This window comes from Streptomyces sp. 1-11, from assembly GCF_007176755.1.
In the GTDB taxonomy this organism is placed as follows: Bacteria; Actinomycetota; Actinomycetes; order Streptomycetales; family Streptomycetaceae; genus Streptomyces.
On sequence record NZ_BJTV01000007.1, the window covers coordinates 1 to 230,686 of the forward strand.

The window sequence follows — 230,686 nt, forward strand, 5'->3', positions numbered from 1 at the left end:
CGCCAACGGCACCGCCTTCTCCGACGAGGTCGAAATCCGCGCCCTGCGCGAGGTGTTCGCCGGTGTCACCGAACCCGTTCATGTCGGCACCGTGAAGTCCAACCTCGGCCACCCCGAAGCCGCCTCCGGCATCGCCCAGCTCACCAAGGTCGTGCTCCAGCTCCGGCACGGGCAGGTCGCCCCCCTCGTCGCCACCGGAACCGCCAACCCCCGCCTGGACCTGGACGGTTCGCCCCTGCGGCTCGCGGAGGAGCCGGCCGGATGGGAGCCGCGCGACGGCGCGCCCCGCCGCGCCCTCATCAACTCCGTTGCGGCGGGCGGCAGTCACGTGAGCATCGTCGTCGAGGCGCCGCCCGCCGCCGCCCGCACCGTCCCGGCGGACCCGGCGCCGCAGGTCGTCCTGGTCTCCGCCCGCACCCCCGAACTGCTGCGCACGACTGTGGGCCGCCTGCACGACTACCTCGAACGCGACGGCACGGTGAGCCTCGCCGACATCGCCTACACCTCCCAGCTCGGCCGGGAGCATCTGCCCGAGCGGCTCGCCCTGGTCGCCGCCGACCGCGAGCAGCTCGCGCGCGCCCTCGAACAGCACCTCGTCGACGGCGTGGCCGCCACGGCGGGCGGCGGCGCGAGCTCGCACCGCGGCAACGCCGACGAGGACGCCGGACCGATGACCGCTGTCCTGGCCGGCGCCCGGGGGGACTCCTTCCTCGCCGGACTCGTCGAGGACCACGTCCTGGAGCAACTGGCCGAGCTGTGGGTGCGCGGTGTGCGGGTACCGTGGCACGGCCTCCACGCCGGGCCGCGCCGCATGGCGCCGCTCCCCCCGACCGCGCTCGAAGCGGGCAGCTACTGGGTCGGCCGGGCGCCCCGGCTGTCCGTGGAGGCCCTCGCGGCCCAGACCGCGCCGTCAACCCCGCCTCGCGAGCTCGCCGCGCCCACCGGCACGGGGCGCGCCGTGGCCGGAGCCCGGGCCGGCGTCCCTCTGTCCGGGGATGCGGGCACCCGGGCGCAGGTGATGGACCGGGTACGGCACCATGTCGCGGAACTGCTGGGCTTCGACACCGACCATCTGGACGTCTCGGCCCCGCTCACCAAGCTCGGTATCGACTCGGTGACGGCCATGCGCACCCGAGGTCTGGTGGAGGCCGACTTCGGGCAGGAACTGCCGGTCGCGGCCCTGCTCGGCGGGGCGAGTGTCATGGACGTCGTGGACTGGATTCTGGACGGCCGGACCGGTGCGGAGGCCGGGGAACCGCTCGAGTCCGGGAGGGACACACGCAGGGAAGGCTCGGAGCCGCTCGTCGTACCGGGCGCCGGCGGAACCGTACGGTGGCCGGCGACCCGTGACGTCATACGGATGCTGCGCACGGAGCAGCTGGGCACCCCGGGAGCCACCCACAACATCGGCTCCGCCGTGCGGCTCGCCACTCCGGTCGGCCGGGAACGGCTGATCGACGTACTGGGCAGCCTCGCCGCCCGTCACGCGGCCCTGCGGACGGCGATCGTCGCGGACCCCGAGCACGGCCTCCAACTGGAGGTCGCGAGGAGCCTGCCTGGATCCTTGCTGCGCTGGTCGACCGTCGACGAGGACACGGACCCGGACCGGCGGCTGCGCGAGCTGCTGGAGGCACCGTTCGAGCTTGCCACGGCACCGCTGTGGCGGTTCGAGCTGCTGGACTACCCGTCGGGGAAGCAGGTACTGCTCTACGGTGCGCACCACGTGGTGTCCGATCTGTCCTCGCTCGCGCTGGTGGCGGCGGAGATCGGCGCGGACCTCGCGGGTGAGCATCTGCCGTCCGCTTCCTCCTCGGCTGACATCGACGGCCTGATGCGGGCTCAGCCGGCGCGGCAGGAGACGGACGGCCGGGAGGCCTCTGCGGCGCAGCCGCGCGAGTGGTTCTCCGGGATCCGCAGGCTGGATCTGACTCTCGCGAAGGCCCGTCCCGCGACACGGTCGTACCGTGCGGCGACCGAGCTCGTGGAGGTCCCCGACGGGCTCTCGGAGCGGGTCGGCGTCGAGGCCCGACGGCTCGGGATCACCCCGGCCGCCTTCTGGCTGGGCACGCTGACCATGTTCCTCGCGCGTCTGCGGGAGCGCAGCCGGTTCGTGCTGGCGGTTCCGGTGGACACCCGGATGCACGCGGAAGCGCTCGACGCGGTCGGGTTCTTCGGCGTCCCGATACCGTTCCCCGCCGAGGCCTCCCCGGGCGAACCGGTGGCCGACGTGCTGCGCCGGACCGACGACCGGCTGGGCGTGCATCTCGAAAAGGGCATCTCCTTCTCGGACATCATGTCCACGCTGGTGGCGGAGGGGCTGTACCGCGAGAACGCGCCGCTGGTCGAGGTCTACTTCAACTACCTTCCGCCGCGCGGCCTGAAACTGCCAGGGCTGGAGATGCTCCCCGCGGGCACCGGGCACTCCGACCTCGATCTGATGATCAGTGTGTCACCGGATCTGGGTCATATGCGGCTCGACTACAATCTGGACATCCTCGACAGCTCGAGCTGTGCCCGGTTCGGCCGGGACTTCCTCGACCTGATCGTCGAGGTGATCGGCCGAGCGGACACGGACACCGTCGGCGCTCTTCCGGTGCTCCGGACAGCGGAGCCAGTGGTCGCGTCGGCGAGGGAAGCCGAAACGGCGGCGCTCACGCCGGAGCCGTTGCCCGTCCCGCCGTCGCGCTCGTCGGCCCCCCGATCCGTCGCTCTGACAGCCACCTTCGCTCTGGGCGACCTCTCCGCGCTGCTCGGCCTCGCTCTCGAGGGCACCGGACTCGCCGTCGCCGAAGCTCCGTACCACCAGGTTCTGGCTGCCCTGCACGACCCGTCCGGCGTTCTGTCCGATCCGTCGGCCGCGGCGGCCCTTGTGCTGCTGCGCGCCGCCGACCTGGGGCGGTACGGGGAAATCAGCGACGAGTTGCTGACCGAGCTGGGCGAGGAGTATCCGGCGGCCCTGCGCTCGTTGGCCGAACGCACGGGGAGGCCGGTGATCGTCGGCCTTCTTCCCGCCCACTCGACCGAGGAGAGGCTGCGGAACTGGGAGGAGCAGGTGAGGTCCCGGCTCCAGGATCAGGCCGGCATCGCGGTCCTGGGCCTGGAGAGCTTCAGCGGCGATGGTTTCACCGACCCGTTCGACGCCGAGACGGACGCGCTGGCGCACCTGCCGTTCCGGACCGAGTTCCAGGCCGCGGTGGCCCTGGCCCTCGCCGAACTGGTGCGCGCCTCCCTCCGCACCCCGCCCAAGGTGATCGCGGTGGACGGCGACGAGACTCTCTGGGACGGCATCGCCGCGGAGAACGGGCCGGAGCACGTCGGCCTCTCGGGGGGCCGCGCCCAGCTCGCCCGCCGGCTGCTGCAGTGGCGTGCCGCCGGTGTACTTCTGGTGCTGGTCTCCAACAACGACGAAGCCACCGTACGAGCCGTACTCGACCGGCCCGACAGTCCGCTCCGGGCCGAGCACTTCCAAGTGATCTCCGCCGGCTGGACCCCGAAGCCCGTACGCCTCAAGGCGGTCGCGGAGGAACTCGGCCTCGGTCTGGACACGTTCATGTTCCTCGACGACAACCCGGCCGAGATCGCCAGGATGAGGGCGGCTCTGCCGGAGGTGCTCTGCGTGACCTGCCCGCCCCGAGAAGGCCTGCCGGACTTCCTGACCAGGATCTGGCCGGTCACCCCGCGCGCGGCGACACAGGAGGACGCCGCGCGGGCGGACTTCTACCGGCAGGACAAGGTGCGCGAGGAAGCACGTTCCCGTACCACCTTCGCCGAGTTCCTGGAGCGGCTGAACCTGGAGATGGACTTCCAGCCGCTCGGCGCCGACACGATGGAACGTTCCGTCCAACTGGCCCGGCGCACCAACCAGTTCAATCTCCGGCCCTCGCCAGTGGACGAGGCGGAGCTGGCACGCCGGCAGCAGGACGGCGAGGTGTGGACCGTGCGGGCGCGGGACAGGTTCGGCGACTACGGGCAGATCGCCGTCCTCGTGATCCGTCCCGACGGCGGGACGCTCGAGGTCCTGGGCTGGATGATGAGCTGCCGGGTGCTCGGCCGCGGTGCCGAGGAACGGGTTCTCGGCTGGCTGGCGGACCGGGCCGAGGCCTTGGGCTGCACGGCCGTACGCATGGTCGCCGAGCACACCCCCCGCAATGTCCCCGTACGGCGGCTGGTGGCCGCCCTGGCCGGCGGGGACCCGGAGGCTCCGCGCCTGGAGGCGCTGGTCCCCGCGGACCGGCTCCGAGACTTCCGCTCGTGGGACACCACAACCGACGACACCGTGGAGGCAACCGCATGACACCCAGCCCAGATGCCGGCGGCGACGCACCGGCCCGCAATCACGAGTTGGACCGGCAGCACGAGGGGGAGCTGCTCGAAGGCGGTGCGCGCGGGGCCGCGGCGATCGCCGGTCTGCTGGCGCGTTTTCAGCCGCCCGCCCCGCCGCCACAGCCGGCGGACAGCGCGAACGGCCCCGTGGCCCCGGCCGGCGGCGCACCGGCCTGGGGTCTCGAACAACTGGCCAAGGCCATCGTCTCGAAGGCGGCCACGCTGCTGGGCGGCAAGGAGATCGACACCGAGACCGATCTCTTCGACGCCGGGGCCACGTCGGTGGACGCCGTTCGACTCGTCGCCGTACTCGACCGTGACCTCAACGTCAGGCTCAGTCTGGACGACGTCTTCGCTGACGCCCGGCCCCGGCGCCTCGCTCAACGCTGGCTGGGCGGTCCGGCGAGACGCACACTGCCCGAGGCGCCGGCGACCGCCAAAGCCCTCGAGCTCCCGGTGGCCTCCGCGCCGTCCGCCCCCACGACGGCATCGCCGGGCACCGACCTGGTGCCGGCCGAGCCCGTCGCGCCGGACGAGACGCTCCCCGCGGACGACGACCATGCCGAGGACCTCGCCCTCATCACGGCCGACCTCGCGCGTGCGGACCTACTTCCCTGGTGTGGCGACCCGGAACCGGTCCCGCCCCGCCGCGTCCTGATGACCGGTGCCAACGGCTTCCTGGGTGGCCACATGCTGCTCGACCTGCTGCGGCACAGCGACGCACACGTCGTCTGCCTGGTGCGCGGGGACAGCGTGCAGGACGCGGAACGGCGCCTGGCCGAGGGTCTCGCCAGTTTCTCCCTCCCCTGGTCGGCCGAGATCCGGCGACGGGTCACGGTCCTGCCCGGCGACCTGCGCCGGCCCCGCCTCGGTCTGACGGACGAACAGTGGCACCTGCTGGCCGACGAACTCGACTCGGTCGTCAGCGTGGCAGCGGCCGTGGACTTCCTGCGCGGCTACCCGTCGCTGCGCCGGACCAATGTCCTCGGCGTGCTGTCCCTCGCCGAACTCGCGATGACCGGCCGGCCCAAACCGCTGCACCACATCTCGTCGATCGCCGTGTTCAACGAGATCGGTATCGCCTCGATGGGCGAGGACGATCCGGTGGCACACGTGGACCGGCTGGCGGCGGGCTACGACAAGTCGAAGTGGGCGGCCGAGGCAGCGCTCAGGCGCGCCCGCGACCGCGGGCTGAAGGCGACGTTCCTGCGCCCCGGCGGCATCGTCGGCCACACCCGTACCGGCGCGTACAACCCGCACGACATCAACACGGGTCTGTTCTCCGCCATCTCCCGCTACCGCGTCGCACCCAAGATCAACTATTCGAACTCCGCTCCGGTGGACTGGGTGAGCCGTGTCGCGACCGCGGTGATCTGCGAGCCGAGCGGCTGGGGCCAGAACTACCACCTCACCGGACGGCCGGACACTCTCACCGAGATGGTCCGCGATCAGGAACTCGGTGGGCTGAACGTTCGGGTGATGCCGTGGGATGTCTGGCTCAAGGACTTCCTGGACCGCTGTGAGACCGATCCGGTCCCCGAACTGGAGTTCATGGCACGGGTGCTGCGCAACCCCGCCGGCCGGAAGATCGTCGAGGCGAGCGTCACGGCCCCGATGGCGACAGGGGACCGGACCGAGGCGTTCGTCGCCCGGCACAAACTGCCGCCGCCTGCCCGCGTCGACGCACAGGCCCGGCTGAAGAGCTACGAGCGAATGGCCCGGGACGGCCTGGTGATCCTGCCGAGCCGTGACGACCCGCCGTATCTGTGGTTCCGGGAGACGATGCGCGGCAAGGTGGGCCCGGTCGACGCCAAGCCCGACACTCGCTGCACCTTCGCGCTGACCCTGTCGATCGCCAGCATGTACCAACTGGTGCAGCACCGCACCATCGACGTACGCGGCACGGTTTCCTGTCCCTTGCTGCACGCGGATCCCCTCACCGTGGACGACGGCGAGATCTGGGTCCGCCCCCATGAGGGAGTGCCTCACCACCACAGCCTGGACCACCCCCTGCTGCGTTACCGCCTGGCCCTGCGCGACGCCGACGGAAACGGCTGGTGGCTGGAGGGCTGGAAGACGGCCCGGGCTCGCTTCGACTACATGCAGCAGGCGCGCACCCTCACCATCCGGGCCGGCCGCGAGGGCGAGCCGGCGAGCCTGGCCGGAACGATGAAGGTGCCCAAGAAGTCCTACAAGCGGGAGCAGATAGACGGTATCCGGGTCAATCCCGAGCTGTCGATGCGGGAGCAGCGGATCGCCAAGTTCACCTGGCTGGGCTGGTTCAGCACGCAGTTGGGCCAGGGCCTGCTGGAGCCCACGCTGCGCGCCGGCGCTGAACTGCTCGACCTGCGCCCGGACGCGATCGACCGCGACAAGGACCGGTACCAGGCCAAACTCACGAAGTGGGAAAAGGACAGGAAGCACCTTCGATGACACCACGACCGCTCTTCGCCCCGATGGATCGCGTCACCGTCGAGCAGATCCCGTTCCACGCGTCCGACGGCACGGAACTCGGCCTGTGCCGGGTGACCGCCAACACCCCCGCAGATCGGCACGGCACCGACCGTCCCGCGGTCCTGCTCCTGCACGGCCTCACGGCTTCGGCCGACATGTTCGTACTGCCCGAGACCCGCAACCTCGTGGACGTCCTGCTCAGTGCGGGCTACGAACCGTGGCTGCTGGACTGGCGGGGCAGTTGCCGCCTGCCGTACAACGAGGGCCGCGTCCGCTACACCTTCGACGACGTGGCGCTCTATGACATCCCGGACGCGGTGTCGTACATCCGCGACCGGATCGGCGGGCGCCGGCTGTTCGTGGTCGCCCACTGTCTCGGAGCGCTGTCACTGTCATTGAGCATGACGGCCGGCCTGGTGCCGGGCCTCGCCGGAGTGGTGGCGCAGGGCGTCTTCATGACGCCCAAGTATTCCGGGCGGTCCCGGCTGCTCGGCCACCTCGGCGGCGAGTGGGGCCGCTCCCGCTGGACTCACCTCCCGGTCGACTTCACCAAGGTGGGCTTCCGCTCGCGTTACACGCCGATGTTCGCGCTGGCTTCCCTCTCGGCCGGCCCCTGTGACGACCCCACCTGCCATATCCTGCACAACTCCGCCTGGGGTACCGGCGCGTCACTCTACGTCCACGAGAACCTGCACGAGACGACCCACAGTCGGCTTGCCGAACTGTTCGGTTCCGCGCCCACCTGGATCGGCCCGCACCTGCGGCGCATGGAACTGGCGCACACGGCGATGCCGTGGAACACGGGCGACCGGGGGCACGGCCAACTGCCGGAGAACGCCCTGGACAACGCCGACCGCATCGACTGCCCCCTCCTGCTGCTCTCCGGCAGTGACAACAAGACCTTCCACGATTCGAACGAGCTCTGCTACGACATCCTGTCGAGCCGTTATCCGGACCTCGACCTTCGGTACGTCGAAGTCCCGGGCTACGGCCACGTCGATCCCTTCATCGGCCGCGGGGCCGCCCTGGACGTGTTCGGCCACATCGTCGATTTCCTCGACGAGAGATCCGCCAAGGACGTCGAGGATGTCCCTTCGTCTCGTTCCTGACGACCTGTGGGGGCGGGTGGCGGCGCCTGCTGTCACCCGCCCGCACACCTTCGGATCACCGTGTTGAACCGGGAACGGCTGACTCCGATCCGCTTCGGTACCGCTGTTCCGAGGTCGAGCAGGGCCAGCCCGTGTAACCCGCAAACATCGTCGCCTCAGCCGCGCTGCGCAAGATCGTCTGCGAGGTCCCCGTCCGCCGGTGAGCACGTCCGATCTCGGTCCGGGACCTGCGGCGATGCAACGGTTCCTGAACCGCTGGTACCCGATCGGGCTCACGGAATCACACCAGAGATACGTCCGAAATGCCAGTCATGGGAGCTGTCGGTACGTTCATCGCAGGTCGGTCGCCCGGCCGACGTCCATCCGACAGAGAGAAGTGACATGCCTCCGCATTTCTATGCTGTGGTTGGCACCGGACTAGGCGCGACCGCCCTTGCATCCGCCGGCATCCTCTACGCCCCGACCGTCGGATCTACCCCGGCCTCCCAGTCTGTCCACCGAGTGGCCGTGGCCCGACCTGCGCACCAAGCGGCCCTGCCTGTGCACCAAGCGGCCGTGCCTGTGCACCGAGCCGCTCCAGTCGCGGCTCCCTCGGGCGACAGGAGCGCGAGCGGCGAGAGGAACGAGGGCCACGACGAGGGCGGACGCGACTACGCTCACGAGGAAGGCGGAAGGATCTACTTCAACGAACGTACGTACTCCGCCTTCGCCGACGGCTGCATCACCGGGGCCAGCTCCAGCAGCTTCAACATTTTCAATGACAGCCGGCAGACCGTCGCGGTCTTCCAAGGCTTCGACTGTGCCGGTTCTCCGGTCGCCATCGTGGGTCCCCACGACGAGACCTCTGGCACTGTGCCCCGTACCGACCTCGCTGGCATGTTCGGTGACGATGGTGTCGTGGCCAGCTTCCGGGTGATCAACGACCACGACGAGTGGTGACAGCGGCGCCCGGCGCAGAGAAGGACCCTGGCCCACCTGTCGTCCACAGCTGACTGGTGTCACTCCGTTACGGAGCAGGCAGGCTGGCGTCACTCGTCGGCTGTCTGCCAGGGGGCACCCGAAGCAGCTGGTTCCGCTGCTTCGGGCACCTCGGATGCCGGATGTCTGGGAAGCCCAGTCAGCTTGTGCGGGCGCAGCTTCCCCGATCGGCGCGCTGTGGCCCGTTGCCGGACGGTCGGATGTCGAAGTCGAAGATGGCGGTGGGCAGATAGAGCGTGGCGCAGGAGTTGGGGATGTCGACCACGCCGCTGAAGCGGCCTTCGACCGGGGCGGCTCCGAGGAGCAGGTAGGCCTGCTCAGGTGAGTAGCCGAACTTGGTCAGGTACTCGATCGCGTTCAGGCAGGCCCGCCGATAGGCGACGTGTGAGTCGAGGTAGTGCTGTCGGCCGTTTTCGTCGACGGAGATGCCGACGAAGGTGAGGAACTCGCTGTAGCGCGGCTCGACGTTTCCGGGGTAGAACACGGGGTTCGTCGTGATCCCGTAGGTCTGCATGCCGCCCTTGATGAGGTCGACGCCGAGATCGAGGTAGCCGCCCATCTCGATTGCGCCGCAGAAGGTGATCTCGCCGTCGCCCTGGCTGAAGTGAAGGTCACCGGCGGACAGTTTGCCACCCTCGACATACACCGGCATGAAAATCCGGGCGCCACGGGTGAGGTTCTTGATGTCCTGGTTGCCGCCGTTCTCGCGTGGCGGCGCGGTTCGTGCCGCCTCCCGTGCAGCGCGCTCGAACGCGTCGCCTTCCAGCGTCCCGAGGATCGCTCGTTGTGAATCCGGCGGCAAGGCGAGCGGGGGCACTCGGTGGGGATCGGTCGCGATGAGCTCGGTCTCCCGGGCGTTCCACTTGCCGAGCAGGTCGTGCGACGGGGCGGTGCCGATGATGCCTGGGTGGGTGATGCCGGTGAAGCGCACGCCGGGCAGGTGGCGAGAGGTCGCGATCTGCCCGTGGAAGTCCCAGACCGCCTTGTAGGCGTCCGGGAAGTGCTCGGTGAGGAAACCGCCGCCGTTGGCCTTGGCGAAGATACCCGTGTAGCCCCAGCCTTGGCCGGCGACCGGCCCGGTCTCCTGCGGGACGGGACCGATGTCGAGGATGTCGACCACCAGCAGGTCACCGGGCTGCGCACCCTCGACGGCGATCGGTCCACTCAGAGGATGAACCATCGAAAGGTCGAGGTCGCGGATGTCGTTGGCGGAGTCGTCGTTGTGAACCGTCCCGTCGAACCACTCCCGGCATTCGAGGCGGAATTCGGTGCCGGGCCGAACGGTCGCCACCGGCGGGATGTCGGGGTGCCAGCGGTTGTGCGGGGGGACTGTCTGGTCGTAGAACGACCGGGACTGGTCGACGCTGAAGAGCACTTCGGGCATCTGTCGTTCCTTGCCTGTGGGTCACGGCCTCGGGAGGCGTGCGTGCAGTGGGTTCGGCGGATGATCACGACGACGGGGTGGTGCGGGCATGCGGGGCAGCACCGCCGGCTCGTGCGCACTGGCCTCGGCAGCGTCGCGCGCCAGTCGCAGGGCGGAGCGGGGTGAGGTGATGGCGGGCGGGGCGTATACACGCGTCGCCGCTCCGCCGCATGTGGCGCACGTCGGCTCGTGTACCGGGGCGTCGATCGGGCGGACGACCTCGAACACGCCACACTGCCCGCACGCGTAGTCGTACCTCGCCATGTGAGAGCCTCCGCGTCACATTCGGGGCGGACCGGGGGTGTGAGGGTGCTGGCCGGACTTGGCCCCACTGCCGCTGAAACGATTCGTAGTGGTTTGAGCATAAGGACCGTTAAGCGGTATAGCTGAACGACTCGGTGTGGGGTAACCCCGTCGGGTATGGCGGCGCGCAGATGGGGGACGCACTGCGTTCGATAGGCCCAACAGGGGTCGACGACCTTGCCGGTGGCTGCTTCCAGAGCGGCGACGTCGCGGGATCCACTTTCGCGACAGGCCCTAGTCCTCCCGCGCCCAGGGCCCCAGCTTCCGCGGGTTGCGGACCGCCCAGATCCGGGTGACGCGCCCGTCGGAGACCTCGAAGGAGGCCACGGTCAGGACTACCCCGGCACGCCGGGCCACCAGGCCGGGCGTGCCGTTGACCGACCGCTCCAGGAGCTCGAGCCCCGGAGCGCGGTCGGCGATGGCGGCCATGTACTGGGCGATGCGGGCGCCGCCCTCGACCGGGCGCAGGACGGCGCCGGCCAGGCCGCCGCCGTCGGCGGTCATCACCGCGGCCGGGTCGAGGAGACCGACGAGCGCGGCTATGTCCTTGGTCTGCCATGCCTCCTTGACGTGCCGCACCACCTCGGCCTGGCCGGCCGCCGTCACCGGAACGCGCGCAGCGCTCACCCGCCGCCGGGCGGAGGCCGCCAGCTGCTTGCAGGCCGCGGGGGTGCGGCCGAGCACTGCGGCGATCTCGGCGAACGGGTACCGGAAGACGTCGTGCAGGACGAAAGCCACCCGTTCGGCGGGCGTCATCGTCTCCAGGACGACGAGGAAGGCCATGGTCACGGACTCGTCCAGGACGATCTGGTCGGCCGGGTCCGCCTGGACGGGTGAACCGCCCCCGCCCTCGGGGTCCTTCCGGGCGCGGTCGGGCAGCGGCTCGGGCAGCCACGCACCGACGTAGCGTTCTCGGCGGGCCCGGGCGGAGCCGAGCAGGTCGAGGCAGATGCGGCTGGTGACCGTCGTCAGCCAGGCGCCGGGGGACAGGATCTCCTCCTGCCGGCTCCGCGGCAGTCCGTACCAGCGCGTGTAGGCGTCCTGCACCGCGTCCTCGGCCTCGGTCACCGAACCGAGCAACCGGTAGGCGACGTTGATGAGTTGGCCCCGCTCGCCCGCTATGCCGTCCGTGCCGGTCCCGACAGTCCCCATGGCTCCGGCCGCCCCCTCGCCTTACCTTTCGCGGGCCCGCGTCGTCGGACCGGTGAGACCTTATCGATCTGCTGCCCGAGGGCGGAAAAGGGGACCGTGTCATGGCCACCGAGATGACGACGACGGCGAACACGCGGCGCGGAGCCTCGTTCCTGCGCACCGCGATAGCCCTGCAGACGCTGACCATCTTCCTCCAGGCGGTCTCTGCCGGGCTGCTGCTCACCGCCTCCTACGGCGAGACGCTGCACAGCGTCGGTGCCCGCGTGATGTACGGGGCGTCGATGCTGTACCTGCTCGCGGCGGTGCTGGCGTGGAAGCCGGGCGGCGGCTCGCTCCGCCCGGTCCGGCACGCCACGGGTTTCCTCGTGCTCGCCTCGGTCCAGGTCGTGCTCGGCATCGCCCACGTACCGTCGGTCCACCTTCCCCTGGGCGTCCTGATGTTCGGGCTGAGCGTGCTGGCGCTGGCCCGGCGCTGAGCTGCCAGGGGGAACGTCAGGGGGAGAGCGGAGCGCTTCCGGAGCGGCGCCGGTGCCGGCCGGCGACAGGGACGGCTCCGCGGCTCCGGCGTCACTCCTGCGGACCCTCGTCCTCCGTGGTCGAGTCACCGATGGCGACCCGCAGGTCGTGCATGCCCTGCATGGTGTCGATGAGGGCTTCCTCCGCCCCGCTCAGGGCCCGCCGGGTGCCCTCGACGTCACCGCGGTCGGCGTGGAGCTGGGCGCTGAGGGTGTACAACGCCGTCATCGCGGCCGCGAAGGACGCCTCGCGGCCCGGAGGCGGTTCGTCCGTGTCGGACTCCGAGACCTGGATGGCCGTGCGCTGCAGTCTGTTCGTCAGCACGTTGACCGCGAGGCCGGGATCATGGCGCAACTGCTCCGTCCAGCCGAGCATGGTGTCGAGGACGTCCTCGATCTCGCCTTCCTCGGACAGCCGCGTCGCGGCCGTGATCTCCAGCTCCGCCTTGGCCAGCAGACTGCCCAGCAGCCGCAGACGGTCGTTGCCCTGCGGCTCCTCGGGCCCCGCTCCCTGATCCGCCGCCGGTTCGGCTCCCAGAGCGATCAACGCCGCATTGATCTGTTCAGCACTCACCGAAGGCTCACTTTTGATGCTCACGCTCTCAGCTTCACCCCTGCACGGCCTCATCGCCCGCCCACACACCGGTGAGCACGTCACCGGTCCGGACGCGGAGGGGTGCGGGCCACACGCGGCGTCCCTAGGCTGATGGTGCTCGGGGCAACTGCGGAGGTGTGGCATGCCCCGAACCATCTGGTCCGGTGCCATCTCGTTCGGCCTGGTCACCGTGCCGATCAACGTGGTCAGCGCGACGGAGGACCACTCGATACGGTTCCACCAGTTCCACACCACGGACATGGGGCGGGTCCGCTACCGCAAGATCTGCGAGCTGGAGGACCGTGAGGTCTCCCAGGACGAGATCGGCAAGGGCTACGAGCTGACCAAGACGCAGGTCATCCCCATCACCGAGGAGGACCTGCGCAATCTTCCGCTGCCGACCGCGAAGGCGATCGAGATCGACGCGTTCGTGCCGCTCGCCTCCATCGACCCGATCCGGATCGGGGAGGGCTACTACCTCCAGCCGGCCGGGAAGGTGGCGGCCAAGCCGTACAAGCTGCTCGTCCAGGCGCTCGGCCGCTCGTCGAAGGTGGCGGTCGCGAAGTACGCCTGGTCCGGTCGTGAGCGGCTCGGTCTGCTCCGGGTGAAGGGCGACGTCCTGGTGCTCCACGCCATGCGCTGGCCCGACGAGATCCGCTCGCCGGAGGAGCTGCTGCCGCCGCCGGTGGAGGTGTCGGACGAGGAGATCGAGGGCGCGCTCGCCCTCATGGAGACCATGAGCCGCGAGGACCTCGAGGGTGAGGAGTTCCAGGACCGCTACACCGAGGCCATGGCGCAGATCATCGAGGCCAAGAGGGAGGAGAAGCCGCTGCCCGAGGCGCCGGAGCCGGAGGCGCCGGCCCAGGTGCTCGACCTGATGGCGGCGCTGAGCGAGTCGGTGCAGAAGGCGAAGGCCTCCCGCGGCGAGGACACCGGGCCCGCCGAGGTGCACCCGCTGCCCAAGCCGAAGAAGGCGCCGGCCGCCAAGAAGCAGCCTGCCGCCAAGAAGCAGCCGGCCAAGAAGGCCCCGGCGAAGGGGACGACCACCAGGAAGACGACCACGCGAAGGCCGCGGAGCGCGTAGCCGGGCGGGTGCGGGCGGCGCCGGATCCACGGCCCCGGGCCGCGCGCCTGGATATCGTCGGGACGTGGACAGCGGCATCAGGCAGCCGGACGAGGCGTCGGCGGCGCGAGCGCGCGAGGAGCTGCCGCCCCGGGCGGCCCGGGCGCTGTGGTGGGGGTCGGCCGCCCTGGTGCTCGCCGTCCTGGGCACGTCCGTCCTCGTGGCCGGCGCGGGGCACGGGGCGCGACTGCCCGCGGCGGTGACCCTGGTCCTCGCGCAGGCCTGCGCCCTGAGGTGGCAGGCACGAGCCCCGGCCCGCGTGCTGGCCGTGAACGCGGCGTCGGGACTCGCGGTGTGGGCGCTGCTGCCCGCAGTCTCCTTGACGGGTGCGCTGCTGGCCGCGCAGGTGACGCTGTGCGTGCTGTCGGCGACCACGCCGCGCCGGACGTCGGTGGCGGCGCTCGCGGCGATGTGCGTGCCGGCGCCGGCGGCGTTCGCGGCGGGCGGCCCCACGGGACTGGCGGTCTATCTGCTGACGGTGGTCCTCGCCTGGACGGCGGGACAGTGGCGCAGGGCGCAGCAGGCCCGGCTGAGGGCGGAGACGCGCCGGGCCGTGGTGGAGGAACGTGCGCGGATCGCGCGGGAGGTCCACGACGTCGTGGCGCACACCCTGTCGGTGATGGTCGTCCAGGCGGGCGCCGCCGACGACGTGTTCGCCGAACGGCCCGACCAGGCCCGTCAGGCGCTGCGGGCCATCGAGGCGAACGCCCGCTCGGCCCTCGGCGAACTGCGGCTGCTGCTGCGCGCGTTCCGGCCCGGAGCGGGACAGGACGACTGCGGGGAACCAGGGGAGCGACGGCCCTCGCTCGCCCGCCTGGACGAACTGGCCGGCACCGTGCGCGCCACCGGGATGACCGTGCACGTGCACCGCGAGGGCGCCGTCGACGGGTTGCCGGCCGCGGTGGACCAGGCCTCGTACCGGATCGTCCAGGAAGCCCTGACCAACACGCTGCGCCACGCGGCCGGCGCCGACGAGGTGAGCGTGCGAGTGACGGCTTCGGGGGACGGAGTGGAGGTCACGGTGGTCGACAACGGCCGGGCGCGGCAGGGCGGTTCCGGCGGGGGAGGGGCCGGGGCCGGACGCGGTCTGGTCGGCATGGAGGAGCGCGCGCGGCTCGTGGGCGGTACGTTGCGTGCCGGTCCGCTGCCCGGGGGCGGGTTCGAGGTGGCGGCGCGGCTGCCGACGGGAGACGTGTCATGACGGTGCGCGTGGTGGTGGCCGACGACCAGGCCCTGGTCCGTACCGGATTCCGCATGATCATCGACGCCCGGGACGACCTCGAGGTGGCCGGTGAGGCGTCCGACGGCCGGGAGGCGGTGCGGCTGACGCGGGAACTGGCGCCGGACGTGGTGCTGATGGACGTGCGCATGCCCGTCGTGGACGGCATCGAGGCGACCCGGCAGATCGTGGCGGCCGGCAGCGGGGCCCGGGTGCTGGTGCTGACGACCTGGGACGTGGACGCGCACGTGGTCGCCGCTCTGCGGGCCGGGGCGAGCGGCTTCCTGCTGAAGGACATGCGCCCCGCCGAGCTGGTCGACGCGATCCGCCTCACCGCGCGCGGTGACGCGCTGCTGGCCCCGGCCGTGCTCAGCCGCGTCCTCGACCGGTTCCTGCGCACCACGCCCGACCCGGCGCCGCCGCCCTCCCTGCGGGATCTGTCCGGCCGCGAGCGCGAGGTGCTCACGCTCATCGGGCAGGCGCTGTCGAACACCGAGATCGCCGCGCGGCTGCACCTGTCCGAGGCCACGGTCAAGAACCATGTCACCGCCGTGCTGCGCAAACTGGGCCTGCGGGACCGCGTGCAGGCCGTCGTCGCCGCCTACGACCACGGTCTGGTCCGGCCGCGCCGCCCCTGACCGCTGCCCGGCCCCTTCACGCGACGCTCTCCTCCTCGGGGAGGAGAGCGGGCCCCTTCACGCGACGCTCTCCTCCTCGGGGAGGAGACCGGGCCGGGATCCTCCCACGGTCCCAGTGCCGGACCGCTCCCACGGCCGATCCGCACGGCAGGCGGCCGGCCGTAGCGTCGAACGGTGATCGATGACCTGCCCTGCCTGATGTACCTGCTCGCCCACGACGCCGCCGCCCAAGGCCCCTACGACCGCCCCCGGACAGCGTTGCTGGTCCGTGCCGCCGCCGTGATCGACCTCGCGTCACGCGGCCGGCTGCGGGAGGAGGACGGCGAGGTCGCCGTCTCCGGGACCGGGCCGGCCGGCGACCCCGTCCTGGACGACGTGCTGCGCGAGGCCGCCGCCGGGCACGGCTGGAAGCACCTCGTGCGCACCGGCCGCAAGCGGACCCTGAGGCGGGTGGAGGACCGGCTCGCCGCGGCGGGCCTCCTCACCGTGAAGGAACCCCGCACCCCCTTCGGCGCCCGCCGGCTGACCGTGACGGACCCCGCCGTGCCCGCAGCACTGCATGCCCGCGTCTACGCGGCGCTGCGCGGGGACCGGCCCGTACCGGAGGTCCCGGCCGCCGACGCGGCGCTGCTGGCGCTGGCCGCGGCGGGCGGTGTCCGCTCGGTCGTCTCCCGTCGGGACCGCAGGACCCACCGGTCCCGCATCGACGCCTGCACGGGGACGCTCGCCGCTCTCGCGCCCGGTCTGGAGGCAGCGGTGCGCGCTCTGCCGACCACGATGATCGCCGCGCAGGGCGGCATGGGCGGCAGCTGAGCCCCCGGAACGGTTCCGCGGACGCATCGGACGGACGCATCGGACGGGCGCTGACGGGTACCGGGGCCCGGTGAGGAATTGGGCCGGCAGCGGGGCTTCGGAGCCTGCCCTTGAGCTGCTCACGTTCGGCCACAGCACGGCGGACCGGGAGACGCTGACCGGCCTTCTCCGGCAGGCCGGCGTCGATGCCGTGGTGGACGTCAGAACCGCCCCCGGCAGCCGCCGGAACCCGGATCTGTCACGGCAGCGGCTGGCCGAGTGGATGCCCGAGGCGGACATCGCCTACCGGTGGGAGCGACGGCTGGGCGGATGGCGCAGGCCCGCGCCCGACTCACCCGACACCGTGTGGCGCAACGATTCGTTCCGCGGCTACGCGGCGCACACCCGCAGCCCCGAGTTCGTCTCCGCGATGGACGAGCTGATGCGGCAGGCAGGCGAGCGACGGACCGCGGTGATGTGCAGCGAGGCGGTGTGGTGGCGCTGCCACCGGCGTCTGATCGCCGACTTCGCCGTGCTGGCCCGCGGTGTGCCCGTCCGGCACCTGATGCACGACGGACGCCTCACCACGCATTCGCCGACGCCGGGCGTGCGCCTCCGGGACGACGGCCTGCTCGTCTACGACGGCGGGGCCGTCAAGGACCTGTCGCGGAAGTCGTCCTAGCCGCGGCGGACGGTGACGCCGCCGAGCAGGCCCCAGGCGTCGATCCGCACCGTGGGACCGCCGGGCTCGCTCGGCCCGTCGTCGTCCACGGCGCCCAGTCGCAGCCCGTGGACCTCCACCCGGACGTCGCGTGCGACCTTCAGCTTGACGCCCCCGATCAGGCTCACCTTGGTGATGCGGAGTTCGGCACCGTCGGGGATGTCGATGTCCGTCAGATCGATGTCCGCCCCGCCGATGAGCGAGGCGGTGACGGTCCGCTCGTGCAGGGTGGCCCCCTCCAGGCGGTGGCCGCCGATCAGGCTGACCTTGACATCGGTCTTCCGCGGATCCTGTCCGCTGCTCTTCGTCATGGGAAGTACCGTACGGACGGGGGCGGTTGGGCCCCTAGTGTCCACGGTCCCATGTTGCGCATGACAAGTGTCATGCCGCCGGCCCGGCCCGGGGCGCTCGCGGACCCGCTCAGGTGGGCGTGCCGCCGTGCGGCTGCAGGAAGACCTCGTCGACGTAGCACCAGGCCCATGCCTCGCCGGGGTCCGCGGAGCGTACGAGCGGGTGCCCCGTCGCTTCGAAATGGGCGGTGGCGTGGGCGCCCGGCGCACTGTCCGAGCAGCCCATGTGGCCGCAGGCCAGACACAGCCGCAGGCCCCCTCCGCCGCCCCCTCGGGCGGCGCACTCCTGGCATGCGGCGCTCAGGGGCGTCGGCGCCGCGTCCGCCTGCGGCAGATGTGCGCAGCCGCGCCCCTCGGGACGGCCGCCGTCCGGTCGTACGACCCAGTCGGTCATGGTGTTCCTGTTCCTTCGTGCCGGTCGCCGCTGGTCACCTCATCCCAGCTTTCCCGCGCGCACCGCGCACCGGATGCGCCCGGGAGCCCGGACCGGGTGCCATGCGGCGGGCGCCGGGTACCCGGCCGACGCCGGCGCAGTGTGCGCCGGATACGGAAGCGCGAAAGGCAGGCGTCATGGCTCAACATGTACGTGACATCATGACCAGCCGGCTGGTGGCGGTGGAACCGCAGGCGTCGGTGACGGCGGTGGCGCAGAAGATGCGCGACGAGGACATCGGGGCCGTACTGATCATCGAGGACGACGAGCTGCGCGGCCTCGTCAGCGACCGCGACCTCGTGGTGCGTGCCCTCGCCGAGGGCGGCGACCCGGAGCAGCGGACCGTCGCCTCCGCCTGCAGCGGCGACGTGATCACGGTGACCCCCGACGAGGACCTCGACCGGGCGGCACGGATCATGCGCGAGCACTCCATCCGCCGTCTCCCGGTGATGGAGCAGGGCCACCCCGTCGGCATCGTCTCGCTCGGCGACATGGCGATCGAACGGGACTCCGAGTCGGCGCTCGGCGACATCAGCGCGGCCAAGCCGAACCAGTAGCCCGCACCGGCCCGGTACGCCGCACCGGCACGACAGGAGCACGGTGTGCCCGTACCGGCGCGCACCCGCGCGCCGTGCGGGCACGCCGTCGTACACGGCCCACGGCGCCGGCGGTGTGGGACCGCGCGAGCGGGGGCACAGGGATGCTGCGGCGTCCCCCACGGTCACGGAGACCCGCCCGAAATGTGGGAGGGCACATGGACGTGCTGGCCCGGCTGGACCGGTATCAACGGCGCCACCGGTGGGCGGGCATGCCGATCGCGGTCGTGTACAAGTTCTTCGACGACCAGGCCACGTACCTCGCCGCACTGCTGACGTACTACGGCTTCGTCTCCCTGTTCCCGCTGCTGCTGCTCCTCGTCGCGATCCTCAGCGGCGCCCTGCACGGCAACCCCGGACTCCAGCACTCCGTGCTGCACTCCGCGCTCGGCGAGTTCCCGGTGATCGGCGACCAGCTCGGGCAGAACGTCCACTCCTTCCACGGCAGCGGCGCCGCGCTCGCGGTGGGCGTGGTCGGCAGCCTCTACGGCGCCCTGGGGGTGGCCCAGGCGGTCCAGCACGCCCTGAACAAGATCTTCGCCGTGCCGCGACACGCGCGTCCCGACCCCCTGCGCTCGCGGTTGCGGGGCCTGAGCTTCCTGCTGCTGCTCGCGGTCGGCCTGGGTCTGACGACTGCCCTGTCCGCCGCGGAATCCGCCGCCAGTATCTTCGGGACCAGCCTCGCGGTCGGTATCCGGGTCCTCGTCGGCGTCGCGGGCATAGCGGTCAACGCGGCGCTCCTGCTGCTGAGCTTCCGCATCATGACCCGGTGCCGGCCTCCGCTGCGCTTCGTGTACGGCCCCACGCTGGGCGCTGCGTGCGCCTGGCAGGTGCTCCAGTGGGGCGGCTCCTACTACGTCGGACACGTGCTCCGGGGCGCCACGGCGACCTACGGGATGTTCGGCATCGTGCTCGGACTGCTCGCATGGGTCTATCTGGCCGCCGTGGTGTATCTGGCCACGGCCGAGATCATCGCCGTGCGCTTCCTGCGCCTGTGGCCCCGCAGCCTGGCCACGCCGTTCACCGACCACGTCCACCTCGCGAGGGGCGACCTGCGCGCCTACCGCTCGTACGCGACGGCCGAGTCCTTCAAGGGCTTCGAGAAGATCTCCGTCCACTTCGGCAAGCCCCCGCCGCCCGCCGTCGGTGACACGGGCCACCCGCCCCCCGACAGCGGCCGGTGACACTCCCTCCCGTCCTCGGGGAGCGGCCGCCCGGGGGACGCGCGTGCGCGTCGGTCCACGGGCGGCCGCGGTGCGGGCCTCCTCCCGCCGTCCTACCGGTAGGTGACGGTGACAGGGGTGTGCACGTCGTGCCGGGGGAGGGCGATGGTCAGCGTCCCGGTGCCGTCGTCCCAGTGGTAGGCGTCCGGGCGGAGCCTGGTCCCGTCGGCGGTCACCTCGGCGGGGGCCGCACCGCCCAGGAGCGTCAGCGTCCACCGGCGCTTGTGGACCTGCCCCGGGAACGACCCTCTGACCGGGCTGATCGACACGCTGTGCCGTGAACCGGTCTGCCGGTACCGGATCGTCGTCGTGGCGCTCCTGCGCGCGCTGGTCCCGTTGTCCTCGTAGAGGCGGTACGAGCCCGGGGCGCCGGTGGAGACGGTCAGTGTGACGTCGGTCAGGGCGCCGTGGCCGTCGCCGGTCACGTCGTGCGTCCGCGTGGGCACGATGCCGCCGGCCCTGACGAACACCGGCATCGAGTCGAGACCGGTGGTGACGTCGTGGGTGGTTCCGCCGGTGTAGGTCTCGCCGGTGAAGTAGTCGGTCCACCGGCCCGGCGGGAACCACACCGGCCTGGTCGCGGAGGCGCCGGGGGTGGTCACCGGAGCGACCAGCATGTCGGAGCCGTAGAAGTACTCGCTGTCCGCGACGGCGTACGCCTGCGGCTCGTCCGGGTACTCGAGATAGGCCGGGCGCACGATCGGCACGCCGGTGCGGTGCGCCTCCTCGGCGAGCGAGTAGGTGTAGGGCACCAGGTTCTCGCGGAGGTTCAGGAACTTGTCGGCCGACCGCCGTGCCGCCGTCCCGTACTGCCAGGGCAGCCGGTCGCTGTGGTTGCTGTGCAGGCGGTCGATGGGCTGGAACGCGCCGAACTGGACCCAGCGCGCGTACAGGTCGTCGGGCAGCTTGTGCGTGGTGCGGAGCTTCCCGCCGTCCGTGTAGGTCTCCGAACCGGTCAGCCCCGTGGTGTCGTTGTGGCCGCCGATGTCGTGGGTGACGGCGGCCATCCCGGTCGCGGCGGACTCGCCCGGCGTGTAGCCGACCTCCTGCCTGAGCACCCCCCATGTGGAGGACGTGTCGCCGGTGAAGTGGACGGTCGTGCGCTTGTCCGCCCACGGCCCGGTCGGCAGCGCCTGCTGACCGCTGTACCCGCCGGCCTGCAGCGAGCCGTAGGCCCGGGAGAGGACGAAGCCACGTTCGGCGGAACCGGCCGCGGCGTACTGCTGGTTGATCCAGGCGTCCGGGGTCACGCCCGCCAGTGAGGACTGCGACGCGTCGCAGCACCAGTCGAGCCACCAGAAGTCGTTGCCCTGCCGGTCCATCGTGCGGTGCAGGTCCATGTACGCCTTGAGCTGGTCGGGGTCGCCGAAGTCGAAGGTGTAGCAGTTGTCCTGGACACTGGCGGCCGGGGCGCAGCCTCCCTTGGTCAGCTTGCCCTTGGCCGTGGCCTGCGCCTGGGCGAACTGGGGATCGGAGGCGAGGATGCCGGGGTGCACGTTGAGCGTGTTGTGCAGTCCCTCGGACGCCGACCAGTCGAAGAAGCCCTTGGGATCGGGGAACCGGGCCGGATCCATCTCCCAGCCGCTCCAGTCGTTCACGGCCTTGAAGTCCGTGTCGGTGACCAGGACGTCCAGCGGAACGCCCTCGGACCGGAACGCGGGCAGGATCCTGTCCCGGTAGTCGGCAGCGGTGCGGTCGATGTACTCGGAGTACCAGACGCCGTAGGCCCACCGGGGCAGCAGCGCGGGAGGACCGGTCAGCGTGGCCAGGTCCGCCAGCGCCCGCTTGTAGTCGTGTCCGAAGCCGAAGAGGTAGCCGTCCTGGTAGGGGGCGCCGCCGTGGCCGGGCCGCTGAGTGACCTGCTGCCGTGCGGTGTCGTACAGGGCCGACGGCGTGTCGTCCAGGAGGTACCACCCGTCCTTGTTGAGCAGGCCGGGCGTGGTCACGACGGGGGAGTCGCCGTTCACTCCGTCCAGGCCGCGGCGGTACCCGCCGAGCGCGATGTGCGGCGGGGGAGCGGCCGCGTCCGGGGCGGCCACGGACACGGTGTCCGCGTTGACGTGGCAGCTCGCCGTGTCCGGACAGGTCAGGGTGATGTCGTCGGCGCCCGCCTTGAGGGTCACGGGCACCGAGGCGGTCTGCCAGTCGTCCCAGTCCTTCGTCGCCGGGAAGGTGAGGGTGCCGGTGGCGCCGCCCGCTTCGACGCCGGCGGTGCGGCTCTCGTGCCGGCCGTCGCCGCCCGTGCCGTTGGCGTACCGCACCCGCAGGGTGTAGACGCCGTCGGCGGGCACGCCGACCACGTGGGTCGACAGGCTCGCTCCCTGGTTGAGTTCGGCGACGAAGCCGGTGCCCGCGTATCCCGCGTGGTCGGTGGCGGCGGCCGCCGTGCCCCCGGTCCGCGCGGCCTCCGCCTCGCAGCTCACGCCGAAACGGCAGTCCGGGATCGCGGTGGCCGAGGCCGGCGGGTAGGGGTCGCCGGCGCGTACGAGTGCGACGCTGTCCAGGTTGACGTCACCGGAGTCCGAGGCGGTGCGGGTCAGGGCGACGGTGTGGTGTCCCGCGCCGAGTCGCAGGCTCGCGGTCGCCAGGCCCCAGGTGTCCCAGTCGGCCGTGGTCGGCATACTCACCGTCTGCGGCGCGCCGCCGTCCACGGTCAGGGTCAGCGTGCGCGTCCTGGTCTGGCCGTCACCGCCACGGGAGTTGGCGTACCTCAGGCCCAGCTCGTAGGCGCCGGCATCGCTGACATCGATGTCAGCGGAGACCGAACTGCCGGTGCCTTCGAAACCCGCCGCGAAGCCGGTGCCGGTGTGCCCGCGGTGGTCGGAGGCCAGGGAGACCCCGCTGAGCCGCAGACTCTCGGCCTCGCACAGCGCGCCCAGGGTGCAGGTCAGGCGGTGCCAGGGGGTGGCGGTCACCGGTGTACCGCCGGCTGTGAGCCGCACGGAGAGGTTCTCGGCGTCGAACGCGCCGGAGCCTACCCGGTAACGCACCGTCATACCCGTGGTCTTGATGGTGAGCCAGCCGCCGGACGTGGTGGCGGTGTAGGCCGCTGGTGCGAATCCGTCGCGGCCGATGGCGTTGAACGTCGGATCGTCGGTGAACTCGCCGTCTCCCGCGTACTCGGTGCGGATGAGGGTGGGCGAGAGGATCTGGAAGCGGGCGTCCCCGGAGGAGACGGTCGGGACGGTCGCCCGCGTGGCGGCCTCGGCCGTCGCCGCACCGGTGTGGGCCACCATCGTTCCGGCGGCCGTGACGAGGGCGACGGCGCCCCCCACCAGCCGCCGCGCTGATCTCAGCCGACGGCTGGTCCCTATGGCTGGCATGCGCAACTCCGTTCTCCTGTCGACCGGGTGACTCATCCGTCCTGCGCACGTCATGGCGCCGACAGCGCCGCGCAGGGTGCGTCTGGGTCCCCGGGGGGCGAGGTGCGGACGTACCAGGAGCACGCGGTCCGGTAGGGCCGGGGCGCGCTCTTCCAACGATGTAAATCACGCACCCAGCATGAGAGCACGTCGTCTCGCGGGGTGTCCATAAGGAGGGCGGCGGCAGTGCGGGCAAGCCCGTCCGCCGGTGAGGTCTCCGAGGCGAACCTCGTGGGCACCCCGGCGGGGTCGATGCCTCACGCGAGGCGGCGCGCCCTCGCCCGGTTCACGACGCCTGCCCCAAGGCAGGGACTCAAGTGGCCGTTCGGACCGAGGTCCTTGACCTCGATGGCGCAACTGGCCGCGCGGCTCAGGACTCTGCTTCACGGCGCGTTCCCCCGAGCCGGTGCGGGTGGTTGTCACTCACTTTCGGGTGTCGGTCAGGTGGCGGGGTGGGCCTGCGGAGCAACGTTCCTGGCGGTGGTACGGGTTGACGGGGTGTCAAAGAGCAGATTCCACCTGTTGATGCATCATGCAGGTAAGAGTCACGGAATTATGGGTGATAGGTAACAACGCTCGTGTACTGCGCGTATCAGGCGTGGCGGTGGGGAGGGTGGGTTGTGCGGCCCACCAAGTGCACAGCACACCCGGTGCCATGGGTGCCGGCCGTGCGAACGAAGCGCAGGCAGAACGGAGCGAGATCATGCAGACCACCACCGCATCGACCGACCGAGTGCGGCACGACGTCCCGGCGGAGGACTTCCTGCTGGCGCCGCCCAAGTCCGCGGACCGCATCGCCTGCCGCGTCGATCCTCGCGACCTGCGGCGCCTGAACCTGTACGCGGTGCTGACCGCTGCCGGGATCGCTCCCTGGCCAGGGGACCGTGAAGTGATCGAGGAGCTCAGCGCGCTGCCCGACAGCGTGCACGCGGCCCTGCACCACTGGCTCAGCTCCGGCAGGTGACGCCCTGGACGCCGCACAGCGCGTCCGCGGGATCGGCTGCGGGGAAGGAAGGCCTGCTCGATCGGCCGCGGACGCTACGCCCCTGACGGATCCGCCTGGCCAGAACTCGCCACGGAAATAGCGAGCAGTCGGGATGCGGGGGCGGCAAGGGGCGGCCTCGGGTGCATCGGCTCAGCGGGGCATCCAATGGTCCAGCTCCCGCGCTCGCCTGTCCAGCGCGGTGACGGCGGCGGCCGACGCGGTCAGGGGGTCGCCGGGAACCTGCACATCGCGCTGGACGCCACCACGCACATCGCCGGACCTCGGCTCGGGCATCTCCACCTCGATTCCCGCGCGCCGCGCGAGCGCGAGCGCCGTCGCCACGAAGCCTTCGGAGAGCGCGAGGATCACGGAGTGCCCCGTCCGGCAGTGCCGGTCGACCAGGCCGCGTACGAAATCCGCGTACGCGGCCGGATCGACCTCGAGTGTGTCCGGGTCGCCCCAGTACTTGCCCTGGCCGATTCCCGAGGGCAGCTCGAGTTCCGCCTCGAACACCTCGATCTGTCGCATGAAGAGGCGGCCGGCACCGTTCGAGGGGTTCCACACGGTCTCGTCACCGATGTCGAAGTACATGCTCGTCGCCGCTCCCCCTCCCCAGCCCGCTCCAGCACAGGTTAGAGGATCGGGCGGGTGGCAGGCGCGCGCACCAGCACACGCTCGACGGCCGTTCGTCACTCTGACATGCGGCGCCCTGGTGAGGCTGCCGGTCGGGGGCCCGCCGTCAGGCCAGGCAGGTGAGGGGGCGTCCGCCGTTGTAGGCGACCATGTCGCCGAGGGCGGCCGCGGCGTCGACGGGCCGGCCGAGCGGGCCGTCCTCCAGCTCCGCGTACGCCCGGTGCAGGTTGCCGACGATGCGCTCGGCGTCGAGCAGCCCGGCGTACTCGCCGAGGTCGGTCTCGCGGGCGGTCTCCAGGGGCGTCAGCCCGGCGTCGCGGCCCGCCCGGGCGGTGCGCTGCACGAACCGCAGGTAGCCGAGCACCTCGTCGACCAGCTCGGGACCGGCGACCCCGCCGTGGCCGGGGACGATGGTCGTCGCGCCCAGCGGCTTCACCACCTCCTCCAGCACCTTCACGGCACCGGCCACGGAGCCCTGCAGGAGGAAGGGCGTGCCGCCGTTGAACAGCAGGTCGCCGCTGAACAGCAGCCCCCGTTCGGGCAGCCAGACGATGGAGTCGTTGGTGGTGTGGGCGGGCGTGCCGACGTGGCGCACCTCGGCGCGCAGGTCGTCGGACCACACCGTGACGCCCTCCGTGTAGGTGAGGAAGGGGGGTTCGATCGTGACGTCGCCCCACTCGACGTCGGTCCAGAACGCGGCCGCCGCGCCCGGCTCGCCCCACTGCAGGACGCTCGTCCGGGTCGCCTCGTGGCCGACGATGGTGGCGCCGTCGAACAGGTGGTTGCCGAAGGTGTGGTCGCCGTGGTGGTGGGTGTTGATCAGGGTCCGTACCGGCTGCGACGTGACGGTGCCGATCGCGTCCAGGTAGGCCCGCGTGCGCCGCACGGTCGAGCAGGCGTCCACGCTGATCACGCCGCGCCGCCCCACGAGGAACCCGGTGTTGTTGATCCACCAGCTGCCGTCGGGCTGTATGTAGGCGAAGACGTTCTCGCTGACCTCCTCGACCCGGGGCGGGGGGAGGAGGCTGACGTCGTGGCGGACACTGCTCACTGCGAACTCCTGTCGTGAGGAGGGGAGTTTCCCGGAGGGGTCACGGAGCTCCCACACCCGGCCGGGTTCGTCGAACCCCGCGGTGATCATCGCACCGGAGATCCACCGGCCGGTACCCCCACCCCGGGGCGCCCGATCCGGTACCGCCACCCGGGGCACCCGGCGGCCGGCGTCTCAGCGGCGCCGGGTGAAGTGGGTGACCGGGCGTTCCAGACGCTCGCCGTCCACGGTGATGTCGACGGCTTCGTTGTAGAAGGCGAGCAGCCCCCTGATCGCGCCCACCGCGGGCAGCGGATCGGCGTAGCTCCACAGCACGTCGGCCGGGACGTCGTCCCCGGCGCGCCAGGACCAGTAAGCGGCGGTCCCCTTGTAGGGGCAGCCGGTGCTGTGCCCGGTGGGCTCGAACAGGTCCAGGCGGACGTCCTCGCGGGGCAGGTAGTAGCGGGTGGGCAGGCCCGTCTCGAAGAGCAGGACCGGGCGGCGGCTGCCGGCGACCGGTGTGCCGCCGATCTCGACCTGGACGTGCCGGCTGCTGGGGAGGGCGTCGACCCGCTTGTGCGGGTCGCGGGGGTGGACGAAGATCTCCTCTTCCTCCTCGTACCAGTGGTCGAGGCCGGTGCCGGTGCGTCGGGCCCACTCGAAGGCGATGTGGTCCGCCAGGGCGGCCGAGGGGAAGGTCCAGGCGGCGTTGGCCCGTGACTCGCCGTCCGCCTCCAGGTCGTAGAAGACCGTCGATCCGGTGTGGACGCCGGTGGGCGGGTTCCGCGCCGGGCGCAGCAGGTCCTCGCGGACCTCGTCGCGCGGGAAGGCGTACAGCGGCACCGGCACGCCGGGTTCCCACACGAGGACGGGGTGGCGGCTGTCGACGACCGTGACCCCGGCCGTACGGCCGCGCACCCAGCGGCCGCTGGGCTCCCAGAGGATGCCCTCGGGGGTGCGGTGCGGCAGCCCTGGGACGCTGTTCGTGGTCATGTCCGGTGCTCCTTCCGGCCCGCCGGCGGGGGCCGCCCGATATCCGGTCGTGGCTGGGCGCGTCTGCTGGGATGATCCCGTTGCGCGGTCACTAGCATGTGACCCTAAGACAACCATTCGGCCGGTGTGTTGGACGCGCGCCGGCCGGGGTCGCCGATGCCGGGGTCCGCTCCCCGGGCTGCGGTGATCTTCCTGGCCAGGAGGACCCCCCGCATGTTCCGACGAATAGGCAACGCTGTCGTCCGACATCCCGTCTGGACGATCGTGGCCTGGCTGATCGCCGCGGTGGCGATCGTCGCCACCGCTCCCGCCCTGCCCTCGAACAGTGACGAGAGCAGTTTCCTGCCGAAGAGTTACGAGTCCATCCAAGCCGCGGACCTGCAGCAGAAGGCGTTCCCCAGCGCCTTCACGCCGTCCGCGATCGCGCTGTACCAGCGCACCGACGGCGGCCGGCTGACCGACGCCGACAAGCAGGACGTCGCCCGGATCACCACCGAGCTGGGCAAGAAGCACATCGACCAGGTGCAGAAGGTCGTCCCCGGCCAGCCGTCCAAGGACGGCAGGTACGACCTGACCCTGGTCCAGATGGACAGCAAGAAAGCCGGCCAGCCCGAACAGGCCGACGCGGCCGCGGTGTTGCGCGACGACGTCAAGCAACTCGCCAAGGGCACGCACCTGGAGGTCAAACTGGGCGGCTCCGCGGCCCAGGCGCTCGACCAGCAGGACTCCTCCAAACGCGGACAGGCACTGATCGGCATCGGCACCTTCGTCATCATCCTGGTGACGCTGCTGATCATCTTCCGGGCGCCGATCCTCGCCGTCCTGCCGCTGATCCTGATCGGCCTGGTGTCCGCCGTCGCCAACGGGCTGATCGCCTACGCCACCAAGCTGTTCGACCTGCAGGCCAACAGTTCGATCTCGTCGATCCTGATCGTCGTGCTCTTCGGCGTGGGCACGGACTACTTCCTGTTCCTGATGTTCCGCTACCGCGAACGCCTGCGCGCCGGCGACGAACCCAAGCAGGCCATGGTCAACGCGGTCGACCGGGTCGGTGAGGCCATCGCCTCGGCCGCCGGGGCGGTCATCATCGCCTTCCTCGCGCTGGTGCTGTCCACGCTCGGCTTCCTCAAGCAGATGGGTCCGGCGCTCGCCATCGCGGTCGCCGCCACGCTGGTCGCGGGCCTGACCCTGATCCCGGCCGTGGTCTCGCTCATCGGGCCGAAGGTCTTCTGGCCGTCCAAGTCCTGGCAGCGGGAACCGGAGAACGCCCGCTTCGCCGCCCTCGGCCGCGCGGTGCAGCGCCGCCCCGCGCTGACCGCCGGACTGTCGGGACTCGTCCTGGTCGTGCTGTCGCTGGGCATTCTCAACTTCAACGCCACCTTCGACCTGGCGTCCGGCTCCATGCCCAAGACCAAGGAGTCCATGGTCGCCCAGGACGAGATGCAGAAGGCGTACTCGGCGGGCGCGGCCGCTCCCACCGACGTCTACCTGTCCAGCACCGACGGCAAGCCGCTGGACCGGGGCGCGTTCGACTCCTACGCGCGCAAGCTCGGCGCCGTGGACGGGGTCGCGGACGCCCGCATGACCCAGGTCAACAAGGCGGGCACCACCGCGGACTTCACGGTCACGCTGAAGTACGAGGCGTCGACGGACAAGGCCATCGACGCCGTGGGCCGGGTGCGCGACGTCGCCCACGCCGACGCCCCCGACGGCACGGAGGCACTGGTCGGCGGCATGTCCTCGATCTACAAGGACATCGACGCCGCGGTCAACCACGACTACCGTACGGTCTTCCCCGTCGCCGCGATCCTCATCATGGTCATCCTGGGGCTGCTGCTGCGCAGTGTGGTCGCACCCTGGTACCTGATGGCCTCCGTGGGCCTGGGCTTCGGCGCCACCCTCGGTGCCACCGTGTGGATCTTCCAGAACGGCCAGGGCCACCCGGGCCTGATGTTCATGCTGCCGGTGATCATGTACCTCTTCGTGGTCGCCATCGGCACCGACTACAACATCCTCATGATCGCCCGGCTGCGCGAGGAGGCCCGCGAGGGGCGCGAGCCGCGTGAGGCGGCCGGCATGGCACTCCGGCACGCCGGGCCGACCGTCGCCGCGGCCGGCTTCATCCTGGCGGCCACCTTCGCCACGATGATGCTCGCGGGCAACGCGCTGCTCACGGAGATGGGTTTCGCCGTCTCCTTCGGCATCGCGGTCGCCGCCTTCGTGATGTCGATGTTCTTCACGCCCAGTCTCACCGCGCTCATCGGACACGCCGCCTGGTGGCCGGGGCACGGTGACCGGGCCGTCGGCACCGGGACCGGCTCCGCCGGCGCGGACCCGGCCCACGGGGGCGAGGGCCGCGGCAGCGTCGCCCACGATCCCGCGGGCCGCAGCGACCAGGCGCCCACGATCGCGCCGTCGCAGCACGACTGACGGCGGCGCGACGAGCGGCCCCGCCGGGCGGTGTTCCGGCGGGGCCGCTCGCGTTCGTCCCAGGGCCGGGGGCTTTCGCCGGGTGGGGGAGGGGCGTCGCGATCCAGCCGTGCACGCGGCAGGCCGAGGCGTTCCGGATGGCGAACGCCGTTTCGCAGCACCGGGCCGCGAGCATCCGGACCCGCGGCCGAGACCGGGCCGTGCGCGCGGGCCGGGCGTTGCACAACGGCATCGTCAGGGTGACCGCTCACGGCCTGACCGTCTCGGTGACGCCCCAGGGCGGAGGGTGCCACTCCGGCGCCGGCAGCGATCCGTCCCTCAGCGGGCCGTTCGACTACACGCAGGTCAAGCACGTCCGCTGTGAGGGGGCGGGCGGGCCGGACGCACCGTCCCGGTTTCCTGGAGGGGGCATCAGTAGGGCCGGCGGACTGTGGCCGGATCAGGCATCTGACGGATGTTCGGATGTCGCAATACTCGGGAGGCCGGGCAATCCGCCCGAACCCATCCTCCGGAGGCCGTAGATGCCGCAGTCCAGTGTTCACACCGCCGCCGTGCTCGAAGCCTGGCTGTCGGGCGCCGAGAGCGCCCAGGGCCAGATCAACCCCGCCGGGCCGCTGTACGTCGGCGGCGCCGCCGCGGAGGCCGCGCTCACCGACCCCAGCGACTCCCTGTACGGCTTCTGTTCCAGCCCGAGCGGGTCGCACGGCAGCTGGTGCTGCTGATCGCGTGAGCGGGGGAGCCGCGTGCGAGGCGGCGCGGCTCCCTCGTCCTGTCGGCGGGCCCAGCGGGGCGTGGACGTGGTGCGGAGAGGGAGACGGCGAACGGTGAGCGGACCGGTGGCACAGCGGCAGGAAGCGGGCGAGACCGAGTGGTTCGCCCGGCCCGTACGGAACATCGCCCGGCCGTGGCGGGACGAGCTGGCCCGGCGGCTGGCCGCCGTGGACGGCCTGGACCGCGCGGAACGCGCGACGGTGCTGGAGGCCGGTCACACCGCGCTGCTTCGGTCCCTGCACGCCAAACTGTCCCGGCTGTTCCTGATCGAACTGCACGCGCTGCGCATGACGGCCGGAGGCGGACCCGTACCCGAGGACGCGGCGGCGGGCACCGGCACCCGGATCTGGAGCGAGTTCATCGAGCGGGCCTGCGAGGACGGCTACCTCGACCGGCTGGCGGGCCGGTACCCGACCCTCGCGTCCCGCGTCGCCTCGGTGGCCCGCCTTTCGGTGACGGCGACGACCGGTTTCGCGCAACGACTGGCCGAGGACCGGGTGTTGCTCCGCCGGCTGCTGGGGGCGCAGGCGGGCGAGCTGCGCGCCGTCACGTTCGGGGCGGGCGACAGCCACCGGGGCGGCCTCACGGTCAGTCGGGCCGACTTCGCCGGCGGCAGCGTGATGTACAAGCCGCGCCCGCCGGAGACCGACGTGGCGCTCGGCGGGCTGCTGGACGAGATCTACGCTGACCTCCCCGACGCGCCGGCGCCCGGGGAACGCATCCGGGTGCCGCGCATGCTGGGGCGCGGCGGCTACGGCTGGGCCGAGTTCGTCGGCCACCGCTACTGCGCCGATGACACCGAACTCGCCGCGTTCTACCGCAACATCGGCCACTGGCTGGCCGTGCTGCGCTTCACCGGCGGCACCGACATGCACGCCGAGAACATGATCGCCGCGGGCCCGGTGCCCGTCATCGTGGACGCCGAGACGCTCTTCGACGCTCCCGCTCCCTTCCCGCCCAGCGGCCGGGGCGACGCGGTGGACGTGGCGGCCGCCGCGATCCGCCGCACGGTGCTGCGCACCGGACTGCTGCCCGTGCGCGGCACCGGTTTCGCGCTCGGCGGGGTGGACATCTCCGGCGTCGGGGCGCTGCCCGGACAGCAGCCGCTGATCCCGAACCCGGTGATCGCGGACGGCGGCACCGCGGCGGCCCGCTTCCAGGTGGACCTGGTGGCCATGCCCGGCGCGGGCAACCACCCGAGCCCCACCCCCGTGCTGAGCGCGTACTGGGACCGGGTCCTGACGGGCTTCAAGGAGATGACCGCACACCTGCGCCGGCCCGGAACCGACCCCTGCCGGCTGCTGCGCCGTTTCGAGGGCGCCCGGGCGCGCCGGATCCTGCGGCCGACGCAGGCGTACGTCGACATCGGCCGGATGCTGTGGCACCCGGCGTCGCTGCACGACGAGCCGGCGGCCGTCGAACGGGCCCGGGACATCCTGCGGCGCAACGCCGAGGTGCTGCCGGGCGCGCCGACGGACCGGGAGACGATCGACGGCGAGATCGCGGAACTCCTGGCCGGCGACGTCCCCATGTTCACCTTCACCGTCGACCCGGCGGCCGTCCGGGCCACGGTCGAGGACTGGCGCACCGCGGACCTCAAGCTGGAGGAGTCGGTGATCCAGGACGCGCTGGTGGGCGCCTACCTCAACGAGCGTTCGCTGCCCGCGCGGGTGCAGGAGGCCGCGCACGACCCGCACGCACGCGACGCGGAGCGGCGGCGCCGGGAGCTGGCGGCGCGGATGGTGCGGCGGCTGTGCGACGGCGCGGTGCGCGGCGAGGACGGCACGGTCACCTGGATCAGTCCCGTCTTCACGCCCGCGGGATGGTCCATCAGGGTGCTGCCCGCCGACCTGTACACCGGGCAGGGCGGGGTGGCCCTCACCCTCGCCGAGTACCTGACCGAGGCGCGGGCCGGCCGGGCCGACGAGGTGCCGGGCGTCGCGGAGACGTACGAGGGCGCGCTGCGCGTGCTGGCCGGTACCGAGGAGCGGACGCCGACCCCCTCGGCCGGGGCGTTCAGCGGCGCCGCGTCGCAGGTGTGGACCTGGCTGGCGCTGCACCGGGTGTTGGGCGAGGACCGGCTGCTGGAGCGGGCGGCCGGACGCGCCGAACTGCTGGAGGGCCCGCTCGTCGACGACGACGTCGAGGTGGACCTGCTGAACGGGGCGGCCGGCGGCATCGTCCCGCTGCTCGACCTGGCCGAGGCGACAGGGCAGGACCGCTGGCTGGCCGCCGCCGCGCACATCGGGCGCAGGCTGGCCGGGCTGGCCGTCGTGGACGCGAGCGGCGCGCGCTGGACGACCCGGCTCAACCCGGAGGGCATCGGAGGCTTCGCCCACGGCGCGACCGGCATCGGCTGGGCGCTGGCCCGGCTCTCCCTGAGCGAGGCGGGGTCAGCGGCCGAACGGCGCGACTGGAGCGGGCTCGCCGAGCGTGCCTTCGCCTACCAGGAGTCCCTGTGGCGGCCCGGAGCCGGCAACTGGCAGGACGTCCGGGTCGGCGCCGAGGAGGACTTCTTCACGAGCTGGTGCCACGGCAGCGCCGGGATCGGGACCGGCATGCTCGACCTCCACCGGCGCACCGGCGATCCGGCCCGCCTGGACATGGCCCGGCGGGCCGCGGCCGCCTGCGCCGCGGAGGGCTTCGGCTGGAGCCACACGCTGTGCCACGGGGACCTGGGGCTGTGGCAGTTCCTCACCGCCATGGAGTTCGGCGAGCGCGCCGGGCTGGACGGTGAGATCCTCACCAGTCTCGAACAGCGCGGCCCGGTGGGCGGGCTGGCCCGGGAGGCCTTCTCCCCGAGCCTCATGTCAGGGCTCGCGGGCGTCGTGCACACGTTGCTGCGCATGCACCCGGCGGCTTCCCTGCCCGACCCCCTGCTCCTCGACTGACTGTCCGGGGGAGCCCCGGCCGGGGCTCCCCCGGACCAGCCGCCGTGGGGCACGACCCGGAGGACCTCGCGGTCAGGTCACCGCACGAGCCCATCGGCACCCTCTCCGCCCGGAGCCGGGGTCACCGCCACCTGGTACGCCCTACCGCCGGTCCCCAGGCGGCCATCAGGACCGATGCTGTCCGACGAACGAGTGGATGGCCCGGACCACGCGCCTGCGATCGCCCGTCCCCATGGCGGGAGCCTGTTCCGTCTGTGTGAGGAACAGGCCCAGGCTCGCGGTGCAGATGTCGTCCTGCCGGTCCGGCAGACTGCAGGAGATCGACAGCCCCTCCGAATACCGGTGCCCCGAGTACGTCGATTGACGGGACAGGAACAGGGCCACGGTGCCATAGCGCGCCGTCGTCTCGCTGTCCTCCGCGTCCCCCCGGCCCCACAGATCCCCGGAGCCGGGACGCTTCGCCCAGACAAGTGACGCGTAGAGGCCGCGGACACCCGTCGGTATGGGCCGGACCTCGGTACCCCGAGGCTTCGAGCATTCCGCTCCCGGAGCGAGACGTGCCACCTCAGGAATGTACGCGCAGCCGTACGTCGCCTGCATGGCGGCTCCACCGGGGGAGAAGACCTCCCAGATCCCCGCACTTCCGTCAGCCGGCCCGAGTCCGATACGGCTGGCGCCGTCGGCGCCGAGGTAGATGTCGCAGGCTCCCTCCGGCCCGAGGACGTAGTGGACGGCTTCACCACGGCCCAGGCGCACTCCGGCGACGACTGCTCCGGGCGGCATCGTGAGCGGGTCCGGCAGACGTACGGTCCTCGGCAACGGGTCGCCGGGCGGCACGCTGAAGAACGCGTTCACCTCGCAGGGCCGGACCGCGACCGTCGGGTGCGACCGAAGGCCCGGCGTGGAGTGCCGTGCGGACGGAGGGGAGGGGTCCGACTGTCCTCGTGAGTTCGTGCAGCCTGCGAGCAGCAGCAGGATGACGGCCAGGGCGGCCCGTCCCGTCGTCCTGGCCGGGCGGCGGCGTCCCGTCTTCGGTCCGTGCCCCCTCACGACGTTGTGGGGCGAGGACCGTACCGACCGCGTACCGCGCATAGAAGTGGCCGCTCCCTCGGGCTGCGGACAAAGCTCGTCTCTGTGGGAGGACTTCCCCCTCCCGCCCTCCTCGCCGGGTACTCCGCTCGGCCCGCATCCCAGGGGCGCGGGGGTGGCTGACGGCCAGGCGGGCTGGGCGACTGAATCCCACACATCGCTGTCACCGTGGCGCTCAAGAGGTTACAACAGTGTGAGAGATGACCAACAGCGTGTCAGTAAAGGTGAGTTGATGGAATCCATCAGCACGATGGTGTTGCCGGACGGCGGGGAGATCGCGTTCGCGGTGGAGGCGGGAGCCGAACTCCCCGCCGGCGAGGGACCGGTGAAGGCCGGGAAGGTGGGTGACGCGGTCCGGAGAATGCCGCAGACGCTGCAGAGCGCCTTGGACCCCGTTCGGCAGATGACGCGTACGGTGGTGGACCAACTGCGTGAAGTGGGGCCGGAGGAGGTCGAGATCGAGTTCGGCCTGAATCTGTCGGGCCAGGTCGGCGTGATCGTCAACAAGGGGGAGGCGACCGCTCACCTGAAGATCAGGATGCTCTGGCGCAAGACCGCAGGGACAGGATCGGACGCAGGCGACGAAGCGTGAGCTGAAAGCGTGTCAGCGCGAGAGCGGTCCTCCTGGGTCTCCGCCGCCGTGGTGCAGGTCCTCACTGCCGACGGCGGTGTGGCAGGTGCGGGCTTCCTGGCGAGCGGGGACGTGGTCATCACCTGCGCGCATGTAACGCGGGCGGCCGGCAGCGGCCCAGGGGACCGACTGCGGCTGCGCTTCCCGCACCTCCCTGAGGAGCCGCTGGTCGAGGGAACGGTCCTTGCCGGAGCGTGGCGGGAGCCGGACGCGGAAGATGTGGCCGCCGTGCGTCTGGCAGAGGTGCCCACCGGGACCCGGGCGGTGCCGCTGGGTTCGGCCGCCGGGAGTTCGGGGCACCGGGTCTCCTCCTTCGGGTTCCCGGGTCAGGCACCCGGCGGCGGCCACTTCGGCTACGGCGTGGCAGGCGACCTGCTGCCCGCTGTCGCGACCGGCCCGCTCCTGCAACTGACGGACGCGAACGACCTGACGAGGGGCTTCAGCGGCGGGCCGGTGTTCGACGAGGTGACCGGCCTGGTCATCGGCATGGTCTCGGCGGTCGTGAAGCCGGACCCGCTGCACAGAGGACTCGGCATCGCCTACGCGACACCCGTGGAGACGCTGCGCACGGTGGTGCCCGGACTGGTGGAGCGCAAGGTGCGCCCCTACCGGGGACTCGCGCCGTTCACCGAGAAGGACGCCAGATGGTTCCACGGCCGGCAGGCCGTGGTGCACCGGGTGCTGGAGTGCCTGCGCCGGCACCGGCTCGTACTGCTGCTGGGTCCCTCCGGCGCGGGAAAGTCCTCCGTCGTGCGGGCCGGAGTGATACCCGCGCTTTCCGGCGGCGCGCTGCCGGGCAGCGACCGGTGGGCGCACCTCCTGACGCGGCCCGGGCAGAACCTTCTCGACGAACTGGAGCGGTCCGGGCTGTCCGATGCGGGAGATCAGGGCATCGGCCGGGCGGTGGCCCGCCATCTCGCCGAGGAACCGGCGGACCGGCTGCTTCTGGTCGTCGACCAGTTCGAGGAGCTCCTCACCCAGCCGTGGGGCGACGGCCGGAGTTCCCCCGCTCCCTCGGCGGCGGTCGAGGACCTCGTCGCGGCGATCGACGCCCACGTGGGACTCAGCGTGATCCTGATCATGCGCAACGACTTCTACCCACGCCTGGCCGACCTGTGCCCCGAGCTGCTGAACGCCGCGAGGCCCGGCTCGCTGGACCTGTCCACCGAACTCACGCTCCCCGAGCTGCGCGAGATCATCGTCCAGCCCGCGCTGGACGCCGGCGCGCGCTTCGAGGAAGGTCTGGCGGACCGGATCATCGAGGACTTCCGAGCTGCCGATTCCCTGGGCCGTACGCCTGCGACCCTGCTGCCCGCTCTCCAGCTCGCACTGTCCGAACTGTGGGAACGCCGTGCTGACGGCCGCCTCACCCACGACGCCTACCAGCGCATCGGAGAGGTCGCGGGAAGCCTGACAAGCTGGTGCAACAACTCCTTGAACGCGCTGCCCGCCGGTCACCGTCCCACCGCGCGACGCATCCTGACCGCGCTGGTCCGCCCCTCCGACGACGCCCACGGCATACCGGCCACCCGCCAGCAGGTGTCCCTCGCCCGGCTGCGCGTTCTCGCCCACGACGTCAAGGAGGCGCCCTCCGCCTCGGACGCCGTGTTCGAAGAGGTCATCGCCGCGTTGAGCCGCGACCGGGTCATCATCACCAGCACGACATCACAGTCCGACGGCCGGCCGGGTGAACCGGTCACCGAGCTGATCCACGACGCGCTGATACGTGACTGGAGCGACCTGCGTCTGTGGATCGCGAGTGACCACCGTTTCCAGACATGGCTGCACCAGGTCACCGACCTGCACCACCGCTACGTCAGCACCGGCCTTCCCGCCGACCTGCTCGTCGGCACCGCCCTCGCGGAGGGGCTGCAGTGGGCCCGCGAACGTGCCCTTCCCGCCGAGATCGCGGCTTTCCTCGCCGCCGGCGAGCGCCGCCAGCAAGCGGCGCTCCGCCGCACGCGACGCCTCAACACTCTCCTGGCGTCACTCCTGGCCCTCGCCCTGATCGTCACCGGCGTCGCCATCCGGCTCGGCCAGGAAGCGCTCGACGCGCAGCACCAGGCACAGTCCCGGCAGCTCGCCGCACAGTCCCAGGCCCTCCTGGACAGCGCCCCCGACCTGGCATCGCTGATGGCGGTCCAGGCGTACCAGACCTCGGCCACCCAGGAGGCGCGCACCAGCCTCCTGCGCGCGGCCGACCTCGGACTCGCCCACCTACTCGGCGCACCGGGCGGGGACATCCAGTCGGTGGCTTTCAGCGCGGACGGCAGGACGCTCGCCGGTGGCGGAAGGGACGGCCGGATCCGTCTGTGGGACGTCTCCTCGGGGCGGCAGCGAGGAGTCCTCGTCACCCATCATGGCGGCAAGGTGCGGTCCCTGGACTTCAGCCCGGACGGCAGGACGCTCGCGAGCGGCGGTGACGACGGCACACTCCAGCTGTGGGACGTGCGGGCGAACCGGTCGCGAGGTGAACTCGCCCTGCACGACGGATGGGTCTGGTCGGTGGCGTTCAGCCCCGACGGCAGGACGCTCGTCGGCGGCGGACACGACGGGAAGGTGTGGTTCTGGGACATACGCTCCGGCAAGCACCGGAGCGGCTCCGGCGCCGCACACCACGGCGAGGTGCGTTCCGTGGCGTTCGGTCCGGACGGCAGAACGGTCGCGAGCACGGGCACGAGCACGAGCGACCCCGCCAACGGCGAGATACGGCTGTGGGACGCCGCCACCGGTCGGCAGCGCGGCAGCACCATCACCGATCCCGGTAGCCAGGTAGGGGCGATCGCGTTCAGCCCCGACGGTGAAACACTCGCCGGCGGCGGTGAGGACGGCAGGATCCGCCTCTGGGACACCGCCTCCGGCCGGCAGCGGAACGACCCCCTGGCCCACGGCGGCGAAGTATGGTCGGTCGCGTTCAGTCCCGACGGGAAGACACTCGCCAGTGGAGGTGAGGACGGCAGGATCCGCCTCTGGGACACCGCCTCCGGCCGGCAGCCGGACGCCGCGCTCGTACACGGTGGCGCGGTGTGGTCGGTCGCGTTCAGCCCTGACGGGAAGACCCTCGCCGGCGGAGGCGGAGACGCGGTGCGGACATGGGACACGGACGGTGAGTCGTCCGGCAGCACCCACCCCGTCCACGGTCAGGTCGTCGCGATGACGTTCGGCCGAGACGGGCGAACGCTGCTGAGCGCCGGCGACCACGGCGATCTGCTGCGGTTGGACATGGCCGCGCACGTCGAGCGCAAGGGCGTTCTCCGTGACCGAGGTGGCTCCGCTCTCTGCGCCGGGGCGTTCAGCCCGGACGGCAGGCTGCTCGCGGGAGGCGACCAGAACGGCGAGGCGCACCTGTGGGACGTGGCGTCAGGCCGGGTCCGGGCCGTACTCCCGGCCCACGGCCAGGACTACGACTGCGCGTTCGCGTTCAGCCCGGACGGCAGGACGCTCGCCTACGGCGGTGCGGACGGCAGGGTACGGCTGTGGAACGTGCCGGAGGCCAGGCCGCGCGGCGCCCCACTCGTCCACGGAGAACCACCGTGGACGGAGGTCGAGTCGGTGGCGTTCAGCCCCGACGGCAGGACGCTCGCCACCGCCGGAACCGGCACTCTGCGGTTGTGGGACGTGGCCACGGGCAGACAGCGAGGCTCCGCCGTCACCGTGGACGGGGAAATACGGTCGGTGGCCTTCAGCCCGGACAGCGAGCTGCTCGCCGGCGCGACCACGGACGCCACCGGGGGGAAGGTCCAGCTCTGGGATGTGGGCACAGGCCGGCAGCAAGCCGAACTCTCCCGCGACGACGGACTGGTGTGGGCGGTCGCGTTCAGTCCGGACGGAGACACACTCGCGAGTGTCGGCTCCATGGCCAACCCGGACGACGGCTCCCTCCCACAGCCGGCAGGCAGCGGAATCCGCCTGTGGGACGTGACCACTCGTCAGCAACGTGCCTACCTCGCCGACGAGATGGGAATGCCGTCACAGGTGGCGTTCAGCCCGGACGGCGACACGCTGGTGAGCGCGGCCCCGGTCGGCGACGGCGTCTCCGACGGCACGGGCGACTCGGAAATACACCTGTGGGATGCGGCACTTCCCGGTCCGGACGAGGCTGTCCGACGGATCTGCGGCGCCCTCGGGCGCGGCTTCACCGCTGCCGAACGCTCCCGGTACCTCGTCGGCCTCCCGGCGGAGCCGGTGTGTGCCGACGCGAGTACGACACGGGGACCGAGGCCCCGGTGACGGCTGCCGCGGGCCACCTGACCTGACCAGGTAGCCGCACCCTGCGCCGACGGTCGAACCGGCGGAGCAGGAAAGCCCCGCTCATCGCCTCCGCCGCGGCGCTGAGACGATGTCCGCGGATCCCGGCCTCAGCGCGCGCCCCGAGCGTCGGGTCAGGTCACCGGGTCCGCGGACAGGTCGAGACCGCGGGCGGTGACGAGGTGGGCCGTGCCGTCGGCGAGCCGGTAGGAGAGACCGGCGACGGCGGCCCGGCCGGCATCGACCGCTTCGGAGAGCGTGCGGGAGCGCTCCAGCAGAAGGTCGACGGTGCGCTTGATGTGCTCGTCGATGAAGTCGGCGTCCTCGGTGCGGCCGGCCGCGCGGGCGGCCAGAACGCTGGGGGTCACCTTCTCGACCACGTCGCGTACGTAACCGCCGGCGGTCGTGCCGTCCTGGACGGCGGCGCGGGTCGCCGCGACCGCGCCGCAGGCGTCATGGCCGAGCACCACGACCAAGGGGGAGCCGAGCACGCTCACCCCGTACTCGATGCTGCCGAGCACTTCCGGTCCCGCGACGTGGCCGGCGGTGCGGACCACGAACAGGTCGCCCAGCCCACGGTCGAAGATGATCTCGGCGGCCAGACGGGAGTCGGCGCATCCGAACAGCACGGCGAAGGGGCTCTGGGCGGGCGCGGTCTCCGAGCGGCGGGCCGCGTCCTGGTTCGGGTGCTCCGGCGTACCCGCGACGAATCGCCGGTTGCCGGCCAGCAGCGTGTCGAACGCGGCCTGCGGCGTCGAAACAGTGGCGTCGATCATGGTCCGCAGATTACCCGTCGCCGCCGCCGCGTGTCGCGCGGGCGCCCCCGCTCGTCGCCGCGCGAGTACGACGGCGCTCGCGCCTGCACGGCCGGACATCGGCGTTTCTCTCACCGCCAACGGACTTTTGCTTGTCTGAGCAGAAGTTCTAGATCTTTGGGTGAAACTTTCGCGCAACGAACTCTATCTTTGGCGCATTCGCGGCTATACGATCCCGCCAGAACTTGGACCGAGCCAGTCGCTCACCAGTGATTCCGGTGGGCGCTGACGCGCAGCTCGGGCGTAGCAAACGCACCTGCCGTCACGTCGTCCCCGTCCCGCCCGCACCGCTGTGTTCCATCAGCAGTCCGTCTGGTTCTGAACATTCCGGCGCATACCGCACCCTTCCCGGCCGGGCCGTCTCCGTATGAGGGCCCGTTGGTCCCGCCCCATCCTGAGGAGGTTCCATGCGCGTTGCCCTCCGCCGCCGCCTCACCGTGTTCGGCACGCTGCTCGCACTCGTGGGCAGCATGCTCATCGGCCTGGCGTCGGTGTCCGTCTCCGCCGCGGCGTCCCCACCGGACGCCGCGGCGCGGGAAAGCTCCGGCAATCAGTACAGAGTCCTTATCTTCACCAAGTCCGCGGACCCGAAGCCGGCGGTCACCGACGCCGGCGTGAGCGCCATAAGACAGCTGGGCGACCAGCTGCGTTTCGCGGTGCAAGTCACCGACGACGCACGCAAGTTCGACGAGGAGCATCTCAAGCAGTACCGCGCCGTCGTCTTCCTCAACACCAGCGGCGACGTGCTGACCACCGGTCAGCAGGACGCCTTCGAGGCCTACTACCGAGCGGGCGGCGGCTTCGTCGGCATCGGCTCGGCGATCGAGGCCCAGCCCGACTGGACCTTCCTGTCCGACGCGCTCGGCACCCGCGCTTCCGGCCGGGCCGGTGTGCAGCCCGGCACCGTCAAGGTCGCCGACCGCGTCCATGACGCGTCGAAGAACCTGCCGGAGTACTGGACCCACACCGACGACTGGTACAACTTCAAGTCCAACGTGCGGGGCAAGAGCCATGTCCTCGCCACCGTCGTCGAGGACGCCTTCAAGAAGCAGTCGTGGGGCGGAGACCTCACCGGCATCAGCGGCGGCAAGATGGGCTACGACCACCCGGTCACCTGGTGCAAGGACTGGGCGGGCGGCCGCTCCTTCTACACCGCGCTCGGGAACACCGCGGACAGCTTCGGCGAGAAGGACATGCGCTCGCACCTCGGCGGCGCGATCAAGTGGGCGGCCGGCCAGGCGGACCCGGTGTACTCCGACTGCGGCGCGACCGTGCTCTCCAACTACCAGCAGACGGCCGTCGCGACACCGCCGAACCTGAACGAGCCGATCGGCTTCGACGTCCTTCCCGACGGCCGGACCCTCCAGACCGACCGCCGCGGCAGCATCCGGCTGCACGACCCCAAGTCGAACAAGACCACCGTGCTGGCCCAGATCCCCGTCTACACCAACAGCGAAGACGGCATGTACGGGCCGGGGATCGACAACGACTTCAAGACCAACCACTGGGTCTACCTCTACTACGCGCCTCCCACCGTGAAGGACGTGAAGCTGTCGACCGGTGAGGTCGTCACGCAGACGACGCCGACGGCGGACGCGCCGACCACCGGGGCCTCACCGTCCGTCTGGGACCCCTGGGTCGGGTACTTCCAGCTGTCCCGGTTCAAGTTCGTCGACGCCGACGGGGACACACCGGCGCACCTCGACGTCGGGTCCGAGCAGGAGATCATGCGCGTTCCCGTCAACCGGGGCGCCTGCTGCCACGTGGCGGGCGACATCGACTTCGACAGCCACGACAACCTGTGGCTGACCACCGGCGACGACACCCCCTCCGGCGGCGGCAACTCCGGCGGCTTCTCCCCCTTCAACGACATGAAGACCACGACCGGGCAGTACAACGCCCCGTTCGTCGACGCCCGCCGCTCGGCGCAGAACACCAACGACCTGCGCGGCAAGGTCCTGCGCATCTCGGTCAAGGACGGCGACATCGCCACCGGCGCCCAGAACAAGTTCGGCGGCGCCTACACGGTCCCCTCGGGCAACCTCTTCCCGGTCGGCAAGGAGAAGACCCGTCCGGAGATCTACGCGATGGGCTTCCGCAACCCGTTCCGGATCCAGGTCGACGAGAACGACGTCGCCTACATCACCGACTACTCGCCCGACTCACAGACCCCGCAGAACTTCCGCGGGCCCGCGGGCACCGGCCGGGTCGAGATCGTGCGCAGGCCGGCGAACTACGGCTGGCCGATGTGCGTGCGCCAGGACCTGCCGTACTACCGCTGGAACTTCAACACCTCGACGCCGCTGGACAGCCCCGCGCAGCCCTTCGAGTGCGACAACCCCGACCGCGGACCGAAGAACGACTCCCGGTGGAACCTCGAGGGCGGCCCGTCCGTCGAGCCCGGTCTCGAGTACGCCCCGCCGGTCGCCAACGCCGACATCTGGTACTCGTTCACGCCCGAGAACCGGGCCGACAACCCGATCGGCACGCCGTGCGCCGCGTACTACAACGGCTCCGGCGCCACCACCTGCCCGCGGCTGTTCCCCGAGCTCGGCACCGGCGGAGTCGGCCCGCACGGCGCGGCCAAGTACCACTTCGACCCGGACAACCCGGACCGGACGAAACTGCCGCCCTACTACGACAACGCCATCTTCACCGGCGAGTTCACCCGGGACACCGTCAAGGAGGTCCGCCTCGACTCCAAGAACCGGGTGTTCAAGATCAACGACGCGCTCGACTGCGCCGGACTCAACGCCCAGCGGGCCCCGGACACGAGCAAGCCGTTCGAGTGCGACAACCCGATGGACCTCCAGTTCGACGGAAAGGGCCACTTCTACCTGCTCGCCTACGGCGACGGCTTCTTCACCAGCAACCCCGACGCCGGCCTGTACCGGTGGGACTACGTCAAGGGCCAGCGCGCCCCGATCCCGAAGCTCACGGCCACGCCGACGAACGGTCCGGCACCGCTGAACGTCAACTTCTCCAGCGACGGTTCGCGGGACCCCGACGCGGCCGACTCGATCCGGTTCGAGTGGGACTTCAACGGTGACGGAGTCGTCGACTCCGTCGACCCCGACCCGCAGTACACCTACACGACGCCCGGGCAGTACACCGCGAAGCTGACGGTGATCGACTCCAGCGGCAAGTCGGCCTCGGCGAACACGACCATCACGGTCGGCAACACCGCGCCCGTCGTGAAGGTCAACGCACCCGTCGACGGCGGCCTGTTCTCCTTCGGTGAGGACATCCCGTTCTCGGTGACGGTCACCGACCCGGAGGACGGGACGGTCGACTGCAGCCGAGTCGAGGTGACGTTCGTCCTCGGCCACGACACCCACGGCCACGCCGAGCAGTCCGTCCACGGCTGCACGGGCGTGCTGCAGACCGATCCCGACGACGTCTCCCACGGCGGCAACGTCTTCGGCGTCGTCAGCGCCTCCTACACCGACCGCGGCGGTCCCGGAGGGGTACCGGCGCTGACGACGGTCACCCAGAACCAGATCCGGCAGAAGCGTCAGGAGGTCGAGTTCGCCCTGGACCAGTCCGGCACCAACGTCGCCACGACCAACGACCCGGCCGGCGGCAGCCAGCACCGCGGCAGCCTCGGCGACGGCGACTACATCGCCCTGAACGGACCGTTCGACCTGCACGGCATCGACGCGCTGACGTTCCGGGTGGCGAGCACCTCGACGCAGGTGCCCGCGGGCAGCCCGATGGCCGCCGTTGAGGTCCACCTCGACTCGGCCGGCGGGCCGGTCCTCACGACGGCGAACCTCACCTCGACCGGCGACACGGGAACCTGGCGGAGCCAGAAGTTCCCGGTCACCGACCCGGGCGGCAAACACAAGATCTACCTGGTGTTCCGGTCGGTCACCGGCGGCCAGAGCGGCGCCAACCTCTTCAACCTCAACTGGGCCGAGTTCGGCGGACAAGGAGTGAGCGCTCCCTAGGCCCGGCCGGACCCAGCACGACCCGGTGGCGGGGGGGGGGGCGCCGCAGACCCACCGCGGCGCCCCCGGCCCCGGCACTGATCAGGTACAGCCACGTCGAAAAGAGGCACCAGCATGGGCTTCAACAGCAACCTCAACCGGCGCCGCTTCATGGTCGGCGCGGGCGCGGCGGTGGCCGCGGCGCTCAGCCCGATCGGCCCGGCGTCCGTGTTCACGCCGGCCCGGGCGAGCGCGGCCAACGGCAGACTCATCCCCGCCGGTAAGCTGGGCACGATCACCTACAGCCAGCGCGACGTGCCCACCCGGGTCGGCGTCGCGGCGAGCAGAGCACTCGGCGTCGCCCCCACCATGGGCTACCTCGGCGGCCCCGACTTCCCGCAGGACCCCACCGACCTCGGCCCGCTCGTACCGCTGCCCGGCGGCTGGGCGGAACTGTTCGAGTTCCTCGCGAAGTGCGGCTTCAAGCAGATCGAGTTCGCCGGCTACGGCCAGAACGCCGCGAACCCCGGCGGCGACGTGCCCAACCCCGCGCCCGGCGGCGTCACCACGCCGCAGTCCCGGGCGGCGTACCTGGCGTACGCGCGCACCTTGCGCGGCTTCCTCGACGCCTACGGCCTGGAGGCGATCGGCAACCACGGCTTCATCCCCAACACCTGGTACGGCCCGAACAGCGCCGGCGGCACCATGACCGCGCAGGACTACGAACGGCTGCAGACCGAGCTGGAGTTCGCGGCGATACTCGGCATGCCGTTCATGGGCACCGGCAACGACCCGACGAACTCCGGCAACCGCAACATCGAGCCGTGGACCGTCGCCGGCGAGAAGTGGGAGGCCCTGAACACCATCAGCCAGAAGTCGGGCATCCACCTCTACACCCACAACCATTCCCCGGCCTACAACTTCCTGCAGGACGGACCGATGGTCACCGTCACCCAGGACCGGGTGACCGGCAAGCCGATCGCACCCACCCAGGTACGAGGCGAGTCGGGCAAACGCCTCATGCAGCACTACCTCGACGTCACCGACCCGGCCCTGTGCGTCATCGAGATGGACGTCTACTGGGCGCACGTCGCCCAGCACCAGTGGCGGTGGCGCTACGACTGGGAGGGCAACCGCGTCGAGGACGTCTTCGACCCGGCCGCCCAGGTCGCCAGGCAGCCCCAGCGCTACCAGCTCTTCCACGCCAAGGACGGCGACGCCACCGGCGAGGCGCCCGGTGTCGGCAACGGCTACAACTTCATTCCGTTCGGCGACCCGCGCAGCGACATCGACTACACCACCTTCTACCGGGGCGTCGGCGCCAAGGGGCACTACAACGCGAACTACGAGCAGGACAACGCCCCGGGCGGCACCTCGGACCCGGGCCAGTCCCTGCGCTTCTCCAGGATCAGCGCGGCCGGCATGGCGGCACTGCGCGGCTGACACCGCCGGCGCTCCATCCCGCTCACGTCGCGGCGGCCACCCACCCGGTGGCCGCCGCGGCGGCGCGGGACGCGGGGTGACCCTCCATCACCCCGCCACCAGGACGTACAACCAGCCAAAAGGCGACCCGGCACCGGAGACGCGACGGAAGGGTATGGAACGCTCCTGACCGGAGTCACTATCGTGAAGACCGTGGCGCGGCATGCGCTGTTGAACGCGTCAGAGGGGACCCCGTGCGAAGTCGACAACCGCTCCATGCCGAGCTGCTGCGGCTGCTGCGCGACGAAGGCGCGTTGTCGCGTGCCGAGCTGGGCGACCGACTCGAGGTGTCGCGGCGGCGGTTGCTCGCCGAACTGGAGCGTCTGATCGCGGCGGGCTACGCCGCCGAAGCCGGGGCGGCCGCCTCTAGGGGCGGCCGCCGCTCCACGCTCGTGGAACTGAATCCTGATCTGCGCTTCGCCTCCGTCGACCTGGGCGTCACCTCGATCGACGTCGCGGTGACCAACAGCCGGCTGGAGCAGGTCGCGGCGTACCAGGAGCCCGCCGACCTCCGCTCCGGGCCCAAGGCGATCCTGCGCCGGGCCGACGAGTTGCTCGCCAAGGCCCGCGCCGAGGGGGCCTACGAGCGGCTCACCGCGGTCGGCATCGGGGTGCCCGGTCCCGTGAGCTTCCGTGACGGGGTACCGGTGTCGCCGCCGATCATGCCCGGCTGGGACCGCTTCCCCGTGCGCGAGTACCTCACCCGTGAACACGGCTGCCCCGCTGTCGTCGACAACGACGCGAACATCATGGCGGTAGGGGAGCGGCAGAGCGGCGCAGCGCGCTCGGTCGACGACTTCCTGTTCGTCAAGATCGGAACCGGGGTCGGGTGCGGCATCTACCAGGACGGCGACGTCTACCGCGGGACCGACGGCTGCGCGGGCGACATCGGGCACATCCAGGTGGACGCGCAGGGGCCAGTCTGTTCCTGCGGCAACGTCGGCTGCGTCGAGGCGCTGTTCAGCGGCGCCGCACTCGCCCGCGAGGCGACCGCGGCCGCCTCCTCGCACCGCTCCCCGGCACTGGCCGAACGGCTGGCCGCCTCCGGCACGGTCACCGCCAGGGACGTGGCCGAGGGCGCGTCGGCGGGGGACACGACGTGCATCCAGCTCATCCGCGACGGGGGGCGCCACGTCGGCGGCGTGCTCGCCGGCCTGGTCAGCTTCGCCAACCCCTCGATGATCGTGATCGGCGGCGGGCTCGCCCAGCTCGGCCACGTCCTCCTCGCCGAGATCCGCAGCGTCGTCTACCACCGGTCACTGCCGCTCGCGACGAGGAACCTGCCCGTCGTGCTGTCCGAGCTGGGGCCGCGCGCCGGTGTGACCGGAGCCGCGGTGCTGGCCAGCGACCTCGCCTTCGAGCAGGCGTCCTGACGGCACCCGGCGGACCGCGGGCGCAGGGCAGACCTGGGCGTTCCTCCGCTCGGCCGTTCGGCGCAGGGCAGACCTGGGCGTTCCTCTGCACGGCCGCCGTTCGGCGACGGGCCCCAGTACTGCCGGACCGGGCTCACTTGCCGGTGATGCTCCACGTACCGTCGCGGTCCTCGGCGGTGCCGACGAGGCGGGTCCACTCGGCGTCGTCGAGCCCGAGGGCAGCGCGCAGGTAGGCGGCGATCGTGTCGGCGAGGAAGGCGACGCGGGCGGGGTCCTCGTCGGTGGTCTCGGCCACCCTCTCACCGGCGACGCCGCCCATGGTGTGCTCGGCCTCGGCGAGGGTGAGCAGGCTCTTGGGGGCCGGGCCGAGGTGGTAGGCGTCGGTGAACCACTCCGGCCCGCGGGTGGAGAGCTGCGACTGGTCCTTGCCGCCCGCGACGACCAGGGCCGGGGTGGCCATGGTGGAGAAGTCCGGCCTCATGAACGGAAGGTGGTCGGCGGCGAACGGGGTGAGGGTGTCGCCGGTTCCGGTCGCGGCGATCAGCGCGCCGGCCGACACCGCGGGGTGGGAGAAGTCCTCGCCGGGAACGCCGTCGGCGTCGAGTACGCGGGCACCGAGGACGGCGCCCGCGGTCTGGGCGCCCCAGGAGTGGCCGGCCACGGCGATGCGCTCACGGTCGGCGCGGGTCTCCAGGCCGGCCTGGGCCAGGATGTCGCCGAGGTTGTCGAGGATCGCGTGCAGGTCGGCTATACGCACGCGCCAGACGGTGGCGAAGCGTGGGTCGTCCCAGCCGATGGCGTTGCGGCGGGAGTCCAGGTGGGTGGGCTGCACCACGACGAATCCGGCGGCGGCCCACCGGTCGACGAGGGGCTCGTACCCGTCCAGGGACCACCCGTTGCCGTGGGAGAAGACGATCACGGGCAGGGCCTGGCCCGACGGGGGAGCGGTGACCTTGACCGGCAGGTCGATGCCGCGGCCAGGTGCGGGTACGACGATGGGCTTGACCGAGACGATCTGCGGACCGAGGACGCGGGAAGACATGGGAGACCTGTGCTTTCTCTGCGAAACGGCTCTGCCATACTTTGGCGGAGCGACGTTCCGCCAACTTAGCGGAACATTGTTCCGCGAGTAAAGGGAGGCATCCGTGGCGGAGCCGGTCGGGGTACGCCGAGCACAGGCGCAGCGCACCCGCAGCGGCGTACTGGAGGCCGCTGCGGCGGTCTTCGTCGAGCAGGGCGTCCAGGCGCCCGTCCGTGACATCGCCGAACGCGCCGGCGTCGGTGTCGGCACGGTCTACCGGAACTTCCCGACCCGCGCGGACCTCGTCACCGCCGTCTACCGGCACCAGATCGATGCCTGCGCCGCTCTCGCGCCCCGGCTCCTGGAGGAGTCCGCCTCGCCGTTCACCGCGCTGACCCTGTGGACCGACGCGTTCGTGGACTTCCTCGTGACGAAGCACGGCCTCGGCGCGGCCTTGGGGTCCGGCGATCCGGGGCTGGAGAACCTCCACGCCCTCATGCTCGACACCCTGGTCCCGGCCTGCGCGACGCTGCTGGACGCCTGCGCCGCCGACGGCGAACTCCGCCCGGGCATCGCCGCCTACACGCTCATGCGCGCCGTCGGAAACCTCTGCATCACCGGCCCCGACTACGACCAGGCCGACGCCAAGCGCATGGTCGCCCTCCTCCTCACCGGATGTCGCAACCCCCCGAGCGGCGCGCTCCACGAGGATGTCGCGGCAGAGTGAAGGGGCTCCCCGGCGTCTGAGCCAGGACTCCGGGACCGGCTGGTCCCCGCCCTGCCGGACGCCTCGCTGCCGCAGGGCCGGAATTCAGGAGCGTGGGCGCAGTGGGCACGGATAGCATCCGCATGCGCGCTGCACCGTTCGCCGATCAAGGAATCCGCCGATGCCGAGTCGTCCGTCCGTCGCGATCGAAGAGTTCTCCGTCTCCGACCGTGAGGCCGGACCCTACGCGATCACTGCCGGACCGGACGGCGCACTGTGGTTCACCATGGTCCACCACGGACGGATCGGCCGTATCACCCTCGCCGGTGACGTCACCTCCCACCAGCTCGAACCGGCCTCAAGCGGACCTTCGATCATCACGGCAGGGCCCGACGACGCGCTGTGGTTCACCGAGTTCCGCGGCCACCGGATCGCCCGCGTCACCACGAGCGGGGACATCACGTCGTTCCCGCTGCCAACGCCGGACGCGGGGCCGTTCGGCATCACCGCGGGCCCCGACGAGGCACTGTGGTTCACCGAGGCCAACGCCGACCGCATCGGCCGCATCACGCCCGACGGGCAGGTCACCGAGTTTCCTCTCCCGCTCTCGGGTGCCTTCCCGTCGGCCATCGCCGCCGGCGCGGACGACCGGCTGTGGTTCACGATGAACCAGGCGAACGCGATCGGCGCCATCGGACGCGACGGGGACGTCACCGTCCACCCGCTGCCCACACCGGCCGGCGCGCCGGTCGGCATCACGGCCGGCGCCGACGGCGCCATGTGGTTCGTCGAGATCGGCGCCGGTCAGGTCGGACGGATCACGCCGGACGGGAAGGTCGACGAATTCCCCCTGCCCGACCGTGCGTCACGCCCGCACGCCATCGCCACCGACGCTGACGGAAACTGCTGGTTCACCGAATGGGGAGCCAGCCGCATCGGCCGGATCACACCCGACGGCCGCATCGACGAGCACGACCTTCCCACCCCGGCCTCGGAACCCCACGGCATAACCCAAGGTCCGGACGGCGCGATGTGGACCGCTCTGGAGATCGGCACGATCGCACGCCTCACCACGACCTGAGACAAAGTCCCGGCCGGGACGGCAGCGTGCTGTGAGTCCGGCCGGGGCCCGCGCCGGCGAGGGGGGAACGATGCTTCGCGTCGCCGACGGCGACCCCGTCTATCTCCGGGCGCTGGCCGAACGGGGCGGATGGGAACGCTGGGACCGTATGCGGACATGGCTGGCGGACCACCGCGAGACGTTCACGGCTGCCCTGCTGAGCTGACCGGACCGCACGTCGAGGACGAACTCACGGGGTGCCCCGCCTCCGCGTCGTCATGGGCGGTCTCCCGCGACGATGGCCGGATCCTGCCCTCTCAAGATCCGTCCCATATCCCAAGACGCTTGAGCCGGCGTTGCCGGAGCCGCTCCGAGAGGGCCGTGAGGCCGAAGACAAGCCCCATGAGCAGCCCGGACACCACAGCGAACAGTGGATCGTCCGGTTCCTCCGCACGCGACAGCGACAGGACGAGGAGAGTGAAGGGCACTGCGACGCAGATGCCGGTGCCGATCGGCGGTCGGGCCAGCCATTTCTGGATCCGCGTCGGACGCCGCTGCCCACCCAGGGCCCGGTCCAGGGCCCAGAACCCGTCCGCCAGAGACCGCCGCCAGTTCGCCACGGCAGAAGGATATGCGGCGCCCTTCCGGCGGGGCCGCCCGGCGGCCGGCGCGCGGGAGCGGCGGCCAACCCGCGGCCGGCAGATGTGCGCGGCTCGGCAACCGTCCTAGGCTGGGAAGCGCAGGTCTGTGACACAGCCTGGAACGAGTGACGAAGCAGGAAGACGCGCCAGGCGGGCCCCGTCCGCCGTAGGCCCGGCCGCGACGAGCGAACCGCCCGCATCCCGCGCGCCGTCCTGCGCCGGGTAAGGGCCAAGGGCGGTTCTGAGCCATGAGCGATCCACAGCGGCTCGAGTCCGTCCCGGCGAACCTGGACGGCGGCGCCGTGCTGGCGGCGTGGGAACGGTTCGTGCGGGGCGAGGACGAGGTCCCGGACGTCCGGCCCCTGGTGGCGATCTCCTGGCATCGCTGCCGAGAGCAGTACAGGGTCGATCCTCACCTCACCCAGGCCCCGGTGGCCGTCGCCGAGCCGGACCATACGCCCGAGCACGGTGTGGTCGTCGCCGAGCTGGGTTTCCGTGCCGCCTCCGTGGCCCATGAAGTGGGCAACGCCGGTGGCCTCGTCACCGTCACCGATGCCACCGGCCGGATCCTGGCCGAGTGGGGTGACCAAGCGACGCTCGCCAGAGCCGTCGACCCCCGTCTGGCGCCCTGGTTCTGCTGGTCGGAGTGCGCGGTCGGCACCAACGCCATGGGCACGGCGCTCGAAGCGCACGGCCCGGTGCTGATCAGGGGTGCGGAGCACTGGTGCCAGACGCTCCACGACTGGGTCTGTGCCGGCATCGCGGTGCGCGACGTGGTCACCAGAGAACCGATCGCGGTCCTGACCGTCTGCCGCTGGCGCAGCCGGCTGCCCGCGTCCACGGAGAGCTGGCTGGCGAACGCGGCCACCATGACCCAGTGCCCCCTGAAGAGGCGCGCCCGGGACAGCGGTGCCGAGTTGGTCGCGGCCTACGCCCAGGCCAGGGCACACTCCGGTGCGGCACTCGCCGTGGTGGACACCGCGGGCCAGGTGGTCATCGCCGACGACATGGCGAGCGTGCTCCTGGGCGTTCCGGCGTGCACCCCGGCGGTCGACCCCACGCTGCGGTGGAACCCCGGGTTGCCCGAACTGATCACCGCGGCCCGGTACGCTACGAGACAGGCGGCCCACAATCCCGACTGGGTCGGCTCGACGCAGATCTTCGCCCACCTCGCCGACGAGCCGACCTCGATCAGCATCCGACCGGTCTTCTCGTCCGGCCGCCTGATCGGCCACCTGGTGTTCTTCGGCTCCTCCGACGGGGCGCGGCTGCCCCAGCCGGAGGGGGCTGCGCACCTGCGGGCGCAGCCGCGCCGGCTGGTCGCGACGCGGGACAACCGGCTGGTGCTGTTGCGACCGCAGGAGGTGTCCGTCGCCGAGTCGCAGGGGAACGACGTATGGCTGTCCACCGATCAGGGGCGACTGCGAGCCGCCTCCGTGAGTCTGGACAAACTCGAAGGTGAGCTGGCGGACGTGGGCTTCCTGCGGGTGCACCGCCGGTATGTGGTCAACCTCAGCCGCATCAGGGAGATCGAGCGCGGTGTGAAGGGCGAGCTGTCCCTGGTCATGGACGAGCGGGCGAACGAGACGGTGCCGGTGTCCCGGCGGCACACGGCGGCGGTGCGTCGCGCGCTGGACATCTGAGTGCCCCGGCGCGACCTGAGTTCACGGAAGGAAGGGTCCCGTGTCTGACAGTCCGGACGCCGGCGCCGGCGTGCACAACGCCGGCGGCGTGGACGGCCTCGGCCTCTCCGTACCGGCCGGGCCGCGCGGTCACGCGACAAGGGGCGCGAGCAACCGCGACTGGTGGCCGGACCGGCTCGACCTGGGGATTCTCAAGAACCGTCCCGCCGAGGCCGACCCCATGGGCGACGACTTCGACTATGCCGCGGAGTTCCGGACGCTCGACCTCGACGCCCTTGCGCGGGACGTCGACGAAACGCTCACGACGTCGCAGGAGTGGTGGCCGGCCGACTTCGGTCACTACGGACCGCTCATGATCCGGATGGTGTGGCACAGCGCGGGCACGTACCGCGTCGCCGACGGGCGTGGCGGCGCGGGAGACGGCATGCAGCGGTTCGCGCCGCTGAACAGCTGGCCGGACAACCGCAACCTCGACAAGGCGCGCCGGCTGCTCTGGCCGGTGAAGAAGAAGTACGGCCGCAAGATCTCCTGGGCCGATCTGATGATCTTCGCGGGCAACCGGGCCCTGGAGACGATGGGCCTCACCACCTTCGGCTTCGCCGGCGGCCGGGCGGACGTCTGGGGGCCGGGCGAGGACGTCTACTGGGGTCCCGAGCAGGCCTGGCTCGGCGACGAACGCCACGGCGGCGTCCGGGAGCTGGAGAGCCCCCTGGCCGCCGACCAGATGGGCCTCATATACGTCAACCCCGAGGGACCGAACACCGTCCCTGACCCGCTCACCTCGGCCCGGGACATCCGTGACACGTTCCGGCGCATGGGGATGAACGACGAGGAAACCGTCGCGCTGATCGCGGGAGGCCACACGTTCGGCAAGACCCACGGCGCGGCCGACCCGGCCGCCCACCTCGGCCCCGAACCGGAGGGCGCCCCCCTCGAGCAGCAGGGCCTGGGCTGGAAGAGCAGCTACCGCACCGGAAAGGGCGCGGACGCCATCTCCAGCGGGCTCGAGGGCACGTGGACACCCACCCCGACGCAATGGGACAACAGCTACTTCGAGACCCTGTTCGGCTACGAGTGGGACCTGGAGCTGAGCCCCGCCGGTCTGTGGCAGTGGACCACGAGGGACGGCGGCGGGGCCGGCACCGTGCCGGACCCCCACGATCCGACGAGGACACACGCGCCGACGATTCTGACGACCGACCTCGCGCTGCGGACGGACCCCGTCTACGAGCCGATCGCGCGCCGCTTCCTGGAGAACCCCGATCAGCTGGCGGATGCCTTCGCCCGGGTCTGGTTCAAGCTGACGCACCTCGACATGGGCCCGATCCAGCGCTACCTCGGGCCGCTGGTTCCCCGGGAGAGGCTGCTCTGGCAGGACCCGGTCCCCGCCGTGGACCACGCGCTGGTCGGGGCGGCGGACATCGCCGCGCTCAAGAGGCAGGTCCTCGCCTCCGGGCTGTCCGTACCGCAGCTCGTCTCGACCGCGTGGGCGTCGGCCTCGACGTTCCGCGTCAGTGACAGGCGCGGCGGGGCGAACGGCGCGCGCATCCGCCTGGAGCCGCAGCGGGGCTGGGAGGTCAACGATCCCGACACGCTGGCACAGGTGCTGCATACCCTGGAGGGCATCCAGGAGTCCTTCAACCACTCGGGGACCGGGGACGGGAAGATCTCGCTGGCCGACCTCATCGTGCTCGGCGGAGCCGCCGCCGTGGAGCAGGCCGCCAGGAACGCCGGCCACGACGTGCAGGTCCCGTTCAGTCCGGGACGCACGGACGCCGGGCAGGAGTGGACCGACGTGGAGTCCTTCGCCCCCCTCGAGCCGGCCGCGGACGGATTCCGCAACTACCGCGGCAAGGGCGGCCGGCCGGCGCCGGAGCACCTGCTGGTCGACCGGGCGAACCTGCTGGGCCTGAGCGCGCCCGAGATGACCGTCCTCGTGGGTGGCCTGCGGGTGCTGGGCGCCAACCACCGGCAGTCGCCGCTGGGGGTCTTCACCTCGGCGCCCGGATCGCTGACCAACGACTTCTTCGTGAATCTGCTCGACACGGGCACGGAATGGAGGCCGACGTCCGCGGCCGCGGAGACCTTCGAGGGGCGCGACCGCGCCACCGGCGAGGTCCGGTGGACCGGCAGCCGTGTCGATCTCGTCTTCGGCTCGGACTCCGAGCTGCGCGCCGTCGCGGAGGTCTACGCGAGCGACGACGCGGGGGAGAGGTTCGTGCGCGACTTCGTCGCCGCGTGGGCCAAGGTCATGAACCTCGACCGGTACGACCTCGTCTGACCGGCGTGCCGCGGTACGGGCCCGGCCGCGCCGAACGGTGGCACATCGGCTGTGAACGGCGGACGGTCGCGGACGAACGGTATGGTCCCGCCCGCATCAGGACTCGCCTTGTCGGTGTGATCCGTCCGGCGTAGCGTGATTCGCGACCACCGATATCGCGCCCTTTCCGGTGCCGTCCATTCGGTGCGGTGCGCTCCTCGGGTACCGATTTCGGTCGCGCCCCGGGCGATGCCGAAAGGGAAATTACGAGGTGCCTGCAAAAGGCCGCCGTGTGCCGGCTTCGGTGCGGCCGATGCGGAATGGCCACAGAATTGGAATGAGGGGAGAGAAACCCCGATGACAATCGCGCAGGAGCGAGCCGACCTGCTGGACAAGCTCGGGTTGGCCGCACAGAACAAAGCGGCGCTGGGTCAGGTGCTGGGAACCGGGAGCATCGGGCAGGCCGCCGAGCAGCCGGACGGCAGCATGAAGGCCACGATTCGCATCAACCCGGACGAGCTGACCTGGGATCCTTCCATTCTGGTCATGCCCCATGGAGGCGACATCGAGCTGGAGCTCGTCAACGACGACCTGAACACGCACTGCGCCCTTCTGCCGAGCAACGGCGACAGGAAGTTCATCTGGCTGGTGAACCATTCGCACGGACACGCGCACCTCAACCTCGACGGCCCGGGCTACTACTGGTTCGCCTCGCCCACGGGCAACGACGAGGGCCGGGGGCTCACCGGATCCATCGTGGTGCTGGGGGACGCCCCGCCGGAGGCTCGCCTGGACCGTCCCGAACAGCCACAGCCCTGAGCCGAAGCAGGAGGTGGACGAAATGACCGTCGACTACGCCGATTACGTCGACGCGGGTGAGGCCGTCGATCAGGGCCTCCTGAGCGGCAAGGTCGCCGGCGGGGACGTCGCGCCGCCGGTGGTGGCCGGCGTCGACTACGAGCGGATACTCAACGCCCGCGAGGAGCCCCACAACTGGCTCACCTACTACGGCGCCTACGACGGGCAGCGGTACAGCCCGCTGGACCAGATCAACACGGAGAACGTCAAACGCCTCGTCCCGGCATGGGTCTTTCAGGCCGGCACGACCGGTCTGATCGCGGGCGCGTCGACCTACTCCTTCGAGGCCGCCCCGATCGTCGTCGACGGGGTCATGTTCCTCTCCGGCTGGGACGGCTGGGTCTGGGCCCTGGACGCGAAGACGGGTGTGGAGATCTGGCGGTACAAGCACGCCGTCCCCTTCGACGTGTCCTTGTGCTGCGGGAACGTGAACCGCGGGGTCGCCGTGGCCCGGGGAAAGGTCTTCTTCGTCACGGCCAACGCCCGTGTCCTCGCGCTCGACGCCACCACCGGCAAGCGGGTCTGGGACAAGACCTACGGAGACGTCCGGGCCGGGGAGAGCGCCACGCTCGCCCCGCTGGTCGTGAAGAACATGCTCATCGTCGGCAGTTCCGGCGGCGAGTTCGGCGTGCGGGGCCACCTCGACGCGTTCGACCTCGAGACCGGCGAGCACCAGTGGCGGTGCTACACGGTGCCCAAGCCCGGCGAGCCCGGCTCGGACACCTGGCCCGCCGACGGCGAGGCCTGGGCGCGGGGCGGGGCGAACTGCTGGATCACCGGCACCTTCGACCCGGAGACGAACCTGCTGTACGTGGGCACCGGCAACCCCGCGCCCGACTTCGACGGAGCGGTCCGCGAGGGCGACAACCTCTTCACCGACAGCATCATCGCCGTGGACGTGGACAGCGGTCAGATCCGCTGGCACTACCAGTGCACCCCGCACGACCTGTGGGACTACGACAGCATCGGCGAGTGCATCCTCTTCGAGCAGGACGGGCGCAAACTGCTCGGCCACTTCGACAAGAACGGCTACTTCTTCGTCCTCGACCGCACGAACGGCGCCAGGGTCGGGATCACCCCCTTCGTCGACCGCATCACCTGGGGGGCGATCACGAGGGACGGACAGGTGACGGCCAAGGTGTACCCGGACAAGGAAGGAGAACCGGTCCACTTCTACCCGGGTCCGGCCGGCGCCAAGGAATGGACCCACGCGTCCTACAGCCCGAAGACCGGCCTCTTCTACGTCCCCGTCCAGGACACCGGTGCCACCGCCACCCGGCGGCGCCGGGAGTTCAAGGAGAGCATCCCCTACTGGGGCGCCGGTGTTCAGGTGGACATCGAGGACATGGCAGGGTCCGTCAGCGCGTTCGACGCGAGCGGCGACGAGAAGTGGCGCTGGCGCAACGAACTCCCGATGTGCGCCTCGACGCTGGCCACCGGCGGCGACCTGGTGTTCGCCGGCGAGGCCTCCGGGGAGTTCAACGCGCTCGACGCCCGCACCGGGGAACTGCTGTGGCAGTTCCAGTGCGGAAGCGGCCACCACAGCAGCCCGACCACCTACATGGTCGAAGGCAGGCAGTACGTGGCCGTGCCGGTCGGCTGGGGCGGATGGGCCGAGGGATTCCTCCCCGGCATGCTGGGCGCGGGGCACGGAAGCGCCCTGATCGTCTTCGCCCTCCCGGAACCGATGTAGCGCGTGACCGGAGCCTGCCGTGATCCCGGCAGAGAGGAGGTGAATCCATGGAGTCCCAGCTCGCTGTGTGGGAGACGCCCGACTTCGACGAGATAGCGGTCGCGGCCGAGGTGACCATGTACCTCGCTCGGTTGGAGGAGTAGCGAATCGCGGATGCGGGGCGGCGCCGGGCCCGTTCCGGCGCCGCCCGGCGGCCCGGAAGGGCCACGGACGGCCGTGTCGGAAGGAACCCGGGCCCCCGGGAGTGTCGGGACGGACCCGGGTCCGCGGGCGACGACGAAGGGAGTGCCGACGTGTTGCTGCGAGTGCTGGGCTCGGCGGCGGGAGGCGGCTCCCCGCAGTGGAACTGCGGCTGCCCGGTGTGCGCCGCGGTCCGCTCCCGTCCAGGCATGGCGCGCACCCAGTCGTCGGTGGCGGTCAGCGCCGACGGCCGCCGGTGGTTCCTCGTCAACGCCTCGCCCGACGTCCCCGCCCAGATCGAGGCCTTCCCCGGGCTGCACCCGTACGACGACCGGACGACGCCGCTGGAGGCGGTGCTGCTCACCGACGCCGAGCTGGACCACACGCTGGGTCTGCTCCTGCTGCGCCAGGCCCGCGCGCTGCGGCTGTACGCCACGGCGACGGTGCACAAGACCCTGACCGACGGCTCGGGAATCCTGCGCACACTCGAGCGCTACTGCCCGGTCGAGTGGCGGGCCGTGGCCCCCGGCACCGGCCTGGCCCTGGCGGACGGGCTGTCCTGCCGGGCGTTCGACGTACCCACCACCAAGCGCGACCGGTTCGAAGCCGGGCTGGACGGCGGCCGCGTCGTGGGCTACCGGCTGACCGACGAGCGCGGCGGGGGAAGTCTGGTGTACCTGCCGGTGGTGCAATCGCTGACGGAGGACGTGTGTGCGGAGATCCGGGGCTGCGCATGCCTGCTGATCGACGGGACCTGCTGGCACGACGACGAACTCGCACGGCTCGGCCTGGCCGGCAGGACGTCACGGGAGATGGGCCACCTGCCCATGGCGGGCCCGGACGGCAGCCTGGCGCGGCTGCCGTCGCTGAGCGTGGGGCGCACGATCTTCGTGCACATGAACAACACCAACCCGGTTCTCCTGGCGGACACGCCCGAGCGGCGCGCGTTGGAGGACAGCGGCATGGAAGTGGCCATGGACGGCCTAGAGGTCCAGGTGTAGAGCCGTGACGACGACAACCGCCACCACCGGCGCCGACGGTTTCGTGGACACGCTGCGGGCCCACTCGCGGCGCTACCACGACCAGCACCCGTTCCACGTCCGGATGAACGCCGGCCGGCTGAGCCGCCGGCAGATCCAGGGTTGGGTGGCCAACCGCTTCTACTACCAGGAGAGCATCCCCCGCAAGGACGCCGCGATCCTCTCCAACTGCCCCGACCTCGGGGTCCGTCGCCGCTGGATCCGGCGGATCGTCGACCACGACGGCACCGCGGCGGGCGAGGGCGGCATCGAGGCGTGGCTGCGCCTCGCCGAGGCCACCGGGCTGACCCGTGACGAGGTCCAGGACCACCGGCACCTGGTACCCGGGGCGCGGTTCGCCGTCGACGCCTACGTGAACTTCGCCCGGACCCGCCCGTGGGTGGAAGCGGTGGCGTCCTCGCTGACCGAGCTGTTCGCGCCCGACCTGATGGCGGCGCGGCTCGCCGCGTTCGAGCGGTGGTACCCGTGGATCGCCCCCGAGGGCCTCGCCTACTTCCGCGCCCGCCTGCAACAGGCCCCCCGCGACTGCGAACACGCCCTGGAGGTGGTCACCGCGCACTGCCTCTCCGCCGAGTCCCAGGCGCGCGCCGTCGACGCGCTGTCGTTCAAGTGCGACGTCCTGTGGAGCCTGATGGACGCCATCGACCAGGCCTACCGGGAGTGACCCCCATGGACCCGACCCGAACCGGAACGACCCAGACCAGCGCCATGACCCGGCCCGGCGCCGGGGTGTCCGGCTCGGACCGGCCCCGGCTGGCGGCCCACGTCCGGGTCGCCTTCTGCCGGACCAGGCAGCGCAAGGTCCTGCTGCACCCCGAGACGGTGGTGGTCCTGAACGCCAGCGGCGCGGCCATCCTGGAGCTGTGCGACGGACGGAACACCGTGGCCGAGATCGTGGCCCGGCTGGGGGCGCGCTACGAAACCGTCCCCGAGGACGAGGTCCGGCAGTTCCTGGCCCGGCTCGTCGCCCGGCGCTGGGTGGAGCTCAGCGATGGATAGCCCGTTCGGGCTGCTCGCCGAGCTCACCTACCGCTGCCCGCTGGCCTGCCCGTACTGCTCGAACCCGCTGAACCTGGCCGACTACCGGCAGGAGCTGACCACCGGCGAGTGGCTGCGGGTGCTGACCGAGGCCGCGGATCTGGGAGTTCTGCAGTGCCATCTGTCCGGCGGGGAACCGCTGCTCCGGCACGACCTGGTGGAACTCGCGGCGCACGCCCACACCCTCGGCCTCTACACCAACCTCATCACCAGCGCCCTCGGCTTCTCACGTCCGAGGGCCGAGCAGTTGCGGGCCGCCGGCCTTGACCACGTGCAGGTCAGCATCCAGGCCGACGAACCGGCCGCCTCCGACCGGATCGCCGGGATCCCGTCCTTCCGGCGCAAGGTGGAGGCGATGGGTCTGGTCAAGGAGCTGGGCTGGCCGCTCACCGTGAACGTGGTGCTGCACCGGCACAACATCGACCGCGTCGCCGACGTGCTCGCTCTCGCCGAGAAGGTGGGGGCGGACCGGCTGGAGCTGGCCAACACCCAGTACTACGGCTGGGCCTGGCGCAACCGTGCCGCGCTGCTGCCGAGCCGGGCACAGCTCGAAGCGGCCGAGGCCGTCGTACGGGCCGCCGGCGAGCGGTTGCGGGACCGTATGGACATCATCTACGTCATCCCCGACTACTACAGCCGCTATCCGAAGCCCTGCATGGGCGGCTGGGCCTCCCGGGCACTGACGGTGACGCCGAACGGCGACGTCCTGCCCTGCCCGGCCGCCCAGTCCCTGCCGTTGCCGCGGGCCAACGTGCGGGAGGAGCCGCTGGAGCGGATCTGGGCCGAGGCCCCTGTGATGACCGCGTTCCGCGGGACCGACTGGATGCCGGAACCCTGCCGGAGCTGTCCCCGGCGGGAAGTGGACTTCGGCGGGTGCCGCTGCCAGGCGTTCCTGCTCACCGGCGACGCCGGCCGCACCGACCCGGTCTGTCATCTGTCGCCCGACCACGGCCTGGTCGCCCGGGCGGTCGAGGCCGCCAACGCCGACTCGCGGGACGACGGTCCTCCGCTGGTCCCCCGTCCGCACCGCCCCGGTCTGCCGTCTGTCGCGGCTGCCTCCCGGCGGAACGGGTCAGCCGCCGAACCACAACGGCAGCGCCGCGGCGGCGATGATCAAGGTGACCCCGCTCAGCAGGTCCGAGCGGATCCGTACGAGGCGCGCGGCGGCCCGCCCGAGCTGTAGCCCGACCAGCGACATCACCGCTGTCGTCACGCCGAAGGCGGCGGCCGAGAACCACGGCGAGAGCCCGAGGACCCCCAGGCTCGCCCCGGCCAGCAAGTTGTCCAGGCTCAACGTCAGCGGTATGCCGAACAACGCCCACGGCTGGTCCAACTCCTCCGGCTCCGGGCGCCGGAGGGACGAGATGACGAGGTAGAGGCCGTATCCGCCGAGCGCGGCGGCGCCCACCACATCGGCGACGTCCCCGATGGACTCCCCGATCTCGTGACCGATCAACAACCCGACCAGGGGCATGACCGCGTCCCACAGTCCGAAGGTCAGCGCGACCTGCACCGCGCGCCGGAAACCGAAGGGGACCGTGCCGAGTGCGATCGATACCCGGAAATTATCGAAACTGAGTACAAAACCCAGGGCAAGTATTTCCCAGATCATGGCGAGACCACTGCCCGATGACGGCCGGTGTCGTGAACGACTGAGCCTCGGCTTGCGTGCACCGTATTTCTACAGAATATCTCAGATGGCTCGCACAATAAACGCGCTCAGGCGCTCACAGAAAACTCGCCAATCGAAGCCGCGTGCCTCTTTTCGGCCATCCTCGCCGCCGCCTGCCGGCGTGCGGGTCTCGTCCAGGACGGTCATGCGTTCGCGCCGTTCGGCGGCAGCCGCCCGTACACCTCGTCGGTGACCGGCTCCAGCCACTCGTTGCTGACGTCCTCGCCCGGCGTGATGAAGGCGACGTGGGAGAACCACGAGTCGGCCTTCGCGCCGTGCCAGTGCTTGGTGCCCGCCGGAACGCGGACCACCGTTCCCGGCTCCATGCTGACGGCATCCTCGCCCTCGGCCTGGTACCAGCCGCTGCCCGCCGTGCACATCAGAATCTGGTCACCGCCGCCGGCCGTGCCGTGGTGGACGTGCCAGTTGTTGCGGCAGCCCGGCTCGAAGGAGACGTTGCTGACGGGGACGCTCCCCGAGGCGAGCGGAGCCAGGTAGCTCTGGCCGGTGAAGTACTGCGCGAAGGAGTCGTTCTTTTCCCCCAGCGGGAAGATCTGGTCGAATTCGTCGGCAGCCATCTCGTTCTCTCCTTTGATCCGATCCGCCCCGCAGACCGTGCGGGGCATCGTTGCGCCTCACGCGGTGCTCAGGCGGAACGCTCTTCCGCGATCTTCTTCAGCTGGGTGACCGCGGTCATGGCGTTGGGCCATCCGGCGTAGAAGGCCAGGTGCGTGATCGCCTCGGACAGCTCCTCCACGGTGAGTCCGTTGTCCAGCGCTACGCCCAGGTGGTAGGGCAGCTGCTCGCTGCGGTACAGGGCGGCCAGCACGCTGACCGTGACCAGGCTGCGGTCCCGCGGAGCGAGCCCCGGGCGCTCCCACACGTCCGCGAACAGCACGTCATCGGTGACCTCGACCAGCTTCGGCGCGATGCCGGCCAGCTCCTGGGGCGCGGACTGCTTCGTCATGACAGACAACTCCTTGATCGAAAGACTGCTCGCCGGCCACACGACTCACTGTGGAGCGAAGCCGAGGATCCGGCAGCCGCCGCTCCGGGTACCCGGGCCGGCTGCCCGGAGCGGGCGCGGCGTGCTGATGTCGAGGAAACCGCAGCTCACAGATGTGGAGAAGGGTCTGCCGTTACAGGTACTGACAGGACCCCCCACGCGGGCAGCGACCGCCCTAGCCTGGAAGGTGTGAGTACCGAGAGTGATGTCCGCGAGTTCCTGGCCTCACGCCGCGCCAAGATCACACCGCAGCGGGCGGGTCTGCCCGCCTACGGCGGCAACCGGCGCGTGCCCGGTCTGCGACGCGAAGAGGTCGCCCTGCTCGCCGGCGTCAGCATCGACTACTACGTCCGCCTGGAACGCGGCCACATCGCCGGCGCCTCCGAGGAAGTCCTGGACGCCGTCGCGAACGCCCTGCAGCTTGACGACGCCGAACGCGCTCACCTTTTCGATCTGGCCCGCGCGGCCGCCAGACGGCCGGCCCGTCGCACCCGCCGCCCCCGCGGGCCGCTGCCCGACAGCGTCCTGCGGGTCCTGCGTTCGATGACCGACTCACCGGCCTTCATCCGCAACGGCCGACTGGACATCCTCGCCACCAACGCCCTCGGCCGCGCCCTGTACGCGCCCTTGTTCCCGAACGCGCAGGCGCGGACGACCAACATCGCCCGCTCACAGTTCCTGCTGCCAGGAGGCCGCGACTTCTTCCCCCAGTGGGAGGAGTCCGTGAACACCACGGTCGCTCTGCTGCGAACGGAAGCCGGACGCGCCCCCCACGACACCGAGCTGACCGGCCTGATCGGTGAACTCGTCACCCGCAGCGAAGAGTTCCGCACCGCCTGGGCCAAGCACAACGTCCGCCTGCACCACACCGGCCGAAAGTCGTTCTGCCACCCCGCCGTCGGAGTCATCACCCTCGACTTCGACGCCATGGAACTCCCCGCCCAGCCAGGGCTCACCCTCACCGCCTACAGCGCCGCCCCCGGCACACCCGACCACGACCTCCTGCGGCTCCTGGTCAACTGCGCCGCCACCGACGCCGGCCGGCTCACCGGAAACCCCGCTTCCCGCAAGGCGTAGGCCCGCTGGACGCAGGCTGCGTGCCGCGCACCCGGGCCGTCTCCCGTCGGTTCCGCTCAGATGCGCTCAGTCGAGGACCGGGTGCAGCTCCGGGCGGGACTCCCACCAGGCGCGGTAGAAGGTGCTGTCGGGGATGCTGTCGAGGTATGCGCGGGCCGCGGCCCGGTACAGCAGGCCGGCACGCTGCTCCGTGACCGCGGCCCGGTTCCAGGCGATCCGAATGCGTTCGGTGAGCGGGTCGCCGGCCAGCGGGCGCAGGACCGTTCCCTCGACATGTGGAGAGGTGGGCTGGCACATGGAGATGGCCCGTCCGGCGGCGATCAGTTCCCAGCGCATCTTGCGGTCGGCGATCCGGTAGCGCAGTTTCGGCGTGAATCCGGCCTGGAGGCAGACGTCGGTCATGGCCTCCGGGCCGCCGTCGTCGTCGTCGGTCAGCGCCGTCCAGGTTTCGCCCGCCAGGTCGGCGAGATCGATCTCCTCCTGCCCGGCCAGGGGGTGGGTGGCCGACAGGCGCACGCAGGCGGGTTCCTTCGGGATGAGGGTGCGGGCCGTCACGCCGTCGGGGAGCGGCACTTCGTGGCCGCCGACCTCTCCATACAGAATCGCGTCGTACTTTCCGGCACTGAGCATGCGGGTCAGCGTGGTCGCCGAGTGCTCGGTGGTGATGTCGATCTCGTGGCCGGGCAGTTCCTCCTCCAAGCGCCCGAACAGCCGGTCCACCAGGACGAGCATGATGCAGCCGAGCCGCAGTGTCGGATGCGGTGCGGCGGCTCGCGTGCCGGCCGCCAGGGCGTCCATCTCGCCGAGCACCCGGCGCGCCACGGACAGCACGAACTCGCCCAGCGGGGTGGGCTCCACGCCGAGCCTGCCGCGCACGAACAGCTCGCCACCCGTGACCTGTTCGATACGGCGTAGCTGCGCGGACAGGGCCGGCTGGGACACCCCGAGCCGAACCGCCGCACGCCCCACGCTGCCCGCTTCCGCTATCGCGCGGACAGCTTCGAGATGCCTCAACTCCAGCTGCATTTCACCAGCATAGGCAGGGGGCGACAGGCGGCCCGGAGGGACCGGGGCGGGCGCTCATAACACCGGTGTTATGGGCAAAGGGATGTCCCCTTCTTGCCATGCCCACGCTCATACTCGGCGCATTCCACCGTCTCCCTTCACGGATCTGGAGCAGAAGTGCACCCCATCAGACTCACGGCCGCCCTCGCGGCGCTCGCGCTGACGGCGGGTGTCGCCGGCACCCTCGCGGGCACCGCGGCTGCCGCCGACCGAGCCACCGCGCACCACCTCAGCCCCGTGCGCGGCGGCGCGCTGGAGGCCAGGCTCAGCCCGGCGCAGCACAAGGCGCTGATCAGCAGCGCCCAGCAGAAGACCGCCGAGACCGCGCGCTCCCTCGGCCTCGGCGCCAAGGAGAAGCTGGTCGTCCGGGACGTCGTCAAGGATGCCGACGGCACGCTGCACACGCGTTACGAACGCACCTACGCCGGGCTGCCCGTGCTCGGCGGCGACCTCGTGGTGCACACCCCGCCGGCCTCCGTGGCCAAGGGCACGGTGAGCACCACGTTCAACAGCAAGCGCACGGTCAAGGTCGCCTCCACCACCGCGACCTTCGCCAAGTCCGCCGCCGAGACCAAGGCCCTGAAGACCGCCAAGGCCCTCGACGCGAAGCAGCCCGCCGCCGACAGCGCCCGCAAGGTGATCTGGGCCGGCGACGGCACCCCGAAGCTCGCCTGGGAGACGGTGGTCAGCGGCCTCCAGGACGACGGCACGCCCAGCCGGCTGCACGTCATCACGGACGCCACCACCGGCAAGGAGCTGTACCGCTACCAGGCCATCGAGACCGGCGTCGGCAGAACCCACTACAGCGGCCAGGTTTCGCTCACCACGACCCAGTCGGGTTCTGCGTACACCCTGACCGACGGCGTACGCGGCGGGCACAAGACGTACAACCTGAACCACGCCACCTCCGGCACCGGCACGCTCTTCTCGCAGACCAGCGACACCTGGGGTGACGGCACCAACTCCACCGCCGCCACGGCCGGCGCGGACGCCGCCTACGGCGCGCAGGAGACCTGGGACTTCTACAAGGACACGTTCGGGCGCAGCGGCATCAAGAACGACGGCAAGGCCGCCTACTCCCGCGTCCACTACGGCAACGCGTACGCCAACGCGTACTGGGACGACAGCTGCTTCTGCATGACCTACGGCGACGGCACCGGGAACAACGACCCGCTGACCTCCCTGGACGTGGCCGGTCACGAGATGAGCCACGGTGTCACCTCCAACACCGCGGGCCTCAACTACAGCGGCGAGTCCGGCGGTCTGAACGAGGCGACCTCCGACATCTTCGGCACGGGCGTGGAGTTCTACGCGAACAACTCCACCGACGTCGGCGACTACCTCATCGGCGAGAAGGTCGACATCCGCGGCGACGGCTCGCCGCTGCGCTACATGGACAAGCCCAGCAAGGACGGCAGTTCCGCCGACAGTTGGTACTCCGGCGTCGGCAACCTGGACGTGCACTACTCCTCGGGCCCGGCGAATCACATGTTCTACCTGCTGTCCGAGGGCAGCGGCACCAAGACGATCAACGGGGTCACCTACAACAGCCCGACCTCCGACGGTGTCGCCGTCGCCGGCATCGGCCGCGACGCCGCCCTGAAGATCTGGTACAAGGCGCTGACGTCGTACATGACGTCCAGCACCAACTACACCGGTGCCCGCACCGCAGCTCTCAACGCGGCTTCCGCGCTGTACGGCACCAACTCCGCCGAGTACGCCGGGGTGGGCAACGCCTTCGCCGGCATCAACGTCGGCAGCCACATCAACCCGCCCAGCAGCGGCGTGACCGTCACCAGCCCGGGCAACCAGTCGTCGGCCGTGGGCACCGCGGTCAGCCTCCAGGTACAGGCGTCCAGCAGCAACAGCGGCGCCCTCACCTACAGCGCCACCGGCCTGCCGGCCGGCCTCTCGATCAACAGCTCCACCGGCCTGATCTCCGGCACGCCCACGACGGCCGGAACGTACAGCGCCACCGTCACGGTCAAGGACGCCACCGGCGCGACCGGCACCGCCGCCTTCACCTGGACCGTCAGCACCAGCGGCGGCGGTTGCTCCTCGACGCAACTACTCGCCAACCCCGGCTTCGAGTCGGGCAACACCGGCTGGACCAACAGCGGCGTCATCAACAACGACACCCGTGAGCCGGCCCACGGCGGCTCCTACACGGCCTGGCTCAACGGCTGGGGCTCCGCGCACACCGACACCCTTTCCCAGACGGTGACGATCCCCGCGGGCTGCAAGGCGACCCTGACCTTCTACCTGCACATCGACACCGCGGAGAGCGGCAGCACCGTGTACGACAAGCTGACGGTGACCGCTGGTTCGAAGACCCTCGCGACGTACTCGAACGCCAACGCGGCCTCCGGGTACAGCCAGAAGTCCTTCGACCTGTCCTCGCTGGCGGGCCAGACGGTCACCCTGAAGTTCACCGGCGTCGAGGACGCCTACCTCGCGACCGACTTCGTCGTGGACGACACCGCCCTGACAACCGGCTGATCACGTCTCGGCGGACATGCCCCGGTCGTGCCGCGAAGACGCGTGCGAATGCGCGAACGTTCTGAGTCACCGCTGACGCGTCACGCGGCACGCGGATCTGGGTCGGCGTGCCCGAAGAGGCCGAACCTGTCACCCACGTGTCGCCTTGGGAGACCGGTGATCAGGGGCTTCAGTCCGGGGTCGGTCGGGCATCCGACCGGCCCCGGTGCGCGTGTTACCGTCGTCGCGGAGGCTCATATGTGCCTGCCCCGGACGAGATGTGCGCCGTACCCGGCCCGCCAAGACGACGCACTCGAGGAGACGTCATGGGTCTCGGCACCTCCCTGATCGACTTCACCGGAGCGACTCCCAGGCCCCGCGCGCTGGATGTCCGGTGGATCCACGGCTCGCCGTCGGCCAAGCACAACACCGACCCGGACATCCAGGTCCACAGCTATGACGAGCACACGTTCATCCTGCGGCAGAACATGGCCATCGACTACGAGGCGCCGTTCCTGTTCCTGCTGTTCGGCAATGAGCAGGCGGTGCTGATCAACACCGGCGCCACCGCGTCCGCCGAGTTCTTCCCTCTCCGCCAGGTGGTCGACGGGCTGATGGAGTCCTGGCTCGCGCGCCACCCTCGACGCGCATACCAACTGCTGGTGCTGCACACCCACCCGCACGGTGATCATGTCGCGGGCGACGGCCAGTTCACCGATCGTCCCGACACCACGGTGGTCAGTGCGGACCCGGCCGCCGCCTGGCCGTTTCTCGGATTCGCCACCGATCCTGATGCCGTGGCGCGGGTCGACCTCGGGGGGCGGGTGCTGGAGTGCCTGGCGACCCCGGGCCACCACGAAGCGGCGGTGACGTTCTACGATCCGTGGACCGGGTTCCTCCTCACCGGTGACACGGTCTATCCCGGCCGGCTCTACATCCAGGACTGGCAGGCATTCATCAGGACGATCGATCGCCTGATCGACTTCTGCGACCACCGGACGGTCACCCATGTGCTCGGCTGCCACATCGAAATGTCCCGGGAACCTGGTGTGGACTATCCGATCCGCACCGTCTATCAGCCCGATGAGCCCCCGCTGCAGATGACCGTCGACCACCTGCGCGAGATCCGCGCAGCGCTTGCGGAGATCGGTGACCGGCCCAGCCGCCGGGCCTTCCCGCTCTTCGTTCTGTGCCCCAGTACATGAGCGGTATGAGACATGAGCGGGTCGCTCGGGCAGACGCCGAACGTGGCTGCCGTCCGGAAGACCAGTCAAGATCCACCGAGTCACGGGTTCGTCCCAGCGGGCGCCGGCCTTCGACGGGTGGAAAGGGGCGCGGCCGGTGGTGGCGCGCGGTCTGTCACGAGGCGTGTAACAGGCATGTACCCAGCGGGCGGTCGGGGGAACGGCTCGCCGTGACTGGCCGGTCCTCTTGGTCAGAAACGCTCGCCGGTACCAACCTCCACCGACTCGTGTGGAGGCGTGCAGGACGGTACCGAGCGGCCGGTCCCCACAACCGATCCGAGGAAAAAGACGATGCGCGTTCACAAGCTCACCCTCGCCGCTCTGGCCGTCGCCGCGAGCCTCTCGCTCACCGCCTGTCAGAGCGACGACGGCGGCACGACGGGACAGAGCGACCCGTCGGCCGCGTCCACCGCTTCCTCCCCGGACGGCGGCAAGGGCGCGGACGGCGGCTCCGGTCAGGGCGGCGGCGCGCAGGACTCCGACAGCGCCGGGAAGGGCTCAGCGGGCGAGAGCGCCTCCGCGCAGGGCACGGCCGCGAGCAGCGGCTCCGGTGCGGCAGGCGGGACCGGCAAGGCCGCCAGGTGCCGTACCGACGAGCTGGAGATCACGGCGGTGGACAGCACCGTCGACGGCGACCCCGACCGCACCGTCGCGGTGACGATGAGGAACCACGGCGGCCACGACTGCACGATCTCGGGGTACGCGGGCGTCGACCTGAAGCTGAAGGAGGGCTCGTTGTCCGCGAAGCGCACGGGGGAGAAGGCCACCTCGGCGGTCCTCAAGAACGGGCAGTCGATCGCCTTCGGCATCCACTACCCGTCCAACGACTCGGGCGGCTCCGGCGTCCGCGTCACGGGGCTGCAGGTGACGCCGCCGAACGAGACCAGGACGGTCACCCTCAAGTGGCCCGGCGCCGCCACGCTGCCCGTCACGGACGACACCGCCTCCCAGGTGACGGTCGGCCCGGTGGGCAGCGCGGGCCAGGGCGGCTGACCGTACACCCGAGGGGCGGCCGTGCCGGCCGACGCTGATGCGGGCCTCACGGTTTGTGGGTCACCCAGAGCAGTTCCGCCGGCCAGCGGTGTGCCCAGTCGGGCGGCTCGGTTTCGTTGTAGCCGTTGGGGGTTCCGGGTTCGGGCCGCGGCTCGATGAGGTCGTCGATGACGAAACCCGCACCGCGCAGGACCCTGACCCAGTCGCCGTAGGTGAGCTGATAGCTGGTCGCGCCGTCGCCTTCGGCGATGGTGTCCAGCCCGAAGTAGTCCTGCTGCAGCGTCGTGGTCACGCGGCCGGCGGCTTCGTCGTAACAGGCTTCGAACCACGGGCTGGCGACGTTGAACACCAGGCGTCCACCGCGGCGCAGGACGCGTGCGGCCTGGGGCACGGCCAGGTGCGGGGGAGCCCAGCTGAGCCCACCGAAGTCGCAGAACACCACGTCGAAGCTGTCGGCGGCGAAGGGGAGTCGTTCGGCGGCGCCTTGCACCAGCGGGTAGCGGGCCGCTCCCATCGCGGTTGCGGCCGCGGTGAGTTGGGCTTCGGACAGGTCGAGCCCGACCACGGTGGCGCCCTCGGCGGCGAGCGCCCTGGACCACTGGCCGGCGCCGCAGCCGAGTTCCAGGACGCGCTTGCCGGTGACGTCGCCCAGGGCGTGCAGGTGGGCGTCGGGGATGGAGTACATGCCCCACAGTCGGGGTGCGGCGCCTATTTGCGGGTCGTGCTTGTGCTGGTAGTCGCTGCTGATCCGGTTCCAGAGCCGCCGGTTGGCGGGGATGCTGTCCACGCGCCGACTCCAGCACTGCCTGCTAGGACCGGTCAACACGATTAGGGCGCTGCCCGGCCCCGGATGGGAAGCGACCTGCAGGTGGTCAATGTGCACGTGGCTAACGTGTACCGCCGCGGGCGTGGCCGATTCGTTCAGGCGGGTCTGCCCGGAGCGCCGCCGAACCGGTGGTCGCTTCGGGATGCGTCGAATTCACCGCCCGCTCAGGTGGTTCGGCGGGTCGGCGGCAGCTCCTGTGCGGGTGCCGGAGTGTTTCCGCGCCTGCGGGCGGAGGCCGACGCGGAGACCTCGTCACCGACGTCACCCCGGACAGCCTTGGACGCATCTGCGGTGCGGGACGGCCGACTTGACCTGAGCAGGGCGAGCGGGGCGAGCGCGAGGGCGGCGACTGCCGCGGCGACCAGGGGCAGGAGGGTGAGCGAAGCGAAGGTGGAGAGGAGACTCCCGAGACCGGCGCCGACGCCGATGCCCAGGTTGAGGACCGTGACGAGGATGCTGCCCGCGGTGTTGCGGAATCCTCCGGAGGCCACCCGCATCACGTGGGCCTGGAGCACGACGGGGAGCACCCCGATCAGCGCGCCCCACAACGTCACCATGACGACGTAGACGTCAGGACCGCTGCGCAGCCCCATTCCGGCGAGGGACGCGGCCAGCGCGAGCGCGGTGACCGGCAGCGCGGAGGCGGCCCAGCGATCGCTGATCCGACCCGCCACGAGGACCCCGGCGAGACCACCGATCCCACTCGCGAGCAGCACCCCCGGCATCGAGTCCGCGCCGATCCCGGCGACTGCGTCGCTGACAGGCACCACGAAGGTGAACACGGCGTAGTAACCGACCAGGGAGAAGAAGCCACCACCAGCCACCAGGAGCACCGACCGGGCCGACCGGTCCCATCGCTCGGCCTCTGGCCGGGCCGACCCGCGGTCGATTCCCGGCACCAGGACCGCGATCGCGGCCGTGCAGGCGATGCAGGCGACAGCGAGTGCGGCGAAGGTCACCCGCCAGCCGACCCGGTGTGCCACCTCGGTTCCGACGGGCAGGCCGACAAGGCCCGCGAGAGTGGGCCCGGCCAGGACGATCGACAGAGCACGCCCGACCCGGTCGGGAGTGACCAGCGAGGCGGCGTAGGAGACCACCACGGCCCAGAACAGGCCGTGGGCGGACGCCGCGACCATCCTCGCGGCCAGTGCCGCGCCGTACGTCGGCGCCAGCGCTGTCAGGAGGTTCGCGGCCGCCATGACGAGAAGACTGGCGAGCACCACCGACTTGCGCGGCCAGCGCATGGTCAGGCGCACCAGCGGGATGCTCGTCAGGGCGATCGTGCCTGCCCACCCGGTCACCAGCAGGCCGGCAGTCGCCCCGGAAACCGAGAGCGAGGAGCTCAGGGAATCCAGGACGCCCGTCGGCATCATCTCCGCGCTCACAGTCGTGAAGGTCGCGGCGCTGAGCGCCAGCAGCGGCACGAGGAAGCTGTTTGATCTGGTCATGCCCGCGAACTTAGACTTTGACGTCAATGTCAATGTCAAGCCCGATGAGGTCGGCCATGAAGATCGGTGAGCTGGCGAAACGCGCGGGGACCTCTACGCGGATGCTGCGCTACTACGAGGCGCAGGGCCTTCTGCGCTCCGAGCGAGGCGCGAACGGCTACCGCTACTTCCAGGAAAGCGACATCGAGCGTGCCCGGACCATCGCGAGTCTGATCCGGTCAGGACTGCCGACCAGGCTGATCCAGGTCCTGCTCTCCGCCCAGGACCGGCCTGACGACTGGACCGACGCGTGCGATCATCAGTTCGCCGCGCTTCTGCGCGCCGAGTTGAGCGCCCTGGACGACAAGATCGCCTGCCTGTCCCGAAGCCGAACCGCTGTGAACGCCTACCTGGAACGCGCCGCCGGCTAGGACCTTCCGCACTCGAGGTCTCCGAGCGCTCTGCATGCAGCCCGAAACCGAGGGCGCCACCGTCCAGGACACCTGCAGACAGGCCCCGGCTGTCACCCCTGGCCGGCGGCCTCACGGATCAGCGGCTCGAACTCACGCCGCACGTAGGCGTCGAACGGCTTCGTCAGCGCGCCGTCGATCACCCGCCGCACCCGGTGCTTCCCCGCGAAGTCCTTGAGCGCGGCGCGGGAGTCCTGCTCCACGCCCCCTCCGATGATCAGAACCTCGAACTCCTCGGTCTCCAGAAGTTCACGGGCCTCCTCGTCCGTACTCACCCCCTCCGCGTCGAAGCCGTCCGCACGCAGCGTGGCCAGCACCTCCGTCACCCTGGCGGGCGTCCTTCCCAGCACCAGCGTCCTCATGACCGCTCCTCTCCGGTACGTCGACATCTGCACTCCCGAACCTAGAAGCTCAAGCAGACTTGAGGTCAACCCCGCACCGAGCGGCTGTTCCCGTCCTCATGACAGCGACTACCGCGGCTTGTGGGCCTCGAAAGCTCCTCGGGCAGGCCTGGCGTGTCCGGACGGCGCCCCTGGCGGTTGGTGTCCGAGTCCCCGCGGCTATCCTTGCTCACCGGTCAGGGCCGACCGTACCGCCAGGGTGTACGCGCCCGGTCCCGACGCTGCACATCGCCGGGCGATCTTGGAATGGATCCCTCCGCTCCGTTGCTGCATCCCCAGTGGGCTGACCCTATCCCCAGGGCGTTTCGGGTCAGGACGACCGACGCGACCGGGCGGGGAAACCGCGGACGAGTCCGCACCGCCCTGCTCCTGGCCCCCGGCCCGTCGTCTTCGAAAGGTTCTCCTGCACCATGCCCCTGGCTCTGCTGGCCCTGGCTGTTGTCGCCTTCGGCATCGGCACGACCGAGTTCGCCACCATGGGGCTGCTGCCCCAGATCGCCGACGGAATCGGTGTGTCCGTACCGCACGCCGGCAACGTCGTGTCGGCGTACGCACTCGGCGTCGTCGTCGGCGCTCCGCTGCTGACGGGTATATGCGCGCGCGTCCCGCACAAGCGGTTGCTGCTGCTCCTGACCGGCCTGTTCGTGATCGGCAACACGGCGTCGGCCCTCGCCCCCGACTTCGGCACGCTGTTCGCCGCCCGTTTCCTGGCGGGTCTGCCGCACGGCGCGCTGTTCGGCGTCGGCGCCGTCGTCGCCTCCCGGCTGGTCGCCGCGGACCGGGCAGCCCGCGCCGTCTCGAAGATGTTCCTCGGACTCACCATCGCCAACATCGTCGGGGTTCCGGCCGCCACGGCCCTCGGGCAGCATCTGGGCTGGCGCTCCGCCTACGGCGCGGTCGCCGTCATCGGTCTCTTCGCGCTGGCCGCGCTGGCCGCCTTCGTCCCGCACCAGCCGCGCGGGGATCAGTCCGGCATCCGGCACGAGCTCCGGGCCATGGGCAACAAGCAGGTCGTCATCGGTCTGGCCACGGCCGTCGTGGGCTTCGGCGGCTTCTTCGCCGTGTACAGCTACCTGGTCCCGATGCTCACGCACCTGACCGGTATCGCCGACGCGTCTACGACCTGGGTGCTCGCCCTGTACGGCGTCGGCATGACACTGGGAACCCTGATCGCCGGACCGCTCACCGACCGCGCACTGCGCCCCACGATGTACTGGGGGCTCATCCTGCTGGCCGCTGCCCTGGTCACGTTCTTCTTCGCGGTCCACAGCACCGTCCCCGCCCTGGTGACGATCACGTTCATCGGCGCGATGGGCTCCCTCATCACCACCCCCGTGCAGATGCTGCTCATGGCCAAGGCCAAGAACGCCCCGACGATGGCGGCCGCCTCCAACCACTCGGCCTTCAATCTGGCCAACGCGGGTGGCGCCTGGCTCGGCGGCCTGGTCATCTCGGCCGGCTGGGGCTGGGCCGCGCCCAACCTGGTCGGCGCGGCGCTCGCCGTGGCCGGTCTGGGCCTCGCCTTCACGGGCGGTGCCATGGACCGCGGGCGACGGGGCTCCAAAGTGATCACGCAGGCGTCGCCGGCGGCCGAGCGGGAGACACCGGTCCCCGCCACGGACTGACGGGATCCGACGTCCCCGGCGGGGCGTCGCGTGCGGCAGGCCCCTGGGGCGGCGGCTGAGGGCCGCGACCTGGGGCGCCCGTTGACCAGGTTATGAGCCCCGCGTGAACGCGCCGGCGTGGTCGACGGCCCACTGGCGAAACGTTCGCGGCGGCGTCCCGAGGATGTCGGTCACCGCGGTGCTGATGTACGCGGGCTGTCCGACCGCCGACCTCCACGCGGCGAGGAGCATCTCGGCGGCCGCGCTGGGCGCCGTACCCTCCGACAGCCTTCGGAACTCGTCCGGCGTCATCTCCTCGAATGTGATCCGGCGCCCCAGGGCGTCACCGATGATGTCCACCTGTGCGGCCTGGGTCAGCGACTCGGCGCCCGTGAGGACGTAGTCGCCGCCCGCGTATCCGTCCTGATGGAGCGTGCGTGCCGCGACGGCTGCGAGGTCGCGGTCGTCGACCGGCGCCGACTCGGCGGCTCCGTAGGGCCACCGGACGACTTCGCCGGCCCGGATCGCGGGCGCCCACCAGGCCAGCGAGTTCGACGCGAACATCCCCGGCCGGAGGATCGTGGACTCCAGGCCGGTGGCCGCGATGAGCCGCTCGATTCCGGCGTGCAGCACCGCCATGGGATTGGGCTGCTGGAAGAAGGGGTGCGGCGTCCGGTGCGGGGAGGAGAGGAAGACGACCCGCCGCACGTGGGCCGCGAGCCGCTCGACCACTGCCTCGGCGGTCCGAGGCGGGGCGGTCCAGACGAGGAGGACCGCACCGGCGCCGCTCAATGCCGGGTCCAGCGACTCGGGCACGGTGAGGTCGCCGGTGAAGACCTCGACCTTCGCCGGCAGCGTCGCCGCTGCCTCAGGGTGACGGGTGAGGGCGCGGACCGGAATGCCCGCGTCGAGGAGCTGATGCACGACCAGGCGGCCGACCCGGCCCGTCGCCCCGGTGACGAGCACGGGAGGAGTGTCTGTCTGCTTCATGCCGCCCATGAAAACGTTACTCGGTTAAAAAAGCAACCCGGTTACGAATGTTACGGTGGTCAGATGAGTGAGCCGACGGGACTGCGGGCCCGCAAGAAGGAGCGGACGCGCGACGCCATCGGCGACGCGGCCGTCTCGCTGTTCCTGGAGCGCGGCTTCGACCAGGTCTCGGTCAACGACATCGCCGCAGCGGCGGAGATCTCCAAGCCGACGCTCTTCCGCTACTTCCCGACCAAGGAAGATCTGGTGCTGTACCGATTCGCGGACCACCAGGGCGAGGCGGCACGCGTCGTCCGCGACCGCGGGCCGGGCATCGAGCCGGTGACCGCGCTGCACCGGCACTTCCGGGCCGGCCTCGATCGGTGGGACCCCGTCACCGGCCTCAGCGATCACCCCGAGGTGGTGGCGTTCCACCGCTTGGTGTTCACGACATCGAGCCTGGCGGGACGGCTGACGCGCTACCAGCTCGAGGACGAGGAGGCACTGGCGGACGCCCTCGGCGAAGGGATCCGGGCACGCCTGCTGGCGGCCCAGATCCTCGCGGTCCAGCGGGTGCTCGCCCGGACCAACTGGCAGAAGATCGCCGACGGTCGCACCGCACTCGACGTCCACCCCGAGGCCGTGGCCGACGCCGACCAGGCGTTCAGGCACCTGCAGTGACAGGCGACGCCGCCCGAGTCCCTGCGGAGCGAAGTGAGTTGGAGAAGGACGCCTGGCGGCGACGGCACGGGTGCGGGCGACGGCTGGGACGATTTGTGGACCGCTGAACGGCGTCCGGCGGGGTACACGGCCGGCATGGCATCGACGACCGATCTCATGTCCCTGCGGGCCGTGCGGCAACTGCGCCGGATCCGAGCCTTCTACGCGGTGGGCGCCCTGCTGTGGGCCGCCTCGACCGCCTGGACGGCCTGGCACTCTCCCGGGAGCCGGCAGATGTGGGTATCCGCCCTCCTCCTCATCATCTTCACGGGCCTCCTGGCCGCGGCCGCCCTGTGGCTTCAGCGCTGTCAGGCGGCAGCCCCGGCCCGCCCCGTGCATCACGCGGCGTCGTCGAAGGCGAGCGGACCGCGCCACGCGCACGCCTGATCCGGAGGCGCGGGAGAGCGCGGAGGGATCCGGCGTCCGGTCCGCGTCCGAGGCGCCCTCGGCCGTTTCACCTGACATCCGACCAGCTTCGTCCGCCCACGACCCAGGTCGTGGGCGGACGCGCGTACGGTCGGCCCTGCCGGAGCGGGCACAGGCGGCGGGCCGGCGTCAGCGCGCTCCGTAGCGGCTGCGCAGGGCGGTGGTCGCGAAGAAGCCCGTCGCGGCGGCGGTCATGAGGGCGCACAGGGAGAGGAAGAAGGTGTTGCGGTGCATCGGCCGGCCTTTCTCGCATCGGACTTGGCTGCCCTGAACAACGCCCAGGGGCGCGCTTTCGGCTCGTCCGCGCCGCACGGACAACCCGCATGGACGCGTCCGGCGGGTGCCCGGCGCCTGCTGTCAGCCCTGCGCCGCCGTCGTCCGCGGCGGGGCGGTCTCGCTCTGCTGCAGTTCGGCCAGGAGCTGGTTGCGTCCGGCCAGAAGCTCGGTGAGGATCCGGCGGGCCGCGCGCAGGAGTTCGGCCACGTCGCCACCGGCGAGCGCGTACGTGACCGTGGAGCCCTCCCGTACGGACACGACGATGCCCGCGCGGCGCAGCACGGCGAGTTGCTGCGAGAGGCTGGACGGCTCGATCTCGATGTCCGCGAGCAGGTCCCGCACCGGGACCGGGCCGTGCTGCAGCAGTTCCAGCACTCTGATGCGCGTGGGATGCCCGAGCATTCGGAAGAACTCCGCTTTGGCTTGGTAGAGGGGGACCTGCATGGCGTTCTTCCTGCCTGTCTGGTGGCTTCTCATGGCGCGGCGGTGCCCCGGCGGCACCGCCGCGCCATGAGCCTGCCTCTGCATCTTTCTCGGTCCGGGCGACTGCTGTTCATGAATTGTCGTCCTCTCCATGTGATGGCTTGAAGAAGTCTTCAATTCGTGGGCGTGCGTCGGCCCGGCCCGAAGGGCCGGCTACACCTCGAGCTGCGTCTCGATCCGTTTGAGCTGGTGGCGTGCCATGGCCAGGTTCGAGCGGGCTTTGTCGATCACGAGGTAGAGGAACAGACCGTTCCCGTCCCGGCCGGTCACCGGCCGGATGAGGTGGTACTGGCCGTCCAGCGTGATCAGGATGTCCTCGATCCGGCTCTTGAGGCCGAGAAGCTCCATGGTGCGCACCTTGGCGCGGATCACGTCCGTGTTCCCGGCCGCGGCGACCGTCAGGTCCAGGTCCTTGCCCCCGCCCAGGGTGCCCAGGGCCATTCCGCTGGTGTAGTCGACGACGGCCGCCCCCAGGGCCCCCTCGATCCCGGTCACCATTTCCTTCAACGCCACTTCCACGGTCGCCATCGGCGCCCTCCCCTTGGTCGATCGGCTGCGGCCGCTCCGTTTCCGGGACCGCCTGTGAACGCACCGTATGCGCGCCGGATCGCGCCGGGACGAGCCTGATCGGGAAAGACCTCAGATGATCGGCAAGTGCTCTTGTCTGGTTATCCGTCGATCGGTTATGCCAAGTCGCCGTCGCCCGGGATCAAGGCACCGCGGGCCGGAGCGGCCGGGCGGCACAGAGCGAGGAACCCGGCGACTAGCCTGCTCACCTGGGGTGCTGCCGCCGTCGGGCTCGCGGCACCCGTGCCCGTCGACGAGGAGAGCGCCCATGACCACCACGGCCCGCGCGAGCGTGCAGCACGAGGACGAGCGGGTGCGCGTCACCCGCTGGGACTTCGAACCCGGACAGAGCACCGGCCGCCACGTCCACGAGTACGACTACGTGGTCGTCCCCGTCACCGACGGGCGCACCGACGTCATCGGTCCCGACGGCACGGTGACCCCCTCGCGACTCAGGGCGGGCGAGTCCTACGCCCGCCCGGCGGGCGGCGAACACGAGGTCGTCAACGCGGGCTCCTCCGCGCTGGCCTTCGTCGAGATCGAGCTGAAGTAGGCGGGCGCGGTGACGCCTTCGCCGGGAACCGCCTCATGGGTGCCCGGCCGTGGGCGGGCGCGGTGACGCCTCCGCCGAGCACTGCCTGTGCACTGCCTGACGGGTGCCCGGCCGTGCTCGCCGCCGGCCGTCGGCCCGTGGTCAGGCCAGGGCCGCGGCGACGGTGGGGAAGGCGGGCAGGACCTGGTCTATCCCCGTGGTGGACAGCATGCGGTGCACGGTGGTGCTCGGCGCGATCAGCGCGAGGCGGGCGTGGGCCCGGGTGGCGGCGTGATGCGCGGCGACGAGGCTGTTCAGGCCGGAGGAGTCGAGCAGGGCCGTGGGTCCGAGGTCCACCAGCACGGCGACCGCCTTCGCCGCGAGGGCGTGGTGGATGACCGCGTCGAGCTGGTCCGCGGTGCGGTGGTCGAGATCACCGGCCACCTCGATGACGTACGTCGCCGGGGCCGCCTGGTGCACGCGCAGCGTCAGACCCGTGCGGTGGGGAGCGGGGTGCTGTGTCATGGCTGTCGCTTGCCGATCGTCAGGGGGTGAGTCTGTGCTGGTGCCCGGCGCGCCATTCGGCCAGCAGGACGGTGGCGTCGTCGTCGAGGCGGCCGGAGTGGTGGTCGAGGATGGCGCGCATCAGCCGGCGCAGGGTCTCGTGCAGGGTCTGCTGCGCGGAGTGGTGGCGCACGACGTAGTCGACGAACCGGTCGCGCCCGAACTCCCGGCCCTGGGCGTCGCGGGCTTCGACGATGCCGTCGGTGTACAGCAGCAGACGGTCGCCGGGCTCGAGCTGGTGGTGGCACTCGGTGAGGGGCAGGCCGAGGTCGGTGCCCATCGGTCCGGCGGGCGGACAGCCCAGCTGGATCACACGGCGCCGGCCGCGGATCAGGAGCGGCAGCGGGTGGCCCCGGTTCACCCAGGTCAGCAGCCCGGTGTCCAGGTCGAGCTCGGCCATGACGCCGGTCACGTAACGGCTGCTGCCCAGCTGCTGGGCCAGTACGCGCTCGACGGCCCGGCTGGTCTCGGCGAGGGACGCGCCTTGGCGGCGGGCGTTGCGGCAGGCGGCCAGCGCCAGGTTCGCCGTGATGCCCGCCTTGATGTCGTGGCCCATCGCGTCGAACACCGTCAGGTGCGCGGTGTGGCCGGCGATGGCGTAGTCGAAGGCGTCACCGCCCACCTGGTAGGCGGGCTCGACCAGCCCGCCGACGGTGATGTCGTGCCCGGCGAAGGCAGGTGGCGGCATCAGGTTCCACTGCATCTCGGCGGCCACGTTCATGGTGCTGGTGCGCACCCGGCGGGCGAAGGAGTCACTGTATGACCGCTTGCTCAACAGCAGCAGCGCCGTCACCGACGCCAGATGCCTCAGCAGCTGCCGCGCCGCCTCCTCGTCACCGTCGACGTCCGCGCGCAGCACGCCGAGGCGTTCCACGCCGTCGGTCACCGGAGCCCACCACCGGCGCCTGCCCGATCCGTCGTGCGCCGACTCGGCCTGCAGATCGACCCGCTGATAGGCCCGCCCGGGAAGTGTGCCCTCGACGGGGACCTCGTCGCCGCCGGCCCCCGCGTCCATCCCGCGCCCGGTGATCTGCCGCAGCACCGTCTCCTGGATGTCGACGCAGAACAGTGCCACGTCCGTGACACCGAGGCGGGCCGCATGGTCGGCGATGAGCCCGGGCAACTGCTCGAGGGTCGCGGTGTGACTCGCCTCGATCAGGTGCAGCAGGACGCCCTCGTCGCCTACGGACCAGGACATCGTCGTTCCTCAGCCGGTACATGGACCGGGCGGAGCCGGTCCGGTGCGCACGAGCCCCCGACGGGCCGCGGCGGCGCCGGCGTCGCGCCGCACCGTCGGCACCCGCCCGGCCCCGGCGACGTCGTGCCTGGCCGCCGTGCCCGGGCCGCACCGTTGCCGGCACGGGCGGCGGCAAGGGCGTCGGGCCGGTCCGCCCGGCTCCGCGGCACCGCGGGGTCCGCCTCCGCCGTCGCGGCACTCCCCGTCCGGCCGGGACACCGCAGGCGGCCCGGTACCCGCAGCCGTGCTCTTCGAGTCACGACTTCCATCATGGCCGCTCGGCCCGGGCACCGCGCGCAGGGACGAGACGGAGAAGGAGGCCCGAACGGACGCGGCCGCCCTCCCGCGTGAGCCGGCCCGGGGCTCCGGGCCGGCGCGGATGTCGCCCGGCCAGGCGGGCGCGTGCCGTGCGGCGGAGGTACAGCGCCGGAGGTACAACGGTACGTGTGATGTCGAGGCGCGCGTCGGTGGACCGTCTCCTCGGGCAGCCGCCGGGTTACGGGCTGGTCGTGGTACCCCTCGCCCTGATCCTCGTGATCACGGTGGTGGACCTCCGTTCGCCCCAGGACGTCCACCTGGGCCCGTTCCTGGTGATCGCGCCGGCCCTCACCGCCTCGCTGGCCGGTCCTCGGCCGACGGCGCTGGTCGGGGTGCTGGCCGTGGCCGCGCAGACGCTCATCGCCGTCTTCCACGGCGGGCTGACCACACTCAACCACCTCGCACAGCTCACCGCGCTCATCCTGCTCTCGGCGCTGGTGGTCTTCGTCTCGCAGGTGCGCGACCGGCGCAGCCGGGAGCTGATCCGGGCGAGATCCGTGGCCGAGACAGCCCAGCTCGTGCTGCTGCGGCCGCCGCCCCGCCGGATGGGACCGCTGCGGGTGGCCTGGATGTACCTGGCCGCCGAGGACGAGACCCGTATCGGAGGAGACCTCTTCGCGATCGCGCGCACCGACCACCCGGGCAACCGCGTGATCATCGGGGACGTACGGGGCAAGGGGCTGACCGCCATCGGCGAAGCGTCCATGCTGCTGGGCGCCTTCCGCGAGTGCGCTCACCAGTACGCCACGCTGCCGGAACTCGCCGCGGCCCTGGAGGCGAGCGTGTGCCGGTACCTGGCGGAGTCGGCGGAGACCGAGCAGGACGCGGACGAGCACTTCATCACCGCCCTGCTGCTCGACATCCCCGACGAGGGCTCACAGGTGGAGATGATCAACTGTGGTCACCCGCCGCCGCTGCTGCTCCACGACCATCACCTCACGGTCCTGCACCCGCGGCACCCCGTACCCCCTCTGGGCATGTGCGCGCTGTCCGCCGCCCGCCACCGGGCCGACCCGTTCACCTTCGAGGCCGGCGACACGCTGATGCTCTACACGGACGGCGTCGTCGAAGCCCGCTCGCCCGCCGGCGACTTCTATCCGCTCACCGAGCGCGCCGCCCTGGCCAACCACTCCAGCCCGGAGTCTTTGCTGCGCCACGTCCACAGCGACCTCGTCCGGCACGTCGGCCATGAGCCCAGCGACGACGCCGCCCTCCTGGCGATCGAGCGCTGCGCGGGCCAACAGCACCGCCGCGGGTGAGCGACGAACCGCGGGCGGTGGTGGACCGAACCGGCCAAGTCGGCCAAGTCAGACGAGTCGGAAGAGTCGACTAGTCGCCGAGTCGACCGTGGAGTCAATCGCCGCTGGCGCGCCCGATCCGCTCGCCCTCACGCTTCGCACCCTCGACGTGTGCCCGCTCGGCGTCCTGCCTCGTCTCCGCGGCGCCGGACAGGGCGCCCTCGGGCCCGCCTCGGGCGCCGGACTCGGTGAGCTGACCCGTGACGTCCGTGAGCCCGGCCGGCCGCTGCGGCCCCGCTTCCAGGTCGAGGCGGTTGCACGCGTCGGCGAAGCGAAGGTAGGTGTCGACACTGGCGACCACGACCCGCACGTCGAGCTTGAGTATCTCGATGCCGACGAGCGAGACCCGGGCGAACGCGTCGATGATCAGTCCGCGGTCGAGCACGAGATCCAGCACATCGTAGAGACCGCTGGATCCGCCGCCGCTCTGCTGTGTCGCCACGGTCATCGCGACCAACCCCTTGTCACCCGTCTCCGCGTGGCCGCCGGCGGCCACGCCGGTTCCGCTGCGCTGAAGCCTTACGGGTGCGGGTAGCCACCGCCCGCCACGACCAAACCGCTCACACCGTCCACCGAACGTGGAGGGTCTCCGTCCGTTTCGCGCCGCTCGGCGCATCCGAAAGGCCGGCGCACCGGGAAGGGGGGCTGAGGGATCGGGCCGCGTGCCCGTTCGAGCGCCCGCCTGTATGAGGGATCCGGGAGGCGGTGCGCTCCCGGGCCCCGACCGGCGGTGCGGGGCCCGGTCCGACCCTGCGCGGACCTCTCGACGGTCTTGTCGAAATTGCCGGATGAGCGGCGTGGCCCCTCTGTTACTGTGCGCCGATGTCAACGATCAGGCAGTTCCAGGTCACGTTCGACTGTGCGGAACCCGAGCGCGTCGCCCGCTTCTGGTGCGAGGTGCTGGGGTACGTCGTACCGCCGCCGCCGGAGGGGTTCGCCACGTGGGAGGACTACGACGGCTCGCTGCCGCCCGAGCGGCAGGGCGCGGCGTTCGCCTGCGGTGATCCCACCGGTGTCGGGCCGCGCCTGTACTTCCAGCGTGTCCCGGAGGGCAAGGTCGTCAAGAACCGGGTGCACCTCGACGTGCGGGCCGGCACCGGGCTCAGGGGGGAAGAGCGCCTCGCCGCGCTGCAGGCCGAGTGCGACCGGCTGGTCGCACTCGGCGCGAAGTGCGAGCAGGTGCTGCTCGCCGACGAGTTCAACGAGTCCTGCATCGTCATGCAGGACATCGAGGGCAACGAGTTCTGTCTCGACTGACGGTCTTTCCGTGCCGCCGGGGTGACCCGCCGGGTCATGGAGCCGGGCGGGGGCCGGGCAGGGTGTCGGAGCGGCCGCTCAGGCCTCGACGATGCGCCGCACGTTGTCGACGGAGCCGCAGTCGGTCTTGAGCTGACGCTCGCGCTCCTCCCAGAAGGCCGCGCCCAGCTCCTCCCGGCGCTCCGGCGTCACGTTCTCGCGGGCGCCGTTGAGGATGGTGCGCTCCTCCTCGTCGGCGTGGTGGGTGACGGCCTCCACCAGCTCCTCCAGCTTGGTGTCCCACTCCTCGGAGCCGACCTCCTCCACCTCGAGGAGCGCCAGGAGGGCCTCGTTGCCTTCGTCGTGCTCGTGCTCGCCGTGCTCGACCTCTTCGTCGTCGATGTTCTTGTACCTCTTCAGAGCCGGGTAGACCTTGGTCTCCTCGGCCTGCGCGTGGGCGATCAGGAGGTCCGCGAACTCGTGGAGTGCGGCAGCCCGGTCGGCCTCGACGCTGCGCATCAGGCGGAACAGGTCCTCCATGCGCCGGTGGTCCTGAAGGATGAGCTCAACGACGTCCTGGGTCTCGGCCATGTAAGGGCATCACTTCCGTGCGAAGGGCTGGGGTGATCAACGCTTACCCGCGCCGTCCGCATTGATGGCAGCACAGTTCCGGTCCTCCCATCGGAAGCCGCGCACCACTCCGATAACATGTTCGAACTCGCGGTGATCACCGTCATCGCTGCCATTTATCCGACCCATTTCGAACAAATCGGCCAGAGAATTGATATCCAGAGCATCGCGGGTGTTTTCACGAACGGACGGCAGCGCTGAGTCGGCCGCTCGGCGCCGACGACGAGCCGTGCTGTGGGCCGCGGCGGCTGTGGCGGCTCTGGTAATTCTCGTCGCCCTAGAGATCTCCGCACGCCGCTACGGCCAGCCGGGGCCGATCACGAACCAGTTGAACGGGCTGGTGTTCGCCCCGAAACCGGGTCCGCTGTACGGCGGCCTGGCGTTGATGATGGTGGTCCTCACCTGGCGGCAACGGTTCATCGCCGCCGGCGCCGCCATAGGTGTCGACGCCGTCTTCGTGCTGGTGCGGTGGGCGGTCGGCGCCAGGACGGCCGACGGCCACTTCTTCGGCAACGGCGCGCTGTGGGTGATGCTGGCCTGCGCCGTCATCGCCGTCACGCATCGCACCGGCGCCGAACGCGTCCTGCTGCTCAAGGGTGTCGGCCTTGGTCTGCTGCTCGTCGCCGGCCGCAAGACCGGCGACACCTGGCTGCTGATCACCGCGAAGAGCCGGCCGACGGTGCTCGACCAGTACGTGGCGACCGCCGACCACGCGCTGGGCAACCCGTCATGGCTGATGGGCCGCATCGTCAAGGCCACCGACCCGATCGGCACCCACCTCCTCCAGGTGGTCTACGCGCAGCTTGCCGTGGCCGCGGTGGTCGTCGTGCTCTACCAACTGCGCCACGTGGCGGCCGAACGCCGATTCCCGCGCCACCACCTGCTGCGCACCTTCCTGGTGATCGGCCTCCTCGGGCCCGCCGTCTACATGATCTTCCCCGTGGTCGGGCCGGTCTTCGCCTACGGCCCGGGCGCCTCCGGCACCGGTGGCGTGCAATGGGCGGTGGCCGACCTGTGGCCGCACACGCCGCCGCCGGTCGGCACCCCGACCCCGATGCCCTACGACGGGATCACCCCCCGCAACTGCATGCCCAGCCTGCACACCGCGTGGGCCACCGCGATATTCGTCCATTCCCGCAAGGGCCCGCGCATACTGCGGTTCGCGGGCACCTTCTGGCTGATCGCCACCCTCAGCGCGACACTGGCGTTCGGCTACCACTACGGCGCCGATCTCGTCGTCGGCGTGATATTCGCGCTCACGATCGAGGCGGCGCTGCGCTCGTTCGACCGCGGCTGGGACCGGCGGGGAATCCAGCTCGTCGGCTACGGCGCCACGGTCTTCGCCGCGCTTCTGGTGTCCTACCGCTGGCTGCCGACGGAAATGGCCGCGCATCCCTGGGTTTTCGGGCCGCTTCTCATTCTGGCACTGGCCTCCGTGATCTACGGCTACGTACGGACCACCGAGCTGTGGGATCCGACGACCGCACCGGCGCGGCAACCGGAACCGCGACTCGAACCGGCCTGAGCGGCGCCGCACCAGGAGCGACGCCGACGGCCGCTCGTCTCAGCCGTCCTCGTCCTCCTCGTCATCCTGGTCGTCCTCGGAGGCGAAGGCCGCGGCGAGCCGGTCGAGCAGGGGCGCCGCGGCGCGGTGGGGGTCGCGGCGTGGCGTGATCGCGTAGATGCCCCGGGCCGGGGGATCGACGAGGGGGACGGCGGTGACGTCGGCCCGCAGCGCGCACGTCAGCACCCCGGGTACGAGCGCGATGGCGTGGCCGGTCGCGACCAGGGCCAGCTTGCCGGGCAGATCGGCCGCGGCGAGGTCGATACGGACGCCGACCCCGGCTCGGGCGGCGTGCTGGCGCAGGAGCGCCGCCGAGCCGTCGTTGTCCTCGGCCCAGATCTGGTCGGCCAGCGCCTGGACGCGCACGGGACCGCGCCCGGCCAGGGGATGGCCGACGGGCAGGACGACGACCATCTCGTCGAGGCCGAGGAACCGTCGTTCGACCCGCGGGTCGTGGGGCAGCCCCGGTGGCGCGTCGGTGACGACGGCGATGTCGAGCCGGCCCGCGGTCACCCGGTCGTGCAGGTATCCGCTCAGGCCGGGGAGCAGGCTCCACCGGAGGGCGCCGTCCCGCTCCGACAGCGCCCGGATGGCCTCGGGGACGATCCCCGCGGCGAGAGAGGGCGTCGCCCCGACGGCGAGCGTCCGGACCGGCGCACCGTCGCGGAGTTCCCGTACCGCGCGCACGGCACGGTCGGCCTCGTTGAGCGTGGCCAGGGCGTGGCGCCGGAACACCTCGCCGGCCGGCGTCGGACGCACACCGCGCGGGTGGCGCTTCACCAGGGGCACGCCGAGCTGCCGCTCCAGCCCGGCGATCTGCCGCGAGACGGCCGACTGCGTGTGGTTGAGCTCGGCCGCCGCCGCCGACAGCGACCCGAGCCGGCACACGGTCACGAAGGTCCGCCACACCGTCAGATCCATCGCGCCAGTATGGCCGCCAACATGCGCGTGACGCAGAGCGGATATGCGAAATCTGCGATTGTCGCAACCCTCGTCGTGCACCACTGTGGTGCGCATGACCGCACCGCACACGATCGCCGTCCTCGGCCTGGGGCGCATGGGCGCCGCACTCGCGACACGACTGACTGACCAGGGCTGGGACGTCGTCGGCTGGACACGCTCGGGACGTACTCCGGGCGCCGTCAGGACGACCGGTGACCTGAACGAGGCCGTGGCGAAGGCCGATCTCGTCGTCCTGGCGCTGTTCGACGGTCCGGCCTGCCGGCAAGTCCTCGACGACGCCCGCGACTCGCTGCGGGCGGACACCGTCGTGCTGAACACCAGCACCGTCGCTCCCGCCGAAGCGGCGGAGCTGGCCCGGCGACTCGGCGCGTCCTACGTCCACGCGCCCGTACTCGGTTCCGTCCCGGCCGCCGCCGGCGGCACCCTGCGGATACTGGCCGCCGCCGACCACGGCGCACTCGACCGGGTCCGGCCGGTCCTGGAAACCCTGGGCACCGTGCGGCGCTGCGACGACGCCGCCACCGCCGCCGCGCTCAAGCTGATCGCCAACAACAGTCTCGCCGGCGCCGTCCTCGCACTGCGCGACTCCCTGCGGCAGGCCGACGCCCTCGGCCTGCCGCGCGCCCAGACCCTGGACGTCCTCGAACTCGGCGGGCTCGGCGGGCTGGTGGCCCGCAAGCGCCCCTTCCTCATGGCCGAACCGGCCCCGGCCCCGGCCGAATTCACCATCGGCGCGCTCGCCAAGGACATGGCGCTGCTGGCCGCGGCGTCGAACACCCCGCTGCGCAGCGCGGCCGGTCTGGCGGACACCCCGGCCGACCCCGAGGCCGACATCGCCGTCGCCGCGACGGCTCCCACCACGGCGGGCGACGACGTGCTCGAACCGCTCCGCGCCTACATCCGCGGACACGCCACCGGCGATCCCGCCCACTTCCGCGAGGCGTTCCTGCCCACCGCCCACGTCGAGGGAGTACGGGACGGCGCGTTCGTCTCCTGGCCCCTCGACGCGTACTGCGCGCTCTTCCAGGGCCGGCCCGCCCCGGACGAACCCACCCGGTCCCGCCGCATCGACTCCGTCGACGTCCACGGCACCGTCGCGACCGCGACCATGACGCTCTCGCACGGCGCGGACACCTTCACCGACGTCTTCCTGCTGGTCCGCGTCGACGGCGGTTGGCGCATCGCCAACAAGGCCTACCACCGGCGCTCCTGAGCGGGGCCACGCCCCGCGAGGCGCGAAGGACCCGCCAGGACGGGAGAGGTGACACAGAGCACGCCGGAGGATCACACGACACGACCGTATGCCGGGGCTTGGTAACCTCATCGGGCCAGTCGAGCCACAACCGAGGCCAGGGAATCCGGTGCGAATCCGGAACTGACGCGCAGCGGTGAGGGGGACGGGCGGGGCACGCGAGCCACTGGGAGACCGGGAAGGCGCCCCGTCCGAAGGAACCCGAGTCCGAAGACCTGCTGGCACCTTCGCGCACCGCGCGGAGGGACGTCCGTAGGCAAGGCTCCGCGTACGAGCCCCGACACCCGAGGCATGCCCGTGCTCCGCACTCCCGCCCTGCTCCGCGCTCCGGCCCTTCTCCTCGTGTCCGCACTGCTGCTCACCGCCTGCGGCGGCGCCTCCGCCGGCGCGGGACCGGACGAGGCCACCGGCGCCGGCTACCCGCTCACGATCGACAACTGCGGCCACGAGGTCACCCTGAAGTCGGCCCCGCGACGGGCGGTCTCCCTCAACCAGGGCACCACCGAGATCCTGCTCGCCCTCGGCCTCGCCGACCGCATGGCCGGCACGGCGACCTGGACCGACCCGGTGATGCGGGGACTGGAGAAGGCCAACGCCTCCGTGCCGCGGCTCGCGGACGACGCGCCCTCCTTCGAGAAGGTCCTGGACGCCGAACCCGACTTCGTCACCGCCTCGTTCGTCTCCACCCTCGGCGAGGGCGGGGTCGCCACCCGCGAGCAGTTCGACGAACTCGGCGTGCCCGCCTACGTCTCGCCGTCCGACTGCGCGGCCGGCAAGGACAACGACAGCGGCGGCGACGGATCGCGCGGCGAGCCGCTCACCCTCGACACCGTGTACGGCGAAATAGGCGACCTGGCCCGCGCGTTCGGCGTCGAGGAGCGCGGCCGGGAACTCGTCGCCGAGCTGAGGAAGCGGGTCCGCCGGGCGACCGACGGGCTGGACGCCTCCGGCGTCTCCCTCATGTACTGGTTCGCCAACTCCCAGTCCCCCTACCTCGCCGGCTGCTGCGGCGCCCCGGGCGCCATCACCCGTGCGGTCGGCGCGCGGAACGCCTTCGCCGACACCCACGACGAGTGGCCCCAGATCAACTGGGAGACCGTCGCCGACCGCGACCCCGACGTCATCGTGATCGGCGACCTGACGCGCAGGCAGCAGACCGCGGAGACCGCCGAGGCCAAGATCCGTTTCCTGGAGGCCAACCCCGCCACCCGCAACCTGACCGCGGTGAGGAGGAAGCGGTACGTCCTGCTCAGCGGACAGGCGATGAACCCCTCCATCCGCACGGTCGAGGGGATCGAGAAGGTCGCGGCCGGCCTGCGTCACTTCGGGCTCGCCCGGTGAGCGTCCGCACACTGCTGCTGACCGGCGGTGGACTGGCCGCACTGCTCGTCTCGGTCGCCGTGGCCGTGACGATCGGGCCCGCCGACATCTCCACCGGCGATGTGTGGGCCGCCGTCGCGGCCCATCTCGGCTGGGGCGAGGGGACGTTGGCACCGCTGCGGGACGGCATCGTGTGGAACCTGCGGATGCCCCGGACGCTGCTCGCGGCCGTGTGCGGAGCCGGTCTCGCCGTGTGCGGAGCGGTGATGCAGTCGCTGCTGCGCAATCCACTGGCCGATCCCTTCGTCCTCGGCGTGTCGTCGGGCGCGTCCACGGGCGCGGTCGCCGTGGTCGTGCTGGGAGTGGGCGGGGGAGCGGTGTCCCTGTCGGCGGGCGCCTTCCTCGGCGCGCTGCTCTCCTTCGCGCTGGTACTGGTGCTCAGCCACTCCCTCGGCGGCAGCGCGGACCGGGTCGTGCTGTCCGGGGTGGCCGCCATGCAACTGTTCTCCGCGCTCACCTCCTTCATCGTCCTGACCTCAGCCGACGCCGAGACCACCCGGGGCGTGCTGTTCTGGCTGCTCGGCTCGCTCACGGGCGCCGACTGGGGCCAGGTGCTGCTCTGCGCCGCCGTCCTGGCGGTGGTCCTGGCCGTCTGCGCCGGACACGCCCGCACCCTGGACGCCTTCGCCTTCGGCGACGACGCCGCCGCCGGACTCGGCGTCCGGGTCGCCCGTACCCGGCTGGTCCTGCTCAGCGCCACCGCACTGCTCACCGCCGCCCTGGTGAGCTGCGCCGGTGCGATCGGATTCGTCGGCCTGGTCCTGCCGCACGCCACCCGTGCCCTCACCGGCTCCGGCCACGCCCGCCTGCTGCCGGTCACCGCGCTGACCGGAGCCGTGTTCCTGGTGTGGGTGGACACCCTCGCCCGCACCGTCCTCGACCCCCAGGAGGTCCCGGTGGGCGTGGTGACGTCCCTGATCGGCGTGCCGGCCTTCGTGGCCGTGCTCCACCGCGGACGGAGAAGGGCATGACCGGCCTGCGCGCGGACCGGGTCGTACGGCGTCTCGCCGACCGGATCGTCGTCGACGGCGTCACCCTCACCCTGCGCCCCGGCGAGACCGTGGGCCTGCTCGGCCCCAACGGCTCCGGCAAGTCGACCCTGCTGCGGCTTCTCGCGGGCGTCCTCGCACCCACCGCCGGGGTCGTCACCCTGGACGGGCGCCCGCTGTCCGAGGCCGGCCGCAGGGCAACGGCCCGGCGCATCGCCACCGTCGAACAGCACGCCCACACCCAGACCGAACTCACCGTCCGCGATGTCGTCGGCCTGGGCCGCGTCCCGCACCGCCGCGCCTGGACGGGGGCCACGGCGGCCGACACGAGGGCCGTCGCCGAGGCCCTGGCGCGCACCGGTCTGACGGACCGGGCCGGCCAGTCCTGGCACACCCTGTCCGGCGGGGAACGCCAGCGGGCGCAGATCGCCCGCGCCCTCGCCCAGGAGCCCCGCGAACTCCTCCTGGACGAACCCACGAACCACCTCGACATCCAGCACCAGCTCGAACTGCTGGACCTCGTGGTGACCCTGCCGGCGACCACCGTGATCGCCCTGCACGACCTCAACCTCGCCGCGATGTACTGCGACCGCCTGCTGGTCCTGCGCGAGGGCCGCGCCGTCGCGGAGGGCACCCCGGCCGAGGTCCTCACCCCCGCCCTCATCGAGCAGGTCTACGGCGTCCACGCCGAGGTCGGCGACGCCCCCGGGCACCCCGTGATCCGCTTCCTGCGCCCGGCCGCCCGGGACGGACTGCCCTCCCACGGGCCGGCGCAGCCAGGCGGGACGCCGTAGCCGTCCAGAGGGGCCACGGACGTCGGCCGGGGCGTGCCGTCGGCTATCTGGTCCGTTCGGTTGGTCAGGACGGTGATCTCGCCCGAGACCTTCGCCGGATCGCTCGGGGGAGCCGCGATCTCCCCGCGGCCGTCGCTCCCCTGTCCGCTACAGGCTGTTGCCGCCACCATGGTCGCGGCCGCTAGCACCACCCAACTTCTCCGCATCCCCGTCACCTCTCGTCGCGTGAGAATTCCGACGCCGGGCCGGGAGAGGGACCGCACCGGTTCCCGCGGCCCGGCCTGACGAGCGCTCAACGTAGACGTGACTTCGCGGCAATGTCCATAGACCGGTCTAGATCCCATTCACCAATCTGCGGCTGTCCTGATCTGCGGATTTACTAAACGATGACTAAATGCGGAGACGTCGAAAGGTGCTTGCGGCACCCGTCCGCGAGGAATGCGCGAGGGGTGCGCGAGGAATGTGGACAACGTTGTCATGCGTGTGGTCGTACATGCGGGCATCCCGATCGGGTCGCCCGCATCGGATTCAGGAGAGTCGTGACTATGTGTAGTCAGAAAATAGTCGCCCCGCGCCTGGTGAGGTCCTCGTGGCCGCCTCGGGCGAACCTTCGACGGGCGCTCTCGACATGGGCAGGACGAAGGTCGCGGGTGCGTCGGTCACCGCGGACGCGGGTCCGTTCGGCGGCGAGGGCAGGATTCGAACCTGCGTGGACCCCGAAAGGCCCGACCGTGAGGCGTGCTCGCTGGTCCCCGATCAACCACTCCGGGCACCTCTCCCTGTGCCCGGACTCCGGGTGTTCCCCGCGCCGTTCACGTGAACCACTGTGGCAGGGCCCGCTGACGGAGGGCTGACTCGCTCCCGTCACCGGGCCGGAACCGGTGTCCGTGAGACTCTACATTGCTGTAGAAGTCCGGCGTAGAGCATGATCGTTCAGCAAGCCCGTCGTCCGGCCCGGACGGCCGGGGACAGTGTGCTGCGCGGAGGAACTCAGCAGGATGACCGAGAGCATTCCCACGGTGCGGCCCGCCTCGGCGCGGGTCTCGACGGCCCGATGGTGCCGCGCCGTCACCGAGGCCCGGTGGTTCGCGGTCACCGTCTTCTGCCTCATCCTCGGCAACGCCGCACTGCTGGGCGCGGAGACGTACACCGGGGTGGTCAGCGACTGGCGCGGCTGGTTACGTCTGGCCGAACACGCGTGCGTGGCCGCCTTCACCGTCGAGATCCTGCTGCGCCTGGGGGCCCACGCCGACCGCCCCAAGGGCTTCTTCCGCGACCCGTGGAACCTCTTCGACCTGGCCGTCGTACTGAGCACTTTCCTGCCCGTCGTCCGCGAGAACACCACCGTACTGAGGCTGCTGCGGCTGGCCCGCGTCCTGCGCACCGCCCGGTTCCTGCCACAACTGCGGATCATCCTCGTCGCCGTCGCCCGCAGCCTGCCCGGCACGCTCAGCTTCCTCCTCGTCGGCGCCCTGCTGCTGTACGTCTACGCGATGGTGGGCTGGGTCTTCTTCGCCCGCCACGACCCCGAGCACTACGGCTCCGTAGGCCGTGCCGTCCTCACCCTCTTCCTACTCATGACCCTGGACGGCATCGGCGACGCCGTCCACGCGGGCCTCGAAGTCTCCCGCTGGAGTCTCGTCTACTACGCCTCCTACGTCCTGCTCGCCTCCTTCGTCCTCGTCAACGTGCTGATCGGCGTGGTGCTGACCTCGCTCGAGGAAGCCCGCGACATGGAGCAGGCCCCGCCGGCGCCGGCCCCTCACCCGGCGTCCGCGCCGGTCGAGCAGCGGGCACTGCTCGACCGCATCGCCGTGGTCCGCCGCGCCCTGGGCGACCTCGAACGCGAGCTGACCCGGGCGGCAACGCCACAGGCCGTCGAGGCGGAACGGACTGACCCGCGCCTCCAGCGGGCCGGGGCGCCCGCGGACGGGAGCGGCGAAGTGGCCGCGCGGACAGGTGGCTGACGCCCGGCGGCGCCGCCGCTCAGCTCTCGTCGAAGAGCAGGTCGTCCAGCGGGTGCGTCATGCGGACGGACCTGCTTCAGCAGGACGGGCATGACGACTCCTGTGGGTGCGGGTGGCTCACGACGGTGGCCCCCGGGCCGTCGGCCCCGGTGGGGGAGGGATCCGGTCGTACCGGCAGCCGGGCGGCCGTCTCCGGCGCGACGAGCTGCTGGCCGCCGTCGATGTCGTAAGTGGCGCCGGTCAGGGCACCGTTGGCCATGATGTGCAGTGCCAGCGAAGCGACGTCCGCCGGGCCCACCACCCGGCCGATGGGCAGTGTTCTGCGCAACTGTTCGCGGCGAGCTTCGAGTTGCTCACCGAGGAGGGAGGCCGACAGCGGTGTGTCCACGAACGCTGCCCCCGACCACCACGACCGTCTGCCCGGCCAGTCCGCCGTCCGCCGGACGGGCCCCTCCGTCGTTCGCGCTCACGGCAGGTCACCGCCGTTGGCTGTCGCGCACTGCGCCGGGACCCCGTCCAAAGTTCCGGCCGCGCTCCCGAGGCCAACAGCTTTCGCGCCCAATGTCGGTGCGGGTCAATAGAGTTGCTCCGCCGGCCGCGCCGGTGCGGCCGGATCCCTTCACGAAGGAGTTCAAGGTGCGAACACGAAGACGTGCGGCGGGTGTCGCGCTGGTCCTGGCGGCCGCGTCGCTCCAGCTGCTCGGTGCCCCCGGCACGGCGGCGGCACAGACCCAGGGGAGTGTCGTGCTGCCCGTGCGGTCGCACTGGCAGACGCTCGCGGACAGCAGGCGCGTGTACGTCAGCGCGCCTGGCGACGACGCGGTGCTGGCCACCGACCACGACGGGCAGGTCGTGAAGAAGGTCGAGGGTCTCGACGGGGCGCGGGGCATGGCCGAGTCGCCCGACGAGTCCACCCTCTACGTGGCGCTACCGGACGCCGACGCGATCTCCGTCGTCGACACCGCGACCCTGACCGAGACCCGGCGCATCCCGACCGGGGCCGGCACCGGACCCGAGTCCGTCGCCCTCGCCGGCGGCCGGCTGTTCTTCGGCTACCAGGCCACCGTCTTCGACGCGGGCATCGGCTCTGTCGACATCGCCGGGGCGACCCCGGCCGTCACCCTGGACGACGACCCCGTCTGGTACGGCAAGCCGCGACTCGCCACGTCGCCGGGCGCGCCGGACCGGCTCGTCGCCGCGGAGAGCCTGGGCGGGCTGGGCATGCGCGTGTACGACGTGAGCTCCGGCACGCTTCGGCAGACCGCCTCCAGCGACGCCGTCGGCGATGTCGAGGACCTGGTGGTGACGCCGGACGGCGGCAGCGTCATCACCGCAAACGGCTCCGACTACTACCACCAGCGGTGGCGCCTGTCGGACCTGTCGGAGGAGGTCCGGTACGACACCGGGGCCTACCCCAACGCCGTCGCCGTCGACTCCCGCGGCACGGTCGCCGCGGGGATCGTGGCGGGAGGGGACTGGGACGCCTACCTCTACCGCCCGGGGGAGACCACCGCGTACCGTACGGTCTCCCTGTCGCCGGGGTATCGCGACCTGGTCGACCGGGGCCTGGCCTGGGCGCCAGACGGCAGCAGGCTGTTCGCCACCCGCTTCCCCTACTCGGGCGAGGTCGTTCTCGACATCGTCACCGACGTCGCCAAGGCATCCAGCACGATCACCCTGTCCGCCCCGCCGACCAACCCCGTGGGCACGCCGGTCACCGTGACGGGGAGACTGACCTCGCTGATCCCCTTCCCCAAGCACAGGGCGGTCGTCACGGTGACGCGCAGCGGCGTCGGGCTGCCGGACGTGAAGGTCCGGCGGGACGGCACCTTCAGCTTCCGGGACACCCCGCCCGACTGGAACACCTATCCGCAGTACACGGTCACCTACGCGGGCGACGCCCGGCACGTGTCCGGAACGGCGACCGTCATGGTCGAGTTCGTCGGCTGACCGGTCCGGCCGGCCCGGTCGGTTTATGCGAACCCGTCACGCCGGTGTGAGGCCGGTGCCCCGCAGGACACCGGCCTCACGCGGTCATGGCGTCACGGTCACCGTCCGGTTGCCCGAGGCCTGCTTGCCGTCGGCCCTGTACGTCGCCGTGAGCGTGGCATTTCCGGTGGCGCCGGCGGGGACGGTGAGGGGCACCTTGACGTTGGCGCCCTCGCCCGGGCGCAGTGCCGGAACGGCGACCTGTCCCGCGGTCCAGCCGGTGGAAGCGGTCAGCGTGACCGTGCCCGCGCCGCGCTTGACGTCCATCCGGTTGACGACGCGCACCGTCACCTGCGCGGTGGTGCCGGCGGTCAGCGTCGCCGGCGGGGTGATGGTGATGTCCGCGCAGGTGCCGCCGAGCCACCGCAGGTCGAAGGACGAGTAGGTGACGTACTGGTAACCCGCGCGCTCGTAGAGCAGGCCGAGCCGGCCGTCCGGCAGCCTCGTCAGCGTCGAGTACGCCGCGCTGCCCGCGTCGACGACCTTCCTGATCGGCCATGTCCTGCCGTTGTCGCAGGACATCTTGACGGTGAGGTTCTGCCGTGCGGACGTGCTCTCGGTGTTGCTGAACAGCAGCCAGGAGGACTGCATGTCCGAGGCGGCCGCGTCGGGGGCGTAGCGGATGACGGAGCCGTTGTTGCCCGGGTCGATCAGATTGGTGTCCTGGGTGAGGGACGTGTAGGTGGCGCCGCCGTCACCGGAGTAGGCGATCTTCCGGTACGGGGCGGACCTGCTGTTGAGCATGATGCGGCCGTCGTTGAGTTCGACGGTCTTGTTCTCGTCCGCGCCGGGGCCCACCAGCCGGCCGGTGCGCCAGGTCTCGCCGTGGTCGTCGCTGTAGGCGCTGACCGCGTAGTTGGCCCCGTCGTACCGGACGGCGTACTGCTGGATCAGCCGTCCCGCGTAGCTGCCGTGGCGTACCTGGATGCCCTCGCCCGAGGCGGCGAACATGCCTCCCCAGGCCGGGTCCTTGATCTGCCCGGTGATGCGCCGGTGCGTCCACGTCACGCCGTCGTCGTCCGAGTAGCTGTAGTCGGTCTGGAGGACGTCGGGGTCGGTCTCGTCGTTGCCGGTCGCCGACCCCAGGAAGCCCTGGTTGACGGAGGCGGCGTAGAACAGGAAGATCCGGCCGGTGGTGCGGTCCACGAGCAGGCTCGGGTCGCCGGCGCCGGCGGGGGCCGCCTCTTTGCGGACGACCTGCGGGCTCTGCCAGGTGGCGCCGCCGTCCGTGCTGCGCCGCACCACGACCCCGATGTTACTGGGCAGGTCGCCCAGGGTCGGGCGGGCGTCCCAGGCGGCGATCACGGTGCCGTCGACGGTGGTCGTGAGCGCGGGGATGCGGTAGTACGGCGAGCCGACGCCCTGGACGGCGAGGTCCTGCGAGGTCAACTGCCCGGCGGTGGCGGCGCTTCCGGTGCCCGCCGGCACCGCGACCAAGGCGGCCGCGGCGAGAACGGCGGTGAGGACTCTGCGCTTCATGAACGGTCTCTCTTCTCTCGGAACGGCAGACGTGCGGGGGACGGGGGCACCCTGCGGGCGCGATGAGGGAGCGGGGCGCGGAGTGAGGGCGGGTGGGGGAGTGCGAGGGGCCCTCGGTGCGGCGGGAGCGGATGCCGGGCGGCGCACGGCCGAGGCGACTTCCGAAAGGGGGCCTAGCCTTCCGCAGGGCGGTCGAACAGCGCTCGCACCCAGGCCAACTGCCGGGCGCGGTGGTGTTCCGTGCCGCCTTCGTGGCCGTTGAACTCGTACACCTCCACCTGCTTGGGGCCGCCGTAGCGGTGGTAGGCCGTGAAGCAGGTGGACGGGGGGCAGACCTCGTCCATCATGGCGATGGAGAAGAGGGCCGGCGCGGTCGCCCGCCCGGCGTGGTGCGCGGCGTCGAAGAACGACAGGGTGTGGAAGACGGACTCCTCACGGCCGCGGTGCAGCCGGAGGTACGAGGCGATCTCCGTGTACGGCGGTTCGCCGGTGATGCGGGCGGCCCGGGGGAAGTTGCACAGGAACGGCACGTCCGGCATGACGCCGGCGAGGCCCGGGACGAGTCCCGACACGGCCAGCGCGATGCCGCCGCCCTGGCTGACACCGGTCACCACGATGCGCTCGGGGTCGATGCGGGGGTGTGCGCGCATCGCTTCCACGCAGCGGACGGCGTCGGTGAAGACCCGCCGGTAGTAGTAGGTCTCGGGGCTCTCGATGCCGCGGGTCAGGAAGCCGGGCGTGGTTCCCGCCGCACCGGCGTCGGTGTCGTCGGTGGCGCCCGGCGCGGCCGACCAGCCCTGACCGCGGGTGTCCACGATCAGATGGGCGTGACCGGCGCTGGCCCAGAGGAGGTTCTCGTGGGTGAGACCACGTCCCCGCCCGTAGCCGAGGTACTCGATGACGCAGGCCAGCGGACCGGTGGCCCCCGCGGGCATGCGCAGCCAGCCCCGGACGGGCCGTCCGGCCCAGCCCGGAACGCTCACGTCGTGCACCTCCACCTGGGGGAGGCGCGCGTCGATCTCGGTGAAGGAGGGCTTGTCCGCCCCGCCGTCACCTGGCGCCGAGGCCAGGGTGTCCGCCCAGAAGGCGTCGAAGCCGTCGGGTTCGGGGAGGCCGGGCGAGTAGGCGAGGCATTCGTCGAGTGAGAGATCGACCGAGAGCATGGGGTCCTCCAGAGGGCAACCGCAAGACAGAAGACGTCAGATGTCCTGTCGGTTACGGGACCCTAGGAGCGGGGGTCCGCCGCGTCAAGGGGGACCGGGACCGGCGCCGCCCCGCGTTCGGCGCCCGCGGGCGGCGGCGGGGCGGGGGTCAGTCCGCGGCGGACCGCTGGGCGCGTGCTTCCGCGATCCGGCGCCTGACCGGGGCGTAGTGCTCCTCGATCGCCTTGAGGAACGCCGTGGTGTCCCCGGCCCGCGCCGCGTCCACGATGTTCTGGTGCGCGGTGACCGTCGCGATCTCGTCGGCGTGCGTGAAACCGTCGAGGTGCGGGGCGACGATCGCGTACACGTCCCAGAAGGCCATGGAGAGCTGGCCGATGAGGTCGTTGCCGACGGGGGCGACGAGCAGCGAGTGGAAGGCGCGGTCGGCGGCGACGAACCCGTGGCCGTCGCCGGCGCCGGTGTCCCGCATGGTCGCCACCAGGCGGTCCAGGCTGTCGAGCTGCTCGGGGCCGAGGGAGGCGATGATGCGTTCCGCCATCCCGCGCTCGAACAGCTCGCGGACGTCGACCAGGTCGGCCATCACCTGGAAGTCGTCGTCGGGGGAGAGCAGGCCGCGGAACGTGAGGCTCTCCACCAGCGCGGACATGCTGAGGCGGCCCACGTACGTGCCGTGGCCGTGGCGCACGTCCACGATGTCCAGGGCGTCGAGGATCTTCACCGCCTCACGCACACTGGACCGGCTGGCGCCGAGGGCCTCGCACAGGGCCGGTTCCGTGGGCAGCGGGTCCCCGGGACGCAGCCTCTGGTCGAGGATGTAGCGCTTGATGCCCTCCACCACTTCCTGACGCAGCAGGGTGCGGCCCTGCCGGGCGCCCGAAACAGTCGAACTCCCCACCTCTTGACCCCTCTCCATGTACCGGGCTACCTTCCCAGGCTATCAAGGCATCGGACATCTGACGTCTGATGCTCGGACATTCATTGTTCACAGCACGCCATGTCTCCCGGACCGGCTGCCCTTCGTGATCCGTCTTCTTCTCACCACCCCTCTTGGAGGACCCGTGCCCGAGCTGAGGCCAGCAGGCGTCGAACGCCGCACCTTCCTGCGCTGCGGCGCCGCCATCGGCGCCGCGACCGCCTTCACGGCGAGCCTGTCCGCCTGTTCCGGACCCGCGTCGACGGGCGACGGCAAGTCGGGCTCGGGCACCGGCACCATCGAGGCGGGCCTGTCCTACGCGCTGTCGACCGGCTTCGACCCGATGACCACGTCGGGGGCCACCCCGTACGCGGCCAACATGCACATCTTCGAGGGACTCGTCGACCTCGACCCGGTGACCCTGAAGGCCAGGCCGGCGCTCGCCACCGAGATGCCGAAGAAGATCAACGCCACCACCTACCGGGCCACCCTGCGCGAGGGCGCCACCTTCCACGACGGGTCGGCCGTCACGGCCGACGACGTGGTCTTCAGCTTCGAACGCATCCTGAAGCCGGAGAACGCCTCGCTGATGGCGCAGTTCGTGCCGTTCATCGACAGCGTCAGTGCGGTCGACGCGCGCACGGTCGAGTTCAGGCTGAAGTACCCCTTCGCCCTCTTCCCCTCCCGCATCTCCGTCGCGCGCGTCGTGCCGAAGAAGATCGTGGAGGCGGACGCCAAGGGGTTCGACGCCAAGCCGGTCGGCTCGGGCCCGTACCGGTTCGTCGAGGCGGTACGCGAGGACAAGATCGTTTTTGCGAAGTACGACAAGTACAACGGCGCCCACCCCGCCAAGGCCGACAAGATGATCTGGCGCCTGATCTCGGACGCCTCCGCCCGCGTCAGCGCCATGCAGTCCGGCCGGGTCCAGGCCATCGAGGACGTGCCCTACATCGACATCGCGGGCCTCTCCGCCACGGCGAAGACCAAGTCGGTGCAGTCCTTCGGCCTGCTCTTCCTCATGTTCAACACCGCCGACAAGCGCTTCGCCGACCGGCGGGTCCGCCAGGCCCTGCACTACGCCCTGGACACCGAGAAGATCATCAAGACCGCCCTGGTCGGCAACGCGGCCCCGGCCACCGGCTACGTCCCCGCCACCCACCCGGACTACCACAAGGCCGCCACCGTCTACACGCACGACGTGGCCAGGGCCAAGAAGCTGCTCGCCGAGGCGGGGGTGGGCAAGCTCAGCTTCACCGTCCTGCTGACGGACACCGGCTGGGTCAAGGACGTCGCCCCCCTGATCAAGGAGAGCTGGGCCGCCGCCGGCATCGAGGCGACGCTCGGCATCGCCCAGGCCGCCGCCCAGTACGCCAAGGTCGACAAGGGCGACTTCGAGGTGCTCGTGGCACCCGGCGACCCCTCCGTGTTCGGCAACGACGCCGACCTGCTGCTGCGCTGGTTCTACTACGGCTTCTGGCCCGAGAACCGGTACGGCTGGGCCGGGACCCCCGAGTACAAGAAGGTCAAGCAGCTCCTCGACAAGGCGGCGCGCGCCACCGACGTGAACACGCGCAAGGACCTGTGGGGCCAGGTCACCGACCTGGTCGCCGAAGAGGCCGCGCTGTACCCGGTCTTCCACCGCAAGCTACCCACCGCCTGGAGCGACAAGGAGCTCGACGGCTTCTCCCCGCTGCCCACCACTGGCCTGTCGTTCCTGGACGTCAGCCGCGCCTGACCGCCGCGGGTCCGGCCGCCCCGCACGGCGGCCGGACCCGCGGCCGCCGCCCAATCGCAAGGAAACCGAAGATGGTTGTATTCCTCCGGCTCGCGCTGCGCCGCGTCGCGATGATGCCGGTGATGATCCTCGGCATCGCGCTGCTGGTCTTCGTGGTGCTGCAGTTCTCGCCGACCGACCCGGCCTACAACGCGCTCGGAGAGAGCGCCTCGCCCGCGGCCAGGAAGGCGTTCGCCGAGGCCAACGGGCTGGACGACCCGCTGCCCGTACGCTATTTCCGCTTCATCGGCCGGCTCCTCCACCTCGACCTGGGGAGCACCGTGCCGCCCAGCCGGCCCGTACTCGACCGGATCGCCGAGGCGTTCCCGCTCACCCTGCAGCTCACGCTCCTCGGGCTCGTCCTCGCCGTCGTGCTCGCCGTCGTCGGCGGCGTCCTCGGGGCGATGTACCGGGACCGCTGGCCCGACCAGCTCTTCCGGCTGCTGTCCATGGCCGGCGTGGCCGTGCCGTCCTTCTGGCTCGGGGTGCTGCTCATCCAGCAGTTCGCGCTGAACACCCGGATCTTCCCGACCGGCGGCTACACCAACCCCGCCGAGTCGTTGGGCGGCTGGCTCACCTCCATGGTCCTGCCCGCCGTCTCGCTCGCCGTCCCCGTCGCCGCGTCGCTCGCCCGCCTGGTGCGCACCTCCATGGTCGCCGAACTCGACCGCGACTACGTCCGCACGGCCCGGGGCAACGGCCTGCCGGTCCTCCTGGTGATCCGCTCGGTGCTGCGCAACGCGCTCGTCACCCCGCTCACCGTGCTCGGCGTCAAGGTCGGCTACATGCTCAGCGGCGCGGTGGTGATCGAAGCGATCTTCGACCTGCCGGGCATGGGCAAGCTCATCCTCGAAGGTGTCACCGGCGGCGACGTCGCCCTGGTCCAGGGCACCGTACTGACCATCGCCATCGCCTTCCTGGTGGTCAACGTCATCGTCGACCTGCTCTATCTGCTGGTCAACCCGCGCATCAGGACGGTGTGACATGTTCGCCACCGGCCGTCTGGCCAAGAAGCTGTCCCGGCCCGGGATCGCGTTCCGCTCCCTGCCCCTCACCTCACGCGTCGCCCTCGCCGTTCTCCTGCTGATCGTGCTCGGCGCCGTACTCGCCCCTGTCGTCACCCAGAACCCCCTGGCCACCGGAACCCCCGTGCAGGGGCCCAGCGGAGCGCACTGGTTCGGCACCGACCGCGCCGGGCGCGACGTGTTCGCCCGCGTGGTGCACGGCGCGCGCTACTCGCTGGTCATCGGCCTGGGCGCCACCGCGGCCGCGCTGGTGGCCGGGTCCGTCCTCGGCTCCCTCGCCGCCACCTCGCGCAGGCTCGCCGACGAGACGATCATGCGCAGCCTGGACGTGGTCATGTCGTTCCCGCCGATCGCGCTCGCGGCCGTCCTGGTCGCCGTGTTCGGCACCAGCGTCCCCGTCATCATCTTCACCATCGCCTTCGTCTACAGCCCGTCGCTCGCCCGCGTCGTACGCGCCAACGTCCTTGCGCAGTACGGCGAGGACTACGTCGCGGCGGAGAAGGTGCTCGGCGCCCGGCGCGGATACATCGTGCTCCGGCACGTCGCCGTCAACTGCATGGCCCCGGTCATGGTCTTCGCCACCGTGATGGTCGCCGAGGCGATCATCTTCGAGGCGTCGCTCTCCTTCATCGGGGCCGGCGTCCAGGACCCCGACCCCAGCTGGGGCAGCGTGCTCGCCTACGGCCGCCAGATCCTGCTGGCCGGCGGCTGGTGGGCCACCTTCTTCCCCGGTCTCGCGCTGCTGGTCACCGTCCTCGCCCTCAACGTCCTCTCCGAGGGCCTCACCGACGCCTCAGCGGCGCCCAGGAGCGCCCGCCCCGCCGTCCGGCCCGGTGAATCCGCCGCGCCGGACCCCGTCGAGGCCGCGTCCGCCACCGACATCGACGCAGCGCTCGCCCAGCTCGCCGCGCACCTCCACGCGAGCGAGCCCGCCGTCGCCCCGGTGCGCCAGGACGCCGGCGAACTCCTCGTCGTACGCGATCTGTCCATCCGCTTCCCCGACCGCTACGGCGACATCCCCGTCGTCGACAGCCTCGACTTCACCGTCCGCGAAGGGGAGACCCTCGGACTGGTCGGCGAATCCGGCTGCGGCAAGTCCGTGACCAGCCTCGCCGTGATGGGCCTCCTCGCCCGCAACGCCGAGGTCAGCGGCGAGATCCGCTATCGCGGACGGGACCTGCTGAAGCTGTCGGCCAAGGAGCGCCGCGCCCTGATGGGACCGGAGATCGCGATGGTCTACCAGGACGCGCTCTCCTCCCTCAACCCGTCCGTCCTCGTCGGCACCCAGCTCAAGCAGCTCACCTCGCGCGGCGGCACCAGGACACCCGCCGAGCTGCTGGAACTGGTCGGGCTCTCACCGGAACGCACCCTGCGCAGCTATCCGCACGAGCTGTCCGGCGGCCAGCGCCAGCGCGTCCTCATCGCCATGGCCCTGTCCCGTTCCCCCCGCCTGCTCATCGCCGACGAACCGACCACCGCCCTCGACGTCACCGTCCAGGCCCAGGTCGTCGAACTGCTGATCCGGCTGCGGGACGAACTCGGCTTCGCCATGGTGCTGGTCTCCCACGACCTCGCCCTGGTCGGCGACCTCTCGCACCGGGTCGCCGTCATGTACGCCGGCCGCCTCGCCGAGATCGGCGACACGCGCTCGGTGCTGACCGATCCCGCCCACCACTACAGCCGTGGCCTGCTGGGCTCCGTCGTCTCCCTGGAAGCGGGCGCCGGCCGGCTGCACCAGATCCGCGGCGTCGTCCCCGCCCCCCAGCGCTTCGGCGACGGATGCCGCTTCGCCGGGCGCTGCACCGCGGCGACCGACCTGTGCCGCACCACCTCGCCGGCGCTCACCGGACGCGGCGCCGCCGAGGACCACGGGTTCGCCTGCCACCACCCGGCGAACGCAGTCGCAGAACTGAAGGGAAGCGCGCTGTGATCAGGCTCGACGGCGTCCACGTACGCCACAAGGCACGTAGCGGCGGCCTCTTCCGCAGGGACGCCGTGCACGCCCTCACCGACGTCTCCCTGGAGGTCGGACGCGGCGAGATCCTGGGCGTGGTGGGGGAGTCCGGCTGCGGCAAGTCGACCCTGGCCCGGGTACTCACCGGACTGCAGAAGCCCACCGAGGGCGACGTCCTCTTCCACGACCGCGACCTGTGGCGGACACCCGCCGCCGAACGCCGGGACCGGTTCGGCTCGGCCGTCGGCGTCGTCTTCCAGGACCCCTCCACCGCGCTCAACCCACGGCTCACCGTCCGGCAGATCCTGCGCGACCCGCTGGACGTCCACCGGCGCGGAACCCGGGCGGAGCGCGAGAACCGCGTCGAGGAACTCCTCGACCTCGTCGGACTCCCCGGCCACACCCTCGCCGCCCTTCCGGGCCGGCTCTCCGGGGGCCAGCGGCAGCGCGTCGCCATCGCCCGCGCCCTGGCCCTGGAACCGGAACTGATCGTCGCCGACGAACCGACCTCCGCGCTGGACGTCTCGGTCCGCGCCCAGGTCCTCAACCTCCTCGTCGACCTGCGCCGGCGCCTCGGTCTCGGCATGGTGTTCATCTCCCACGACATCCAGACCGTGCGCTACCTCGCCGACCGCATCGCCGTGCTCTACCTCGGCCGCGTCGTCGAGGAGGGACCGGCCGAGGCCGTCGGCGGCACACCCCGTCACCCGTACACCGAGGCGCTGCTCTCCGCGACCCCCAGCCTGCTGGAGGACACCGAACGCATCGTCCTCACCGGCCCGGTGCCCTCCGCCACCCACCCGCCGACCGGCTGCCCGTTCCGCACCCGCTGCTGGAAGGCCGACGACGAGTGCGCCGCGGCCTTCCCCGCACCGGCCGCGGGCGCCGGCGGCCACCGCTGGCACTGCGTCCATCCCCAGCCCGCCGCACCGCCCGCCGGGGCGACCGCCTCCGGCACCCCCGCAAGGAGCACCACGTGAGCAACGCCAACGCCCCCTACACCGGCGTGATCCCGCCCGTCGTCACGCCGCTGACCCCGGACGGCGACATCGACCGGCCGTCGCTGGAACGGCTCGTCGGCCACCTGCTCCAGGCGGGTGTCAACGGCCTCTTCGCCCTCGGCAGCTCGGGCGAGACCGCCTACCTGACGCCCGCCCAGCAGGACGAGGTGACCAAGGTGGTCACCGCCACGGCCGCCGGCCAGGTGCCCGTCCTCGTCGGCGCCATCGAGACCACCACCAACCGCGCGATCGAGCGGGCTCGCGCCGTGGCCGGCCTCGGAGCGGACGCCGTCGTCGCCACCGCTCCCTTCTACACCCGCACCCACCCCACCGAGATCGACCGCCACTTCCGGGACATCGCCGGCGCCGTCGACCTGCCGCTCCTGGCCTACGACGTACCGGTGTGCGTCCACAGCAAGCTGGAGGCGGAACTGCTGCTGTCGCTGGCCTCGGACGGCGTGCTCGCGGGAGTGAAGGACTCCAGCGGGGACGACGGCTCCTTCCGCGCGCTGGCCGTCGCGGCGCGCGACTTGCCGGGGTTCTCCCTGCTCACCGGCCACGAACTGGTCGTGGACGCCATGATGCTGTGCGGCGCCCACGGTTCGGTGCCCGGACTGGGCAACGTCGACCCGCGCGGTTACGTACGGCTCCACGAGGCCGCGGTCCGCGGTGACTGGGCCACGGCGACGGCCGAGCAGGACCGGCTCGTCGGCCTGTTCGGCATCGTTCGGGCCGCCGCGCCCGGGACCGCCTCGGCGTCCGCGGCCGGGATCGGCGCCTTCAAGACGGCCCTGCAGCTGCTCGGCGTCATCACGGCGAACACCGTGAGCCCGCCGATGCGGGCCCTGGACGCGCAGGAGCGGACCGAGATCGCCGCCCACCTGAGCCGCGCGGGCCTGCTGGCCTGACCGGGGCGCGGCCGCCCTGCTCACCGCCGCCGCGCCGCACGTCACCCGGCGGCCACGGATGTTGCGCACTCCGTGGCCGCCGGGTGTCGGCGCGCTCAGCCCGCCCGGCCGGACCCCTGCACGGGCGCCGGGACGTCGGCCGGGGCGGCGGCCAGGTGGTCGGCCGCCGCACCGGGGTCGGTCAGCCGGTTCAGCCGGGCCGGTACGTCGAACCCGACCAGCACCACCACGATCGCCGTTCCGGCGAAGGTCAGGACGGCGAGCGCCCGGCCGAGGTCCATCCCGGAGGCCAGGTGCGCGCCGAGCACGGGGGCGACGGCACCGCCCAGGGCGCCCACGTTGTAGGTGAAGCCGAGCGCGGCGCTGCGGCTCGCGGTGGGGAAGTGGCCGCCGATGTATCGGGGGAGCAGCCCGGAGATGCCGAAGCTGGTCGCCTGGAGCAGGAAGAGGAGGCAGCCGAGCAGGAGGAGGTCGTCCCGCACGGCGAACACGGGATAGACGAAGGCGAGGGAGGCCAGCAGGGTCAGCGCGTACGCCTTCCTGGTGCCGATCCGGTCGCCGAGGAAACCGGCGGCCCAGCAGCCGGCCATGGTGCCGAAGCCGGCGAAGTACAGGGCGTCGGTGACCTGGCCGGCGCTGTAGCCGAGATCGGTCTTGAGATACGTGGGCAGCAGGGACTGCATGGGCCAGGAGTAGAGGAACGCGAAGAACAGCGTCACGATCATCGACACGTACAGCAGCCAGCTCCGCCGGCCGCCCAGCTGCACCGCGAAGGCGAGCAGCGCCAGACCCGCGACCACCGACAGCACCGGCACCATGCCCTCGCCCGCCGGGGTGAAGACCAGGAAGAGCGCGAGCGTGGTGACCACCACGAGCACGGCGTTGAGGGCCGCCAGCCGCCGGGTGCGGAACAACGGGCCGAACGGGTTGGGCCTCGCCTCCCGCTCCGCCACGCTCTCGGTCCACTCCTCGGCCTCCGGCAGCGCCCGGCGCATCCACAGGGCGACGGCGATCGGGACGAGCCCCAGGTAGAACATCCAGCGCCAGCCGAACGAGGGCACCACCCACGTGTAGACCTGGGCGGCGAGCACCGACCCGGCGGAGTAGCCCGAGATCAGGAAGCCGCTCGCCCGGTTGCGGAGCCGGGCGGGCCAGCTCTCCATGACGTACGTGGCGCTGGCGCTGTACTCACCGGCCATGCCCATGCCGATCGCGAGGCGGGCGGCGAAGAGGCTCTGGTAGTTCCAGGCCAGGCCGCAGGCGAAGGTGCCCAGCGAGTACAACAGGATGCTGAGCACCATGGAGAGCTTGCGGCCGTAGCGGTCGCCCAGCGCGCCCAGGACGGCGCCGCCGAGCCAGCGGGTGATGAACGCCCCGGAGACCAGGCTGGCCGCCTGCACGGTGCTCAGACCGAACTCGTCACTGATCTCGGTGAGGACGAGGGTGATCAGAACGAAGTCGAAGCCGTCGAGGACGTAGCCGATCCAGGCGGCGAAGAACGACTTCCACCGAGTGCCGGTCACCTCGCGGTACCAGGGGAGGGGGCTGGGTTTGGTCTGCACGGTGTCTCCAGGGCGGGGCGCGCCCACCGTCGGGTGGGCCGCCCCGCGTGGCGGCGGGGCGGAGTGAGCGGGTCGACCGGACCGGTGGCCGGGGCAGGCGTCGGCCGGACGACGGTTACCGGTGTGCGGTCAGGGCGGTGACGAAGCGGGCGGTCAGGGCGGTGGGCGCCGTGATCGCGGTGCCGACCACCACACTATGGGCGCCTCGGGCGAGTGCCTCGACCGCCTCCTCGGGAGTGCCGATACGGCCCTCGGCGACCACGGGTACGGAGACCGCGGCCGAGAGGGACTCCACCAGGTCCAGGTCGGGACCGGCCTGCCGCGGTGTGCCCGGCACGTAGCCGGACAGGGTGGTGGAGACGAAGTCCGCTCCCTGCCCGGCGGCCGTGAGCCCCTCGGTGAGTGTGGAGACGTCGGCCATGACCAGCGCGCCCGCGTCGTGCACGGCGCCGACGAGGTCGGCGAAGGAGGACCCGTCGGGGCGGGGCCGGTCGGTGGCGTCGGCGGCCACCACGGCTGCCCCGGCCCGCACGATCGCCAGCGCGTGCCGGACGGTCGGTGTGATGTACACGCCCGTGTCGCCGTCCTTCCACAGGCCGATGACCGGCAGCGGGACCTCCCGCGCGATCGCGGCGACGACCTCGGGCTCGTTGGCGCGGACGGCAGCGGCGCCGCCGGCGTGGGCGGCCCGGGCGAGCCGGACGAGTGTGGTGGTCTCCCGCATGGGATCACCGGGAGGCGCCTGGCAGGAGACGATCAGCCGGCCTTCGATGGCGCGGGCGGGCTCGGCAGTGGTCATGGTGGGACTCCGGGGCGGTGGTAGGGACGGGGCGGCCGGCGATCAGGAGCGGCCGCCCGGCCGGTGCAGGGGGAGTGCGGTGGTCAGGGCCGCGGCGCCGAGGGTGGCGGCGTCGTGGCCGAACAGCGGGGGCTCGGGGGTGAGGCCGCGCAGTGCCGGCATCAGCTCGGCGGTGAACGCGGCGGTCAGCGCGTCGGTGTACAGCGGGCCGATCCGGGGGACGCCGCCCCCGACGACGACCCGGTCCGGACCGAGCGCGTTGGCGAGGCCGCCGAGGACGCGTCCGGCGGCAGCCGCCCCGGTCGTGATGGCCCGGACCGCCGGCTCCTCGCCCCGGGCCGCGCGGGCCGCGACGGTCTCCAGCCGGGCCGCGGCGGCGCCGCCGAGCCGTGCGTAGAGGGCGGTGATGCCGGGGCCGGACGCGACGGCCTCCAGGTGGCCGACCGCCCCGCAGGTGCACGGCAGGTCCGCCGCCTCGGCACTCGTCAGGTGCCCGAGGTGCCCGGCGACGCCGTACGCGCCGTGCAGCATGCGCCCGTCGACGGCGATCGCGCCGCCCACGCCGGTGCCGACCGCCGCGAAGAGCAGCGAGCCCCGGCCTTCCGGCAGCGCGGCGAGTTCCGGGCCCGCGGTGGCGCGCACGTCGTTGTCGCAGGCCACGGGCAGACCCGTGCGGTCGGCGAGCCCGGTGCCCAACGGGGTGCCCGCCCAGTCGCGGATGGCGTCGGTGGCGCTGGTGATCCGGCCGCTGCGCACGTCGACGACGCCGGCGGCGGCGACGCCGATCGCCGTGGCCCGCCGGTCCGGGTCCACCTCCGCGGCCGCCAGGGCCAGCGCGTCGAGGACGGCCGCGGCGCCTTCCCGGGCGGGCGTCGGCCGGGCGTGCCGGGCGGTCACGGTGCCGTCGGCGGCGAACAGGGCGGCGGCGATCTTCGTGCCGCCGAGGTCGAGGCCGATCACCACGGCGCCGGGGGCCGCGCTCATCGGACGGGCGGCAGGCCGGCGTCGCGCAGGCTCCGGGCGACCTGGGCGACGGACTCCGCGGAGAGGGGGATCTGCGGGAAGGCCGTCACGCCGTTGCCGACGACGCCGAGCAGCCGCAGCGCCTCCTTGAAGGAGCCGAGCGCGGAGGAACTGCGGCTCATGTCCGCCTCCGGACCGGCGTCGACCATGGCGAACAGCTCGACGAGCCGCTCCTGTTCCGCGGCGGCCCGCGCCCAGTCACCGGCGCGCGCCGCGTCGTACAGCCGCACGTAGCCGGCCGGATCGACGTTGCCGAGACCGGGGACGACGCCGTCGGCACCGGCCAGCAGGGCCGCGTCCACGGTCAGTTCGGAGCCGGTGAGGATGCTGAAGCGGGGTGCGGCACCCCGGTCCCGGCCGTCCCGGCCGCCCAGCTCCACGATCAGCCTGCGCAGCCCGCCCTCGTCCCCGCTGCTGTCCTTGAGACCGGCCAGGGTCGACTCCTCGGCCAGTTCGCGCACCAGCGCGGCGGACAGCTTCGAGTGCACCGAAACAGGGAGGTCGTAGGCGAACAGGGGCAGGTCGACGGCCTCGCGCAGACCGCGGAAGTGCCTGGCGATCTCCTTGGGGTGGGTGCGGGTGTAGAAGGGCGCGGTGGCGACGAGCGCGTCGGCGCCGAGGGCCGCGGCCGTGCGGGCGTGCGCGGTCACCCGGGCGGTGGTGGTGTCGATGACACCGGCGAGCACCGGCACCCGTCCGTCGGCCGTGCGGACGACCGTCTCCAGCGCGGTGGCCCGCTGCTCGTCGGTGAGGTAGGCGACCTCGCTGGTCGATCCCAGCGCGAAGAGACCGTGCACCCCGCTGTCCACGAGGTGCCCGACGAGCCGGGCGAGCGAGCCGGTGTCGACCTCCCCGTCGGAGTCGAAGGGTGTGCAGACCGGCGGCACGACGCCGCGCAGCGGTGCGGTGAGGGACACGGTGGGGCTCCAGCCAGCTCGCTACTACGGTCCGCCTCGCTGTCCGGAGGCGGCACGCGGGACATGAGACGTAAGATGTCTTACGTCTGGGCCTCACCATACGCAGAGATGCCGGGGACCGGTCAAGAGCGGACCGGCCGCCGGGATGGGCGCCGATGCGCGGGCGGGCCGTGGGGCTGCCGACGGACACCCCGGCACACGGCCCGCCGCGCCCGCTCCGCCGGCGACGTGCCGGGGTGCACGGCCCGGTTACGCGGACGGTGATGGCGGATGCGAGGCCGGGCCGAGCCATGCGAGGGCCGCGGCGGTCAGCGCGGTGACGCCGTTGGTGAGGGTGGGCTGCATGACGGGCGCGAAGAGCGGAGAGTGGTTCTGCGGGATGTCGCGGTTCCGGGTGCCCGCGGCGTCGGCCTTCGCGTAGACGTCCGGGTCGACGCCGCCCAGCAGCCAATAGCACACCGGGACGTCCGCGCTGGTGCCGAAGACGCCGACGTCCTCACTGCCGGAGGAGGCGCCGGGGTCGGACAGCCTGTCGTGGCCGATCACGTCACCGATGGCGGCCAGGGTGCGAGTACAGGCGTCCACGTCGTTGACCATGAGCGGAAAGGTGTGCATGGTGCCGATCTCAGGAGCCTGCGGTGCCCCGGCCGCCTCCGCCTCACCGCGCACGATCCGTTCCACCGCGCCCAGGACGGCCGCCCGCACCTGCGGGGTGTAGGTGCGGATGTTGAGCTGCAGTTCGGCCTCGTCCGGAATGACGTTGTCCTTGGTGCCGGCCTGAAGGGCGCCGACGGTCACCACGGCCCGGTCCCCGGAGGCGATCTCGCGGGAGACCACGGTCTGCAGCCGCATCACGGTGGAGGCCGCCATCACCACCGGGTCGACCGCCGCCTCCGGCATCGACGCGTGTGCCCCGCGCCCGAACATGCGCACCCTGAGTGCGTCGGTGGCGGCGAAGGCGAGACCGGGATGGCAGGCGACGGTACCGGCCGGGATCGCCATCACATGCTGACCGAGGACGACGTCGGGTGTGCCGAACCGGGCGTACAAGTCGTCGTCGACCATCGCCTGGGCACCCTGGCCGAGTTCCTCGGCGGGCTGGAACACCGCCAGCACGGTCCCCGACCACTGATCGCGTGCCCCGGCGAGGAGCGCCATGGTGCCCAAGAGGCAAGCGGCGTGCACGTCATGCCCGCAGGCGTGCATGACGCCCGGGTTCGTCGAGGCGTAGGGCAGCCCGGTCCGCTCGGTCACGGGCAGCGCGTCGAAATCGGCGCGCAGCAGCACGGCCGGGCCCTGGCCGTTCACCAGCCTGGCCACCACACCGGTGCGCCCCACACCCTCGGTGACCTCGTAGCCCAGTTCCCGAGCGCGGCGCGCGGCTTCTGCGGCCGTGCGGTGTTCGGCGAAGGAAAGCTCGGGGTGGGCGTGCAGGTCCTTGTACAGCGCCTCGACCTTCTGGATCAGTGCGGCGTCCAGGCCCGCCAGGACCCGGTGAGCCGTGCCAGGTGCAGTCATGGTGAGATCCCGTCCCCTTCCTGCCTTGCTCGGCGGGGTGTCCTGACCCAGGTCGTCCTGACCAGGGCGGAGAGTTACCCGAGGGCAGACCGCGCGAAGGCTGTGCGGCCGAGCCGGTGCGAGGGTCCCCGTAGCGGTCGACGCCCCTCGATGGCGGTGTCCGACGAGCCCCGGCGCCGGCAGCCCAGCACCTCTCCGTCCTTCCATCATCGAACCGGCGGCACCTGTCTGCGCTACGAGCACGAGCTCGGCGGCCCCATACCCGCCGCGCGGCAGCCGGCCTCCGGAGCTGCGCCGCGCGCCGTCTCAGCCACCCGGACGCTCCGGCACCCCAAGCGCGCGCAGCTCGATCCCGAACCGCAGGACGCGGTGGAGGACCTCCGCCGCGGCTGGGACACGATTGTGGAGTTCGGGCTCTCCCGCCGCGAGCTGTTCGCGGTGATGGACAGGGCCACCATGGTCGCCGCCGTCACCGGCGCCGAACCGACGGTCCCCGCCGCGGAGACCGGCCCCGCCGCGGCGGCCCGCGCGCTGCGTGCCGCGCTCCTCGACGACGCCGGTGTCCTGAGTGACGCCGAGCAGTCCCCGCTGCGCGAGTGGCTCACCCGCCTCGCGGCGGACAGCAGCGCTCCGCGTCCCTGACAGCGAGTCAGGGACCGTGCGCGGCAGACCTCGCGGTCAGACCAGGCCGATCCGCTGGGCGATGTCCTCACCGTTGCGCAGGTGTTGGTGCGCCGTCTCGCCGAGCGACACGATGACGGCCGCGACGACGGTTTCGATCACCGCCATCGTCGGAACCAGGCTGTCGTACGGTGAGGGGGACGTCACCTGGCTGGGCAGGACGACCTCTGCGTGGGCGGTCACCGGGGAGAGCCAGGTGTCGGTGAACAGGACCACCTTGCCGCCCCGGTCCCGCAGGAGCTGGGCCATGGCGACCTTGTCGTCCTCGTAGCGCCGGTAGTCGAACACCACCAGGACATCGCGCCGTGTCAGCGCGGCCAGGGCGGCGGTGCGCTCGACGTCACGGTCCGGCAGGAAGGCCACGTCGTCGCGCAGTTGCATGAGGTGAAGACCGAGGTACTGCGCCAGCAGGTGGGTGAACCGGCCGCCGGCCAGGATGATCCGCCGCTTGGGGTCGGCGAGGAGTTGGGTCGCCCGGTCCAGGTCGTGCGGCGGGAGTTCGGCCAGGGACCGGGTGAGCGCCGCCGCGAACAGCCGGCTGCCGCTCGTCAGCAGCGGTTCGTTGCCTTCCACGTCGCCGGAGTCGTCGGACCGGGTGAGGGGGGCCGACTCGTACAGCGAAAGCGGTGAGGCGCTGCGGGCCTCGAGTTCGTCGCGCAGCGCCGCCTGGAAGTCGGGGTAGCCGCGGAAACCGAGGCGTCCCACGAATCTGAGCACGGTCGGTGCGCTGACCGCGGCACGTTCCGCGATGGTCGCGATGGTCTCGAATCCGGCCGCCGGGTATCCCGCCAGCATGACCCGGCCGACCTTGCGTTCGGCGGGGCTGAGTTCACCCAGCTTGAGCCGGATCTCGTCGGCCAGTGTCGCAGAAGCCATCGTGAAGTTCCTTTTCCGAGCCGCGAGGGCCTTGTCCGTGAAGCCTACCGGGCAGGTCGGGGGCCGAGGAGCGCCCGTGGTGGACCGCGGTCCCGAGCGATCCGCCGGCGTCCGTCCGCTCACCGAGGGCTCCGTCAACACTCGGGAGCCCTCGGCCGACCTGCCCGGCCGGCGTGGTCACTTGGGGGAGATGGACACGGTCATCCCGATCAAGGTGTTGGCCGTCGTGCCGTCGGTCGTGAGCGGGGTGAAGTGCCGGTCCTTGTCGAAGGTCACGGTGAACCGCGGGCCGGACTCGAAAGTGGTGGCGGTGGCCTCGCGCTGACCCGCGGTCTGTGCGAGGGCGCGCGCGGTGCCCAGGAAGCTGTAGGGGACACCGTCGTCGTCGGCGGGTGAGTAGAACACGTCGTCGTTGGCGGGCACGGCGTCGCGGTCGTGCGGGCGGAGCCGCTTCTTGTCGGACGCGGCCCGTACCCGCCAGTGGCGTGGTTCGTAGCGGTCGCCGTCGGTGAGGTAGTCGTAGGTCGCCCCGGTCAGCGACCAGCCGTCACCGCGTTGCACGGCGCGCGCGTGCCGCAGATCGAACACCGCGAGTCCCTGGGGGCCGACCACGCGCATGCTCTCGTCGGCCGAGCCCGGATGCTCGACGACGAGCGCGGTGTTCTCCTCCAGGGCGTAGACCCGCTGGTGGCCCGTGTCGGCGGCCAGACGCAGCGAGCGGCCCTCGCGTCCGGAAGTGCCGGTGTGGGTGTCCAGCAGTCCCGAGCGCAGGAAGCCGAAGCCGCCCTCGGGCAGATAGGCGAGCTTCGACGCGTCCTCGAAGTAGCCGGGGGTGCTGCCGTCCCGCAGAGCCTCGTAGGAGTCGCCGCCGGTGATCATGTCCGCTCCGGCCGCGATCTGGGCGCCGGCGCTCGATCCGGCCACGACCGCGCCCTCGGCGAGTTTGGCGCGGACGGCGGCCAGCACCTTGGAGTCGGTGTGCGCGGAGCCGTGCAGCAGGCTGGTCACGTACCGGTACTGGTCCCCGCCGCCGAAGAAGAACCCGGTCATGCTGTTGACCTGGGCGACGACACGGTCGGAGTCGGCCGCGGAGACGTGGTCGATGTCGACGGGGATCCACTGCGCGTCGGCCGCGCCGTGCCGGGTGAACAGGTCCGCGTAGTAGGCGCCGTTGCACGCGGAGTTGGAGCAGGTGGCCGGGTCGCCGGCGTTGGGGTCCTGGCTCTCCGGCACCGAGGCGGCGGTCAGCACACCGATCCGTGCGTGCCCCTTGCCTCCGGCCCGGTCGATGATCTCGCCGTACACCTGGTCGTTGTCGTCCTTCAGTCCGCCGCCGACCAGGACGAGGGACCCGGCGGAGCGGTGCCCGGCGGCCGGATGGGCCACGGCCGCCGGCCCGGCTGCCAGAGCCACGAGGAGCGCGGTGCCCGCGGTCAGTGCGGTGCGGCCGGCTCTGTGCGGGGTTTTCATGAGATGCCTCCAGGGTGTGTGAGGACGGGGGAGAAGTGCCGTACGCAGGCCTCGCCGGGCCCGCCCCCCCCCGAGCCACCGAGCCCGAGCCCCCGAGCCCGAGCCCGATCGCGGCGCGGCTGCCCGGCTGCGGCGCCGGCGAACGGGAGACTGTGCGCGGCGAGAAGGACGGCGGGATGTCACCGGCGGGATGCGCCGAGTCAGCCGGCCGGGGAGTGCGCGCGGCCGAGTTCGGCGATGAGCGAGGCGAGCAGGGCGACCCGGGTGACGACCGTGGTGGTGTCCAGCCACTCCTGCGGGCTGTGATCGCCGCCGCCGACCGGTCCGAGTCCGTCGAGGACGGGCACTCCCGCACCGGCGATGAGGTTTGCGTCGCCGACTCCGCCGGTCGTGGCCGCCCCGATGGACAACCCCAGCTCCTCGCCGATGGACCGGGCGGCCCGCAGGATCTCCCGGGAGGCGTCGGTGTCCTCCATCGGCGGACAGAGGTCGAGCTGTTCCACCGTCACGGTGGTCCCTGCCACGGCCGGGCGCGCGGCGATTTCCCCGATCGCCTGCCGGGCCTGCCGGATGCCCCGCGTCGTCGCCGAGCGGACCTCGACGTGCAGTTCGGCCTCCGGGCAGACGATGTTGATGCGGGTACCGGCGTGCACCATGCCCACGTTGACGGTCACGTCGTCCCAGCGGCCGTTGAGTCCTTGCAGCGCGACGGTGAGGTGGGCCGCTTCCAGCGCGGCGTTCGCACCGCGTTCGGGTTCGATGCCGGCGTGGGCGGCACGCCCGGTGACGGTGAGCCGGAAATCGGCCACGCCCTTACGGGCGATCACGACGTCGCCGTTCTCCCGTGCGCATTCGAGCGCCAGGGCGTAGTGCATGCCGCGCGCCGTCTCCTCGGTGAGGGGACGGCTGGCCGGAGAGCCGATCTCCTCGTCGGGCACGGCGAGGAACACGAGCTCGGCGTACTCGTGGAAGCCCGCGTCCTCGAGGACGCGCAGCGCCGTGAGACCGGCGACCAGCCCGCCCTTGTCGTCGCTGACGCCCGGTCCGCGGGCGTGCGAGCCGACCACGGCGAACGGGCGCGCCGCGGCCGTCCCGTCCTCGAACACCGTGTCCATGTGGGCGACGAGGAGGATACGGCGGCCGCCGTCGGCGACGGAGAGCGATCCCTTCTTGCGCGCCACGACCAGGTCACCGGTAGGGCGGGTGCCGACGGGCGGCGGACTGACGCGCCGGGTGTCGAAGCCCGTGGCGCGCAGCCGCTGCCCGACGATGTCAGCCACGCGGTTGATGCCCGCGGGGCTGTACGAGCCGGAGTCGATCGCGACGAGTTCGGCCAGTTCCTCCAGGAACCGGGTCTCCTGGGCGCGGGCGAGCGTCAGCAGTGCGGCCGTGCGGGGCTGCTGACGGACCGAGGCGCTCACAGGACCTTCGAGAGGAATCCGCGGGTGCGTTCCTGCTCGGGATCGACGAGTACCTGCTGCGGGTGTCCGGCCTCGACGACGACGCCCTCGTCCATGAAGACGGCGGTGTCGCCCACCTCGCGGGCGAAGCCGATCTCATGGGTGACGACGACCATGGTCATGCCGTCGGCCGCGAGTTGCCGCATGACGTCGAGGACGTCGCCGACGAGTTCCGGGTCGAGTGCCGAGGTCGGCTCGTCGAACAGCATGAGCTTCGGTTTCATGGCCAGGGCGCGGGCGATGGCGATCCGCTGCTGTTGTCCTCCGGAGAGCTGCGCGGGGTAGTGCCCGGCGCGGTCGGCGAGGCCGACCTGCTCCAGCAGGCGCATACCGTCCTCCCGGGCCTCGGCGCGGCCGGCGCCCGCGACGCGCACGGGCGCCTCGGTCACGTTCTCCAGCGCGGTCAGATGAGGGAAGAGGTTGAACCGCTGGAAGACCATGCCGATGTCGCGTCGGCGTGAGGCGACCTCCTTCTCCCGCAGTTCGTGCAGCCGGTCGCCCTGCCGGCGGTAGCCCACGAGCTGGCCGTCGACGGAGAGCCGGCCGCCGTCGACCGTCTCGAGGTGGTTGATGCACCGCAGGAACGTCGACTTGCCCGAGCCCGAGGGGCCCAGCAGGCAGCACACTTCTCCCGCGCCGACGGTCAGATCGATTCCCTTGAGGACCTCGAGCTTCCCGAAGTGCTTGCGCACGCCCTGTGCGTGCACCATGGGGGCGCTCATCGCTTCGACTCCTTCTCGGCGTTCCTGGCGCGGCCCGACGTGGTGGCGCCCGCGAGCATGCGCCGCAGGGGTGAGACCCTGGCGCCTCCCGAAGTGCCGCGGCCGTAGCGGCGTTCCATCCAGGCCTGGGGGATGCTCAGCAGGCTGACCAGGGCCAGGTACCAGATGCTGGCGACCACGAGCATGGGGATGACCTGGTAGTTCTGCGCGTACACGTCCTGGATGTTCGACATCAGGTCGTGGGCGGCGATGACGGAGACGAGAGCCGTCATCTTCAGCATGTTGATGGTCTCGTTGCCCATCGGCGGAATGATCACCCGCATGGCCTGGGGCAGGACGATCCGGCGCATGGTCAGCGCGGGACGCATGCCGAGTGAGTGCGCCGCCTCCGTCTGCCCCGGGTCGACGGACTGGATGCCGGCACGCACGATTTCGCTCGCGTAGGCGGCTTCGTTGAGGCCGAGCGCGAGCAGGGCGGCGACCGCCGGGGTGAGCAGGGAGTTGGTGTCGGCCTGGACGAAGGTGATGTCCGTGAACGGGATGCCGATCAGCACCTTCTTGTACAGCGCCGCCGCATAACCCCAGAAGATGATCTGGACGAGCAGCGGCGTCCCCCGGAACACCCAGACGAACAGCGAGGCCAGCGCGTACAGGACGGGGTTGGCCGACAGGCGCATGACCGCGATCAGAGTGCCCAGGACCAGACCGAGGGCCATGGCCGCGGCGGTCAGCCAGAGTGTCGTCGCCAGGCCGTCGAAGATGAGCCCGGCGAAGAGGTAGTGGCCGATGACGTCCCAGTGCAGGTTGGCGTTCTTGGCCAGTGAGCCGACCAGGCCGCCGACGGCCGCCACCGCCGCCACGGCGGCGATCCAGCGGCCGTAGTGCCTCACCGGTACGACGTCCAGGTCCGCGGCGGCGGACTCGCGGTGCGGTGAGGCGCTCACGGGTGCGGAAGTGGTGGGCATCGTCAGTCCACCGCCGCGTTGCGGGTGGCTTCCTTGACGGCGATCGAGGCGACACCGTACTTGTCGAAGATCTTGGCGGCCGTGCCGTCGTCGATGAGGGCCTGAAGGGCCTTCTGCACCGCGTCGGTGAGCCCGGGCAGCTTCTTGCTGACGGCTATGCCGTTGGGGGAGGCGTTGTAGCCGCCCGGCGCCTTCGGGTCCTCCACGACCTCGAAGGCCTTGCCTCCGTCCGCCGTCTTCGCGGTCCAGCCCGCGGCGGGCTTGGTCAGCACGTCGGCCACGACCTTGCCCGACCGGAGCGCCAGCTGGGCGTCGGAGTCCTTCGGGAAGGTGGAGATCGCGATCTTGGGCTTGCCGGCCGCGGCGCAGTCCGACTGTGTCGCGGTCAGCAGTTTCAGCTGGTTGGTGGCGGCCTGCACGCCGACCGGCGATCCGCACAGGTCGATCAGCTCGGTGATCTTCTTCGGGTTGCCCTTGGCGACGAGGACGCCGGACCCGGACTGGGAGTAGTCGACGAAGTCGACCACCTTCTGGCGGTCCTTGTTGTCGGTGATCGCCGACATGGCGGCGTCGAACTTGCCGGCCTGGAGGGCGGGCACGATGCCGTCGAACTTCTGCGGTGTGAAGGCGAACTTCACGCCGAGCTTGACGCCGATGGCCTGGCCGAGGTCGTAGTCGAGTCCGGTGATCTCCTTGCCGCCCTCACTGACGAACATCTCGAAGGGCGCGTAGGGAACGTCCGTGGCGACGCGGACCGTGCCGGACTTCCTGATGGCGGCGGGCAGTGCGTCGTGCAGGGCCTGATCCTTCTTCACCGTCACCCCGGCGACTTTCACGGCGGCGGCCGGCGCGGCGTTGCTGGTGTCCGACCCGCCGTCGCAGGCGCTGACCGCCATCAGCGATACGACGGCGGTCGCGAAGCTGATCACGGTGCGGCGGGAGGAGTGTGGTCTCACGATCGGTCCCTCTCGGAAGAACTGCCGGGGAAGGTCTGCCCTCGCCCTCTGACAGGGCAGGAAACTACAGGCGCACGGTGAATCTGCATAGATGTAATGCCGATTACATCTCCGTCGCTCGTGCCGGACGTCGCTGAAGGCCCGTAACTGACCCGGTATGGACCGATTTGCCAGCCGCGAACAAGGCGCGTACCTGAATTCGGCGTTACACCTATCCGTAACGACTGACTGCTTGTATGTTCCGCTACTGCCGCCCGCTCCGCCGCTGCTGGTCCGTCCAGGCGTGACGAGCAGGGCGCGCTGACCCACCTCGTCCCGTCGGAAAACCAGGAGCACCGATGACCTCACGCGCGCTGAGCAGACCCCTCGCCTCGCTCCTCGTGATCGCGGCGGCCGCCGCGACTCTCGCGGGCACCAGTGGCCCCGCCCAGGCCTCCGCCGACCGCATCCGACTCGGCAGCGCCTCCGACGTCAGCCGGCCGAGCTGGTCCGGCCCCGCGTTCACCATGAACGGCGACGGCAGCGTGGTCGGCGGCTCCATGACCAAGGCCATCGACGCGATCCGCGGCGGCACCGGAAGTCTCGACGTGGTCGTGCTGGCCGGCTCTGCTCCCACCTCGGGCAGCAAGACGCCCGAGTGCGACACGATCACCTCGCTGTCCGGCGTCAACTCCTGCACCACCTGGACGCTCACCGCCGCGTCCGACGGCAACAACACACAGCTCAACACCGACATCCGCAACGCGGAGTTCGTGTACTTCGCGGGCGGCGACCAGTGCCGCTACGCGGCCTGGAAGGGCACCGCACTCCAGGCCTCCGTGCAGTCCGTGGTGGCCAAGGGCGGCGGCTCCGGCGGCGGCAGCGCCGGCCTGCACATCAACAGCTCGATCGTCTACGACGCGTGCACCGCGAGCGCGACCTCGGCCGCCGCCCTCGCCGATCCGTACGACAAGTCCGTCACGTTCACCACCGGAATGTTCAACTGGCCGAACTACGGCGACACCATCAACGACTCCCACTTCGTCGCCCGTGACCGGATGGGCCGCACGATGGCGTTCGTGGCGCGTGCCCTCAAGGACGGGCTGACCACACAGGGCAAGGCGTGGGGTGTCGGCATCGACGAGGGCGGCAGCTCCCTCTACATCGACAAGAACGGTCTGGCGACGCTCTACGGCAGCGACGCCTATGTCGTGCTCGGCGACCACCAGCCGGAGAAGGCCGTCGCCGGCCAGCCGCTCACCTTCTCCGGATACAAGATCTGGCACCTCACCGGTGGCCAGACCTTCGACTTCAAGAACCGCCCCACCTGCGGCTACTACCGGCGCAGTGTGACCGACGGAGTCGCCGACCCCAACCTGTACAACGGCACCCCCGAAACAGGCTGTGGCACGTCGGGGGGCGGTACCACGCTGAACGAGAGCGAGCCGAACGACTCACGCTCCGCCGCCGACGACATCACCGCGAGCACTCTCCCCGTGACGGTGACGGGCGCCCTGAGCACTACCTCCGACCGGGACTACTTCAAGTTCACCCTGGCGTCCGGCAAGACCGCGACCATCTCCTGCGCGATACCCGACGCCTACGACGCGGATGCCTATCTCCTCGACTCGGCCGGAGCCACACTGACGAGGTCGGTCAACGACGGCCGGGGCAGCGACGAGGCCCTCACCTACACCCGCACCGCCTCGGGCAGCGGGACGTACTACCTGGACCTGGAGGCCTACGCCGGATCCGGTTCCGCCACCTACGCCTGTGACCTGAACGCGGCCTGAACACGGGCGGGGGAGACGGGGATCCCTGCCGGTGCCTGCCCTGGGCGGCCTGCAGCGGGCCGGGCCGCGGCCGTCCGGCCGCGGCCCGTGCCGCTGGTGCGGAACGGTCACCGGTCGGGGTGACCGTGTGGTGCGCTCGTCCCGGCGTCAGACCTGGTTGGCGCCGCCGTCGACGTAGATCTCGGCGCCGGTGATGTAGCTGGACTGGTCGGTGGCGAGGAACAGGGCGAGGTTGGCGACCTCTTCCGGCCGGCCCATGCGGCCCAGGGGGACACCGGCGGCGAGGGTGTCGCGCAGTTGTGCGGCCTGTTCGTCGTCGGGGGCGAGGTTGTTGAGCCCAGGGGTGGTGATGGGCCCGGGGGCGATGGTGTTGACGCGGATGTTGCGTCCGCGCAGTTCGTTGGCCCAGGTGCGGGCGAAGGAACGGATGGCGGCCTTGGAGGCGCCGTAGACGCCGAAGGCCTCGTTGCCGACGGCGGCGGCGGTGGAGCCGGTCAGGATGACGGACGCGCCGTCGACGAGGTGGGGCAGCGCCTTCTGCACGGTGAACAGGGTGCCCTTGACGTTGGTGTCGAAGGTGGTGTCGAAGTGCTCCTCGGTGACCTGTTCGAGGGTGGCGAACTCGCCGCCGCCGGCGTTGGCGAACAGCACGTCGATGTGGTGTCCGGCCTCGGCGATGGTGGCGTACAGCCGGTCGAGGCCGGCGAGGTCGGCGCTGTCGGCCCGGACGGCGGTGACGTCCCCGCCGATCTCCTTGGCCGCCCTCTCCAGGGCCTCCTGACGGCGCCCGGTGATGTAGACGCGCGCACCCTCCGCGGCGAACCGCTCCGCCGCGGCCAGACCGATGCCGCTGGTGCCGCCGGTGACCACGGCCGTCTTGCCGTCCAACTGTCCCATGATGTGCTCCTGTAGCTGAGGGGTGGCCCGGACCCTGCGGCCGGACCCCGCGTTTCGTTTAGCTTTCAATGAACGTACTCCCAGGAAGATGACGCGTCAACTAATTCGGTAGACGTGTCATCTACATCTCTATGGCACCTCGTAGCCCGGATCTCGCGCCCGCTGCGGCGAGGCGCTCGACGTCATGGCGGCGACCTGGTCGCCGCCCCGGCCGGCGGCGCCACGGCCGCCGGGACGACCGGCGGCCGCTGCGCGGCGGCATGCGGTACCGCTCCGGCGTCAGCGCCAGCCGAGTCCGGGTGCGACGTGGGTCAGGATGCTCTCGATCACATGCGCGTTGTACTCCACCCCGAGCTGGTTGGGCACCGTGAGCAGCAGGGTGTCGGCGGCGGCGATGGCCTCGTCGTCCGCGAGCTGCTTGACGAGCACGTCGGGCTCGGCGGCGTAGGACCGGCCGAAGATGCTGCGCGTGTTGGCGTCGATGTAGCCGATCTGGTCGTTGGAGTTCCGGTCCCGGCCGAAGTACGCGCGGTCACGGTCGTCGGTGAGCGCGAAGATGCTGCGGCTGACCGACACTCTCGGTTGCCGGGTGTGTCCCGCCGCCTGCCAGGCCTCGCGGTACGCCTCGATCTGCTTGCGCTGCTGGACGTGGAGTGGTTCGCCGCTCTCGTCGTCCTTCAGTGTCGAGCTCTGGAGGTTCATCCCGAGTCGGGCCGCCCAGACGGCGGTGGCGTTCGAGCCGGAGCCCCACCAGATGCGCTCCCGCAGTCCTTCGGAGTGCGGCTCGACCCGCAGCAGTCCTGGTGGGTTCGCGAACATCGGGTTGGGGCTCGGCTCCGCGAAGCCCTCGCCCTTGAGGACGTCCAGGAACCTCTCGGTGTGCGCGCGGGCCATATCGGCGTCGGTCCCGCCCTCCGGCGGTACATGGCCGAAGTGCCGCCAGCCGTCGACCACTTGCTCCGGGGAGCCCCGGCTGAGGCCGAGCTGGAGCCGACCGCCGGAGATCAGGTCGGCCGCACCCGCGTCCTCGGCCATGTACAGCGGGTTCTCGTAGCGCATGTCGATCACGCCGGTGCCGATCTCGATCCGGCTGGTGCGGGCGCCGATGGCGGCGAGCAGCGGGAACGGCGAGGCGGCCTGCCGGGCGAAGTGGTGGACGCGGAAGTAGGCGCCGTCGGCACCCAGCTCCTCCGCCGCGACCGCCAGGTCGATCGCCTGGAGCAGGGAGTCCGCCGCGGATCGTGTCTGCGAGTGCGGGGATGGCGTCCAGTGCCCGAAGGACAGGAACCCGATCTTTTTCATACCGCTTTCAACAATCGACGGTCGGAATCATTCCGCGTCCAGCGCCCCTGTCGAGGTGACACGTCAACCATGCAAGGTGGCACCATGAGTCATTGACGTGTCACCTACTGCCTCTATGATCACGGGTGCGCCGTCCGCGCACACCCCGCTCGGACAGAAAGAAGAGTCTCAGTGTTTGAACGCATCGTGGTTGCCGTCGACGCCACCCCCGCCCGCAGGTCCGTCGTCCGAATGGCTGGTGAGCTGGCCCGACTGACCGGCGCGGAGGTGCACGTCCTGCACGTCGTCACCACCGCGGTCGTCGGCGGCGCCGTCGTCGCCGTCGAGAGCGACGAGGCCGGGCGTGACGTCCTGGACGAGGCTCTTTCCCAGTTGCTCGGCATGGGGGTGAAGGCTGACGGCCAGATGCTGCACGGCCTGACCGTGGAGGTCGCGGACGCGGTCTCCAGGGCCGCCACGGAGTTCCGGGCGGACCTGCTGGTCATCAGCCCCCACCACCGCAGTTCCCTCGCCGCGCTCTTCAACCCCCGAGTCAGCGACGCGGTCGCCCACAGCAGTCGCACGGCGGTGCTGCTCGCGCCTGCGGACGTCACGGAGCAGGACGACTGACGACACTCACACCGGCCGGAAGGCCGCAGCGGGGCGGAGGTCAATAAGTACTAAGCGCGCGTCGACGGTGAAGTGGCCGGCTTTGCCGATTGCATCCGCACTGAGGACCGCATCGCCGTCGGCACACTGAGGTGAACGGGGCCTACGGGGGCCAAGGCATTGGCGGACCTCTGGCCCGTTTCCCGCTGGATGCGGCGCGAGCGGCCGGGTTTTCCGTGCTCCCTGTCTGCCCCTTCTCCTCGGGGTGGATCGCCCGGCCCCCAGAATACCGAGATCCGCGATATCACCTGGCTGGAGAACGCGACGAGGAACCATCTCATCCGACTCGAATACACCGGCACCCGGATGGAACGCTCCACGTGCGTGGTGATCTGCGGATAGAGGCGGCAACGGGCAGTCGCCACGAAACACGGGCGATACCGTGCGGATGCGGTGCGTCCGCCACGTCCCTCCGTTGTTTCAGCCGTCATTGCCGTTCGTTTGCCGAAACATCACCTCCGCCAGATGAACCGCGCCAATCCGTGAGTCCTCGCCGTCCCGGCGGCATCGGTATCCCGTGTGGCCGGGAAGCGGGTCAATCACTCGGGGCGGACCCGCGATGGGGTGACACGTGTAGGACCGGAATAGGCCAGGGTCAATGAGAACCGGCCATTTCAGGGAGCGGACTGCTTCGTTCCTTCGGCGCGGTGAAGTCCGGGGAGTGGTGGAATCCTACATCCGGACATACCTGAATTGACTTCGCCAAATGAGCGTGCGATCGGCGCGGAGTCGCGGTTGACACGGCTCGCGCAGGGGTCACACCATTCAGTGCGGATCACGGCGCGTGATCCATCCGGTCCAGAAATGGTCGGGCGTACGGGCGACCGTCTTCCTTGCCCGCCCCCGTCATTCAGTCCTGCCTGGAGGGAAATCTCAGGCCTGAGGAAGGAATCCGACAGCGCTTCGCGTCCGGCTGTGAATCAAAGCCGTGGAAGCCGACCTCCGCCCGGCGAGGTCGCGCGTGGACGGCCCAGCTGGAGAATTCATTTCGCCGTCATATCCGTCACCCATTGATGACACCCGCTGTTCGGCATGCCCGGAGGCGGGTGACGAAGGAGTGTGCACATGACGTTCAGCGCCCTGGTGGGCACTTCGCCGAACGGCGACGAACTGCCCCGGGCCGGCACCACCGCACGGCTCCACAGTGTGATCAGCGGCCACTGGTCCTCGGAGGTCCTGCTGCGCCTGCGCCTGAGCCGATGGCCGGACCCGGCGGAACCGCGGCCGGAGGGCCACGAGGTGGTGGCTCTCGACGACGGCGGCTACACACACGTTCTGGACACCGGCACCGGATTCGTCACCGTGCAGTTCACCCCCGAGCAGGACTCCGCGCCGCACTCGCTGGAACACAGCGACCCGCCGACCCCGCGCTGGCGCGCCGCCGTTCTCACGGACGGCGTCCGGCCGGACGATCCAGGACCGGCCGCGCTCGCGCGGAATCTCGCCGAGGCCCTGCGCAGCGAGGGCGCAGCCTTCAGCGAGAACGAGGTGGCGACGCTGTGGAAGGCGATGCCGCTGCTGCGCCGGTACGCCACTGAGGACAGCGCCCTGACGGACTGGGCCCTGATATTCCGCGACCACTACGTGGAGAACAGCGTCGGCTTCCTGCTGGCCGCCGAGCGGGCCGGCTTCTCACCGCGGTGGATCTACGCCCTGGACAAGGGCGACAAGACATTACGCAGGAACCGCGTGCACGGATGGTTCCTGTCCCGGGGCTACCGCAGCGCCACGCTCGACAACTCCGTGGTCAACGGCACCGCCACCGACGAGGAGGTGCGTCTGGCGCGCGAAGTGGGCGCCGACGTAGACGCGTTCGTCCGGGCGGCGCACGCCGAAGGCCGGCGCGTGCTCATGGTCGACGACGGCGGCATCATCGCCCTCGGCTCCGGGCACGACCGCCTGGTCACCGAACAACCGGACGCCGCACTGGAGTTGACCGTCAGCGGCCTCAAACGCATCTCGGCGGCCGCCGGCATGCGGCTGCCCGTCCTCAACATGGCGCGCTCCGAGGTCAAGACGCACCTGGCCTACAACGAGATCGCCGACTCCTGCGTCCGGCGTCTGCGCGCCATCGTGCCGGGGGAGAAGTTCGTGGGACGACGGGTACTGTCCCTCGGCTTCGGCACCCTGGGCTCCAGGGTCGCCAGGGCGCTGCGCGCGACCGGATGCCGCGTGACCGTCGTGGACACCGACACACTCGCACTGGTACGCGCCGCCGAGGAAGGCTTCGACACCAGCCGCTCGGCCCACGAGGCGCTGCGCCGCACCCGCCCCTTCCTGATCATCGGCACCACCGGCGAGGACGCGCTCACCGAGGCCGACCTCGCGCTGCTGCCCGACGGCGTGCTCCTGGCCGGATTCGCCACCCGGGACTTCAGCCTGCTCAGCGAGGGCCGCGTCGCCACGACGCCGTCGGACGTCCCCGGTGTGGGCGTCCGCCACACCCTGTCCGAGCACCGCTCGGCCGTCCTCCTCGGTGACGGGCGGTCCCTGAACCTCTTCACGTACGAGGGCATACCCAACCGGGGCTACGACGCCTACCGCGCCGCCACCCTGATAGCCGCCAAACACCTGTGCCGCTCGGCCGCCGCCCTGCCGCCCGGCATCCACCTCGGGGTCGTGGACGACGTGGTGCGCGACGCGGGCCTGTTCGACGCGTACTACGACACGTATCTCGCCGACACGGCCGAGCCGGCCGGCGAAGGCGCCGAGGACGGTGGGTACGCGCATGAATGACCTGCCCCGCGTGTGCGTCGTCGGCTACGGAGTGGCCGGCCGACTGCACCACCGTCTGCTGGAAGCCGCCGGTCTGCGTGTCTGCACCGTGGACCCGGCACTGACCGGTGTGCCCGTCGGCGCCCACAGCCGCCGCGCCATCGAGCACAGCCCGGCCGTGCGGGACATGCCGGGCCCCGTGAACCTGTGGTCGCTCTGCACACCCACCCAGGTCCACACCGACGTCCTGGCCGAAGTCCTCGAACGCGACCCGCGGGCCCGCGTCATCATGGAGAAACCCGCCTGCCGGGCGCAGGACGTGCCCCGCCTCCTGGCACTGCTGGAGCGATACCCCGAGGCGCGCGTGGTCGTGATGAACCAGTACCGGCACGCCCATGCGCTGCGCCTGCTGGACGACCTCCGGCGTCAGCACATGCCCGACCAGCCGGTGACGGCGGTGCGCGTCGCCTTCAGCAAGGACCGGCGCGCCGACATGGCGGCAGGCCGGTTCATCGACCGCGACCACGGTGTCTTCGGCTACGAATGGCCGCACATGCTGGCGGTGGCGAGCCGGCTGCTGCCGCCCGACACCTACCGCGGCTACGTCGAGGGCCCGGTCCAGGACGTGCACGGCGTCGTCCACGACGACTACTTCGTCACCACCGCGCGGGAACGCGCCGTGCTGGCCGACGGTGTGGAGCTGGAACTGTACTCGTCGGTCGTCGGCGACCCGCCGGGAGACACCGGCGCCCCCGACTGGACCCGCCCCTTCCGGCACTCCACCGGCGGCCGCCGGCGACTGGCCCAGATCCAGACCGGCCCGGCACTGTTCACGGCCGAGATGGACCCCGTCGCCCTGCCGGACGGCGGCCGGCTGCCCGCCAACACCCACCGGCTGACGGCCCAGCTCCCCACCGGCTGCCAGGAGGTGCTGGTGAACGACTCGCCCATGGACAACGCCCTGCGCACCGCTGTCGCACGGCTCCTCGGCGACCTGCCCCTGCCGCCGGTCGATCTGACGCCCGTGCATCGCATCAGCGCCCTCGCGGCCCGCTTCGGGCGCGATCGCGCGACCGCCGCCGCGGCCGGACAGCTCAGCGGAGGCGCCGTATGAGCAGGCTCCGCTTCGGCGTCATCGGCTGCGGCGTGATCGGCGGCCTGCACGCCCGGGTGCTCACCTCCTATCCGCCGCTCGCCGAACGGGCGCGACTCGTCGCCGTCGCATCACCCTCGTCCCAGCGCGCGCGGCGGCTGGCGGCGGAGACAGGCAGCGAGGCGACGGACGTGTCCGCCCTGCTCGAGCGCTCTGATATCGATGTCATCAGCGTGTGCACCCCCAGCGGCCTCCACGCCGAGTTGGGGCTGCGGGCACTGGCCGCGGGCAAGCACGTCGTCGTGGAGAAACCCATCGACGTGACCGCCCGGGCGGCGGACCGGCTGATCGCCGGGGCACGACAGGCCGGACGCGCTTTGGCCGTCATCAGCCAGCGCCGCTTCGACCCCGCCTCACGGATGCTGCGCTCCGCCCTCGACGCCGGGGAGCTGGGAACGCTGACGTCGGCGCTCGTGGAAGTCCCCCTGTGGCGCGGCCAGTCGTACTACGACTCGGGTGACTGGCGCGGCAGCCGTGCCCTGGACGGCGGAGGCGCGCTGCTCAACCAGGGGGTGCACGCCGTAGACCTCGTGCAGTGGCTGATGGGCCCGGTCGTCGAGGTCGCCGCGCACACCGCCCTGAAGGGACATCGCGGCATCGAGGTCGAGGACGTCGTCACCGCGAGCCTGCGGCACGCGAACGGCGCACTGACCTCCCTGCTGGCGACGACCGCGGCCTACCCGGGACGCACCACGCGCCTGACGGTGCACGGCGACCGGGGCAGCGCGGTGATCGACAACGACGAACTCGTCTACTTCCACGCCGCCGGGCCGCAGGACGACACCTCCGCCTACGGCGCCTACGGAGCGGGCAACCAGGCCGCCGAGCGCCGCCCGGCCGCCCCCGCGGAGCAGCGCGACGCCAGCGGTCTGCTCCCCTCGCCGCACGGGGAGCAGCTCCTCGACTTCTGCGACGCGGTCGCCGCGGGCCGGGCGCCCGGCGTCGACGGCGAGGAGGGCCGCAGGGCCCTGCTGACCGTTCTCGCGGTGTACGAGGCGGCGCGCACCGGGACCGTCACACGGGTGCCGTCGACGACCGCCCCCGACATGTCACCCGCCCCATCCGCCCCCATGACCACGGAGCCGGCATGACCACCGTGACTTTCGTCGTCGCCGACGACGAGTTCGAACGCGACTTCCTTCAACTCCCCCTGGACGTGGCCAACGCCGCCGCTCTGCTGCGGCAGGACGGCGTGGACGTCGCCGTCTGGGACCGCCGCCTGAGCGCGGAGGCGCCCCGCGTCGGCGCCGTCGACGTGGCCGTCGTCGTCACGGCGATCGCCGACCGCGCCCAGTGCTACCCGCTCGATCTGCGACCGGTGCGCGCCGCGGTGGAAGAAGTGCGCCGGACCTGGCCGCGGGCCACCGTCCTCGCCGTCGGCCCGCACGCCACCCAACTGCCCTCGGCCACGCTCCGCGAGCTGGGCGTGGACCACGTGGCGCGCGGCGAGGCGGACGCGGCGGCGGTGCACGGCGTACAGGAGCTGCTCAGCGGCAGGCCCGTACTCGGCGAGCTGCCGCTGAGCGGGACGTACCCGCCGCTGGACTTCGACCAGACGCCCCTGCCCGCCTACGACCTCTTGGACCTGACCGCCTACACGGCCGAGACGTTCGCCGGCGGGCGGGTCAGACGCGGACCGTGCGGCATGGTGCTGGGCGTTCGAGGCTGCACCTACGGCTGCACCTTCTGCCATCTGCCGTTCGGCACGCGGATGCGCCCGCAACCCGTGGAACGCACGCTCGCGGAGATCGGCGCGATGCGCGAACGCGGCGTCGACTCGCTGTTCTTCCTCGACTACGTCTTCGGCCTGCACCCGACCTTCTACAAGGACCTGTGCACCCGCCTCACCGGAAGCGGCATCGGCTGGAGCGGTCAGAGCCGGGCGGAGGTGGTCCTGCGCCAGGACGTCGACCTCTGGGCCGCCGCGGGGTGCAACGGCATGTGGCTGGGCGCGGAATCGCCGGCCGTCGCCGAGACGGCCGTCGGCAAGCGCGTCCCCCCGGAGAAGATCGACGCGGCGATCCGCCGGCTCTCCGGGGCCGGGATCACGCCGTTCGCCTTCATACTGCTCGGCCTGCCCGGTGATCCGGCCTGCCTGAGCGGCGAAGTGGTCGACTGGGCCGCCTCACTGCCGGGATACTTCGGGCTCAACCAGCTCTTCCTGCGACCCGGCACGCCGCTCTACGACGAACTGGCGGCCGACTACAACGACGGCGCCATGCCGACGACATGGGCCGAGGTGGAGGCGGTGACCCGGCGCTACCGGGAGCGCTATCCGGTCAGCCTCGACGACCTGTGGCAGCGGCTCGTCAGGCTGCCGAACTACATCGGTAACGCGATGGCCGCCGTATGAGGGCCGGACACCCCCTCGCCGGCGACGGCCCGGCGCACCACACGGCGTCCGGGACACCACGGCGGGAGTCCGTCGCACTGTGATCGCGGATGCCCGGAGCGATGCGCGCGCGGCGGCGGCCGCCCGGCCGGTACTGCCGCGCGCGTTCTGGTGGTTGTGGACCGCCACGCTCGTGAACCGGCTCGGCGGCTTCGTCGTCGTGTTCCTGACGCTGTACGTGACGATCGACCGGGGGTACTCGGCGTCCTTCGCGGGCCTGGTCACCACCCTCTACGGCGTCGGCGGCGCCGTCGGCGCGATCGTCGGCGGCCTGCTGGCCGACCGGCTGGGCAGACGGGCGACCCTCATGGGCGCCCAGCTCCTCAGCGCCGCCGGCACGGGCGCGCTGGCATTCACCCAGGGGCGGGAGGCGCTCGGGGCCACCGCCTGCCTGGTCGGCCTGGCGGGCAACGCCTCCCGGCCGGTGATCCAGACCGTGGTGGCCGACATGGTCACCGCGCAGGCGCGGGTCAGGGCGTTCTCCCTCCTCTACTGGGCCGTCAACATCGGGGTGGCGGTGTCCGCCGCGCTCGCCGGAGTGCTGGCGCAGCGCGGTTACACCCCGCTTTTCCTCGGCGAGGCGGCCCTGACCGTGCTGTGCGCGCTGACCGTGTACCTCACGGTGCCCGAGACCCGGCCCGATCCGGCACGGAGTGGGGACGGCTCCGGCCCGGACGCGGAGGCGGGGGGACCGTCGCGCCGGAACCGCTTCCTGGCCTTCGTGGCCGTGACCTTCCTGGTGGGGCTGCTGATACAGGAGGTCAGTACCGCGCTGCCGCTCACCATGACGGCGGCGGGCCTGAGCGCACGCGACTACGGCCTTGTCATCAGCCTCAACGGCCTTCTCGTGGTGGCGCTGCAGCTCCCCGCGGGCCGGGTCCTGGCACGCCACGGTCCGGCGGGCCCGCTGGCCGTCGGGACCCTGCTGCTGGGGGGAGGCCTGGGGCTGACGGCGGTGGCGGGTTCGCTCGGGACGTACGCCCTGACCGTCGTGGTGTGGACGGTCGGCGAGATCCTCCTGGCCCCGACCGCCACGGCCGCCGTGGCCGGCCTCGTACCGGGCCACGCTCACGGACGTCACCAGGGCGTGTACAGCTTCGCCTGGTCGGCGGCGGCGTGCGTCGCGCCGGCGGCCTCGGGATACGCACTGGACACCGTGGGCCCGGCCGCCCTGTGGGGCGTGAGCGCCGCGCTGGGCGGGCTGGCGGCCGTGGCGTACCTCATCATCCTGCGCGGACGGCGCCACGACTGACGAACAGAAAGGTGCAACGGATGGCCGATGAGATGACGTTCTGGGACTTCTCGAGGTCGCAGGCGCTCAGCAAGTACAACGGTTCGAGGATCGACGTGCGGGACATCGCGGAACTGTGCGGCCTCCGCAAGGAGAAGGAGGCCGTCGAGGTCCCGTACCCGTCACCGGACGAGGTGGCGGGGATCCATCCCCTGGCACTCAAGCGGCCGCGCCGGTGGGAGGCGGCCGTCGCCGCGACGATCTACGCCTGCAGCGGTCAGATCGCCGCACGGCAGGAGATCATCACCGGGCGGGAGCTGCTGGACCGGCTGCCGAAGCCCGATCGCGGCGCGCTCACCGTGACCCGCATGCTGGCGCTGGTTCCCGCACTGATCGCCGGCTTCCGCTTCAGCAGGCGGAGTGAGACGTTCAACCCGGAGGCGAACCGCTACCTGGAAGGCGCCCGCTTCCTCTCGGCGCTGCTGCGGGAGCGGCCGGCCCTGGACGTGGAGATCGGGCTGTGCGCCCACCGGGCCGGCGTGAGCGACCCGGTCCTTCCCGAACACGTCAACCGGACCGAGGCGCACCGCACGGCGGCGTTCGTCGCCTCACTGATGGACAACTCGCGGGCACAGGAGCGGACGGTCACCGTCTCCCAGCAGACGGCGACCGACCGGGCCGCGAGCACCGTCAATTCCCTCGTCTTCCTGCACTACGCGAACCAAGGGCGACTGGAACACTTCCTCGGCACCCTCGACCGCCACGCCGACGACATGAGGACGGTACTGGCACGCTGCGACACCCTCTCGGCGACACGGTTCCGGTTCACCCCGCTCGATCCCTTCAACGAGGCGGTCGAGCGCGACATGCACGACGTGTTCGGAACGGACTGGTCCGGCGCGCCCGCCGACCCGAGATGGGCACGCGGGGGGACGCTGGACGCGGCCGTCAGGGAAGCGGAGAGGAAGATGGCGCGGTTCGTACCGGACGCCCCGCTCGACGTCGACCGTCTGCTCAGGCTCCACAAGGCCTCCGAGAATCCCAGCGAACGCGGCCTCTCGGCGCTCCACTGGTTCGACCGGCACCAACGGCAACCGCTGGAGGTCCGGGCCCGTTACGACGTCGCCTTCCACCACCGGCTAGCTCTGCGCACCCTTGAGAAGGACGGCGTCGGCATCGGCATCGAACGGGGCTGGGACGCCTACCAGTGGCTCGCGTGGAGCGCTGCCTACGGCTCCGCCGGAACGCCGATGCCGCTCCTCTACGCCAGAAGCTCGACCGAACCCGCGAGCCACGTCTCCCTGCGGAGCTTCAACCTCCGACAGTTCTGGTGAGGACGGGGGCGGCAGGCGTGCGGCGTGCGGCGAGGCGGCGCCGACGGTGCAGGTGACGATCGTGCGCCCTGAATTCCCCCGGCCATGGCCCCGCACCCGCGAGCAGTGATCCTCCGCCGGCGGATGCGGGGCCCCGGCTCACCGCGCGCCGGCTTCGGCGCCGGTCGTCGGCAGGTACCGCGGCGCACGCCAGGCGTGGAGCCGCCTCTCCACGGCCGCACCCAGGGACAGCAGCTCGGCGTCCTGATGGCCGCCTGCCATCAGGAGCATCCCGACGGGCAGTTCCCCCGCGGAACCGGCCGGCACGGACAGCGAGGGGTAGCCGGCGACGGCCGCCGGTGTGGACGAGGGGATCACATCGTTGTCGCCGCGTGCGCAGTCCGTCGTCCACGCGGGCGGATTCGTCGGCGCGGCGATCGCGTCCAGGTGATGGGCGGCCATCGTCTCGTCGATGGAACGCCGCGACAGGTCTCGCAGTTCCGCCCGCATCGCGCGGTACCCCGGATCGGTCGTGGGCGGCGCGGCGAGCGCCTGCTGGAAGAGTTCCTGCCCCGCGAAGCAGGTCCGCTCCGCCGCATGGCCGCTGTTGAAGGCGATCAGGGCGGCCAGGTCACGAGGCCCCTCGCGGGTGCCGAGATAGGCGTCGATGTCCCGGTGGAACTCGGTCAGCAGCGCCGGGAACTCGAGCGCGGCGAGCCGGTCCTGGTAGGGCGGTGTCACCTCGACGACCTCGGCGCCCGCGGCACGCAGTCGGCGCGTCGCGCGGGTCATCACGTCGTCCACGGCCTGGCCGAGGGACGGCAGGCGCCACAGGCCGATCCGCTTGCCCCGCAGGTCCCGCACGCCGCCCGAGCCGGCCGGCCGGCCGGCGGCCGCCCGCGCGAAGGAGCCGGTGTCCGCTTCGCCGGCGGCCGCGGGCCGCTCGACGATGGCCGCCAGGGTGAGCGCCACGTCCACGACGTTGCGCGCCATGGGGCCTGCCGTGTCCTGCTCGGCGGAGATCGGCACCACACCACGGGCGCTGACCAGGCCGAGGGTCGGCTTCAGACCCACCACGCCGTTCATGCCCGCCGGGCAGACGATCGAGCCGTCGGTCTCCGTCCCGATCGCCACCTGCGCCAGGGACGCGGCGAGAGCGGCGCCCGAACCCGCCGACGAACCGCACGGATTCCGGTCGAGGACGTACGGGTTGTGCGTCTGCCCACCCACCGCCGACCACCCCGAAGTAGGCTTCTCCGCACGGAAGTTGGCCCACTCGGACAGGTTCGTCTTGCCCAGGATCACCGCGCCCGCTCGCCGCAGCCGCGTCACGAGTGCCGCGTCGGAAGCCGGGGGGCTGCCCGCCAGGGCGAGCGACCCCGCCGTCGACGACAGGCCCCGCGTGTCGACGTTGTCCTTGATCAGCACCGGGATGCCGTCGAGCGGGCCGCGGACGGAGCCCGCGCGGTGCCGTGCGTCGCTCGCGGCGGCCTGGCGCAGGGCCGAGGGATCGGTACGCAGGACGGCGTGGATCCTCGGGTCGACGGCCTTGATCCGCTTCAGGTAGGCGCGGGTCAGCTTCGACGGGGTCAGCGACCCGGCCGCCATGCGTGCCTGGAGCTGCGGAATGGTCACCGTGTCGAGGTGCAGGCGGCCGAGGTCGCGCGCCGGCGCCCCACCAGTGGTCGCGATCGCGCCGGCGGGTTCGGGGTCGGCGGCCCGCGCGGGCTGGAGCGGGGAGGCCGCCCACAGTGATCCGGCGAGCACGGCGGCCGCCAGAGCCTTCGCGCGTCTGCTGCCGGCCGAGCCCCCGCGGCGGGCCGTGAGGCGTGAAGCCGGTAAACGATGTGCCGTCAACTGTCGCATGGGGACACCCGACTACACCCTTCACGCCCGCACAAGAGCGCCGGAGGACTCGCGGTCGTCGAGCCGGCCGGGCCCGAACTCCCACGTGCCGGAAACGGTCGTCCGCGGCGGGGCGAGTCGTGGCGCGGCGCCGGTCCGGCGTCCGCGGCAAAGGGGTGAAGACGCGGCGATCGGACGATGCCGGCGTGCGTCGGCTCGCCGACCCGGGGAACCTGTGCTGCACGTGGAAGACGGAACGTGTGGGGCGGACGCTCCGGCCGCAACGGTCGCCGACGCGACCGTGGCCGGGACGCCGTCGGCTCCGGACCGGTGAGAGAGGCGAAGTGATGAGCGATCCTGAAGAGAACGACACGGCGCAGGTCGACGAGGAGACGAAGGAACGGTCGGCGGAGCAGCGGAACATCACCGCGCCGACCCCGCCGGACGTGCGTGCCAAGGGCGAGGACGAGGACGGCGACCCGCCGGGAACCGCGCCCGAAGCCTCCTAGGCGAGCTCGTCCGGCTCAGCAGGTCGTCGGTCCGGTGCGCTGTCGACCGGTGCGCAGGGGGCGCGCATCGAGCCGCCGCACCCGGACCCGACGATCTGGCCGGGGCTCGCGAGAAGGTCGTCCGGACCATGATCCGGACGACCACGCTCAGCGGCGGCCGACTCGTGGTCCACCCTGGGCGGCCGGCCGCCGACGCCGCAGGCCGGTATGAACGCGATGACCGGCTGCACGACCGGGCCCGCCACCGACCTCGCCCGGTCGTGCCGTGGCCGTGACGCCGTGGCCGCCCGGCCCCCCCGCCCGGCGGCCTACGGCCGCGGCGGCTGAAACGCCGCTCGCGCCGCGACCTCGGGCTGCCGCATCGGCAACGGGCTCATGGAGCGGGCGGGCAACGACATCGCACCTATCACATGGTCGAGTTCACGCAGTATGCTCGTCGCCGCGTCACGCACCCGCGCAGGAACATCTCCACGCTCCGCGACAAGCTGGTGGTAGATCGGAGCGTCCTGAAACATGTGGTGCCTTCCAGTAGTGATCATGACTGGTACGGGCGCCGAGTCTAGTGCCGCGACCACATGGACACCTCACGCCGCCCTGCGGGCGCCCCACTCCACGGCCGCCGGCCGGCGGCTGCGCAACCCTCCTTGCCTTACCGGGCTTTCGCTCCGGACGTTCGTGACGGGCGTGACATTCTGTGTCGTCACAGGACGTCATGGAGTGTCGGGCGATGAGGGTGGGGCGCGCGGTGGGTCGGGGTACTTCGACGATGAGACTCTGCTTTGTGGTGGAAGAGCAGTACCGCAACGACGGCATGCCGGTGGAGGTGATCCGCCGGCTGACGTCGTGGGGGCACCAGGTGGACGTACTGCGGCCGGCCGGCTCCCTGTTCTGCCTGACGGAGGCGTTGCGGTGCGGCGCACATGACGCCTGGGTGCTCAAGACGGTCTCCGGTGGTCCCGGGCTGACCCTGCTCGAGGCCGCCGCCGTGGGCGGGGTCACGACCGTCAACGACGTCCGCTCGATCCGTGGGGTACGGGACAAGGTGCTGGCCGCGGCCATCGGCCGCGCCCACGGGCTCCCGCTGCCCCCCACCTACGCGGCGGCACAGCCCGAACTGCTCGCGGAGATACCGGAGTCGATGTATCCGATCGTGGTCAAGCCCGCCGACGGCAGCTCCGGGCGGGCGGTGCACCTGGTGACGTCACCGGGCCGGCTCACCGGGACGGCGGCCGAACTGGCGGGGGAGGGCATGCTCATGGCCCAGCCGTACGTGCCCAACTCGGGCGTCGACATCAAGGTGTACGGCGTCGGCGGCGAACTGTACGCGACCGAACGCCGTTCCCCGCTCCACCCCGACCACGCGGTGCCCGAGCGCCTGGTGCGGCTGCCGGACGAGGTGGCCGCACTGGCCGCACGCGCCGGAGCCGCCTACGGCCTCGATCTGTTCGGCGTGGACGTGGTGCTGGGGCCGGACGGACCCGTGATCGTCGACGTGAACGACTTCCCCAGCTTCCGCCAGGTCCCCGACGCGGCCGCGCGGGTGGCACGGGCCGTGCTGGAACTGGCCGCCCGCGGAAGCCGGGCCGCCGAGACGGCCGAGCCCGCCCGAATGCGCGTACCGGAACAGCGGGAGACGTCCCAGGCCGCCGTGTCCCCGTCCGGATCCTCCGTCCCACCGGCTCCGCAGGCGGCGCCGGCCGCGTCGCCGTCGCGCTCCGGATCGGACCAGGTTCTGACGGCGGTGGGCAGGACCGTATGAGAATCGGCCTGATCACGTCCGACCCCGGCCACCCGCTGCTCGCCGCCACCACGGCGCTCCTCGCCGACGAGCACACCGTGCTGACGCTGGACCCGCGGACGGCGCCGGCGCCCGAGCAGTCCGGGCCCGTCGCCGACGTGTATCTGCTCAAGGCCCGCACCCCGCAGGCGATCTCCCTCGCTCGCGCGCTGGAGGAGCGTGGGGCGCGGGTGCTGAACTCGGCCGCCGCGACCGAACTGTGCCAGGACCGCACGGTGATGGCCGAGCACGCCCGGCGGGCCGGCCTGCCGTTCGCCGCCACCCGTACATACCCCACGCTCGCGCGGCTCGTCGAAGGCCCGGGGTTTCGCTGTCCGTTGGTGGTCAAGAGCCGGCACAGCCGCAAGCACGACCTGGTGGCCCGCGTCGACGACAACGCCGGACTGCGCGCACTGGCCGCCGCGCACCCCCACGAACCGGTGGTGGTGCAGCAGTTCGCCCCCAACGACGGCTGGGACCGCAAACTGTGGGCGATCGGCGGCCGGATCTTCGCGGCGCTGCGCCGCTCCGAGCTCTCGCCCGAGGGGCGCGGCCCCACGCTGCCGGTCTCCCTCGACAGCCTGCCTCCCGGCTGGGCCTCGCTGGTCCGCCAGGCAGGTGAGGTCTTCGCCCTGGACGTGTACGGCGTGGACATCCTCGACAGGGGACCGGACGGCCCGCTGATCGTGGACGTCAACGCCTTCCCCGGAGTCCGCGCCCAGCCCGGCGCCCCGCAGGCCCTGGCGGCCCTCGCCCTGTCGAACGCGGGCGCCCGGCACATGTGACGCGCGCGTGTCGGGCGTGGGCCCGGCACATGTGACCCATGTCTGTCGGGCGTGGGCCCGGCACATGTGACGCGCGCGTGTCGGGCGTGGGCGCTACCGCCCCCTCGGCCGGTCCCGCTCACTGACGTGCGCGGCCGGGCGCTCATCCGCCGCCGGGTCCCGCGCGGGAGGCGCGGCGGCCGCGGGGAGGCGCAGTTCGAAGAGGGCGCCTCCGGACGGCGCCTCGCCGGCGGTGAGGGTACCGCCGTGGCGGCGGGCCACGTCGCGGGCGATGGCCAGGCCGAGTCCGGCGCCGCCGTCGTCGCGTGCCCGGGCGTCGTCCAGTCGTACGAACCGCTCGAAGATCCGGTCGCGTTCGGCGGCCGGCACCCCGCTGCCGTCGTCCGCGACGGTGAGGACGATCCGGTCACCCCGGCGCTCCACGCGCACGGCGATCTCGGCACGCGCGTGGCGCTGGGCGTTGTCCAGCAGGTTGCCGATCACCCGGATCAACTGGCCGCGTGAACCGGTGACTCGCTGATGGCCCCTGGCACGGACGGCTATCGGCGCACTCCCGGCGGGGCGGCGCCCGACCTCCTCGCGGACCAGCCCGGCCAGGTCGACCGGCGCCTGCCCGGGCCGCTCCCCGGCGTCGAGCCGGGCGAGCAGCAGCAGGTCGGCGGCGAGGTGCTGCAACCGCTCGGTGTCCTTGACCGCGCCGGGCACGTCCAGCAGTTGCGGGTGCGCCGAGCCGACCTCGAGCTGGGTGCGCAGCGAGGCGATGGGGCTGCGCAGTTCGTGGGAGGCGTCGGCGACGAAGCGGCGTTGCCGGTCGACGGCGGCCTCCAGGGCGGTCAGCGTCTCGTTGGTGGTGCGGGCCAGATGGGCCACCTCGTCGTGCGAGGCGGGCTCCGGTACGCGCCGGGAGAGGTCCTCGGAGGCGGTGATCGCGGCCATCTCCCGCCGGATGCCCTCGACGGGGGCCAGAGCGCGCCGGGTCACCAGCCAGGTCACGGCGCCGACGGCCAGCAGTACCAGCGGCAGTCCCGCCAGCATCGCCACCCCGGCGCTGCGGACGGCGCTCTCACGGGTCGTCAGCGAGGCCCCGGCGTGGACGAGCACGGTCCGGCCGCCGAGGTCCGTGGCCTTGATGGTGGCGAACCGGTAGGGGCCGCCACGGCCGTCGATCACGGCGCGCCCGGAGCTCTCCTGGATCGTGTCGCCGATGGTTCCGATGGCCGGGTCGTTCGCCTGGGGCGTCGGCGTGCCGGCGGCACCGTGGTCGTCCGCGCCATGACCGCCGGATCCGCTGTCGTCCGAGCCGTCGGCGCCGCCGCGGTCCCGGTCCCGGCCGCGGCCCCGGCCATGGTCGTCGGCCGCCGAGGTCGCCGAGGCGGTGAGCCGGGTCGCGGGGGCCGGGGACGGCGCCGGGGACGCTGACGGAGGGCTCGGCGAGGCGGCGGCCGGCGGCACGCGTACGGCCGTCACGCCGGTGCCGCTGATGCGCTCCAGCCCTTCGCCGACGGCAAGCAGACGGCCGTTCTCGTCCGTCACCTGGACCGGGATCCCCTCCCGCGCGCCGTCCGGCAGCGGCAGCCGGGCGTCGCCGCCGCGCCAGGTGGCGACGCCGAGGGCGATCCTGCGGGCCGTGTCGTTGGCCTCGTTCTGCGCCTGCTCGGTGAGGTTCGTGCGCAGTGACAGCAGCACAGCGGTTCCGGCGGCCGCAAGGGCGACCGTCATCACGGCGGTGGCGAGCAGGACCATCGTCGCCTTCACGGAACCGAACGGCCGTCGCCTCACGAGGTCACCATCCGGTAGCCGGCGCCGCGCACGGTCTGGATCGTGTCCGTGCCGAGCTTGCGGCGGAGTGTGCTGACGTACACCTCGACGATGTTCGGGTCGCCGTCGTAGGCGAAGTCCCATACGTGCTCAAGGATCTCGGGCTTGCCGACCACCTGTCCGGCCCGCGTCGCGAGCTGTTCCAGCACGGCGAACTCCTTGGCCGTGAGCGTCACTTCCACCCCGTCCCGGGACACCCGGCGCGTGGCCCTGTCGACGACGAGCCCTCCGGCGCGCAGGACCGGCGAGGCCCCGGCGGAACCTCGGCGGCGCAGCAGCGCCTTCACCCGGGCCACCAGCACGACGTAGGAGAAGGGTTTCGTGAGGTAGTCGTCGGCGCCGGTGTCCAGGCCCTCTGCCTCGTCGTACTCGCCGTCCTTGGCCGTGAGCATCAGGATCGGCACGTCGTGGCCCGCCGCGCGCAGGGCGGCGCAGACGCGGTAGCCGTTGAGGCCCGGCAGCATGATGTCGAGCACCACCAGGTCGTGGACGCCCTCGGAGGCCAGCCGGAGGCCTTCGGTTCCGTCGTGGACGACGTCCACGGCGAAGCCCTCGGCGCGCAGGCCCTTGGCCAGCGAGACCGCGAGCCGCTTCTCGTCCTCCACGATCAACAGGCGCATGTGCCCAGCCTCCCAAACGGAACCTGAAGGGATCTTCAGGTGGCTTCAGGTGGCCTTCAGCTTCCCCCAGGCACATTGGCGTTGCCGAACAGGCAGGACACAGATTCGACACAGGCCGGGCGACCGCCCGGCCGGGAAGGCACCTCATGAAGCGCACCGCTTCCATCGCCACCGTCCTCGTGGCCGCCGTGCTCGTCGGCGGCAGTGGGTACTCGGCGCTCGCCTCGGGCGGCACGGACCGGCACGGCGGCCGTACCGAGGACCGGCCGTCCGCCACGGCTTCGCCCGCGCCCTCGCCGTCGACGTCGTCGGCCTCGCTCACGGCCGCGCAGGCGGCGGCCGTCGCGCGCAAGCAGTACCCGGGGACCGTCACCCGGGTGGAACTCGACGACCGCCACCCGGGTTACTGGGAGGTGCACATCCTCGGCGCCGACCACGTCCGACGCGAAGTGCGCGTCGACATCCGCACGGGCGCGGTCGTCCTGGACCGGCGCGGCGGGGACGACCGTCGTGGGGACGACCGTGGTGGTTCCGTGCGTGGGGATGACCGTCGGGGGGACGACCGTGGTGGCTCGGGGCGCGGAGGTGACCGTCGGGGGGACGATCGCCGGAGGGACGACAACGGTGGCTCCGCGCGTGGGGACGACCGCCAGGGGGACGACCGCGGTGGCTCCGCACGTGGGAATGACCGCCCGGGGGACGACCGTCGTGGGGACGACCACGGTGGTTCCGCGCGTGGGGATGACCGGCCGGGGGACGACCGCCGGAGGGACGACCACGGTGGTTCCGCGCGCGCGGACGACCGGCCGGGGGACGACCACGGCGTTCACGTCGGCGGGGACGACCACCTGAAGGTGCGGGACGATCACGGCGGTCGCCGCGGCCACGGCCGGGACCGGAACCGTGGCGGACACGGCGGCGACGACCGCTGACGGCTGAGCCGGGCGGCCCCCTGAGGTCCGGCGTCGGCGGCGGTCGGTGTGCCGGCGCCGGACCCGACCGGCGGCGGATCCCGGCCGGCCGGACCGGGCCGGCCCGGTCCGCGCCGGCCCGGCCGGTGCTGCCTCGGCACGCCGAGGACACGCTCCGACGTCAGGGGGACCCCGGCGGAGCCAGCGCCGTGAGGCAGTCGGCGATCGTGTCGGTCATCGCGGCCCGGGCCGGCGCAAGATAGCGGCGCGGGTCGACCAGGTCCGGCCCCTCCGCCAGCACTTCACGGACCGCACGGGTGAAGGCGACATTGAGCAGCGTCCCGATGTTGATCTTCGTCATGCCGTGTTCGACGGCGGCCCGGAGCGTCGGGTGCGGTACGCCGGAGGAGCCGTGCAGGACCAGCGGGACGGGCACCTCCCGCCGTATGCGGGAGATCAGTTCGAGGTCCAGCTGGGCGGTGCGGGAGACCATCGCGTGGCTGCTGCCCACCGCGACGGCGAGGGCGTCCACACCGGTCTCGGCGACGAACCGGGCGGCCTCCTTCGGATCGGTGCGCACACCGGGGTCGTGCGCCGAGCCCTTGCCGCCGATCTCGCCCAGTTCCGCCTCGACGAACAGACCGTGGTCGTGCGCCCACCGGGCGGCCGCCCGGGTCGCGGCGATGTTCTCCTCGTCCCCGAGCCGCGACGCGTCGAACATCACCGAACTGGCTCCGCACTCGGCGGTGCGGTGCAGCAGGCCGGTGTCCTCGACATGGTCGAGGTGCAGTGCCAGCCGGGCCCGGCCGCGCGTGGCCGCCGCGGCCGTCGCGGCCGCCAGGGGCATGACGTCGCCGCCGTAGTGGCGTACGGCGTTCTGGCTGATCTGGACGATCGCCGGCCGGCCGGTGCGCTCTGCGGCGTCGGCGACGGCCTGGACGTGCTCGAGGGTGATGACGTTGAAGGCGGCTATGCCTGAGCCCGACGCGTGGGCCTCGGCCATCAGATCAGCGCTGCGGCAGAGCATGACGTCCTTTCGGATGGAGCGGTCGCGGGCGACCGGGACCGGGAGGCCCGGCTCCGGGGCGGCACCGGGCGGGCGGCGTTCGCGGGGTGTGCGGCGTGTCCCGGGCGCGCGGTCAGGAACCGGGGCGGTCCAGGATCACGGAGCGGCTCAGGGCGCGCGGCCGGTCCGGGTCCAGCCCCCTGCGGACGGCGAGGGCCTCGGCGAGGCGCTGCACCCGGATCAGGTCGGCCTGCGGGTCCTCCGGGTGGTCCACGAAGTGCGCGCCGGTGGCGGCGACGTCGGCCCGCAGCCCGTCCTCGTCCGGGCCGAAGTGCCACACCAGGCGGCCGGGCGCGGCGATGGCGATCGGACCGTGCCGGTACTCCAGGGACGGGTAGGACTCGGTCCAGCTCTGAGTGGCCTCACGCATCTTCAGGGAGGCCTCGCGGGCGATTCCGTGCGCCCAGCCCCGGCCGAGGAAGGTGATCTGGTCGGCGGCCAGCCACTCCTCGGGCAGCGGTGTCCGGAGAGCCGTCCGCGCGGCCTGCGCCAGCGGTTCGGCCGGCTCGCCCAGGCCCGCGCGCAGGGCGGTCAGCGCGGTGGTCGCGAAGACCGTCTGCACGACCGACCTCTCGTCCGCGAAGGACAGGTCGAGGACGTGTTCGGCGGCGTCGACGATCGGGGTGGAGGTGTCGGCGGTCAGGGCGAGGGCCGGGAAGCGGCCGCGCCGCTGTTCCAGCAGTTCCAGGATCTCGGTGGTGGTGCCGGAGCGGGAGATCGCCACCAACCGGTCGTAGGTGCGGTCGTGGGGGAACTCGGAGGCGGCGAAGTGGTCCGTCTCGCCCAGGCCGCGCCCCTCGCGCAGTGCGGCGTAGGCCTCGGCCATGAACCAGGAGGTGCCGCAGCCGACGACGGCCACCCGCTCTCCCGGCCGGGGCAGCAGGTCCGCGGACTCGGCCGCGGTGCTCGCGGCCTTGAGCCAGGTCTGGGGCTGGCGGGCGATCTCCTCGCCTATGAACGTCATGCGTGTGCTCCTTGGTGTGCGGGGGCGTGCGCCGCCGACGGGGGCCAGGCGGGGCTCGGGGGCCGACGGCGGGCGGGGCGGGACCCGGGTGGCCCGGGGGACCGGGCCGCGCGAACCGGGCTGGTGGCGCGCGAAGTAGCCGGCGAAGTGCGGTTCAAGGGCGCGGACTTCTACCGAAGTGCCTTCGCGGAAGAACAGGGCCGGAGCGGTGTGCAGGTCGTCGGGGGTGAGCACGGAGACCGGGTCGAGGGCCGCTACGGTCCGGTCGACCAGGGTGGCGAGTGAGGCGCGCCGGCCGAAGCCGACGACACCCAAGCGCAGTTGGGGCGCGGACGGCTGGTTGGTCATGGGCACCCCTTCGTCGCGGACGGGGAGACGCGCACGACGCCATGGCGTCGCAGGCCCGCACCAGGCAGCGGGCATACACGGGTTACCGGCCCGGACCCGGGATCGCACCTCGGATTCTTCAGGGACACCTCGACCTTAGATGCTCGAAAGTGCTCAATCAACGGCTCCAGCGAGCAACTTCAAGCATCTTGGTCGCGAGCCGCCTCAGTCCGGTGCGCGCACATCAGCGGCCGTGCCGCGCCTCCGCCGTATTTCTCAGCCTCCGGCGGAACGACAGCCGGATGCCTCAACAGATCGTCCGCCAGAGGGACTTGGTGGCCGCGTTGACATCCGCGCAGGCGATCGCTTCACTCCCGGACAACGCCGGAGCCCCGCTCCGCGTCAGGGGTACGCCCAGCCGGTATGCAGACCCCGTACTGTGAGCCCGGCCCGAGCCGCCAGGGCGCCCCCACGTGTCCAGTTGGCGGCGCTGAACTGCACTTACCTCAGCGTCGACGACCTGGTGCTGCGGGCGGCGATCGATCGGGCCGCCGGTGAGCACGGCGGCCCCGAGGTCCTGCGGTACGAAGAGGTGCCGGTTCCCGTGCCGGGGCCGGGGGAGGTGCGAGGCGGAGGCCGCGAAGGCGGGTGTCACCGTCTCGAGCGCCCAGGTCCGCTCGAACGGCGCCCAACTCGCCGAACTGGGACGGCGAGGCGACTGCCGCGACAGGCCCTGGACGCGGCCGGGCCGCCCGGGCGGCGGCAGCCGTGCCCGGGCGGTGCGGAACGGGTGGGCTCAGCCGTTGGGGAGGATGACCGCGCGGCCGTTGACCTTCCCGGCGTGCAGGCGCTCGTAGGCGAGCGGGGCCTCGTCCAGGGAGTAGGTCTCGGTGTGCACCGAGACCGCGCCCGAGCGGGCCAGGCCCAGCACCTCGATCAGCTCGCTCCGGCTGCCCCAGTAGGGCGCCGCGACCGACACCTCGAAGGGCAGGGACCCGAAGCCGACGGGCAGGGCGCCGCCGCCGATGCCGACGATCGTCACGTCGGCCTCCACCGCGGCGACCGCGCCCGCGGTCCGCACGGTGGGCTCGGCGCCGACGAAGTCGAAGACGGCCTCGGCGCCCAGACCGCCGGTCAGCGCGCGCACGGCGGCGGCCGCGCCCGCGTCGGAGAGCACCGCCTCGTGGGCGCCGACCTCCTTCGCCAGCCGCAGCTTGTCCTCGCTGACGTCGAGGGCGATCACCCGGGCCGGCGTGAGCGCGCGCAGCAGCTGGATGGCGACGTGCCCGAGGCCCCCGGTGCCGATGACCACGGCCGTCGAACCCGGGACCAGCTTCGGCAGTGAACGCTTGATCGCGTGGTAGGGCGTGAGCCCCGCGTCGGTCAGCGGGACCGCGGCGACCGGGTCCAGACCGTCCAGCGGTACGAGGTGCCGCGGGTCGTCGACGAGCAGGTACTCGGCGATGGCGCCCGGCGACCCGAGCCCGGGCGGCCGGATGCCCAGCGCGTCCGCCCGCAGGCAGTAGTTCTCCTTGCCCTCCGCGCACTTGGCGCAGGCGCCGCAGCCCCACGGCCCGTACACGGCGACTGCGTCGCCCTCGCGCACACCGCTCACACCCGCGCCGAGCGCGGCGACCGTGCCGACGCCCTCGTGGCCGAGGGTGAGGGGCAGTTCGTAGGGGAAGTTCTCGGCGGGCCAGCTCATCACCGCGATGTCGGAGTGGCAGACGCCGGCGGCGGTGACCTTCAGCAGGACCTGGCCGGGGCCGGGCTCGGGGTCGGGGACCGTGACCACCTCGGGGGCGGCGCCGATCGTGCGGTACTGCAGTGCCTTCATGATGTGTACTCCCTTTCCACGGCCGCGGCTCAGACGGCGGTGTAGGCGCCGTCGACGAGGTGGTAGCCGCCGGCCACGAAGGAGGCGCGGTCGGAGAGCAGGAAGACGATCAGCTCGGCGACCTCCTCGGGGCGGCCGAGGCGGGCGATCGGGTGCAGGCCGACCAGACCGTCGTAGGCCTGCTGGTCCATGCCCTTCAGCAGCGGGGTCTCGATGAAGCCGGGGCCGACCGCGTTGACGCGGATGTTCTTCGCCGCGTACTCGGCGGCGGCGGTCTTGGTCAGACCGACCACGCCGTGCTTGGCGGCGACGTAGGCGACGGAGCCGGCGAATCCGACCGAGCCGAGGATGGAGGCCACGTTGACGATCGAGCCGCCCTCGCCGCCCGCCTCGATGGCGGGCAGTTCGTAGCGCAGGGAGTAGAAGACGCCGTCGAGGTTGGTGCGGACGACCCGGTTGTAGGCGTCGAGGTCGTACTCGCCGGTCGGGGCGCTCGGGCCGCCGATGCCGGCGCTGTTCACGGCGAGGTGCAGGGCGCCGAAGGCGTCCACGGCGAAGGCGACGGCGGCGGCCACGGATTCGGGGTCCGTCACGTCGAGCCGCACGGCGGCGGCCTTGACGCCCTCGGCCTTGAGGTCCTCGGCGGCCTGCTCGGCGCCCTCGGCGTTGTGGTCGGCGAGGACGACGTTCGCGCCGCCGGCCCCGAGACGGCGGGCGGTGGCCAGGCCGATCCCGGAGGCGCCGCCGGTGACCAGGGCGGTGCGGCCGGCGAACTCACTGCTGCAGGTGGTGCTCATGTGCTGTTCTCACTCTTCGGAAGATGGTTCGGCGGCCGCGGTGGCGGCCTCCGAGATCAGGGCGTCGTAGGCCCGCTCCACCAGGGCGGCCAGGTCTGCGGCTCCCGAGTCGTGCTCCTCACCGCCGCGCGCCCAGACGCGCAGCGCGGCGGTGAGGACTCCGGCGGCGGCGTCCACGACGACCGCCGGGCGCATGTCCCCGGCGTCGTCCGTGCCGAGCCGCTCGGCGAGGATGCGGATCGACTCCTCCTGGGCGTCGACGCGAATGCGTTCGTAGGCGGCGAACAGGGCGGGCTCGGCGTCCACCAGGGTCAGCAGCCGTCGCATCCGCGGGCGCAGATGGTGGGCCGGGTTCTCCTGGTCGGCGAGCCATGCGCGCACCGCCCGCCGGTACGCGAGCAGCGGCGGCTCCCCGGCCGGCCGGGCCCGCAGCAGGGCGTTGATGCGGTCGCCGTCACCGCGGACGAAGTCGAGGGCCGCGTCCTCCTTGCCGACGAAGTACCGGCTGAAGGTACGGCGGGCGACGTCGGCCCGCTCCGCTATCGCCTCGACCGTCGTGGCCGCGAGCCCGCGCTCCAGGATCAGCTCCATGGCCGCGGACGCCAGCGCGTTCCGCGTCTGCCGCGCCTTGCGCTGCCGCCGGTCCTGGGTGGGGGTGAGGGGCTCCGTCGCCTTCATGGCCCCGATCGTACGCCTTGATGTCCCATTGGGACACATGGCGCATCGAGACTCATGTCTCAGTGGGGCATCTGCAGCGGCGACCCGGCCGAACCGGGCAACCAACTGCGCGGCCCGGCGCCGACCCGCACGCGACGACCACGCGCCGGCACCCGCTGAGCCCCTGACGGGACGCGGGACAGCCTCGCCCGCCGGCCTCGGGGGCCGGTCCCTTCCCCGGGCGCGCGCGTCAATACCGGGGAACCAACCACAAGACTTCGAGCAGGCGGCGGAGCAGAGTGTCCCGTGTGCTGTGGACGCACTCCGAACACGAGGAGAGGGATGCCGGGAACGGTGAGGAACATCCTTGTGGTGAACGGTCCGAGCAGTGATGTCGCTGTCCACTGACGCGGAACGGAGCGGAGCGGACCAGGGGACCGGCGAGGCACGGCGGCGCGGGACGAGGGGGCGTGCCCTGCTGGCGCTGGTGCTCATCGGCCTCACCCTCCTCGGCACTTCGACGCTGCTCGCCGCGAGACCTCCGGCCGCCCGTCCGGCGGACACGCCGGCCCAGGAGTTCGCCGCCGCCCGGGCGCTCGGGCACGTGAGAGCAGTGGCCCAGCGCCCGCACCCGACGGGCACGCGTGACAACGCCCGGGTCCGCCGGTATCTCGTGGACACCGCGAGGTCCCTCGGCGCGCAGGTCGACGTGGAGTCGGGAGGGGCCGTCCGGACGGACATGGGCAGCCCGTTCCCGGCGGGAACCGTGCACAACGTGATCGCCAAGGTCGCCGGCAACGCGCCGCGGACCAGCGGCGGCAAGGCGCTGCTGCTCGTGGCCCACTACGACTCGGTCCCGACCGGCCCCGGCGCGGCCGACGACGGTTCCGCGGTCGGCGCCATGCTGGAGACCATGCGGGCGCTCAGAGCAGGGGGCGGCGTCCGCGACGACGTCGTGTTCCTGTTCACCGACGCGGAGGAAACCGGCTCCCTGGGCGCCGAGTTGTTCGTGCGGAAGCACAAGGCCGACGACTACGGTGCCGTACTCAACTGGGAAGCGCGCGGCAGCGGCGGCCCCGTGATGATGTTCGAGACGAGTGACGGCAACGGCCCGCTCGTCGACGCCTTCGCGCAGAGCGGCACCCGGTTCGTCACCACGTCGCTGGCGTACGAGGTGTACAAGCGGATGCCGAACGGGAGCGACTTCACCGTGTTCCGCGACGCCGGCGCCATCGGCCTCAACTCCGCGTTCACCCGCGGCCTGAACGACTACCACTCGCCGCGCGACGACGTCGGCCGGCTGAGCCCGGACAGCGTGCAGCACCAGGGCGAGCTCATGCTGGGCCTGGTGCGCGGTCTCGGCGACTCCGACCTGCGGAACCTGCACGGCCGGAACAGCGTCTACTTCGACCTGTTCGGCCGGGTGCTCGTTCGGTATCCGGTGGGCTGGGCGGTACCGGCGGCGGCGGTCACGCTCCTGGGCTTCGCAGGGCTGCTGGTCCTCGGCACGCGCCGGTCGGCGCTGCGGATCGGCGGTGTACTGGCGACCGCCGGGATCGCCGCCGGCGCGGTGATCACGGCGGCCCTGGCCGACTTCGGCCTGTGGTACGCCGTGACGCTCGTGCGCCCCGACATGGCGGCACTGCCGATGTCGGAACCGTACGACCGGGGCTGGTTCGTCGCCGGATTCCTGGTGCTGCTGGCCGGGACGCTGTTGTTCGCGGGCCGGCTGACGCGCGGCCGGCCGCCGGCGGAGCTGATCGCCGGCGGGCTGGCCGTGATGGCCGTGCTGCTGGCCGTGGTCGTACTGACGGTGCCCGGCGCGAGCTATCTGCTGCAGTGGCCGCTTCTGGCGGGCCTGCCCGCGCTGGGGTTCGCCTGCCGGCGGACCGCGGCCCGGGGCGAGACGCTGGGGGTGCTGCTCGCGGCACTCGCGCCCGCGGTGGCCGTGGTGCTCTTCACGTCCTTGGTGGACAGCCTGCTGATCGCGCTGGGGGTCTCCCTCTCGGCGGTGGCCGTGCTGCTCGCGGGCACCGGCGGCCTGCTGTCGCTTCCGCTGCTGGCACGGCTCCCGAGGCCCGGGCTGCTGGCGTCGGGCGCCGCCGCGGCCTCGGTGGTCCTGGTCGGCACGGGAACGGTGGCCCTGGACTTCAGCCCGCGCCAGCCGCTGCCGGACTCGCTGGTGTACGTGCGTGACCTGGCCCGCGGCACCAGCACGTGGATGACCACGGACCCGTCCCCCGACGACTGGACGCGGCGGGTGCTGGGCGACGACCCGGGCCGGGGCACGGCGGCGCGCTACTTCGCCGAGTACGGCGACCTGCCTGTCCGGCAGGCGAAGGCCCCTGCGCTGGACCTGCCGGCGCCCAGTGTCGAGCTGCTCGCGGACACCACCGCCGGAGGCGTCCGGACGGTGCGCTTCCGGGTGGCCTCGCAGCGGGACGCCTGGCAGATACAGGTCCGCCTGCCGCGCGCGCCGCTGATCTCGTGCGTCGTCGCGGGGCAGCGGATGAATCGGGAGGCGCTGTCGAAGCAGGGCGTGGCGTCCGGTGGCGTGGTCTTCCAGTTCACCGGCGACCCGGACGGAGCCGAACTGAGCTGCCGGACGAAGGCCGGGAGCCGGCTTCTCGTCGACGCCTCCGACTCCACCATCGGACTGCCGCCCGAGGTGGCAGCGCTGGCCGGCCCGAGGCCCCGCGAGAACGAGACGGTGCCCTACGGGTTCGCCCCGGCCGATTCCTCCGTCGTCCGTCGGACCAGAACACTCTGACAGCCGGCGCCGGAGCAGGCTTCGGGCACGTGCGCACCGGTCCGCCGGCCGTGCGCGGTCGCGGGGCTCTCCGGTTCCCGGGGTGCGCCCGGCCACCGGAGAGCCCCGCGAGGCGAGGCGCGGGACGCCTCAGGAGAAGGCGGGACTGGGACCGTCGGCTCTCCCCACCAACGTGGCGAGCTGGGCCCGTGAGCAGAGGTCCAGCTTCTTGAAGATGCGGGCGAGGTAGGTCTCCACCGTCTTGTGGCTCAGTCCCAGGGCCCGCGCGATCTGCTGGTTCGTCCGGCCGTCGCTGACCAGCCCGGATATCTCCCGCTCCCGCTTGCTCAGCAGGTCCAGATGGGTGTTGGCCTCCGAGGAGGGCGCGGTGGCGGGCCCGGACCCCTCCGGTTCGCCCGTGCGGTCCGCACCCGTGTCCGGGATCTCGCCGGCGGTCGTGGCCCCGGGCGCCGGCACCGGGCGGTCCGGGTCCCCCGCGCCGGCTGCCGCCTGCACCGGGGCAGGCTGGGCGGGGACCGGGCGGGCGATCTCTTCCGCCAGCCGTGTGGCGCTCGTCAACTGGACGTCGCTGCCGATCTGACGTGCCGTGGCCTGGGCGTGCTCCGCGTGCAGGGCGGCTCCGGGAAGGTCGCCCAGACGCAGCAGCACGGAACCCAGCAGGGTCGCCACCTGCGGCACGAGACACGTCTGGCCGAACCGCGAGGCGAGATGGAGCGCCCGCTCGAGGTGCTGTACCGCCCGCTCGTACTCGCCGAGCCGTTGTTCGGCGAGCCCCAGCCAGTACAGGGAGTCGAGTCGCGGGGCGAGCTGGTCGTCCGGAACATGGTCGACCAGCTCTCTCGCCTCGTTCACCCGGGCACCCGCCCGCACGGTGGCGCCGTGCCCGAGGTCCGCCAGGGCGTTCAGCGAGAGCAGCAGTGTGCGCAGCGCGGGTTCCCCGTCCACCGCGGCCACCGGTTCCGGGGCCGGCTCGTCCGGCGGGTCCGCTGTGCGGGCCGCCTCGAGCGACGTCGCGAGCAGGGCTCCGCGCAGGCGCGCCTGCGTGCTCTGCCGCGGAGCCATCGTCCGCAGCGCCTGCCGCAGCAGGTCACCGGAGTCGCCGAGCCGCCCCAGCAGTCGGAGCACGTACGCGTGTGACAGCACCGCCTCCGCGTCGCCGTCCGTTCCGGTGGCGGGCGCTCCGCGGAACAGTGCCAGGCTCTCGGTGAGTCTGCCGCACAGGGCCAGGGACGTGGCGAGCAGGAGCACGAGTTCCGTGTGCTCCGCGTCCTCGTCGTCCGGCTGGAGGTCCCGTACCGTCCGCAGCCACAGTGCGGCCGTCTCCGGCTGCTCCCACAGCACGGTCCGGGCGGCCTCCGTCATCAGGCGCATGCTGTCGGAGTCCCCGGCGGCGATGCAGCGCTGGAGATGCCGTGCGATCAGGCGCGGGGGAGCGTTGCGGGCACGCATGACAGCCACCGCACGCGTGTGCGCGCCCAGCCGCCAGGCGGCGCCCGCCGTGCGGTAAGCCGCCTCGCGCAGCAGCGCGTTGCGGAACATGAAGGTGCGCTCGCTGTCGTCGACACGGAGGATGTCGTGCCGTACCAGTTCGTCGACACCCGCGCGTATCCGGTCCTCGGGCATCTGCGCGACCGTTTCGAGAAGCCCGATGTCGATCGCTTCGCCCACCAGGGCCGCCGAATGGGCCGCGGCCCAGCCGAGTTCGGACAGTCCGTGGAATTCGCGGAGGACGGAGACCGGCGTCTCCGGCGCGGCGAGTGCCGCGTCGCCCCCGGGTGCCCCGGCTGCGCCCTGCCGGGTGGCGAGGGCCCGCAGCAGTCCCGGGTTACCGCCGGATTCCTCCTGCAGGGCACGGCGGCGGAACGGGCCGAGCCCGGCGGGGAGCAGTGCGGCGAGATCCTCGCCGGCCAGCGGTGACAGGTGGATACGAGTGATCTGCCCGGCCGCCGCGCCCTCCTCCAGAAGCGTCCGCAGTTCGCCGTCGATCTGGCGCGGCCGGTGCGCGACGGCGAGGAGTACCGGAGAACCGGTGGAGTGGCGCAGGAGATGCTTGAACAGTCGGACGGACGCCTCGTCGGCCCAGTGCATGTCGTCGATGACCAGCAGCAGTCGGCCTGCCGCGCCGAGGTTGTCCAGGAGCGCGCGGACCGCGTGGAACGCGTGGTTCATCTCCATGGGGTTCCTGGGCATGAGCGCTTCCCGGGCGTACGGCGCCAGAGCCGGGCAGATACCCGCCAGCCAGGAGGCGTGCTGCTCGGGCAGCCCGTCAACCGGGTTCGCCCGATGCTGTGCCAGGACGTCGTAGAGAGCGTCGGAGAACACTCCGAAGGGCAGTGCCTCGGAGGGGGAGCGGGCGGTCCCCGAGGCCACCGTCCAGCCCTGGGCCCGGGCGAGGTCGCCGAGCACGGACAGCAGGCGCGTCTTCCCGATCCATGGATCGCCGCTGACGTCTATGGCGCGGGGACGGGACTCGGTCTCGTCCAGAATCCGCTCCAGCAGGAGCACCTCTTGTTCCCTGCCGTGCAGCGCGGACGGCCGGCGGGCCTTGGTCCGAGGAGAAACGGACTGACCGGAAAGGAAATCCTTCGTGGGGATGCGTCCTCTTAAATTCTCGAGTAGCTGCAAGGCAGGTAACCTCTCCTACTCTCAATTGCTTGAGACTGGAATCTCGCTTGCTCTGACATTGCCGGTGGGCGTCGACGAGGAAGGAGGTGACGGCACGGGGTAAGGCCGGGTTCGGCCGCTTATGTGTGTCGGGCTACTCGATGGAGATCGTAAGCGGCTGTACTTCGTTCCGCAAGGTTCGGTATTTTGTTTTCGGCGCGCCGCACGCAGGCGATCGGATGGTGCGGCCGTCTTGGGGAGCAGCGAACTTTCGGTGCGGTCGCGGCCGGCCGGACGAGATCGAAGAACTCCCGCGTACCGCTCGAATCAAGCCAAAATGGTCGGCGGTTCTGTTATTGCGCATACAGGTCATTCCGGGCGTGTGTGGCCTCCTGTCGCACCTTGAGCACCCCAGATCGAGCAGGGTGGCGAAAGGCGGTCAGGAGGAGTCCCGACATTGGAGAGCGACGACGACGTACCAGACTGAATGGGCCACCGGGCCCCGAAAGCGCTGGGGCGGTCGACTCACGGCTCTCGATGGAAGGCGAAATATGCAGGAGCACCACATGGGCGGAATATTCTCCTTGATCGGCGATACGCCGCTTGTCGAGCTTCGGAGAATCCTTCCGGAATTCCGGGGCACGGTGTACGCCAAGCTGGAGAAATTCAATCCAGGTGGCAGTATCAAGGACCGGACGGCGTTGAGCATGCTGACCGAAAAGATCAACAACGGTGAGCTCCGGCCGAAGAAGTCCGTCGTGGTCGAGTCCAGCTCCGGAAATCTGGCGATCGGCATCGCGCAGATCTGCCGTTATTACGGCATCGAATTCATCTGCGTCGTGGATGCCAAGACGACCGCACAGAACATCGCCATCCTGCGTGCCTTCGGCGCGACGATCGAGCGCGTCACCGAGCCCGATCCCGAGACCGGGGAGTATCTGGTCGCCCGGCTCGGCCGTGTCCGTGAGATCGTCGAGACGACTCCACACGCCTACTGGCCGAATCAGTACTCGAACCCGTTGAACCCGTTGGCCCTGGAATCCATGTGGGACGAGATAGCCGACGCCCTGGACGGGAAGGTCGACTACCTCTTCTGCGCCGTCAGTTCCTGCGGGACGCTGCGGGGCTGCGTCGACCGTATCCGGCAGCGGGGGATGTCCACCGAGGTCGTCGCCGTGGACGCGGTCGGGAGCGTGATCTTCGGGAACCACAGGGCGGCCACTCGCCTCATTCCCGGGCACGGTTCGTCGGTGCGGTCGCCGCTGCTCGACGAGAACCAGGTCGACACGGTGGTTCATGTCTCGGATCTCGAGTGCACCGTGGCATGCCGGCAGCTCGCGGCCCGCGAGTCGGTACTGGTGGGCGGGTCGTCCGGAGCGACGATCGCCGCGCTCAAAAGGCTGGCCGGCGAAATCCGGCCAGAGGCGAAGTGCGTCGTCGTTTTCCCCGACGGCGGGGAGCGCTACCTCGACACCATCTACTCGGACGAATGGGTGGTCAAGAACTTCGGCGAGGTGACCCACCTCTGGAAGTGACGGGCGCCCGACGGCGAGTTCAGGTCACGGGCGGGCGCCCGTCCCGCTCACCCGAGACGGGCCCGCAGCGGCGCCAGTTCCTCCAGTTCGGCCAACTCACCGACCGTGGGGCTCAGATAGAGCATCCGGGCGGGTATCTCGATGCCGTACTCGTTCTGCAGCCGGGCCAGCAGATCGGCGGCGATCAGCGAATGGCCCCCGAGTTCGAAGAAATCGTCGTCGATGCCGATCTTCTCGATGTTCAGGGTTTCCGACCACAACCGGCACAGGAGCCGTTCCACGGGCAGGCGTGGCGCCACATAGTCGTTGGGGACGCTGCGCGCGGACGTCCGGGCCTGGGGCAGGGCGTCCCTGGCCACCTTGCCGTTGAGGGTCAAGGGCAGCTCGGCGAGCGTCACGATCCTCGCGGGCACGAGGTATTCGGGCAGCCGGTCCCGCAGCCACCCTCGCAGATCTCCCGGCGGCGGCGCGTCGGACGAGGAACGCACCGGCACCACATAGCCCACCAGTTGCTTGCCGGAGCCGCTGCCCGGCTCGTCGACCACCGCGGCGCTCCGGATCTCGGGATGCGCGGCGAGCACCGTCGCGATCTCGTCCGGTTCGACGCGGTAGCCGTTGATCTTCACCTGGCTGTCGGCCCGTCCGCAGAAGTCCAGCATTCCGTCGGACCGCCAGCGCACCAGGTCCCCGGTGCGGTAGAGGCGGGCCCCTGGTGACGCTCCGTCAGGATCCGGCACGAACCGGTCGGCGGTGGCCGCCGGCCGGCCCAGGTAGCCAAGGGCCAGACCGGCGCCGGCCGCGTGCAGTTCGCCCACCACTCCGGGCGGCACCGTCTTGCCCTCGGCGTCGAGCACCTTCACCCGCGTACCGCTGATGGGCCGGCCGATGGGCACCGGGCCCGGGGGCGGCGGCTCGCGGAAGGTCGCACAGGCCGTGAAGGTCGTGTTCTCGGTCGGGCCGTAGCCGTTGGTGAACGACATCCCGGGATGAGCGGCCAGCAGTCGGGCCACCGCCTGGGGACTGACCACGTCACCACCGGCGAACAGGTGGCGCACGCCGCCCAGCCGGCCGAGCTGGTGGTCCACCATCTGGTGGAAGAGACCGGCGGTCAGCCACAGGTGCGTGACCCCCGCCGTCCGGATGACCTCGCCCATCCGGTCCACGTCCACACGGCCCGGAGGCAGCAGCACGACGCGGCCCCCGTTGCACAGCGGCGCCCAGATCTCCAGGACGGAGGCGTCGAAGGAGACCGGCGAGACCTGGAGGAACACGTCCGTGGGACCGAACACCGTCCAGTCGGGGGAGCTGACCAGCCGTGACACGGCGGCGTGCGGGACGCAGACGCCCTTCGGCTCGCCCGTGGAGCCGCTCGTGTAACTCACGTACGCGAGATGGCCCGGCGTCAGCCCGGCCGGCAGCGGGCCGGGACCGGCGCCCCGCACCTCCGCCGACGTGTCGACGGGCACGACGGTGAGGCCGCCCGGTATCCGGCCGGCGAATTCCCCGGGCGCCAGCACCACCTCGACCGAGGCGTCGCCCAGCAGCGCCGCCAAGCGGGCGTCCGGCCATTCGGGGGCCAGCGCGAGATAGGCCGCACCGGCCTTGAGCACGGCGAGGAGCGAGATGATCGTCTCCGGGGAGCGTTCTCCCAGCACACCGACGACGTGACCGGGACCGGCGCCCGCGTGGGCGAGCCGCGCGGCGAGCTGATCGGCCCGGTCCACGAGTTGCCCGTAGGTGATCTCCTCCGCCCCGGTGCCGACCGCGGGGGCGTCGGGCGTCCGGCGGGCCCGCTCGTCCACCAGATCATGGACGCAGCGAGCCGGAGCCGGCGCCGTGCCGCTGCCCTCGAAGGCCGCCACGAGCGCCCGGTCGGTGTCCGAGGCCAGCTCCAGCACCGAGATCCGGCGGGACGGCTCGTGCAGGCCGTCCGCCAACGCCCGGCAGACCTGGCCGGCGATGCGCCCGAGGTCGTCGCCGGCCTCGCTGCCGAGCGCCGTGCCGCTGTCCGTCGCCGTCAGCTCCATGCCGTCCACCCGCACCGTGAAACGCTCGCCCACCAGGGCGTGGACGCGGGCCGACAGCTCGGCGAATGTGGGGTCCGCGGTCAGGTCCAGCTCCATCGCGACCTGACCGGAGACCTGGATCTTCTCCTGGAGGCTGCGCCGGCTGACGACAGCGACCAGTGCGGCAAGTACGTTCCGGGGGTCCAGTTCGGCGCCCAGCTCCATGCGCGTTCGCCCGTCGATGGCGTTGTCACCTTCCTGCGTGAGGGGATTCCCTGCGGCGGACGACGCCCGCGGCCGGTCACCTCGGAGGGGTCCCAGGCCGACTGGTGCGGGCGCGCTTTCGCAGGACCGGCAGGGCGGCACCCGCGAGGCGTGCTCGTGCCCCGGCGCGTCTGCCGCCGATCCGCAGAAGGATGCCGGGGCCGCTGCCCCGGGACCAGTCGGGGAATTCCCTGAACGCACCCCGTCACGCACGCGGGACGGGGCTCTCGGCTCCCCGGTTCCGGACGACAGGCACGCGCGGCACCGGGGCCGACGTCGAAGGTTCCCCGACTTTCCCCGACGCGCGCGTACCAGCACCCTGATGTGCAGACAGCCGGTGCCGGCACCGCGTAGGGGGAGCCCGGACTCGTCGTGCCCACGGTGTGCCGCGGTCGCCGGATCACGTGGCGCCGGCCCGGCCGACCGCTTCCTACCACGAGGGATACGGGATGACCGACGAGCCGCTGTCCGAAGCCGAGCGGCTGCGACGTGGCCTGCGTGGCCTGTCGCCGGAGCGCCGGGCGCTGCTGAGCCGCAGTCTGAGCCGCCGGCACACCGAGCGGGAGCAGGCGTCGCGCATCCCGGTGCGCGCCCCGGGCACCGATCGGTTCGTCTGTTCGCCCGGCCAGGAGCGCCTGCATTTCCAGCACCAGCTGGATCCGGCCGCCGTCACCTACCTGATGCCCGTCGTGCTGCGGCTCCAGGGAGACGTGAGCCCCGAGGCGCTGCGCTCCGCCCTGGCCGCCATGGTGGACCGTCACGAAACGCTGCGCACCGGGTACGAGCTGGACGCCGACCACCGGCCGGCCCAGGTGGTCAGGCCCGCCGGTGAACTCACCGTGGAACTCGCTGTCGGCGACGCCGGCGCCGAGGAGGCGGCCGAGCGCGCACGGCGACTGGCCTCGCTGCCCTTCGACCTCGCCGCCCCGCCGCTGCTGCGCGCGGGGCTCTGGCACATCCGCGGCACCGACGAGTGGACCTTCGCGTTCTGCGTGCACCACATCGCGGTCGACGGCTGGTCGCTCGGCGTGCTCGTCGACGAACTCGCCGAGCTGTACGGGGCCGCCGTCGCGGGAGAACCGGCGCGGCTGCCCGAACTCGACGTGCAGTACGCCGACTTCGCAGTCTGGCAGCGGAACATGCTGGACGGCGGGACAGCCGCGGCACAACTGGACCACTGGCAGCGTGTACTGACCGGCGCTCCGCCGCTGGAGCTGGCCGGCGACCGGCCGCGGCCGAGCCGTCCCACCTTCGAGGGCGCCTCGCTGCCGCTGGAGATCGGCCCCGAGCTGACCAGTGCGCTCAGCCGGGTCGCCCAGGAGGAGAACGCCACCCCGTTCATGGTGTTGCTCGCCGCCTTCACCGTCGTGCTGCACCAGTGGTCCGGACAGTCCGACCTGGTCGTGGGCACGCCTGTCGCCGGCCGGCCCCGCCCCGAACTGGAGCGCCTGGTGGGCCTGTTCGTCAACACGCTGGCGTTGCGGATCGACCTGGCCGGCGCGGCCTCCTTCCGGGACCTCGTCGGCAGGGTACGCGCGGTGTGCCTGGACGCCTACGGACATCAGGACGTGCCGTTCGAGCGCGTCGTCCAGCGGATCGGTGTCGGACGGCAGCACGGCCGCCCCGACCTGCCACGGGTGCTGCTCTCGCTGCGCAACGTCCCGCTGGGCGCCCCGCACCTGCCCGGGCTCAAGGTGTCCATGACGGAACTGCCCCGGGCCGGGACCGACCTGGACATCAGCGTCGAGCTCGCCCCGGACGCGTCCGGCGGCCTGTCGGGCTGGTTGGTCTACTCCACCGACCTGTTCGTGCGCGGGACCGCCCGGCGGATGGCCGAGAGCCTGACGACCGTCCTCGCCGCGGGGACGGACGACGCCGACCTGCCGGTGCGCGCGCTGCCGACGCTGCCGCCGGCCGAACGCGACCGCCTGGTCAACGAGATCAGCGGCGCACGCACCGGCCCGGTCCCGGCCCGGCCGCTCACCGCCTGCTTCGAGCGGCAGGCGGCGAGGTCCCCCGAGGCGGTGGCGGTGGTGGCCGACGGCCTGCCGGCGGCCGGCCAGGTGAGCTACCGGGAACTCGACGAACACGCGAACCGGCTCGCCCACTGGCTGATCCGGTCAGGTGTGCGCACCGAGGACCTCGTCGGCGTCCACCTGCACAGGAGCGTGGACCTGGTGGTGGCGATGCTCGCGGTGTTCAAGGCGGGAGCCGTCTATCTGCCGCTGGACCCGGACCACCCGGCGGGGCGCCTGGAGCAGGTGGTGCGGGACGCGGCCCCCCGCATCGTCCTGACCTCCACCGGACTGGCCGGCACCGGCACGGCGGCCGGCGGATCCGCGACGGCCGGTGGATCCGCGACGGTCGTGGCCCTGGACGCCGGTACGGTCCCGTGGGACGGCCTTCCGTCGAGCCGGCCCGACGTCGAGCTGTTTCCGGACAACGCCGCGTGCCTGCTGTACACCTCCGGGTCCACGGGCAGGCCCAAGGGCGTGCTGCTCACCCACCACGGCCTGGCCAACCGGATGCGCTGGATGTGCGACTCGTTCGCCTTCGGCCCGCAGGACGTGGTGCTGCACAAGACGCCCATCAGCTCGGACCCCTCGCTGTGGGAGATGCTCGTACCGCTCTTCACCGGTGGCCGGCTGGTCCTGGCCCGGCCCGGCCGGCACCTCGATCCCCGCCACGTGGTCGAGACGCTGCGCAGACACCGGGTCACGGCCTGCGACTTCGTCCCCTCGATGCTGCGTTCCGTGCTTGACGAACCGGGGTTCGCCGAGTCCGCCGGAGACCTGCGGGCCATGGTGTGCGGGGGCGAGGAACTTCCCCCCGCCCTCGCCGAGCGGCTCCTGAGCCTGGCACCACAGGTGTCTCTCTACAACCTGTACGGCCCGACCGAGGGCTCCTGCGACGCCTCCGTGCACCAGGTGACCCTTCCGGTGCCGGCGTCCGTGCCGATCGGCCGGCCCCCCGCCGGGGTGGAACTCCACGTACTCGACGCCGACGGACGGCCGCAGCCGGTCGGTGTCCCCGGGGAACTGTTCATCGGGGGCGTGCAGGCGGCCCGCGGCTACCTGGGCAGGCCGGGGCAGACGGCCGCCGTGTTCGTACCGCACGCCTTCCGGCCGGGACAGCGCCTCTACCGCACCGGTGACCGGGTGCGGTGGCGCGACGACGGCACCCTGGAGTTCCTGGGCCGACTGGACCAGCAGCTCAAGATCCACGGTTACCGGGTGGAGCCCGGCGAGGTCGAGGCCCTGCTGCGTTCGCACCCCGGCGTCGAGGAAGCCGTCGTCCGCGCCTGGCCGCGGACCGGCGGCGAACACCACCTGGCCGGCTATCTGACGGTGCCCGACGGGACGCCGGCGCCGGACCGTGACACCCTGCGCCGCTACCTGGCCCGGGCACTGGCGACGCCGATGATCCCGGCGTCCTACGTCGTCCTCGACGAGTTCCCCCGGCTGACCAACGGCAAGATCGACCGCAACGCGCTGCCCGAACCCGACTGGGGCGGGCCCGCGTCCGGCGCGGAACGCGTGGAGCCCACCGGTGCCCTGCAGCGGGTGCTCGCCCGGATCTGGGGAGGAGTCCTCGGCCGCGAGGACATCGGTGCCGAGGACGACTTCTTCGAGCTGGGCGGGCATTCGCTGCTCGCCACCCAGGTCGTGTCCCAGACGCGTGAGCTGTTCCGGATGGATCTCCCCCTCCACTTCTTCGTGGACACCCCCACCGTGGCCGCCTTCGCCGACGCGGTGAGGGAACGCGGGACCGCCGAGGGCGTCGACGTCGACCGGATCGCCCAACTGGTGCTCCGCGTACAGGAGATGTCGGCCGACCAGGTCGGGTCGCAGTTGCGGTCCCCGGGAGACGGCTCCTGATGTCCCCCGCCGGTACGGCGGGACCGGCCCGGCCACCCGCGGGGCCCGTCGTACCCGGCGTCCCCCCGTGGTCACCGCCAACCCGCCCGGACCGCCACCGACCCAGCGCAGCCGCCGCGACGGCGCCCGTACGAGAGGTGCTCCATGAACGCAACGACCGCCTACTGGCGCGAGGTCCTGCTCGGTGGCGGGGCCGTCACCCTTCCGCGCTGGTCGCGGCAGCCGGCGGGCACCGGCGAGCACGAGTTCACGGTGCCCGTGGACCTGTCCGAGGCGATGCTGCGGCTCGCCGGGACGCTGGACGCCGACGTCGGCACGGTACTGCTGGCCGCGCACGCCAAGGCCGTCGGCGCGCTCACCGGTGAGCGCGAGATCCGGGTGGGCTTCGCGGACCGCGAGGGCGCGACACCCCTGCCCTGCCTGGTGGACCTACGGCACACGACCTGGCGGCAGCTCGTCGCTCACGTGGGCGCGCTCACGGCCGTGATGCCCCGGCACACCGATCTGCCCGCCGAACTCGCCGGTGACGCGCCACCGTTCGAAACGGCGGTCGGGACGGGCGAGCCGACCGCCGCGTGGCCGGACCACCCGTGCCTGCCGCTGCGGATCGGGCTGGCCCGGCGCGCTGGGCGGACGTGCCTCGTGCTGCGGTGCCGGCAAGAAGTGATCGACGCGGACTACGCGGCCAGGATCGCCGGTTACCACCTCACCGCGCTGCGGCTGCTGACGGCCGACCCGGACGCCGCGCACACCCTGCGGCCGCTGCTCGGCGAGGAGGAACTGCGCTTCCAGCTCGACGAGCTCAGCGGGCCCGACCGGGAGCTGCCCGACCGCAGGGTGCACGAGTTGATCGCGGAGGTGGCCCGGTCCCGGCCCGACGCGGTGGCCGCGGTGTGCGGCACGGAGCGGCTGACCTACCAGGAGCTGGACGACCGTGCCAACCAGGCCGCACACGCGCTGCTGGCCGCCGGTCTCCAGCCGGAGGACGTCGTCGCCGTCGTCACGGAACGGAACCTGGGCTGGCTGATCGCCCTGCTGGCCATTCTGAAGGCCGGCGGCTGCTACCTGCCCGTCGAGCCGCAGTTTCCCGCCGAGCGGGTCACCGGCATGCTGCGCAGGGCGGGATGCGGGGTCGCTCTCGTGGACCCGGCGGGCCGCGGGGTCGCGGAGGAGGTGGCGAAGTCGCTGCCGGGACTCCGGGTGAGATCCGTGGCACAGCTACTGCGCGAAGGGCACCCGGCCTCGGACCCCGGCGTTCCCGTACCGGCCGGCCGGCTCGCCTACATCTACTTCACCTCCGGCTCGACGGGCGAGCCCAAGGGGGTGATGTGCGAACAGGCGGGCATGCTCAACCACATGCTCGCGAAGGTCGACGACCTGGGCGTGCGGTGCGGCACGGTCGTCGCCCAGACCGCACCGCAGTGCTTCGACATCTCCCTGTGGCAGGTGGCCGCACCGCTGCTGGCCGGCGGCACGGTGGTGATCGTCCCGCAGCCGGTGCTGCTGGACGTCGAGGAGTTCGTGGCGGAACTGGACCACCGGCGGATCGAGGTGATCCAGCTGGTCCCCTCCTACCTGGACGTCCTCCTCACGGAACTGGCCCGGCACCCGAGGGAACTGCCCGCGCTGCGCTGCGTGTCGGCGACCGGTGAGCCCCTGAAGGCCGCCCTGGTGCGCCGCTGGTTCGAGCGTTTCCCGGACGTGCCGCTGGTCAATGCCTACGGGCTGACCGAGACCTGTGACGACACCAACCACGAGGTGATGGACCGGGCGCCGGACGGGGCACGCGTGTCGCTGGGCCGGCCGGTGCCCGGCGCCAAGGTGTACGTGGTGGACCGTGACCTGATGCCGGTGCCGCTCGGCGCTCCCGGCGAGATCGTCTTCTCCGGCGTCTGCATCAGCCGCGGCTACGTCAACGACCCGGTGCGTACCTGCACCGCGTTCCCGCCCAGTCCGCATCACCGGGGACAGCGCCTCTACCGCTCGGGCGACTTCGGCAGATGGGCGCCGGACGGCAGGCTGGAGTTCTCCGGCCGCAAGGACGCGCAGGTCAAGATCCGCGGCTTCCGGATCGAGACGGAGGAGATCGAGGACCGGCTGCTGCGCGTCCCCGAGGTGCGCGAGGCGGCCGTCATCGCCACGGGCGCGGGGGAGCGCGAACAGCGCCTCGCGGCGTTCCACTCGAGCCCGCCGGCGCTGCCGGTCGCCGCACTGGCGGACGCGCTGTCCCGGCACCTTCCCGAATACATGGTCCCGGCGGACTGGTACTGGCTCGACACCCTGCCGCTGACCGGCAACGGCAAGGTGGACCGCAAGGAGCTGGCGCGGATCGCCGACGGGCTGCACCGGACGTCGATCGCCGGCGACGAGCCCAGGACGCAGGCGGAGCGACGACTGGCCGCGGTCTGGGCCGACGTGCTGGGCGTCCCGCCGGCGCAGGTCGGCCGTACCCAAGACTTCTTCGGCTCCGGGGGCTCCTCGCTGTCGGCTCTTCGGATGGTGATCGCGCTGGACAGGTCGATCACCCTGGGGGACGTCACCCGCCGGCCCGTACTGGCGGACCTGGCACGGATCCTCGACGGACAGCAGAGCCGGGCCGGCGGACGCCTGCACCGCCTGACGCCGCCCGGCGGGCCGGCGCGCGGGGTGCTCGTGTGCTTCCCGCACGCGGGCGGCAACGCGATGAACTACGTACCGCTGGCCAAGGAGCTGGCCGGCTCCGGGTGGGCGGTGCACGGCGTCGAACCGCCCGGCCACGGCCTGGCCGACGGCCCGCACGCCGAGCCACTGGTGGAGGTGGCGGAGCTGGCCGAGCAGGTGGCGGCCGAGGTGGCCGCGATAGCACCCGGCAGGGTGCTGCTGTGGGGGCACTCCGCCGGCACGGCCTGCGCCCTGGAGACCGCCCGGTTGCTGCGCCGGCAAGGCCACGAGGTGGAGCGGGTCTTCCTGGGCGCCCAGCTGCCCGGCGAGACCGCCGACCGGCTGGCGGAGATCGCCGGGATCGGTCAGGTGGGGGACACGGAGATCATCACCCGGCTCGCGCTGGAGAGCGGTGCACACGAGCTGGCCGACGCGGCCCTGGGGTACGCCGGACCGCTCGCTGCGTCCTACCGGCACGACACGGCCGCGGCATGCCGGTACTTCGTCGCGGCGCGCCAGGACGGGCGACCCGCGATCGACGTGCCCGTCACGGTCGTGCTGGCCGACGACGACGAGGGCCTCGACGGCGACCCGAAGGAGTGGACGCGGTTCGCCGCGGACGTCTCGGTGCGCACACTGGAGCACGGCGGCCACTACTTCCTCGCGACCCGGCCCGCCGAGGTGGCCCGGATCATCGTGACCGCCGCCGACCCGACCTGAGGGAGCGCCGACAACGCCGGTGCCCGCCGGCGCGAAGGGTGGAGCCCCTTCGCGCCGGCGGGCACCGGCGGTTCGGCCGAGGGTCAGGTGAGCGGGGTGTAGTCCAGGTTGGGGAAGTAGTCCTCGCGGGTGCCCTCCCGGCGGACGTCCCAGGTGGCGCAGTGCAGGGAGCCGCCGAACTCGTAGACGTTGCGGAACGGTACCGGGAAGACCTCGAACCCGAGCTTGCTCAGCAGTTCCTGGAGCGCCTTCTCGCTCTCCTCACAGACGATCTTGGTGGGGGAGAGGCTGAGGACGTTGATCGACACCCACTTCGTCGACTGGCAGTAGGTGGGCATCTCGTCGTTCGTCAGACTCGGCTGCGGCGCCTCGACGAACTCCCAGTCGTTCGCGAGGAACATCTTCTCCTCGCCGTCACGGATGGGACGGTCGGGGTTGGTCAGGATCAGGCCGGGGCGCAGCGGAATGAACGTGGCGTCGATGTGCGAGGGGAAGAAGTCCAGCGGGAAGTGCACCGGATGGACCCGGAAGCCCTGCGGCTCGAGGTGCCTGGTGATCCACTTGATGCCGGCCCGGTTGGTGGTCATGGACTCCTGCACGAGGACGTCCCGGCCCAGCCGGCACATGTCCGCGGCGTCGAAGACCACCTCGTCCTGGGTGACGCAGAACTCGAAGTTGTGCATCTCCCGGTGGCGCTTCTCCAGCGGCCAGTCCCAGAACTCCTCACGGTACATGGAGTCCGCCATGGTGGGCTTCGGCGCCACCGACCAGCTCATGCGGGGATCGGCGGCCAGGTAGCCGTAGACGAGTTCGCGGTACGCCTGGTACTCGAAGTAGCGCGACCGGCGGGACATGGTGGCTTCGAGGATCTCGTTGCCCAGCGTGATCATCACGTCCCGCGGGCACACGGCGCAGTACTGGTTCTCGACCTCGAACGTCGGGGTCTTCAGCGGTGCGGAGAAGTCCAGCGGCTCGGGGCGCCGCACGGTGATGTTCTGGGACTCGAGGAGGGCCACCAGGCCGGCCAGTTCCTCGTTCGCCTTGTCGATGGTCGCCTGCGGCTTGGGCCCGGTGGGGAAGGGCCGCCGTTCGGCCGAGGGCGGCAGACCACGCTCCTGAGGCTTGTGTCCGGGTTCCGTCGGCTCGAAGCAGGCGTTGTCGGCGCTGCCCACAACGACTTCCTGCAGCGGGTCCCACTCGTTCCAGGAATTGACGATCTTGGCGTCGGAGTGCACTCGTCGGCCGCCTCTCTTCTGCGACCGCCCTGCGACAGGCGGGGATGGCTGGGTGCTTCGGCCTCTGTCCGGGATCTCCCGTCGCGGGTCCGACGGGACCGGTCTCCTGCGGACCCGGTGGCTGTGACGGGGCTCCATCGGGTGGGTCCTCATTCGATCGCCACGGACGGGGCCGCTCCAGTCCGGAGAAGTCCGGACGGTGGCCGGCGCCGCCGCGTTGGACGATGTGTCCGGGGGATGTCGGACCGCCGCCGCCCGGCTCGCGGCCGGCCCGCATCGCCACTCGACGCGGGGCCCCGACCCAGCGAGAGGCCCTGCGCCCGACCCACGAGAGGTGATCGTGCCAGAGATCCGACAGCTCACCGTCGACGGCCGGTTCAACGGGCCGGACGGCAGCGCCAACGGCGGCTACGTGTGCGGCTCCTTCGCCCGGCTGTGCCCGGCGCCGGTCGCGGTGACCCTGCACGCGCCGCCCCGTCTGGACCGTCCCCTGCGGGCCGAGGTGGGCGGCCGCAGAGCGCATCTGTGGGACGGCGACCAGCTGATCGCGACCGCCGCGCCCACGGAGCACCGGGTGGGCCATGTCGACCCGGTGTCGTGGGAGGAAGCGGTCCGGGCGTCCGGACTGTACCGGGGGCAGGTCAACCACCCGTATCCGCGCTGTTTCGCCTGTGGACCGGACCGGGAACCGGGTGACGGGCTGCTGCTGGCCCCGGGCCCGGTGCCGGGCCGGGCGGCCACGGTCGCCTGCCCGTGGGTTCCGGACGAGGCGGCGGGGACCGGCGAGGACGGCCGGGTGGCCGCAGAGTTCGTCTGGAGCGTCCTCGACTGCCCGTCCGGGTGGACCGCGGACCTGGTCGCCGCGCCGAGGGTGCTGGGCTGGATGCGCGCCGAACTGGAGACCTCGCCGGCCCCCGGGGACCGGTGTGTCGTGGTGGGCCGCCTCGACACCGGCGACGATCACGGCTTCGCCAGCACGTCGGTGCTGTACGACAGCCGGGGCACCGCGCTCGCCCGCGCCACCACGCGGTGGTACGCCCCGTAGGGGGCGCCGCGGCCGTCCCCGCACGGCGCCGCGGCCGCCCCCGGGTGCGGCGCCGGGCGATCAGTCCCGCGGGTGGTCGCCGGTACGGCCGTCCAGGAGTTCGCGCACGATGTCCATGTGCCCGACGTGGCGGGCGGTTTCCTCGATCATGTGAATGAGCGTCCAGCGCAGCGTCACGGACTCGCCGTGCCAGGCGGTGCCCACCGCGTCCACGTCCAGCTCGTCGATCACCTTGTCGGACGCGGCGCGGGCCCGGCCGTAGAACGCCACGATGTCGGCCGTCGTCTCCGAGGGCGTGGGGCGCAGATCGGCTTCCGGGTCGTCGTCGTCGAACGGCAGCGGTTCCGTCTCACGTCCGAACGTCTCGCAGAACCAGCCGTACTCGGTGGCGGCCAGGTGCTTCACGAGCCCCAGCAGCGAGGTCCCGGACGGCGTCATCGGCCGTCTCACCTGGTCTTCGTCGAGACCCTGGAGTTTCCAGAGCACCACGTCGCGGTGCCGGTCGAGGCTGATGCGCAGACTGTCCTTCTCGCCGCCTGTGGCAGGCACACGCTGGGTCATGCGCGCACAGTAACAGCACGGTCGGCGGCCGCACCGTCGGTCCGGGACCCGGCACACCGAAGGCTTCGCCCACGCACCGGCCGTGGCCGCCCGGGTCCTGGCCGCAGTCCGGGCTTCTCCGGACTCCAGCATTCGCCGTCACGGCGATGCAATGGGGATCCGGCCGTTGAGCGGTGGCTGGCCATCGACCCGCGGGAGATCGAGCAGCATGAGAATACCCACCTCAGTGGATGTCACCGAGGACATGGACCTGGACGCGGTCGACCTCGTCGACCCCCGGTTGTACTCGGAGGGAGATCCGCACCCCGTCTGGGCCGCGATGCGCAAGTACGACCCGGTGCGCTGGCACCCCGTCGGCAGCGACCTGGGATTCTGGTCGGTGACCACCCTGGAGCACGGCTCCTGGGTGCTGCGCGACCACGAGACCTTCACGTCCCAGCGCGGCACCCTGCTCAACCTGCTCGGCAAGGACGACCCGGCCGGCGGCCAGCAGATGGCCGCCACCGACCCGCCCCGGCACACCAAGATGCGCGAGCCGCTGCAGCGCGCGCTCGCCATCAAGTCGGTGGAACGTTCCTCGGAGCAGATCAGGGCCCACGTGCGCCGGCTGCTGGAACCGGCCATGTCCCGGGAGCCCTTCGACATCGCCGAGGCGGCCACCCACCTGCCCATGGCCGTGACCGGAATGCTGATGGGCCTGCCGGAGGAGGACTGGCCCCGGCTGACCAGGCTCACCCTGATGTCCATCGCCCCGGACGACCCGGAGTACACGGTGGCGGGCGGTCCGGACGCCGCGCTGCGGCAGGCCCATCGCGAACTCTTCGCCTACTTCGCCGACGTGGTCAGGGAACGGCAGCGGGACCTCAGCGACGACCTGATCAGTCTGCTGCTCTCCATGGAGTTCGAGGGCCGCAAGCTGGGGCTCGGCGAGGTGCTCTCCAACTGCTACAGCCTGCTGCTCGGCGCCAACGTCACCACGCCCTACGTGCCCACAGCGGCCCTGGACTCGCTCATCGGCACCCCCACCCTGCGCGAACTGCTGGACGGCGCCGACGGGGTCACCGTCTCGACGGCGGTCGAGGAGGCGCTGCGGTGGGCCTCGCCCGCCAACCACTTCATGCGGCACGCCCTGCGTGACGTGGAGATCGGCAACCGCAAGGTGCGGTCCGGCGACGCGGTGGTGGTCTGGCTGGGCTCCGCGAACCGGGACGAGGCGGCGTTCGCCGACCCGTTCACCTTCGACCTCCGCCGCAAACCGAACCGGCACATCGCCTTCGGCGCGGGTGGCCACTACTGCATCGGACACACGGTCGCCAGGGTCACCCTGCGCGCCCTGTTCGACGAGATCCTCAGCGTCTTCTCCGACATCGAACGGGCCGGTGAGGTCGAGCACCTCGCGTCGAACTTCGTGGCCGGTATCAAGCACATGCCCATCGTCGGGGAGGTCCGCAGCAGGTGAACGACCGTCGCACCCTGGTCGACGTCCTGCGGGAACGTGCTGACCGGACACCTGAGCTGACCTGCTTCGAGTTCGCCGGGGACGGGGAGGCCGAGCGGGTCGTCAGCTACCAGCAGCTCGACCGGCGGGCCGCTGAGGTCGCCGGGGTGCTCCGCGAACACGGACTCACCGGGCAGCGCGCGCTGCTGCTGTACCCGCCCGGGCCGGACTACGTCGCCGCGTTCTTCGGCTGCCTGTACGCCGGGGTCGTCGCCGTCCCGGTGTACCTGCCGACCGGGCGGCTCGGGATCACCAGGATGCTGGCGGTGGCCGGTGACGCCGGCACGAAGGTCGCGCTGAGCACAGCCGCCGTCCGCGCCGAGTACGCGGCACAGCCCCTCGTGGACTCGCTCGACTGGCTCCTCACCGACGAGCCCGCGCAGACGGCCGCGCGTCACCGGACGGCACGGGCCGTCCAGCCGGCCGACCTGGCCTTCCTGCAGTACACCTCCGGATCCACCGGCTCCCCCAAGGGCGTCAAGGTGCGGCACGGGAACCTGATGGAGAACCTCGCGGTCATCGGCCGCGTGCTGCAGCCCGACGCCGACACCAGAGCCGTCAGCTGGCTGCCGCCGTACCACGACATGGGGCTGATCGGCGGGATCCTGCAACCGGTGTACGCCGGTTTCCCGTGCACGCTGCTGAGCCCGACGGGTTTCCTGCGCAAGCCCCTGCGCTGGCTCGAGGCGATCAGCCGGCACCGGGCGACCGCCACGGCGGCGCCCGACTTCGGCTACCGCGAATGCGTCCGGCGCATCGGCGAGCAGGAGCGCGCGGGGCTCGATCTCAGCACCTTGCGGCACGCGATGATCGGCGCCGAGCCGGTCCGCGGCGACACCGTCGAGGACTTCGCACGTGCCTTCGCCGGCACGGGCTTCCGGCGCTCGTCGTTCCACCCGTGCTACGGCCTCGCCGAGGCCACCTTGTTCGTGACCGGAGGGAGGTCCCCGGCCGGCCCGCGCGTCGTCGAGGTCGGCCGCCGGGAGCTGGAGGAGGGCGAGGCGGTGCTCGCCGCCGGCCCGGACGGCGGGCCGACCGCGTCGTTCACCGGATGCGGGCGCCCCCAGGGCGAGGACCTGGTCGTCGTGGTGGACCCGGAGAACGGCGGGGCCCGTCTTCCGGGCCAGGTCGGTGAGGTCTGCGTCAGCGGCCCGAGCGTGACCGGCGGGTACTGGGGCGACACCGGCACCTCCTCCGCCTTCGGTGTGGAACTGCCCGGTCACCCGGGCCGCTCCTTCCTCCGTACCGGCGACCTCGGCTTCGAGCTCGACGGTGAACTGTTCGTCACCGGCAGGCTGAAGGACCTGATGGTCGTCCGGGGACGCAATCACTACGCGGAGGACATCGAGCGGACGGCGAGCCGCAGCCACCCGTCGCTGCGGCTCGGCCGGTCGGCCGCGTTCTCGGTGGACGCCGACGGCGAGGAGCGGGTCGTGCTCGTGCACGAGATCGCGCCCAGGCCCACGGCCGAGGAGGTGCCCCGTGTGCTGTCAGCGGTGCGCGAGGCGGTCGCCTCCGAGCACGGCCTCGCCCTGCGCGACGTGGTGCTGGTCCGCTCGGGTGCCATCGACCGCACCACCAGCGGCAAGGTCCGCCGCGACGCCATGCGACGGCAATGGCTGGACGGAAAACTGGCACCGGTGGCCGCGGCCCCTGAGAGCGAGGCCGGGAACCGGGCCACGCACAGTGCCCTGACCCGGACCGTGGCCGCCGCGCTCGAAGTCGCTCCCGACCGGATCCGGCCAACGGAGAGCCTGCTGGGGCAGGGCCTGGACTCGCTGCGGGCGGTCCGCTTGATCGTCGAACTGTCCCGGACGTACGGCGTGGAACTCACCGTCGACCGGCTGCTCGACGGGCTGACCCCCGCCCAGCTGGAGACACTGGTCACCCGGCGGGACTCCGCCGAGTCGCGCGTCACCGGTCCGCCACGACGGACGACCGCCCCGGACACCCCGAAGCCGTCCAGGGCCCAGGAGGTGATGTGGCTGCTGGACCAGATGGGCGCCGGCAGTGCCTATCACGTCCACGGCGGCGTACGGCTCACCGGGCCGGTCGACCCCGACCTGCTCGGCCAGTGCCTGAACGACCTGACACTCCAGTACCCGGTCCTGCGCTCGGCCTTCGTCCAGGACGCCGAGAGCTCGCTCACGACGGTCGTCCGGCCCGCCGGACCGACACCGCTGCGCCGGGTCGATCTCACCGGCACGGACGGCGCCGAACGGGACAGCCGCTTCGATCAGGTGGTCGAGGAACACGCCACCGCGAAGTTCGACCTGACGACCGGTCCGCTGCTGCGGGCCGTCCTCGTCCAGCGCGATGCCGACGACTGGTACCTCGGCATCGCCGCCCACCACATCGTCGTCGACGGATGGTCGCTCGGTGTGCTGCTGCGCCGTCTCGGCGAGCGGTACGCCGGGCGAGCGACGGGCGGCACCCCGCCGGCACCGGCCGCTCCCACCGGCCCGCGCACCGCACCGGGCCCGTCCTGGAGCGACGACGACGCCGCGTTCTGGCGGGAGACGCTCGGTTCCGCCGTCCCGCTCGACCTTCCACTCGACGCTCCACCGCCGCAGTCGCCCACCTGGCGCGGCGACTCGCTGCGATTCGGGTTCAGCCCCCGACAGGCCGGCCGGCTCAGGCAGTACGCCAGGTCCCGGCAGGCCACCCTCTTCATGGTGCTGCTCACCGGCCTGGGCGCCGTACTGGAGCGGTGGAGCGGTCAGGACGACTTCGTCGTCGGCACCCCGGCCGCCGGACGGGACCACGAGACGGCCGATGAGGTGGGGCTGTTCGCCAACGTGGTGCCGCTGCGGATCGACACCTCCGGCGCACCGGCCTTCGGTGAACTGCTGGCCAGGGTCCGGACCCGCTGCCTCGCTGCCTACGCCCACCAGTCGATGCCCTTCGACGAGATCGTGCGGCAGGTCTGCCAGGACCGCCCCGACGGGCGGGCCCCGCTCGTCCGGGCCGTACTCGCGCTCAACGTGCCGCTCGCCCCCTGGGAAGCCGGCGGAGTGCGGGCCGAAGCCTTCGAACTGCCATCTCCCGGAGCCCAGTTCGAGCTGGCATTGCACCTCGCCGAACAGCCGGACGGCGGGCTCACCGGACACGTCGTCTACGCCGCCGACCTCCTGGAACGGGATACCGTCCAGCGGATCACCCGCGCCCTCACGACGCTGCTGAGCGCCGCCACCGAAGGGCCCGGGCTGCCGGACGACTCGCCGGTGACCGCCCTGCCGGTCATGAGCGCGGCCGAACGCGCGCGTGTCACCGACGAGTTCAGCGGTGTGCGCGGCACTCCGGCGGCCCCTGACATGCTGCACGCGCTGGTGGAGCGGCAGGCCGACCTGGACCCGACGGCACCGGCGGTGATCGCCGGGGACCGCGTCCTCGACTACGGCGGGCTGGAGGAGCGGGCGAACCGGCTCGCCTGGCTGCTGCGTGACCTGGGAGTGGGGCCGGACCAGCCGGTGGCGGTATGCCTGCCGCGCTCACCCGAACTGGTCGTCGCCCTGCTCGCCGTGCTCAAGGCCGGCGGGGCCTACCTGCCCCTGGACACCGATTACCCGCACGGGCGGCTGGCCGCCCAGTTGCGCGACGCCGGGCCACGCGTGGTGCTGACCGACCAGGACACGGCGTCCGGGCTGCTCGCCCGCGCCCTGGACGGAGCCGGACACCCCGCGGTCGTGTGTCTCGACGCCGATCCGCACCCGGCGGCGCGCTTCCCCGCCACCAGACCGCCGGCCACCGCCACGCCGCACAGCCTCGCGTACGTGATCCACACATCGGGCACCACAGGGACGCCCAAGGGGGTGATGAACCACCACGCCGGAGTGGTCAACCGGCTCGCCTGGATGCAGGAGGCCTACGGACTGACCAAGGCGGAGCGCGTCCTGCACAAGACCCCGGTCGGCTTCGACGTGGCGGTGTGGGAGGTGTTCTGGCCGCTCGTCGCGGGCAGCCCCGTCGTCCTCGCGCGTCCCGACGGCCACCGTGATCCGGCCTACCTGGCCCGGCTCATCCGTGAACAGGGCGTCACCACCTGCCACTTCGTTCCCTCCATGCTGCGGGCCTTCCTCGACGAGCCCGAAGCGACGCGGTGCGCCGGTGTGCTCCGCCGGGTGATCTGCAGCGGTGAGGAACTGGCGCCCGCCCTGGCCGCACGGACGCGGGAACTGCTGCCCGACGTCGAACTGCACAACCTGTACGGCCCGACCGAGGCGGCCATCGACGTCACGGGCTGTCGGATCCACCCCGGTCTCACCGCCCGGGCCCGGCTGCCGATCGGCCGCCCGCTCACCGGATCCCGGGTCTACGTCCTCGACGGCTCCGGTCGGCCGGTTCCGGTCGGTGTGGCGGGCGAGCTGCACATCGGCGGCGTCCAGGTGGCCCGCGGATACCTGGACAGACCGGCGTTGACGGCCGAACGTTTCGTACCGGACCCGTTCGAGCCGGGCGGCCGGCTGTATCGCACGGGCGACCGGGCGCGATGGTCGGCGGACGGCATGGTGGAGTTCCTCGGCCGCCTGGACCACCAGGTCAAGATCCGGGGACACCGGATCGAGCCGGCGGAGGTCGAAGCCGCGCTCGCCGCCCACCCGCGGGTGGCCGCCGCGGTGGTGGACGTCCGCAGCGGTGTCGCGGGCGAACCGCGCCTGGTGGCCTACCTGGTCGCAGACGGGGACGGAGACGGGGACGGGGACGGAGCCACAGACGCAGACCGAGCGGGAAGCGGCCGGCCGGACGACGGCTCCCTGCGTGCGTTCCTCGCCGAGCGGCTGCCCCCCGCCCTGGTGCCCGCGGCCTTCGTCGTCCTGCCCGCCCTGCCGACGACACCCAACGGCAAGCTGGACCGGTCGGCCTTGCCGGAGCCCGCCGTGCCGGTCGATCACGCCGGACTCACCCCGCCACGCGACCCGGTGGAACAGCGACTGGCGGACATCTGGTGCGACGTCCTTGAACTGCCCGCGGTGTCCGTGACCCACGGCTTCTTCGAGCTGGGCGGGCACTCGCTGCTCGCCACCAGGATCACGGCCCGCATCAAACGGGACTTCGGCGTGGAGCTGCCGGTCGGCGAGCTGCTCAGCGGCAGTTCGAGCATCGCGGACGTCGCGGTCGCGGTCCAGGAGGCCCAGTGGTCGCAGGCCGACCCCACGGAGCTGAGCCGGCTGCTGGCCGGCCTGGAGAACCTGTCGGACAGCGAGGTGACCGACCTCCTGGCGCAGGACGGCCCCGACGACTGACACGGTCCGGCCCGGCCCACGACCCGCCCAACCCTTCTCACAAGGAGCACCGATGCCTGACGAGGCGCGCGAAGAGACCTACAGCGTCGTGGTCAACGACGAGGAGCAGTACTCGATCTGGCGGGCGGACGCCGAGGTCCCGGCCGGCTGGCGGGCCGACGGCATGAGCGGAACGCGCGAGCAGTGCCTGGCGTACATCGACGAGGTCTGGACCGACATGCGGCCGCTCAGCCTGCGCCGGCAGATGGACGGGAGCGCGACATGAGCACGGCGGAGCGAGTGGACGGGACCTCCGCGACCGGGCTGGACGAGGCCCGGCAGCGGCTGAGCAGGGTCATCGACGACATGCGCCGGACCTGGGCCGGACGGCGCGTCATCATGACCGTGCACAAGTTCAACGGCGGGATGAAGGCGCTGGCGGAGGAGCTGGACCGTTCCGGCGCGAGCCTCGCCGCCGTCGTCATCAACACCCGGCCCGCCCCCGGAGATCCGCCGGCCGAGCACGTGTGGAGCTGCGCCGAGCGCGGACTCGAGATGACGCACCGGCAGTTCGAGGCGTGGCTGAGCACGCGGCCCGCCGAACTGCTTCAGTGGCTGGACGAGGTGGACCCCGGTCGTGACTGCCACATGCTGGGCACCACCTACGCCGAGTACGCCGAACTGGGCGGCCGGCCCGCGTACGGCCACTGGCGAAAGGGCTGGGAGGCCTGGGAGGACAAGACACGGATCGACGAGCTGTGGCGGACCGTCGGCATCCCGGCGCCGGCGCACGTGGTGTGCCCCATCGACGACCCGGCGCTCACCGGCACGGCCGCCGCGCTGGACCAGGGCCACGGAGTGATGGTGGCCATCGACACGACCCGCGAGGTGCTGGGCAGTTCGCAGGGCCTGCGGTGGGTACGCAGCCGTGGCGAACTTGACGCGGCCCTGGCGCAATTGCGCGGGCGGACCGAGATGGTGCGCATCGCCGCGTTCGTTCCGGGCGTGCCCTGCAGCGCCATGGGCATGGTCCTCCCGGACGGAGTGGCGGTCTTCGACCCGATCGAGGTCATCACGCTGCACCGCCCCGGCACGGGCCAGCTGGTCTACTGCGGCACCTCGACCTACTGGCGGGCCGGGGACGAACAGCGGGAGCGGCTGCGCGAGTACGCCAGGCGAGTCGGCCAGGAACTTGCCGACTCCCTCGGCTACCTCGGCATCTTCAGCATCGACGGGCTGCTCGGCGACAAGGGGTTCGCCGCCACCGAGCTGAACCCGCGGCACGTGTCGGGTCTCGGAGTGCGCCCGGGCTGGCCGGAGTTCCCGACCCGGCTGCTCAACCGGGCCGTCCAGGACGGTGAGCCCGAGGGCCGCGACGTCGGCTGGAAGGACATCGAGGAGGTCTACCGCGCGGAGGTTCTGCGCAGCCCGTCCGCGTCGCTGTGGGTGGCACTGCCGCCCGGCGCGGTGGCCGTGCCCGACGGGACGGAGGCGACCGCCGAGGTCTCCGTGACGGACGGCGCGGCTGAGGTGACGTGCCAGGTGCGGTATCGGCCGCAGTGCGGCGGCGTGTGGATCGACGGCGTCGTCGGTGACAGCCTGCCGCATGACGGCGCCCTGGGGCCGGTGACCGCCGCGCTCGCCCGGGCCCTGGGCGCGCGGGACCTCAGCTCCTTCGCCGAGGTCTCCGCCGCTTCGACGCTGTCGGTCAGCTGACCGAGGCACTCTCCGCACCGGCGGCGGCCGGGAGTTCCCCGACGGGCCGGTGCGGATTCTCGGCCACGGCTGTCAGCAGCCGCGCCAGCCGCCCGGCCAGGGAGCGGATCCGGTCCGCGCCGATGAGGCCGGGCCGGTAGGTGAGACTCAGCCGCAGCCGGGGGCCCGGGGTGGCGAGGAGGCTGATGGCGTAGTGCGTGTCGTCGCTGAGCTCCACCTCCGTGACCCTGGGTTCCTCGGCCGCCCCCGCGGTGGTGTGCAGCTGCATCTCGGAGTTCTCGAACACCAGCAAGGTGTCGAACTCCGCCGACCAGCCCAGCAGCCGCTGCAGGGAGCCGAGGCCCAGGTGCTGGTGGGGCACGAGCGTCTGGTGTTCGTGCTGGAGACGTCGCAGCATGGTCGACACGGACTCCTCCGGCCGGATCCTGACCGCGACCGGAATGGTGTTGATCAGCAGCCCCATCATCCGGTCCACCGCTTCCACGTCCGGTGTACGCCCGGAGACGGTGGTGCCGAACACGACGTCCCGGGTGCCCGTCTCGCTCCCCAGCAGCACCCCCCACATGGCCTGCACGATGGTGTTGACCGTCACTCTGCCGGCCCGGCCGAGCGCGGCCAGCGAGTCGGTGGTGCGGGCCGGGAGGTCCAGGACGTACCGGGCCGACGACGGCGCCGGCCGCGCGCCGTCGGCCGCCGGGGCGAGGACGGTCGGCTCCGGTATCCCGGTGAGCGCGGTACGCCAGGCCAGTGCCGCCTCGTCGCCGTCCCGGGAGCGCATCGCCCGCAGCCAGTCGCGCGTGGACGGTGCGGGTGCCGGATCGCCGTCACCCCGGTAGCGCGCGAACAGCTCGCGCACCAGGAGGGTCAGGGACCAGCCGTCGAGCAGGATGTGGTGGTAGTCGATCGCCAGGTGGTGGTCCTGCGGCGACCTGTGGATCAGGTGCAGGCGCAGCAGCGGGGGCACACACAGGTCGAAGGGGACGGCGCGGCTCTCCTCGGTCAGCCGGCGGACCTCCGCATCGGCGTCGCGGACGTCCAGGCGGGAGAGATCCGTCTCCCTCCAGGGCAGCTCGGCTTCCGCGGCCACGAGCTGAACCGGCTCCGGCAGGCCCTCGGTGAAGAAGCCCGCCCGCAGGGCTTCGTGCCGAGCCAGCAGCTCGCGGGCCGCCGCGCGCAGCGCGGTACCGCTCACCCGGCCGCCGAGCCGTAGTACGAGCTGCTGGGTGTAGACGTCCGGCCCGTCCGCGTCCTGGAGCCGGTGGAACAGGAACCCCTGCTGGACCGGGCTGACGGGTAGGAGGTGCTCGATGTCCGGCCGGGCGGCCTGCAGCCGGCCCAGGTGCTTGTGGTGCAGGGCGAGCAGCGGACGCACCGGGATGTTCCGTACGTCCTGTACGGCTCCGGCGCCGGCGAGCCGGCGCGGCGTGCCGAGTTCGAACACGTCGCGTGTGCTGATGGCCTTCCCGTCGCGTCGTGCCCGGATCACCAGCCGCACGGCGGCGATGCTGTCGCCGCCCAGCGCGAAGAAGTCGTCGTCGGCCCCGACGTCGGCGACACCGAGTACCTCGGTGAAGGCGTCCACCATCGCCTCTTCGTCAGGCGTGCCGGGCCGGCTCCCGCCGCTCCCGGTTGCGGGGGAGGGCAGGGCCCGCAGGTCGATCTTCCCGTTGGAGGACAGCGGGAACTCGGTGAGCGTCACGACGGCCGCGGGCACCATGTGCGGGGGCAGCACCCGTGCCAGTTCGAGCCGGAGCGCCCGCGAGTCGGGGCGTGCCGGACCGGCCGGGACCACGTACGCGATGAGCTGCTTGCCGCCTCGGGCGTTCTCCCGCGGCAGGACGACGGCCCTGGCCACCTCGGGGCGCTCACGCAAGTGAGCCTCCACCTCGCCGAGTTCGACCCGGAAGCCGTTCAGCTTGACCTGGTTGTCGCTCCGGCCCAGGCATTCCAGCTCGCCGTCGCCGTTCCAGCGCGCCACGTCGCCCGTGCGGTACATCCGCCGGCCCGGCTCACCGAACGGGTCGGGCAGGAAGCGCTCCGCGGTCAGCCCCGGGCGGTTGAGGTAGCCCCGGGCCAGGCCCACGCCGGAGACGTACAGGTCCCCGGCGACACCGTCGGGTACGGGACGCAGCTCCCGGTCCAGCAGGTGGACGCGGGTGTTCCACAAGGGGGTGCCCGCAGCGGGCGGGCGCAGGGTGTCCGCGTCGCAGATCCAGGCGGTGACGTCCTGCATCTCGGTCGCGCCGTAGTGGTTGTGCACCCGTAGTCCCGGGTGCTCGCGCACGAAGCGCCGCATGCCTTCGCCGAGCACCAGCGGCTCACCGGACTGGACGATGTCGGTCAGCCCGTCCAGCGCGACGCCGGCTTCCTCCGCCGCCTCGCACATCGACTCGATGAGGACGTTGGGCAGGAAGACCTGGTTCACGCCGTGGCGGTCGAGCCAGTGGACGAGCCGTACCGGGTCACGCCGGGTCTCCTCGGTCGGGACGGCCAGCCGCTTGCCGTGCACCAGCGCGGCCAGCATCTCGTGCATGGAGAAGTCGAAGCCGATGGCCGACAGGTTGGCGACGACGACATCCGGTCCGCAGGCGAAGCGTTCACCGTGCCAGGCCAGCAGGTTGACCAGACTGAGGGCGGGCATCAGCACGCCCTTGGGCGCGCCCGTGGAGCCCGACGTGTAGATGAGGTACAGCGGGTGCGCGGCCCGCAACGGCCGCGTCCGGTCGTCGTCGGTGGGATCGGCCGTCGGGTACGCCGAGGTGTCGAGGCCCTCCCAGCCGAGCAGCCGGGTGCCCGGGAGGTCCGCCGGCTTCAGGCCCACCGTGTCGGCCGCCAGCACCGTGACCGGTGCGGAGTCGGCCGCCATGAAGGCGATGCGTTCCACCGGGTAGTCCGGGTTGAGCGGCAGGTAGGCGGCACCGGTCTTGAGCACCGCCACCATGGCCACGATCGCGTCGATCGAGCGGGGCAGGGCCACCCCGACCACCCGCTCCGGTCCGGCGCCGAGGCCGATGAGCAGGTGCGCGAGCTGGTTCGCCCGCGCGTTGAGCTGCCGGAAACTGAGCGTGGCCGCGTCGTCGGCCAGCGCGGTGGCGTGCGGATCGGTACGAACCCGCTCCTGCAGCAGGTCCGGCAGTGTGCGCTCGCGCGGCGGTCGCTCGCCGGCGGCGCGGGCACCGCGGTGGTCCGACTGCGCTGTGGGTGAGGAGGACAAGGCGGGCTCCGGTTCACCGAACGGGAAGGACGCGGGTTGACGCAAGGCTTCATTGTGATCTTCCGGACGCCTGCCCGGGAGTCGGGAGAAACCCGGATGGGGCGGCGCCGACGCGGACCGGCGGCCGCCGTCCCGGCCTCACTCGCCGGACGGCACCCGGGCCGGTGCGGCGGGCTTCGGGAGGTCGCGGAGCAGCCTGGGCGCGGCCAGGACCAGGAGCACGCACACGGCCGCCGCCAGGTAGAAGGGCGCGCGCAGACTGTACTGCTGGGCGACGATCCCGCCGGCGAACGCGCCGAGCGGCGCGAGGCCGTTGACGAAGAGCCGGTAGGCGGCGTTCATCCGCCCGAACATGCCGGGCGGGATCAGCGTCTGGCGTACCGTCGTCGTCACCACGTTGCCCAGTGACACGCTGGCGCCGACGAACAGGAGGGCCGCCGCCGCGACGAGGGGATCGGAGGTGACGCCCCCGACGACCAGGGGCAGTGGGCACAGGGCGAAGGCCACCAGCAGAGTGCGGCCGTGGCCGATCCTCGCCGCCAGGACCGGGGCGACGAAGAGGCCGATCAGTCCGCCGACCGCGACGACCGTCATCAGCAGGCCGTACGTCGTCTGGCCGACCCGCAGCACTTCCAGCGCGTAGAGCACGGCGACACCCAGTACACCGAGAACGGCGAAGTTCAGCATGCCCATGAGCAGGCACAGGGGCCGCAGGACGCGATGGCGGAGCAGCCGGCGCACCCCGTCCGCCATGTCGGCGACCACCGGTCGGGCCGTGCGCGGCGCCGGACGGGCTCCGCTGCCCCGGATGCGGAGGATCAGCGCCGCCGACAGGGCGAACGTCACCGCGTCGACGGTGAAGGGCAGCGCGTACGTCATGGAGAACAGCAGGGTGCCGAGCGGCGTGCCGAGGAACTCGCTCGTGATGAACTGGCCGCCGAAGAGCCAGCTGTTCGCCGAGTCCAGGGAACGTGAGCCGATCACCTCCGGGGTGATCGCCTGGGACAGGTTGTCGGCCAGCGTCTCGATCGAGCTGAGCAGGAACGCGGTCACCGTCAGGGTGGTGATGTCCACGCGGTCCAGGAGCGTCAGGACGGTGAAGCAGGCCATCACCGCGGCGCGCGCCACATCGCATGCCCAGAGCGTCCCGCGGCGGTCGAACCGGTCGACCAGCACCCCGGCGAAGGGCCCCACGCACAGCCACGGAAGCTGGCCGGCGACGGTGACCAGAGACACCAGCAGCGGGTCGCTCGTCAGGACCGCGGCGAACAGGGCGAAGGCGGCGAACCGGACGCCGTCGCCGAGGCCGGACACGCCGGTGGCGCACCACAGGTGCCAGAACGCGCGATCGTCGCGCGAGGACGCCGGCACGGCCGTACGCCCGCGGGTACGTGGTCCGGGGGAGGCCCTGCGGGAGCGCACCGCCTCAGCCCCGCAGCTTCGCGGTGATCTCGTCCGGCGACATGGCCCGGACGCGCAGGACGAGCCGGGCGGTGCGTGCGACGCCGTCGCCCTTCGCCGGGTCCCGGTCCTGGAGCAGCTTCGCGAGCCTCTCGACGGTGGCCTCCTCGATGACGCGGCGGGCCGGCAGCTCGATCCGGAACAGGGCGCGGATCTGGGACACGACGCGCTCGGCACACTCGAGATCGCCGCCGAGCGAGGAAAACGTGTCATGGATGCCCGGGGGACTCGCCGCGGGCAGCGCGTCGGACCAGATGCCCGTCAGCACCTCCTGGACCTCGTTCGCCGGGGGAGCCGGAGGAGCCGGAGGCGTCGGGGAGTCCGGAGGTGCGGCGGATGTCGGGGAGTCCGGAGGTGCCGCGGGTGTCGGAGAGTCCGGAGATCCCGTAGGTGCCGCGGGTGTCGCCGACCGGCGGCCGTCCGCCGGTGCCGGCAGCCGCTCGCGGTCCACCTTGCCCACCGGGGTCAGGGGGAAGGAGTCCAGCCGGACGAACGCCGAGGGGACCGCACCGGACGGAAGCAGCCGGGCCAGCGCCCGGCGCAGCGACGCGGTGTCGGTGACCGCCCCGGGGTGTGACGGGGTCAGGTACGCGACCAGCCGAAGTCCGCCGCCGGGTGCGGGCCGTGCGAGGACGAGAGCCTGACCGACCCCGGGAAGTGCCGTCAGCGCCGCCTCCACCTCGGCCGGTTCCACCCGGTAGCCACGGATCTTGACCTGGTGGTCGAGCCTGCCGAGGTACTCCAGAGCGCCGTCCGCGAGCCACCTGGCCCGGTCACCGGTGCGGTAGAGCCGCGCACCGGGGGACAGCGGATGCGGGACGAACCTGTCCGCCGTCTGCCCCGGCCGGCCCAGGTAGCCTCGCGCGAGCTGCACGCCGGCGATGAACAGTTCGCCCGGTACGCCGATGGGCTGCGGCCTGGCGTGCTCGTCGAGGACGTGGATCTCGGTACCGGGTATCGGGCGGCCGATCGGGATCGGGTCCACGGTCCTGCCGGTCACCTGGTGGAAGGTCACGGCGATCGTGGCTTCCGTCGGCCCGTACAGGTTGTACAGCTGGGCCGTGGGCAGCAGGTCCGCGAACCGGCGGGACAGATCGGCGTTCAGCTCCTCGCCGCCGCAGATGACCAGGCGCAGGTCGCGGGCGCGCTCCGTGACCCCCGGTTCCGCCAGGAAGTGCCGCAGCAGGGAGGGGAAGAAGTCGCACGCGGTGACGCCGTACCGGGCGTGCGCGTCGAGGAGGTAGGCGGGGTCGCCCTGGTCGCGGGCGTCGGCGAGCACGAGGCGGCCACCGCTCATCAGCGGGACGAGGATCTCCCACAGGGAGGGGTCCGAGCCCGTCGGTGTCTTGTGCAGGGTGACGTCGTCGGGCCCGAAGCCCATCGACTCGCAGAGCCAGCCCAGTTGGTTCGCCAGGCCGGCATGGGTCATCACGACACCCTTGGGTCTCCCGGTCGATCCCGACGTGTAGATCAGACAGGCCGCGCCGGCGCCGAGGGCACCGGTCGGTGGCCGCTTCACCGGGCAGGCGGCGAACCGCGCCCGCGCGTCGCCGAACGGGACGACCTCGGTGACACCGCCACCGGACGGCGGACCGCCACCGGAGTCGGAAAGGCACAGCAGGGGAGCGGCGTCCCGGACGACGTGGTCGAGCCGTTCGGGCGGCGACTGCGGATCCAGCGGCACATAGGTCGCGCCCGCCTTGAAGATGCCCAGCAGCACGCAGACGAGGTCGAGGCCGCGGTTCAGGTGCACGCCGATCCGGTCCTCGGCGCCCACGCCGCGTCCCCGCAGCCACCACGCGACCTGGTTGGCGCGCTCCTCCAGCTCCTGGTAGGAGAGCTGAGCGGGGGAGCCGCCGATGTCGGCGATCACCGCGACGCGGTCCGGTGCCTCGTCGGCCCGCTGTTCGAACCAGGCGTGCACCGGCGGTGAGCTCGGCCCGGGCCGGCCGGCGCCACTGAAACCGGTGGTGATCAGACGGTGCTGGGCGTCCGACATCAGTGGCGGCGGCGCCGGACTGTCGGGGGCACGGGCCACCGCCCGGCAGACCGTCAGCAGTGACTCGACGAGCCGCTGCGCGGTGGCGCCGTCGAACAGATCGGTCGCGTGGACCAGCGAGCCGGTGAGGGCCCCGGAAGCCGTCGGGGCGAGTTCGACGCGGACCTGGATGCCGGCCATGGACGCCGGAACGCCGAGCCACTCGGATTCGAGCCCGGGGAACCGCGGGGGCTCCGGCAGCGGCCCCCGCAAGGCCAGGAGCGCCTGCGCGAGCGCGGGTCCCGCGTCCGGCCCGCCGCCCGCGCCGTGCGGCCCGGCCGGCGTGTCCGCGTGGGAGAGGTCTTCCCGGCGGGCGGCGTCGGTCCGCCGCAGGAGCTGCCGGAAGGGCTCACCGCCGGCCAGTCCGACGCGCAGCGGCACCACACCGGCGAAGTCCCCCACGAGGGAGCCGGGCCCGTCCGCGTCACGGCCGGGGACCGGTACGCCGATGACGACGTCCGTACGCCCCGACCAGCCCCCCAGAACGACCGCGGTCGCGCTGAGCAGCACCGTGAACAGGTCGGTGCCCTCCGCCGCGGCCAGCGCACGCAGCGCGTCGGCGAGGTCCGCGGGGAACTCGGCGGGCACGGCGGCCCCGTGACCCGACCGTCCGGGTGTGACCGGCCGGTCCGTGGGCAGCTGGAGCGGGGCCGCGCCGGCGAGCCGCCGCGCCCAGTACGCCTGCACCTCTCGCGCCGAACGCCCGGCCTGCCGTTCGCGTACCCGGGCGGCGTGCGGCGGCGTTGGTGGCGCGACCGGATCCGGCCGACGTCCGGCGAGCCGCGCCCGGTACGCCGCGGCCAGGTCCGCCAGCAGGATCTCCATCCACCGGCTGTCCGCGACGGCCTCCGGGGCGCGCATCAGCACGATCCACTCCGGGGTGCCCGCCGGCCCGCCCCCGTCCCGCACCCGCCACAGCTCGGCGCGCAGCGGCGACTTCGAGCCGGGGTCCGCCCGGCCGTCCGGTACGCGCGCCAGGCGCGCCTCGACCTCCCGCGCCCCGACGTCCTCGCGGCTGAACTCCACCGTCACCCGGTCCGGCGGGTGCACCACCCGCACCGGCTCCTGGCCGGGGCCGGACGTGACGCAGGTGCGCAGGGCCTCGTGGCGGCCCACCAGATCGGACAGCGCGGCCTGGAGCGCGGAGGTGTCGAGCCGCCCCCGCAGGCGGACGGCGGCGGCCGCGGTCGGTGCGAGACCGCCCACTCGCCCGCCGGCCCCGGCGGGGCCCTGCGCCTGCCGGGCGCCGTTGGCTGTCTGCTGCGATCCCCTGGCGAGGGGGAGGGACTCAGAGGACAAGACGACTCCCTGCGAATGACGCGCTCGGTCCCTGCCGGCACGGGGCATGTGCCCCTTCACGGGTGGCCGTTGGACCCGCGCAGGGGTGGAAGTCTTCTCGCCGGCCCGGGAACGGCACCAGTCGGGGAAACGACCGATGGCCGTCCCCGCCGCCCCCGGCGATCCTCGTACCGGACCGGTAGAACGGCCGCGCCGGGGCACGTCCGGGAAGCTACCGACTACCGGCCGGGCGACCCCGGGGCAGAGCGTGTTGGCTCCAGCGGCAGGTGTGGAGTGGCGCGACAGACCCTGATCTTCTAGCAGCGCGAGGTGGTTTTACACCCATGGGGAGCGACTGGCTCAGCTCAGACCAGCGCAGGCTTCTGGACCAGCTCCTCGACGACGAGGGACTGGACCGCGCGGAGGCTCGCATCACGGCGAGGCCGGGGGAGCGTACGCACCTCCCCCTGTCCTTCGCCCAGCAGCGCATGTGGTTCTTCCACCGGCTGCAGCCGACGTCGACGATGTACAACATCGTGGGAGTGGCCAAGCTGCGCGGACAGGTCGACCACGGGGTGCTGCAGCGTTGCGTGGATGAGCTCCTCAGGCGTCACGAAGTACTGCGTTCGACCTTCCACCTCGGCGACGGGGGCGACGCGGTGCAGCGTGTCGCCGCGCCGTGCCGCGTCCCCATGCCCGTGCACGATCTGCGGGGCCTGGACGCCGAGCGACGGGACGAGACGGTACGCCGGCTTCACCAGCAGGAGGTCGACAGGCCGTTCGACCTGACCCGTGACCTGCTGCTGCGGCCGGTCCTGCTCCAGGTGGCCGACGACGAGCACCTGCTGCTGCTCAGCCAGCACCACATCGCCACCGACGGCTGGTCGCTCGGCATCCTGCTCCAGGAACTGAGCGCGCTCTACGAGGCGTACGCGGCGGACCGCGAGCCCACGCTCCCCGAACCCCTCGTACAGTACGGCGACTTCGCCCTGTGGCAGCAGGAGTGGCAGGCCGGCGGCGCCCTCGACGGACACCTGGCGTACTGGCGGGAGCGGCTCACCGGCGCGCATGCGCTGGAGCTGCCCACCGGCCGGCTGCGTCCGCCGGAGCGCACCTGGGACGGCGGCTCGATCGACGTGGCGATGCCCGCCGCGCTCGTCCAGCGCCTCAAGGCCCTCGGCGAGTCCGAGCGGGCCACCTTGTTCATGGTCCTCCTGGCCGGTGTGTCCGCGGTGCTGTCCCGGTGGAGCGGCCAGCGGGACCTGGTCATGGGTGTGCCGGTCGCCAACCGGAACCGGGCCGAGACCGAGTCGGTGGTCGGCAGTTTCGTCAACACGCTCCCGATCCGCGTGGAGCCGGCCGACGGGCTGACGTTCCGCGAGTTCCTGCGCCACGTGCGGAAGGAGGCGACGGACGGCTACGCCCACCAGGACGTCCCCTTCGAGAAGATCATCGAAGAGATCAATCCCGAGCGTGAGGCCAGCGCGCACACACCCCTCATCCGGCACATGGTCGGTCTGCACAACACCCCCTGGGAAGAGCTGAGCATCCCCGGCCTCACGGTCGACATCGAGACGCTGGACACCGGTAAGGCCAGGTTCGACCTGGAGTTCGAGCTCTCGCCCACCGAGGGCGGCGGTATCGACGGCAAACTGTGGTTCGCCGCCGACATCATGGACACGGCGACCGTCCAGCGCCTGCTGGACGCCGTGTACAGCCTGCTCGAAGGCGCCGTCGCGAACCCGGACGAGGCGCTGTGGCACCTGCCGCTGTGCCCCGAGCGGGACGCCGTCGTGTGCGGCCCCGAGGGCAGCGCCCCGCAGGAGCCGCACACCGTCCTCGACCTCATCGCCGCACACCGGGACCGCGGCGCCGAGACTCCGGTCGTACGCGCGGGCGAAGACCGGCTGACCCACGGGGAACTCACCGGCGAGGCCCACCGGCTGGCCCACTACCTGCTCGCCGAGCACGGCGTCGGGCCGGGGGCCGTCGTCGCACTCCGCCTGCCGGTGTCGGCCGGACTCCCCGTCGCGCTGCTGGGCATCCTCGCCGCGGGCGCCGTCGCGCTCCCACTGGACGCCTCGCTCACCCGGGACGAGATCGCCGACGCGGTGCGGCGCTGCACCCCCGCGGTGGTGCTCACCTCCACGGAGCTGATCTCCGCCGGACTGCTCGACAGCGCGCGCGACACGGGTGCGGTGCTGTGCGCGCTGGACGCCGAGAACGAGAGCATCCGCTCGTACCCGGGCACCCCGCCGGCGGTGACGCCGGGGCCGCAGGACCCCGCGCTGCTCATCCGGTCGCGGGGCGGGACGCTGAACGCGCACACCCACGCCAGTACGGCCGCGCGCGTGCGCGGCCTGCGCGGCGCCTTCCCGCTGGAGCCGGGCGAGCAGGTGACGGTGTCCGGCGAGGTCACCGCCGACCTGCTGGTCACCGCGCTGCTGTGGCCGCTGGGCGCCGGTGGCCGCCTGTGTCTCGGGTCCGCCGCGACACCGCCGACCGGAGCGGACGACCGGCAGGGGACCCTGCTCACGGACCCCGTACGACTGGAGGCGCTGCTGACCGCCTCCCGGCCGCCCGCGCCGGGCGCGGAGCCGGGCACGGCCGTGCCCCCGCGCGTGATCTGCGCGGGCGGGGAGCTGTGGCCCGACACGGCCGAAGCGTTCCTCCGTCTCGCCCCCCACGCCCAGCTCTTCAACGTCCTCTCACTGGCCGAGGCCGGTCCCGTCGCCGCCCACCGGGTGTGCCAGGGGGACCCCGCCGCCGTCGCCTCCGGCCGCCTTCCCGTGGGCGCTCCACTCGGCGACACCCGCTTGTCGGTACTGGACGAGCACGCCCGGCCGGTGCCCGCCGGTGTCGCGGGCGACCTGTACATGGCGGGTTCCTCCCGCGCCGCCGGCCATCTGGACCGCCCCCGCTGGACGCAGGACGAGCCGAGGCCGACCGGTGACCGGGCACGCTGGGTGACTCCCGGCACACTGGAGATCCTCGGCCGGCCGGCCGGACGCACGGTGCTGCAGGGCCGTCCCGTCGAACTGGGGGACGTGACCGCGGAACTGGCCGCGCATCCCGCGGCGGCCAGGGCCCACCTCTCGGTGACGGACGCCGGCGCACTCGTCGCCCACGTACTCCCCGAGAAGACGCCCGCGCCGGACCCCGAACGAAGGCGTGACCGTTTCGCCCAGGCATATCTGGGGCGTGACCCGGAAAGCGACCCCGCGCTCAACACCACCGGCTGGCGCAGCCCGAGGAGCGGCGAGGAGCTGACCGCCGAAGCCCTGCGGGAGTGGACCGACGCGGCCGTACGGCAGGTGCTCGACGCCGGACCGCGCCGCATCCTGGAGATCGGCTGCCGCAACGGGCTCCTGCTGTTCCGTCTGGCCCCGCGCTGTGACGCCTACCGGGCCACCGAGATGTCGGTACGCGCCCGTGGGCACATCGGTGCCCAGCGCGACCGCCTGGCGTCCAAGGCCGATGTGGTGGAGGTCCTGGACCTGGCGCCCGATGACTTCACGGCCTTCGAGGACGCCGGCTTCGACACCGTGGTCGTGAACAATCTCGCCGCCTACTGCCCCGACGCGGGCTATCTGGAGGAGATCGTCACCAACGCGGTCCGGGTGGTGTCTCCCGGCGGCAGGATCGTCGTCAGCGACGTGCCGGACCTCGGGGGGCAGGAAGCGATCTTCCTGCCGGCCGAGCTGGACCGGCTCCCGCACGACACCCCGGTGGCGCAGCTGCGCGAGGCCGTCGCCCGGCGCGCCGCCGCCGCGGAAGGGTTCGCGCTGGCGCCCGAGTTCTTCCTGGACCTCGCGGAACGGCTCCCCGGCGTGACCGATGCCGCCCTCGTGCGCAGGATCGGTCCGCACCCCGGCGAACTGACCCGGTTCCGCTACGACGCCGTCCTGCACGTCGGCCCCGGCGACGCCGTCCCGCCGCTCGTGGAACGACGGGACTGGGCGGCCGAGCGGCTGACCGCCGAGATGTTCGGCGACCTGCTGCGGTCCGCGGACGCCCCGGACCACCTCGTCATCCACCGCGTACCGCACTCGGACCTCGCCACGACGGCGGCGGCGCTGGAGGCGCTGCACGACGGCGAGACGACCACGGCCGGATCGGTCGCCGGAGCCCTGAACCGTCCGGTACCCGCCGATCGGGACGTCGACCCCGTGGCCCTGCTGGCGGTCGCGCACGCCGCCGGTTACGAGGCGGCCGCCGGCCCGAGCGGAACACGCCTCGACGAGCTGACGGTCGCGCTGCGCGCGCAGAGCGCCGAGCCCGGCTCGGCCGTGCCGCTGTCCCGGCTGCTGTCGGGCGGCTACACCCGTGCCGAGCCGGCCGCCGCCGCGCCGGCCCCCGACCCGGCGTTCGGCGCGTGGGCGCGCTCCATGCCGGCCCTGCTGCGGGGCTACCTGCGGGACCGGCTGCCGCTGCACGCCGTCCCGGCGACCGTCGAGCCCGTGACCGCCTGGCCGCTGCGTACCGACGGCCACCTGGACGTGACGGCCTTCCCGCCGCCGTACGAGGCGTCCGAGCCCCGGACCAAGGGCCGCGAGGCGGTGAAGAACCTGACCACCACCCAGCAGCGGGTCCTGAAGATCTGGGCGGACGTCCTGGGCGTCGACAACCCCGGCATCCACGACGACTTCTTCGCCCTGGGCGGCCACTCGCTGATGGGAGCCGCGGTCATCGACAGACTGCGGAACGAGTTCGAGCTGGACCTTCCCCTCGGCCAGCTCTTCCAGACCCCCACGGTCGCGGAGGTCTCCGCCTACATCGACGAGCAGGCGCAGGCCCCGGAGCCCGAGGAGACACCGGCGATCCGCCCCAGGGACAGGTCGGCGTTCCGCAGGAAGCGTCCAAGCGGCTCCGGGCGCACCCCGACGACCGGAGAGGGTGCCGCCCGTGACTGACGACGAGGTGCTGGTCTTCCCCGCCTCCTTCGCCCAGCGCAGCATGTGGCTGGAGAACGAGATCAACCCCGGCCGTCCGACCTACCACGTGCTGGCGGCACTGCGGCTGCGCGGCCGGCTGGACACCGGGGCACTGCGCCGCGCCCTCAACACCGTCGTGGACCGGCACGAGGCGCTGCGCACCGTGTTCGACCTCGACGAGGACGGTCCGGTGCAGATCATCGGCCCCGCCTCGGAGCTCGACGTCCCGGTGACCGACGTCGCTCGCGGCGACCTGGAGGCGGCCGTCACCGCCGAGGTGACGAAGCCGTTCGACCTGTACCGGGGACCCCTGGTGCGGATGCGGCTGCTGCGCACGGCTCCCGAGGAGCATGTCGCGGTACTGGTCATGCACCACATCGTCACCGACGGTGTGTCGTCCGCCCTCTTCGTCGCCGAGCTGACGGCCTGCTACGGCGCTTACCTGCGCGGCGAGGACCCCGGGCTGCCGCCGCTGGAGATCCAGTACGCGGACTTCACGATGTGGCAGCACGAGAACCTGCGCGGGGAGAAGCTCAGCGGCCTGACCCGGCGCTGGCAGCGCCGCCTGGACGGCGCTCCTCCACTGCGGCTGTTCACCGACCGCCCGTACCCGGCCGAGCCCACCTTCGCGGGCGACACCCACACGTTCACGGTGCCGGCCCCCCTGGTGTCCCGGCTGGACGCGCTGGCCAGGCAGGAGCGGGCCACGGCGTTCATGGTCTTCCTGGCCGCGTTCGACGTGCTGCTCTCGCGCTACTCGGGACAGCAGGACATCACCGTCGCGTCCCCCATGGCCGGCCGGACCCGGCCCGAACTCGCCGGACTGATCGGCTTCTTCGTCAACCCGCTGCTGCTGCGCACCGACGTCTCGGGGGAGCCGACGGCCCGCGAGCTGATCGGGCGCGTCAGGAACACCTGCGCTGAGGCCTTCGACGATCAGGAGTTCCCGTTCGAGTCGGCCCTGGAGCTGCTGCGGGTCCAGCGCCGGTCCACGGCGGGCACTCCGCAGGTCCAGGCCATGCTCGTGCTGCAGAACATGCCGGTGCCCGAACTGCGTACCCCCGACCTGGTGATCGAGCCGCTGCGCCCGGACTCGAAGGCCGCGAGCTACGAACTCGCGCTCGACCTCGAACCCGACGACGAGACCGGCTACCGGGCGTTCCTCGAGTACAGCAGCGAGCTGTTCGACGCGGCGACCGTCACGGAGATGGCCGCCGAGTTCGTCACGATCCTCGAAGGCATCGCGGCCGATCCCGACGCACCGGTCTCCACCAAGCCCGTGGACCGGCAGCCCATGCCGTGGAGCGAGGAGCCGGCACAACCCCCGGCGGAGGTCCCCTACCGCGCCCCGCAGACGCCCATCGAGCTCGAACTGCACGAGATCTTCTGTGAGTTGCTCGGACTGGAGCGCATCGGGGTCGACGACGACTTCCTCGACCTCGGTGGGGACTCGCTGTCGCTGCTCCAGCTGCGCAACCGCGTACGCGAGGAGTACGGCGTGGAGTTCCCCGTGCGGGAGCTGTTCGGACGCGTCGACATCGACGGCCTGGCCCGCCGGGTACTCGAACGGCTCCTGGCGCAGGACGAGAACGGCCGCTCACCGCAGTCCAGCCCGAACGAGGAGCACCCGTGACCGGAAACCGTCGCCCACGCTGGTTCCTCGAGGAGCCGTCACCGGACGCCGGGGCGCGCCTGTTCGCCCTGCCGTACTCCGGATGCGGCGCCAGCATGTACCGGAAGTGGCCCAGGTTCACCGGGGACGTCGAGCTCTGCCCGGTGCAGTTCCCCGGCCGTGAGAACCGGCTCAGGGAAGACCCCTTCATGTCGTTCGGCTCACTCGCCGACATGCTCTGCGAGGCGCTTCTTCCTTATCTGGACCGCCCGTTCGCCTTCTTCGGCCACTGCAGCTCCGCGCTGATCGCCTACGAGACGGCGCTCCGCCTTGAGCGACGCGGCTACCCCGTGCCGGCACGCCTGTTCGTCTCCTCCCAGGTGGCCCCGCACAAGGGCGTGCACGGCCGGTTCCTCGACATGAGCGACGACGAGCTCCGCGAGGAGGTCCGCACCCTCATCACGGAACTCGGCGGCGTACCCCGCCCGGACATGGTGGAACTCAGCCTGGAGGTACTGCTCTTCGACGTGGCGGCGCACAAGCGCTACGGCGTCGCGGACCCCGACCCGCTGCCGTGTCCCGCCACTGTGCTCGGCTGGGACGAGGACGTGGAGGTCCCGCACCAGCTCCTGCACGAGTGGTCCGACCTCGGCGAGACGACCTTCACCCTCCTCAAGGGCCCGCACTACGGGTTCCTGGAAGGCCCCGACGAGCTGATGCGCACCTTCGCCACCGGACTGGGGCGGGCCCCGGGCCCCTCCCTGGCAGGGTGAGCCGTGGCACCGCCCCCCGAGGAACCCGCCGCCCCCGCGACCCCGCCGGTGGCTCCTGCCCCAGCGACCCCGCCGGTGGCTCCCGGCCTCGCGGCCCGGGCCGAACTCGAAGCCGGACTTCTCCGGCGGCTGCGCGGCACCCGTGCCACCATCCCGGTGGTGCCGCGCCCCCAGGGGGTCGCGCGGTTCCCCGCGTCGCCGGCCCAGGAGTGGGCATGGACGAGGACACGGGCCCGCCCCCGGCCGGCCCCCGTGGTGCTGGCCGGAATGCGGCTGCGCGGGCCGCTGGACACGACGGCGCTGGAGCAGGCGCTGAACGCCGTGCTGGCACGGCACGAGATCCTGCGCACGGTGCTGCGGGAGGCGGAGGACGGCCGGCTCACCCAAGTCGTCTCGCCCGCCCTGCGGCTGCGGATCCCCGTCACGGACGGAACACTCGCGGACTTCGACGCGTTGACCCGGGCCGAGGTCGACCAGCTCCCCGGCCTGGCACACGGTCCGCTGGTCCGGGCCCGGCTGTTGCGCCTCGACGCCGAGGACCACATCGTGATCGTGGTCCTCCACCACATGGTCGCGGACGCCCGGGCCACCGAGATCCTCCTCGCGGACCTCGCTGCCGCCTACCTCGCCGCCCGCGCCGGACGACCCGCGGCGCCTCCGCCGCCGCCCCTCCAGTACGCCGACCACGCCGTGTGGCAGCGGGACCGGACCAGCGACGCCCACCGGTCCCGGCGGACCGGCTACTGGACACGGCGGCTCGCCGGCGCGCTGCCCCCCTCGCTACCGTCCGACCGGCCGCACCCGGACCTGCCTGCGGAACTCGGGGACGCCGTGGTGCTCCCGCTGCCCGGCGGGCTGCCGGCGGCGCTGCGCGCGTGCGTACGCGAGCACGGCACCACCGTGTTCGTCGGGGCCCTCACCGCGTTCCAGGTCCTCCTCGCCCGGTACACGGGGTCCCGGGACATCTCGGTCCCGGCGCCGGTGACGTTCCGGGACCTCCGTGAACTCGAGGACATGATCGGCGACTTCTCGCACCCCATGGTGTGCCGTACCGACCTCTCCGGGAGCCCGACCTTCGCCTCGCTGCTGCCACAGGTGCGGGACGCCTTCGCCCAGGACCTCCAGCACGCGGACCTGCCGCCGCATCTGCTCACCCCCAACCTCGCGGGCCCCGACGAGCTCAGTGACCTGCTGGACGGGCTGGAGTTCGGCGCTGAGCGTGCGGCGGACGCCCAGGAGCTGGGCGGCGGGCTGTCCGCGACACCGATGCCGCCCCGCTGGCCCTACGCACTGCGGCCGCTGAGTGTGCGCCTCAGCCACCGCCCGGACGGCGGCGACCTGGTTCTCACCTACCGCAGGCGTGACTTCTCCCCGGGCCGCGCGCGGGACCTGGGCCGGGACTACCTCAGCGTGCTGGCCGCATGCCTCGACAGCCCGGGAGCCGAGGTGTTCGGGCCGCTGGCACCCGGTCTGCGGGTGCCCCCCTCGTCCGGCTGAGCCGTGGAATCACCACGGCCGTCGGTCACCGCCGTGGCCCTGTAGGGAGAAACACGGTCTTTGATCGCTCCGCCCCGCCTTGCTATCCATGGCGAGGCGCGGAGGAGAACCCGGCCGGCACCGATGACGAGTGCCGCCACGCCCGCGGGGCGGCGTTCCGGCCGGCCCGCGCGAGATGGACCGATACCAAGGGAGCCGTCACATGCTGCAACCGCCCTCGTTCGTGGTGATCTCGGGAGCCCAGGTGCAGGCGGCGACCAGTGGCAGGGAAGAGGAGATCACCCGCATCGTGCGAGCGGCGTACGAACTGCACGGCGCCGGTCTGACCGTGAACCCGGACTCCTACTTCCTGCGCTTCCCGGACCGTCCCTCCGCACGGATCATCGCGCTGCCCGCCTCGATCGGAGGCGAGACCGACGTGCACGGCATGAAGTGGATCTCCAGCTTCCCCGAGAACGTCGCCTCCGGGCTTCCGCGCGCCTCCGCCGTGCTCATCCTGAACGACACCAGGACCGGGTATCCGTTCGCCTGCCTGGAGGCGTCCATCATCAGCGCCTCGCGCACCGCAGCGTCCGCGGCCCTCGCCGCGGTCGAACTCCGCGCGCGGCGCGAGGAGTCCGCGGACGCGGGGCGCCCGGTCCGCGTCGGCTTCTTCGGCACCGGGCTGATCGCGCGGTACGTCCACACCTATCTGGCGGGCAACGGGCTCGTCTTCGGCCAAGTGGGCGTCCACGACGCGGTCCCCGAGCACGCCGAGGGCTTCCGCGGTTACCTCGCGCGCACCGAGAAGGCGCCCGTCAACGTGCACGACTCACCCGAAGACCTCGTCCGCGGCTCGGACCTCGTCGTCTTCGCCACGGTCGCGGGCGAGCCGCACGTCACCGACCCGAGCTGGTTCACCCACAACCCGCTGGTCCTGCACCTCTCGCTGCGTGACCTCGCCCCCGAGATCATCCTGTCGTCGTACAACGTCGTCGACGACGTCGAACACTCGATGAAGGCCAACACCTCGCTGCACCTGACCGAACAGCGCGTCGGCAACCGCGATTTCGTGGCCGGCTCGCTCTACGACGTGCTGCAGGGGAAGACCACGCCCCCCGGCGACCGGCCGGTCGTCTTCTCCCCGTTCGGTCTCGGCGTCCTCGACCTCGCCGTCGCCCGCTACGTACACGAGCGGCTCGGCGCCACGGGCGATCTCCGGACGGTCCCCGACTTCTTCCACGACCTGAACCGCTACGGCTGAGAGGCATCGACGGGCCACGTCGGCAGCCGGGAGCAGCCGCGCCTGCGCGGGACTCCGCCGGGGGAGTCCCGCGCAGGCGCAGGGCGTGGTCGTACAGCGCGGTCGGGGGAGTGAGCGCGTCGCGCTCCTCCTGGGCGCTCACCGGGTGAGGTGGGACTCGATTCGGCGCGGGGTGCGGGCGTCCAGCCTCAGCCGCAGCCGGCGCGGGTGGTAGACGGTGGCCAGCGGGACGGGGCGGACGTCCATGCCGGGCTCGCAGGTGACCCGCCAGCGGCCGAGGACGGTGGCGAGCCCGAGGGTGGCCTCGGTGCGTGCGTAGAGGTCGCCGATGCACTTGCGGGCGCCGGTGCCGAACGGCACGTAGGCGTGGCGGGCCGCCGGCGCGACCCGGTCCGGCAGCCAGCGGTCGGGGTCGAACTCCGCGGGACGGACGAAGGCGTCCTCGTACTGGGCGACCGCGGCGGGGCTGAAGACGACGGTGGAACCCGCCGGCAGCCGGCGGCCCGCCAGTTCGGTCGGGGAGGCGGTCAGACGGGTGAACAGCCAGGCCGGCGGGTGCAGCCGCAGCGTCTCGGAGATGATCCGGTCGGTCAGGGAGAGGTTCGGCAGGTCGTCCCACTGCGGGGCGCGGCCGTCGAGGACGGTGTCGATCTCGTCGTAGAGCGCGGCCTCGATCTCCGGGTGCTGGGAGAGGAGGTAGAAGACCCAGGTGAGGGTGCCGGCGACGGTCTCGGTGCCGGCCGCCATCACGGTGATGACCTGGTCGTGGATCTCCTTGTCGCCGAGCCTGCCGCCGTCGTCGTCGCGGGAGGCGAGCAGTGCGGCGAGCAGGTCGTCGCGCTCGGTGCCGGAACTGCGGTAGTCGTCGATGAACCGCTGGGTGGTCTCGTGCAGGAAGTGCAGGTTGCTCCGGTACCGGCGCTGGGAGGGCAGCGGCAGCCGGCGGATCGAGGCCGGCAGGAACATCTGCCGGAACAGGCCGTTGAGCACGACGTCGAAGGAACGTTCCACCTGGGCCGCCAGCTCGGGGCTGACCGGGGTGGAGTACAGGGTGCGGCCGACCGTGCGCAGGGCCATGCCGTACATCTCCTGGAAGGCGTCGACGACCATGCCGTCCTGCCAGCGCGACGTCGTGTCCTCGATCTCGGCCCGCATGGCCTCGGCGTACCGTTTGAGCTGGCCGCGGGTGAACGCCGACTGCATCAGCCGGCGCTGGCGGCGGTGGTCGGCGAACGGGCAGGTGACCAGGCCGTTGCCGGCGATGTCACGGGCGCGGTCGTAGAAGACGCCGCCCTTGTCGAAGAGGCGGTCGTTGGTCAGGACGTGCCGCAGCAGTTCGGGGTGGGTGGGGACGTAGGCCCTGGTGGGGCCGATCTTGATCTCGACCAGGTCGCCGTAGGCCGACAGCGAGGTCATGAAGTTCACGGGGTGACGCATCATCTGCAGGGCGTGTCCCACGACGGGCAGCGCCCCGGGCGCCGCTCCCGCCGAGAAGGTGGTCTGCTCGGTCATTCGATCCTCGACTTCCCGTCTTCACTGGTCTGTTGACAGCCGTTCCGCTCCGCCCGGGGCCGACGCCGCCAGGACGGCCACGACACGGTGGCGTGCCGCTGCCGGGCGGCGCCGCTAGTGGGTGATCCGGCCCAGCTCCTCCAGGTATCCCTGGGCGCCGGCGGCGAGCGCGAACTCGGCGTCGTAGCGGCCCGAGGAGCGGTGCCAGTCGTAGGAACCGCGGATCACGGTGCGCACGGCGTCGTCGCGGTAGCGCTCCAGGGCCTCGCGCTCGGCGTCGTCGAGCCGGTAGATGTCACCGACCTGCGGCAGGCAGGACTCCAGCACGAGGTACTGCTCAAGGCGCACGCGCACCTCGCTCTGGATGTGGGCGACGCTGCGGTCCTTGGACCAGCCGTGCTCCCGGCGCAGAATCATCACCATGTTGTTCTGCTCACCGCGGGCCTCTTCCTTCTCCAGCGACGCGATGTCGTTGAGCAGCAGATTGACGTCGACGGCGATCTGGAGCATCGCGGACAGCACGGCGCTGTCGAAGACCCGGTGCGGTACCTCGAAGCGGCCCGCGCGCTCGGCGAGGTCGACCGTGGGCTGCACCCCGATGGTCTGCCGGCGCACGGCCAGGTACTGCGCCGCGGAGTCGTAGGGCGTGTCCCAGAAACGGCTCTCCGCCTCGTCGACATAGCCGTCGAAGTAGCTGCGCCAGTGCCGGGCGCTGCGCGCGCACCAGGCGGGCGTCATGCCCTCGCTGGTGCGCCGCCAGATGTCGGCGAAGCCGTGGGCGATGGGGGGCGCGGTGTCGGGGAGGGGGCCGTCCAGCGCCGCCGCGACCGCGTCGGTGAGCTGTTTGGTCTCCTGCGGGTTCTCGCCGCGCGGCCCGTCGAAGAGGTCGTCGAAGAGGAAGAACCACGACATCAGGTCGACGCCCAGGTCGAGATCGGCGCCGGTGGCGTGGGGGTAGAAACGGGAGGCCAGGTCGGCGTAGCCGCCGCGCAGATGGCGCTCGGCCGCCGCCTCTGAGTTGATCAGTCCGAGCGAGCGCGGCCAGGCGAGCTGCTCGGCGTCGGCACGGGCGAAATCCGGGCTCTGCCGGCCCGGCAGGGGTATGTGGAAGTCGACGTCCTGGGGCATGGGGGAATCCTCGGGAGTGGGTTCGGACGGGCAGCGGGCACGGTGGCGCCCGGGCGGGGGTGCTGCGCTGATCGGAGAGTCACCGGTTGCGGCGGGGCGACGGGGTGAGGGAGGCGGCCTGGAGTCAGACCTCGCGGTCGACGACGAACCGTCCGAGCGCGAGGAGTTCGTCCCGCGCGCCGGCCTCCAGTTCGACGCCGCGCAGCGCTTCCTCGGCCAGCGCCATCCGCCGGGCGGCCTCGGCGAGCGCCCAGTGGCGGCCGCCGGCGTCCTCGACCAGACGGGCCACGCGGCGCAGTTCCTCCTCGTCGGGGCGCCCACGGGCGGTGAGCCAGGCGGCCAGCTCGTCGCCGAGCGGGCCCTCCTGGTTCAGCGCGTGGCTCACCGGCAGCGTCTTCTTCCGGGAGCGCAGGTCGGAGTGGACCGGTTTGCCGGTGACGGCCGGGTCGCCCCAGATGCCGAGCACGTCGTCGACGAGCTGGAAGGCGACGCCGACCTGGTCGCCGAAGAGCGCCAGCGCGTCCACCGCCGCCTCCGGCGCCCCGGCGAGGACGGCGCCGATCGCGGCGCTCGCCGACAGCAGCGCGCCGGTCTTGCCCGCGGCCATGTCGACGCACTCCTCGACCGTGACGTGCGAGCGCTGCTCGAAGGCCAGGTCCTGCACCTGGCCGCGGATCAGATGCCTGGTGGTCCGGGCCAGCAGCCGGGCGGCGGGCGCCGCCGTCGGCAGCCCGGTGTCCAGCAGCACCTCCTGGGCGAGCGCCAGCATCGCGTCACCGGTCAGGATGGCGCTGGAGGGACCCCACAGCTTCCACACCGTGCGCCGGTGGCGGCGCTCCTCGTCGCCGTCCATCAGGTCGTCGTGCACCAGGGAGAAGTTGTGCACGAGCTCCACGGCGACGGCTCCCGGCAGGGCGACCTCCGGCGCGGCGCCGACCGCCTCTGCCGACAGCAGCGCGAGCGCCGGCCGTACGGCCTTGCCGGCGTCGGCGCTGGTGGGCGCGCCACCCGCGGTGATCCAGCCGAAGTGGTAGGCCGCCTGGTGACGCGAACGGCGGTCGAGCCGGTCGACGGCGGCGCGCAGCGCCGGGGTGATCGTGACCCGGCTGTGGCTCAGGCAGGCGGGAGCGGCGCTCATGCGGCGGCCTCCGCGCGCCAGGGGCCGGCCGGGTCGTCGAAGATGCTGACGACCTGGCGCATGACGCGCCGTTCGGCCGGGTCGAAGGCCTGCTTGGCGTGCACGGTGCCCAGTTGGTCCCACATGACGAGGTCCCCGGGCTGCCAGGTGTGCGCGTAGGTGTACTGCGGCTTGCCCGCGTGCGCGAGCAGTCCGTCGAGCAGCTCGCGGCTGTCGTCGGGGGCGAGGTCCACGATCCGCTCCGTGTTCAGGGTGCTGATGTAGACCGACCGGCGGCCGGTGCGCGGGTTGCGGGCGATGAGGGGGTGGACGGTGGAGGTGCCGTCCTCGGGCTGGATCCGGTCGGTGCCCTCGCCGAGGGTCACCTCGCGCTGCAGCTCCTCCTCGATGGTCTCCTCATACCCGGTGCGCAGGGCGTGGCGGACCCGGAAGGAGTGCAGGCGCCGCCGCTCCTCGGGCGACAGCGACTCGTACAGGGCGTACATGTCGGTGAAGAGGGTCTCCCCGCCGCCGGAGGACGGCACTTCGACGGCCTCGAGGAAGCCGACCTGGGAGACGCGGGGACGGAAGGAGTAGTCGGTGTGCCAGCCCATCCACTCGGCGTCGCCGACGCCGATCTTGCGGCCGTCCTCCACCAGGTTGGAGACGATCAGGATCTCGTTGTGCTCGGGGTGTGCGCCGCTGGTCAGACCGGTCTTCGGGATGTGCCCGAAACGGCGGCCGAAGGCCAGGAACTCCTCGTAGGAGGGGGTCTCGTGGCCGCGTAGGACGAGGACGAGATACGTGTCGAGCGCCGACCAGATCTCCTCCAGGTGCGTCTTGTCCATGTCGCCGGTCACTTGGGCGCCGTGCACGACGGCGCCGAGAGGGGCGCCGGGTATCGGTGTCACTTCCATGGCGTTGCCTCCTTTCGCAGAGACGGTGGGGGACGGTCAGCGCAGTTCGAGGCCCGCCAGGTCGCCGGCCTCGCGCCAGCGCCTGAGGATGTTCACGAACTCCACCGAGCCGCCGCCGTAGCTGGAGTTGAGCAGGGGCAGTCCGCCTGGGTCGCCCTCGTTGTTGTAGAGGCCGGGCGTGCAGTTCTCGAGGAAGTCGAGGTCGCCCGAGGCGAGCCGGAGGATCTCCTCGACCCATTCCTTCTCGCCGGCCTCGGAGGCCTCCACGACCCGGTGGCCGCGCTCCTCGACGCACTTGACGATGTGCGCGAGGTGCCGGGTCTGCTCGCCCAGCATGTAGGCGATGTTGACGTGCCGCCCGGCCTGGACCTTGGACAGGATGAAGCAGTTGGGGAAGCCGTGCACCTGGAGTCCGTGCAGGGTGTGCGCCCCCTGCGCCCACTTCTCCGACAGCCGCACGCCGCCGCGGCCGACGATGTCGTAGCCCGCGCGCTCGGTGTACGGGACGGCGAACTCGTGCTCGTAGCCGGTGGCGAAGATCAGGCAGTCGACCGGGTACTCGCGGCCGTTCGCGACCACCCCGGCCGCGGTGAGCCGTTCGACGCCCTGCCCCTGGGTGTCGACCAGGGTCACATTGGGCCGGTTGAAGGTCTGCAGGTAACCGTCGTGGAAGCAGGGCCGCTTGCAGTACACGCGGTAGTACGGCTTGAGGGCCGCCGCGGTCGCGGGGTCGGTGACGACGCTGTCGATGCGGGCGCGCAGCTCCTCCATCTTGCGGAAGTCCGCCCGTTCGGCGGCCAGCGCACGCTCCTTGGGATCGCCTCCGGTGTCGCCGGTGGGCAGGATCGCGGCGGCCAGCTCGGCCGTGGTCTGGGTCCAGCGGTCCTGGACCAGGTCCTCGTCCTGCGGAATGCCGGAGGTCAGCGCGTGGAAGTTCTCCATCCGGCGCTGCTGCCAGCCCGCCTCCAGGCTCTCCGCCCAGCCGGGCGGGGTCGGCCGGTTGCCGCGGACATCGACCGCTGCCGGGGTGCGCTGGAAGACGTACAGCCGCTCGGCCCACTCGGCGAGGTGCGGGGCGAGCTGGACGGTCGTCGAGCCGGTGCCGATGACGCCGACCCTCTTGTCCTTGAGCCCGGTCAGGCCGCCGGTGCTGTCGCCGCCGGTGTAGCCGAAGTCCCAGCGGCTGGTGTGGAAGGAGTGCCCGGCGAACGTCTCCAGGCCCGGCAGCCCGGGGAGTTTGGGGCGGTGCATCAGACCGATCGACATGGCCACGTACCGGGCGCGGAACAGATCCCCCCGGTCGGTGCGCACCAGCCACCTCGCGGCGGCCTCGTCCCAGCGCAGCTCGGTGACGGTGGTCTGGAACAGGGCGTCGCGGTAGAGGCCGTACCGGTGGGCGATCCGCTGGAGGTGGGCGAAGATCTCGGGCCCGGTGGAGTACTTCTCGGTCGGTATGGTGCCGATCTCCTCGAGCAGCGGCATGTAGACGTAGCTCTCCACGTCGCACCGGACGCCGGGGAAGCGGTTCCAGTACCAGGTGCCGCCGACGTCGCCGGCCTCGTCGATCAGCCGGATGCGTTCCAGGCCGGTCTCCTCGCGTAAGCGGGCGCCGGTCAGCAGGCCGCCGATGCCGGCGCCGACGACGGCGACGTCCACCTCGTCGGTGAGCGGTTCGCGCTCCCGCCGCTCGGTGTAGGGGTCCCGCGCGTAGCGGCTGAAGTCACCGCGCGCGAACTGGTAGGTGCGGCCGACGCCGCGCTTGTCGCGCTCCTGCCGGTACTTCTCCCTCACCGCTTCCAGGTCCACGGTCAGTGTTTCGTCGTCGCGGTCGTCGCGGTCGTCGTTTTCGGCACGGGCCACAGCTCCTCCTCGGGGGAAGGGGGCGGAAGGGGAACATGACGCCATACGTCGTCGAACTGATCGCGCAGCCGCAGCGGGGCGTCGGAGTTGCTGAAGAGATAGAAGCGGTCGGAGCCGAGGGCCTCCCACACGACTCCGGCGACGTCCTCGGCGCTCACCGAGGTGTCGCCGCCCGCGCCGCGCGGAGCCGTCAGGCCCTCGACCATGGGGGTGTCGACCCGTCCGGGACACAGCACCGACACCCGGACCGCGGTGCCCCGCAGATCGGCGCGCAGACTGCGGGCGACGGCGAGGTCGGCGTGCTTGGAGGCGGCGTAGGCGGCGCTGCCCGCGCCGACGACGAAGGCGGACATCGAGGCGGTGTGGATCAGATGGGCGGGCCGGCCGCGCTCCAGCAGCCGGGGTACGAAGGCGCGGGCCACCAGGACGTGCGCCCAGTGGTTCACCTCGAAGACCTGCCGCATCCGCTCCAGCGGCACTTCCCACAGCGGCTGCCCCACGGGGCCGAGGACTCCGGCGTTGTTGCACACCACGTCGATGTCGCCGAGCCGGTCGAACGCCGTCTCCGCGAGCCGCTCGACGGCGTCCGGGTCGGTCAGGTCGGCGGTCACGGCGGTGACCCGGGCGCCCTGCGCGGTGAGTTCGGCGGCTTTGCGGTGCAGCGCGCCGCCCTCGACGTCGGCCATGACGACGCCGGCGCCGGCCCGTGCGAAGCGGGCGCTGAGCGCGAGGCCGATGCCGCTGGCCGCGCCGGTCACCACGGCCGCCCTTGTCTGTGAGTGCACTTCGCTGTCTCCGCTTCCGCGTGCGGGAACGCCGAAGGACGGCGCGCCGCTTGCCGACGAGAAGGTCTGGATCAGATCGCGCCGTTCGGGGGCCGGGGAGTCACCGGGGGTCGGGGAGCTTCAGACTGATCAGCAGGACGGTCACCGCGAAACACGCCAGCAGGACGACGACGAGCACGGCAGCCGTGACGGTCGACAGCCAACCGGACAGGGAGACGTACAGGGTCCCGCCGACGGTCGCGCCCAGCGCGGTCGCCATCTGCTGGCTGGTCACCAGCACCCCGCTGCCCATGCCCGCCTGCGCCGCGGGTACGTCGGCGAGGATCATCCGGAACAGCGTCGGGCCGGTCAGCGCCGCGCCCACTCCGTAGCAGCCGATGCCGGCGAGCACGAGCGCCAGGGAGGGGTGCGGCCAGCCCAGCCCGATCACCAGCGCCAGCAGCAGCAGGCCCGCGCACTGGACGAGGGCGCCCAGGGTGACGATCCGGCCGCCGAGAGCGGCCGCGATCCTCGGGGTGAACAGCGTCACTACGAAGAACGCCGCGGCGAACGGCACCAGCACCCCGCCGGAGGCGAGCCCGTCCAGGCCGAAGTGGCCCTGCGCGACCAGCGCGTAGACGAACAGGAAGGCGCCGAAGCCGGCCGAGAACGGCACCATCGCCGCGAGCCCCCTGCGCATGCCCGGATGGGACAGCACCTTTGGGGACAGCAGCGGTGAGCCGCCCCGCGCCTCCAGCGCGCGTTCGGCCCGCACCAGCGCCAGCGCCGTCGCCGCGGCGACCACGAGCAGCGACCACAGCCACAGCGGCCAGCCCAGGTCCGGGCCCGCCACGATGACGGCCAGGAGGCAGACCATGGTGACACCGAACAGCACGGTGCCCACCGGGTCGAACCCCGGCTTGGCGTCGGCCCTGGTCGCGGGGACGCGTCGGACGAGCAGCAGCGCGGCCACGCCGATCGGCACGTTGATCGCGAAGACCGACCGCCAGCCCATTCCCGCGACGTCCAGCGAGACCAGCAGCCCGCCCAGGATCTGCCCCACGACCATGCCGAGGGCCGCGGTCGCCCCGTACATGCCGATCGCACGGGCGCGCGCCTGCCCCGCCGTGACCGCCTGGATCGTCGCCAGCACCTGCGGTACCAGCATGGCGGCCGCGGCGCCCTGCAGCAGACGGGCCGCGACGAGGAACTCGATGGTCGGGGCGAGTCCGCACAGTGCGGAGGTGACGGTGAACGCGGCCAGCCCCCAGGCGTACAGGCGCCGCCTGCCGAAGGCGTCGCCCAGACGGCCGCCCAGCACCAGGCCGACGGCGTAGGTGAGGCCGTAGCCCGACACCACCAGCTCCAGCGCGGCGGCGCCGCCGTTCAGGTCGTCGCTGATCGAGGACAGCGCCACGTTGACGATGGAGGCGTCCACGATGGACAGGGCGTATCCGGTGAGCACCACCATGAGGGCGATGCCGCTGAGCCCCGCGGCGGCCGGTGCTGTGCCGGCCCGGGACTGCTGTGCCGCGCTGGGCCCCGTCAGAGGGGGGAGACCCTCGCGTTTCGTCATGCGTTGCCTACCAGGCTTCGGTGGGGGGACGGTTGAGGCGGGTTCGGGGACGCCGACGTCACTCGGTGGTGGTGGGAGTGCCGGTGATCTTCGACATGATTCCCTTGGAGGCGTCCTTCGCGGACTCCGGCCAGGGGGTCAGGGCGTTGAAACCCCGGTGCGAGGAGGCGGGCTGGATACGGGTGTCCATCGACATCCGCATGCCGGCCGGGTCCACCGAGACGTTCGGCAGGGACTTGTGGCACATGAAGGCGTGGAAGAGGAGCACGTCACCCGGTTCCATGGGCGAGAACAGCAGTTCCTCGTCCGCGCCGAACTCGGCGGCCGGTATGCCGCGCACGGCGTGGCCGAAGCGGCGGAAGTTCTCGGTGAGGACGTGCTCGCGCGGGCCCTTCTTGTGGCTGCCGTCGGCGATGGCGACGCCGCCCGTGCCCCGGGTCGTCGGAAGCAGCGGTATCCAGGCGGTGCGGAAGTCCTTGTTAGGGCCTATGTAGAAGCCGTCCTGGTGCAGTGGCGTCAGGAAGCTGGGCTCCGCGGAATCCGGCGCCGAGGGGTAGTAGCGGATCGTCGTCGACTTGAAGACGAAGACGGGCTCGCCGAAGACCTTCTCCCACACCTTGAGGGTCGAGGGGTGGTTCCACAGATCGTCGTACCTGACGTGGTCGTGCATCGCCACCTCGTCGACCGCCTCGTAGGACTCGATGGTGAGGGTGTCGAGCGTGGTGCCGGGGGCGGCGTGGCCGAGCGCGATCAGGCCCTGCAGCATCTGCTCGGCGGTGGTCCGCACGAGTTCACGGTCCAGGACGCCGCGCAGATAGACGTAGCCGTGCTCGTCGTAGAACCGGTCGAGGGCCTCATGGTCGTCGAGAAGAGGCGTGCAGTCGGCGTAGTCGCTGAAAGTGTCCGTCATGGTTCCTTGTCCTCGTGACGTCTGTGCGTGGGGGAGGGAGCGTCGAAGATCCGGGTGGGCGGACGGTCTCGATCCGGCGGCGGGCGCCGTCTACGACCATGAAGGGTGGACGGCGCTGCTTTCGCCGGCGCGACGTCACTCAGAAGGTGACGGGAATTTCGTCGAACCCGCCGGTGATGCGGTGCTCCTGCCAGCGCAGCGACTCCTCGGGCACCGCGAGCCGCAGGTCGGGCAGTCTGCGGAACAGCCGCTCGAACACCGCGGTGAGCTCGATCCGGGCCAGCGTGCGGCCGATGCAGTGCCGGGCGCCGTGCCCGAAGGCCAGGTGCGACCTGGGCCTGACCCGGGTCAGGTCGAACAGGCCGCCGTCGGGGAACGCCCGGTCGTCGTAGTTGGCCGCGCCGATGGCGAGCATCACCGCGTCCCCGGTCCGGATCACCGTCTCCCCGACGGTGATGTCGCCGTGCGCGTAGCGGGGGATCAGCGCGTTGGACCCCTTGCCGCCGACGCCCAGGCGCAGGATCTCCTCCACCGCGGCCGGCGCGAGTCCGGGATTCTCGGCCAACTGGGCACGCTGCACGGGATTGCGCAGCAGCAGCAGGGTGCCCAGGTCGATGCGGACGATGGTGGTCTCGTAGCCGAACAGGAGCACGGCGTTGCCCAGGTGGGCGATGTCCGCGTCGGAGAGCGCGCCGTCCTTCTCGGCGATCAGCTCGGACAGGATGTCGTCGCCCGGCTCGACCCTCTTGCGTGCCACGAGTTCCAGCATGTAGTCGACGACCTGCTGGAAGGTGTTCGCGGAGTGCTCGTTGTCGCTCTGGTCGAACGTGCCCCTCGCCCACTGCCCGAACCGCTCCCGGTCGGCCAACGGCACGCCGAGCAGGTCGCAGACCACCATGGTCGGCAACGGGAACGACAGCACGCGGTGCAGGTCGACCGGCGGGGCACTGGCGGCCAACTGGTCGAGCAGCTCGTCGACATGGTGCTCGATCCGCGTCTTCATCAGGCGCAGCCGGCGCGTGGAGAACCGGGGTATGAGCAGCGAGCGCATCTGCGCGTGCCTGGCCGGCTCGGTCTCGTGGTCGTCCCCGGCCATCAACGCGACCATGAAGGCCCTGGCGGCGCTCTTGGCGGACGGCTGCGGGTTGGGATTGCTGAGACGGAGCCGGCGGTCGGCGAGCAGGGTCCGTACCTCGTCGTAGCGGGTGACCAGCCAGGCGTCCTCACCGGCGGTCCCCACCCGGGCGATCGGCCCCTCCTTCTGCAGTGCGAGCATCTGGGGGGCGATGCCCATGATGTCCGGGTTGTCGAACGGTAACCTCGGGAGATCCGTCATGTGGTCCGTCCTCGTGGCGTCGTGCGTGGGAGTCGTCGGGCATCCGGGCACGCCGACGGCGTTCGCCGCGTCGGGTGCGCTGCGCGCCGGTTCACGGGCGCGCCGAAACGGCGGCCGCCGCCGGGGCGGCCGACCGTTGCTGACGTGCGGGTGGTGCAGACGCCGGGTCGGCGAGGAGCTACAGGGACGACCCGATGAGCGTCGCCAGGTCGATGAGGCGGTTGGAGTAACCCCACTCGTTGTCGTACCAGCCGACGACCTTGACCTGCGGGCCGGACACCCGGGTGAGCCCGGCGTCGAAGACGCAGGAGGCCGGGTCGCCCACGATGTCGGTGCTCACCAGGGGCGCGTCCACGTAGGACAGCAAGCCCTTGTACGGTCCCGAGGCCGCGGCCGCGTACGCCTCCTTCACCTCCTCCACCGAGGTGCCGCGGCGGGTGGTGACGGTGAGGTCGGTGACCGAGCCGGTGGGGACGGGCACCCGCAGGGCGAAGGCGTCCAGCCGGCCTGCGAGTTCCGGCAGGACGAGGCCGATGGCCTTGGCGGCGCCGCTGGAGGTGGGCACGATGTTCAGGGCCGCGGCCCGGGCCCGGCGCAGGTCCTTGTGCGGGGCGTCCTGGAGGTTCTGGTCCTGCGTGTAGGCGTGGACCGTGGTCATCATGCCGGCGTCGATGCCGACGGCGTCGTGCAGCACCTTGGCCAGTACGCCGAGGCAGTTGGTGGTGCAGGAGGCGTTGGAGATGATGGTGTGGCGCTCGGGATCGTAGTCGCCGTCGTTGACGCCCAGCACCACCGTGAAGTCCTCGCCGCTGGCCGGAGCGGCGATGATGACCTTCTTCGCTCCGCCGTCGACGTGCGAGCGCGCCTTCGCGGCGTCGGTGAAGATGCCGGTGGACTCGATCACGATGTCCACTCCCAGGTCGCCCCACGGCAGGGCGCCGGGGTCGCGCTCGGCGAGGACCTTGATCGTCCGGTCGCCCACGCGGATCGCGCCCGGTTCGGCGGTGACCTCCTCGGGGAAGCGTCCGAGGATCGAGTCATAGGCGAGCAGGTGGGCCATCGTGGGCACGTCGCCCAGGTCGTTGACGGCGACGATCTCCAGCTCCGAGGACCGCGCGGCCGCCGCCCGGAAGACGTTGCGGCCGATGCGTCCGAAGCCGTTGATGCCGATTCGCACAGTCATTTGGTGTGTTCCTCACCTAGCGCTCTACAAATCCGTTGACGCGCCGTTGCGCCGAGGTGCAACGCGGGCCGTACGCCTGGACGCGGCGTCCGGCACGCAATCGATCAGGAGCTTATATAAGTCTGCGATACATTTCCAGGGTGACTCCTACTCAGCGTGCCGACCAGAACACCGACTTGGACGTGGGTGACCTCACCAGGGCGATCGAGAACTTCAACCGCTACTACATCCGGCTTCCCGCGGTGCAGAAGCTGTCGTTCACGACTCTGTCCGTGCTGGACACACTGGCCCTCAGCGGTCCGAAGCGGCTCACCGAACTCGCCAGGACCGAGCAGATCAGCCAGCCGGGGCTCACCCAGCTGGTCACCCGGCTCGAGCGAGACGACCTGGTCCGGCGCCACCCCGACCCGGCCGACGGACGCGCCGTCCTCGTCCACATCACGGACAGCGGCCGGAAGATCGGCCAGTCCCGGCGCGAGGACCGGGGCCGCCACCTGATCCCCCTGATCGCCCAGCTGACGCCCGCCGAACGACAGGCGATCGCCGCGGCCCTGCCCGCCCTCACACGTCTGGCCGAACTCGGAGCCGAAGCCGCACGGTAGGCGCGATCGCGCGACCCGGCCGATGAGTCGGAAGTCGACGTGCTCGGGCACGGACGAGAAAGACAACAGGGCCTCCGGGAACCACTCGGAATTGGGAACTACCCTCTGTACAAAGGGCGTTGACGCAACGCACGGGTGTGCGATCCATGTGGTTCTCGGGCCGGTCAGGGGGCAGGACGGTTGAGCGCAGAAGAGACGGAGCCGCTCTTGGCAGCCGCCGTCGTCCGTGTCACGGGTGACCGGCGGGACGAAGACCCGAGCGGGGGCGGTGGCGGGGGCGGTGCCGGCTTCTTCGTCACCCCTGAACTGATCCTGACCTGCGCCCACGTGGTGTCCGACGCCCTGGACCTGCCACCGGAGGCCACGGTCGAGCCCGGCGCACTGGTCACGGTGCGGCTGCTGCTCGCGAACAACGGTGACGGCGTCGCCGCTGCCCCCACGGCGCCCGCCGAGGTCGTGGACTGGGTGCCGCTCGGCGAGGACCGGACCGGGGACGTGGCACTGTTACGGGTGAGCCGACCCCTGCCCGGGGCCCGGCCGTTGCCGATGGCGGACGCCAAGAGCGTGCGCGATCACCGGAGTTGGGTCGTGGGGTTCACCCAGGCCCATCCCCATGGGCTCTGGCACCGGGGTCGGCTCCTCGGCATCACCGGCGGCGGCTGGATCCAGCTGGCGCGCATGGACGGGGAGGACGCGCACGTTGAAGGGGGCTTCAGCGGCAGTCCCGTATGGGACGAGGACCTGGACGCCGTGGTGGGCATGATGGTGGCGGCCGAGCCGGTGCGCGCGGCTCAGCAGGCGTTCGCCCTGCACACCCGAGTCATCGTCGAGAACCTCCGCGAGCTGGAAGCCGTCGCCGATCCCCCCTCGCCGTTCCGCGGACTCGCGCCCTTCGAGGAGAAGGACTCCGAGGTCTTCTTCGGGCGGGCGGCGGAGATCGGCAAAGCCGTAGACGCAGTGCGCGGCCACCCGGTCGTCACCGTCTACGGGCCCTCCGGCTGCGGCAAGTCGTCGCTGGTGCTGGCCGGTGTGGTGCCGAAGATGCGCGGGGACGCGTACGACGTCCTGGTCCTGGGCGCCGGACACGCCGGATCGCTGCGCGTCGCGCTGGCCACGGAGCTCTACGAAGCCGCCCGCGCGGGGTGCGACGGCCCGCCCCGGGCCACGGACGCCGGCCAAGTGGACCGCTGGCTGGCCGAACTGGGCCTCGTCGACGCCTACCACCGCGCCACCGGACGACGCGCCCGCCGGCTCCTGCTCGTACTGGACCAGGCCGAGGCCCTGCTGAACCGCCCCGAGCAGGAGATCGCCGAGACGATCGCGCTGATCTTCCCCCAGCGGCCGCCCACGGGCCTGCGGGTCCTGGTCACGCTGCGCGCGGACTTCATGGACGCCGCGCTGCGCCACCCGCACCTCGGCCCCGCGCTCCAGAGCGGCGAGACGCTCCCCCTGACCCCCATGACGCCGGACCAGCTGCGCGACGTGATCACCGAGCCGCTCCGGCGGATCCCGGCGGTGGGGTACGACCCGGGCCTGGACCAGCGCATCGTGGACGACGCGGGAGGTGAACCCGGTGTTCTGCCGCTGCTCGGATTCGTGCTCCAGGAACTGTGGGACAAGCGGTCGGGGGGACGCCTGCGCACGCAGACGTACCACGACATCGGCCGTGTGACCGGCGCCCTGAGCCGCCACGCCGAATCGGTCTGGAAGGAATGCGTGACGTCCGGCACCCAGGACGACGCCGGGCGACTGCTGACCGGGCTGGTCAAGGTCCTGCCCGGCGGCGGGGCCCCGTTGCGCCGGGCCCTGACCCGGCAGGAGGCCGGCGAGGACCGCTGGCGCCTGGCCCAGGCCCTCGCCGAGCGGCGCCTGCTCGTCCTGTACGGGGGTGACGGCCGGCCGGAGAGTGCCGAGCTGGCCCACGAGGCGCTGATCACGGCCTGGCCGACGCTGGCCGACGTCACCCGGGCCGACGCCGCGTTCCTCACGGCGCGGGCAGAGCTGCGGCACGACCTGGAGCGCGCCCGGCAGGAGGACGGCCCCGGCCCGGCCGTGCTTCCCATGGGCGCGGAGCACCTGACCGGACGCGAAGCGGAACTCGCGGCCGCGGAGCGGGAGTTCCTCACCTCGGTGCGCCGCCGCGTGCGCGCCCGCCGCCGCCTGCGGGGCACCGCGCTCGTCGCGGCCGTCCTCGCCCTGACCCTGATCGCCAGTCTCCTCACGTACCTGGTGCAACAGTCGCAGGTGAGCACCGAGCGGCAGGCCGAGGGACGTTCACGCGCGCTGGCGGTCCGCTCGGACGAACTGACCGACAGCGACCCGGGGGCGGCCGCGCTGGCCGCCGTGGCCGCGTACGAGGTCGCGCCGACGCAGGAGGCCCGCAGTGCGCTGATGCGGCGCTACCAGGAGCAGCGCCGGACGGCGTGGCTGCTGTCCGGCGCCGAGGGGGCGCTCAACGCCGCGGCGATGAGCTCCGACGGACGGGTCACCCTGGTGACCTCCGAGACGGGCCGGGCCACCCTCTTCGTACGGGGAGCCGACAGCCGGGTGCGCACGCGGCAGCTGAACCTCGCCGAGAACGTGCTGGTGCCGGCCGTGAGCCGGGACGGGCGGCGGATCGCCTATGTCCGCGACAGCGACGGGGTGGTGGTGTGGCGTGACGTGGCGCCTGGTGCGAAGGAGCTCGTGGGACAGGCCCACGAGCTCGAGGGCGCCTTCTCTCACATCTCGCTGGCGGCCTCGTCCGGCATGGACGACCTGAAGATCCTCGACTTCTCCCCGGACGCCCGCCGCCTCGTGGCGACACCGGCCGGCGACTCCGGTCTCCCGGCGCAGGTGTGGGATCTCGCCACCGGACAGCCGCACTCCCTGCCCCGGCGGATCCCACGGCTCAGCGAGGTCTGGTTCGGTCCGGACGAGGACACCCTGATCGCCACGGACATGGGGAAGGGCCCGACGGGTTCCCTGCTGACGATCGACCTCGCCTCCGACACCGTGCGGGTGCGGGCCGGGAAGGTCGAGCTCAACGGCACGAGCGTGTCCGGAGACGGGCGGGTGGCGGTCGTCTGCCGGAAGGCCGGTTCCTCGTCGGACATCGCGGCCCGCTACCAGGCCGTCCGGATCAGCGACGGGGCCGTCCTGCGCAGCGTGCGCGAGGAGTCCTTCTGCAACGACACCGCCGTCGACCGGACCGGCGCCCACGTCGCCGTGTCCGGCGCGTCTGGGCAGGGAGACGTGTGGGACGTCTTCGGCACGGCCGGCACCGCGAAGCCGGTGAGCTTCCTCGGTCCGAGTCCCGTGGACGCGAACAGCGAACTCCCCCTTCTCGGCACCCCGGACTCGCCGGTCGTCCCCACGAAGGAGGACAACGCGATCCGGGGATGGGCGCTGCGGAGATCGGACGGTGCCGTCGCCTACAGCCCGCCGAAGCTGCTCGGCGACGGCAGCACCATGGTCGTCCGGGTGGGGCGCGACTCCGGACGTCTGCGTGTGGTGGAGACGGAGGGCGACGGCAAGGTCATCGCCGACGTCCGCACGGACGCGAAGACACCACCCGACGCCAAGCAGCCACTCGCCGTCAACAGCGCCGGGACGCTCGTCGCCGATGTGTCCGACCTCAACCGCATCACCGTCCGGGCCCTGCCGTCCTTGCGCAAGGTGAGCGAGTTCGAGACGGCGCGGCCTGCGCTGCCGGAAGAGGGCGCCTCGCTGGACTTCCTGTTCCTGAGAGGCAACGAAGTCGTCACCCTCGCCGGCACCGTGGTCGAGTCCTGGGACGGCCTCTCGGGACACCGTCTGGCGCCCCCGATCGACCTGCGGAACCTGCACCTCACGCGACGGCGAGACCCGAGCTACCTCGTCGGTCCGGACACGGACCCCGGATACCTGACGGTGACGGTCCAGGGCGATCCCTACGTGCACGCCGTGGAGTTGCGTACCGGGAAGGAGAACCCGCGCCGCCGCCTGCGGCTCGGCGGCGGTCTCGTCACGGCCGTGCCCATGAAGGACACCCGCTTCATGGGCGTCTTCTCCGTCGGCAGCATGGTCGAGCTGTGGGCGGTGCGACCCCCTGGAGCCGCCCACAGAGTCGTCGGGCCCCTCGGTCCGGTGACCCAGAACAGGTGGGCCGTCTCCTACATCGGGGCCTCCCGGTTCCTCTTCGCCGACAAGAACTCCATACGGGTCTTCGACGCGGCCGACCCCGACTACCAGCAGACATACGTCTTCGGGACCCGGCAGGGCTTCCTCTCGGCGGCGAAGGACGGAACGGCGGTGCTGATGGCACCGCCCGACAACGGCCCCATGTCACTCCTCCGCCTCGACCCGGCCCTGTGGAAACGCCGCTTGTGCGCGACCATCGGCCGCGACCTCAGCGAGAGCGAGCGCGACGGCCTGCCGCCCGGCCTGCCGGCACACGTCTGCCCGGCCTGACCCTCTGGCCGGTCCGAGCTGAGAACCTGTCAGCCGAACGTGTCGCAGTCGGCGACGCGGCCGGAGCGGTAGCCGGTGGTGAACCATCGCTGGCGCTGGCTCGCGGAGCCGTGGGTCCAGGTGTCGGGTGTGACCTTGCCCTGGTAGCGCTCCTGGATACGGTCGTCTCCGACGGCGGCGGCCGCGTCCAGCCCGCGGTTGATGTCGTCCTTCGTCAAGTCGGTGATCAGTGGCTTGCCGCTCTTGGGGTCGGGGGTGGTGGTGGCGTGGTGGGCCCATACCCCGGCGTAGCAGTCCGCCTGCAACTCGAGTTTCACCGAGCCGCTGCTCCGGCCCTTTCCGCTGCCGCGGGAGATGGATCCGCTGAGGTCCTGGACGTGGTGGCCGTATTCGTGCGCGATGACGTACGCCTCGGCGAACGGGCCGCCCTGGGCGCCGAACTTGCTGCTCAGGTCGTTGAAGAAGCCGAGGTCGAGATAGACCTTGTCATCGGCTGAGCAGTAGAAGGGGCCGACGTCGGAAGTCGCGTTCCCGCAGCCGGTGTTCACACTCCCGGTGAACAGGAACGTCGGGGCCTGCTGGTAGCGCTTGCCGGCGGCCGTCTCCGTCTGCTTCCAGAACGCCTGCACGCTGTCGACCACGGCGACGATCCGGCACTCCTCCTTGCCGTTGGCGTCGGCACCGGTCCGGCAGTCCGCCGCGAGATCCGCGGCTGACGTGCCGGACGACGACGTGTCGCTGCCGCCCGAGCCGAACATGCCGGGGTCGACACCCAGGAGCACGGACGCGACCACCACCACGAGCCCGACCAGCCCCCCGCCGATGGTCTTCCCACCGCCCGGGATCCCGCCGAGCGCACCTCCCCGACCGTCCTCGACCTCGGACGTGTCCAGAGCAGCGTCGTCGTCGAATTGCATACGTTGACCTCCCTCAAGCAGCGCGCCGGACCGCCCCGCGTCGTCCCGCTCGCCTACCCCGTGGAGGGACATCCCCATCCCGTCCTCTTCCTGCTCCGCCTCTCGGAGGAGCAGGCGGGCGACACCGCGACGCCGCCACGGCTCCCCGCGCCGATCAGCGGGTCAGCGGGTCCCACCCGCACACCCGCGGACGGCCGCCGCCGACGGCGGGGTGCTCGACTACTCTCCTCCCGGGCCCTTCGCGGGCCGGGAGGATGGGGGGACGGTATGGAGCCGGCGGAGCTCCGTCGCGCCGTCGAGGCGGCCCGGGCGATCGCTTCGGAGCTGGACCTCCGGACCGACGATGTGATCGTCGTCCACAACTCGGACCGCGTCGCGCTGCGGCTCGCCCCGTGCGACGTCCTGGCCCGGGTCGCTCCTGCCGGGCGACTGGCCGAGTCCGAGTTCGAGGCGGAGGTCGCCCGCCGGCTCGCCGGCACCGATGCCCCGGTGGCCGAGCTGGAGCCTCGGGCCGGTACCCGAGTCCAGGTGCGCGATGCCTTCGCCGTCTCGTTGTGGACCTACTACGAGCCCGTGGGGTCCGGGATCGCACCGGCCGACTACGCGGGCGTGCTCATGCGGCACCATGCCGCCCTGCGTCGGATCGATCTGGCCGTACCGCGCTTCACCGACCGGATCGCCAGGGCGTTGAGAGAGGTGAACGACCGGGAAAGGTCCCCTGAGCTGCCCGACTCCCACCGGGAACTCCTCAGCGGCACACTCGGTGGACTGGGCGCCGCGGTCGGCGTCGAGAGAGCAGGCGACCAGTTGCTGCACGGCGAGCCGCACCCGGGCAACGTCCTCGGCACGAGGAGAGGGCCGCTGCTCGTCGATCTCGCCACGTGCTGCCGCGGGCCCGTCGAGTTCGACCTCGCCCATGCGCCCGAGGAGGTGGCGGAGCACTACCCGGGAGCCGATCACGACCTGATCCACCGGTGTCGCGCCCTGAACTGGGCGATGTTCTCCGCCTGGCGCTGGCGCCGTGACGACCGGATGCCCGACCGGGAGCGCTGGAGAGCGGAGGGGCTCGACCGGCTGCGTGCCGCACTCGGCCGCTGCGGACCGGGCTGAGCGGGCCGGCTGCGCACGCGGCGCTCCTTCTCCTGGATCTCTCCGCACGCTGGATAGCCGCCGTTGTGATTCCCTGCAAGGAGGGAACGTCCGGGCGCGGGAGAGAAGAGCGCCCGCGGGATTCCCGGACGCCGATACACCCGCACGGTCGCGCGCACCGGCGCGCACCGGCGGAGAATCGAGGGAAGATGCCCACGTACAAGGTCGGGTACATCATCGGCAGCCTCGCCGGCGCATCGATCAACCGGACACTGTCCAAGGCCCTCATCAGGGTGGCCCCGCCCGAGCTGGAGTTCACCGAGATCCCGATCCGGGATCTGCCGCTCTACAGCTACGACTACGACAGCGACTATCCCCCGGAGGGCAGGGCGCTCAAGGAGGCCATCGCCGCCTCCGACGCCATCCTGTTCGTGACTCCGGAATACAACCGTTCGATTCCCGGTGGCCTCAAGAACGCCATCGACTGGGCCAGCCGTCCCTGGGGGGACAATTCGTTCACGCACAAACCGTCCGCCGTGATCGGGGCCTCGCCGGGCGCCATCGGTACCGCCGTGGCCCAGCAGAGCCTGCGCAGCGTCCTCAGCTACTGCAACTCGCCGCAGATGAGCGCCCCCGAGGCGTACATCAGATTCATCCCCGAGGTGTTCGGGCAGGACGGCGAGGTCACCGACAGCAGCACGGAGGGCTTCCTGCGGACCTTCATGGAGGAGTACCGCGACCACATCGTCCGAGTCCTCACGGTGCTGCCGCCCAGAAGCTGAGCCCTCCACCGTGTCCCGGCGCAGGAGAACGCACATGACAGGTCCCCTCGCAGTCCTCTTCGACATCGACGAGACGCTGGTGCACACCGGAGGGGCGGGAAGACGCAGCTGGGCCCGGGCCTTCGATCAGTTGCACGGCGTGCCCGCCGACATCGGAGAGCACACGTCGGCGGGCGAGACCGACCCGCAGGTCGGACGGGAGACGTTCCGCGCGGTGCTGGGACGCGACCCCGGCCACGACGAGATGATGCGGCTCTACAGCGCCTACCTCTGGCACCTGTCCGAGGAGATCTGGTCGTCCGAGGCCTATCGCGTCCTGGACGGCGCCGAGGACACCTTGCGGCGGCTCGGCCGCACGGGCGCCATCCTCGGCGTGGTGTCGGGCGCGATGGAGGGCGCGGCCAGGCTCAAGATGGAGCCGGGCAGACTCGGCCGCTACTTCGTCTTCGGCGCCTACGGATCCGACTCTCCCGACCGGGAGGAGGTGACACGCCTGGCCGTCGCGAAGGCCGCACGACTGCACGGACGCGCCCTCGCGAGAACCGAGGTGTACGTCGTGGGGGACACCCCACGCGACATCGAGGCGGCGCACGCCGCGGACGCCACCGCCGTCGCGGTCGCCAGCGGCCACTACACCGCGGACCAGCTGCGCACGGCGGAGGCCGACCACGTGCTGGCGTCACTGACGGAGCCGTTCCCCGGTTCGTGACCGCCGGCGTCCGGCGCGCTCGCCTTCCCGGTCCGCTCGCGGGCGCGTCCGCTCAGGACGCCGCCCCGACGGCGATGGCGCGCCGCGCGGCCTCGCGCAGGACGCCGACGCTGTCCTCCAGCGCCTGGGACTCCTGCGGTGTCATCGCGGGTTCGTGCATCTGCTGGACGCCGCCCGCGCCGAGAACGCTGGACAGGGACAGGGTGACGTCCCGGGCGGGGGAGTAGGCCGCGACGGGCAGCACCGCGCGTTCGTCCCGCAGGACCGCGTCGACGAGCCGGGCGGAGACGGCGCCGATCCCGTACTGGCTCGCGCCGGTGCCCTCGATGATCGTGATGTTGGCGTAGCGGATGCCGTCCTCGATCTCCGCGCGTATCCGGTCCACCGGCCGTCCGTCCTGTTCCAGCAGGTCGGTGACGGGGATGCCGCCGACGCTCGCGGAGGACCACAGCAGCACCTCGGAGGTGCCGTGCTCGCCGACCACCAGGGCCTGCACGTCACGCGGCCGGACCCGGAGACGGTCCGCGAGGTGGACGCGGAACCGCAGGCTGTCGATGAGGGTCCCGGTGGAGAACACCCGGTCGTGCCCGGCCAGCCGCCGGGTGAGGTCGGCCAGCGGATCGGGCGGGTCGGTGACGACCATGAGCACCGCCTGCGGCACGACCTCGACCACCTGGGGAACGATGTCGGCGTAGACCTCGGCGTTGGTCTCCAGCAGCCGCAGACGCCCCTTCGCGTCGGAGCGGTCGGTGGCGCCGCCTGCCTTCTCGTTGACCCCTGCGGTGATCACGACGACCGCGGCGCCGGCGAGGTCCTGGTAGCCGCCCGAGCGCAGGTCGACCGTCGGCGACAAGGGGGCCGCGTACCGCAGATCGGCGGCCACGCCGTCCGCGCGGGCGGTGTTCCGGTCGATCAGCAGGATCTCCCTGCAGACGCCGCCGCGTTCCACGAGGGACAGCGCCGTGGCCGACCCCACGGCGCCCACCCCCACGATGCCGATCTTCATGTCCTACCTCCGGTCGCGGGGCGGGCCCGCTGCGCCGAGCGCGCGGATCCCGGTACTGCGCCGTGCGTCCACCAGTTACAGCGTGGTCCCGGCGGCCCCGGGCGGCATCCCGGAGGGCGGCCGTCCTGGCAGGCCCGCGACCGCCTGGTTCCGTGTGCCGGGGCGCCGTGGCGTCTGCTCGTCGGGCCCTGCCGACGGTGGCAGTGTGGGATACGTGACTACTGAGGAGAACTCGGCGGGCATGTGGAGGCTGCGGCGGTCGAGCCGGCTGCTGCTGCTGATCCCCGTCGTGCTCATCGTGGTGATCACGGCCGTCGACCAGCTGGTCCCCGAGGACATCCATCTCGGCCCGCTCCTGGTCATGGCCCCCGCTGTGACCGCCTCCTTCGCCGGAGCGTGGCTCACCGGTCTGATCGGCTCGCTGTCCGTGGCGGCGCAGGCGTACATCGGCTGGCACTTCGGTGTGCTGACCTCGCGCAACGTGCTGGTCCAGATCCTCGCCCTGGCGCTGCTCTCGGCCCTGAGCGTCTTCTTCTGCAGGGTGCGCGAGCGACGCCAGCGCCAGCTGGCCCAGGTACGGTCGGTCGCGGAGGCCGCGCAGCACGGGCTGCTGTGGCCGCTGCCCGAACGCGTGGGGCCCGTGCAGATCGCCTGCCTGTACCTGGCCGCCGAGGACGAGGCGCAGATTGGCGGTGACCTGTACGCGGCCACGCGCATCACGGGCGGCGTGCGCATCATGATCGGGGACGTCCGGGGCAAGGGGCTGTCGGCGATCGGCGAGGCCGCTCTGCTCATGGGGGCCTTCCGCGAGGCCGCCCACCGGCACGCCACGCTCCCCGACCTGGCGGCCACCCTGGGGCACAGCGTGAGCCGCTACCTGGCCGACTTCGAGCCGGCCACGGAGGCCGGCGAGCGTTTCGCGACCGCCCTGCTGCTGGAGCTCCCCGACGACGACCACACCATCCGGATGATCAGCTGCGGGCATCCCCCTCCGCTGCTGTTCAGCCCGGCCGGCGGCATCACGGTCCCCAGCCTGCACCCGGCGCCACCCCTGGGCGTCGCCGAGACGGGGCCGGACGCGTACGCCATCGACATGGCCCCCTTCGAGCAGGGCGACACCCTCCTGCTCTACACGGACGGCGTCATCGAGGCCCGCGACCGCGACGGCCGCTTCTACCCCCTGGAGGCGCGTGTCGCCCAGTGGAACAGGACCGGCCCCGAATCGCTGCTCCACCACATCCACCGCGACCTGCTCTCCCACACCCGCGGTCACCTCAACGACGACGCCGCCCTCGTCGCCCTGCACCGCCACCCGCAGGACCACGAGCACCGCCGCCACGGCCGCCGCGTGTAGGGCGGCCCACAGCGGTTCGGCGCGTACCTCGTGCTCCGGGGTCTGGTCTCCTCCGGCGCCGTCCGTCTACGGCTCGCACGCCCGCACCGTCACCTCACTCCCGTAGCGGTGAGCTCGACGAGGTGCCGTGCCGTGCCGGCGGGGTCGACGATCTGGTGCAGGTGTGCGCCGGGCAGGTGCGCCACGCGCCAGCCGCGCTCGCCGGCCTGGCCGGCGAGTTCGTCGTACGGAGGGCCGAACAGCAGGTAGGAGCAGGGATGGTCGTCCCAGCCCTCGGGGACGGGGATGTGCTGCTCGTAGTAGGACAGCGGCAGGCGCGGCTGCTCCTCGACGACCGTCCGGCGCATCGCCGGATCGCTGAACATGGGCGCGACGTCCGCCTCGTCCCACCAGTCGGTCCAGCGCGGCAGCCTGCCGTCCACCGCCATCGGGCGGAGGAACTCCAGGAGGTCGGGCGTGGCGACAGGTGTCGAACCCGCCCGGGCCGGCAGCGCGGCATCGACGAAGACGGAGCTCATCACCGGATGGTCCAGACCGGCACGGATCGCCGGGAGGAACAGGCCCGCGTTGCTGTGCGCCGCCAGCACGACGGGACTGCCGGCCGGGACCTGCCGGAGGTCGTCGCGGACGGCGTCGGCGACACGGGGCCAGAAGGGAGGCTCGCCGGCGCCGATGTGCAGCAGGGAGGGGACCCGAACCCGGTATCCCGCCGCCGTCAGGTGTTCGGCCACAGGGTGCCAGGTCGAGGGGCCCACGGACGGACTGTGCACGAGAACGAAGATCGGCTGCATGGAAGGATCCTGCCGCCGATGCCATGGGCCGCGCCACCGTCTCGGCCGACAGCAGAACGCCCGCCCCACGTGAAGCACTCGGGCGGTGGGCGGCGGTGGCCACGGCGGTGGGGAACCGGACCCGTGTGAGCCTCCGGCTCAGGTGCGTACGAGCAGCAGGCGGTCGCGGCGGCCCGGGCCGCGTTCGCGGCGCGGGCCGCCGGTGTCCCGGCCGGCTGGTCACATGGCGCGTTGCAGCCGGTCCGCCATCAGCTTGACGAACCGCGCCGGCTCCTTCGGCTGGCCGCCTTCGGCGAGTACGGCCAGGCCGTAGAGGAGTTCGGCGGTCTCCGCGAGCGACGTGTGGTCCGTGCGCTCCGTGTACGCCTGGTTGAGGCCCTTCACGAGCTGGTGCTGGGCGTTGAGTTCCAGGATCCGCTTGGCGCGGGGCACCTCCTGGCCCATCGCGCGGTACATGTTCTCCAGGGCCGGGGTCAGATCGTCGGCGTCGGAGACCACGCAGGCGGGGGAGACGGTCAGGCGCGACGACAGACGGACCTCCTTGACCTCCTCGCCCAGTTGGTCCGTCATCCAGCCGAGGAGACCGGCGTACTCCTCGTCCTGCTTCGTCTGCTCGCCCTCGGACGCATCGGAGTCCTCGGCGTCGAGGTCGATGCGGCCCTTGGCGACGGACCGCAGCTTCTTCCCCTCGTACGTGCCGACGGCGTCGGCCCAGACCTCGTCGACGGGATCGGTGAGCAGCAGCACCTCGATGCCGCGGTCCCGGAAGGCTTCCATGTGCGGGGAGTTCTCGATGCTCTCCCGGGACTCGCCGGTCAGGTAGTAGATGTCCTCCTGCTCGTCCTTCATCCGCTCCAGGTACTGCTTGAGCGTGGTCTGCTCGGTGTCGTGGCGGGTGCTCGCGAACGAGGCCACGGCGAGGAGGGCGTCGCGGTTCTCCGAGTCGGTGACCAGCCCCTCCTTCAGGACGGTGCCGAACTCACGCCAGAACGTCGCGTAGCGGTCCGGGTCCTTGGCCATCAGGTCCTTGACGGTGGAGATGACCTTCTTCGTCAGGCGGCGGCGCATCAGGTCGATGTGGCGGTCCTGCTGGAGGATCTCGCGGGAGACGTTGAGCGAGAGGTCGGCCGCGTCGACGACGCCCTTGACGAAGCGGAGGTACGGCGGCAGCAGCGCCTCGCAGTCCTCCATGATGAGCACGCGCCTGACGTAGAGCTGCAGGCCCCGCTTGTAGTCGCGGTTGAAGAGGTCGTAGGGGGCGTGGGCGGGCAGGAACAGCAGGGCCTGGTACTCGAAGGTGCCCTCCGCCTGGAGCCGGACCGTCTCCAGCGGGTCGCGCCAGTCGTGGCCGACGTGCTTGTACAGCTCGTGGTACTCCTCCTCGGACACCTCGTCGCGGGATCGCGCCCACAGGGCCTTGGTCGAGTTGAGCGTCTCGAACGCGGGCGCCTCGTCGCTCCCGTCCGCCGGGCCCGAGCCGTCCGGTCCCGCGGCGTCGGACGCCATACGGATGGGCCAGGTGATGAAGTCCGAGTACCGCTTGATGATCTCCCGGATCTTGAACGGGGAGGTGTAGTCGTGCAGTTGGTTGTCCGGGTCGGCGGGCTTGAGGTGCAGGGTGACCGAGGTGCCCTGGGGCGCGTCGGCGACCGTCTCCAGCGTGTAGGTGCCCTCACCGCGGGACGTCCAGCGGGTGCCCTCGCTCTCCCCGGCGCGCCGCGTCACGAGGGTCACCGCGTCCGCCACCATGAAGCCGGAGTAGAAGCCGACGCCGAACTGGCCGATGAGACCTTCCTCGGCCCCTTCCCCGGCGTTTTCCCTGGCTTCCCGCAGCTCCTGCAGGAACTGGGCGGTGCCCGAGTGGGCGATCGTGCCGATCAGTCGCCCCACCTCGTCGTAGGACATGCCGATGCCGTTGTCGCGCACGGTCAGGGTGCGGGCGTCCTTGTCGACGTCGAGCTCGATGTGCAGGTCGGACACGTCGGCGTCGAGGGAGTCGTGCCGCAGCTTCTCGAGGCGCAGCTTGTCCAGCGCGTCGGAGGCGTTGGAGACGAGCTCGCGGAGGAAGACGTCCTTGTTCGAGTAGACGGAGTGGATCATCAGCTGCAGCAGCTGACGGGCCTCCACCTGGAACTCGAAGGTTTCGGTTGGCATGTTCGCGTATACCTCACAAAGTCCTGTCATCGGACAACTGGCTCGGTCACTGAAAACAACGTCGGATGTGAAGATCGGGCCGCCGCCGGCCCCCGGCCGGCCCCGTCCTCACCGGGCGCCGTGCCGGCCGTCGGCTAGCCGGAGTCGGCGGCGGACGACGTGAGGGCGTCGAGCCGGGCGGCGAGGTCGGGGTGGGCCGCCAGGTGGGGGCGGGCGGCGTTCAAGGGGCGGACGAGGGCTGCGGGATCGTCCTGGGCGAGCGCCGCGTCGAGTTCGCCCAGCGGGTGGCGGGCGGCGTCGGGGAGGTCCGTCAGCGCGGTGATCCGGGCGGCGACGCGACGCAGCTCGGCGGCGTGGTTCCGGGCCCAGGCGGTGGTGCTGCGCTGGGCGGCACGGTGTTCGCGGGCGGCCTGGACACGCTGTTCACCGGTCGTCCCGGCGGGGCCCGGCCGGTTGCGCAGGTACCGGCGTTCGGCGGCCTGGCGGCTGGCGACGCCGAGGGGCCGGGCGAGGTCGGCCCAGCTGGCGCCCGCTTCCCGGGCGGTCTCGATCAGCCCGGTCTCCCATCCGGCGAGCTGTTCCCGGACCTGGCGCAGCAGCAACAGGGAGGCCAGAGCCCGCTCCGCTCCGACACCGGACGCGCCCGGAGCGTCGGGTACCTGCCGCTGGGCGGTCCGCAGGGCGTCGTCTATGGCCTCCAGGGCGGCGGCAGCGGCGAGAAACGACACCGGGCCCCCGCCGCCCGCGAGGGCAGAGGCCGGTCGGTCAGTTCGATCCGCCGTCGTCATGGCACCTCCTCCGCATCGTCATCGTACGGATGACCGCGATGATTGTCATCCGATGGACGACAGGTGGCAAGGGCAGGAGCTGACGTGCCGCGGGCGGAATCTCGAAGGCGAGGACGGTCTGCTGTGAGCGCTTGAAAAAGTGGGCTGAGCGCGGCCCTGGAAGCCGCCGTGACGCCCCTCGGCCCGGGAAGGGGCGGCCGCGCGTGCCGGGTTCGGAGTCGTAGCCCGCGGAGCCGGCTCCGGACCTCTCCACCGGCCCTGCGTGCCGTCGCGGCCCGCACGTCCGGCCCAGACGTCGTGCTCCCGGCCGTACTGTCTCCCCACACGAGAGGGGGCCCGATGGACCGGAGCATCCGCACCGTCGAGGACGTGCTGAAACTCCTGGACGACCTGTTCACGCCGCAGGCCGACCGCTGGACGAGCGGTGCGGCGGCTTGGTGGGACACCTTCTACGCCGACCGCTCCAGACCCGTGCCGTTCTTCGAGGCGAAGCCCGACGAGAACCTCGTCTCCTACCTCGACCGGCGGCTCGTCCGCCCGGGCCGGGCGCTCGACCTCGGCTGCGGTCCCGGACGCAACGCCCTCTACCTGGACTCCCTCGGTTTCCAGGTGGACGCCGTCGACCTCTCCCCGGCAGCCGTGGACTGGGCCGAGGAACGCGCCCGAGAGGCCGGAGCCGGTGTCCGGTTCCACCGGGGAGACGCCTTCGCCCTCACGGGCACCGAGCTGAGCGGGCGTTACGACCTGATCTACGACTCGGGCTGCTTCCACCACCTGCCGCCCCACCGCCGCATCAGCTACCTCGCCCTGCTCGACCAACTCCTCGCACCCGGCGGCCACTTCGCGCTCACCTGCTTCACGGACGCGGAGAACGGGGGATCCGACCTCCCCGACGCCGCCTTCTACCGCGACGCCCGCCTGCACGGAGGGCTCGCCTACACCCCGCAGTCCCTGCGCCGCATCTTCGCCGACCTCACTGAGGTGGAGATCCGGCGGATGCGCGACGAGCCCGCCGAATCCGCCTGCTTCGGCGAACCCTTCCTCGTCGCGGCGTTGTTCCGACGCGCCTTCCGCGGCCCGGGAGGCTGATCACGGCACGTGGGTCGCATCCGTTCTTCCCGTCGGCTTCCGACGAGCCGGAGCGGACGGCCGAAGCGACGGACAGCGCCGGGACAGCAGGCATCCGGCCAGCGCGGCCGAGTCACTCCGCCACGGCGTCGTATCGCCCTGCCCGCTCACGACGGCGCGTTCCGCGAGGGATCAGGCGGTCGAGACGATCGCTCGTGTGACGGCCGTGACCGCCGGGCTGGGGCGGCCGGGGAGTCTCGCCACGAGAACCCGGCGGACCTCGGCAGGCGCGCCTTCCACGTGCAGCAGGCTCACTCCGGGCGGGAGCACCGGCGAGAGCCGCGAGGGCACCGTGGTCACCCCGAAGCCGCCGGCGACCAGCTGAAGTTTCGTCAGCCAGTCGCGCGCGCAGTGCACGACGTGCGGCCGCCCGGGCAGGCCCGGCCAGACGCCGAGCAGTGGCTCGGCGTTCGACGCCGGAGCGGCGATCCACGCGGCGGCGACCAGTTCGTCGACGTGCACCGTGGTGCGGCCGGCGAACTCGCCGGTCGAAGAAGCCGCCACGACCAGTTCGGTGTCCGCGACGGTCTCGGCGTGCAGGCGCGGCGACTCGCCGTCCAGGGGCCGGTGGGGCGGGCGGGATGTCAGGACGGCCAGGTCGACCGAGCCCGCGCGCAGTGCCCGGATCAGGGAGGGCGTGGTGCCCTCGGTGGTCGTGACCGTGATCTGCGGGTCGGTCACCGCGAGGCGGGTGAGTGCGGGAGGCAGGAGGGCCGCGCCGGCGCTCAGGAACAGCCCCAGCCGCACCAGTTCGGTCCGCGGGGCGGTGCCGGTGAGGTCGCGCTCGGCGGCCGTGAGGCAGTCCAGGATCGTGCGGGCGTGGCGCAGCAGGGTCAGACCCGCCGGGGTGAGCCGCACTCCGTCGGGGCGGCGTTCGAACAGAGCGGTGCCCGCGCTTCGTTCGAGGGAGGCGGCCTGGCGTGAGATCGCCGACTGGGTGTAGCCGAGCCGGGTGGCCGCCGCGGTGAAGCTGCCGGACTCGGCGATCTGCCGCAGGACCCGCAGGCCTGTGCTGGAGACGTCCATGCGGTACACGCATACCACGGATGCGTGATCGTCGCTTCCCGCATGACCGTCCGGCTCCTAGTGTCGATCGCGGCGGACACGGAGGAACACGAGGAACACGAGGTCAGCACGTGCGAGCAGCAGTTCTCACGCGGTTCGGAGCCCCGCTGTCGGTGCGGGAGGTGCCCGACCCCGGGGCCGGCGGCGGCGAGGTGGTGGTCGAGGTGCTCGCCGCCTGCGTGGCCCCGTACGCGGCCGAGGTCTTCAGCGGCGAGCGCGACTACCCCCTGGTCCCTCCCGTCGTGCCCGGGATCGGCGGGGTGGGACGGGTCGTCCAGGTGGGCCCGGACGCCACCCGGCTGCGCCCCGGCGACCTGGTGTGGTGCGACTCGACGGTGCGCTCCCGGGACGACGCCCTGACGCCCGACATCACGCTCCAGGGCTGGAGTTCGCGCGGCGAGGGCGGCGCGCGGCTCGCCCGGCACCTGCACGACGGTTCGTACGCCGAGTTCATGCGGGTCCTGACGGAGAACGTCTTCCCGCTGCCCGCGGCGGCCGGGGACGACCCGGCCCGCTGGGCCGCGCTCGGCATGCACGTCATCCCCTACGGCGGGCTGCTGGCCGGCGGGCTCGCAGCCGGCGAGACGCTGCTCGTCAGCGGGGCCACCGGCAACCTCGGCAGCAGTGCGGTCGCGGTCGCGCTCGCCATGGGGGCGGCCCGGGTGATCGCTCCGGGCCGCAACCGGGCCGCGCTCGGCCTCCTCGCCGACCGGTTCGGTCCGCGTGTGCGCCCGGTCCCGCTGACCGGGGACGAGGCCGGCGACCGCGCGGCGTTGGCCGCGGCGGCCGGCGGCCCGATCGACATGGTGATCGACCTGCTGCCGCCGAGCGCGCCCAGCTCGGCGTCGCGCACGGCGGCCATGACCGTGCGCGAGTACGGCCGCGTCGTTCTCATGGGCGGCGTGGGCATGCTCGGCGGCGACGACCTCGCACTGCCGTACCCGTGGATCATGCGCAACTCGATCACCGTGCGCGGCCAGTGGATGTACCCGCGTACGGCGAACGTCGGCATCATCCGGCTGATCGCCTCGGGCACACTGGACCTCGCCCCCGAACGGGTGCGGTCGTTCGGCCTCCACGCCGTCAACGACGCCGTCACGTACGCCGCCGCACACGGTGGCCCGTTCGACCGCACCGTCCTCACCCCATCGGCTCGCTGACCGGACCGGCGGCGGGCCTCGACGAAGGGAACGGCCCGGGTCGATGCTCAGACTGAAAGTCGCGAGCGCGGTGATGTGCGGTGCCGGGATCGCCGCGATATCCCTCAGCGTGTCGGGGAACGGTGGTCACCGGCCGGTGATCCCGCTCGTCCTGGGGAGCATCGCCGTTGCCTGCGGCGTGGTCCTGACGGTGCTCATGAGGCGCGCCTCCCGAAAGTGAGGCGGCGACGCGCCGGGCCCCGCCCCGCCCCGCCCCGCCCCGCACCGGGCGAGCCGGTGCGGTGCGTTTCGGGCGCCGCCGGCGGCGCCCCCATGGTCATGCTCGTCCTCGCCCCGGCCGGATCCGCGTCCCCGTGACGCGGACAGCCGGACGCGTCTACCAGGCCACCGGCAGCTCCAGCGGGAACCGTCTGATGGTCTTCGTGTCCCACCGCACTTCCTCGGGTGCCACCGCGAGCCTCAGCCGGGGGAACCTCTCCACCATCCGGCCGATGGCCACTTCGAGCTCCGCCATGGCGAGGGGCATCGCGATGCACCGGTGCCCGCCCCAGCCGAACGTCATGTGCGGAGCGTTGGGGCGGTCGAGGTCCACGACGTCCGGGTCCGGATAGCGCTCCGGGTCCCGGTTGGCCGTCAGGTACGAGACGTGGACGAAGTCGCCCGCCCGGATGCGCACACCGTCGAGCTCCACGTCCTCGAGAGCCACCCGGGGAATTCCGACGCCCTTGCGGAACGGGATGTAGCGGAGCAGCTCGTGCAGGACGTCGGTCAAGGTCTCGGGCCGGCTCCTGAGGTGCTGCAGCAGCGCGGGACGGGTCAGGAGCAGATAGGTGATGTCGCTGATCTGGCAGGTCGCGGTGTCCTGGCCGCTGAGCGCCAACGTCAGTGCCAGGAAGGCCAGTTCCCTGTCGTCGAGCTGCTCGTCGCCGTCCTGTGCGGCGGCCATCGCGCTGATGATGTCCGGACCCGGTGACTTACGGCGCTGTGCGACCAGTTCCGCGAAGTAGGCCGCCATGTCCGCCTTGGCCTTCATGGCGGCTTCCTTGTTCTCCGCGCCCACGACGAGGAGTTGGTGCACGGCGTCCTCGATCCAGGGCCACTCCTCCCGCTTGATGCCGAGAAGGTCCAGGACGGCGTGCCGGGGGAGTTTGTCGGACAGGTGCTCGACCACGTCCGCCGGCGGTCCCTGTTCCTCCATCTCGTCCAGCAGGCGGTCCACGAGCTGCACGATCCGGGGCCGCATGCCGTCGACCTGCTGCTGCGTGAAGGCCTGCGAGGCCAGGTGACGAACCCGGCTGCTGTGCGGCGGGTCCATCACGTTGATCGACTCCGGGGAGACGATGGGCTCCGGCGTCATCCTGGGGTAGTCGTGACCGGTGATGCCCGCCCTGCTGAACCGCTGGTCGGTGGTCACCTGCTTGACGGCGTCGAAGCCGGTGACCAGCCAGGCATCCGCGCTGCCGTAGGGAAGCCGGATGCGCACGGGCGATCCGTGCCGCATCAAGGACTCCAGCGAGGGATCGAAGTCCAGGGCTCTGCTGAAGTCGAACGGGCAGCTGAGTGTCTCGTTGTCCGCGGTCATTGGCCGGCTCCTCCGGGCATGGGTACGACGTTGGTGGTGTCCACGGCCTTGCGAACCGCTGCGGCGAGCCTGACCGCGTTGCCGACGGCCCAGTAGTGGACGAAGAACAGCCGTGGTTGGTCGTTGAGGTTGTGATGGTGCAGCTCGACGAGTTCGATGCCACCGCGTCGCAGGGCCGTGAGGGCGGGCTGCACCTCGTCGGCGACCATGACCAGGTCACCGCTGAGGGCGGCCCGTCCGCCACCGAGCGGCTGGAAGTTGACCGAGGTGGTGGCTCCCAGCCCCGGAGGCAGCACCATGTGGCCGTCGGTGACGGTCTCACGACGGACGAAGGTGCTCTTGTAGATCACACCGTCGGCGACGCCCTTGACGCCCATCGCCGCGTCGATGGCGGCGGTGTCCAGGTCGACGGGCGGCGTGGGCGCGGCGGGTGCGGCGGGCGGGGTACCGGTGCGGTCGAGCGCGGCGCGCAGGCCCCGGGCGACGGCCACCGGATCGTGACCGTGCGCGTGCACGTGGACCCACCAGACGGGCGGCTGGTGGGCGAGCAGGTGCTTGTGGATGGCGGTCTGCATGACGCCGTGCCGCTGCAGGACATCGCAGAAGCGCTGCAGCTCGTCCTCGGTGACGACGGTGTCGCCCATGAGGAGCGTGCTGAGGTCCGAGTACCGGACGAAGGACAGGTGCGTGCCGAGGGCGAGCGCGGGATCGACCAGGACGCCTCGCGAGCGCACCTTGAGGTCCCGCCGTGGAAAGGCCGTGTGGTACATGAACCGCCGCATGTCACCGGGCCGGCCGAGCGCCGCTCCCACGGCCGCCCAGTCCGTCAGCTTGGTCATCACCGGTTGGATCGGGGCGTGCTCGTCCTGCCGGGCGTGCAGGGCGCCGGCCCGGGCCGGCGCGGCGCCGAGCACGGGTGTGAGGGCGGGCGCGAGGGCGGCCGCGGCCAGCACCCGGCGCCGGGACGTGGTGTTGGGGGATGGTGAGTCCTGCTGTCGCTTGTCAGCCATGACATATGCCTCCTGGCTTGATCGAAGCACCGGAGACCGCGTTGACCGGTGACCGACGCAACACATCCCGCAGGTGGGCTAACACGCGAGCGGGGGGCCCGGCCCGGATGCCGGCCGGGAACCGGGGGAGGGGCGACCGGCGGAGAGGCGCGGGACCTCGGAGCGTGCCGGCGCGTCGGTGGACGCCCGTGCGGGCGTGTCGACGGACGCCCGTGCGCCGGGCAGGGCGGCCTACGTGCCGGACATCCCGGGCTGTCGGGCCACTGCGCGTCGGAGATCCGGCCGGCCCCGGTGCCCGGCGAACCGGCCACCCCCGACTTGCTGACAGACCTGTCGGGAACCTTCGCTAGGATGCTGACACTGCTGTCGGCAAGTGATGCGCCGGCAGAGCTTTCCCCTGCCTGAGGAACGGATTCCTGATGTACACGGTGATGAATCGGCTGCCGGTGCCCGCCGCGGGCGCGGCGGCGTTCGAGGAGCGGTTCGCGGCGAGCATGCGCGAGACCCTGCCGGGCGTGGTCGGCCTGGTCGGCGCGCGACTGCTGCGGCCCGAGCGCGAAGGCGGCGCCTACGTGGCGGTGATGGAGTTCACCACCCGCGACGCCTTCTCGGCGTGGACGCGGTCACCGGCCTTCCGCGCCGCGCACGGCCCGTCCGCCCACGGCCCGTCCGCCCACGGGACGGCCGGCGAGACCGAGGCGTTCGAGACCGTCGCCGCCGTCGGCGCCTGAAGCGGACGGAGAACCACATGTTCCTCGCTCTGCGCGACCTGCGGTTCGCCCGCGGGCGCTTCGCCCTCATCGGCGCCGTCGTCGCCATGATCGCGGTTCTCGGCGTCATCCTGTCCGGCCTGGCGAGCGGCCTGGCGGACGCCGGCGTCTCCTCGCTGCGCGCGCTGCCGGCGACCCACATGGCCTTCGACAAGAGCGCCTCGACGGAGATGTTCTCCCGGTCCACCGTGTCGCGGAAGACCTGGCGGGCGTGGGCCGGACAACCGGGCGTCCGCGCGGCCGAACCCCTGGGACAGCAGCTCGTGCACGCCGAACTCGGCGGCCCGGGCGGCAAGCAGCTCAACCTCGCCGTGTTCGGGGTGCGGCCCGAGGGGTTCCTCGCTCCCGCGCCCCGTTCGGGCCGGCCGCTGTCCGCGGATCCGAACGGCGTCCTCATCAGTGAGGAGATCGCCGAGGAAGGCGTCAAGGTCGGAGACCGGCTCGTCGCCGGCCAGGCCGGCACACCCCTCACCGTGACCGGCACCATCGGCCACGCGTCCTTCGGCCACGTCGGAGTCGTGTACGCCTCGCTGCCGCTGTGGCAGAAGCTCCACTACGGACTGCCCGGCCCCCTCCCCGCCGCGGCGAGCAGCCAGGCGACCGCCGTGGCCCTGCGGCTCGCCCCCGGCGCCGACGTCCAGGCCGCCGACCGGCGCCTGGACACCCGGACCGTCGACAAGGAGGGCACCTTCGCCGCCTCACCCGGCTACGCCGCCGAATCCAGCACGATGAGCCTGATCCGCGGCTTCCTCTACGCCATCTCCGCGCTCGTCGTCGGTTCGTTCTTCACCGTGTGGACCATCCAGCGCCGCCAGGAGATCGCCCTGCTCAAGGCCATCGGCGCCTCGACCGGCTACATCCTGCGCGACGCCCTGACCCAGGTCGCCACCGTCCTGCTGGCCGCCACCGCCGCGGGCACCGCCGTGGGCCTCGCCCTGGGCGGCGCCATGAACGGCTCGGCCCCCTTCACGCTGAGAACCGGCCAGGTCGTCCTGGCCGCCGTCCTGCTGATCGTCCTCGGCCTGGCCGGCGCCGCCGTCGCGGTGCGCCGCATCACCAAGGTGCAGGCCCTCACCGCCCTGGGAGCCAACCGATGACACGCCCCACCCCCGCACCCGCGCACGCCCAGGCAGCCGGCGACGCCACGCCCCCCGCGCTGCGTCTGACCGGCGTCACCCTGCGCCTGGGCGACGACCAGCAACAGGTCACGGCTCTGGACCAGGTCGACCTCACCGCCGGCGCCGGCCAGTTCCTGGCGGTCACCGGCCCCTCGGGGTCGGGCAAGTCCAGCCTCCTCGCCGTCGCCGGCGGCCTGCAGACGCCCACCGGAGGGACGGTCCACGTCGCCGGCGTCGACCTGACCACGCTCAAGGAACACCAGCGCACCGCCCACCGACGCCGGCACATCGGCTACGTCTTCCAGCACGCCAACCTCATGGCCTCGCTCACCGCCCGTGAGCAGCTGCTGCTGCCGGCCCACGTCGCCGGGCGCCTGGACAGCACCACCCGCAGGCGTGCCGACGAGCTCCTGGAGGCGGTCGGCATGACCGGTCGCGCCGACCGTCGCCCCCACCAGCTCTCCGGCGGTGAGCGGCAGCGCGTCGGCCTGGCCCGAGCCCTCGTCCTCGCTCCCGACATCCTGCTCGTGGACGAGCCGACCTCCGCACTGGACCGGGCCCGCGCCCGCGACATCGTGGAACTGCTCGCCGAGCAGACCCGGGTCCACCACACCGCCACCGTCATGGTCACGCACGACACGGAGATACTGGACGCTGCCGACCACGTCCTGACCCTGCGGGACGGCCGGCTGACCTGACCGAGACACCGAAAGGCACCGCCGGACCATGCCCAAGATCAACGCCGCCACCGTCGCCGAGCACCGTGCACAGCAACGCGCCGCGCTGATCCGGGCCGCCGTCGACATCCTCGTCGAGCAGGGCGCCGCCGCCGTCACCCCGGCCGCGGTCGGCGCCCGCGCGGGCCTCGCCCGCTCCAGCTTCTACCAGTACTTCCCCTCCAGCGCCGCACTCGTGGCGGCCATCGTCGAGGAGTCCTTCACCACCGCGGACGCCGCCATGGCCGACGCCCTGCGCGACGCGGACGAACCCGCCGCGCGCGTCGCCGCCTTCGTCCGTACCGAGCTCCTCCTGGCCGCCCGGGGCATGCACCGCCCCGCGGAGGCGCTCATGCGGGCCGACCTGCCTCCCGAGTGCCGAGCCCGCGTGCACGAACTGCACCTCGCCCACTACGCGCCCCTGCAGTCGGCGATCAGCGCCCTCGGCCCGGGCGAGCCGCAGCTCACCACCCAGCTGGTCGGCGGCCTCCTCCAGGCGGCCATGACCGCCGTTGAACGCGGCGCCGACCCCGACACCGTCTCCGACCGGGTCCTTCGACTGCTCCATCAGGGCCTGGGCTGATCCGATGACCCGAACGCCGGACCTCCCTGCGTGTCGCCGCGGGTGAAGCCCGTCGGCACCCGCGGCGCGGGTTAGCGTCGGCCGGCATGCGACGTGGGAGTGCGGGAGGCGGTACGGTGCCGGCGACCGGGTCCCGCGCGCAGCTGACGGTTCTGCCGGTAGTCCTCGCCCTCGCTCTCGCCTTCACCGTCACGGTCGTCGAGCCGCTGGTGCTCAGCCTGAACCTGCCGCAGGTGAGCCGGGCCCTTCATGTGCCGCCGCACGCCCTCGGGCTGCTGAGCGGAGCGGCGACCCTGGTGATGGCCGCCGCGGTCCTCGCCGCGGGCAGCCTCGGGGACATCGTCGGCCTCAAGCGGCTGCTGACGTCCGGACTCCTCGTCGTCACGTTCGTCGACCTGCTCTCCACGCTGTCTCCCGGCTTCTGGTTCCTGCTGGTGATGCGCCTGCTGGTCGGGCTGGGGATGACGGCGCTGCTGGGAGTGCCGCTGGCCCTGTTGAAAGTGGCGGTGCCGCCGGAGCGGCGGCCCATGGGAATCGGGCTCCTGATGGCCGTCACGACGGTTCTCTGCGGGGTGGTGCCCGCGTTCACGGGCTGGGTGGTGGCGGCGGTCGGCTGGCGGCTCCTGTTCCTGATCGGCCCGCTGCTGTGTCTGGTCTCGCTCTGGCTGACGGTCCGGTACGTCCCCGAGTCACCCGTGCAGCGGGGGCGTCGTCTCGACCTGGCCGGCGTGACCATGATGGGGACCGCCCTGCTGGCCCTCGTCGTCGGCCTGGCGGCGGCGCAGAACGGAGTCTCCCGGCCTGAGACCTGGGCGCCGCTGGTGATCAGTGCGGTCGTCGCCCTGCTCTTCGTCCGCCACGAACGCCGCACCGCCGAACCAGCCCTGGACCTGGCGCTGTTCCGCAGCACGCCGTTCGGCGTGGCCCTGGCCGCGACCCTCACGCTGAACTTCCTCGCGGCCGGACTCGGCCTCGTTCTCGGCCAGTTCGGGAGCCTCGTGCTGTCGCTGTCCCCCGAGGCCATCGGCCTGCTGTACCTTCCCGGCACGCTGCTGATCGCCGGTGCCGTCGTCCTGGCCGGGCGCCTGGTGGGGAGGTACTCGCCGCGGCCGGTCATGGTCACCGGCCTGCTGGTGATGGCGGGGAGCGGACTGTCGCTGGCGGGCACCGCCGGGCCCACGATGGCGCTGTGGCTGCTCGTGTCGGCCACATGGCTCTGCAACCTCGGGTCGCTGGTCACCTCCACCTCGGTGTCCGAGACGGTCCTCTCCCAAGCGCCGCCCGGCCATTCGGGCACCGTGGCCTCCGTCCAGATGGCCTTCGCGATGACCGGCTCCGCGTTCGGGCCCACCGTCTACCTCCTGCTGTTCGACTTCTTCTTCCGGCGGCGGTGGCTCGCGGACGCGAAGGCGCGCGACCTGTCGGTCAGGAAGGCCGAACAGGCCGTGGACGCCGTGCGCAGCGGGATGGCGCAGAACCCCGGTGGCAACGCGTACGACCCGAACCTGCTCCGACAGGCCTCAGGACTGAGACTCGGGCTGGACTTCACCGATGGACTGCGGCTCACCATGCTGGCGGTCAGCGTCCTGCCGCTCGCCGTGGCGGCGGTCGCCTTCGTGCTGATGCCCCGGCACACGGAGTCCCGGGCGTAGCCCAGGCCACGGCGCCGTGGCCGCTCGCACGAGGGGAGCGCCGTCAAGGGGCGGCGACCGCCGCGGCGTCAGTCCGTCGGCAGAACGAGCGTGCACGTCTCCCCGGGGGCGATGGTCACCGCCCGGTCGGCCAGGACCACGCGGATCGCGGACTGCTCGGAGTCGGGTACGGCGATCTCCAGCTGTCCGCTCCGGCGGCGCACGCCGACACCCCAGTGACCGCGGTAGTGGAGCGAGAACCCGTACTCGGACAGCGCCGGCAGGGGCACCGGATCCAGCCACAGGGCGTCCTCGCGTGTCTCCAGTCCCGTCAGGCCGCGCTGGACCAGGTCGAGCGTTCCGGCCATCGCGCCGAGGTGGATGCCTTCGCCCGTGGTGCCGCCCTGGATGTCGGCGATGTCGGCCTCCAGGGCTTCGTGGACGTACTGCCACGCGTCGGCCCGTCTGGCCCTGGCGAGGACCAGGCCGTGGACGAGTTCGCTGAGGGTCGAGCCGTGGCTGGTGCGCCGGAGGTAGTAGTCGACGGTGCCGCGCCAGATCTCGTCGTCCAGGTGGTAACCGAGACGCAGGAACAGGGCCCGCAGTTCCGCGGGCGAGAACAGGTAACCGAGCATGAGCACGTCGGCCTGCTTGGACGCCTTGTACCGGTTAACCGTGTCGCCCTCCGCCTCGAGCACGCGGTCCAGCCGCCGGATGGTGCCGTAGCGGGCGCGGTACGCGTCCCAGTCGAGTTCGGCCAGGTCGTCGTAGCCCTCGAACTGGCTGATGACGCCCTGGTGGAAGGGCACCCGCAGCCGTCTGGAGACATCGTCCCACTGCGGCAGCGTGTCGGCGTTCAGCCGGAGCCGCTGGAACAGCTCCTCGCGCCGCCACGCGGGAAGGCGCCGCACGAGCTCCAGGGCGCGGGTGAGGACCCAGGCGGCGGTGACGTTGGTGTACGTGTTGTCGTCCAGCCCGGGCCGCGCGGCGCCGGGATAGCCGTCGTGGTACTCGTCGGGGCCGACGACACCGCGGATCCGGTAGCGGCGCGTGCCACGGTCGAAGACCGCCAGGTCCGCCCAGAAGCGGGCGATCTGCAGCAGCATCTCCGCGCCTTTGGTGTGCAGGTACTCCGTGTCACCGGTGGCCTCGCAGTACTGCCAGACGTTGTAGGCGATCGCCGAACCCACGTGGTGCTGGAGGCGCGAGTGGTCCGGCAGCCAGCGGCCCGACGCGGGGTTGAGATGCCACTCCTGGGACTCCTCACGCCCGTTGCTCCCGCTCTGCCACGGATACATCGCCCCGGCCCGGCCGGCCGCGGCCGCCGCCGCGCAGGCCCGGGGGAGGCGCCGGTGGCGGTAGTCCAGCAGTGCCCGGGAGACCTCCGGCAGGTGCAGGTTGAGATAGGGCAGCACGAAGAGCTCGTCCCAGAACACATGACCCCGGTAGGCCTCGCCGTGCAGACCCCGGGCAGGCACTCCCGCGTCCAGCTCCGCCGTGTGCGGTGACAGCGTCTGCAGGACGTGGAAGAGATGGAAGCGCAGGATACGGCCGGCCTCTCCCGGCACCCGCACGTCCGCGCGTCGCCACAGCCGGTCCCAGGCCGCGGCATGCGAGTCGAGCAGGGCCGCGAAGTCCGCCGCCGCGGACACCCGGTCGACGGCTTCGCCGAGGGGGCCGCTGATCGCGGTGTCCCGCGAGGTGTGCAGGGCCACCGTCTTGTCCACGGTGACGGGCCGGCCGGGCGTCACGGGGACGACCAGACGGTGCACGGCGCGGTGGCGGGCGGGCCGGAGCACCGAGGAGACCGGAGCCCCGTCCGCGCGGACCGTCGTCCGGGCGGCCAGGGCGACGGCGATGTCCGATGTGCTGGTGCGGCAGGTCAGCCAGATGGAGTCGGGTTTCTGCGCACCGGTTCGCACGTGGTTCAGGTGGTGGCGCTCGAGTGCCCGGTAGCGGTGCACGTTGCCATTGACGACGTCGCCGTCCAGCGAGCTCTCGATCTCGATGTCCCCGGTCCAGTCCTCGGCCGTGAGCACGGTCCGCAGTGCGGCCAGGTGCGGGTCATCCATGTGCACCAGACGGGTCTGCTGGACGTCAAACACGCCCAGTTCGTCGTGCCGGTGGCGGGAGGACCGTGCGAGGGTGCCCCGGCGCAGGTCCAGGGTGTGCCGGTGCTCCAGCAGGGTGTGCGTGCCGGGGGAGAACCACGGGCCCCACGTGCCGTCCGCGCGGCGCGCCCGGAACCGCAGGCAGAGCCAGTTGGGGAGGTTGACCATGTCCTCGTTCACGACCCGCCGCCCCGCGACGGCCGACTCCAGGCGGTTGTAGCACCCCGCCGCGTAGGTGCCCGGACAGTGCACCAGGCCGGCCCGGCGTTCGGGCAGCGCGCCGCGGGTGGCGAAGTAGCCGTTGCCCAGCGTGCAGAGGGACTCGCGCAGTTGCTCGGCGGCAGGGTCGTACCCCGTCCACTCCCACGTCCACTCCGACATCCGGCGCCATTCCCTCCGCTGCGCGGGCTGTGCCGGCCCGGCCGGGCCGCGGACCGAAGCGGCCGTGCCGCCGGCGAGCGCCGGTGACGACGCGGCTACCGGCCTGCAGGGGTGATCCGGCGGCCCGTGAGGCTGGTGGGTTCGATCGACACCCACATCTCGCGCTCGCCGCCCGCCCACGGCGTGGTGTGCGCCCGCTGGGCGAGCCGGCGTACCGCCTCCGGGTCCGTCACCACACGTGCCGGTCCGACGGCGAGCACGCTCCAGCCCTGGCTCAGGGCCTCGTCCACGTGGTCGACCTCGAAGGCGACCTCCGTCTCCGCAGCCGCCGCCGGCACGGAGTGGGGTGCGGTCCGGAAGACGATGGCGTCATCGACGAACTCGTAGTTGACCGGGACCACCGCCGGGCGGCCCTCGGACGTCGACACCGCGACGCGCCCCAACCCGTGGCTGGAGAGCAGGGCGCGGCACTCCTGCGGGCTGAGGTCCCGGAGCTCGGGGTGCAGCAGTGCGTGGCCCTGACCGGGCGGGAGATCGATGCCTCCGCCACGCAGCGCGGCGACCGAGGTGCCCAGCGCGTCCGCCAGCCTGATGAGCGTCGCCAACGACGGATCGGCGGGCTGTTCCTCCAGGTAGGCCAGGTACTGGGGCGACATCCGCGCGCGGCCTGCGGTCTCCTCCCGGCTGAGCCCGCGCCTTCGGCGTTCGACGGCCACCCGCCGGCCGGTGTCACCGGGGTTGTGCTCGCCCCTCGGCCCGGTCGCCCCGGTCGCCGTGGTCGCGGCCGCCGCCTCGCCGGTCGCCGGCGGTGCTTCGCCGGTCGCCGCCGCCTCGCCCGCCTCCGGCGACCGCTCGTGCTCCAGATGGCGTACGTGGGCGTCCGGGCCGGGGAACACGAGCGTCACGTCGTCCGTGTCCGACCAGCGCACGTCGTAGGGGGGTGTTCCGTCGTCGTGGTGGAGTCCGACGATCTCGCCGTCGCGCCTGGCACCGCCGGTGGCCGGGCTCTCGATGACGAGTTGGTCGCCGAGGTGAGCTCGCATGATCGCCGCCCTCTCCTCAGAATGGTGCTGTATCCAACCTGCCACGCGGG

At 71.9% G+C, this 230,686-nt stretch carries 179 protein-coding genes, 2 pseudogenes and 2 riboswitches; of the genes and pseudogenes, 99 read left to right on the plus strand and 82 right to left on the minus strand.

The window, feature by feature from the left end; all coding sequences use genetic code 11:
• The 4 genes from TNCT1_RS16330 to TNCT1_RS16345 all read left to right on the plus strand — a co-directional run.
• On the plus strand, nt 1-4,294 hold a 4,294-nt coding region (locus tag TNCT1_RS16330; protein ID WP_143632578.1), incomplete at its 5' end, for an HAD-IIIC family phosphatase.
• Nucleotides 4,291-6,756 carry a thioester reductase domain-containing protein gene (locus TNCT1_RS16335; protein ID WP_143632581.1) on the plus strand — a complete coding sequence of 822 codons (2,466 nt, stop codon included), beginning with the start codon at nt 4,291-4,293 and terminating at the stop codon, nt 6,754-6,756. The genes TNCT1_RS16330 and TNCT1_RS16335, both read left to right, overlap by 4 nt.
• A complete protein-coding gene (locus TNCT1_RS16340) occupies nt 6,753-7,886 on the plus strand; it encodes an alpha/beta fold hydrolase (RefSeq protein ID WP_143632583.1) in 1,134 nt (377 codons plus the stop codon). Before TNCT1_RS16335 ends, TNCT1_RS16340 begins: the two co-directional genes overlap by 4 nt.
• 555 nt (nt 7,887-8,441) lie before the next feature.
• On the plus strand, nt 8,442-8,825 hold the full coding sequence (locus TNCT1_RS16345) for a hypothetical protein (RefSeq protein ID WP_143632585.1): 384 nt from the start codon (nt 8,442-8,444) through the stop codon (nt 8,823-8,825).
• 178 nt (nt 8,826-9,003) lie between these two features.
• Here TNCT1_RS16345 and fmdA read toward each other — a convergent pair whose 3' ends face one another.
• From fmdA to sigJ, 3 genes are all read right to left on the minus strand, one after another.
• Nucleotides 9,004-10,248, minus strand: a complete 1,245-nt coding sequence (fmdA, locus tag TNCT1_RS16350) for a formamidase (protein ID WP_143632587.1) — start codon at nt 10,246-10,248, stop codon at nt 9,004-9,006.
• 21 nt (nt 10,249-10,269) lie between these two features.
• Nucleotides 10,270-10,551, minus strand: coding sequence for an FmdB family zinc ribbon protein (locus TNCT1_RS36940; protein ID WP_143632589.1), 282 nt, complete (start codon nt 10,549-10,551; stop codon nt 10,270-10,272).
• A 273-nt stretch (nt 10,552-10,824) separates the two neighbouring features.
• Nucleotides 10,825-11,742 carry an RNA polymerase sigma factor SigJ gene (gene sigJ / locus TNCT1_RS16360; protein WP_143632591.1) on the minus strand — a complete coding sequence of 306 codons (918 nt, stop codon included), beginning with the start codon at nt 11,740-11,742 and terminating at the stop codon, nt 10,825-10,827.
• A 101-nt stretch (nt 11,743-11,843) separates the two neighbouring features.
• On the opposite strand from sigJ, the gene TNCT1_RS16365 reads away from it, so the two are divergent.
• Nucleotides 11,844-12,218 (plus strand): hypothetical protein, encoded by a 375-nt coding sequence (locus tag TNCT1_RS16365; protein WP_143632593.1) that lies wholly within the window; start codon nt 11,844-11,846, stop codon nt 12,216-12,218.
• 91 nt (nt 12,219-12,309) lie between these two features.
• On the opposite strand, the gene TNCT1_RS16370 is transcribed toward TNCT1_RS16365, so the two are convergent.
• Nucleotides 12,310-12,831, minus strand: coding sequence for a hypothetical protein (locus TNCT1_RS16370; RefSeq protein WP_143632594.1), 522 nt, complete (start codon nt 12,829-12,831; stop codon nt 12,310-12,312).
• A 163-nt stretch (nt 12,832-12,994) separates the two neighbouring features.
• On the opposite strand from TNCT1_RS16370, the gene TNCT1_RS16375 reads away from it, so the two are divergent.
• The 5 genes from TNCT1_RS16375 (at nt 12,995) to TNCT1_RS16395 (ending at nt 17,306) form a co-directional block, all read left to right on the plus strand.
• Nucleotides 12,995-13,936: a Ku protein gene (locus TNCT1_RS16375; protein ID WP_143632596.1), complete on the plus strand. Its 942-nt coding sequence runs from the start codon at nt 12,995-12,997 to the stop codon at nt 13,934-13,936.
• Nucleotides 13,937-14,000: 64 nt separating this feature from the next.
• Nucleotides 14,001-15,176, plus strand: coding sequence for a sensor histidine kinase (locus TNCT1_RS16380; RefSeq protein ID WP_174266325.1), 1,176 nt, complete (start codon nt 14,001-14,003; stop codon nt 15,174-15,176).
• A complete protein-coding gene (locus tag TNCT1_RS16385) occupies nt 15,173-15,832 on the plus strand; it encodes a response regulator transcription factor (RefSeq protein WP_143632598.1) in 660 nt (219 codons plus the stop codon). Before TNCT1_RS16380 ends, TNCT1_RS16385 begins: the two co-directional genes overlap by 4 nt.
• 174 nt (nt 15,833-16,006) lie before the next feature.
• Nucleotides 16,007-16,645: a GPP34 family phosphoprotein gene (locus TNCT1_RS16390; RefSeq protein WP_143632600.1), complete on the plus strand. Its 639-nt coding sequence runs from the start codon at nt 16,007-16,009 to the stop codon at nt 16,643-16,645.
• Between the two features lie 70 nt (nt 16,646-16,715).
• Nucleotides 16,716-17,306: a DUF488 family protein gene (locus TNCT1_RS16395; protein ID WP_143632602.1), complete on the plus strand. Its 591-nt coding sequence runs from the start codon at nt 16,716-16,718 to the stop codon at nt 17,304-17,306.
• On the opposite strand, the gene TNCT1_RS16400 is transcribed toward TNCT1_RS16395, so the two are convergent.
• Together TNCT1_RS16400 and TNCT1_RS16405 are read right to left on the minus strand one after the other, a co-directional pair.
• On the minus strand, nt 17,303-17,656 hold the full coding sequence (locus TNCT1_RS16400; RefSeq protein WP_143632604.1) for a hypothetical protein: 354 nt from the start codon (nt 17,654-17,656) through the stop codon (nt 17,303-17,305). The two genes, TNCT1_RS16395 and TNCT1_RS16400, sit on opposite strands and share 4 nt — an antisense overlap.
• Nucleotides 17,657-17,765: 109 nt before the next feature.
• Nucleotides 17,766-18,089: a UBP-type zinc finger domain-containing protein gene (locus TNCT1_RS16405; protein WP_143632606.1), complete on the minus strand. Its 324-nt coding sequence runs from the start codon at nt 18,087-18,089 to the stop codon at nt 17,766-17,768.
• Nucleotides 18,090-18,265: 176 nt separating this feature from the next.
• Here TNCT1_RS16405 and TNCT1_RS16410 point away from each other — a divergent pair, with 176 nt between their 5' ends.
• Nucleotides 18,266-18,685 carry a CBS domain-containing protein gene (locus TNCT1_RS16410; protein ID WP_143632608.1) on the plus strand — a complete coding sequence of 140 codons (420 nt, stop codon included), beginning with the start codon at nt 18,266-18,268 and terminating at the stop codon, nt 18,683-18,685.
• A gap of 197 nt (nt 18,686-18,882) precedes the next feature.
• Nucleotides 18,883-19,908, plus strand: a complete 1,026-nt coding sequence (locus TNCT1_RS16415; protein ID WP_143632610.1) for a YihY/virulence factor BrkB family protein — start codon at nt 18,883-18,885, stop codon at nt 19,906-19,908.
• 92 nt (nt 19,909-20,000) lie between these two features.
• On the opposite strand, the gene TNCT1_RS16420 is transcribed toward TNCT1_RS16415, so the two are convergent.
• Entirely contained in the window at nt 20,001-23,183 is a 3,183-nt protein-coding gene (locus tag TNCT1_RS16420; RefSeq protein ID WP_143633248.1) for a TIM-barrel domain-containing protein, read from the minus strand.
• Between the two features lie 829 nt (nt 23,184-24,012).
• Here TNCT1_RS16420 and TNCT1_RS16425 point away from each other — a divergent pair.
• Nucleotides 24,013-24,273, plus strand: coding sequence for a hypothetical protein (locus TNCT1_RS16425; protein WP_143632612.1), 261 nt, complete (start codon nt 24,013-24,015; stop codon nt 24,271-24,273).
• A gap of 171 nt (nt 24,274-24,444) precedes the next feature.
• On the opposite strand, the gene TNCT1_RS16430 is transcribed toward TNCT1_RS16425, so the two are convergent.
• From TNCT1_RS16430 to TNCT1_RS16440, 3 genes are all read right to left on the minus strand, one after another.
• Complete coding sequence (locus TNCT1_RS16430; RefSeq protein WP_143632614.1) at nt 24,445-24,885, minus strand: DUF6086 family protein; 441 nt, start codon at nt 24,883-24,885, stop codon at nt 24,445-24,447.
• Nucleotides 24,886-25,033: 148 nt separating this feature from the next.
• The gene (locus tag TNCT1_RS16435) at nt 25,034-25,978 is read right to left on the minus strand and encodes an MBL fold metallo-hydrolase (protein ID WP_143632616.1); all 945 of its coding nucleotides are present in this window, start codon (nt 25,976-25,978) and stop codon (nt 25,034-25,036) included.
• Nucleotides 25,979-26,152: 174 nt separating this feature from the next.
• Nucleotides 26,153-26,950, minus strand: coding sequence for a DUF427 domain-containing protein (locus tag TNCT1_RS16440; protein WP_143632618.1), 798 nt, complete (start codon nt 26,948-26,950; stop codon nt 26,153-26,155).
• 213 nt (nt 26,951-27,163) lie between these two features.
• On the opposite strand from TNCT1_RS16440, the gene TNCT1_RS16445 reads away from it, so the two are divergent.
• The 4 genes from TNCT1_RS16445 to TNCT1_RS16460 all read left to right on the plus strand — a co-directional run bounded on the left by TNCT1_RS16445 (nt 27,164) and on the right by TNCT1_RS16460 (nt 33,042).
• A complete protein-coding gene (locus TNCT1_RS16445) occupies nt 27,164-29,380 on the plus strand; it encodes an MMPL family transporter (protein WP_143632620.1) in 2,217 nt (738 codons plus the stop codon).
• 101 nt (nt 29,381-29,481) lie between these two features.
• Nucleotides 29,482-29,901 carry an aldehyde dehydrogenase family protein gene (locus tag TNCT1_RS36945; RefSeq protein WP_373920481.1) on the plus strand — a complete coding sequence of 140 codons (420 nt, stop codon included), beginning with the start codon at nt 29,482-29,484 and terminating at the stop codon, nt 29,899-29,901.
• Nucleotides 29,902-30,102, plus strand: a complete 201-nt coding sequence (locus tag TNCT1_RS16455) for a DUF6229 family protein (protein ID WP_143632624.1) — start codon at nt 29,902-29,904, stop codon at nt 30,100-30,102.
• A 102-nt stretch (nt 30,103-30,204) separates the two neighbouring features.
• The gene (locus tag TNCT1_RS16460; protein WP_216856623.1) at nt 30,205-33,042 is read left to right on the plus strand and encodes a type 2 lanthipeptide synthetase LanM family protein; all 2,838 of its coding nucleotides are present in this window, start codon (nt 30,205-30,207) and stop codon (nt 33,040-33,042) included.
• A 165-nt stretch (nt 33,043-33,207) separates the two neighbouring features.
• Here TNCT1_RS16460 and TNCT1_RS16465 read toward each other — a convergent pair whose 3' ends face one another.
• Nucleotides 33,208-33,825 (minus strand): hypothetical protein, encoded by a 618-nt coding sequence (locus TNCT1_RS16465; RefSeq protein WP_143632626.1) that lies wholly within the window; start codon nt 33,823-33,825, stop codon nt 33,208-33,210.
• 538 nt (nt 33,826-34,363) lie between these two features.
• Here TNCT1_RS16465 and TNCT1_RS16470 point away from each other — a divergent pair.
• Both TNCT1_RS16470 and TNCT1_RS16475 read left to right on the plus strand, forming a co-directional pair.
• The gene (locus TNCT1_RS16470; protein WP_143632628.1) at nt 34,364-34,723 is read left to right on the plus strand and encodes a CU044_2847 family protein; all 360 of its coding nucleotides are present in this window, start codon (nt 34,364-34,366) and stop codon (nt 34,721-34,723) included.
• A 9-nt stretch (nt 34,724-34,732) separates the two neighbouring features.
• The gene (locus tag TNCT1_RS16475) at nt 34,733-38,992 is read left to right on the plus strand and encodes a trypsin-like peptidase domain-containing protein (RefSeq protein ID WP_143632630.1); all 4,260 of its coding nucleotides are present in this window, start codon (nt 34,733-34,735) and stop codon (nt 38,990-38,992) included.
• Nucleotides 38,993-39,144: 152 nt separating this feature from the next.
• On the opposite strand, the gene TNCT1_RS16480 is transcribed toward TNCT1_RS16475, so the two are convergent.
• Nucleotides 39,145-39,786, minus strand: a complete 642-nt coding sequence (locus tag TNCT1_RS16480; protein WP_143632632.1) for a carbonic anhydrase — start codon at nt 39,784-39,786, stop codon at nt 39,145-39,147.
• A gap of 446 nt (nt 39,787-40,232) precedes the next feature.
• Here TNCT1_RS16480 and TNCT1_RS16485 point away from each other — a divergent pair, with 446 nt between their 5' ends.
• The 3 genes from TNCT1_RS16485 (at nt 40,233) to TNCT1_RS16495 (ending at nt 46,609) form a co-directional block, all read left to right on the plus strand.
• Nucleotides 40,233-43,775, plus strand: coding sequence for a ThuA domain-containing protein (locus TNCT1_RS16485; protein WP_143632634.1), 3,543 nt, complete (start codon nt 40,233-40,235; stop codon nt 43,773-43,775).
• 114 nt (nt 43,776-43,889) lie between these two features.
• Nucleotides 43,890-45,197: a sugar phosphate isomerase/epimerase gene (locus TNCT1_RS16490; protein ID WP_143632636.1), complete on the plus strand. Its 1,308-nt coding sequence runs from the start codon at nt 43,890-43,892 to the stop codon at nt 45,195-45,197.
• A 233-nt stretch (nt 45,198-45,430) separates the two neighbouring features.
• A complete protein-coding gene (locus tag TNCT1_RS16495; protein WP_143632638.1) occupies nt 45,431-46,609 on the plus strand; it encodes an ROK family protein in 1,179 nt (392 codons plus the stop codon).
• 133 nt (nt 46,610-46,742) lie between these two features.
• On the opposite strand, the gene TNCT1_RS16500 is transcribed toward TNCT1_RS16495, so the two are convergent.
• A complete protein-coding gene (locus TNCT1_RS16500; RefSeq protein WP_143632640.1) occupies nt 46,743-47,651 on the minus strand; it encodes an alpha/beta fold hydrolase in 909 nt (302 codons plus the stop codon).
• Nucleotides 47,652-47,754: 103 nt separating this feature from the next.
• Between TNCT1_RS16500 and TNCT1_RS16505 the strand changes: the two genes are divergently transcribed.
• From TNCT1_RS16505 to TNCT1_RS16515, 3 genes and pseudogenes are all read left to right on the plus strand, one after another.
• Nucleotides 47,755-48,357, plus strand: a complete 603-nt coding sequence (locus TNCT1_RS16505; protein WP_143632642.1) for a TetR/AcrR family transcriptional regulator — start codon at nt 47,755-47,757, stop codon at nt 48,355-48,357.
• A 160-nt stretch (nt 48,358-48,517) separates the two neighbouring features.
• The gene (locus TNCT1_RS16510; RefSeq protein ID WP_143632645.1) at nt 48,518-49,417 is read left to right on the plus strand and encodes a virginiamycin B lyase; all 900 of its coding nucleotides are present in this window, start codon (nt 48,518-48,520) and stop codon (nt 49,415-49,417) included.
• 76 nt (nt 49,418-49,493) lie between these two features.
• Nucleotides 49,494-49,622 (plus strand): annotated as a pseudogene (locus tag TNCT1_RS16515) (aminoglycoside phosphotransferase family protein); the annotation flags it as partial.
• Nucleotides 49,623-49,713: 91 nt separating this feature from the next.
• On the opposite strand, the gene TNCT1_RS16520 reads toward TNCT1_RS16515, so the two are convergent.
• Nucleotides 49,714-50,016, minus strand: a complete 303-nt coding sequence (locus TNCT1_RS16520) for a hypothetical protein (RefSeq protein WP_143632647.1) — start codon at nt 50,014-50,016, stop codon at nt 49,714-49,716.
• Between the two features lie 269 nt (nt 50,017-50,285).
• Between TNCT1_RS16520 and TNCT1_RS16525 the strand changes: the two genes are divergently transcribed.
• From TNCT1_RS16525 to pqqE, 9 genes are all read left to right on the plus strand, one after another.
• Nucleotides 50,286-51,680: a DNA-binding protein gene (locus TNCT1_RS16525; protein WP_143632649.1), complete on the plus strand. Its 1,395-nt coding sequence runs from the start codon at nt 50,286-50,288 to the stop codon at nt 51,678-51,680.
• Between the two features lie 88 nt (nt 51,681-51,768).
• Nucleotides 51,769-53,961 (plus strand): catalase/peroxidase HPI, encoded by a 2,193-nt coding sequence (gene katG, locus TNCT1_RS16530; RefSeq protein WP_143633252.1) that lies wholly within the window; start codon nt 51,769-51,771, stop codon nt 53,959-53,961.
• 336 nt (nt 53,962-54,297) lie between these two features.
• Nucleotides 54,298-54,759, plus strand: coding sequence for an MSMEG_3727 family PQQ-associated protein (locus tag TNCT1_RS16535; RefSeq protein WP_143632651.1), 462 nt, complete (start codon nt 54,298-54,300; stop codon nt 54,757-54,759).
• A gap of 22 nt (nt 54,760-54,781) precedes the next feature.
• Nucleotides 54,782-56,491 (plus strand): PQQ-dependent dehydrogenase, methanol/ethanol family, encoded by a 1,710-nt coding sequence (locus tag TNCT1_RS16540; protein ID WP_143632653.1) that lies wholly within the window; start codon nt 54,782-54,784, stop codon nt 56,489-56,491.
• A 47-nt stretch (nt 56,492-56,538) separates the two neighbouring features.
• Complete coding sequence (gene pqqA / locus TNCT1_RS16545) at nt 56,539-56,634, plus strand: pyrroloquinoline quinone precursor peptide PqqA (protein ID WP_143632655.1); 96 nt, start codon at nt 56,539-56,541, stop codon at nt 56,632-56,634.
• A gap of 150 nt (nt 56,635-56,784) precedes the next feature.
• A complete protein-coding gene (gene pqqB, locus TNCT1_RS16550; protein WP_143632658.1) occupies nt 56,785-57,672 on the plus strand; it encodes a pyrroloquinoline quinone biosynthesis protein PqqB in 888 nt (295 codons plus the stop codon).
• 4 nt (nt 57,673-57,676) lie between these two features.
• A complete protein-coding gene (gene pqqC / locus TNCT1_RS16555; protein ID WP_143632660.1) occupies nt 57,677-58,375 on the plus strand; it encodes a pyrroloquinoline-quinone synthase PqqC in 699 nt (232 codons plus the stop codon).
• Nucleotides 58,376-58,380: 5 nt separating this feature from the next.
• Entirely contained in the window at nt 58,381-58,710 is a 330-nt protein-coding gene (gene pqqD / locus TNCT1_RS16560) for a pyrroloquinoline quinone biosynthesis peptide chaperone PqqD (RefSeq protein ID WP_143632662.1), read from the plus strand.
• Nucleotides 58,703-59,932 carry a pyrroloquinoline quinone biosynthesis protein PqqE gene (pqqE, locus tag TNCT1_RS16565; protein WP_235902637.1) on the plus strand — a complete coding sequence of 410 codons (1,230 nt, stop codon included), beginning with the start codon at nt 58,703-58,705 and terminating at the stop codon, nt 59,930-59,932. Before pqqD ends, pqqE begins: the two co-directional genes overlap by 8 nt.
• Here the strand turns inward: pqqE and TNCT1_RS16570 are convergent.
• The 3 genes from TNCT1_RS16570 to TNCT1_RS16580 all read right to left on the minus strand — a co-directional run bounded on the left by TNCT1_RS16570 (nt 59,822) and on the right by TNCT1_RS16580 (nt 61,388).
• Nucleotides 59,822-60,361, minus strand: coding sequence for a manganese efflux pump (locus TNCT1_RS16570; protein ID WP_143632664.1), 540 nt, complete (start codon nt 60,359-60,361; stop codon nt 59,822-59,824). The genes pqqE and TNCT1_RS16570 overlap by 111 nt on opposite strands.
• 203 nt (nt 60,362-60,564) lie before the next feature.
• Nucleotides 60,565-60,999 (minus strand): cupin domain-containing protein, encoded by a 435-nt coding sequence (locus tag TNCT1_RS16575; RefSeq protein ID WP_143632666.1) that lies wholly within the window; start codon nt 60,997-60,999, stop codon nt 60,565-60,567.
• A gap of 68 nt (nt 61,000-61,067) precedes the next feature.
• Nucleotides 61,068-61,388, minus strand: coding sequence for a carboxymuconolactone decarboxylase family protein (locus tag TNCT1_RS16580; protein ID WP_143632668.1), 321 nt, complete (start codon nt 61,386-61,388; stop codon nt 61,068-61,070).
• 228 nt (nt 61,389-61,616) lie between these two features.
• Here TNCT1_RS16580 and TNCT1_RS16585 point away from each other — a divergent pair, with 228 nt between their 5' ends.
• Nucleotides 61,617-62,504 carry a helix-turn-helix transcriptional regulator gene (locus TNCT1_RS16585; RefSeq protein ID WP_143632670.1) on the plus strand — a complete coding sequence of 296 codons (888 nt, stop codon included), beginning with the start codon at nt 61,617-61,619 and terminating at the stop codon, nt 62,502-62,504.
• 66 nt (nt 62,505-62,570) lie between these two features.
• On the opposite strand, the gene TNCT1_RS16590 is transcribed toward TNCT1_RS16585, so the two are convergent.
• On the minus strand, nt 62,571-63,530 hold the full coding sequence (locus TNCT1_RS16590; RefSeq protein WP_143632672.1) for a LysR family transcriptional regulator: 960 nt from the start codon (nt 63,528-63,530) through the stop codon (nt 62,571-62,573).
• 156 nt (nt 63,531-63,686) lie between these two features.
• Here TNCT1_RS16590 and TNCT1_RS16595 point away from each other — a divergent pair, with 156 nt between their 5' ends.
• The 3 genes from TNCT1_RS16595 (at nt 63,687) to TNCT1_RS16605 (ending at nt 68,284) form a co-directional block, all read left to right on the plus strand.
• Entirely contained in the window at nt 63,687-66,068 is a 2,382-nt protein-coding gene (locus TNCT1_RS16595) for a M4 family metallopeptidase (protein ID WP_143632674.1), read from the plus strand.
• A gap of 225 nt (nt 66,069-66,293) precedes the next feature.
• Nucleotides 66,294-66,361, plus strand: a riboswitch (guanidine-III (ykkC-III) riboswitch).
• Between the two features lie 12 nt (nt 66,362-66,373).
• Nucleotides 66,374-67,252: an MBL fold metallo-hydrolase gene (locus TNCT1_RS16600; RefSeq protein ID WP_143632676.1), complete on the plus strand. Its 879-nt coding sequence runs from the start codon at nt 66,374-66,376 to the stop codon at nt 67,250-67,252.
• A gap of 330 nt (nt 67,253-67,582) precedes the next feature.
• Nucleotides 67,583-68,284 carry a DUF4232 domain-containing protein gene (locus TNCT1_RS16605; RefSeq protein ID WP_143632678.1) on the plus strand — a complete coding sequence of 234 codons (702 nt, stop codon included), beginning with the start codon at nt 67,583-67,585 and terminating at the stop codon, nt 68,282-68,284.
• A 46-nt stretch (nt 68,285-68,330) separates the two neighbouring features.
• Here TNCT1_RS16605 and TNCT1_RS16610 read toward each other — a convergent pair whose 3' ends face one another.
• Nucleotides 68,331-69,071: a class I SAM-dependent methyltransferase gene (locus TNCT1_RS16610; protein WP_143632680.1), complete on the minus strand. Its 741-nt coding sequence runs from the start codon at nt 69,069-69,071 to the stop codon at nt 68,331-68,333.
• Nucleotides 69,072-69,274: 203 nt separating this feature from the next.
• A complete protein-coding gene (locus tag TNCT1_RS16615) occupies nt 69,275-70,558 on the minus strand; it encodes an MFS transporter (RefSeq protein WP_143632682.1) in 1,284 nt (427 codons plus the stop codon).
• Between the two features lie 56 nt (nt 70,559-70,614).
• Here TNCT1_RS16615 and TNCT1_RS16620 point away from each other — a divergent pair, with 56 nt between their 5' ends.
• The gene (locus TNCT1_RS16620) at nt 70,615-70,968 is read left to right on the plus strand and encodes a MerR family transcriptional regulator (RefSeq protein ID WP_143632684.1); all 354 of its coding nucleotides are present in this window, start codon (nt 70,615-70,617) and stop codon (nt 70,966-70,968) included.
• A gap of 92 nt (nt 70,969-71,060) precedes the next feature.
• Here the strand turns inward: TNCT1_RS16620 and TNCT1_RS16625 are convergent, their stop codons facing one another.
• A complete protein-coding gene (locus TNCT1_RS16625) occupies nt 71,061-71,369 on the minus strand; it encodes a hypothetical protein (protein ID WP_143632687.1) in 309 nt (102 codons plus the stop codon).
• A 449-nt stretch (nt 71,370-71,818) separates the two neighbouring features.
• On the opposite strand from TNCT1_RS16625, the gene TNCT1_RS16630 reads away from it, so the two are divergent.
• Nucleotides 71,819-73,033 carry an MFS transporter gene (locus TNCT1_RS16630; RefSeq protein ID WP_143632689.1) on the plus strand — a complete coding sequence of 405 codons (1,215 nt, stop codon included), beginning with the start codon at nt 71,819-71,821 and terminating at the stop codon, nt 73,031-73,033.
• Nucleotides 73,034-73,123: 90 nt separating this feature from the next.
• On the opposite strand, the gene TNCT1_RS16635 is transcribed toward TNCT1_RS16630, so the two are convergent.
• Complete coding sequence (locus tag TNCT1_RS16635; protein ID WP_235902638.1) at nt 73,124-74,002, minus strand: NAD(P)H-binding protein; 879 nt, start codon at nt 74,000-74,002, stop codon at nt 73,124-73,126.
• 63 nt (nt 74,003-74,065) lie between these two features.
• On the opposite strand from TNCT1_RS16635, the gene TNCT1_RS16640 reads away from it, so the two are divergent.
• Nucleotides 74,066-74,662, plus strand: a complete 597-nt coding sequence (locus tag TNCT1_RS16640; RefSeq protein WP_143632691.1) for a TetR/AcrR family transcriptional regulator — start codon at nt 74,066-74,068, stop codon at nt 74,660-74,662.
• 135 nt (nt 74,663-74,797) lie between these two features.
• Nucleotides 74,798-75,088, plus strand: a complete 291-nt coding sequence (locus TNCT1_RS16645; protein WP_143632693.1) for a hypothetical protein — start codon at nt 74,798-74,800, stop codon at nt 75,086-75,088.
• A gap of 396 nt (nt 75,089-75,484) precedes the next feature.
• Here the strand turns inward: TNCT1_RS16645 and TNCT1_RS16650 are convergent, their stop codons facing one another.
• On the minus strand, nt 75,485-75,847 hold the full coding sequence (locus TNCT1_RS16650) for a helix-turn-helix transcriptional regulator (RefSeq protein ID WP_143632695.1): 363 nt from the start codon (nt 75,845-75,847) through the stop codon (nt 75,485-75,487).
• A gap of 192 nt (nt 75,848-76,039) precedes the next feature.
• The gene (locus TNCT1_RS16655; RefSeq protein ID WP_143632697.1) at nt 76,040-76,414 is read right to left on the minus strand and encodes a hypothetical protein; all 375 of its coding nucleotides are present in this window, start codon (nt 76,412-76,414) and stop codon (nt 76,040-76,042) included.
• Between the two features lie 307 nt (nt 76,415-76,721).
• On the opposite strand from TNCT1_RS16655, the gene TNCT1_RS16660 reads away from it, so the two are divergent.
• Nucleotides 76,722-77,006, plus strand: coding sequence for a cupin domain-containing protein (locus TNCT1_RS16660; RefSeq protein WP_143632699.1), 285 nt, complete (start codon nt 76,722-76,724; stop codon nt 77,004-77,006).
• Nucleotides 77,007-77,147: 141 nt separating this feature from the next.
• Here the strand turns inward: TNCT1_RS16660 and TNCT1_RS16665 are convergent, their stop codons facing one another.
• Nucleotides 77,148-77,510, minus strand: coding sequence for an STAS domain-containing protein (locus TNCT1_RS16665; protein ID WP_143632702.1), 363 nt, complete (start codon nt 77,508-77,510; stop codon nt 77,148-77,150).
• Nucleotides 77,511-77,529: 19 nt separating this feature from the next.
• Nucleotides 77,530-78,747 carry a PP2C family protein-serine/threonine phosphatase gene (locus TNCT1_RS16670; protein WP_143632704.1) on the minus strand — a complete coding sequence of 406 codons (1,218 nt, stop codon included), beginning with the start codon at nt 78,745-78,747 and terminating at the stop codon, nt 77,530-77,532.
• Between the two features lie 488 nt (nt 78,748-79,235).
• Here TNCT1_RS16670 and TNCT1_RS16675 point away from each other — a divergent pair, with 488 nt between their 5' ends.
• Complete coding sequence (locus TNCT1_RS16675) at nt 79,236-80,363, plus strand: PP2C family protein-serine/threonine phosphatase (RefSeq protein WP_143632706.1); 1,128 nt, start codon at nt 79,236-79,238, stop codon at nt 80,361-80,363.
• Between the two features lie 94 nt (nt 80,364-80,457).
• On the opposite strand, the gene gvpJ is transcribed toward TNCT1_RS16675, so the two are convergent.
• The gene (gvpJ, locus tag TNCT1_RS16680) at nt 80,458-80,850 is read right to left on the minus strand and encodes a gas vesicle protein GvpJ (protein WP_143632708.1); all 393 of its coding nucleotides are present in this window, start codon (nt 80,848-80,850) and stop codon (nt 80,458-80,460) included.
• A 374-nt stretch (nt 80,851-81,224) separates the two neighbouring features.
• On the opposite strand from gvpJ, the gene TNCT1_RS16685 reads away from it, so the two are divergent.
• A complete protein-coding gene (locus TNCT1_RS16685; protein ID WP_143632710.1) occupies nt 81,225-81,659 on the plus strand; it encodes a VOC family protein in 435 nt (144 codons plus the stop codon).
• A gap of 78 nt (nt 81,660-81,737) precedes the next feature.
• On the opposite strand, the gene TNCT1_RS16690 is transcribed toward TNCT1_RS16685, so the two are convergent.
• A complete protein-coding gene (locus TNCT1_RS16690; protein WP_143632712.1) occupies nt 81,738-82,229 on the minus strand; it encodes a hemerythrin domain-containing protein in 492 nt (163 codons plus the stop codon).
• 117 nt (nt 82,230-82,346) lie between these two features.
• Here TNCT1_RS16690 and TNCT1_RS36670 point away from each other — a divergent pair, with 117 nt between their 5' ends.
• Nucleotides 82,347-82,469: a hypothetical protein gene (locus TNCT1_RS36670; RefSeq protein WP_268894174.1), complete on the plus strand. Its 123-nt coding sequence runs from the start codon at nt 82,347-82,349 to the stop codon at nt 82,467-82,469.
• A gap of 28 nt (nt 82,470-82,497) precedes the next feature.
• Nucleotides 82,498-83,793: a phosphatase PAP2 family protein gene (locus TNCT1_RS16695; protein ID WP_143632715.1), complete on the plus strand. Its 1,296-nt coding sequence runs from the start codon at nt 82,498-82,500 to the stop codon at nt 83,791-83,793.
• A gap of 39 nt (nt 83,794-83,832) precedes the next feature.
• Here TNCT1_RS16695 and TNCT1_RS16700 read toward each other — a convergent pair whose 3' ends face one another.
• The gene (locus TNCT1_RS16700; RefSeq protein ID WP_143632717.1) at nt 83,833-84,753 is read right to left on the minus strand and encodes a LysR family transcriptional regulator; all 921 of its coding nucleotides are present in this window, start codon (nt 84,751-84,753) and stop codon (nt 83,833-83,835) included.
• A 94-nt stretch (nt 84,754-84,847) separates the two neighbouring features.
• On the opposite strand from TNCT1_RS16700, the gene TNCT1_RS16705 reads away from it, so the two are divergent.
• The 4 genes from TNCT1_RS16705 (at nt 84,848) to TNCT1_RS16720 (ending at nt 89,210) form a co-directional block, all read left to right on the plus strand.
• Nucleotides 84,848-86,008, plus strand: a complete 1,161-nt coding sequence (locus tag TNCT1_RS16705; protein ID WP_143632719.1) for a nuclear transport factor 2 family protein — start codon at nt 84,848-84,850, stop codon at nt 86,006-86,008.
• A gap of 99 nt (nt 86,009-86,107) precedes the next feature.
• Nucleotides 86,108-86,285: riboswitch (cobalamin riboswitch) on the plus strand.
• Nucleotides 86,286-86,338: 53 nt separating this feature from the next.
• Complete coding sequence (locus TNCT1_RS16710; RefSeq protein ID WP_174266328.1) at nt 86,339-87,388, plus strand: ABC transporter substrate-binding protein; 1,050 nt, start codon at nt 86,339-86,341, stop codon at nt 87,386-87,388.
• Nucleotides 87,385-88,398 (plus strand): iron ABC transporter permease, encoded by a 1,014-nt coding sequence (locus TNCT1_RS16715; protein ID WP_143632721.1) that lies wholly within the window; start codon nt 87,385-87,387, stop codon nt 88,396-88,398. The genes TNCT1_RS16710 and TNCT1_RS16715 overlap by 4 nt, the downstream gene beginning before the upstream one ends.
• Complete coding sequence (locus TNCT1_RS16720; RefSeq protein ID WP_143632724.1) at nt 88,395-89,210, plus strand: ABC transporter ATP-binding protein; 816 nt, start codon at nt 88,395-88,397, stop codon at nt 89,208-89,210. Before TNCT1_RS16715 ends, TNCT1_RS16720 begins: the two co-directional genes overlap by 4 nt.
• 684 nt (nt 89,211-89,894) lie before the next feature.
• Here TNCT1_RS16720 and TNCT1_RS35560 read toward each other — a convergent pair.
• Nucleotides 89,895-89,989 (minus strand): annotated as a pseudogene (locus TNCT1_RS35560).
• A gap of 219 nt (nt 89,990-90,208) precedes the next feature.
• Between TNCT1_RS35560 and TNCT1_RS16730 the strand changes: the two are divergent.
• Entirely contained in the window at nt 90,209-91,177 is a 969-nt protein-coding gene (locus TNCT1_RS16730; protein WP_143632726.1) for an ion transporter, read from the plus strand.
• Between the two features lie 76 nt (nt 91,178-91,253).
• Here the strand turns inward: TNCT1_RS16730 and TNCT1_RS36815 are convergent, their stop codons facing one another.
• Nucleotides 91,254-91,565 carry a hypothetical protein gene (locus TNCT1_RS36815; RefSeq protein WP_308789282.1) on the minus strand — a complete coding sequence of 104 codons (312 nt, stop codon included), beginning with the start codon at nt 91,563-91,565 and terminating at the stop codon, nt 91,254-91,256.
• 248 nt (nt 91,566-91,813) lie between these two features.
• Between TNCT1_RS36815 and TNCT1_RS16740 the strand changes: the two genes are divergently transcribed.
• Nucleotides 91,814-93,127, plus strand: a complete 1,314-nt coding sequence (locus TNCT1_RS16740) for a hypothetical protein (protein WP_143632728.1) — start codon at nt 91,814-91,816, stop codon at nt 93,125-93,127.
• Between the two features lie 84 nt (nt 93,128-93,211).
• On the opposite strand, the gene TNCT1_RS16745 is transcribed toward TNCT1_RS16740, so the two are convergent.
• From TNCT1_RS16745 to TNCT1_RS16755, 3 genes are all read right to left on the minus strand, one after another.
• Nucleotides 93,212-94,645 carry a sialidase family protein gene (locus TNCT1_RS16745; protein WP_143632730.1) on the minus strand — a complete coding sequence of 478 codons (1,434 nt, stop codon included), beginning with the start codon at nt 94,643-94,645 and terminating at the stop codon, nt 93,212-93,214.
• Between the two features lie 173 nt (nt 94,646-94,818).
• Entirely contained in the window at nt 94,819-95,808 is a 990-nt protein-coding gene (locus tag TNCT1_RS16750; RefSeq protein WP_143632732.1) for an acetylxylan esterase, read from the minus strand.
• A 148-nt stretch (nt 95,809-95,956) separates the two neighbouring features.
• Nucleotides 95,957-96,721, minus strand: coding sequence for a FadR/GntR family transcriptional regulator (locus tag TNCT1_RS16755; RefSeq protein WP_143632734.1), 765 nt, complete (start codon nt 96,719-96,721; stop codon nt 95,957-95,959).
• A gap of 145 nt (nt 96,722-96,866) precedes the next feature.
• Between TNCT1_RS16755 and TNCT1_RS16760 the strand changes: the two genes are divergently transcribed.
• The 5 genes from TNCT1_RS16760 (at nt 96,867) to TNCT1_RS16780 (ending at nt 103,383) form a co-directional block, all read left to right on the plus strand.
• A complete protein-coding gene (locus TNCT1_RS16760; protein ID WP_143632736.1) occupies nt 96,867-98,456 on the plus strand; it encodes an ABC transporter substrate-binding protein in 1,590 nt (529 codons plus the stop codon).
• A gap of 71 nt (nt 98,457-98,527) precedes the next feature.
• A complete protein-coding gene (locus TNCT1_RS16765; RefSeq protein WP_143632738.1) occupies nt 98,528-99,478 on the plus strand; it encodes an ABC transporter permease in 951 nt (316 codons plus the stop codon).
• Nucleotide 99,479: 1 nt separating this feature from the next.
• Complete coding sequence (locus TNCT1_RS16770; RefSeq protein WP_143632740.1) at nt 99,480-101,450, plus strand: dipeptide/oligopeptide/nickel ABC transporter permease/ATP-binding protein; 1,971 nt, start codon at nt 99,480-99,482, stop codon at nt 101,448-101,450.
• Complete coding sequence (locus tag TNCT1_RS16775) at nt 101,447-102,454, plus strand: oligopeptide/dipeptide ABC transporter ATP-binding protein (protein WP_143632742.1); 1,008 nt, start codon at nt 101,447-101,449, stop codon at nt 102,452-102,454. The genes TNCT1_RS16770 and TNCT1_RS16775 overlap by 4 nt, the downstream gene beginning before the upstream one ends.
• Nucleotides 102,451-103,383: a dihydrodipicolinate synthase family protein gene (locus TNCT1_RS16780; RefSeq protein WP_143632744.1), complete on the plus strand. Its 933-nt coding sequence runs from the start codon at nt 102,451-102,453 to the stop codon at nt 103,381-103,383. The genes TNCT1_RS16775 and TNCT1_RS16780 overlap by 4 nt, the downstream gene beginning before the upstream one ends.
• A 95-nt stretch (nt 103,384-103,478) precedes the next feature.
• Here the strand turns inward: TNCT1_RS16780 and TNCT1_RS16785 are convergent, their stop codons facing one another.
• The 5 genes from TNCT1_RS16785 to TNCT1_RS16805 all read right to left on the minus strand — a co-directional run bounded on the left by TNCT1_RS16785 (nt 103,479) and on the right by TNCT1_RS16805 (nt 109,202).
• Nucleotides 103,479-104,945, minus strand: coding sequence for a sialate:H+ symport family MFS transporter (locus TNCT1_RS16785; RefSeq protein ID WP_143632746.1), 1,467 nt, complete (start codon nt 104,943-104,945; stop codon nt 103,479-103,481).
• 115 nt (nt 104,946-105,060) lie between these two features.
• A complete protein-coding gene (locus tag TNCT1_RS16790) occupies nt 105,061-105,744 on the minus strand; it encodes an N-acetylmannosamine-6-phosphate 2-epimerase (RefSeq protein ID WP_143632748.1) in 684 nt (227 codons plus the stop codon).
• Nucleotides 105,745-105,786: 42 nt separating this feature from the next.
• A complete protein-coding gene (locus TNCT1_RS16795; RefSeq protein ID WP_143632750.1) occupies nt 105,787-106,728 on the minus strand; it encodes an ROK family protein in 942 nt (313 codons plus the stop codon).
• On the minus strand, nt 106,725-107,684 hold the full coding sequence (locus TNCT1_RS16800) for a dihydrodipicolinate synthase family protein (RefSeq protein ID WP_143632752.1): 960 nt from the start codon (nt 107,682-107,684) through the stop codon (nt 106,725-106,727). The genes TNCT1_RS16795 and TNCT1_RS16800 overlap by 4 nt, the downstream gene beginning before the upstream one ends.
• 249 nt (nt 107,685-107,933) lie before the next feature.
• Complete coding sequence (locus TNCT1_RS16805) at nt 107,934-109,202, minus strand: amidohydrolase (protein WP_143632754.1); 1,269 nt, start codon at nt 109,200-109,202, stop codon at nt 107,934-107,936.
• A 150-nt stretch (nt 109,203-109,352) separates the two neighbouring features.
• Between TNCT1_RS16805 and TNCT1_RS36310 the strand changes: the two genes are divergently transcribed.
• Nucleotides 109,353-109,844, plus strand: a complete 492-nt coding sequence (locus TNCT1_RS36310) for a hypothetical protein (protein WP_235902640.1) — start codon at nt 109,353-109,355, stop codon at nt 109,842-109,844.
• Nucleotides 109,845-109,880: 36 nt separating this feature from the next.
• Here the strand turns inward: TNCT1_RS36310 and TNCT1_RS16815 are convergent, their stop codons facing one another.
• The 6 genes from TNCT1_RS16815 to TNCT1_RS16840 all read right to left on the minus strand — a co-directional run bounded on the left by TNCT1_RS16815 (nt 109,881) and on the right by TNCT1_RS16840 (nt 116,332).
• Nucleotides 109,881-110,759, minus strand: coding sequence for a MurR/RpiR family transcriptional regulator (locus TNCT1_RS16815; RefSeq protein ID WP_143632756.1), 879 nt, complete (start codon nt 110,757-110,759; stop codon nt 109,881-109,883).
• Between the two features lie 177 nt (nt 110,760-110,936).
• The gene (locus tag TNCT1_RS16820; RefSeq protein ID WP_143632758.1) at nt 110,937-112,229 is read right to left on the minus strand and encodes a cyanophycinase; all 1,293 of its coding nucleotides are present in this window, start codon (nt 112,227-112,229) and stop codon (nt 110,937-110,939) included.
• A 200-nt stretch (nt 112,230-112,429) separates the two neighbouring features.
• Complete coding sequence (locus tag TNCT1_RS16825; RefSeq protein WP_143632759.1) at nt 112,430-113,650, minus strand: M20 family metallopeptidase; 1,221 nt, start codon at nt 113,648-113,650, stop codon at nt 112,430-112,432.
• The gene (locus TNCT1_RS16830) at nt 113,647-114,399 is read right to left on the minus strand and encodes an amino acid ABC transporter ATP-binding protein (RefSeq protein ID WP_143633259.1); all 753 of its coding nucleotides are present in this window, start codon (nt 114,397-114,399) and stop codon (nt 113,647-113,649) included. Before TNCT1_RS16830 ends, TNCT1_RS16825 begins: the two co-directional genes overlap by 4 nt.
• 8 nt (nt 114,400-114,407) lie before the next feature.
• Nucleotides 114,408-115,376 carry an amino acid ABC transporter permease gene (locus TNCT1_RS16835; RefSeq protein ID WP_143632761.1) on the minus strand — a complete coding sequence of 323 codons (969 nt, stop codon included), beginning with the start codon at nt 115,374-115,376 and terminating at the stop codon, nt 114,408-114,410.
• A gap of 2 nt (nt 115,377-115,378) precedes the next feature.
• Nucleotides 115,379-116,332: an ABC transporter substrate-binding protein gene (locus tag TNCT1_RS16840; protein WP_235902642.1), complete on the minus strand. Its 954-nt coding sequence runs from the start codon at nt 116,330-116,332 to the stop codon at nt 115,379-115,381.
• A 338-nt stretch (nt 116,333-116,670) separates the two neighbouring features.
• Here TNCT1_RS16840 and TNCT1_RS16845 point away from each other — a divergent pair, with 338 nt between their 5' ends.
• On the plus strand, nt 116,671-118,104 hold the full coding sequence (locus tag TNCT1_RS16845) for a pre-peptidase C-terminal domain-containing protein (protein ID WP_235902643.1): 1,434 nt from the start codon (nt 116,671-116,673) through the stop codon (nt 118,102-118,104).
• Nucleotides 118,105-118,251: 147 nt separating this feature from the next.
• Here the strand turns inward: TNCT1_RS16845 and TNCT1_RS16850 are convergent, their stop codons facing one another.
• Together TNCT1_RS16850 and TNCT1_RS16855 are read right to left on the minus strand one after the other, a co-directional pair.
• Complete coding sequence (locus tag TNCT1_RS16850; RefSeq protein ID WP_143632763.1) at nt 118,252-119,001, minus strand: glucose 1-dehydrogenase; 750 nt, start codon at nt 118,999-119,001, stop codon at nt 118,252-118,254.
• 279 nt (nt 119,002-119,280) lie between these two features.
• Nucleotides 119,281-120,303, minus strand: a complete 1,023-nt coding sequence (locus TNCT1_RS16855; protein ID WP_143632765.1) for an LLM class flavin-dependent oxidoreductase — start codon at nt 120,301-120,303, stop codon at nt 119,281-119,283.
• Nucleotides 120,304-120,474: 171 nt separating this feature from the next.
• On the opposite strand from TNCT1_RS16855, the gene TNCT1_RS16860 reads away from it, so the two are divergent.
• The 8 genes from TNCT1_RS16860 to TNCT1_RS16895 all read left to right on the plus strand — a co-directional run bounded on the left by TNCT1_RS16860 (nt 120,475) and on the right by TNCT1_RS16895 (nt 129,776).
• Nucleotides 120,475-120,912, plus strand: a complete 438-nt coding sequence (locus TNCT1_RS16860) for a universal stress protein (RefSeq protein ID WP_143632767.1) — start codon at nt 120,475-120,477, stop codon at nt 120,910-120,912.
• A 131-nt stretch (nt 120,913-121,043) separates the two neighbouring features.
• Nucleotides 121,044-121,553, plus strand: a complete 510-nt coding sequence (locus tag TNCT1_RS36950) for an N-acetyltransferase (RefSeq protein ID WP_373920479.1) — start codon at nt 121,044-121,046, stop codon at nt 121,551-121,553.
• A gap of 463 nt (nt 121,554-122,016) precedes the next feature.
• Entirely contained in the window at nt 122,017-123,687 is a 1,671-nt protein-coding gene (locus TNCT1_RS16870; protein WP_235902645.1) for a hypothetical protein, read from the plus strand.
• Entirely contained in the window at nt 123,680-124,780 is a 1,101-nt protein-coding gene (locus TNCT1_RS16875) for a Gfo/Idh/MocA family oxidoreductase (protein ID WP_174266329.1), read from the plus strand. Before TNCT1_RS16870 ends, TNCT1_RS16875 begins: the two co-directional genes overlap by 8 nt.
• On the plus strand, nt 124,777-125,910 hold the full coding sequence (locus tag TNCT1_RS16880) for a Gfo/Idh/MocA family protein (protein ID WP_143632769.1): 1,134 nt from the start codon (nt 124,777-124,779) through the stop codon (nt 125,908-125,910). Before TNCT1_RS16875 ends, TNCT1_RS16880 begins: the two co-directional genes overlap by 4 nt.
• On the plus strand, nt 125,907-127,172 hold the full coding sequence (locus TNCT1_RS16885; RefSeq protein WP_143632771.1) for a radical SAM protein: 1,266 nt from the start codon (nt 125,907-125,909) through the stop codon (nt 127,170-127,172). Before TNCT1_RS16880 ends, TNCT1_RS16885 begins: the two co-directional genes overlap by 4 nt.
• A 79-nt stretch (nt 127,173-127,251) precedes the next feature.
• Nucleotides 127,252-128,463, plus strand: coding sequence for an MFS transporter (locus TNCT1_RS16890; protein WP_143632773.1), 1,212 nt, complete (start codon nt 127,252-127,254; stop codon nt 128,461-128,463).
• 20 nt (nt 128,464-128,483) lie between these two features.
• Entirely contained in the window at nt 128,484-129,776 is a 1,293-nt protein-coding gene (locus tag TNCT1_RS16895; protein ID WP_143632775.1) for a hypothetical protein, read from the plus strand.
• 138 nt (nt 129,777-129,914) lie between these two features.
• Here TNCT1_RS16895 and TNCT1_RS16900 read toward each other — a convergent pair whose 3' ends face one another.
• Entirely contained in the window at nt 129,915-131,522 is a 1,608-nt protein-coding gene (locus TNCT1_RS16900; RefSeq protein WP_235902647.1) for an amidase family protein, read from the minus strand.
• 425 nt (nt 131,523-131,947) lie between these two features.
• Here TNCT1_RS16900 and TNCT1_RS35565 point away from each other — a divergent pair, with 425 nt between their 5' ends.
• From TNCT1_RS35565 to TNCT1_RS16915, 3 genes are all read left to right on the plus strand, one after another.
• Nucleotides 131,948-132,109, plus strand: coding sequence for a hypothetical protein (locus TNCT1_RS35565; RefSeq protein WP_160160401.1), 162 nt, complete (start codon nt 131,948-131,950; stop codon nt 132,107-132,109).
• 766 nt (nt 132,110-132,875) lie between these two features.
• Nucleotides 132,876-133,868: a RimK family alpha-L-glutamate ligase gene (locus TNCT1_RS16910; RefSeq protein WP_143632781.1), complete on the plus strand. Its 993-nt coding sequence runs from the start codon at nt 132,876-132,878 to the stop codon at nt 133,866-133,868.
• Nucleotides 133,865-134,671 carry a RimK family alpha-L-glutamate ligase gene (locus tag TNCT1_RS16915; RefSeq protein ID WP_143632782.1) on the plus strand — a complete coding sequence of 269 codons (807 nt, stop codon included), beginning with the start codon at nt 133,865-133,867 and terminating at the stop codon, nt 134,669-134,671. Before TNCT1_RS16910 ends, TNCT1_RS16915 begins: the two co-directional genes overlap by 4 nt.
• A gap of 93 nt (nt 134,672-134,764) precedes the next feature.
• Here TNCT1_RS16915 and TNCT1_RS16920 read toward each other — a convergent pair whose 3' ends face one another.
• Nucleotides 134,765-136,414: a cell wall metabolism sensor histidine kinase WalK gene (locus TNCT1_RS16920; RefSeq protein ID WP_235902703.1), complete on the minus strand. Its 1,650-nt coding sequence runs from the start codon at nt 136,412-136,414 to the stop codon at nt 134,765-134,767.
• Nucleotides 136,415-136,446: 32 nt separating this feature from the next.
• Nucleotides 136,447-137,109 (minus strand): response regulator transcription factor, encoded by a 663-nt coding sequence (locus TNCT1_RS16925; protein WP_143632784.1) that lies wholly within the window; start codon nt 137,107-137,109, stop codon nt 136,447-136,449.
• Between the two features lie 146 nt (nt 137,110-137,255).
• On the opposite strand from TNCT1_RS16925, the gene TNCT1_RS16930 reads away from it, so the two are divergent.
• Nucleotides 137,256-138,041 (plus strand): PepSY domain-containing protein, encoded by a 786-nt coding sequence (locus TNCT1_RS16930; RefSeq protein ID WP_143632786.1) that lies wholly within the window; start codon nt 137,256-137,258, stop codon nt 138,039-138,041.
• Nucleotides 138,042-138,201: 160 nt separating this feature from the next.
• Here the strand turns inward: TNCT1_RS16930 and TNCT1_RS16935 are convergent, their stop codons facing one another.
• The 5 genes from TNCT1_RS16935 to TNCT1_RS16960 all read right to left on the minus strand — a co-directional run bounded on the left by TNCT1_RS16935 (nt 138,202) and on the right by TNCT1_RS16960 (nt 143,689).
• Nucleotides 138,202-139,047, minus strand: a complete 846-nt coding sequence (locus TNCT1_RS16935; RefSeq protein ID WP_143632788.1) for a class II fructose-bisphosphate aldolase — start codon at nt 139,045-139,047, stop codon at nt 138,202-138,204.
• Nucleotides 139,048-139,159: 112 nt separating this feature from the next.
• Nucleotides 139,160-140,050 (minus strand): SIS domain-containing protein, encoded by an 891-nt coding sequence (locus TNCT1_RS16940; protein WP_143633271.1) that lies wholly within the window; start codon nt 140,048-140,050, stop codon nt 139,160-139,162.
• Nucleotides 140,051-141,173: 1,123 nt separating this feature from the next.
• Entirely contained in the window at nt 141,174-142,214 is a 1,041-nt protein-coding gene (locus tag TNCT1_RS16950) for an NAD(P)-dependent alcohol dehydrogenase (protein WP_143632792.1), read from the minus strand.
• A 29-nt stretch (nt 142,215-142,243) separates the two neighbouring features.
• Nucleotides 142,244-143,011: an SDR family NAD(P)-dependent oxidoreductase gene (locus tag TNCT1_RS16955; RefSeq protein ID WP_143632794.1), complete on the minus strand. Its 768-nt coding sequence runs from the start codon at nt 143,009-143,011 to the stop codon at nt 142,244-142,246.
• Nucleotides 143,012-143,020: 9 nt separating this feature from the next.
• A complete protein-coding gene (locus TNCT1_RS16960; RefSeq protein ID WP_143632795.1) occupies nt 143,021-143,689 on the minus strand; it encodes a TetR family transcriptional regulator in 669 nt (222 codons plus the stop codon).
• A gap of 370 nt (nt 143,690-144,059) precedes the next feature.
• Here TNCT1_RS16960 and TNCT1_RS16965 point away from each other — a divergent pair, with 370 nt between their 5' ends.
• Nucleotides 144,060-146,438: a M20/M25/M40 family metallo-hydrolase gene (locus TNCT1_RS16965; RefSeq protein WP_143632797.1), complete on the plus strand. Its 2,379-nt coding sequence runs from the start codon at nt 144,060-144,062 to the stop codon at nt 146,436-146,438.
• Nucleotides 146,439-146,567: 129 nt separating this feature from the next.
• Here TNCT1_RS16965 and TNCT1_RS16970 read toward each other — a convergent pair whose 3' ends face one another.
• Entirely contained in the window at nt 146,568-149,063 is a 2,496-nt protein-coding gene (locus TNCT1_RS16970) for a helix-turn-helix transcriptional regulator (RefSeq protein ID WP_143632799.1), read from the minus strand.
• A 530-nt stretch (nt 149,064-149,593) separates the two neighbouring features.
• Here TNCT1_RS16970 and sbnA point away from each other — a divergent pair.
• Entirely contained in the window at nt 149,594-150,577 is a 984-nt protein-coding gene (sbnA, locus tag TNCT1_RS16975) for a 2,3-diaminopropionate biosynthesis protein SbnA (protein WP_143632801.1), read from the plus strand.
• Nucleotides 150,578-150,624: 47 nt separating this feature from the next.
• Here the strand turns inward: sbnA and TNCT1_RS16980 are convergent, their stop codons facing one another.
• On the minus strand, nt 150,625-152,808 hold the full coding sequence (locus tag TNCT1_RS16980; RefSeq protein ID WP_143632803.1) for a non-ribosomal peptide synthetase: 2,184 nt from the start codon (nt 152,806-152,808) through the stop codon (nt 150,625-150,627).
• Nucleotides 152,809-153,296: 488 nt separating this feature from the next.
• Here TNCT1_RS16980 and TNCT1_RS16985 point away from each other — a divergent pair, with 488 nt between their 5' ends.
• Nucleotides 153,297-156,725: a non-ribosomal peptide synthetase gene (locus TNCT1_RS16985; RefSeq protein WP_143632805.1), complete on the plus strand. Its 3,429-nt coding sequence runs from the start codon at nt 153,297-153,299 to the stop codon at nt 156,723-156,725.
• 144 nt (nt 156,726-156,869) lie between these two features.
• The gene (locus TNCT1_RS16990; RefSeq protein WP_143632807.1) at nt 156,870-160,085 is read left to right on the plus strand and encodes an amino acid adenylation domain-containing protein; all 3,216 of its coding nucleotides are present in this window, start codon (nt 156,870-156,872) and stop codon (nt 160,083-160,085) included.
• Between the two features lie 83 nt (nt 160,086-160,168).
• Here the strand turns inward: TNCT1_RS16990 and TNCT1_RS16995 are convergent, their stop codons facing one another.
• Entirely contained in the window at nt 160,169-161,320 is a 1,152-nt protein-coding gene (locus TNCT1_RS16995) for a glycine amidinotransferase (protein WP_143632809.1), read from the minus strand.
• Between the two features lie 340 nt (nt 161,321-161,660).
• On the opposite strand from TNCT1_RS16995, the gene TNCT1_RS17000 reads away from it, so the two are divergent.
• The gene (locus tag TNCT1_RS17000) at nt 161,661-162,365 is read left to right on the plus strand and encodes a hypothetical protein (protein ID WP_235902649.1); all 705 of its coding nucleotides are present in this window, start codon (nt 161,661-161,663) and stop codon (nt 162,363-162,365) included.
• 60 nt (nt 162,366-162,425) lie between these two features.
• Here TNCT1_RS17000 and TNCT1_RS17005 read toward each other — a convergent pair whose 3' ends face one another.
• Nucleotides 162,426-162,926, minus strand: coding sequence for a DinB family protein (locus TNCT1_RS17005; RefSeq protein ID WP_143632813.1), 501 nt, complete (start codon nt 162,924-162,926; stop codon nt 162,426-162,428).
• A 208-nt stretch (nt 162,927-163,134) separates the two neighbouring features.
• Between TNCT1_RS17005 and TNCT1_RS17010 the strand changes: the two genes are divergently transcribed.
• Genes TNCT1_RS17010 through TNCT1_RS17025 form a run of 4 tightly spaced genes read left to right on the plus strand, consistent with a single transcriptional unit; the run spans nt 163,135 to nt 171,362 of the window.
• A complete protein-coding gene (locus TNCT1_RS17010; protein ID WP_143632815.1) occupies nt 163,135-164,385 on the plus strand; it encodes a cytochrome P450 in 1,251 nt (416 codons plus the stop codon).
• Nucleotides 164,382-169,667 (plus strand): non-ribosomal peptide synthetase, encoded by a 5,286-nt coding sequence (locus tag TNCT1_RS17015; protein ID WP_143632817.1) that lies wholly within the window; start codon nt 164,382-164,384, stop codon nt 169,665-169,667. The genes TNCT1_RS17010 and TNCT1_RS17015 overlap by 4 nt, the downstream gene beginning before the upstream one ends.
• A 52-nt stretch (nt 169,668-169,719) precedes the next feature.
• Complete coding sequence (locus tag TNCT1_RS17020) at nt 169,720-169,932, plus strand: MbtH family NRPS accessory protein (RefSeq protein WP_143632818.1); 213 nt, start codon at nt 169,720-169,722, stop codon at nt 169,930-169,932.
• Nucleotides 169,929-171,362 carry a hypothetical protein gene (locus TNCT1_RS17025; protein WP_143632820.1) on the plus strand — a complete coding sequence of 478 codons (1,434 nt, stop codon included), beginning with the start codon at nt 169,929-169,931 and terminating at the stop codon, nt 171,360-171,362. The genes TNCT1_RS17020 and TNCT1_RS17025 overlap by 4 nt, the downstream gene beginning before the upstream one ends.
• Here the strand turns inward: TNCT1_RS17025 and TNCT1_RS17030 are convergent.
• From TNCT1_RS17030 to TNCT1_RS17040, 3 genes are all read right to left on the minus strand, one after another.
• Nucleotides 171,355-174,576, minus strand: a complete 3,222-nt coding sequence (locus TNCT1_RS17030) for a non-ribosomal peptide synthetase (protein ID WP_143632822.1) — start codon at nt 174,574-174,576, stop codon at nt 171,355-171,357. The genes TNCT1_RS17025 and TNCT1_RS17030 overlap by 8 nt on opposite strands.
• Nucleotides 174,577-174,714: 138 nt before the next feature.
• The gene (locus TNCT1_RS17035; protein WP_174266324.1) at nt 174,715-175,947 is read right to left on the minus strand and encodes an MFS transporter; all 1,233 of its coding nucleotides are present in this window, start codon (nt 175,945-175,947) and stop codon (nt 174,715-174,717) included.
• A gap of 55 nt (nt 175,948-176,002) precedes the next feature.
• Nucleotides 176,003-179,374, minus strand: coding sequence for an amino acid adenylation domain-containing protein (locus TNCT1_RS17040; RefSeq protein WP_160160402.1), 3,372 nt, complete (start codon nt 179,372-179,374; stop codon nt 176,003-176,005).
• Nucleotides 179,375-179,697: 323 nt separating this feature from the next.
• On the opposite strand from TNCT1_RS17040, the gene TNCT1_RS17045 reads away from it, so the two are divergent.
• From TNCT1_RS17045 to sbnB, 5 genes are all read left to right on the plus strand, one after another.
• Nucleotides 179,698-184,266: a condensation domain-containing protein gene (locus tag TNCT1_RS17045; protein WP_143632828.1), complete on the plus strand. Its 4,569-nt coding sequence runs from the start codon at nt 179,698-179,700 to the stop codon at nt 184,264-184,266.
• Nucleotides 184,259-185,920 carry a condensation domain-containing protein gene (locus TNCT1_RS17050; RefSeq protein ID WP_216856625.1) on the plus strand — a complete coding sequence of 554 codons (1,662 nt, stop codon included), beginning with the start codon at nt 184,259-184,261 and terminating at the stop codon, nt 185,918-185,920. The genes TNCT1_RS17045 and TNCT1_RS17050 overlap by 8 nt, the downstream gene beginning before the upstream one ends.
• Nucleotides 185,917-186,672: a thioesterase II family protein gene (locus TNCT1_RS17055; protein ID WP_235902651.1), complete on the plus strand. Its 756-nt coding sequence runs from the start codon at nt 185,917-185,919 to the stop codon at nt 186,670-186,672. The genes TNCT1_RS17050 and TNCT1_RS17055 overlap by 4 nt, the downstream gene beginning before the upstream one ends.
• A gap of 3 nt (nt 186,673-186,675) precedes the next feature.
• Entirely contained in the window at nt 186,676-188,169 is a 1,494-nt protein-coding gene (locus TNCT1_RS17060) for a condensation domain-containing protein (protein ID WP_216856627.1), read from the plus strand.
• Between the two features lie 202 nt (nt 188,170-188,371).
• Nucleotides 188,372-189,412: a 2,3-diaminopropionate biosynthesis protein SbnB gene (gene sbnB / locus TNCT1_RS17065; protein ID WP_143632830.1), complete on the plus strand. Its 1,041-nt coding sequence runs from the start codon at nt 188,372-188,374 to the stop codon at nt 189,410-189,412.
• A gap of 138 nt (nt 189,413-189,550) precedes the next feature.
• Here sbnB and ptlI read toward each other — a convergent pair whose 3' ends face one another.
• From ptlI to gap, 10 genes are all read right to left on the minus strand, one after another.
• On the minus strand, nt 189,551-190,924 hold the full coding sequence (gene ptlI, locus TNCT1_RS17070; RefSeq protein ID WP_143632832.1) for a pentalenene oxygenase: 1,374 nt from the start codon (nt 190,922-190,924) through the stop codon (nt 189,551-189,553).
• A 114-nt stretch (nt 190,925-191,038) separates the two neighbouring features.
• Nucleotides 191,039-192,052 carry a pentalenene synthase gene (gene ptlA / locus TNCT1_RS17075; RefSeq protein WP_143632835.1) on the minus strand — a complete coding sequence of 338 codons (1,014 nt, stop codon included), beginning with the start codon at nt 192,050-192,052 and terminating at the stop codon, nt 191,039-191,041.
• A 124-nt stretch (nt 192,053-192,176) separates the two neighbouring features.
• Nucleotides 192,177-193,190 carry a polyprenyl synthetase family protein gene (locus TNCT1_RS17080; RefSeq protein WP_143632837.1) on the minus strand — a complete coding sequence of 338 codons (1,014 nt, stop codon included), beginning with the start codon at nt 193,188-193,190 and terminating at the stop codon, nt 192,177-192,179.
• Nucleotides 193,187-194,086, minus strand: coding sequence for a neopentalenolactone/pentalenolactone F synthase (ptlD, locus tag TNCT1_RS17085; RefSeq protein WP_143632839.1), 900 nt, complete (start codon nt 194,084-194,086; stop codon nt 193,187-193,189). Before ptlD ends, TNCT1_RS17080 begins: the two co-directional genes overlap by 4 nt.
• A gap of 36 nt (nt 194,087-194,122) precedes the next feature.
• Nucleotides 194,123-195,877, minus strand: a complete 1,755-nt coding sequence (ptlE, locus tag TNCT1_RS17090; protein WP_143633281.1) for a neopentalenolactone/pentalenolactone D synthase — start codon at nt 195,875-195,877, stop codon at nt 194,123-194,125.
• Between the two features lie 17 nt (nt 195,878-195,894).
• A complete protein-coding gene (ptlF, locus tag TNCT1_RS17095) occupies nt 195,895-196,731 on the minus strand; it encodes a 1-deoxy-11-beta-hydroxypentalenate dehydrogenase (RefSeq protein WP_174266330.1) in 837 nt (278 codons plus the stop codon).
• Between the two features lie 100 nt (nt 196,732-196,831).
• Nucleotides 196,832-198,286 carry an MFS transporter gene (locus TNCT1_RS17100; protein ID WP_143632842.1) on the minus strand — a complete coding sequence of 485 codons (1,455 nt, stop codon included), beginning with the start codon at nt 198,284-198,286 and terminating at the stop codon, nt 196,832-196,834.
• A 58-nt stretch (nt 198,287-198,344) separates the two neighbouring features.
• On the minus strand, nt 198,345-199,196 hold the full coding sequence (gene ptlH / locus TNCT1_RS17105) for a 1-deoxypentalenic acid 11-beta-hydroxylase (protein ID WP_143632844.1): 852 nt from the start codon (nt 199,194-199,196) through the stop codon (nt 198,345-198,347).
• Between the two features lie 139 nt (nt 199,197-199,335).
• Complete coding sequence (gene penM / locus TNCT1_RS17110) at nt 199,336-200,532, minus strand: pentalenolactone synthase (protein ID WP_143632846.1); 1,197 nt, start codon at nt 200,530-200,532, stop codon at nt 199,336-199,338.
• A gap of 178 nt (nt 200,533-200,710) precedes the next feature.
• On the minus strand, nt 200,711-201,715 hold the full coding sequence (gene gap / locus TNCT1_RS17115; protein ID WP_143632848.1) for a type I glyceraldehyde-3-phosphate dehydrogenase: 1,005 nt from the start codon (nt 201,713-201,715) through the stop codon (nt 200,711-200,713).
• Nucleotides 201,716-201,855: 140 nt separating this feature from the next.
• On the opposite strand from gap, the gene TNCT1_RS17120 reads away from it, so the two are divergent.
• On the plus strand, nt 201,856-202,317 hold the full coding sequence (locus TNCT1_RS17120; protein WP_143632850.1) for a MarR family winged helix-turn-helix transcriptional regulator: 462 nt from the start codon (nt 201,856-201,858) through the stop codon (nt 202,315-202,317).
• 207 nt (nt 202,318-202,524) lie between these two features.
• Nucleotides 202,525-206,748, plus strand: coding sequence for a trypsin-like peptidase domain-containing protein (locus tag TNCT1_RS17125; protein ID WP_235902653.1), 4,224 nt, complete (start codon nt 202,525-202,527; stop codon nt 206,746-206,748).
• A gap of 29 nt (nt 206,749-206,777) precedes the next feature.
• Here the strand turns inward: TNCT1_RS17125 and TNCT1_RS17130 are convergent, their stop codons facing one another.
• Nucleotides 206,778-207,665: a neutral zinc metallopeptidase gene (locus TNCT1_RS17130; RefSeq protein ID WP_143632856.1), complete on the minus strand. Its 888-nt coding sequence runs from the start codon at nt 207,663-207,665 to the stop codon at nt 206,778-206,780.
• Nucleotides 207,666-207,932: 267 nt separating this feature from the next.
• Between TNCT1_RS17130 and TNCT1_RS17135 the strand changes: the two genes are divergently transcribed.
• The 3 genes from TNCT1_RS17135 (at nt 207,933) to TNCT1_RS17145 (ending at nt 210,245) form a co-directional block, all read left to right on the plus strand.
• Nucleotides 207,933-208,775: a phosphotransferase gene (locus TNCT1_RS17135; protein ID WP_143632858.1), complete on the plus strand. Its 843-nt coding sequence runs from the start codon at nt 207,933-207,935 to the stop codon at nt 208,773-208,775.
• Nucleotides 208,776-208,963: 188 nt separating this feature from the next.
• Nucleotides 208,964-209,536 (plus strand): NADPH-dependent FMN reductase, encoded by a 573-nt coding sequence (locus tag TNCT1_RS17140; protein ID WP_143632860.1) that lies wholly within the window; start codon nt 208,964-208,966, stop codon nt 209,534-209,536.
• Between the two features lie 34 nt (nt 209,537-209,570).
• Nucleotides 209,571-210,245, plus strand: a complete 675-nt coding sequence (locus TNCT1_RS17145; RefSeq protein ID WP_143632862.1) for an HAD family hydrolase — start codon at nt 209,571-209,573, stop codon at nt 210,243-210,245.
• A 52-nt stretch (nt 210,246-210,297) separates the two neighbouring features.
• Here TNCT1_RS17145 and TNCT1_RS17150 read toward each other — a convergent pair whose 3' ends face one another.
• Nucleotides 210,298-211,251 (minus strand): NAD(P)-binding domain-containing protein, encoded by a 954-nt coding sequence (locus tag TNCT1_RS17150; RefSeq protein ID WP_143632864.1) that lies wholly within the window; start codon nt 211,249-211,251, stop codon nt 210,298-210,300.
• Nucleotides 211,252-211,492: 241 nt separating this feature from the next.
• On the opposite strand from TNCT1_RS17150, the gene TNCT1_RS17155 reads away from it, so the two are divergent.
• Nucleotides 211,493-212,605: a PP2C family protein-serine/threonine phosphatase gene (locus TNCT1_RS17155; RefSeq protein WP_143633282.1), complete on the plus strand. Its 1,113-nt coding sequence runs from the start codon at nt 211,493-211,495 to the stop codon at nt 212,603-212,605.
• Nucleotides 212,606-212,694: 89 nt separating this feature from the next.
• Here the strand turns inward: TNCT1_RS17155 and TNCT1_RS17160 are convergent, their stop codons facing one another.
• The 3 genes from TNCT1_RS17160 to TNCT1_RS17170 form a co-directional block, all read right to left on the minus strand.
• Complete coding sequence (locus tag TNCT1_RS17160) at nt 212,695-213,396, minus strand: alpha/beta hydrolase (RefSeq protein ID WP_143632866.1); 702 nt, start codon at nt 213,394-213,396, stop codon at nt 212,695-212,697.
• A 219-nt stretch (nt 213,397-213,615) separates the two neighbouring features.
• Complete coding sequence (gene htpG, locus TNCT1_RS17165; protein WP_143632868.1) at nt 213,616-215,550, minus strand: molecular chaperone HtpG; 1,935 nt, start codon at nt 215,548-215,550, stop codon at nt 213,616-213,618.
• 134 nt (nt 215,551-215,684) lie between these two features.
• Entirely contained in the window at nt 215,685-216,338 is a 654-nt protein-coding gene (locus TNCT1_RS17170) for a type III effector protein (RefSeq protein ID WP_143632870.1), read from the minus strand.
• Nucleotides 216,339-216,677: 339 nt separating this feature from the next.
• On the opposite strand from TNCT1_RS17170, the gene TNCT1_RS17175 reads away from it, so the two are divergent.
• Nucleotides 216,678-217,427, plus strand: a complete 750-nt coding sequence (locus TNCT1_RS17175) for a class I SAM-dependent methyltransferase (RefSeq protein WP_143632872.1) — start codon at nt 216,678-216,680, stop codon at nt 217,425-217,427.
• A 171-nt stretch (nt 217,428-217,598) separates the two neighbouring features.
• Here TNCT1_RS17175 and TNCT1_RS17180 read toward each other — a convergent pair whose 3' ends face one another.
• Entirely contained in the window at nt 217,599-218,492 is an 894-nt protein-coding gene (locus TNCT1_RS17180) for a LysR family transcriptional regulator (protein ID WP_143632874.1), read from the minus strand.
• Between the two features lie 110 nt (nt 218,493-218,602).
• Here TNCT1_RS17180 and TNCT1_RS17185 point away from each other — a divergent pair, with 110 nt between their 5' ends.
• Nucleotides 218,603-219,691: an alcohol dehydrogenase catalytic domain-containing protein gene (locus tag TNCT1_RS17185; RefSeq protein WP_143632876.1), complete on the plus strand. Its 1,089-nt coding sequence runs from the start codon at nt 218,603-218,605 to the stop codon at nt 219,689-219,691.
• A 376-nt stretch (nt 219,692-220,067) separates the two neighbouring features.
• Here the strand turns inward: TNCT1_RS17185 and TNCT1_RS17190 are convergent, their stop codons facing one another.
• Together TNCT1_RS17190 and TNCT1_RS17195 are read right to left on the minus strand one after the other, a co-directional pair.
• Nucleotides 220,068-221,273 carry a cytochrome P450 gene (locus tag TNCT1_RS17190; protein ID WP_143632878.1) on the minus strand — a complete coding sequence of 402 codons (1,206 nt, stop codon included), beginning with the start codon at nt 221,271-221,273 and terminating at the stop codon, nt 220,068-220,070.
• Entirely contained in the window at nt 221,270-222,283 is a 1,014-nt protein-coding gene (locus TNCT1_RS17195) for a DUF1259 domain-containing protein (protein ID WP_143632880.1), read from the minus strand. Before TNCT1_RS17195 ends, TNCT1_RS17190 begins: the two co-directional genes overlap by 4 nt.
• A 419-nt stretch (nt 222,284-222,702) precedes the next feature.
• Between TNCT1_RS17195 and TNCT1_RS17200 the strand changes: the two genes are divergently transcribed.
• From TNCT1_RS17200 to TNCT1_RS17220, 5 genes are all read left to right on the plus strand, one after another.
• Entirely contained in the window at nt 222,703-223,014 is a 312-nt protein-coding gene (locus TNCT1_RS17200; RefSeq protein ID WP_143632882.1) for an antibiotic biosynthesis monooxygenase, read from the plus strand.
• A gap of 17 nt (nt 223,015-223,031) precedes the next feature.
• Complete coding sequence (locus TNCT1_RS17205; protein WP_143632884.1) at nt 223,032-224,150, plus strand: FtsX-like permease family protein; 1,119 nt, start codon at nt 223,032-223,034, stop codon at nt 224,148-224,150.
• The gene (locus TNCT1_RS17210) at nt 224,147-224,869 is read left to right on the plus strand and encodes an ABC transporter ATP-binding protein (RefSeq protein ID WP_143632886.1); all 723 of its coding nucleotides are present in this window, start codon (nt 224,147-224,149) and stop codon (nt 224,867-224,869) included. The genes TNCT1_RS17205 and TNCT1_RS17210 overlap by 4 nt, the downstream gene beginning before the upstream one ends.
• 28 nt (nt 224,870-224,897) lie before the next feature.
• Nucleotides 224,898-225,470, plus strand: coding sequence for a TetR/AcrR family transcriptional regulator (locus tag TNCT1_RS17215; protein ID WP_143632888.1), 573 nt, complete (start codon nt 224,898-224,900; stop codon nt 225,468-225,470).
• Between the two features lie 86 nt (nt 225,471-225,556).
• Nucleotides 225,557-227,122 carry an MFS transporter gene (locus TNCT1_RS17220; RefSeq protein ID WP_143632890.1) on the plus strand — a complete coding sequence of 522 codons (1,566 nt, stop codon included), beginning with the start codon at nt 225,557-225,559 and terminating at the stop codon, nt 227,120-227,122.
• 68 nt (nt 227,123-227,190) lie between these two features.
• On the opposite strand, the gene TNCT1_RS17225 is transcribed toward TNCT1_RS17220, so the two are convergent.
• The gene (locus TNCT1_RS17225) at nt 227,191-229,593 is read right to left on the minus strand and encodes a glycoside hydrolase family 65 protein (RefSeq protein ID WP_143632892.1); all 2,403 of its coding nucleotides are present in this window, start codon (nt 229,591-229,593) and stop codon (nt 227,191-227,193) included.
• Between the two features lie 95 nt (nt 229,594-229,688).
• Nucleotides 229,689-230,636 (minus strand): pyridoxamine 5'-phosphate oxidase family protein, encoded by a 948-nt coding sequence (locus tag TNCT1_RS17230; protein WP_143632894.1) that lies wholly within the window; start codon nt 230,634-230,636, stop codon nt 229,689-229,691.
• Between the last annotated feature and the right edge of the window lie 50 nt (nt 230,637-230,686).

Bases quoted from the DNA above. Each gene is read 5' to 3' on its own strand.
- TNCT1_RS16420 (WP_143633248.1), bottom strand. From the start codon at position 23,183: ATGGTGGCCCACACCGGTGCGGCGACGGCCGAGGCCGCCACGCGGGCG.
- TNCT1_RS16485 (WP_143632634.1), top strand. From the start codon at position 40,233: ATGCGCGTTGCCCTCCGCCGCCGCCTCACCGTGTTCGGCACGCTGCTC.
- TNCT1_RS16745 (WP_143632730.1), bottom strand. From the start codon at position 94,645: ATGAAGCGCAGAGTCCTCACCGCCGTTCTCGCCGCGGCCGCCTTGGTC.
- TNCT1_RS16400 (WP_143632604.1), bottom strand. From the start codon at position 17,656: ATGACGAAGAGCAGCGGACAGGATCCGCGGAAGACCGATGTCAAGGTC.
- TNCT1_RS16855 (WP_143632765.1), bottom strand. From the start codon at position 120,303: ATGAAAAAGATCGGGTTCCTGTCCTTCGGGCACTGGACGCCATCCCCG.
- TNCT1_RS16630 (WP_143632689.1), top strand. From the start codon at position 71,819: ATGCCCCTGGCTCTGCTGGCCCTGGCTGTTGTCGCCTTCGGCATCGGC.
- TNCT1_RS16655 (WP_143632697.1), bottom strand. From the start codon at position 76,414: ATGGCGACCGTGGAAGTGGCGTTGAAGGAAATGGTGACCGGGATCGAG.
- TNCT1_RS16845 (WP_235902643.1), top strand. From the start codon at position 116,671: ATGACCTCACGCGCGCTGAGCAGACCCCTCGCCTCGCTCCTCGTGATC.
- TNCT1_RS16880 (WP_143632769.1), top strand. From the start codon at position 124,777: ATGAGCAGGCTCCGCTTCGGCGTCATCGGCTGCGGCGTGATCGGCGGC.
- TNCT1_RS16820 (WP_143632758.1), bottom strand. From the start codon at position 112,229: ATGAAAACCCCGCACAGAGCCGGCCGCACCGCACTGACCGCGGGCACC.
- TNCT1_RS16665 (WP_143632702.1), bottom strand. From the start codon at position 77,510: ATGACACAGCACCCCGCTCCCCACCGCACGGGTCTGACGCTGCGCGTG.
- TNCT1_RS17020 (WP_143632818.1), top strand. From the start codon at position 169,720: ATGCCTGACGAGGCGCGCGAAGAGACCTACAGCGTCGTGGTCAACGAC.
- htpG (WP_143632868.1), bottom strand. From the start codon at position 215,550: ATGCCAACCGAAACCTTCGAGTTCCAGGTGGAGGCCCGTCAGCTGCTG.
- fmdA (WP_143632587.1), bottom strand. From the start codon at position 10,248: ATGCCCGAAGTGCTCTTCAGCGTCGACCAGTCCCGGTCGTTCTACGAC.
- TNCT1_RS17140 (WP_143632860.1), top strand. From the start codon at position 208,964: ATGCCCACGTACAAGGTCGGGTACATCATCGGCAGCCTCGCCGGCGCA.
- TNCT1_RS16430 (WP_143632614.1), bottom strand. From the start codon at position 24,885: ATGTACTTCGACATCGGTGACGAGACCGTGTGGAACCCCTCGAACGGT.
- TNCT1_RS16770 (WP_143632740.1), top strand. From the start codon at position 99,480: ATGTTCGCCACCGGCCGTCTGGCCAAGAAGCTGTCCCGGCCCGGGATC.
- TNCT1_RS36940 (WP_143632589.1), bottom strand. From the start codon at position 10,551: ATGGCGAGGTACGACTACGCGTGCGGGCAGTGTGGCGTGTTCGAGGTC.
- TNCT1_RS17225 (WP_143632892.1), bottom strand. From the start codon at position 229,593: ATGTCGGAGTGGACGTGGGAGTGGACGGGGTACGACCCTGCCGCCGAG.
- gap (WP_143632848.1), bottom strand. From the start codon at position 201,715: ATGACTGTGCGAATCGGCATCAACGGCTTCGGACGCATCGGCCGCAAC.
- TNCT1_RS16920 (WP_235902703.1), bottom strand. From the start codon at position 136,414: ATGGTCCTGCTCGCCACCGCCGTGATGACGGTCGCCCTTGCGGCCGCC.
- TNCT1_RS16590 (WP_143632672.1), bottom strand. From the start codon at position 63,530: ATGCAGCTGGAGTTGAGGCATCTCGAAGCTGTCCGCGCGATAGCGGAA.
- TNCT1_RS16685 (WP_143632710.1), top strand. From the start codon at position 81,225: ATGTCAACGATCAGGCAGTTCCAGGTCACGTTCGACTGTGCGGAACCC.
- TNCT1_RS16805 (WP_143632754.1), bottom strand. From the start codon at position 109,202: ATGACTGCACCTGGCACGGCTCACCGGGTCCTGGCGGGCCTGGACGCC.
- TNCT1_RS16750 (WP_143632732.1), bottom strand. From the start codon at position 95,808: ATGCTCTCGGTCGATCTCTCACTCGACGAATGCCTCGCCTACTCGCCC.
- TNCT1_RS16960 (WP_143632795.1), bottom strand. From the start codon at position 143,689: ATGAAGGCGACGGAGCCCCTCACCCCCACCCAGGACCGGCGGCAGCGC.
- pqqA (WP_143632655.1), top strand. From the start codon at position 56,539: ATGGAGTCCCAGCTCGCTGTGTGGGAGACGCCCGACTTCGACGAGATA.
- TNCT1_RS16540 (WP_143632653.1), top strand. From the start codon at position 54,782: ATGACCGTCGACTACGCCGATTACGTCGACGCGGGTGAGGCCGTCGAT.
- TNCT1_RS35565 (WP_160160401.1), top strand. From the start codon at position 131,948: ATGAGCGATCCTGAAGAGAACGACACGGCGCAGGTCGACGAGGAGACG.
- TNCT1_RS16500 (WP_143632640.1), bottom strand. From the start codon at position 47,651: ATGTCTTCCCGCGTCCTCGGTCCGCAGATCGTCTCGGTCAAGCCCATC.
- TNCT1_RS16720 (WP_143632724.1), top strand. From the start codon at position 88,395: ATGACCGGCCTGCGCGCGGACCGGGTCGTACGGCGTCTCGCCGACCGG.
- ptlD (WP_143632839.1), bottom strand. From the start codon at position 194,086: ATGGAAGTGACACCGATACCCGGCGCCCCTCTCGGCGCCGTCGTGCAC.
- TNCT1_RS16510 (WP_143632645.1), top strand. From the start codon at position 48,518: ATGCCGAGTCGTCCGTCCGTCGCGATCGAAGAGTTCTCCGTCTCCGAC.
- TNCT1_RS16675 (WP_143632706.1), top strand. From the start codon at position 79,236: ATGTCGAGGCGCGCGTCGGTGGACCGTCTCCTCGGGCAGCCGCCGGGT.
- TNCT1_RS16875 (WP_174266329.1), top strand. From the start codon at position 123,680: ATGAATGACCTGCCCCGCGTGTGCGTCGTCGGCTACGGAGTGGCCGGC.
- TNCT1_RS16790 (WP_143632748.1), bottom strand. From the start codon at position 105,744: ATGACCACTGCCGAGCCCGCCCGCGCCATCGAAGGCCGGCTGATCGTC.
- TNCT1_RS16915 (WP_143632782.1), top strand. From the start codon at position 133,865: ATGAGAATCGGCCTGATCACGTCCGACCCCGGCCACCCGCTGCTCGCC.
- ptlA (WP_143632835.1), bottom strand. From the start codon at position 192,052: ATGCCCCAGGACGTCGACTTCCACATACCCCTGCCGGGCCGGCAGAGC.
- sigJ (WP_143632591.1), bottom strand. From the start codon at position 11,742: ATGGGGACTGTCGGGACCGGCACGGACGGCATAGCGGGCGAGCGGGGC.
- TNCT1_RS16535 (WP_143632651.1), top strand. From the start codon at position 54,298: ATGACAATCGCGCAGGAGCGAGCCGACCTGCTGGACAAGCTCGGGTTG.
- TNCT1_RS17210 (WP_143632886.1), top strand. From the start codon at position 224,147: ATGACACGCCCCACCCCCGCACCCGCGCACGCCCAGGCAGCCGGCGAC.
- TNCT1_RS16980 (WP_143632803.1), bottom strand. From the start codon at position 152,808: ATGGAGCTGGGCGCCGAACTGGACCCCCGGAACGTACTTGCCGCACTG.
- TNCT1_RS16405 (WP_143632606.1), bottom strand. From the start codon at position 18,089: ATGACCGACTGGGTCGTACGACCGGACGGCGGCCGTCCCGAGGGGCGC.
- TNCT1_RS16620 (WP_143632684.1), top strand. From the start codon at position 70,615: ATGAAGATCGGTGAGCTGGCGAAACGCGCGGGGACCTCTACGCGGATG.
- TNCT1_RS17175 (WP_143632872.1), top strand. From the start codon at position 216,678: ATGGACCGGAGCATCCGCACCGTCGAGGACGTGCTGAAACTCCTGGAC.
- TNCT1_RS16935 (WP_143632788.1), bottom strand. From the start codon at position 139,047: ATGCTCTGCCGCAGCGCTGATCTGATGGCCGAGGCCCACGCGTCGGGC.
- penM (WP_143632846.1), bottom strand. From the start codon at position 200,532: ATGACGGATCTCCCGAGGTTACCGTTCGACAACCCGGACATCATGGGC.
- pqqE (WP_235902637.1), top strand. From the start codon at position 58,703: ATGGATAGCCCGTTCGGGCTGCTCGCCGAGCTCACCTACCGCTGCCCG.
- TNCT1_RS16955 (WP_143632794.1), bottom strand. From the start codon at position 143,011: ATGAGCACCACCTGCAGCAGTGAGTTCGCCGGCCGCACCGCCCTGGTC.
- TNCT1_RS16445 (WP_143632620.1), top strand. From the start codon at position 27,164: ATGTTCCGACGAATAGGCAACGCTGTCGTCCGACATCCCGTCTGGACG.
- TNCT1_RS16965 (WP_143632797.1), top strand. From the start codon at position 144,060: ATGTCGCTGTCCACTGACGCGGAACGGAGCGGAGCGGACCAGGGGACC.
- TNCT1_RS16850 (WP_143632763.1), bottom strand. From the start codon at position 119,001: ATGGGACAGTTGGACGGCAAGACGGCCGTGGTCACCGGCGGCACCAGC.
- TNCT1_RS16600 (WP_143632676.1), top strand. From the start codon at position 66,374: ATGGGTCTCGGCACCTCCCTGATCGACTTCACCGGAGCGACTCCCAGG.
- TNCT1_RS17135 (WP_143632858.1), top strand. From the start codon at position 207,933: ATGGAGCCGGCGGAGCTCCGTCGCGCCGTCGAGGCGGCCCGGGCGATC.
- TNCT1_RS16990 (WP_143632807.1), top strand. From the start codon at position 156,870: ATGAACGCAACGACCGCCTACTGGCGCGAGGTCCTGCTCGGTGGCGGG.
- TNCT1_RS16930 (WP_143632786.1), top strand. From the start codon at position 137,256: ATGAAGCGCACCGCTTCCATCGCCACCGTCCTCGTGGCCGCCGTGCTC.
- gvpJ (WP_143632708.1), bottom strand. From the start codon at position 80,850: ATGACCGTGGCGACACAGCAGAGCGGCGGCGGATCCAGCGGTCTCTAC.
- TNCT1_RS16700 (WP_143632717.1), bottom strand. From the start codon at position 84,753: ATGGATCTGACGGTGTGGCGGACCTTCGTGACCGTGTGCCGGCTCGGG.
- TNCT1_RS16375 (WP_143632596.1), top strand. From the start codon at position 12,995: ATGCCCCGAACCATCTGGTCCGGTGCCATCTCGTTCGGCCTGGTCACC.
- TNCT1_RS17180 (WP_143632874.1), bottom strand. From the start codon at position 218,492: ATGGACGTCTCCAGCACAGGCCTGCGGGTCCTGCGGCAGATCGCCGAG.
- TNCT1_RS16895 (WP_143632775.1), top strand. From the start codon at position 128,484: ATGGCCGATGAGATGACGTTCTGGGACTTCTCGAGGTCGCAGGCGCTC.
- TNCT1_RS17130 (WP_143632856.1), bottom strand. From the start codon at position 207,665: ATGCAATTCGACGACGACGCTGCTCTGGACACGTCCGAGGTCGAGGAC.
- TNCT1_RS16645 (WP_143632693.1), top strand. From the start codon at position 74,798: ATGGCATCGACGACCGATCTCATGTCCCTGCGGGCCGTGCGGCAACTG.
- TNCT1_RS17230 (WP_143632894.1), bottom strand. From the start codon at position 230,636: ATGCGAGCTCACCTCGGCGACCAACTCGTCATCGAGAGCCCGGCCACC.
- TNCT1_RS16335 (WP_143632581.1), top strand. From the start codon at position 4,291: ATGACACCCAGCCCAGATGCCGGCGGCGACGCACCGGCCCGCAATCAC.
- TNCT1_RS16490 (WP_143632636.1), top strand. From the start codon at position 43,890: ATGGGCTTCAACAGCAACCTCAACCGGCGCCGCTTCATGGTCGGCGCG.
- TNCT1_RS16410 (WP_143632608.1), top strand. From the start codon at position 18,266: ATGGCTCAACATGTACGTGACATCATGACCAGCCGGCTGGTGGCGGTG.
- TNCT1_RS17005 (WP_143632813.1), bottom strand. From the start codon at position 162,926: ATGACCCAGCGTGTGCCTGCCACAGGCGGCGAGAAGGACAGTCTGCGC.
- TNCT1_RS17025 (WP_143632820.1), top strand. From the start codon at position 169,929: ATGAGCACGGCGGAGCGAGTGGACGGGACCTCCGCGACCGGGCTGGAC.
- pqqD (WP_143632662.1), top strand. From the start codon at position 58,381: ATGGACCCGACCCGAACCGGAACGACCCAGACCAGCGCCATGACCCGG.
- TNCT1_RS16950 (WP_143632792.1), bottom strand. From the start codon at position 142,214: ATGAAGGCACTGCAGTACCGCACGATCGGCGCCGCCCCCGAGGTGGTC.
- TNCT1_RS17170 (WP_143632870.1), bottom strand. From the start codon at position 216,338: ATGACGACGGCGGATCGAACTGACCGACCGGCCTCTGCCCTCGCGGGC.
- TNCT1_RS17080 (WP_143632837.1), bottom strand. From the start codon at position 193,190: ATGAGCGCCGCTCCCGCCTGCCTGAGCCACAGCCGGGTCACGATCACC.
- sbnA (WP_143632801.1), top strand. From the start codon at position 149,594: ATGCAGGAGCACCACATGGGCGGAATATTCTCCTTGATCGGCGATACG.
- TNCT1_RS16340 (WP_143632583.1), top strand. From the start codon at position 6,753: ATGACACCACGACCGCTCTTCGCCCCGATGGATCGCGTCACCGTCGAG.
- TNCT1_RS16835 (WP_143632761.1), bottom strand. From the start codon at position 115,376: ATGCCCACCACTTCCGCACCCGTGAGCGCCTCACCGCACCGCGAGTCC.
- TNCT1_RS16625 (WP_143632687.1), bottom strand. From the start codon at position 71,369: ATGAGGACGCTGGTGCTGGGAAGGACGCCCGCCAGGGTGACGGAGGTG.
- TNCT1_RS16940 (WP_143633271.1), bottom strand. From the start codon at position 140,050: ATGACGTTCATAGGCGAGGAGATCGCCCGCCAGCCCCAGACCTGGCTC.
- TNCT1_RS16730 (WP_143632726.1), top strand. From the start codon at position 90,209: ATGACCGAGAGCATTCCCACGGTGCGGCCCGCCTCGGCGCGGGTCTCG.
- TNCT1_RS17160 (WP_143632866.1), bottom strand. From the start codon at position 213,396: ATGCAGCCGATCTTCGTTCTCGTGCACAGTCCGTCCGTGGGCCCCTCG.
- TNCT1_RS16885 (WP_143632771.1), top strand. From the start codon at position 125,907: ATGACCACCGTGACTTTCGTCGTCGCCGACGACGAGTTCGAACGCGAC.
- TNCT1_RS16605 (WP_143632678.1), top strand. From the start codon at position 67,583: ATGCGCGTTCACAAGCTCACCCTCGCCGCTCTGGCCGTCGCCGCGAGC.
- TNCT1_RS16910 (WP_143632781.1), top strand. From the start codon at position 132,876: ATGAGACTCTGCTTTGTGGTGGAAGAGCAGTACCGCAACGACGGCATG.
- TNCT1_RS17195 (WP_143632880.1), bottom strand. From the start codon at position 222,283: ATGGCTGACAAGCGACAGCAGGACTCACCATCCCCCAACACCACGTCC.
- TNCT1_RS16765 (WP_143632738.1), top strand. From the start codon at position 98,528: ATGGTTGTATTCCTCCGGCTCGCGCTGCGCCGCGTCGCGATGATGCCG.
- TNCT1_RS16870 (WP_235902645.1), top strand. From the start codon at position 122,017: ATGACGTTCAGCGCCCTGGTGGGCACTTCGCCGAACGGCGACGAACTG.
- sbnB (WP_143632830.1), top strand. From the start codon at position 188,372: ATGCTGCAACCGCCCTCGTTCGTGGTGATCTCGGGAGCCCAGGTGCAG.
- ptlH (WP_143632844.1), bottom strand. From the start codon at position 199,196: ATGACGGACACTTTCAGCGACTACGCCGACTGCACGCCTCTTCTCGAC.
- TNCT1_RS16480 (WP_143632632.1), bottom strand. From the start codon at position 39,786: ATGATCGACGCCACTGTTTCGACGCCGCAGGCCGCGTTCGACACGCTG.
- TNCT1_RS36310 (WP_235902640.1), top strand. From the start codon at position 109,353: ATGGCGGTGTCCGACGAGCCCCGGCGCCGGCAGCCCAGCACCTCTCCG.
- TNCT1_RS16570 (WP_143632664.1), bottom strand. From the start codon at position 60,361: ATGATCTGGGAAATACTTGCCCTGGGTTTTGTACTCAGTTTCGATAAT.
- TNCT1_RS16755 (WP_143632734.1), bottom strand. From the start codon at position 96,721: ATGGAGAGGGGTCAAGAGGTGGGGAGTTCGACTGTTTCGGGCGCCCGG.
- TNCT1_RS16690 (WP_143632712.1), bottom strand. From the start codon at position 82,229: ATGGCCGAGACCCAGGACGTCGTTGAGCTCATCCTTCAGGACCACCGG.
- TNCT1_RS16710 (WP_174266328.1), top strand. From the start codon at position 86,339: ATGCCCGTGCTCCGCACTCCCGCCCTGCTCCGCGCTCCGGCCCTTCTC.
- ptlI (WP_143632832.1), bottom strand. From the start codon at position 190,924: ATGACCGAGCAGACCACCTTCTCGGCGGGAGCGGCGCCCGGGGCGCTG.
- TNCT1_RS16525 (WP_143632649.1), top strand. From the start codon at position 50,286: ATGAGCGATCCACAGCGGCTCGAGTCCGTCCCGGCGAACCTGGACGGC.
- TNCT1_RS16660 (WP_143632699.1), top strand. From the start codon at position 76,722: ATGACCACCACGGCCCGCGCGAGCGTGCAGCACGAGGACGAGCGGGTG.
- TNCT1_RS17155 (WP_143633282.1), top strand. From the start codon at position 211,493: ATGTGGAGGCTGCGGCGGTCGAGCCGGCTGCTGCTGCTGATCCCCGTC.
- TNCT1_RS16635 (WP_235902638.1), bottom strand. From the start codon at position 74,002: ATGAAGCAGACAGACACTCCTCCCGTGCTCGTCACCGGGGCGACGGGC.
- TNCT1_RS16615 (WP_143632682.1), bottom strand. From the start codon at position 70,558: ATGACCAGATCAAACAGCTTCCTCGTGCCGCTGCTGGCGCTCAGCGCC.
- TNCT1_RS16415 (WP_143632610.1), top strand. From the start codon at position 18,883: ATGGACGTGCTGGCCCGGCTGGACCGGTATCAACGGCGCCACCGGTGG.
- TNCT1_RS16425 (WP_143632612.1), top strand. From the start codon at position 24,013: ATGCAGACCACCACCGCATCGACCGACCGAGTGCGGCACGACGTCCCG.
- TNCT1_RS16465 (WP_143632626.1), bottom strand. From the start codon at position 33,825: ATGCCGCCCGGAGCAGTCGTCGCCGGAGTGCGCCTGGGCCGTGGTGAA.
- TNCT1_RS16705 (WP_143632719.1), top strand. From the start codon at position 84,848: ATGACCGCACCGCACACGATCGCCGTCCTCGGCCTGGGGCGCATGGGC.
- TNCT1_RS16640 (WP_143632691.1), top strand. From the start codon at position 74,066: ATGAGTGAGCCGACGGGACTGCGGGCCCGCAAGAAGGAGCGGACGCGC.
- TNCT1_RS16985 (WP_143632805.1), top strand. From the start codon at position 153,297: ATGACCGACGAGCCGCTGTCCGAAGCCGAGCGGCTGCGACGTGGCCTG.
- TNCT1_RS16580 (WP_143632668.1), bottom strand. From the start codon at position 61,388: ATGACGAAGCAGTCCGCGCCCCAGGAGCTGGCCGGCATCGCGCCGAAG.
- TNCT1_RS17100 (WP_143632842.1), bottom strand. From the start codon at position 198,286: ATGACGAAACGCGAGGGTCTCCCCCCTCTGACGGGGCCCAGCGCGGCA.
- TNCT1_RS17200 (WP_143632882.1), top strand. From the start codon at position 222,703: ATGTACACGGTGATGAATCGGCTGCCGGTGCCCGCCGCGGGCGCGGCG.
- TNCT1_RS16795 (WP_143632750.1), bottom strand. From the start codon at position 106,728: ATGAGCGCGGCCCCCGGCGCCGTGGTGATCGGCCTCGACCTCGGCGGC.
- TNCT1_RS16470 (WP_143632628.1), top strand. From the start codon at position 34,364: ATGGAATCCATCAGCACGATGGTGTTGCCGGACGGCGGGGAGATCGCG.
- TNCT1_RS16575 (WP_143632666.1), bottom strand. From the start codon at position 60,999: ATGGCTGCCGACGAATTCGACCAGATCTTCCCGCTGGGGGAAAAGAAC.
- TNCT1_RS16650 (WP_143632695.1), bottom strand. From the start codon at position 75,847: ATGCAGGTCCCCCTCTACCAAGCCAAAGCGGAGTTCTTCCGAATGCTC.
- TNCT1_RS16670 (WP_143632704.1), bottom strand. From the start codon at position 78,747: ATGTCCTGGTCCGTAGGCGACGAGGGCGTCCTGCTGCACCTGATCGAG.
- TNCT1_RS17220 (WP_143632890.1), top strand. From the start codon at position 225,557: ATGCGACGTGGGAGTGCGGGAGGCGGTACGGTGCCGGCGACCGGGTCC.
- TNCT1_RS16925 (WP_143632784.1), bottom strand. From the start codon at position 137,109: ATGCGCCTGTTGATCGTGGAGGACGAGAAGCGGCTCGCGGTCTCGCTG.
- TNCT1_RS17205 (WP_143632884.1), top strand. From the start codon at position 223,032: ATGTTCCTCGCTCTGCGCGACCTGCGGTTCGCCCGCGGGCGCTTCGCC.
- TNCT1_RS16365 (WP_143632593.1), top strand. From the start codon at position 11,844: ATGGCCACCGAGATGACGACGACGGCGAACACGCGGCGCGGAGCCTCG.
- TNCT1_RS16455 (WP_143632624.1), top strand. From the start codon at position 29,902: ATGCCGCAGTCCAGTGTTCACACCGCCGCCGTGCTCGAAGCCTGGCTG.
- TNCT1_RS16830 (WP_143633259.1), bottom strand. From the start codon at position 114,399: ATGGTGCACGCACAGGGCGTGCGCAAGCACTTCGGGAAGCTCGAGGTC.
- TNCT1_RS17045 (WP_143632828.1), top strand. From the start codon at position 179,698: ATGGGGAGCGACTGGCTCAGCTCAGACCAGCGCAGGCTTCTGGACCAG.
- TNCT1_RS17215 (WP_143632888.1), top strand. From the start codon at position 224,898: ATGCCCAAGATCAACGCCGCCACCGTCGCCGAGCACCGTGCACAGCAA.
- TNCT1_RS16385 (WP_143632598.1), top strand. From the start codon at position 15,173: ATGACGGTGCGCGTGGTGGTGGCCGACGACCAGGCCCTGGTCCGTACC.
- TNCT1_RS16440 (WP_143632618.1), bottom strand. From the start codon at position 26,950: ATGACCACGAACAGCGTCCCAGGGCTGCCGCACCGCACCCCCGAGGGC.
- TNCT1_RS17150 (WP_143632864.1), bottom strand. From the start codon at position 211,251: ATGAAGATCGGCATCGTGGGGGTGGGCGCCGTGGGGTCGGCCACGGCG.
- TNCT1_RS16815 (WP_143632756.1), bottom strand. From the start codon at position 110,759: ATGGCTTCTGCGACACTGGCCGACGAGATCCGGCTCAAGCTGGGTGAA.
- TNCT1_RS36670 (WP_268894174.1), top strand. From the start codon at position 82,347: ATGTTCGAACTCGCGGTGATCACCGTCATCGCTGCCATTTATCCGACC.
- TNCT1_RS17010 (WP_143632815.1), top strand. From the start codon at position 163,135: ATGAGAATACCCACCTCAGTGGATGTCACCGAGGACATGGACCTGGAC.
- TNCT1_RS17145 (WP_143632862.1), top strand. From the start codon at position 209,571: ATGACAGGTCCCCTCGCAGTCCTCTTCGACATCGACGAGACGCTGGTG.
- TNCT1_RS17190 (WP_143632878.1), bottom strand. From the start codon at position 221,273: ATGACCGCGGACAACGAGACACTCAGCTGCCCGTTCGACTTCAGCAGA.